Here is a 222,427-nt window from a genome sequence, read left to right as displayed (position 1 = left end):
AGCGGCTCAGGCACCGGCAGCGGGCAGGGCGGGGCCGGGGGAGGGGGCGGCGGCACCGGCAATGCCATTGCCCGGCCCGCGCGCAAGATTGCGGGCGATATCCGCTCCGCCGCGGATTTCCCCGTGCCGCCGGGCGGGCGCGCAATTCGCCGGGGGCAATCGGTGACGGTGGCAGTGACGGTCGGCGTGGACGGCCGCGCGCGGGATTGCCGGGTGCTGAAACCCAGCCCCGATCCGCAGGCGGATCAGACCACCTGCCGCCTGGTGGTGGAACGCTTCCGCTTCGAACCGGCAATGAATGCTGCGGGCGAGGCGGTGCCGGCCGTCTATGGCTGGCGGCAGGATTTTTACTGAGGCCGCTTCGGCGCTGGTTTGAACCCCATCTCCGGCCCGGTCTCCGGCCCCGTCTCCGGCCCCTATTTCAGGCCTCACGTCAGGCGGCGGCCATCTGCTCCAGTGCCGAGGCGATGTCGTCCAGGTCATAAGGTTTCTTCAGAACGCCCGCCGCGCCGCTGGCCTCCATCCGTTCGCCCATGTCGCCATAGCCTGTCGCCAGAAAGAACGGGATGCCCCTGCTTCGCAGCGCATCGGCCACGGCATCGCTGGTTTCCGACCCCAGATTGTAATCCAGGATCGCCATGTCGGGCGCGTCCTTCTCGATCACCGCCATCGCACTTCCTACGCTGCCGGCGACATTGACCACGGCGACGCCGATCTGGCGCAGGCTGTCCTCCGTGTCGAGCGCGATGATCATGTTGTCCTCCACCAGCAGGACGTGGTTTGGAACGGCAGGTCCGGAAGAACGGCCGGGCGCCCCCTGACCGTCCCCATCACGGTCGTCGCTGCGACCGGCGGCATCTTCCGCCCCGCCCGCCGCGATCGCTGGCGGACGGACGCTGACATAGGCTGCGGGAATGACGAATTGGGCCTCCACGCCGCCGAGCCTGTAGAAGATTTCGGCTTCGCCGCCCAGTTCATGCGGGATGGAGCGGCGGATGATCGTGGTGCCGAAGCCGCGCCGGGTCGGTGCCTTGACGGGCGGACCGCCCTTTTCGCGCCAATGGATATGAAGATCGCTGTCACGGCCCCGTTCCAGCGTCACCGTCAGGGTTCCCGAACTGTCGCACAGGCTGCCATATTTAACCGAATTGGTTATCATCTCATGGAAGACCAGTGCCAGGACGGTGAAGGCCGCGGGCGCGATCAGGACATCATCGCCGACGATCTGCAGCCGATCCTCGTTGCCATCGTTCAGATAGGCACGCGCTTCGTTGAGGATCAGCTGGCTGACCGAAGCTGGCGACCAGTTTTCCTTGGTGATCTGGTCATGCGCGGAGGCGAGGGCGGAAATGCGCCCGCCCACGATGCGCGAAAAACTTTCCACATCCACCGCGTCGCCCTGCGATTGCGTGATCAGCCCGCGAATCAGGTTCAGGATGTTGCGGACCCGGTGGTTGAGTTCCGCGATCAGCAGTTCCTGCTGCTGCTGGGCGCTGGCGCGTTCCCGCATCGCCTGGTCGGTCAGGCGCAGGATCACCTCGATCAGCGTCACCCGCAGGCTTTCGGCAATGCCGATCTCGTCCTCGCTCCAGGCAGCGCTGCGGCCCTTCACCGATTCCTGCCATGCTGCGAAGCTCTTGCGCGGGGTCAGGCGGGGGCCGTTGGGGCCATATTCGATCGCCTTTTCGGGTTCGCCGGCCCATTTCACCACTTGCGGCAATTCCTGCCGCCACAGGATGAAATAATCGCGCGGGCGGCGCGAGACAGGGATGACCAGCGCGCCGACTGCCCGGTCGGCAAAGGCCAGCGCCGCAGGAACGATCGCGCCGAGTTCGTCATGGGCGAAGATCCTGCTGGTCGCGGCGGAATTCAGGGCCGGCGCGATGGCAAGGAATTCTTCCTCGCTCGGGGCCCTGCCCCGCGACCTGTATTCCCCTTCGATATAGGCGCTCGACCCGGAATGGGGGATCACGTCGCCGATGACCGCTTCTATGGTCTCGAGATTCTCCGCCAGGCCGGTGCCGCCGGCCATCCGCGCCATCAGCCGGTTGTGCAACTCGCGACCGCGCACGGCCCGCGCCGCGCTTTCCCGCCCCAGCGAGCGTTCCAGCAGCAGGGAGAACACGTCCGAAAACAGTTCCGCCACGGTCCGCAGGGAGAAAGGCAGGGTGCGCGCGGAATAATGATGGCAAGCGAACAGGCCCCACAACTTGCCGTCGATTACGATGGAAATGGACAGCGAGGCGCCCACACCCATGTTCTTCAGATATTCGATGTGAATGGGCGAAACGGCGCGCAGCACGCTGTCGCTGAGGTCCAGCGCCTCGCCCGACAGGGAGGTTTCCGGCACGATCGGCACGGGCGGCGCGTTCACGTCGCTGATGATGCGAAACGGGTTGCGGACGTACAGCGCCCGCGCCTGCGAGGGAATGTCCGATTTGGGATAGCGCAGGTCAAGGAAGCTCCCGAGATGCGGCTCGCGCGCCTCGGCGATCACCTCGCCGCTTTGATCCTCGTGAAATCTGTAAACCATCACCCGGTCGAAGCCGAGCATCGCCTTGACCTGCACCGCCGCCCGGCGGCAGAGGTCGGACACATCGCCGGCACGCTCCAGATTGGCCATGACCGGCTGCAGGGTGCTCAGCTGCGCCGCGAAGGCATCGGCATCATGCGGTTCGAACTCGATCAGGTAGAGTTCGCCCGAATGATGCAGAGCGACATCGAACAAGTGCCGCGATGCGCCGAGATCGATGGCGAACAGCCTTTCCGACAGGCGGGCATCGCCATCGCCTCGCATCCGTTCCTGAAGCTGGCGGATCGCCGCCGAGGGAAAGACGCCGTCCAGCTTGCCCCCCGCAGCGGCATCCGTCTTCCGGCCGAGTATCTCGTCCAGATTGCGCGACCGGTGCACGATGATGAGATCGGCATTCACCGCGATCAGCGCGCCGAAATCCTGGATCATGCCCAGCTTGTGGATAGGTTCCCGGTCGCAATTGCCAAGGTCGGTGGTCTCGGCCCCGGTCACGCGGCGGTCGCCGGCATCTGCTTCGCCCATGACCGGCGAAAGGCGGCAAATACGGCGTCGGCAGCTTCGATGGCGGAGCGGGTGCGGGTTTCGGAACAGGGGCGTTCGATGAGGGGCCTCAATGTCTTGAAGTAATCGGCAAGGTCGGTAGCGCCGAGGAAGTGCATGGGCCAGTCCCCACCCGTCCTGCGGCGCAGGCCTGCCGCCATGGCGCGATTGCCCATGGACGATCCGGCAACCACCCAGCAAATGCCCAGCGGCTCGCTGCCTGCGGGCGGATCGAAGGTTACGGGTTCGGGCGCTTCTGCACAGCCGAGCGCCGCCAGATCACGCCGGATGGCGGGCGATTGCGGGGGCGGCAAGAGGGCCTTGGAGCAATGCCGCCGGCACCAGTCCTCCACTTCGATCCGGGCATTCAGCTGAACATGCAGGAAGCGGAGGTAATCGGCAGGGCGCGACAGGTCCAGATCACCCATCGCAGCATCGAGCGCATCATGTGCGGGCGCAGTCGCCGCGCGCAGTCGGCTCCGCAGATTTTCCCGTGGACTGGCAATTTCCAAGTTCAGGACGACCTCTGGCGCATCAATTCGGTTCGGGCGGATCACCACTCCGCCTGTCCGGCATTAGGACTTTGCGGGACTAATTGAAACCGCTGAAACGACATAATAATCCGAACGATCCCCGCCGCAGCGGGCCGATGGATACCGGCAACGAACCACCTAGCCGCCACTGCTCGATCTGCGGTAAGGCCGGGGCATGATCGCCCAGACCATCCAGCTTGCCCTCGCACCCGTCTTCGTGCTGGTGGCCATCGGCAATATCATGAACCTTCTGTCCGCACGGCTGGGCCGCGTCGTCGACCGCAGCCGCGAATTGCAGCGGATGCATGGCGAAACCGACGGGATCGCGCATGATATCGTCGTGCGCCAGATTCGCATCCTCGACCGGCGCATCCACCTGATCGGCAAGGCGATCCTGTCGCTCGTCCTCAGCGGCCTCGCCATCGGCACCACGGTCGCCATCCTGTTCATCGAGGAATTGCTGGCCACCGACCTGCAGCGCTTTGCTGCCGCCGCTTTCCTGCTGTCGGTCGCGCTGCTGATGTATGCGCTATGGCTGTTCCTGAAGGAAACCCGCGCGGCATCGGCCGCCCTGCGGATCCCGGCGGACTATCTGGAACTGGACCGGAGGATATAGCGTTCAGTCGCTCGCGATCAGCCGCTGGCCCTGCTGGCGAATGGCATTTTCGACCATCGGCTGAATAAAGCTGAGGGCGGGCGGCAAATCCATCTCGAACACGACCTGATCGTCCAGCACCTCGACATGGCCGCGCACCTGCTGACCCATGGCGGACACGGCCAGGTTCATGCGGTCTTCGCTCGGCCAGTCGGTCACCACCTCGGCCCCGCCGGGGATATTATCCTGGATCTTGTGACTCTTCGTCCGCAGCCGGTTGCGGATCGTCTCGCGGTCCTTGTCGTGGGGAATGGCCACGCGCATCATTCATTCTCCTTTGCAGGTGCAGGGCGTTCACCTGCCCCGGCCAATTGTTCCGTGCCGCCATAGCGGTAATCGAGATAGCGGTGCTTGATGGCAAGATCGTCCAGCGCGCCGTCCGCCAGTTGCCGGGTGACGCTGTCGATTTCCAGGCTGATCTTCTCAAGCCCCTGCGTCACCTGTTCGTCGGGCGAGGCACCGCCGCGCGCTTCGCCGCGCAGATGGGTCGGCACCTTGCGGTAGCTGTCGACCATTTCGGGCAGATGCTGGCCCACCAGTTTCCGCACCTCGCGCGCGGCGGGATGGGTCTGGTCCACGGTTTCGAGCTGAAGCCCCAGCGCATCCAGTTGCACGCCGATCCGGTCGACGACGTCCACCGCCGGCGGAGGCAGGGCGGGGCGCTGATGTTCCAGCCATATCTCGGTATTGCCGACCAATTGCCGCACATCGCCCTTGTCGAGGCCCTTCTGCAGATCGGCGCGGGTGGGCGCCTTGATCCTCGGAAAAGTCGCAAGGGCAACGACGGCGGCGATCATCGCCAGCAGCGTGACCATCACGCCGATGAAGCCGATGCCGTCCAGCACCAGCCCCGCCACCATCGCGGCGATGACGATCGCGCCGATGGCGAGGACGATGCGCTTCAGCTTGGCCATCCAGTGCCTGATCTTGATGTCCGCCGACCGCTGGCCGATCGACTTGCTCACGCCCGCCCGGCGCCCGCCCGCGCGCTGCACCGCCAGCGACTGGCTGGCCGCGTTCAGGATACGGTCGGAATCATGCGCCTCGCGTGCCATCAGTTCTCCACCGACAGCAGCGATGGCGCTTCGATGCGGCTGGCCGCCTGCGACTGCCCTTCGGCCCGCGCGATATAGCCTTTCGACTTCTCGACCTCGTCGGTCAGGACCTCGACCGTCTGCTTCATGGAATTCAAGGAACGCAGCTTGAACTGGTCGACTTCGTCCATGGTGTCGTAGATATTCTGGAAGGCGCGCTGCAGGGTTTCCAGCGGGATGGTGCTGGACGCTGCCTGCTCGTGAATCCTGCCGGTCTGCTCGCGCAGCATCTGGCCCGTGGAATCGATGATCCCGGCGGTGGTTTCATTCAGGCTGGTGATCTGTTGCAGCACCAGGCGCTGATTGGTCATCGCCTGCGCCACCGTTACCGCCGTGCGCAGGGCGGCCACGGTCGTGGTGCTGGCGCGGTCGACGCCCTTCACCAGTTCGACATTGTTCTTCTTGACGAGGTCCAGCGAGAGATAACCCTGCACGCTGACCGCCATTTGCGTGAGCAGATCCTGCGTGCGCTGCCGCACGTAGAACAATGCGGTTTCGCGGATCGCCTTGGCCTTGGCCGGATCGGTGGAATCGAGATCGGCCGCCTTTTCCTCCAGCCGTTCGTCCAGCGCGCGGGAAATATGGATCATCTGTTCCAGATTGCCCATCGCCTCCCATAATTTCTGCCGTTCGACATCGATGGCGGCATTGTCCATCAGCAATTCGTCCTTGCCCGACGCCAGCCGTTCAAGGATCGCCTGGATATGCCCCTGCGCGGATTGGTAGCTGTCGAAATAGCGTTTCAGCCTGTTGCCGAAGGGGATGATGCCGAACAGCTTGCGCCCGCGCAGCTTGCCCTTGCGGCCGGGATCGAGCTCCTCCACCGTGCGGCGCAATTCGGCCAGGTCGGTGCCGACGCCGCTGTCCTTGTCCATCGCGCGCACGGGCCGGTCAAGGAAGCGGTTCGACATGCCCGCCGCCGCCGCGATCTCCTTGCGGCCCATATTGGTGAGCTGATCGACCTTCTTGCCGAATTCCGGCGAATTGGCGTCGATGGACACCAGGTCGGCGACGAAACCGTCGACCTTTTCGTCCAGCTTCGACCGCTTTTCCTCCGATAGCGGAACGAGGCCCGCCGCCTTTTCGGCCGAAACGCGCGGCACCGGATCGGGCGCGGTAAGCTCCAAATCATTCGCGGTCTTCGTCGCGACTTTCGCCTCGGTATTCTGCATATCGGCCATCGGCATCATCCTTTTGCCGGGATTATGGCATCGCCCGGTGTGTTGTGCAACTATAGCAGTGCCGCTATCCGGTGAAAATCCGGCCTGGCATGTGTCATGCGAATGCGGGCGATGGCAAGCGGCGTTTGCCTGCCCGCGCGCGTGCCTGTAAGGCACCTTTCGAACAATCGGTTAACGGGGGCCAGGTGGCCGGAACACAGGCAGCGGGCCCGGATGGCTCGAAAGAGCACAGGTCGATGGGCGAGGTGATCGCGGACAGCTGGGCGGTGTTCCGCCGCTGGTGGAGCATGTCGGTCGTCGGCACCGTCGACCGCCCGGCGGTGATCGACGCCCGGCGCGAGGATGCCTATACCTCGCCGCGTTACCTGTTCATGCTGGCGATGTCGGCGGGGATCGCCGTGCTCGGCCTCCTGCTGTCCTCGCCCGCGGTGGTGATCGGCGCGATGCTGATCGCCCCTCTGATGGGGCCGATCATCGGTGCCGGCTTCGCCCTTGCCATCGGCGATTACGGCTGGCTGCGCGGATCGGTGCGGGCGCTGGTGGCGGGTACGGTGCTGGCCATCAGCCTGTGCGCCTTCATCGTCTTCATCTCGCCGCTGCAGACCATCACGCCCGAAATCGCCGCCCGCACGAGGCCCAATCTGTTCGACCTCGGCATCGCCGTGTTCTCGGCGCTGGCGGGTGCCTATTCGATGATCCGCGGGCGCGAGGGCACCATCGTCGGCGTCGCCATCGCCACGGCGCTGATGCCGCCGCTGGCGGTCGTGGGGTTCGGCCTCGCGACCTGGAACTGGACGGTGTTTTCGGGTGCGCTGCTGCTGTTCGTCACGAATCTGATGACCATCGCGCTGGTCGCCACGATCATGGCGCGGATCTACGGTTTCAGCGCGACCCTGTCGGAACGGCAGACGCGGCTGCAGACGATCATCATCGTCACCGTCTTCATCGCGCTGGCCGTTCCGCTGTTCCTCTCGCTGCGGCAGATCGTCTGGGAAACCAATGCCGCGCGGCAGATCCGCGATACGGTGCTGTCCAGCTTTTCCGACAATGCGCGGCTGAGTGAACTCGATTTCAACCTCGCGGCCGAACCGATCCAAGTGTCGGCCACGGTGTTGACGCCGCAGCTGGAGCCTGCCGCCGAACGGGCCAGCCGCACCGCCCTGCGGCGGGTGCTGGGGCAGGAGGTCATCTTCGACCTCACCCAGTTCCGCGTCGGCACGGCACGGGCGATGGAAGCGGCGGAACTGACGGCGGCGCAGGTCCGGATCGAACGCGAACAGGCGAGCCGCATCGACGGGCTCGCGGAAGACCTCGCCCTGGTCGCCGGGGTGGATGTGCGCGACGTCACGATCGACAGCGGCAACCGCCGCGCCGCCGTTCGGGCGCGCCCGGTGGCAGGGGCAAGCCTTGCAACCTATCGGGCGCTGGAAGGCAGGGTCGCCGCCCTGCGGCCGGACTGGAGCATCCGGCTGCTGCCGCCGCTGCAGGCGCTGCCCGAAGTGCCCTTCGAAGCCGGTGAGCCGACCACAGCCGGGCACCAGGCGCTGCAGGTGATCGTCTGGGCGACCCGGCGGCTGGAACTGCCCTTCGCATTGCGCGGCGGCACGCCGGAAACGCGGGAGAGAGCGGTGGAAATCCTGGTCGAGAACGGGCTCGACCCTGCCGATGTGCCGGCATTGATCCAGGGCGGACCGATCATGCAGGCGCGCTGGAACACCGCGCCCGAAAACAGTCCCGCCATCCCCTGATCGCGGCAAATATCAGCCGCCCGCTCAGGCGGCGAGATCGAGCGGCTGGATATCGCCGGCCAGATACATCCGTTTCGCCTTGGCGCGGCTCAGCTTGCCGCTCGACGTGCGGGGCAGGGTGCGCGGCGGCACCAGTTCGACGACGCAGTTCATGCCGGTGATGGAGCGCACCTTGTCGCGGATCTGGTCGCGCAGTTTCACCCGCTCATCCGGGTCCGACACGCGGCAATGCACCAGCACGGCGGGCGATTCCTCGCCATTGTCGGCCTCGATGCTGAAAGCCGCGATATCGCCGTGATTGAATCCCGGCAATTGTTCCACGGCCCATTCGATATCCTGCGGCCAGTGGTTCTTGCCATTGATGATGATCATGTCCTTGGCGCGGCCGACGATGAACAGATAGCCATCGGCCATATAGCCCATGTCGCCGGTATCCAGCCAGCCATCCACCAGGCAGTCGCGGGTGGCGTCCTCGTCGCGGAAATAGGAATGCATGACGCTGGGGCCGCGGCACCAGACCTTGCCGATCTGGTGGTCGGCGCGCTCTGCGCCTTGCTCGTCGCGGATCTCGACGACCATGTCCTTCACCGGTTTTCCGCAATTGACGATGGCGCGATAGCGCACAGGCCGCGCCAGGTTGCGCGGGGCGCCCGACAGCTTCTCTTCCTCGACCAGTTCGACCCTGATGCCTTCGCCCGGCGGCATCACGGTGACGGCCAGCGTCGCTTCGGCAAGGCCGTAGCTGGGGGTGAAGGCCCTGGCCCTGAAGCCCGCCGGCGCGAAGGCATTGACGAAATTCTGCATCACGTCGGGCCGGATCATGTCCGCGCCGTTGCCCGCCGTGCGCCAGCGCGACAGGTCGAACCGTTCGGCCACATTGCTCTGGCTCGAAATGCGGCGCGCGCAGATGTCATATCCAAAGGTCGGCGAATAGGAGAGCGTGTTGCCCTTGTTGCGGCTGATCAGGTCGAGCCAGGCGAGCGGGCGGCGCGCGAAATGTTCCGTCTTCAGATAATCGACCGACATCTGGTTGGCGATCAGCGAGAGGAAACAGCCGACCAGCCCCATGTCGTGATACCACGGCAGCCAGCTGACCACGCGGTCGTCCCTGCCGGCATCGGTCGCCTCGGCATGACCCGCCAGATTGTTGAGCAGCGCCTCATGCGTGACGGCGACACCGGTGGGGAAACGGGTGGAGCCGGAGGAATATTGCAGGTAGCAGATGTCCTCGGGCCGGGCTTCGGGCAGGTCGCATTCGGGCGCGTCCTTTTCCGCGAAACCTTCCCAGTCGATGCCTCCGCAGCCCTGCCGCTGCACCGCTGCCTCCGCCATGTCGGCTATTTCGGCCGGATAGAGCAGCAGTTTAGGGTCGCAGCTCTGCAACTGGATGGCGAGCTGTTCGATATAGCTGTCCTTGCCCCCGAACGTCGTCGGCAGGGGCAGGGGAACCGGCCAGGCACCGGCATAGACCGCGCCGCAGAACAGCGCCGCGAACTCCGGCGCGGTTTCGGCCACCATCGCCACGCGGTCCTTCGGGCGGATACCCGCCGCCAGCAGCCGCCGCGCGCTCGCCAGCGCATCCTCGCGCATCTCGGCGAAGGTATAGACCCGCTCCAGCGTGCCGCGCATGTCGTGGAAGTTCATCCCCTTCTCGCTGCGCGCGGCGTAATCCACCGCATCGGTGAAGGTCGGGAAATCCGATCGCCTGCGGGGCAACGGGCAGTCGTTGGGCGTGGGGACAAGAGGAGGCGGGACGGGGGGGCGCGATGCCGAAGCGGGTCCGGGTGCCTGTCCGTTACGGGCGCCGGCAGGATCCTGCCCGGCTGCGTCGTTCTGTAATCTGGCGGTCATGGTGCGTAGCGATACCCGTATATGATGAACGCTGGCTGGCGCTGTGTTCTTCCTGCGGGGGCAACAGGACCGTATTTCGCGTTCCGGCCGAAGATATTTTCCCATTCGGCAGAGACTGTGGCATAATTATGGCGATGACGGGCAGGCAGACCAGACCCCCGCGCGAAAAACGCGTCCCCAAACCGCTCGACAAGGCGGGGCTGGAGGAACTCGCGCTCGCCTATGTGGCGCGCTTCGCCACCAGCAGCCGCAAGCTGGAGGACTATCTGAAACGGAAATTGCGCGAACGGGGATGGGACGGCGACGATCAGCCGCCCGTCGCCGCGACGGTGATGCGCTATGTCGATCTCGGCTATGTCGACGATGCCGCTTATGCCAGGGCGAAGTCGGGCGGTTTGCTGCGCCGCGGTTACGGCCCGCGCCGCGTGGCGCAGGCGCTGGGCGCTGCCGGCATCGCCGAGGATATACGCGACGATCTGAGAGCGGGCGAGGGCGCGCAGCGCGGCGCGGCGCTGGCGCTGGCGAGAAAGCGCCGCTTCGGCCCCTTCGCCGCCGAACCGGTCGAGCGTGAGAAACGCGAAAAGCAGATTGCCGCCATGCTGCGGGCAGGGCACGGTTTCGACATCGTGCGTGCAGTGATGAATGCAGAAAGCGTGAGCGAGGCCGAAAGATGGGCCGCCGAAGCGCAGGATGGGGAGGATTTCGAATGATGTTCAGAAGCGATGGACCGGAGCGCAGCACCCGGCGAGCGGCACCATTGATGCTTGCCGCCGCGCTGCTGGCGGGTTGCTCCGCGCAGCAGGCAGGCACCGCCGCACCGCAAGGAACGGCGAGCGAAGCCGCGACGCAGATAACGGTCCTGCACCCCGAATCCGGGCTGGAGGTCATCCCGCTGACCGTCACCGGGGCCAGCGGCACTCACAGTTTCGCGGTGGAGGTGGCGAGCAGCCCGCAGGACCGGGCACAGGGGCTGATGTTCCGCACCGTGCTCGGCCCCGATGAAGGCATGCTGTTCCCCAGCGCCGCGCCGGCGCAGCAGAGCTTCTGGATGAAGAACACGCCGCTGCCGCTGGATATCATCTTCATCGGCACCGACGGACGGATCAGCAATATCGCCGCCAGCACCCCGCCCTATTCGCTGGATTCGGTCACGTCCACGGGCCTTGCCTCGGCCGTGCTGGAGATCCCGGGAGGCCGGGCGGCGGAACTGGGCATCATGCCCGGCGACCGGGTGGAATGGCAGGCGCCCTGAGGGTGGTGCGCTGCGCCGATCGCTTACCGCTTGGCCAAATCGGCCGAATCGGCTAGTCGCGCGGGCATGGCCTTTTTCAATCCCTTCACCTGGTGGAACGGCGCGACGCTGGGCACTCTGATCGACAGCTGGCGGCATGGCGAGCAGGTCGGCACCGACGCACAGGGCAACCGCTATTTCCGTGTAAAGCCGAAAGGGCGCAATCCCGGCACCCGCGAACGGCGCTGGGTGTTGTACGAAGGCGCCAACGATGCCAGCCGGGTGCCGCCCGAATGGCATGGCTGGCTGCACGGAAGGTTCGACGACATCCCCGAAAGCCATCTGCCGCCGGCGCGGATCTGGGAAGTGGATTACACGCCCAATGCGACCGGCACCGCCGACGCCTATCGCCCGCAAGGCGCGCTGGAACGGGGCGGAAAACGCGTGCATGCGCGGGGCGATTACGAATCCTGGACGCCGGACAGCTGATTTTTTCCATGCCCGTTCCGGCCTCTCTTCGTGCCTTGCTGCTCGCCTTCCCGCTCGTGGCGCTTGCTGCCTGCGACCGCGATCCCCCTGCGCCGGAGCCGGTCGAAACCGAGGTGCCGGAAGAATTGCGGCAGAACACACCGCCGCCGGCCGCAGTCAGCGACGAGGCGCAGATCGGCACGCCCATGGCCGAACGCGTCGCGACGATCGGCGTTTTGAACAAGCGGAACAATATTTCCGAAGAGCTGGAGATGAGCCCCGGCGATTCCCGCCGCATCGGCGACCTGATCGTCAGGATGCAGGCCTGCGAGCGCACCCCGCCGTGGGAATTGCCCAAGGAAACCGGCGCCTTCGTTCAGGTGATCGTGCGCGATGCCGGCGATGAAGACAATTGGCGCCGGATCTTTTCCGGCTGGATGTTCAGGAATTCGCCGTCGCTCAACGTCGTCGAACACCCGATCTACGATGTCTGGGTCAAGGATTGCGCGATGAGCTTCCCGGGTGAGGAAGCCGGGTCCGATGATGCAGAAGGCGATGAAGCGGACGCGGAAGACGCCCCCGCCACCAATCCGGCATAAGCCTGCGGCAATGTCATGGCCGGCATCCCTTGCGCGGCGGCAACCAAATCCAGATAATGCGGTTGCGGTATCTCGACCGCGCCGAGCGACGCCAGGTGATCGGTCATGAACTGGCAATCGAGCAGCGCAAATCCCGCATGGCGCAGCATGGCGACCAGCCAGGCCAGCGCCACTTTCGACGCATTGTCGGCCCGGCTGAACATGCTTTCGCCGCAGAATACCCGGTCGAAACCGACGCCGTAAAGCCCGCCCACCAGCGCGCCGTCCTTCCAGCATTCGAGCGAATGGGCGTGGCCAGCCTGATGCAGCGATGCATAGCTGGCGAGGATCCGTTCGCTGATCCAGCTTTCGGGATGGCCGGGGCGCGGCGCGGCGCATTGCCGGATCACGTCGCTGAAGGCCTGATTGCAGGTGACGGTGAACCGGTCCTGCCGCACGATCTTGGCGAGCGAGCGGGACAGGATGAACCCATCCAGCGGAATGATCGCCCTTTCACGCGGTTCGACCCAGAAGATTTCGGGATCGTCGCGCGAATCCGCCATGGGGAAAATGCCGCTGCGATAGGCCAGCAGAAGCATCTCGGCGGGAATGGGCTGGGGCTGCGGGAAAGGGCTGGCGGCGTGCATATCGCTCATCTAGGCATGTTTGCAGGCGATTGCGACAGGGCGCGCGGTGGAGGCAGGGTTTCGGGAAAAGCATTTGCCCGCAGCACATCCTTGCCAATCTGATGCAAGCGCCTTACAGGCCCGCTTGCGTGCAGGAGTGTAGCTCAGTTGGTAGAGCATCGGTCTCCAAAACCGAGGGCCGTGGGTTCGAGTCCCTCCACTCCTGCCAGCATCCCGGCCCTTTCCGGCAGGCCGGCAGACATCCGCGAGTCTTTCCAGTTCATTGCGCCTTGATGGTTGGGGGTGCCGCGATGTCACGCTGCTGTGTCGCTGCCCGCGCAGCCACTTGCCGGTGATTTCTGCGACACGGGACGCTCGCAACTTCTCAGAATAATTATGTCCCGTTTCGGTGCTTGCCCTTCGGGAACCTTGCGCCGACCCGTGTGTTTCTGTCGGTGGATGGATTTGCATCTGAGAGGAGTATGGCGATGTCGAACCTTAGTTTCCGTAGCAGCCAGCCCGATCGCTGGAACAGCCCCCGGCCTTACAGCGATCCCTCCATGCGCCTGCTGCATCATGGCAAGGTCCAGCCGATGGAAACCCCCGGCTTCTTCGCCCGGCTGTTCGGGAAGGTCTGAACCGATTCCGCCCGCCATCCGCGGGTATTCAGCACTGCTCGCAAAGCGGTGAGCAGTGTCTGGCCGTCATCGTTGCCAAACTCGCCACTGCGGCGATTCCGATGCGCAATCAAGGATTTGCGATGCGGGGGCGCTCGCCGGGCTGCGAATAATTCCTGCGAGCCGATTTATTCAGCTGTGCCGCCGCCGCTTCCGCTGGATATCACGCCAGCTTCAGCGGCGGCTCACCATGTTCAGTAGCGCTCCTGTTCGTCTGCCGCCGGATTCACTGCCGCATCGGTTCGGAAATCCTTGCCGGCCTTGCGTTCGCCCCTGGCCAGCTTGAACACCACGCCCGACAGCAGCGCCAGCGCCAGCAGGTTCGGCAGCGCCATCATCGCGTTGGAGATGTCGCCCATGCGCCAGACCAGTTCGGAAGGCTGGCTTGCCCCGATATAGATCGCCACGCACCACAGCACCCGCCAGGCATAATGCAGGTTCCTTTCACCGCCGAGCGTCGACCCCGGTACGCGGTCATAGATGAAGGTGATCGCCCGTTCGCCGTAATAGGACCATGTCAGCAGCGTGGTGAACACGAACAGGATCAGCGCGATACTGGCGATCAGCGTGCCGATGGGGATGCTGGCGACGGACAGCGGGAAGGCGGCGGCGAAGGCTCCCGATGTCATGGCGAAGCCGGTCAGATCGGATTGCCAGGCATGCTGCACCGCCTGTCCGCCGCCGGTGAAATCGCCCTCGACAGTCAGGATGACCAGCGCCGTCATCGTGCAGATGACGACCGTATCGATGAAGGTGCCCAGCATCGCCATGCGGCCCTGCTGTTCCGGATCGTCGGTCTGTGCCACGGCATGGGCGATGGGGGTGGAACCCTGTCCCGCCTCGTTCGAGAACAGCCCGCGCGCCACGCCCGCGCGGATCGCGATGATCAGCGCCGCCCCGGTGAAACCGCCCACGGCGCTCTGCGGGTTGAAGGCCCCGTTGAAGATGCGGGCGAAGGTTTCGGGAATGTCCTGAATGTCGAGCAGGATGGCGATGGCCGCCATCACCAGATAGGTCGCCGCCATGAAGGGCACGACCTTTTCCGCCACATTGCCGATGGACTTGATCCCGCCGATGATGACGACGAACACGGCCAGCGCGGTGATCAGCCCGCCCAGCCATTCCTCGATCCCGAACAATTCGTTCAGCCCGTCGGCGACGGCATTGGCCTGGATGGAATTGCCGGTAATCAGCGCCGATACCAGCGTGCCGATGCAGAACAATATGGCCAGCCATGTCCATTTGGGGCCGAGGCCCTGCATGATATAGGTCATCGGCCCGCCGCGATAGGTGCCATCGGGCGTGCGTTCGCGATACCGGATGGCGAGCGAGCCTTCGGCAAAGCCCAGCGCCATGCCGATCAGTGCCGTCACCCACATCCAGAAGATCGCACCCGGCCCGCCCAGCGCCAGCGCCGTAGCGACGCCCGCAAGATTGCCCGTGCCCACTTGGCCCGAGAGGGCGGTGGACAGCGCTGCGAAGGGAGAGATCTCGCCCGCGCCCGACGTCTTGCGCCCGGCGAACAACCCCTTGAAGGCGCTGCCCAGCTTCAGGATGGGGTAGAAGCGCAGCCCCACCATGATCCACAGGCCGACGCCCAGCAGGATGAAGACCATGGGCGGGAAGGCGATCACTTCCTCGCCGTTCCAGGTGCCGCCCCAGATGAAGTCGGAAATATTGGTGATCGGCGCAATCAGCGCTTCCGATCCTGATAAAGTCGTATCCTGCGCAGCCATGCGGCCCCCCCTTGGCGTCATTCGCGAGCAGGCGTTGCTAGTGCGGGCAGCGGATTTGTTCCAGCCCCAATCTGCTTCTGTGCCGGGCGGCGTCCGGCGGCCTTGCCTTTCACCGGCCCTGCGCCTACACAGCACCGTCTTTCCGACATCGGAGCGAATATCTGCCCCTCCCGACCTTGCATCGGGGCGGCGATGGCCCCATCCCGGAAGGCACGAGAAACATTTGCGAAGGCAGCGGGAACGGCGGACATGGCCAGGACGAACGGCAGCAGGACCAATGGTGGGAAGACCGGCGGGGCACGCGGCAATGACGCCGCCGACCGTGCCGCGCCCGCGCGCAGCGTCACGAAAACCTCGCCCGGCGAATTCATCCGCCAGGTGCGGACGGAAGCCAGCAAGGTCGTCTGGCCGACCCGGCAGGAAACCGTGACCACGGCGATTTTCGTCGGCATCATGGTCGTCATCGTGTCGCTGTTCTTCCTCGGCGTCGATTCGGCGTTTGGCGCGATCGTCGGCTGGCTGCTGACGCTCGCCTGAGTTCGGCCCGACCACACCCAGACACTCACACAGGATTACACATGGCTCGCTGGTATATCATCCACGCCTATTCGGGTTTCGAGAACAAGGTCCGCGATGCGATCATCAGCGAAGCGGAACGTCTCGGCCTGTCCGACGGGGTCGAGGAGGTCGAGGTGCCGACCGAGACCATTACCGAGGTGAAGCGCGGCAAGAAGGTGCAGACCGAACGCAAGTTCATGCCCGGCTACGTGCTGGCGAAGCTTAACCTGACCGACGATGTCTATCACCTCGTCAAGAACACGCCCAAGGTCACGGGCTTCCTGGGCAGCGGCAACAAGCCGCAGGCGATTTCCGAAAAAGAGGCCGCCCGCTATTTCGGCGGCGTCGAGGAAGCGAAATCCGCACCCAAGAAACAGGTCAGCGTCGATTACGAGATCGGCGATTCGGTCAAGGTGCTGGACGGCCCCTTCGCCAGCTTCAACGGCGTGGTGGAGGAACTGGATTTCGACAAGTCCAAGGTCAAGGTCGGCGTCTCCATCTTCGGCCGCGCGACCCCGGTGGAACTGGATTTCGAACAGGTCGAACTGTCGAAATAATCCAGCGGCATCTCCCGCAGGAAATCGGGCGCTCCCGTATGCGGAGTGGCAGCCTTTCGCATTATGCCGCGCCGAGCGGAACTTCGGCTAACGACCTTATCGCAGACGGACCTCTGCACCATATCCTGCGCTAAAGAGCGGCGATTTGTTCAGGTTACGGCGTCGACCTAACAACCAACATTATCTTCAGCCCGTAGACAAAGCTTGCGAAGTGCATCCCAAGTAGGTGTGGGGATCAGCACACAGACACTTATGACTCAGTGATTCTTTTTCTCTTTGAGCCTGAGTAGTCAGCTGCTTCTCCTTGACCGGCAGGACTGTTGAACAAATGGGATGTACCGCGGTAAACGCGAAAGGCCTTGCGCGCCTCTTCCTTTCGGTCCACATCACTTTCATCTAAAACATTGTTTATGTTCATTAAAACCCAGCTGCATAACTCTGCATCACGTATTGCTGCGTAGAGGTTAGCAACTGTTACTATCTTCGCGTTGCGGATGAAGCGGATGAGTGCATCATGGATTTGCTGCGGTGTGGCTTCCTCGCTATACCATAGCTTGTTAGACGCTAACAGAAGCCTGGATTCCTCGTCCAAACTGGAAAACAAAACGGCACCCGGGAATTGCTCGCTTGAACTCCAGTTTTCGTGCGCAAGCACATTGCGGAATTCATAAAGCTCTCGAAACAATGTGCGAGCGAATTGGAACACTTTGGCAATGATTGGGTCCGCTTCGGTGTAGGGGGAAGTCACATAAAAAATCGAACCTAGCTTTTGGGCTTGGAAAAGTCTTTAGAGCGCGTTTCGCATCGACCAGTTGATCGCCGTGTGTAGTATAAATGATCTTTTGGATAAGGCTTTGAGTAAACGTGCACTGCGACAAGACGAGAGAGCTCATGAAACGAACTTCTGACGATACGTTTAAATTCGAGCCAGTACTATGATCTAACTTCGTTTCTTCGATTATAGTCTCAAAATACTTAGCCATACATTCCTCGGTGGATCGCGGTCGGAGTCTAGATGATCGCGCTGACATTACGATTTCGGAATATCAGTCTCGTATGAAAAGCTGCGCTCGTTTTAGCAACTCGTCATAGGTTCTGATCTCGATGCGCGCGTATCGGAACATCTCGAACGGATCTGTTTTTGCTTATTTCAACTTAATAGGCGCAGTTCGAACTTCCACCCAGATGCTGCCATAGCGGCAGAGTGACTACCACCTCTGAAGCGGCCGGGCAGCTGCCAGGCAAATCGCTGACGCTCCAGCGAAGCTGCGCTTTATCGCCCGTCACGCCAGCGCCATTCGGCATCGGAGTGCCGGCGCGCCAGGATGATGACGATGGGTGTGAGGATGATCAGGACGGCAAGCGACACCAGCTCTGACCAGACCGCCGCCGCAATCGCGATCGCTGCGATAAACAGGGCCAGGAGCAGCCACCCCTGCCAGGCGACGGGCAGGCCCACGCCATATCCCCGGCGTTTCACCCGAAACCAGACTTGCCGCCGCACCTCGCGCATCGGTCCTCCTGCCGGCTAGATTATCGCGATTATTTCCGCACGCGCCAGTCTTTTGCATAGGCGCCCTGTTCGCCATATTTGCGCGCATTCGCGGCGGCCTGCTCGCCTTGCTCTTCCGCCGTGGCGGCGCGGGAGGCGTGGTTCCTGATCATCGCGTCCCGCAGCACCGGCACACATTGCGCGATCGGCGTTCCCGCCTTTACCGTTTGCCGGCCGGTCGCACCCGTCCAGAGGAAGGGAATGTTCACATTGGTGTCGAAATTGTCGCAATCCACCAGGCCGGAAAACGGCAGGAAGGGCAGGTCGGGGCGGCTCAGCGGCGGAGCGAACAGGACGGAATAGCCATCCGGCACCTTGATGCGCCAGGGATTGACGAATTTCATCGGCATGGCGTCTTCGAACGGCGGGTCGAACGCGCCGATCTGGCCCGGCTTGTGCGGTTCTATCGGCACGATCGGGCAATCGTCGGCCCACTGCGTGCGTATCGTCCGCCGGTCGGGCGAAATCTCCAGCGTCACGTCGAAGGCGAGCGGCAGGATGAATCCCAGTGCGAAGATGTCGGTCACCGGCATGCAGGCCTTTACCGTCAGCTTCCGCTCCTCCCCCGGTTCGCCGGGCGGCATCCTGCGATCCAGCCGGCGAAACCATTCCGGTATGAAGCGATTGGTGCGGTGCGGCGCGGGAATGTGCCCGAACAGTTCGGGCGCGCACAGGAATTCGATAAGGGGATCGTTCATTTCGGTCATTGCTGTACTTCCGGTCGGCGGCGATTGGCGGGTGTCATAATCCGGCAGCGGCTTTCGCGTCCAGCCCCTGGCGCAGGCAACGGCGGCAGTGCTTTCCTACTTGCCCGTGGCTGGCTAGCGTGGCGTGATGCCTGCCCCCTTCTCGGGCGCATTGCAGGAGGCGTGCTTTCCTTCACCAGGACCGTGTTCCATGTGTTCCACCGGCGTGCTTCACGAGGAGCGAGGCGCTTGCATCCGGGGGCAAAATCGCTATGTGCGCGGCTCCTTGCAAAGGAACCGTTGCGGGAGGCGAATCCGTTCGCTGCCTGACCGCTTATCATGAGGGTGCCTCGCCAGCGATGCGCCCGACAGTGTGAAAGGAGGCCATCCGTGGCCAAGAAGATCGAAGGATACATCAAGCTGCAGGTGCCCGCAGGCGCTGCAAACCCCTCGCCCCCTATCGGCCCCGCCCTGGGCCAGCGCGGCGTGAACATCATGGAATTCTGCAAGGCGTTCAACGCCGCCACGCAGGAACTGGAAAAGGGGTCGCCGATCCCGACGGTCATCACCGTCTTCGCCGACCGTTCCTTCACCTTCGTCACCAAGACGCCGCCGGCCAGCTTCCTCATCAAGAAGGCCGCGAATCTGAAATCCGGATCGAAAGAGCCGGGCAAGGTGTCTGCCGGAACCATCGCGCGTTCCAAGCTGTCCGAAATCGCGGAAACCAAGATGAAGGATCTGAACGCGAACGATATTGAACAGGCAACGAAGATCATCGAAGGCAGCGCGCGTTCGATGGGCCTCGAAGTGGTGGAGGGCTGAGACCATGGCAAAGCAGACCAGGAAGCAGAAGGCCCGGATCGCAAATCTGAACCCCGAAGCGATCTACGATTTCGACACGGCGCTGAAGACCCTGCGCGACAATGCCAGCGGCAAGTTCGACGAAACCGTCGAAGTCGCGATGAATCTGGGTGTCGACCCCCGCCACGCCGACCAGATGGTGCGCGGCATGGTGTCGCTGCCGCAGGGCACCGGCAAGGACGTGAAGGTCGCCGTCTTCGCTCGCGGCGACAATGCCGATAAGGCGCTGGCCGCAGGCGCCGACAAGGTCGGTGCCGAAGACCTGATGGAAGACATGCAGGCCGGTAATCTCGATTACGACCGCGTGATCGCCACGCCCGACATGATGGGCGTCGTCGGCCGGCTCGGCAAGGTGCTCGGCCCCAAGGGCCTGATGCCGAACCCGAAGCTGGGCACGGTTACGCCTAACGTGGAACAGGCCGTGAAGGACGCCAAGGGCGGCCAGGTCGAATACCGCGTGGAAAAGGCCGGCATCATCCATTCCGGCATCGGCAAGCTGAGCTTTTCGGACGAGGCGCTGAAGGAGAATTTCACGGCCTTCACCAATGCCGTCGGCCGTGCGAAGCCTTCGGGTGCGAAGGGCAAATATCTTCAGAAGGTTTCGCTGACCAGCACGATGGGTCCGGGCCTGAAGATCGACACGACGGGTATCGAAGGCGCCTGAGGCGTCAGCTTCGCGCGTGAACTGAATATAGGCCGGCGGGGAAACCTTGCCGGCCTTTTTCGCCTAGACCGCAATTTCCCGCCATTCGCCGGGCGCCAGGCCATCCACGCTCCAGCCGCCCACGGCATGGCGCACCAGCCGCAGGGTAGGATGGCCGACCGCCGCCGTCATGCGCCGCACCTGCCGGTTGCGCCCCTCGCGGATGGTGAGCGAAAGCCAGCAATCGGCGACGTTCTTGCGGAAACGGATCGGCGGATCGCGCGGCCAGAGATCAGGATCGGCGATCCGCTCGACCTCGGCAGGCAGGGTGGTGCCGTCCTTCAGGCGAACGCCGCGCCGCAGGGCGTCCAGCGCGCCGGGCAGGGGTTCGCCCTCGACCTGCGCGAGATAGGTCTTGGCCATCTTGTGACGCGGCTCAGCAATCCGCGCCTGCAAGCGGCCATCGTCGGTCAGCAGCAGCAGGCCTTCGCTGTCCCTGTCCAGTCGCCCCGCTGGATAGACCCCGGGCACGGCGATGAAGCGCGACAATGTCACCGCATCCGCCGCAACGCCGGAACCGGAGAATTGCGACAGGCAGCCGAACGGCTTGTTGAAGAGGATGAGGCGGGACATGGACCAGCGCGATTTGCCGCGTTCAGATCCCGCCCGGCGTGAAATCGTAACCTGCGGCGCTCAGTCCGTCGCACAGACTGTGAAGACAGCTTTGCAACTGGTCGGCATCGGTGCTGCGGATGACGAAATTGGCACCGACCTTGCCTTCGCGGAAGAAGGGGTAGCTGCCGATCTGCGCATTATCATGCGCTTTCTCGACCGTGCGCAGCAAATCCGCCACCTCGCTTTCGGGAATGAAACCGCCGACCGTCTCGCTCATCAACGGAGCGCCGCCTTCCAGCGTGCCGGTCAGGGCGTCGAGCATGCCTGCGGTAATGTGCGGCACCCCGGCCATCATGTGAATATTGCCGATCTTGATACCCGGCGCGCCCGACATGCGGTTGGGGATGAGTTCGCCCCCTTCGGGAACGCGCGCCATGCGCAGCCGGCCTTCATTCAGACCGCCCTTGTCCTTGTAATAGTTCTCGAGAATGGCCCGCGCTTCCGGGTGGATGATGACCGGCACACCCAGCGCAGCAGCCACGGCATCGACGGTGATGTCATCATGCGTCGGACCGATGCCGCCGGTGGTGAAGAGGTAATCGTTGCGGTCGCGCAGGATGTTGACAGCTTCCACGATGCGACTTTCGACATCGGGAACGACGCGCACCTCGTCGAGCCGGATATTCTGCACCTGCAACCAGCTCGCGACCTGCGCGATGTTCTTGTCATGCGTCCGGCCGGACAGGATTTCGTCGCCGATGACGACGAGGCCCGCAGTCCAGATACGTTCGCCCTTATTCGTCATCCCCTATTCCGCCGCCTGGGCGGATGGCTCGCCAAAAGCTTTTTCGAACCGCATGATCCCGTCATCAATGGGGTCGTTCTTCATCGCCACGCGGTCCTTGCGGTAATCCTGGTTGAGCCGCCAGGGCAGCGCGGTCGCGCTTTTCGGCATGATGTGTTTGGAGCGTTGGATATATCCGGACGAGAAATCGAACAGATCGTCCTCTTCCAGCGCATGATCTTCGGGCAGGACCGGGGTTGCGACGTCGGCACCTACCGCCTCCATATGGTCCAGCAGTTTGCAGACATATTCCGAATTGAGATCGGCGCGCAGGGTCCAGCTGGCGTTCAGATAGCCGAACACCACTGCAAGGTTCGGCAGGTTCGAGAACATGCAGCCCTTATAGTAGAAATGCTCTGAAAAGTCGATCGGCTGCCCGTCCTTGCGGATGTCGATCTTGCCCGCGATGGCGAGGCTAAGACCGGTAGCCGTGACAATAATGTCCGCCCGGATCAGCTTGCCGGATTTCGTCAGAATGCCTTCGGGCACAAATCTGTCGATGTGGTCGGTGACAATCTCCGCTCGGTGCGCCTTGATCGCTTCGAAAAGATCGGCATCCGGCACCAGGCAGAGGCGCTGGTCCCAAGGGTCGTAGGGTGGGGTAAAAGTTTCGGCGTCATATCGATCGCCGAGATGTTCCTTGATCTTGCCGGTCAGGAACTCACCGAATTTCTCCGGATTGGTGCGGGCCCGTTTGTAGAAGAAATCCTGCATCGCCACGTTTTTCCAGCGCGTCAGGCGATAGGCCAGATTTTCGGGCAGGATGCGGCGCATGGTATTGGCGAAAGCATCCTTGGCCGGGCGCGTCGCATACCAGGTCGGCGTCCGCTGCAGCATGGTGACCATCTTCGCCTTGCGCGCCATGGAAGGCACGATCGTTACGGCCGTCGCGCCCGATCCGATCACCACGACCCGCTTGTCCTCATACTCCAGATCTTCGGGCCAGAATTGCGGATGAACGATCTGGCCGGCAAAATCCTCGCGCCCTGCGAAGCCGGCATCGAAGGGCTGATCGTAATCGTAATAGCCCGATCCCAGATACAGGAACCGCGCCGTCATTTCCGAACGGCCCTGATCGCCGTCAGTCACGATCTGCCAGTGGGCGGAGTCGCTGTCCCAATCGGCCGAAACGACCGTCGTGCCGAAGCGGATATGCCGCCGGATATCGCGTTCGTCGGCGATCCGGTTGAGATATTGGAGGATGGCTTCGCCGTCGGCGATGCTCTTCTCATGCTTCCAGGGTTCGAAGACGAAGCCGAGCGTATGCATGTCGCTGTCGGAGCGCACGCCGGGATAGCGGAACAGGTCCCAGGTGCCGCCCAGATTGTCCCGCCTCTCCAGCAGGGCGAAGCTGCGGTCGGGACACATCGCCTGCAGATGCGCCGCCATCCCGATGCCCGACAGGCCCGCACCGATGATAGCGACATCGACATCGACCGGAACCGCGCTGGAATGCGCCTTGCTAGCAAATGTAGATTCTGCGGTCTGGTTTTGCGCCATGGGCTCTCTCCATTGTTGACACTGATGTAAGTGGAAGATTGCGCCTTTGCAAATCGATACAGGCGTCAGCTGACAGGTCCGGCAGTTGCGGGCTGGCCTTGTCGTGCCGTGCTGTCTATCGCCGCCGCCATGCGCATATTCAACGGATCTCCCGCTCATCGTCGCCGGCTTGTCTGCCGTCTGTCCATCGCTGCCCTTACGGTTTGGGGGCCGGCTCCGGCGATGGCGCAGGAGGAGGGCTCCGCATCTGACGAAAGCGCTCGGCGTCCCTCGACCCTGCCGGCGGAACAGGTGGACGAGGCTTACGAGATCGTCGTGACGGGGCGGGGTCTGCCCGACACGCCCGCAGCCCCCGCCTATTCGGTGCGCGAACTTTCCCGTGAACAGATCGTGGGTTCGCCATCCGGGCGGCTTGAAGACGTCCTCGCCTCGGTCGCGGGGTTTCAGCAGTTCCGCCGGTCCGACAGCCGCTCGTCCAACCCCAGCGCGCAGGGCGTGACACTGCGTGCGCTTGGCGGCAATGCGACGAGCCGGGCGCTCGTCCTGCTTGACGGCGTTCCTGTTGCCGATCCCTTCTTCGGTTACATCCCCTTCACTGCCCTCGCACCCGAGCGGCTGGGGCAGGTGCGCGTAACTCGCGGAGGCGGGGCAGGGCCGTTCGGCGCGGGCGCGCTTGCCGGCACCATCGAACTGACCAGCGCCGATGCCGCGCTGCTGGGGCCGGTCAGTGCAGCGGCCCTCGTCAACGATCGCGGCGGGACGGAAGCGAGCGTCAATTTCGCGCCGCAACTTGGCCGCGGCTTTGCCGTGATCGGCGGTCGCTATGATCGCGGACCGGGTTTCTTCACCACCCCTGCCGACCAGCGCGAGCCAGCCAGCGTCCGCTCGGAATTCGAAAGCTATTCAGGGCAGATCCGTGCCGTCGCCCCGATCGGTGCGGACATGGAATTGCAGGCACGCGTGCTGGCCTTCGCCGACGACCGCACCTTGCGGTTCGAGGGGGCCGACAGTTCCAGCAGCGGTCAGGATGCAAGCCTGCGGCTGGTGCGGCGCGGCGACTGGCAGTTCGATGCGCTTGCCTATGTACAGGCGCGCAATTTCAGCAATGTCGTCATCAGTTCCACGCGTTTCACCCGCGTTCTGGACCAGCGGAACACTCCGTCCACGGGGCTGGGCGGCAAGATCGAGATACGCCCTCCCGCAGGCCCCGATCACGTTTTGCGAGTCGGCGCGGATTACCGGCGAGCGGAGGGCCAATTGCAGGAGGAAGCCTACAGCGCCTTCAGCGGCAACCTGACGGAGCGTCGCCGCGCCGGCGGCACGAACAGCGATCTGGGGCTGTTTGTCGAAGATGACTGGTCGCTCGGCGCAGTGGTCGTCACCGGCGGCGTCAGGGCGGACCATACAAGCATTTCCGACGGTTTCTTCATCGCTCGCGATGCCCAGGGCGCCGTGGTGACGGAACTCGACGCGCCGGAAAGGTCAGACTGGACGATCACCTGGCGCGGCGGTGCGGCCTGGCAGACGAGTGATGCCTTGCGCCTGCGGGCGGCATATTATCGCGGATTGCGCCTGCCGACGCTGAACGAACTCTATCGTCCCTTCGTGGTCTTCCCCGTGGTTACGCAGGCGAACGCGGCTTTGCGGAACGAAGTTCTGGAAGGGTACGAAGCCGGATTCGATCTGACACCTGCTCCCGGCGTCGAATTCTCTCTGACCGCTTTCGACAACCGGGTGGAAGATGCGATCGCGAACGTCACCCTGACGCCGACCTTGCGGGAAAGGCAGAACCTGCCCGCCATTGCGGCGCGCGGGCTGGAACTCGGCGCGGCGGTGTCGCGAGGTCGATTCGCGCTGGATGCAACCCTGGCGCTGACCGATGCCGAGGTGGAGGGCCGCGGTCCTTCGCTCGAACTCGATGGTAACCGGCCCTCGCAGACGCCTACCTTTGCCGCTGGCGCCACGCTGGCATGGAAGCCGCGGGACGAATGGCTGTTTTCGGCAACGCTGCGTCATGTCGGCGAACAGTTCGAAAGCGATGTGGAGACGGATCGCCTGCCGGCTGCAACGACCATCGGGGCGCTGGCGCAGGTGCCGCTCGGGGGCAATCTGGCGCTGGTGCTGCGGGGCGAGAACCTGACCGGCGAAACCATCGTGACCCGCAATTCGGGCGGCAGCATCGATCTTGGCGCACCGCGCACCGTCTGGGCCGGATTGCGTTTCGGCTATTGAGCCGGCGGCTTGCGGGCCGCCACGTCCAGCGCGGCGAGGATTTCGTCAAGATCGGTGATGGCAAGCGCCAGCGCATCGGCATCGAAGCGGGTCATGCAGCGGGCAATTACCGCATCGCAGCTGCCATAGACGGTCAGCAGCGCAGGGCCGAGCGGATGGGTGCGCTCCACTCCCGCCCGCAGCGCCTGCACGGCCGATCTGGCGCGAACCAGCGCCCGCCCGCGCAGCAGCAGATGGCCATTGCGGTCGGCATAGATGGCCCGCCGCAGGGCCGCAGTAGCCTCGAGGAAGCAGAGTGCGGTGAGGGCATGCCCGCGCGAGCCCTGGATGCAGGCATCCACCGCCACCCGGCGATAGGCTTCGGCGGGGTCGCGACAGGACAGCATGTCAGCCCCTGTCCGCATTCCAGATGGCGATCTGGCCCTGCAGGAACGACAATGTCGATTGCGACTGCGCGACATTGCGGTCGGCCCAGGCGAAATTCTTTACCATCTGGCTGCGCAGGGTGTCCTGCTGAATCGCGATGTCCGTCAACTGTTCGCCGATCTTCTCGCGCTGGGCGGTGTATCGCCTGACCGATCCGCCGATGCTGCCGGGGTTCATGCTGGCACCGGCACTGCGCGCAAGATTGTCGATACTGGCATAGACGCCGTGAAAGCCGGTGGTGAACATCGCCGTGCTTTCGGCGGGGCTGCGCGCCAGCGTGTTCTTCAGGCGCTGCGTATCGAGGCGGAAGGTACCGTCCCGATCGTAAACGAGCCCGAGGTCTCCCAGAGTTCGCGGCGCGCCCGGTGCAGCGTTGGGCATCACGGTGCGACCCGCCAGACCTGCCAGTTCCCGCTTGAGCGTCCGCGCACCGGGGTCGTTACCCAATTCTCCGCCCAGCGGATCGGCGTTCTGCTTCAGCTGTGCGGCAATATCGTTCATCGCCAGCACGAGATCGTTCACCACGCTTTCGATCTGCGGCCCTCGATCGGAAAAGGTAAGAGCGGTCGGGCTGCCCGCATTCGTGCCCTGCAGCACGAGGTTCAGCCCCTGCGGCAAGCCTGTCACATTGTTGCTGGGCGAGGTCATGGCGATACCATCGAGGGTGAAGGCGGCGTCAGCGGCCGCCGCCTTGATCTGGCCGCTGTCCGTGGCCGGGTTCCAGTTCAGATAATCGATGTTCCCGGCACCCGGCGCACCGCTGGCGCTGGCGCCGCTGCCTTCGACGGTGAAGCCGTTCATGGCGCCGTCCTGTCCCTTCAGGACAAGCTGCGCCCCTTCGGCGCCGTTGGCGACATAGGCTGACAGCGATCCCCCGGCCAGATTGACGGCCCGCGCCACATCCTCGAGCGTATCGCTGGCGGAGATGGCGATTTGCAGTACGGGCCGGGCGGCATCCTCGTTGAAACTGCCGCCGTCGACGGTGCCGAAACGGAAGGTCAATGTTCCCTCGCCGACCGGATCCTGAGCCGACCCGAAGGGCGAAAGGGCGAGCATCTGACGGGATGCGAGGCGCGTGACCTCCAGCGAATAGCTCCCCTCAGCCACACCGCCTGGCGATACCGAAGCGGTCGCTACCGCCGCATTGCCAACCGCGATTCGGGGTGCAAGATCGCCGGTCCGGATCCGTTCGCCCAGCGCCGAAGCAAGCTGCGTCAGCGACGATTTCAGCGCTCCGGCGGACGAGATCCGCAGGTCCAACTGCTCTGCCCGCCCTTCCAGCTGGGCGATGCGGGGCGCGAAGCGGGCGGCGGAAAGATCGCCGGCCAGCTTGACCATATCGACCCCGCTGCCACCGCCAAGCGCACCGACGATTGAAGAAGTTGTACTGTTCATGCTGCCGAGAACGGCAGAAATCCGCGTGGTTTAAGGGGTGGGCCGCCTCCTTTGCAACTTTCCTTCCGCATCGAATTGCAAGGTGAGGGGCACATCGATGGCGGGACGCTTCGGCACGTCCCCGCGTTTCAGTGCGAAGACGAAGGCGAGGACGCTGGCGACGGCCGCGTAAAGTTCCTCGCGGATGATCTGGTTTTCGCGCGTGGTGAAAAAGACCGCACGGGCCAATACCGGATAATCGAGAACCGGTACTTGTCTTTCCGCCGCCATGGCGCGCATCGCCTGCGCCTTCTCCGCCCGGCCTTTCGCCAGCACGATCGGTGCACCGGCCAGCGACGGATCGTATTTCAGCGCCACGGCGAAGCGCACGGGATTGGTCAGCACGAAATCCGCTTCCGCCATGGCCGATGCTATCCCGCCGCTGGCCAGTTGCCGCTGACGCTGGCGAATGGCCGCACGCTTTTCCGGCGACCCTTCGCTTTCCTTGTTTTCATCCTTCACCTGCTGCTGCGTCATCTTCAGCCGCCCGGTCCGGCGCACCCACTGGATGGGAAAGTCGATGCAGGCGATCAGCGCCAATCCCACGGCCAGCAGCATGAGCAGCACCGTCAGCGCCTGCCATGCCGCCGCAAGCTGCCCTGTCAGTTCGCCCCGTCCCAGCGCCAGCGTGGAGGCAAGATTATCCCGCGCCCAGAACCAGGCGATGCCGCCCAGAAGCCCCAGCTTGAGCACGCTCTTGCCCAGTTCGATCCAGCCATTGGGGCCGAACATACGCTTCAGGCCCGCAAGGGGGTTCAGGCGCGACGCCTTGGGCGCGATGTTCCGCGGCAGAAATCTCCCGTCGCCGATCGCCAGCTGCGAGGTGACGGTGACGATCATTACCAGCAGTCCCAGCATCAGGACCGACGGCAGCACTCCCATCATCGCGTGAAACAGGACGCGGATCGGGGAGAGATCGTCCAGTGTCGCCCGGTCGAAGACGAGCCCCGCCCGCGCCGCATCTTCCATGCCGTCCATCAAGGCAGGGCCGGCGTAACGGAGCCAGAGCGCGCCCGCCATCATCGCCGCGGCGGTGCCCAGCTCCTTGGACCGCAGGACATCGCCCTTCTTGGTCGCATCCTTGCGGCGCTTCTCGGTGGGGGCGAAGCTCTTCTCGCCACTGTCTTCGCTCATGCCGCGAAAACTCCTTCGATCTGGCCGATGGCCAGCATCGACAGGCTGACGAACTGCTCGGTCAGAAGCGGCATCGCGGCAATCAGGCCGGCGATGCCCGCCAGAACCCCTGCGGGCAGGCCGAGCGAGAACAGGTTGAGCGAAGGGGCGGAGCGGGACAGCACGCCGGTGACCATCTGCACCAGCAGCAGCACCAGCGTGACCGGCAAGGCGATCGCGACCGCCGTCGCCAGCATCTGCCCGGCGAAGCTCGCCACGATCAGGGCGCGGTCGGCCCCGAACCATTCTCCGCCGGGCGGAATTTCCGGCAATGCCCTGCTGACATTGCAGGCGGCGGACGGAACGGAGGTCTATTCCCGGCGCGGCGATCTGGCTGTGGGCCTGAGCGGCGTTCTGGAAAATGGCGACGGCCGCCCGGTCATGGGCATGGTTGGACCCGTCACCATACCGCCAGGGCGCAGCGTCACCATCGGCAAGGACGGCACCGTCTTTGCCGCCGATCCCGCCCAGCCTGATGCACCTGCCGAAGAAGTCGGGCGGGCCCGCGGCGGCGGCGGCACTGTGGCTGACCTTCCACCTGCGAAGGCGGGCGGGACGGGCCATGATCGCGGAACCCGAAGCAGCGCCCGCCAATCCCGATCGCATCGTGATGGAGGATGTCAGCGACCGCACGCTGGTGACTCTCGACCTGGGTTATGCCCTCGTGCACCTTGTCGACGAGGCGCGCGGCGCTCCGCTGGTGTCGCGCCTGACCGGTGTGCGAAAACAATTGTCGCAGAGCTTCGGCTATATCGTTCCGCAATTCCGGGTCAGGGATTCGCTCGATATCGACCCTGCCGCCTATCGCATCGTTCTGGGCGGTGTGCAGATGGGGGGTGCCACCATCCGGGCCGGGCGTATTCTCGCCATCGATGTCGGCGAGGTCCGGCCGGGGCACCTGTTGCAGGGCGAGGCGACTACCGACCCCAGTTTCGGGTGTCCGGCGCTGTGGATCGACGAGGCCGACCGGGATCAGGCCATAGCCGAAGGGTTCCTGACCGTGGATGCGGCAACGGTCATCGCTACCCACCTCAACCGCATATTGTCAGAGCGCCCCGATATGCTGCTGGGAACCGAGGAAGTCAGCGCATTGCTGGACAGCGTGAAGGAGGGTGCACCGGGTCTGGTCGAGGCGATCCACCCCGATCCGCTGTCCAATGCCGCGCTGACCCGGCTGCTTCGGACGCTGCTGGCCGATGGGCTCGCCCTGTCGCATCCCATTCCCGTCCTCACCTCGCTCGCGCTGGCGTTGCAGCAGACGCAGGATTTCGAAAGCATCGTGGATCGTATCCGCGCCGATCTGGGCGGCTGGATCGTGGGACAGGTCTGTTCTCCCGATGCGCGCCTGCCGGTCGTCACGCTGGATTCGCAGCTCGAAGCGTCGATCCTGCAGGGCATGCGCGACCCTGCCACGAACCAGCCGCTGATCGAGCCGGGACTTGCCACGATGATCGGAGAAGAAATGTCGAAAATCTGCCGTGCTCTGGGTGCCGAACGCACTCCTGCGCTGGTGGTGCAGCCACAGGCGCGACGCGCCCTTAATGCATTGTTGCGTCAGCGCGTGTCCGACTGCCTCGTGCTGTCGCTCCCGGAACTCCCGGTTACGCAGGCGATCGAGGTCATCGAAACGATCGGGGCAGCAGACGAGGGGGCCGATCTGCCGGGCCTGCAAGAAGGGGTTCTGGCCGCATGAAGATGGATCAGGCGAGTTTTCGGGCGGTCAGCGCCTATTGCGGCAATGACGCTGCGCAGGACCGCGTCAGGCGCTTCATGCCGATGGTTCGCAGGGCCGCGTGGCATGTGTATGGCGGCGGGCGCGACGGGCTGGATATCGACGACCTGGTCCAGTCGGGGCTGATCGCGCTGACCGAATGCGCGCGTCGCCATGCCGGACCGACCGAAGACGGTTTCGCCGCTTATGCGAAGATTCGTGTGCGCGGCGCCATGATCGATCTCGTACGCCGGAATCTGCCGGATTCGCGCGGCGCCACCCGCCGCCGCAGAATGCGGGAGGATACGGCGCAGCGCCTGCATCTGGAACTGGGCCGTGCGCCGACAGCGGCGGAACTGGCGCAGAACCTCGGAACGGATGTCGCTGCGCCGGATTATCGCGATCAGCCGATCCACCTTGCATCGCTGGACGAGGCATATGACGATGGCGATACCGGTTTCGCCGACGATGCGCCCGATGCCTTCGCCATGCTGTCCGCCGAACAGGACAGCGCGGGTCTGGCTGCTGCCATCGCCCGTCTGCCCGAACGCCAGCGTCTGGTGCTGCAGCTGTATTTCGTGGAGGAGCTGAACCTTTCCGAAATCGCCGCGATCCTGGAGGTCAGCATTCCGCGCGTGCATCAGATCAAGGCTTCGGCGCTGAAAGCGCTGCGGCAGATGCTGGCGGATGCGCGGCCGGATTGAGCGTGGCGGCAGCCCTGCATCCGCGGATGCGTGGAACGGTGTGATTGATCGACCGTTCCTGCCGCCAGGACCACCTTTCATCCGGTCCGTGCCAGTTCCGGTTTGCACAACATCCGAAAGCCTTTCCTCGATGCCGTCATCATCCGTGTCTGCCGCAAGATCGTCTGAAAACGAAGCGGCGGACGAAGCCGGCATGGGCGAAACCGCCGCCATGCTGGTCGAGGCATTGCAGCAATCGGACAGCAAGCGCGTGTTCTTCGCTGCCGGCGACGAACCGCGCGCGCGCAATATCGCCGCGATGTTGCAGGGTATGTGCGGCGACAGCGCCCTTGTCCTGTTCGTTCCATCCAGCGACGCCCTGCCCGGCGACGATGCTCCGGCGTCTCCTGCCAATGTCGGCCAGCGCGTATCCTCGCTTGGCAGATTGCACCATTCGCTGGCGGCAAAAACCGTGCCGCCCATCGTGCTGGTGACCACGGGGGAGGCGCTGGGCCGCCAATATGCCGCCCCCGGTGCCTATGCTGCCAAACCGCCTGCCGTTGCGGCAGAACAGGCGGTGGACCTCGCCGCGCTGGCGCAGGAACTCGAGGAAATCGGCTACATCGCCGATGAACGCGTGGACGAACCGGGCGAAATCGCGCTTCGCGGTCACGTGCTCGACGTCTTCCCCGCCGACGCCCCGCGCCCGGTGCGGATCGAGGAGGCGGAAGGCAGGATCGCCCGCATCCACATCTATGATGCCGGCGACCAGCGCTCCCTCGAAGATTGCGAAAGCTATCAGATCGGCCGCGCCGCCGAACCGCGCATCGGTTCCGAGCCTTCCAGCCTGCTCGATCATCTGCCCGATGCCGTTACCATCATCATGCCCGCCGCCGAGGATCGACGCCGCCGGTTTCTTGCCCTGGCGAAGGATGCCGCAAGCCGGCTGCCCGGAGAACCCGATCCGCAGATTACGACCGATGCAGACTGGCGCAGGTCCCTGAAGGGGCAGGAAACGGCCGATCTGCGGCCATCGGGCGAGACACCGCCGCGCTTCGTCGAGACGAAATCGCCCGACCGGTCATTTGCCCGCTTCGCCCGCAAGGCGATCGCGGCAGACAAGCGGATCGTCCTGTGCGGTTCTGCGCGCGATCTCCGTTTCCTGTCCAGGCGTGCGGCGACACTGCTGGATAAAGAGACGACACCGGTTGCGGACTGGTTTGCGCTGGCCAGGGCAAAGAACGGATCGATCAGCACGATGGAAGTGCCGATCGACCGCGGCTTCGTTCGCGGCGATCTGGCCGTCATCGCCGCCGCCGACCTTCTTGGCAGCCGCGCGGGGCGAAGCGGCGACGAGGTGCAGGTCTCGGCGGCCGAACAGTTCGGCCTTGGCGAGATCAGGGTTGGCGATGTCGTGGTCCACGAGGATCACGGTATCGCCGTTGTTGCGGGGCTCGCGGCCATGCCGGTCACGGCTCTCGATGCGGACGGCGCCGGCGAGTCCGGGGATGGTGATGAATCGCGGTCGGCAGGCGACGCCATTGTCCTGACCTATGCCGGGGACAACACCCGCCTGGTGCCCGTGGCCGAAGCCGATCTCCTCTGGCGTTACGGGGCCGAACAGGATGCGGTGAGCCTCGACCGGCTCGATGGATCGAGCTGGCAGAAAAGGCGTGCGAAGATCGACAGGGCCGTGGCCGAGAGCGCGGCGCAGCTCATCGCACTGGCGGCCGAGCGCGCCGACAGCACGGCACCTGCATTCGAACCCGACGTGGATTCCTATGAACGGTTCGTTGCAGGTTTCCCTTTCACCGAAACACCCGATCAGGCGCGCGCGATCGAAACCGTGCGCGAGGATCTTGCCTCGGGCGCGCCGATGCGGCGCCTGATCGTCGGCGATGTCGGCTATGGCAAGACCGAGGTGGCGCTGAGAGCGGCTGCCATCGCCGCCCTTTCCGGATGGCAGGTCGCCCTCGCTGCGCCCACGACCGTGCTGGCCCGGCAGCATCTGCAGACCTTCCAGGCACGCTTCGCGGATACGGGTATCGAGGTCGCGGGGCTGTCGCGCGTGAACAGCAGCGCGGAACGCAAACGGGTGAAGGAAGGCCTCGCCGACGGGTCCATCCGCATCGCCATCGGCACCGCCGCCGTCGCAGGCAAGGGGGTCGATTACAAGAACCTGGGCCTCGTCATCATCGACGAGGAACAGCGCTTCGGCACGGCGGACAAGAACCGGCTGCAGGATCTCAGTGCCGGCCATTCGCTGTCGCTTTCCGCCACGCCGATACCGCGCACCTTGCAGGGCGCGCTGGTCGGGCTGCAGCAATTGTCGGTTATCGCCACGCCGCCTGCCCGCCGGCAGCCCATCCGCACCGATCTTGGCACATGGGATCCCGACCGGATCAGGGCCGCATTGCTGCGCGAAAAGAGCCGCAGCGGGCAAAGCTTCGTGGTCGTGCCGCGCATTGCGGATATCGATCCGCTGGCGCAGAAGCTGGCCAGGCTCGTGCCCGAACTCGACCTGCTGCGCGCGCATGGCGACATGCCAGCGGAAGAGATCGACAAGGCAATGGTCGATTTCGGGTCCGGGCGCGGCGACATCCTGCTGGCGACGAACATTATCGAAGCGGGGCTGGACGTGCCCCGCGCCAACACCATGATCATCTACCGCGCCGACCGTTTCGGCCTGTCCCAGCTGCACCAGTTGCGCGGACGCGTGGGGCGGGCCAGTCGCCGTGGCCACGTCCTGCTGCTGACCGAAGGGGAGGACCGGATCGCCCCGCGCACATTGAAACGGCTGCGCACGCTGGAGGCGTTCGACAGGCTGGGCGCCGGTTTCCAGATCAGCGCCCGCGACCTCGACATGCGCGGTGCCGGGGACCTGCTGGGTGACGAGCAGGCAGGGCACATGAAGCTGATCGGGGTGGAGCTTTACCAGTTCCTGCTGGAAAGCGCGCTCCGTGTACAGCGCGGGGAGGATGTCGAACGCTGGACGCCGGAGCTCAATCTGGGCGTGGAAGGCCATCTGCCCGCAGACTGGATCCCCGACGAGGAATTGCGGGTTACGCTCTACGCAAGGCTGGCGCGCATTCCGGACACGACAGCGCTCGACGCCTTTGCGGAAGAACTGGTCGATCGGTTCGGCGCCATGCCCGAGCCGGCGGAACGCCTGCTTGCCATTGCGCGCATCCGTGCGACCGCCCGCCGCGCCTCCATTGCCCGTATCGATGCCGGACCCGGTGCCATCGCGCTCACGCCGCGCGACGGTTTCGCAGCCGACATTTCCGGGGCCGATCTGGAGAAAAAGGACGACCGGCTGATCCTGAAGGAACGCATTGCCGATGCGGGCGAGAGGCTGGCCCGGGTCGTCAGCCTGATCGACCTGCTGGCGGACAGCCTGGATGACGAGGAGGACTGATTGCGATCACCAGCGCAGCAGCGGCAGGATGGAGGCATTGTCATCCGTCCAGGCCTGCTCCGCCGCAGGTGGCAGCGCGCTCCAGACCGCGTCGGTCATGCTCTCGCTCCGGTCCAGCGTCCCTGCATCCCGCGCCATCGCGACCCAGACCGATTCCGTCTGTCCGTCGCGGTCATATTCCATGTCGTGACGCAGCCGCGCCTCCCAACCGCTTGCCTGCGCGAGGGCAGCCATCATCGGGGCGAGATCGATATAGCGATTGGAGATGTGGAAAACGGCAATGCCGCCTTCTGCCAGCACCCGCCCATAATTGGCGAAGGCTTCCTCGGTCATCAGATGCAGGGGGATCGCGTCGGAAGAAAAGGCATCGATGACGAGGATGTCGAACCGGCCGGCAGGTTCATCGGCAAGCTGAATGCGCGCATCGCCGATCACGACCCGCGCATCGGGCGCGCATCCCGAGAGGAAGGTAAATGCGCCCTGGCGGGAATATTCGTAAACCTGCGGATCGATTTCGTAGAAGGTCCAGTCCTGACGCGGCTTGCGATAGCAGGCCAAAGTGCCGACGCCGAGGCCGACCACACCGACGTTCGCATCGGCCGCAGCGCCGCGCAGGACCAGCCCCGCGCCTGACGTGGGGCCGTAATAGCTGGTCGGCTCCTGCCGCCGGTCCGGAAGGAGCCACTGGCGCCCGTGCAGGGTGGTCCCATGACTGAGCATTCGGCTGGCGCCGTCTTCCGACAGTTCGACATTGTAGATGCCGAAATAGCTGCGGGTACGATCGCCGAGGATGCTCGTCTGGAGGGTCGCGATGCCGCCGAGCCCCAGCATGAGCAGACCGAATATGGTCGCATAGGCCCAGCGGACGCCGATCACCAGGACACCTGCCGCAATCAGCGCCAGCGTCAGGTCGAGGATGGCCTCGCCGCGCGCCTCCTCGACTGCACCGGCAAGGGCGTAGGACAGCCCGCCTGCGCCGATCACGATTCCTCCGGCAAGTGCAGTACGATGCCTGAAGCCTGTCCAGAACCGCTCCAGCACCGGCAGCAGCGCACGCTGCGGCAGCAGGAGCGCGGCCCCCAGCAGCAGGATGGGGTGTTCATAGACCCAGTCGAAGATGACGGGCGCGAGCAGGCCGGTGAAGATGCCGCCCGTCACGCCGCCCAAGGCGACCATCAGGTAGAAGAAGGTCAGTTCTTCCGTCCCGGGCCGCAATGCGAACAACCGGCCATGCAGCGCGACCGAAAGGATGAACAGCAGCGCGATCATGGCGATGGCGATGACCGGATTGCTCTGCCCGCCCGAAACCATGGCAAGGCCCCCCACCAGCAGGAGCAGTTCCGGCGCGAAGCGGGACAGGATCGCCGACCATTCGCCGCTTTCGGAAAAAGCGACGGAGAAGCTGAGCAGGTAGAAGCCGAGCGGAATGACCCAGAGAAGCGGCATCGCCATCAGATCGGTGGTGAGCAGCGTGGTGGTCGAAAGCATCAGGCCCGACGGCACGGCAGCCAAAGCGACCCAGAGCAAGGCGCGGCGGGCGCGGCGGGGCGGCGTGAGGTCGCAGGCGGCGGATGCGGGTGCTGCGGATTCCCTGCATTCGCCGGTTGCCGGGGGTGATACGGAATTCCTGCGCCGTACCCAGGCGCTGGCCACCACCAGGCCGATCACCAGGACATAGCCGCCGGTCCAGATCCTGCTTTGCGCGCCGAGCGACATCTGCGGCTCCAATAGCAGCGGATAGGCGAGCAGCCCGGCGAAACTGCCGAGGTTCGATGCAGCATACAGCGCGTAGGGATCGCCTGCCGCCGGCGAGGCTGCATACCAGTTCTGCAGCAGGGAAGCCTGCGCGGACAGCAGCAGGAACACCGGCCCGATGGTTAGTGCGAACAGCGCCGGAACCCATAACACTTCCCATCCGGGCGCAGGCGCGGGCAAATCGGCAAGCGCGATGGGCAGCGTGGCGAGGGCCAGCATGAGAAGGCCGAGATGAACGATCGCCTGCCGCTTCAGCGGCAGCCGCGTCATGGCATGGGCATAGGCATAGCCGCCAAGCAGGAGCGCCTGGAACACGACCATGGCGCTGTTCCAGACATTGGGCGCACCGCCCAGCAGGGGCAGCGCCAGCCTCGCCACCAGCGGCTGCACCAGGAACAGCAGGAAGCTGCCTGCCGCGATGGTGGCCACGAACAGGGCGCGGCGCGGCGGTGTCGCGGCGTGCAAGGTCATGCAGCGGCCGTCCGCAGCGATGCTTCAACAGTCTGGCGCGCCGGAAAGATCATGCTGCTCCGGCCTTCAGGATTGCTGCGCCAGACCCTGCCGATCCTCGCCCGATCCAGCGCCCAGCTCGGGACGCAGATACATCGTGCTCGTGGGATAGGCGATGCCGATACCGGCGGCTTCGAGCCGGCTGTAGATGTCGAGCAGCAGATCCTGGCGCACGCTCAGGCTTTCGATGTAATCCGGCAGGTCGATATAGGCGAAGATTTCCACATCGAGCGAGCTGGCGCTGAAATTCGCCAGCTTCGCGCGGGGGTCGTCGGCGATGCGGGCGTCATCTTCCAGCACCTGTTCGATGATACGAATAGCCTCCCGCAATTTTTCGGCGGACAGGGCATATTCCAGCCCGATGACGACATTGAACAGGAATTTGTCCCGCTGCGTGTAGTTCTCGATCTGCAGCGAGGAGAAATCGCCATTGGGGATGGCCACAACCGTGCGTTCGTTCGTGCGGATGCGGGTGGAACGCATGCCGATATCCTCGACGGTGCCCTTTACCTCGCCCACCCGGCAGAAATCGCCCACTTGGATGGGCTTGTCGGCGATGACCATCACGCTGCCGACTAGATTCTCGATGGTCTTCTGCGCGCCGAGGGCAAGGGCGATGCCGCCGATGCCGAGAGCCGCGATGCCGGTCGTCACATCGATGCCCAGCGTGTCGAGGATGGCGACGAAAGCGACCACCAGCAGGATCAGCTTCGCCGCGCGCCTTGCTAGCGTCACCACCGACACGGCCTGCCGGCGTTCGGCACGCTCCATCCGGTGCATCAGCGAATAAGCCACGGCATCGATCAGGCGAAGCGCCAGCCAGGCAAGCGCAATCCACCCGGCAATGCCGATATACCGCAAGATGATCTGCCGCGCGACGAGTGAGGCCGCGATGCTGTTGCCCCAGATCTGGAAGATCACCACCGCCAGCAACAGGCTGAACGGTGGCAGCGCGGCATGGAGGAAACGATAGATCGCGCTGCGCCGCGGCTTTGCCATGCTCTTTTCGAAAGCCCACAGAATGGCGGCGGCGGTCAGGCGAAAGGCGAGGAACAGGCCGACGAAGACTGCCAGCAGGCGCAGCCAGTCCGTCAGCGGGGCACCGGAAATCAGGATCGCTTCATCGTCCGCCGAGACCGCCTGGTCGCTGAGTTCGACTTCCGACAGCGCGGCGGTCGTACTCTCGGCGATCTGCCAGATGCCGTCGTCCTCGCTCAGTCGCAGCAGAATGGGTTCGCCTTCGTCCATCCCGCCCTCTGACGGCACGACATCGCCACTGTCCCCGGCCGGCAGCACGCCGATCCGTTCAAGACCGGGATCGAGGCCATCGTCGAGAAAGCCCGCCGGATCGTTCGACAGTTCCGCGAACAGCTTCAGCTGCCCCCCCTTGTCAAGCGCCACCTGCAACGCCCGTGCCTTGGTGGCGGCGTCGCTCTCGGCATCCGCGGGCATCGCGAAATATTGTCCGGCGCGGGTGTAATCCTGTTCGGCCAGCGCCCGCAGCAGCGCGGTCACGGCGGAGCGCGGCGTCTCGCGTTCGAAGGCATCGGGCGCTGGCGTTGCTTCTGGCGTTTCGCCGCCCGGCAGCGATTGTGCAATCACTGGTCCGGCGCCGAGCGGAAGCATGGCGAGGCAGGTGGCGAACAGGACGAGGCGGATGAGGGACAACATGTGGCCCCTCATTCGAAAGGGCGGCGGCGATTGCAACCCTCTTGTTGCATTCTGCACCCTCGTACCTCCATGGGGGATCGTACCGGGGCATAAAGCGGCGGAACTCGGAACCGCCAGGTCATTCACTGCCCGTCACGGTTGCGCCCGCAAGAAATATGCGCTTGATACGCGGCAACGCGCAATATTGCGGCTTGCGAAGGAGAGAGCGATGGCCAGCCTAGCCGAACCGGAATCCCGGGTTTCCGACGACGACTTCCGCGAGGAGGTTCAGGACTTCCTGGCGAAGAACTTCCCGCCCGAACTGAAGGGAAAGAGCAACGCTTTATCAGCCCTCGAAGGACCAACCGAGGAAAGCCCGGCGGAACGCGCCTGGCGCGAAGCCATGGGCGCGAAGGGCTGGGGCACGCCCACCTGGCCTGCGGAATATGGCGGCGGCGGGCTGACCCGCCGGCAGACGGCCATATTGAACGAGGAAATGGCCAGGGCAGGCGCGCATAATCCCATCGGCGGCATGGGCGTGATGATGTTCGGCCCCACCTTGCTGGAATATGGCAGCGAGGAACAGAAGCAGGAACATATACCGCCGATCTGCCGCGGCGAAATTCGCTGGTGCCAGGGCTATTCCGAACCCAATGCCGGGTCCGACCTCGCCAATCTGCAGACCATGGCCGAGGACAAGGGCGATCACTACCTCGTCAACGGTCAGAAGACCTGGACCAGCGGCGGGCAATGGGCCGACAAATGCTTCTGCCTGGTGCGGACCGACCGCAGCGACAAGCATCGCGGCATCAGCTTTCTGCTGATCGACATGGATGCCGAAGGCGTCGAAGTCCGCCCGATCCGCATGATCAGCGGCGTCAGCCCATTCTGCGAAACCTTCTTCACCGATGTGAAGGTGCCGAAGGAGAATCTGGTTGGCGAGGAAGGGCAGGGCTGGACCATCGGCAAGCGCCTGCTCCAGCACGAACGCACCAATCTTTCGGGCGGAGGCGCGATGGCCCGCCTGATGGGCGCTTCGCTGGCCGATATCGCGAAGAAATATGTCGAAACGACGGATGATGGCGAAATTGCCGACCGCGTGCTGCGCGACAGGATCGCCGATTTCGAAATCCGCTGGAACGCCTTCCTGCTGACCGCGCGCCGCGCTGGCGAGGAATCGAAGGCTTCGGGCGGCGTTTCGGAAATCAGTTCCGTGCTGAAGAAGCTCGGCACGAAACTGGGCCAGGAGCGCGCCGAACTCGCCATCGAGATCATGGGTTTCCAGGGCCTGGGCTGGGAAGGCGAAGGCTTCACCGAAAGCGAATTGCAGGGAACGCGCGGCTGGCTCTTCGGCAAGGCGACGACCATCTACGGCGGATCGACCGAAGTGCAGAACAACATCATAGCGAAGCGTGTCCTCGGCATGCTCGACCACCAGTAAAGGAGCGATCCCAATGGCCGTTCTCAACGACGAACAGATCATGCTGCGCGACATGGCGCGCGAATGGACGCAGAACGAAAGCCCGGTAACCGAATGGCGCAAGGTGCGCTCCGGCGGTGACGAGCGCGCCTTCGATCCCGCTGCCTTTCGGACGATGGCGGAAATGGGGTGGGCAGGAATCATCATTCCCGAAGACCATGGCGGCAGCGACTTCGGGTGGATGTCGGCAGGCCTCGTGGTGGAGGAACTGGGCAAGACTCTGACGGCCAGCCCGATCGTGGCTTCGACGCTGGCCGCCTCGGCCATCATGCTTGCGGGCAGCGACGAGCAGAAGGCGAAATACCTGCCGAAGCTGGCGAGCGGCGAGATCATCGGCACTCTGGCCGTGGACGACACGCCGCGCCACGACGGCAGGACCGGCGGCACCAGCGCATCGGGCGGCAAGCTGAACGGCACCAAGCCGTTCGTCCACGAAGCGCATGGGGCCGACATCTTCATCGCCGCCACCGACGACGGGCTGTATATTGCCGAGAAGGGCGAAGGCGTCAGCCTGTCCACGCGCAAGCTGGCCGACGCCCGCAGCCATGCCGCCGTGACCTTTGCCGATGCACCGGGTGAAAAGCTGGCGGAGGGGCCGGACGATGCGCTGGACCAGCTGCTCGACCGCGCGCGTATCCTGACCGCCTGCGAAATGCTCGGCATGGCGCAGGCGGTGTTCGACACGACGCTGGATTATCTGAAGCAGCGCGTGCAGTTCAACCAGGTGCTGGCGACCTTCCAGGCCCTGCAGCACCGGATGGCCGACCTGTTCGGCGATCTGGCGATGATGCGGTCGGCGGTGGAGGGCGGATTGCAGGCACTGGATGCAGGTTTCGGCATACCGCGCGCCGCCTGCATGGCGAAGGTCACCGCCAACGACACGCTGCACAAGATCAGCCGCGAGGGGCTGCAATTGCATGGCGGCATCGGCATGACCGACGAATATGACATTGGCTTCTACCTGAAGCGGGCAAGGACGCTGGAGGCCGATTGGGGTTCGAGCGCGATGCTGCGAAACCGCTTCGCCGATATCGGCGGATACTGACGGCCGCCATTCACCGCCCCTTGCCCGCGAGTATCGCAGGCGAGGGGCGGTTGTTTCCGGCCATCAATCTTGGAACAGCGCCGGAAGGTCTTTCTTCAGGATCTTGCCATTGGCGTTCCGGGGCAGCGTGGTGGGCGAAAAGACGATACGGACCGGCACCTTGAACTTCGCCAACCGGCCTGCGACCCATGCCTGCAATTCCGCTTCGCTCGCCTGCCTGCCGGGCGCGAGATGCACGACCGCCGCCGGTTCCTCGCCCAGAACCCGGTCGGGCAGGCCGATCAGCGCCGCGTCGGTAACGGCGGGATGGTCGTAAAGAACATTCTCGACTTCGGAGGAATAGATGTTTTCTCCGCCGCGGATGATCATGTCCTTCGCACGGTCGGCAATGTAGCAGAGGCCGTCCTCGTCCAGCCAGGCCAGGTCGCCCGTGCGGACCCAGCCATCGACAAAGGTTTCCGCCGTGGCTTCGGGCCGGTTCCAGTACCCTTTCACCACCTGCGGCCCGCGTGCCCACAATTCGCCGATCTCGCCTGCTGGCAGTTCCGCGCCTGACGCCGGGTCGGTGATCTTCAGATCGCTGACGGCGACGGGCGGGCCGCAGCTTGCCGGACGGTCTCGGTAATCTTCCGCAGAATGGCCGGTCACCGTGGCCATGGTCTCGGTCATGCCCCAGCCATTGCCGGGCTGGGCACCGAAGGTCTCGGAAATCCGCCGCACCAGTTCGGGCGCGGCCGGAGCGCCGCCATAGGCGATGGTTTCCAGCGAGGAGAGGTCGTAATTCTCCCGCTCGGGATGCTCCAGCATCTGCCAGGCGATGGTCGGCACGCCGCCCGTTACGGCAACGCGCTCCCGCTCGATAATGCGGAACGCTTCCACCGGATCCCATCTGTGCATGAAGATCATCGTATTGCCCGCCGCGATATTGCCCATCAGCCCGGCGGAACAGGCGGTGACGTGAAACAGGGGGATGACGGTCAGATTGGTCCTGGGCTGCGGCAAGGGCAGGGGATCGCCGCGCCGCAGCACTGTCATCGCGCCATTATAGGCGGTGGACATGATATTGGTGCAGAGATTGCGATGGGTGCCGAGCGCTCCCTTCGGATTCCCGGTCGTGCCACTGGTGTAGAAGATCGTCGCATCGTCATCGGGCGCGATGTCGGCGGGCGGCAGATCATGTCCGGGCAGATCGCCATAGTCGTTCGGTTGGCCGATGATATCCTCCAGCCGCACGGCCTCGCCTCTCGGCGCATCGGCTGGCAGGCGGGCTGCGATAATGGTCGCCAGATCCGGGCAGTTCTCACGATGCGGGGCGATCCGCTCCAGCCGTTCCGCGTCGCAGATCAGCAGCTTCGCCCCGGAATCCGACAGCCCGTAAGCAAGTTCCGCCCCGGTCCACCAGCCGTTCAGCGGCACGCAGATGGCGCCGATCGTGGTAATGGCGAAGAAGGCGACCGGCCATTCGGGCAGGTTCCGCATCGCCAGCGCGACACGGTCGCCCTTGCCGGTGCCTCGCCGCCGCAAATCCGCAGCCAGCGCTGCCACGGCGCGGGACCATCCGCCGTAGGTAACCCGCTCGTCCTTATGGATAAGGAATTCGCGATCCCCGTGCGCGCGCCCGATCCCGGCCACATGGCGCAGGGTAGGCGGCGCATTTTTCCAGACGCGAGTGGGGATGCCTCCGATCGAAACCGTTTCCATGGCAAAGCGTGCATCGGGCGCGGTGAGGATGGCTTGGCATTCGCCCCGACTGCGGGCAGGCCAGCCAGCGGGCCGCGACCATTCGGCGTTTCGCGCCGGAGCGGTCTGCGCGCCTGCAGGCTCGATGGTCATTGCAGATGTCCTCCCCCGCAGCAGGATGGTCGTGCTTCGGCTGGCGCAGGCATGCAGGTCATCCTCTTTATCGTTTCATCCAGACTAGGGCCGGGCCGCCGCCGGTTGCAAGCTGAAACGGCAGACCTGCCTGACCGTTTGCAAGGTGCCTTTGCGGCAGCTATGCCCTGTCGTGAAGGCCGCAAACGGCAACGATACAGGGGATGCAGATGTTCGATCTGGCGAAGCCGGAAACGCTGGGGTTTTCCGCCGGGAGGCTGGACCGGATCGCGCCGTTCCTGAGGCAGGCCTATCTCGAAAACGGCAAATTGCCGATGGCGCAACTGCTGGTCGCGCGCGATGGGCAGCCGGTGCATTACACGCGTATCGGCACGATGGGCGAAGGACGCGGCGATCTGCGCGACGATGCGCTGTTCCGCATCGCTTCCATGACCAAGCCGGTCACGTCCATCGCCTTCATGCAGCTGGTTGAACAGTGCAAGGTGGCGCTGGAAGACCCGATCGCGAAAGTGCTGCCCGAATTCGCAGGGCTGGGCGTTTACAATGGCGGCGGCGGCGATGTTCCCTTCGCGCCGACGAGGTCTGCCGGGCCGATCACCTTCGCGCATCTGCTGACGCATATGTCGGGTCTGACCTACGGTTTTCAGAACCGCACCAGCGTGGATGCGGCCTACCGCGAAGCCAATCTCGATCTTGCCTCGCGCTCCCTGACTTCGGATGAATATGCGCGCCGCGTGGCCGAAATCCCGCTGGAGTTCGCTCCTGGCACCAGCTGGAACTACTCCATATCCACCGATGTGCTCGGCATTGCCGTCGAACGCCTGTCCGGCATGGCGCTGGGCGATTATTTCGAGCAGCATATTTTTGCGCCGCTCGGCATGGCCGACACCGCATTTCGCGTGGCGGATGGCGCGGCGGAGCGGCTGGTCGATGCCTATGTCTTTCGCCCCGGCAAAACGCCCCGGATGATCGACCGCGGCCCCGACAGCAAGCTGAACGGCACGGCCAGTTTCCACAGCGGCGGCGGCGGGCTGATCGGCACCATCGCCGATTACCACCGATTCGCTTGCATGCTGCTGGGCGAGGGCACGCTCGACGGGGTGCAGATCGTCAGCCCCAAGACAATGGCGCTGATGACCGCGAACCATCTGCCCGGCGGCAAGGATCTGACGCAAATGTCGCAGAGCCTGTTTTCCGAAGCGAACAACGCCGGGACAGGCTTTGGCCTGGGCTTCGCCATGGTAATCGACCCCGCCCGCACGCTGATCCCCTCCAGCATGGGCGAATTCTACTGGGGCGGCGCATATTCCACCGCCTTCTTCGTCGATCCGCTGGAAAAGATTACCATGGTCTTCATGACGCAGGTGTACCCATCCAGCACCTATCCCATCCGCCGCCAGCTGAAGACGCTGATCTATTCCGCCCTCACCCGCAGCAACGCCTGAAGGAGCCGCCCCGTGACTGCATCCGGACCGATCCGTACCGAGACCCATGACAATGTCCTGGTCATCATTTCCGACAATCCGCCGGTCAACGCATTGGGACAGGCCGTGCGCCAGGGGCTGGCCGACGGCATCGCGGCAGCACTGGCAGACGACGTGATCGAGGCGGTGGTGATCCGCTGCGATGGTCGCACCTTCTTTGCAGGGGCTGACATCACCGAATTCGGCAAGGCTCCTGTCGGCCCCAACCTGCCCGAAGTGTGCGATGCGATCGAGGCGAGCGACAAGCCGGTCGTAGCCGCCATCCACGGCACGGCACTGGGCGGCGGCTGCGAAGTCGCGCTGGCCTGCCATTACCGGATTGCCGTCCCCTCGGCGAAACTGGGCCTTCCCGAGGTGAAGCTGGGCCTGATCCCCGGTGCCGCCGGAACGCAGCGCCTGCCGCGCCTCGTGGGTGCAGAGGCGGCGCTGCCGCTGGTGGTTGGCGGCAATCCGGTTTCCGCGAACAAAGCCGAAAGCATCGGCCTGCTGGACGCTGTCGTGACCGAAGGCAATCTGGAGCAGGATGCCATCGCCTTCGCAAGGTCGAAGATCGGCAAGCCGGTGCCGCGCACCTCGGAACAGGATGCCAACAGGGACGGTGTGGCAAACCCCGCGATCTTCGACGATTTCCGGCAGCAGAATGGCCGCAAGCTGAAGGGCTTCGACGCGCCGGAGGCAGCGATCGCCGCCGTGAAGGCTGCAGGTGAACTGCCCTATGCCGAAGGCGTCGCCAAAGAGCGCGAATTGTTCGGCAAACTGATGGCAGGCACGCAGAGCGCCGCGATGCGCCATTATTTCTTCGCCGAGCGCGCCGCCAACAAGATCGACGATATTCCGGCCGATACGCCGCTGATCGACATCGCCAGGGTCGGCATCATCGGGGCGGGCACGATGGGCGGCGGCATCGCCATGAACTTCCTGTCCGCCGGCATGCCGGTCACGATGCTGGAAATGAAGCAGGACGCGCTCGATCGCGGCACCGGGGTCATGCGGAAGAATTACGAGAACGCGGCCAGGCGCGGGCGGATGAAGCCGGAACAGGTCGATGCCGCCATGGGCCTGCTCTCCACCACTCTCGACTATGCCGACCTTGCCGATTGCGACCTCGTGATCGAGGCCGTCTTCGAGAATATGGACGTGAAGAAGGACGTCTTCGGCAAGTTGGACGCCCATGTGAAACAGGGCGCGATCCTCGCCTCCAACACCAGCTATCTGAACGTGGACGAGATCGCACAAGCGACATCGCGCCCCGGCTATGTGCTGGGCCTGCACTTCTTCTCGCCCGCCAATATCATGAAGCTGCTGGAGATCGTGCGCGGGGCAAAAACTCGCGACGATGTCCTTGCCACGGCAATGAAGCTGGCGAAGAAGATCGGCAAAATCGCGGTCGTTTCCGGTGTTTGCGACGGGTTTATCGGCAACCGGATGCTGTCACCCCGCCAGAAGCAGGCCAATGAACTGGTGATGGAAGGCGCGAATTACTGGGAGGTCGACGAGGTGCTGGTCGATTTCGGATTCCCCATGGGTCCGTTCCAGATGGGCGATCTTGCGGGCCTGGACATCGGTTGGCACCGCGATCCGTCGAAGGTGACGAATGTGCGCGAGGCGCTTTGCGCCGCGGGTCGTTTCGGCCAGAAGACCGGGAAGGGGTTCTACGATTACGATGGCTCGCGCAATCGTACGCCTTCGGATGAAACCAAGGCGATCATCGCCGATTTCGCCGCGAAGGCAGGGCGCGAGCAGCGCGACATCGGGGCCGATGAAATCCTTGAACGTCTGCTTTACCCGATGGTGAACGAAGGGGCGAAGATCCTCGACGAAGGCATGGCGCAGCGGGCGAGCGATATCGATGTCGTCTGGATCAATGGCTATGGCTGGCCGGTATTCACCGGCGGACCGATGTTCTGGGCCGATACCATCGGGCTGGGCAAGGTAGTCGCGGGTCTCGACAAATATGGCCTGGAGGTCAGCGACTATCTGCGCGGCAAGGCGGAGCGCGGCGAGCGACTGACTGCGTAAGGATTGCACGTGCGACGGGATTGCAGCGGGCCGGCTCCTATAAACCGGTCCGCAGTTTCTAATCCGCCGTCTTTCGTGCCGATTTGCGCGCCAGCCGTTCCATTTCGCGGCGCCGCTTCTTTTCCTCCAGCGCCAGCGCATGACCGCGCAGCACGGTGCTGTCGGCCAGAACTGCCCCGCGTTGTCCCAGGGGCGCTTCCGGCCCGATGGTGGAATCCTTGAAGGTCTGCCGTTCGGCCTCGGCATTGACGAGAGCGCCCAGCAGGATCGCATAGGCGGACAGGAACAGCCACATCAGGAATACGACGATCGCCGACAGCGAACCGTAGGTCGCGTTGTAATCCGAGATGAAGGCGACATACATCGAAAATCCGAACGAGACGGCGATGAACAGCAGGGTGGCCAGAACGGCGCCGGGTGTCAGCCAGCGCCACTGCGCGCGTGCGCGGTCCGGCCCGAAGCGCATGATGACGGCGAAGCCCAGGCTGCCGAGCAGGATGGCGAACAGCCAGGTCAAGAGGCTGAACAGGCTCTCGACGCGGGAGCCGATCAGGATCGAGGTCTGCGTCTGCAGCCAGGTAAAAACGCTGCCACTGATCACGCCGACCAGGGCGATGCCGATGGCGCACAGCGTCAGCTGCGCCGCGCGCGTGGTGATCTTGACGATGCCGCGGGTCTCGCTTTCCTCGTTGATGACGTTCAACGCCTTGATCAGGCCGCTGGCCGCCCGCATCCCGCCGTAAATGGCGAAAGCGAGGGCGATAAGCAGCGCGATACCCGTCACGCCCGAACTGGTGGTCACGACTGCAAGCAGCTGATCCTCGATCAGGGTGGCCGCATCGCTCGGCACCACTTCGACCAGCGACCGCATCTGCCGTTCGACCATGCCGACATCGCCGATCAGGCCGTAGATCATCACCGTGCTGGCGATGAGCGGAGTGATGGCGAGAAAGGTGAAGAAGGCAACGCCGCCTGCCAGCAGGTTCAGATTATGGAAGCCCGCCATCATGAAAACGCGCTTCAGGATCTGGACCCATGCGGCGCGCGGAAGCCGCCAGGGCGATTCAGCAATTGCGCCGGGGGTTTCAATAGGCAATGGTGCTTCATTGTCACTACCAGCGGCTGCGCCGTGGTCCGATGGTGCAGGGCAGGTTGAGGGATGCGGCAGGATAGCGTATCTCCGATAGCCTGAGGGGTCTGGAGTTCATGCGGTCGTAATGGGTTTTGCTGTTTCACGCTATGATCTTCTGGCGGGCGCGGGCTATGCGGCGCTGGCCTGTGCTACGCTTGCCTGCTCGAACCCGGCATCCGCGCAGGATGTTTTCGCGGAGCAACAGGATGCTGCAAGCGCTGAGCGTGCGGGGCAAGCCGCTGCTCGGGACGATTTGCAGGCCGACATGGTCATGCCGCCGCCGCCGCCGGCAGATGCGGATTTGCCGGTCATTCCGCCGATCATCGATCTGGAAGAATTTCGCGAAGCGATCCCCGATCTGGATGTCGACGACGATCCCGAACTCGACCGTCCGCTCGAATCCATCGCCGAATTCGAGCGGCGCATGGCGATCGAGGCAGCCGAAGGCGATGCCGAGGCGCTGGCGGAAATCGAACGGGATGATTTGCTGGATGGCCGGGGCGTGCTTCCGCCGCTCGGTACGACGGAAGGCGCGGAGGCTCCGCTTGGCGATCCCGCCCTGGCGGATGGCGACCCGGTGGAAGAGATCGGTGACGCGCCTATCCGCGATGCGGAACTGGCCGCGCCGCTGCCGCCGCTGGGTGAATTCGAGGTGGAGCCGGTCGAGTTCGCCGATGCCGAGGACGGCAGCGACGTTCTCGAGGTGGAATATGCCATCGCGCTGAACGGGCTCGAGGAAGCGGACGAGGCGACGGAAACCGACCTTCGCGGCATTTTCGAAGGTCTGTCCGCGCTTGAGAATGACGATCAGGATGCGGCGAATGTCGCGCAGATCGCCGCGCGGCTGGGCGAAGACAGCGTGCTTCTGAAACGTCTGCTGGCATCGGAAGGCTGGTTTTCGGCCGAGGTGGAAACCCGGGTCGATCGCTCCGACGCGGCCGACGGACAGCCGCTGACGGCGGTTCTCGACGTAATTCCGGGCGAACGCTACGAATTTGCCGAAATCATCCTCGATGCGCCGCCTACCGTGCCCGAAGGGTTGATTGCGGACAATCTGCCGCTGGAGGCAGGTAGCCCGATCGTCGCCGAACGGGTGCAGGCAGCAGAAGCCAATGTCGCCATCGCCCTTCCCCAGCAGGGTTATCCCTTCGCGCAGGTCGGGGAGCGCGACATCCTGCTCGACCCCGAAACCGCCGATGGCGTCTATACCTTGCCCGTCGATCCCGGTGTGCGGGCACGGTTCGGCGGCTTCAGCACCTCCGGAGATCTCGCTTTCGGGGCGGAGCATATCGACACCCTGTCCCGCTTCGAACGGGGCGAGCTGTACGACAGCCGCCTGGTCGACGATCTGCGACAGGCGATGGTCGCCACAGGCCTGTTCAACACCGTGGCCGTCACGGCGGAACCGACCGGAGAGTCGGCCGGGGACGGGACGGAATATGTCACGATTGCCGTGGAGCAGAACGCCGGACCTGCCCGGACGCTGGCCGCAGGCGCAGGTTACGGCACGGGCCAGGGCGTGCGGCTGGAGGGCAGCTGGAGTCACCGCAATCTGTTCCCGCCCGAAGGCGCCTTGATCGTCAACGGGGTTGCAGGCACGCAGGAACAGGGCGCGGGAGTCATCTTCCGCCGGTCCAATGCCGGGCGGCGTGACCGGACATTCTCCGTCTCGGCAGAGGCGCTGCACAGCGATTACGAAGCCTATGAGGCATTTACCGCCCGGCTTGCCACGCGTGTCGCTTACGATTCCACGCCGATCTGGCAGAAGCCGCTGACCTATGCCTATGGCGCGCAATTGCTCGCCACGAATGAAGACGATTTTGACCCCGGGACGGGCGAGCGGGAGCGGCGGACCTTCTTCATCGGCGGGTTGCAGGGACAGGTGGGTTTCGACACCACCGAAAGCCTGCTCAATCCGGTGCAGGGATTCCGCGTCACGGCGCTGGTCGAACCCGAAGGGTCGCTGCAGGACGGCTTCACCCCGTACGTGCGGGCGCGGCTGGATGCCTCCACCTATTACCCTGTCGGTGAATCCTTCGTCATCGCAGGGCGCGTGGCGCTCGGCACCATTCAGGGGATCGACCGCTTCGATCTTGCGCCTTCCCGCCGGTTCTACGGCGGCGGAGGCGGCTCGGTGCGGGGCTTCGGCTATCAGAACCTCGGCCCCAAATCGCTCGAACCCAATCCCGACTTCGATCCCGACGATCCCGAGAATGAGGACGATCCCTTCATCACCCGGCCCATCGGCGGGCGCAGCCTGAACGAAGCGGCCATCGAAGTGCGCTATCGCTTCGGCGATTTCGGGATCGTCGGCTTCGTCGATGCCGGACAGGTGTATGAAGGCACCACGCCGGACTTTTCCGACCTGCGTTTCGGCGCGGGCATCGGCGGACGCTTCTACACCAATTTCGGGCCGCTCCGGCTCGATGTCGCCACCCCGCTCGGCCGGCGGGAAGGTGAGAGCCTGATCGCCGTCTATATCTCGATCGGGCAGGCTTTCTGATGGCCGGGGTTCATGATGACGTGACCCGGTCCGGGCACGATGAAGAACGTGACGACTCCCCGCGCGAACAGGTTGCCCACGCCGATATGGACGATCATGACCCGCGGCAGCGGCCCGGCTGGGGCCGGCGGATCGCCGTGCGGCTTGCCAAGATCGTCGCCTTCGTCATCTTCGGCGTCGTCGCCTTGCTGGCGCTCGTCTATTTCGGACTGAACAGCGGGCCGGGCAAGCGGTTCATCGCCAACCAGATCGCCGGTTACGAATTCGAAAACGGATTGCAGATCGAGATCGATCGCATCGGCGGGTCGATCTACGGCGAGATGATTCTGGAAGGGCTTGCGCTTCGCGATCCCGAGGGCGCCTTCCTGACCTCGCCTGAAGTCGTCGTGGACTGGCGGCCCTTCGCCTTCATCAACGGGCATGTGGACATCAGGTCGGCAACGGCAGAGCGGATGACATTGCTGCGCCTGCCCGAATTCTACGAAGTTCCCGAAACCGACGATCCGCTCCTGCCGGATCTCGACATCGATATAGATAGGCTGGCGATCGACCGTTTCGTCGTGGAACCCGTGGTGACGGGCGAACGGCGGGTGGCGGGGCTGGCCGGCGAGGCGCACATTTCGGACGGCCGCGCGCAAGTGGTCCTGAACGGTGCCACGATTGCAGGTGAAGGTCGTGCCGGCGGCGACGAAATCCGCCTCGTGCTGGACGCGGTGCCGGAAGAGAACCGCCTGGCGCTCGACCTTGCACTCGACGCCCCGGCGGACGGTGTGCTGGCGGCTCTTGCAGGGCTGGACCAGAGCATCGCATTGCGCGTCGGAGGGCGCGGTGACTGGGCCGCATGGAACGGACGGCTGGACGCCGATCTGGGCGGGGAAAGCTTCGCCGATCTCGCGATCATCGCCCGTGACGGCACGTTCACCCTGCGCGGGGCGACGCGGGTTGCGCGCCTTCTGGAAGGTCAGGCTGCCGCCTTGTTCGGGCCGACAACCGCCGTGGATGTGACTTTCACGCCCGAGGAGCGGCGCGTGGAACTGGCCGGAAGCATCGGCAGCGACGCGTTCCGTCTGAATGCGAATGGCGGTGTCGATCTGTCGGACAACAGCTTCGACGGCTTGCGGGTCGGCTTCGTCCTGCTGCGGCCATCGGTATTGGCGGAAAATCTGCGCGGCAGCGGGCTTCGCGGCAATCTGGTGCTGGACGGTGCCTTCACTGCGCCTGAAATCGCCTATTCGCTGAATGCCAATCGCATCCTGTTTGGCGATATCGGGCTGCAGAACCTGCGCGCATCGGGGCAGGCCACGATCAATCCGGACCGGATATTCATTCCCGTCGACGCGCGGATCGACCGCATTACCGGGCTCGACAGCGTGGCCGGCGGGACACTGACGAATGTGCGCCTGAATGGCGACATCGCCATAGAGGGAACGCGCCTGCTGTCCGACAATCTCCGCATTCGTTCCGACCGAATCGATGCCGGGCTGATCCTCCTCGCCGATTTCTCGACCGGGTTGTATACCGGCGCCATCGACGGGCGGATCGACAATTACCGCGTCGACGGGGTCGGTATCTTCGACATCAGCACCGATATCGACCTGCGTAGCGAAGCGCAGGGCTTCGCGCTCGCCGGCCGGGTGAACGTGCGGTCGCGTCTGATCGAGAACGAGGGCGTTCGCGATTTTCTGGGCGGCAATGCGGTGGCTGGCGCGGGTGTGCGCTATGCGCCCGACGGCACGATCTATTTCGACGATCTCGAATTGCGATCGCCGCTGGTTCGCATCACCAGTGGCAGCGGCTCCTATACGCAGGATGGGCGGATCGTTCTGGACGCCCAGGCGGTGACGGAGCAATATGGCGCGGTGGGTGTCAGGGTTCGGGGCACGATTTCCGACCCGGATGCGACGATCACGGCAACCAATCCCGATTTCGGCCTTGGGCTGGCCAATCTGACCGCCAACGTCACCCGGTCCGGCAGCGGCTATCGCCTGACCGCCACGGCGGACACGGATTATGGCCCCCTGACGGCGGATGTCGTCGTCAATGCCGGCGATGTCCTGACACTCGACGTCAACAGCGCCAATCTGGCCGGCGTGAAATTTGCCGGATCGGTCCGGCAGACGCCGGCCGGCCCATTCGCCGGGCGGCTGACGGCCAGCGGACGCGGTTTCGATGGCGTGGTGCGGCTGGACAACGAAGGGCGATACCAGGCCGCCGACCTGAATTTGCGGGCGCGGGACGCGAATTTGCCCGGCCCGGCGCAGCTCGCCATCGGCACGGCCATCATCGACGCGCGCGTGGTCCTTTATGACCAGCCTTATGTCGTCGCCGACGTCCAGCTGGCCGACGCCCGTTATGGCGAAATCGTCATCGCAGCGGCACGCGCCATTGTCGATTATCGTGACGGGCGCGGAAATGCGAAGCTGCTGGCACGGGGCACCAGCGGTGTGCCGTTCCGCATAGCCGCAAATGCCGACCTGCAGCCGCAATTGTGGCGCGCCGCGATCAAGGGGCGGGTTCGCGGTCTCGACTTCGAAACCGCGGGCCCGGCGCGTATCGTGCCAGGCGACGGCACATATCGCCTGCTGCCCACCCGCATCGATTTCGGCAGCGGTAATCTGCGGCTCGCCGGAACCTATGGCGACGGGATAAGGGTGCAGAGCCGCCTCGATTCCCTCGATCTCGACATCGTCAATGCCTTCGTCCCGGGCCTCGGCCTCGACGGCACGGCGACGGGCAGCCTGGATTTCGCACTGCCGGCTTCCGGATCGTTTCCGCGCGCCGACGCCCGCCTGTCGGTTCGTGATTTCACGCGCACGACCGCGGTGTCCGTCAGCCAGTCCGTCGACATCAATTTCGTCGGCAAGCTGCTGGCCGATGGCGGCGATGCAAGGGCCGTGATCCGCCGCAGGGGCAGCGTCATTGGTCGGATGGTCGCCACGCTCAGCCCGCTGCCTCCAGGCGCGGGGCCGTGGAGCGAGCGCCTGCTGCAGGCACCGCTCGGCGGCGGTATCCGCTACAATGGTCCGGCCGATACGTTGTTCTCGCTGGCGGGCCTCGTGGATCAACGCCTGTCCGGCCCGGTCGGCGTGGCGGCGGATTTCGGTTGCCGCGTATCGGACCCCTGCCTGCAGGGGGTCGTCAGGGCGAACCGCCTGACCTATGAAAACCTGACCTACGGCACCCGCCTCACCGATATGAGTGTCAACGCACGTTTCGATGGCGACCGCCTGGAACTCGAACGTCTCTCTGCCGAAGCAGGCAATGGCAGCGTGCGGGCAGCAGGCTTCGTCAGCCTGGCGTCGGACAGCGGCTATCCCATGGATATCAGGGTCGAACTCGACCGGGCACGACTGGCCCGAAGCGACGCCCTGTCCACCGCGGCGACCGGCACCCTGCGTCTGACGAAAGCGGCGGGCCGCGAAGCCTTGCTGGCAGGCGAGCTGCTTCTGCCCGAAACGCGCTACGAGATTATCCGCTCGGGTGCGGCTGAGATCCCCGAACTCACCGGCGTTCGTTTCAAGCCGCCGCGCGGCCCGCAGCGCATTACCGAGAGCGAACCGGAAGAAAGCCTGCCCGGCCTGTTCGAACAATTGCGCCTCGATATCGATCTGGTCGCGCCGGAAGAACTGTACGTATCCGGCATGGGGCTGGAATCCGAATGGAGCGCGGATCTGGCCATCAGCGGCTCGAGTGCAGCCCCGGTCCTGTCGGGCGAGGTGGAGCTGATACGCGGAACGCTCGGTTTTGCCGGACGGTCGTTCGAACTGGAGACGGGCCGACTGGCGTTTACCGGCGGGCGAGAGATCAACCCGACGATCAACATCGTGGCGACCGACGAAATCGAGGACATCACGGTCAATGTGGTCGTGTCCGGACGGGCGCTGAACCCGCAGATCGAATTTACCAGCACGCCCGGTCTGCCGCAGGACGAGATCGTCTCGCGCATCCTGTTCGGCAGTTCGGTGGGCAATCTTTCGGCGGTTCAGGCCGTGCAGCTGGCGGCATCGCTCAATGCGCTGCGCGGGTCGGGCGGCGGGCTGAACCCGCTGGGCAAATTGCGTTCGGCCACCGGTTTCGACCGGCTGCGCATCCTGGGAGCGGACGATACCAGCGGACGCGGCACGGCGCTGGCGGCCGGCAAATATCTGACCGACGACATCTATGTCGAACTGATCACCGATGCACGCGGCTTCACTGCCACGCAGCTGGAAATCGCAATCACGCCGTTCCTTTCGATCCTGACCCAGGCTGGCGGTTCGGGCGGAACGGATGTCAACCTTCGCTATCGCCGGAATTATTGATGCGCGCGGTGGCGGTTCTCATGCTGATGATGCTGACGGGCTGCGAACAGGAAGAGGATTTCGACACCCGGTTCGAGAGGACCAGGGCGGATCTTGAACATCGCTCGGAGATCCTGGAGCGGGACCTCGCTGCGCGCAAGGCGGCGGAAACGGGCGGCACGGCAGAGCAACCCGGCAGCAGCAGCATGGATGGCGCGCGGGCTGCGACAGCGGATTGATCCCGAGGCAGGGACGCTCCTCTCGCCGCTATGCGCAGGCGATCAAACATCCGGTGGAGGGAGGAACCCACCAGATCGCGCATTGACCGCCGGGCCCTGCCTGCGGCATTGGGTGCAGCGATGACCTCCGGCCCCACCGCACCCCCTCCCGAAGATGCAATCGCAGGCGTGTCCGACCTCGGGGAGAATTTCCGCGCGGCCATGCGGCGGCTGGCCAGTGCCGTCGGCGTGCTGACGGTGCGCGGCCCCGACGGTCCGATCGGAATGGCGGCGACCTCGATCACGTCGCTGACCATGGATCCGCCGGCCCTGCTGGTCTGTGTCAATCACAAGGCCGCGCTCCATGCCTGCATGGAGAAGGACGCCCTGTTCTGCGTCAATCTGCTGTCACGGCACCAGAGCGCGATCTCGGCGGCTTTCGGCGGCGGCGCGGCGCATGAGGACCGGTTCCGCCAAGGCAAATGGCACAGCGCCGCCGATGGGCTGCCCCGGCTGGAGGACGCGCAGGCGATCATGATCTGCCGCATCGAGAAGATCGTGCCCTATGGCACCCATTCCATCGTCATCGGCGCGGTGGACGAGGCAGAGGTGAGCGGAGCCATCGCGCCCCTGATCTACCAGGATGGAACTTACCTCTGATCTGAAGTCGCGCAGGCTCGCAAGAGCCGATGGACGGGGCGCGTCCGGCGTTCTAGACATCCCCCAAACAGTCCTGGGGAAACTTGCATGAAAAACAATCCTGCCACGCTTCGCCTGTCGGTGATCGCCGGCCTGCTGCTGGGGTCCAGCAGTTTCGTTCACACCGCCGCAGCGCAGCAGGTGCAGCCTGTCGAGCCGCCGGTGGAAGCGACCGAAGCACCCGAGGACGAGGCGCGTTCGCCCGAAACCCAGGCCGAGAGCCTGCCCGTGCAAACGGGCATCGCCGTGCAACCTGCCGCGCCAACTGCGGCAATGGTGACAGCAGCAGACCCTGCTGCGGACGAAACGGATTGGGACGTCAACAATCCGCGCGGCGCGACCATCCGCCAGGTGCCGATCAGGACCGACGAGGCTAGCTGGATCGACGTCGATGTCAGCCCGGATGGAAGGACGCTCGCGTTCAGCGTGCTTGGCGACATCTACACCATGCCGATATCTGGCGGCACGCCGCGCCGTATCGCCGAAGGGCTGGCGTGGGAGGTGCAGCCGCGCTTCTCGCCCGATGGGCAACGACTCGCCTTCACCTCCGACCGCGGGGGCGGTGACAACATCTGGATCATGAACAGGGACGGCAGCGATGCGCGGCAGGTGACGAAGGAGGATTTCCGCCTGCTGAACCAGCCGAGCTGGAGCCCGGACGGGCGCTTCATCGCGGCCAAGAAGCATTTCACCACCGGGCGCTCGCTCGGCACCGGAGAGATCTGGCTGTATCACGTCAGCGGCGGCGGCGGGGTGCAACTGGTGGAACGCCCCAATGAACAGCACCAGAAGGAACTGGGCGAACCGATCTATTCCGCCGACGGCAGTGCGATCTACTACACCCGCAACAATACCTCCGGCCCGATCTTCGAATATGCGCAGGATTCGACGCAGGGGATCTTCCAGATCGACCGCTACGACCTCGCTAGCGGCGAGATCACGACCGCCGTGGCCGGTTACGGCGGCGCGGTGCGGCCGACGCCTTCGCCTGACGGGCGCCATATCGCATTCGTCCGCCGGGAAGAAGGCCAGTCCAAACTGTTCGTGAAGGACATGCAGACCGGTGCCGAGCGGATGATCTACGGCGACCTGGATCAGGACGTGCAGGAAACCTGGGCGGTTACCGGTGTATATCCGAACATGGACTGGACGCCGGATGGCCGTTCCCTCGTCTTCTGGGCAGGCGGCAAGCTGCGGCGGATCGATGCGGATGGCGGCAACGCGGCCATTATCCCGTTCGCGATCAACGACACGCGCGGCGTGGCGGACGCACCGCACCCGGTCGTGCCCGTCGGCGCGGACAGTTTCACGACGAAGATACCGAAATTCGCCAGCGTCTCGCCCGATGGCGGGCGCGTGGTCTTCGAGACGCTCGGCAAGCTTTACGTCAAACCCATGGCGGGCGGCGAGGCCCGGCGGTTGACCAGCGGCCGCGGGAATGACGAAACGCTCGAACTGTTCTCCAGCTGGAGCCGCGACGGAAACCGCATCGTCTTCGTCCGCTGGACCGACGCAGGACTGGGTGAGATCGTCACTGTCGACGCAAGGGGCGGGGCGGGGCGTGTCGTCACCGCTCAACCGGGCCATTACGGCCTGCCCCGCTTCTCGCCCGATGGCCAAACCATCGCCTTTGAAAAGCGGGCGGGCGGTTATCTGACCGCGCCGGAATATTCGGAAAATCCCGGCGTCTACCGCGTAGCGGCCAGCGGCGGAACGCCCGAACTGGTGGCGCGCGGGCTGGGTTCGCCGCAATTCGGCGCGCGGAACGACCGTATCTTCATGCTCGGCAGCGAGAACGGCAAGCTCCAGCTGGTTTCGGCCGATCTGAACGGAGAGGCACGGCGCATTCATGCACAGGGTGAATTGATCAACGATTTCAAGGTTTCGCCCGATGGGCGCTTCCTCGCCTTCCGGCAGAATTACGAAGCCTTCGCCATGCCCTTGATGCCGGGCGGCCAGGCAGTTTCAGTCGACGCTTCGGGCAGTTCGCTGCCGATAACGAAGGCAAGCGAGGGCGGGGCGGATTATATCGGCTGGTCGCAGGACGGCGCGCGCCTGCACTGGAGCATGGGGCCGCAGCTCTATACCGTCGCCACCGACCGCCTGTTCGCGAGTGCTCCGGCGGCAGGGAACGCGCCGGATTTCACTCCTCCAGCCAGCGGCTTGTCGCTTGCCATGACGCGGCAGGCCGACCGGCACCAGGGCAGCGTGGCGCTGGTTGGCGGGCGCATCCTGACGATGGCTGAAAATGGTGCAAATGGAGAAGTGATCGAGGATGGCGTGATCTTGATCCAGGGCGACCGGATCGCCGCCATCGGGCCGCGCGGGCAGGTGCAGGTGCCTGCCGGTGTGCGGCAGGTCGACGTCACCGGTCGCACGATCATGCCCGGCCTGGTGGACGCGCACGCCCACGGGCCGCAGGGGGTGGACGATCTGGTGCCGCAGCAGAACTGGGCGCTGGTGCAGAACCTGGCGCTCGGCACCACGACAATGCACGACCCCTCCTCATCGTCCAGCCAGATCTTCGCCGCGGCGGAACGGCAGCAGGCGGGCATGATGCTCGCCCCGCGTATCTTTTCCACCGGCGAGATCATCTACGGGGCCAAGGCGCCCGGCGTCTATGCCCAGATCGACGATTACGACGATGCGCTCGCCCATGTCCGCCGGATCAAGGCGCAGGGCGGGATGTCGGTGAAGAATTACAACCAGCCCCGCCGCGAACAGCGCCAGATGGTGGCCCGCGCCGCTGCGGCGGAAAACATGCTGGTAGTGGCGGAAGGCGGATCGCTGTTCGGCATGGACATGAATCTTGTCGCCGACGGCAATTCGACGCTGGAGCATAATATTCCGCTCGACACGTTCTACGCCGATGTCGTGCAGATGTTCGGGCAGAGCCAGACCAGTTACACGCCGACGCTGGTCGTCACCTATGGCGGGCTGGCGGGCGATCCCTATTGGCGGCAGGCGACCGATGTGTGGGAAAACCCGCTGATGGTGCATACGCCGCCGCAGCAATTGCTGGCGGAAACGAGCCGGCGGGTGAAGGCCCCGGAATGGGCCTTTGTCGACGATGACAATGCGCGCGAGGCGAAGAAGCTGGCCGATGCCGGCGTGCTGGTGTCGATCGGCGCGCATGGCCAGCAGCCGGGCATCGCCGCGCATTGGGAATTGTGGAGCTTCGTGCGCGGCGGGATGACGCCGACAGAGGCGCTGCGCGCCGGAACCATCGTGCCTGCCAAATCGCTCGGCATGGCCCGCGATATCGGCAGCCTGGAGGTCGGCAAACTGGCCGATCTGCTGGTGCTCACCGCCGACCCCACCGTAGATATCCGCAACAGCGACGATATCGCGCAGGTGATGCTCGGCGGGCGGCTGTATGACGCGCGCACGATGAACGAGGTGGAGACCGGCGACGCGACGCGCCTGCCCTATTGGTGGGAATGAAATGCGCCGCCTGATTGCCGCGCCGGTTGCGCCCTGAAGGGTGCTTCCAGCGCGGCGCCGAGGGCAATGTCGCGCTGTGCCGCCGCATCGTCCACCCCTATGGTGATCGCCGATCGAGGCGGGCTGTCGCGGAAGGTGCCGTGCAGATGATCCCACAGAGCGATGCCGCTGGACCAGTTGCTGTTCATCTCGCGGCGGCGCTGGCTGTGATGGATGCCATGCATGCGCGGCGTCGTGAGGATCGCGGCAAACCGGCGGTCCCATCCCTTCGGCAGGCGCAGGTTGGAATGGTGGAACAGGATGGAGCCGAAGAAGAAGGCGCGCCAGATGCCCAGACCTTGCGGCCCCACGCCGCTCACCCGCACCTGAACCAGGCGCCACGGAAGCGACACGAGCATGTCGATGAAGTGGAACCGCACGGCTGTCGACATGTCCATATCCGCATCGACATGATGCACCCGGTGAAAGCGCCACAGGAAGGGCAGTTTATGCGTTGCGACATGCCAGAGGTAGAAACCGTAATCCATCGCGAGAAATCCGGCCAGCCGTCCTGCAGGACCGGGGATGACGCCCTCGATGCCGCGCGATCGCTTCCGGTTCCGTTCTGCCACTGCATCGGTCAGCGGCGTTTCATAGGCGGCGATCATCGCCTGGCATAATGCGCCCAGGGCAACATTGCGCGCCATGCGCGGCACCACGGGCCGGGACTGCCGGCGCAGAGGGCGCAGGCGCTCAGCCAGAAACAATCCGCCGATGGCAGCCGCGCCGAACAGGCCGAGCGTCAGTTCCCTCCTTGTGATCATGCGCGTGAAAATGCGCGCTTGCGCCGCCTGCGTCGACCCCTAAACAATCGGAATGTTACAACCGCGCATCGCCCTGTTCGCCCGCTATCCCACTCCGGGCCGATGCAAGACGCGCCTCGTTCCGGCGCTGGGGCCGCAGGGCGCGGCAGACATACACCGGCGATTGGTCGAACGCACGCTGGACACGATACGCGCCAGCGGGCTGCCGTTTACCGTCTGGATCACCGGAGCCGATGCCGGTGCGTTCCATCGCTGGCTGGGGCGTGATGTCAATCTGCAGGAACAGGGGTCAGGCGATCTGGGTGACAGGCTGGCGCGGGTTCCGGCGCCGATGATCCTGCTGGGCGCGGATATTCCGGACCTGACCGCCGAACATCTGCGCCAGGCGGCAGCGGCGCTGCAGCACGCGCCTTTCGTCATCGGGCCTGCCGAGGATGGCGGCTATTACCTGCTCGGCTGCGCGAAGCCTGCGCCTTACCTGTTTGTCGACATGGCGTGGGGCGGCGACACGGTGGCATTGGAAACGCGCCGCAGAATCGCGGCGAGAGGGCTGGACTGCGTCATGCTCGACCCGCGTGCCGATCTTGATCGGCCCGAAGATCTGCCGCGCTGGCCCGATCTGATCCCATGAGCGGAACCGAAGCCTGCACCAGCATCGTCATACCCATGCTGGATGAAGCGGCCGCCCTGCCGCGCCTCGTCCGCGTTCTCGGCGCACTCGATCCGCGCCCGGCGGAGATCATCGTGGTGGATGGCGGCAGCAGCGACGGTAGCGTTCAGTTGGCAAAAGCCGCGGGCTGGAGCGTATTGAGTGCGCCGCGCGGAAGGGCCAGCCAGATCAATGCCGGTGTCGCGGCCGCCCGCAGCCCCCTTGTTTGCGTGCTGCATGCCGACACCATCCCGCCGGACGATTTCATCGCCGTGATTGAGCGCACCCTTGCGGATCGGACAATCGCGCTGGCCGGATTCACGCCAATCATCGCCGGGCCGGACCGGACCCGCTGGGGCACCACCTTCCACAATTGGCTGAAGACCTGGTATGCGCCGCTGCTGGTGCGGCCGCATCTGTTCCTGCGCGGCGTCCGCCTGCTCTTCGGCGATCATGCGATGTTCTTCCGGAGGGAGGATTACCTCGCCGCCGGTGGCTGCGACCCCGGTACGCCTGTAATGGAAGAAGCCGATCTCTGCATCAAAATGGCGGAGCGCGGGCGCGTCAGGCTGGTGGGGAGGGCGGTCCATACCTCCGACCGGCGCATCGCCGCCTGGGGGCCGGTGAAGGCGAACTGGATCTATTTCAAGATCGGGATCCTCTGGGCGTTCGGCGCGCGGTCCCGCCTTGCCGAACATTATCCGGACATAAGGTGAGCTTCTGCCGGAAGGAAATTTTCGGCGATGCAATGATCGATCAGACGGATGAGGTAGTCGTAATTCGTGTCGGGACAGGCGAGGCCGCATACGGCACGAAATCGCGTGTCGTCGAAATGCGGATTCCGCTGGAAATAACTGCTGTAGGCACCTGCCACGCACACGAAAGCCCGCTGTTCGCGCTGCGGCAGCGCACGAGGGTCGAAATCTGCGGCGGGCACCAGTCGCGGCATGTCGAACTGTTCGTAACTGCCGATGGCGCGCGCGAATTCGCTGACCGGAATGGGCGCGCCGGATGTCAGGTGAAAGGTGCCGCCCTGCGCCTGCGCCATGTTTTCGGCCAGAGCCGCCAGCCCGGCGGCAACATGGTCGATCGGCACGAAATCCAGCGTCGCCTCCGGGTCGACCGGCATGGTGCGGATGATGCCCCTGGCGATCATGCGGAACGCGCCGTAGATCGCATCGAAATTGCGGATAGCGCCCGTGGTACTGTCGCCCAGGACGATGGCGGGACGGGCAATGGCGAAGGGCACGCCGCTCGATCGCACTGCTGCTTCTGCAGCAGCCTTGCTCGCCTCGTAATTATTGGCGAAGCGGGTGCCGGGCTGCACGGCCTGCTCCTCGATCACCCCATCGCGCGTGCCGCAGACATAGGCGGTGCTCACATACAGGAAACCTGCGCCCGCCGCTTCGGCAAATGCGAGCGCATGGTTCGTGCCGCCGACATTTATCTGCTGCAATTTATCTTCGGGGGCGTCGAAATGCAATGATGCAGCGCAGTGGATGACGAGATCGAAGCTTGCGGCAGCATGGCCTTGCACCCCCAGTCCTTTTTGCGTCACATCGCCATGCCAGACCCGTGCCACCGCCACGGAACTGCCATCATTTCCGCGAATTTCGGGATTGCGGTGGACCAGCGCGGTGACCTGGTGACCCTTCGCGGTCAGGCGCGCGCATAGCTCTCCGCCGATCAGACCGGCAGCACCGGTCACGAGAATTTTCAGCAAACCAGCGCCCTTTTCATGGTATCGCAGGAGATCGACCAGCGATTTTCATTCACGGCGCCTTTGCCACTGCCTCCGTCGTATGTCAGGGAAGGTCGCACAGATCCGATCCCATTGCAGCCCCGCTTTGCGCCAAGGTATACTTCCATGACGGATTCTACGTGAAATATTCCCACGATGCCATCGTGATCGGTGCCGGATCGGCCGGGCTGACGGCGGCAGGCGGTATCGCCATGTTCGGCCGCAGGGTCGCGCTGATCGAGGCAGGCGAGATGGGCGGGGAATGCCTGAACACCGGCTGCGTGCCGTCCAAGGCGCTGATCGCGGCAGCATCGCGCGCGCATGAAGGCCGCCGGGGAAACGCCGATGCGCCGCGTTTCGGCGTCGCGCTCGGCGAACCGCAAGTGGACTGGCGCGGGGTGCGTGAGCATGTTCACGAAGCGATCGCCACCATCGCGCCGCATGATTCGCAGGAGCGGTTCGAGAATTTGGGCTGCGAAGTCCTGCGCGAGGCCGCGCGTTTCACCGGGCGCAGGCGGCTGCTGGTCGGCAATCGCGAGATTACCGCGCCGCGCATCGTCATCGCGACCGGGTCGAAGCCCTTCCTGCCACCAATCGAAGGTCTGAAGGATGTGCCGTTCCTCACCAACGAGAACCTGTTCGGCATCGACGAACTGCCAAACCATCTGATCATCGTCGGGGCAGGGGCCATCGGGATGGAGATGGCCCAGGCCTTCCGCCGCTTGGGCAGCGAGGTTACCGTCGTGGATCCGGGCGATCCGATGGCTCACGACGATCGCGACGCCGCCGCGCTGGTCGCCGGTGCACTCAAGGCGGAAGGCGTTCGCTTCATCAGGGGCGAGGCCGCCAGCGTCTCGCGCCGGGCAGGCGTGACCCGGCTGACGGTGAAGGACGGGCCGGAACTGGAAGGTTCGCATCTGCTGGTGGCGGCGGGCCGCACCGCCAATATCGGCAGTCTCGAACTGGAGCAGGCGGGCGTTGAATTTGGCAAGGACGGGATCGTCACCGACAGCCGCCGCCGCACTTCGAACAGGGCGATCTACGCCATCGGCGATTGCCGCGCAGGCCCGCGCTTCACCCATGTCTCGGGCTATGAAGGCAGCAATGTCGCACTGGAAATCGCCTTGGGCGTCCCGGCGAAGGTGAATTATGCCGCGCTTCCATGGTGCACCTATACCAGTCCGGAATGCGCGCAGGCAGGCATGACCGAGGCGAAGGCGCGCGAAAAACATGGCGATGCGGTGTCGGTCGTCCGCGAAGATTTCGACCATAACGACCGCGCCGTAACCGAAGGGGACGAGCGGGGTTTTCTGAAAGTCGTGATGAAGGGCCGGAAGGTTCTGGGCGTCACCATCGTCGGCAGGAATGCGGGTGAATTGCTGCTTCCCTGGACCCAGGTGATGACGGGCAAGTCCTCGACCTTCGCGCTGGGTTCGGCGATCATCGCCTATCCCACCCGCAGCGAGATCGCCAAGGCGGCGGCATTCTCGGCCTGGGAGCCGGCGGTATTTGGCGCGGCTCCCCGCAAATGGTCGGCGCTGGTGGCGAAAACACGGCGGATATGGGGATGAATGCAGTCCCCGACCGGATGAGTCCCCGCAGCAGGAGCCGCAAATTGCCCGAAGCCCGGTCGCCCTTCCGGCCGCAGGACGCTGCTCCGCTGAAACCCGGCAAGTTCAGGGATCCGCAGATGACGGCGGACGGCAGCGCCCGCGCCTCTGTGGCGCTGACCGGGCTGGACACGCTGTGGTTCAATACCGGAACCCTGTGCAACCTGGCCTGTGCGAGCTGCTATATCGAAAGCAGTCCGACCAATAACGCGCTGGTCTACATCACAGCCGAGGAGGTGGCGGATTATCTGGACCAGATCGATGTTGTGGGACAGCATGTGCGCGAGATCGGCTTTACGGGAGGGGAGCCGTTCATGAACCCTGCCTTCCCCCTGATGCTGGAAGATGCGCTCAGCCGTGGGTACGAGGTCCTGGTCCTCAGCAATGCGATGAAGCCGATGCGGCGGCACGAAGCCACGCTGCTGCGCCTGCGGGAACAGTTCGGGGCCCGTCTGGTCATGCGTATAAGCCTCGATCATCACACGCAGGCAGTGCATGAGGCGGAACGCGGCCCGGGCAGCTGGAACGTGGCGACGGCCGGATTGCGCTGGCTGTCTGGTAACGGGTTTGCGCTTGCCGTGGCCGGGCGCCTGTTGCCGGGTGAACCGGAGAACGAAGCGCGCCGTGCCTACGCCCGCCTGTTTGCGGATACGGCCATCGCGGTCGATGCCATGGACCCGTCGCGGCTCACCCTGTTCCCTGAAATGGACGAAACCGCCGATGTGCCTGAAATTACCACCGCCTGCTGGTCGATCCTGAACAAGGCGCCGGGCGACGTGATGTGCGCCAGCAGCCGCATGGTCGTACGCCGCAAGGGCGAACCGCGCACCCGCGTCGTGGCCTGCACCCTGCTGCCCTATGCGGAAGGTTTCGACCTTGGCGACACGCTGGCCGAAGCCGCCGAACCGGTCATGCTGAACCATCCGCATTGCGCGCGGTTCTGCGTGCTAGGCGGGGCGAGCTGTTCCGCTTGAAAGGGCCGGGCGCCTGTCAGCGGTCGATAATCTCCGGCGACATCGGTGCCAGCTTCGCCAGGAAGCGGTTCTGCGCAGCGAAGGGCACATCGGCTTCGCGCATGGCGCGTTGCAGATTTTCAACCAGGGCGTTCATGTCGCCCTTCTGGATGCCGAGCGCCGCATGGCTGTCTTGCATGTCACGCCCCGTATAATCGCAGCCGGCGGCCAATATGTAGCAGAACTGTTCGAACAGCGTGCGCCGCAGCCGCACCAGGTCGTGGCTTTCGAAAATGGCGGCGATGCGCGGGTCCGCAAGGTTGATCGCGACCAGCCGATCGGCAATGGCGCGGATGCCTTCCTGTCCGCCGAAGGCCTGCGCCATCCGGTCGCTGACGAAGGGATCGGCCCCTGCATTGGCGTTGGTCACCACGTAAGGATCAACCGGCAATTCGCCTGTCACGGGGTCCGCTTCCACCTGTTCGACGCCGAAGGCTTCGTCCCAGTCGATATTTTCGGGCGCAGCCTGCTGCATCAGCAGGAGAGCGGCGGCTAAGGCGATGACGGACATGAAATTTATCCTAAAAAGCAAGCTGGGCGGAAAACAGCGCCCCGCGCTGATCGTCGAAAGTGGCGATGGAGCCGAGATCGACATTAGCGGGCAGCGTGGCGCTAGGCTGCAACATCCATGACTGGATGAACGGCTATATCCGCGTGGTCGATACGCCCTATGCCGCCAAGACGGATCACAATGGCTATGCCCGCATCGCCGCCGTTCCCTACGGATCGTATGGCCTGACGATATGGCACCCGCGCGCACGGCTGCCGAACGGGGAGATGAAGCGCAAACTCGCCGTGAACAACAGCAGCATCGCGCAGACGGTGCAGATGCGGCTGCGATGATCCCGACGCGGCGGCTTGCCGGCGGGCGCTGGCGTTTCACCTCCCTTTCGCGGCGTATCGCGGTGCTTTACACACTGTTGTTCGGCATCGTGCTCGCAGCCATCATGATGCTGGTCAACCAGGGTATCCAGCGCTTCGCCGAGAATTCCGCTGCACGCGACCTGGCCGCCAATGCGCGGGTATTCGACGAAATCCTTGAACTGAGGGCGCGTCAGATGCGCGGTTCGGCCGATGTTTTGTCACGCGATTTCGGCTTCCGCGAGGCGGTGGCCACCGATGACGCGGCGACGATCGGCAGCGCGCTCGCCAATCTGCAATCGCGGTCCAGTGCCTCGGCGGCGTTCATCGTCGGCCTCGACGGTTCGGTTGCAGGTTCGGGACAATCCGCCCTGACTTCGGCGGAAAGCATGTGGTCGGCGCTGGACGAGGGGCAGGAGCGCGGTGTTATCGAGATCGGCGGCAAGCTGGCCCTGGCGGCCGCATCGCCGGTCGAAGCGCCCGACCTGCTCGGCTGGCTGGTGCTGGCGCAGCCGCTGGATGCAGCGGAGATGGCGCGGCTGGGACGGCTGGCGGCACTGGGCGTGGACGCGAAAGTGCGTGCACGTGGGGCGCTTCCTGGCGCGATCGGAACATTGCCGCTGGGCGAAGTGGCACATCTCGATACAGACGATGAACAGCTCTACCGCGTATCGGCCCTGCCGTCGCTGGCGGAAAATGTCGAACCGCGCCTCGTGCTCAGGCATTCATTGCAGGCGACGCTTGCCGAATATACGAAATTGCGCCTCCTGCTCGGGTTGTTCGCGGGCGTTGGGCTTGCTCTCGTCATCGTGCTGAGCGGCCGCATAGCAGGTTCGATCGCGCGGCCGATCGGCAAGCTGGACCGCGCGGCGCGAGCCATGGGGCAGGGCCGCGCGCGCCGTGTGCCGGTAGACAGCGACGACGAGGTTGGCCGGCTCGCCATCAGCTTCAACCAGATGGTCGACGCCATCGAGGATCGCGAGGAGCGCATCACCCATGTCGCCCTGCATGACGGGCTGACCAATCTGCCCAATCGCAAATTGTTCGTAGAACAGCTGCAATTCGCGCTGGAACGGCGGCATGGCGACGAGAGGATCATGGTCGTCTATGTCGACCTCGACGATTTCAAGGTCGTCAACGACACGCTGGGTCATCCCGTCGGCGATGCGCTGCTCTGCCGCATTGCCGACAATCTGAAGACGTGCATTCCCGATGTCGTCGTAGCCCGGATGGGCGGCGATGAATTCGGCATCATGCTGAACCGGCTGGGGCCGGGGTCCAGCATCCCTGCACTGGCCGACAGTCTGCAGGCATGTTTCGGGCAGGGGATCGAGATCGATGGGCAGCTGGCCGATGCCAGCGCCAGTCTGGGCATCGCGATTGCGCCTGCCGACGGGGTGGATAGCGAAACCCTGATGAAACATGCCGATCTGGCGCTCTATCGCGCCAAGCGGGAAGGCAAGGGCACGCATCATTTCTTCGAAACCGCGCTGGATGAACAGGCGCAGAAGCGCCGCCGCATGGAACTGGACCTGCGCACCGCCATTCGCGAAGGGCAGTTCGAGATGAATTTCCAGCCGCTCTATTCCCCGAAGGAGGACCGGCTGAAAGCGTTCGAGGCCCTGATCCGCTGGCCGCATCCGGAACTGGGAATGATCAGCCCGGCCGAATTCATCCCGCTGGCGGAGGAAACCGGGCTTATCATCCCGATCGGCGAATGGGTATTACGCGAATCCTGCCGCCAGGCTGCGGCCTGGCCCGACGATCTGAGCGTGGCGGTGAATGTCTCGCCAAAACAGTTCACCACACCCAATCTGCCTGCCGTCATCATGCAGGCGCTGACCACTTCGGGACTGGCGCCGCAGCGACTGGAGCTGGAAATTACCGAGAGCATCTTCATCGCCAATGTCGATGCCACGCTGGCGACATTGCACCGGCTGCGCGATCTGGGCGTGCGGATCGCGCTCGATGATTTCGGCACCGGCTATTCCTCGCTCAGCTATCTGCGATCCTTTCCCTTCGACAAGCTGAAGATCGACCAGTCCTTCGTCGACGACCTCCTCTACGGCGGCAATTCGGGGGCGGTGATCCGGGCGATCATCGCGCTGGCCGATGCCCTGGGGATGGAAACGCTGGCCGAAGGGGTGGAAGAGCAGGTGCAGGCCGACATTCTGGCGAAGGAGGGCTGCCGCCAGATCCAGGGCTATCTGCTCAGCCGGCCGATGCATGGCGCCGCCGTGGCGGATTTCATCGGCAGCCTGTATGGTCAAAGCTGGAAGCACAGCAGGCGCGCCTGACGCCGGGCAGGACAGGCGCGGGGGCAGCATGCCTTTGGAAGACGCCACCGGTTCTGCGCCGATCGCCCCCGGCATCTCTTGCGTTTCAGCGGTGAAGCCCGCCAGCAGGTCGTCCATCGCGCGCCGCCCTCTCACCGAACCTTCCGTGCCGCCCACCGAGCGGGGGGCTAACGAAGCGTCAGCAGGCTTCTCTGCGTCCGGCAGCCCGGCGCTGTTCAGGAGGCGATCGACGGGTCAGGTTTGATCGGCCCGGTAGCGATCTTCGCTTCGGCATCGGGGTCGGCGGTGGCAGCCTCTCCATCCGCGCGCTGCTTACGATGCAGCATGTGCCACACCAGCCATGCGGCGATTGCTCCTCCGACGACATTGGCGACGAGTTCGCCGACATAGATCGCCTGCGATCCCCATGTCCCGCGCATCAGCCAGGCGACCGGGAGCATGAACAGGAACACCCGCGCGAAGCTTTGCGCCAGTGCCGCGCCCGCCCTGTCGATGGCATTGAGCGCGCCATTGCCGACGATCAGCAGGCCGTAACCCGCATATCCCCATGCCGCAATGGACAGATATAGTGAAAATTCGCGGATCACCGTGGCATCTTCGGTAAAGAAGGCGGCGAACCATTCGCCCGCCGCGAACAGTACGGCGGCAAGCAGCAGGCCATAGGCAAGGCAGAACAGTCCGGCGAATTTAACCGCGCGTCGCGCCCTGTCCGCACGGCCCGCGCCCCAGTTCTGGCCCACGATCGCGCCGATGGAGCCGGAAAGCCCCAGCAAGGGGACCACCGCGAAGCTCTGCAACCGGCCCGCCGCGCCAAATCCGGCCACTGCGGCCTCTCCCTCAGCCGCGATCAGCGCGGTCAGGACGGAAAGGCCGATCGGGTTGATCGCGTTGGAAAAGGCGGCGGGTGCGGCAACGCGGGCGATGGCACCCGTCGCGGCCCCGAAATCCGCGCGGCGCAGCATGCGCGGGCGGAAGGGCAGATCGGTGCGGCTGAGCATCCATATGCCGAGCACGATGGCGAGCGCCCACCCCGCCAGCGTGGCATAGGCCGCACCCGCGACTCCGAAGCCGCCGATGCCGAATGCGCCCGTAATGAGGATCGGGTCCAGCACCCAGTTCGCCGCGGCATAGGTCACCGAAACGAACGAGGTCTTGCGCGCTTCGCCCTGGCCGCGCAGCACGCCGTTGGTGCCCATCAGCGTCATCTGCAATGGAAAGCCGAGCGCGAATGGCGCCATATAGGTGCGGATCAGCGGCAGCAGATCGTCCGGCGCCTGCATCAGGCGAAACAGCGGATCGAGCAGCGCATAGAGCACGAGGCCCATCACCACTCCACTCGCAATCGCGAACAGGATGCCGAAACTGGCGCGGCGGGCGGCGGCGGCCTGATCTCCGCCGCCGAGCGAGCGTGCGACCACGGAATTGACGCCGACCATCACCCCGACGCCGAGGCTGGACAGCGCCACGGTGATTGGGAAGATGAAGGCGATGGCAGCCAGTTCGCGCGCGCCCAGCTGGCCGATGTAATAGGCGTCGATCAGGCCGATGGACATGATGGCCGCCACGCCGATCACCATCGGCAGCGTCTGCGACACGAGGTGCCCGCCGATGCTGCCGCTTGTCAGCCGGGCATTGTCCTTTGGTTTCGGGTCGGCCATCTGGGCCGATCTCCTAGCGGCATCGCGCCGTCATGTCATGCCGCAACCTCATCCCTTGTCGGGGGCTTTGTCGCAGGCCCCATCGCGAGCCTTGTCGCAGGCCCCATCGCAGGCCTTGTCGCAGGCGCATCCTGCTGCGATAATGCGCGCTAACAAGAAGGCGAGGAGAGAGCCATGGCGACGCAGCTGAAGCATCAGGACAAATGCAGCCCGGAAGAATGGCAGGCCCGGCAGGATCTTGCGGCCTGTTACCGGATTTTCGACCATCTCGGCTGGTCGGAATCGATCTACAACCACATTTCCTTCAAGGTTCCGGGCGAGGACGAGGCATTCCTCATCAACCCTCTCGGGCTGCTCTATGAAGAGGTGACCGCATCCAACCTCGTCAAGATCGACATTCGCGGCAACAAGCTGACCGACAATCCCTGGCCGGTGAACAAGGCTGGCTTCACGCAGCACGCCTATTTCCACGAACACGTTCCCGGCGCGCACGCGATCTGCCACACGCATACGACCGAAACCATGGCGGTATGCAGCAGCGAGGGCGGTTTGCTGCCGACCAATTTCTACGCCTGCAATTTCATCGGCCAGATCGGCTATCACGATTTCGAAGGCGTGACGGTGCGTGCCGAAGAAGGCGAGCGGCTGGTCAAGAACCTCGATGGCAAGCGAATCCTGATGCTGCGCAACCATGGCCCCGTCGTGATGGGGCGCACGATCCCGGAAATGTTCGTACAGACCTGGGCGCTTCAGCGGGCCTGCGAAATACAGTGCATGACGCTGGCGATGGGCAAGCCGCTGCATGTTTCGGACGAGGTGATCGGCGTGCATCAGCGCGATATCGGGCAGGCACAGGCGCCCGGTGGCCCCGGATCTGCCGATTTCGAAGCCTGGAAGCGCAAGATCGACCGTATCGACGACAGCTGGCGCGACTGACCTCTTTGCGCGGGATGCATCGCAGGTGCTGTTCCGGCTTGCAGTCGCATGCGGTATGTGAAAAGCGGCGCGCGGGAAAACACGGAACGCTTGCATGTCCCGCTTCACGCTGAACGAACGGCCGGTCAGCATCGCGCTGGACCCGCAGACACCTCTGCTGCACGCGATTCGCGATGCCGCCAATCTGACCGGCACCAAATATGGCTGCGGCACGGGGGACTGCGGCGCCTGCATGGTCCTGGTGGACGGCGAGGCGCTGCGCAGCTGTCTCATCAACCTCGCTGAAGTGGAGGGACGCTTCGTCACTACAATCGAGGGATTGTCGCGCGACCGTTCGCACCCGGTGCAGCAGGCGCTGGTCGCGCAGCAGGCGATCCAGTGCGGTTTCTGCACCCCCGGCATCGCCATCGCAGCCGCCGCGCTGCTGGCGAAGAATGCGGACCCCGGCGAGGAGGAGATTGCCGCTGCGATCCCCAATCTCTGCCGCTGCGGTGTCTATCCGCGTCTGCTGGAAGCTGTCCGTCAGGCAGGGCGGGTCACGCGCAGGCAGGAAATCATCAGCGCCGCACCGGCACCCGGCATTGCGGCGCAGGATGCGGCCCGTTCCGTGCCCGCGATCACCCCGGTGCCGAATGGCGATGCTGCGGCAGAATGATACGGAACAGAAGATGAAGGAGCCCATGTGATGAAAGCGACCATCTGGCACAATCCACGCTGCGGAACCTCGCGCAATACGCTGGAGATCCTCGAAGCGCGGGATGATGTGAGCGTCGAGATCGTCGAGTACCTCAAGAACCCGCCTTCATCCGCGAAGCTGCGCCAGCTCTATGCCGATGCCGGGATCGCACCGCGCGACGGTCTGAGGCTGCGCGGGACCGATGCCGAGGAGCGCGGCCTGACGACGGCCGATGACGAGACGGTTCTTGCCGCGATGGCGGAAGATCCGGGTTTGATCGAGCGGCCTCTCGTTGAAACGGATAAGGGCGTGCGGCTTTGCCGGCCCAGGGAAAAGGTGCTCGAGATCCTCTAGATATCGCCGCGGGCTTCCAGCACCTCGTCGCTTTCGAGGCTGCGCCAGCCGATCAGCGCGACCACGGCGCAGAAACCGGCGATGATGCCGAAGGCGAGCCACGGCTGCCAGCCATAGATCAGCACGCCGATGCTGGGCGCGAATATGTATGCCGCGCCGTTCACCGAAGCGACCACCCCGCCGATTTGGCCCTGTTCGCTGCGGCTGACGGCGAGCGACGCGCCCGAGGTGAAGCCCGGACGGAACAGCCCGAAACCGAGCGAGGCGACGGAAATGCCGAGGGCGATGGCGTGCAGATCGCCCGCCGCGCCGACCACCAGCGTGCCGATAAATGCCAGCGTCACACCCCATAACGTGGCCGAGCGCGGCCCCATCTTGAGCGTCGGGATCAACCCCCATTGCGCCAGCAGGGTCGCGAAAGCCCCCGCCATCAGGACGATCCCGATCGGGCCGGTGCCTTCGTCAGGCGTGGCGCGCAAGCCCAGCCGGTCAAGGACGAGAAAGCCGACGATGCCCAGCAGGGCCGCCTGCGCATGGCCGCCCAACAGGCCCGCCACGATCCAGGGCCGCAGGCGCCGGTCGCGCCAAGAAAGATTTGGAATGTCGGTAATCGGTGCCGGTTCCCCTTCTGCACGATCGGGCTCCTGTACGCTACGCACGACATTGCTGTTGGAACTGGCGCTGAAGGGTGCGGCCAATACGTCTCCGCGCGCGGCGAAAGTGGGATCGTCGCCGGGCAGGCGCAGGCGCAAGGCGATCAGCACGACTGCCGCAAAGGCCGAGAAGGCGAGGAACGGCCCGACCAGCCCCGGCCCGTCGAACACCAGCAGCGGGGCCAGTGCCGGCCCGATCACGGTGCCGAGGCCGAAGCTGGAGGCGATGAGCGACAAGGCCTTCGTGCGTTCCGATCGCGGCGTGCGGCTGGCGACATAGGCCTGCACGGCGGGCGGGGCGGCCGAACCGAAGCCGCCGTAAAGGCTGCGGGCGGCGGCGAAGAAGATCAGCGTCAGCGTCGCCGAGAGCGCCCCGGCAAGGCCAAACCACAGGATCAGACCGCACAGGGTGAAACTGGCGATGAAGCCAATGAGGCCCAGCGCCATCATCGCCTTGCGCCCGCGCCGGTCGGACCGCCTTGCCCAGAACGGGGCCATGATGACCCAGAGCAGGGCCGACCAGGTATAGGCGGCGCTGATCCACACGTCGGCAACGCCGAGTTCCGTGCCGATGGAGGGCATGACGGACTGCATCGCCGTATTGCCCGCCGCAGTCACCAGCATGACCATGAATAACAGGGCCATGCGTTCGCGGGAAATCGGGCGGGCAGCTCTTCCGCCAGATTCGCCGCTCATGGGCAAGCCGGGTCGAACGGGATCGGGATCGGTAAGGCTGGTCATCTGCAACCGCGCTACGCCGCAAAAGCCGGGCGCGCAACAAGTGATAGGCACTTGCGCCGCTTGCCAAGCAGGGCCGAATTTGCGAGGCGTTCCGGCACATGGCCGGGCCGGCTGGGCGCGGCGCTTGACGAGTATGTTCTTTGACGGGTCACGATAATCTGACGTTGCGCCAGCGGCCTGCCCTTGCAGGGCGAATGAGCCGGATGCTGGGCCAGTGGGGCGTTTTCTTCCGCGGATTCGTGGAACATCCGCGCATGGTCGGCTCGATCATCCCATCATCGGGTTTCACCATCCGCAAGATGCTGGAACCTGTAAAATGGGACGAATGCCGCCTGTTCGTCGAATATGGTCCGGGGGTCGGCACCTTCTGCGCCCCGGTGCTGGAACGGCTGCGTCGTGACGGCAGGCTGATCGTCATCGACACCAACGAACTCTATATCGATTATCTGAACCGCACCATCGACGACAGCCGCTTTCTCGCGGTCCTGGGCTCGGCTGCCGATGTCGAGCTGATCGTGCAGGACGCTGGTTTCGACCATGCCGATTACGTATTGTCGGGATTGCCGTTCTCGACCCTGCCGAACGGCGTCGGCCCCGAAATCGCGGCGGCCACGCACCGGGTTCTCCGGCCCGGCGGAGCCTTCCTGGTCTATCAGTTCTCCGCCGCCGCGCGCGATTTCATGGCGAAACACTTCGCCCATATCGAACAGGGGTTCGAGTTGTGGAACGTGCCGCCCTGCCGCCTGTTCTGGGGCTGGAAAGACGACGCGGCCTGATCGTCAGGAGGCCGGTTGGCGGCGTTCGTCCGCCCGGCCTGCCAACTGCCCGTAAATCGAGACCAATATACCGCTGAACACCACTCCGACCAGCGCACCGAGCAGTCCGTTGACGAGCCCGAGGCCGAATGTAGCGATGTCCGGCCCCGCAAGAGCCAGCGGCAGGCCGAAGATGAAGCCGAGCACGATGCTCAGCACCATATAGGGAATGACCAGCAGGATATAGAAGGCAAGTATTTTCCAGACATGCGGTCTGGTCAGCCGCCAGGAAGCGGCCAGGGCCCTCAGCGGATTGCGCTCCCCCTCCAGCACGATGGCCGGAAGGGTGAGGGACAGCCGAGTCACGACATAGGCCGATATAAGCGCGATGAGGATCGCCAGCAGCAGGTTGAGGCCCGCACTCTCACGAGGTGCGAACAGAGCCGCGATCAGGCCCACGATCGTGAAAATCAGCACAAGGCCGATGATGAAGATCAGAAATGCCGCGACAAGGGTCGGCAGACGGCGGGCTGCCAGCTTCAGCGCCTGTGCGACCGTCGGGCGATCGCCGCCCATCAGCGCCACCATGGCCATATAGGCGATCTGGCCGAGGATGAAGGACAGCAGCCCGAAAGTCACGATCGGCCCCGCCTGTTCGGCAATTGCCGCCGAAATCGCCTCGGCATCGGCACCGGGCGCCGACATCGCGGCGAGATCGGGGGCGGCGACATAGAAGAGAATACCCGGCAGCAGCAGGAACACGCCTGCGATTATCGCCAGGATCTGGAAATTGGCGCGGGTAAGGCCCAGCGCCTCGGTCCACGTCCTGCTCATGTCGAATGTCATCTTGTGCCCCTGTCGCGATCGCGCTCTTGATAAGCGAAGCGGGGCAGGCCACGCAATGCCGATGACCCGATTGACAACCGATAAGATCGAGATCCGGCAGGATCAGGCGCAAGTGCCCTATCGCGAAGCGCTGGCGGAAATGGACGCGCGCAACCGCGCCATCGCCGCCGGCGAGGCGCCTGAAATGATCTGGCTGCTGGAACATCCACCCGTCTATACCGCCGGCACCAGCGCCGCTGCCGACGAGATGCTCGACCCGCGTTTCGAGGTGATCGAGGCAGGGCGCGGCGGGCGTTACACCTATCACGGCCCCGGTCAGCGGATCGGCTATGTCATGCTCGACCTGACGAAAAGGGGACGGGATGTTCGGGGTTTCGTCCATTCGCTGGAAGGCTGGGTCATCGACACGCTGGCCGATCTGGGTGTAGACACCCGCCGTTCACCGGGCAGGATCGGCATCTGGACGGGCGATGCCGGTGCCGAGGCGAAGATCGGTGCCATCGGCGTCAGGGTGCGCCGCTGGGTGACCATGCACGGCTTTTCGGTGAATATCGCGCCCGACCTGTCGCATTTTGCCGGTATCGTGCCCTGCGGTATCGCCGATTTCGGCGTGACGAGCATGGAAAGGCTGGGTATCCGCATCGCCGCCAGCCAGTTCGACGAGGCTCTGCTGGCACGGATGCCCGGCTTTCTCGCGCATCTGCAGGACGGAGAGGGTAAATGAAGCGCATCGTGTGGATCATGCCGGTAGCGGCGACACTTGGGCTGGGGCTGACCCTTTCCGGCTGCAAGGATGAACCCGCCCCCGCGATAAACGGTGGGCAGGGCGCGGAAGGGCAGGTCGCGGGCGGAACCATCAGCGATGCAATGCTGCCGCTGGCGACCGTCCGTTCCGGAAACACCCAATCCGCGCCGGTGACGGGGGGCGATGGCGGCGCCGCTGACGCTGTCCGCAACGGCGCGGAAGCTGGAGATACGGCTGCGGACGAAAGCGGCGCTTCCGAAGAAACCGACGCAGCCGAGGCTGCCGGGGAAGACCCGGCGGCGGAGCAGGAAGCGAATTGAGCTTCCTGCCCCGCAGGCCAGTGGTCAGGGGGCAGGGTTCAGGGTTCAGGGTTCAGGCGGCTTCCTGTTCTTCCAGGGTCGGGTAATCCACATAACCTTCCGCGCCGGGCAGATACCAGCTTTGCGGCACGTTGACGTTCTCCGCCAGATCGGCACCTGCCGCGATGCGCCGGTCGAGATCGGGATTGGAGATGTAGGGCCGGCCGAACGCCACCGCATCGCATTTGCCGGATGCGACATCCGCCGCGGCTTCTTCCGGCGTGTAATCGCTGTTCAGCACCAACGGGCCTGAGAAGATCTCGCGGATCATCGGACTCTGCTTCGGCACCTCGGTCGCGCCGAAGGTTCCGTCGGGTCCGGGTTCGCGCAGCTCGAGGAAGGCAAGTCCGAACTCCTCGATCACGCGGGTGGCCGCGCCGAAGGTGGCGGCGGGGTCGCTGTCGTCGCAGCCCTGCGTCTCGCCATTGGGCGACAGGCGGACGGCCACGCGGTCGGCTCCCCAGACATCGACGAGCGCGGTCAGCACCTCGCGCAGGAAGCGGGTGCGGTTTTCTGCACTGCCGCCATATTCGTCGGTGCGCTTGTTGGTCGAATCGCGCAGGAACTGGTCGACCAGATAGCCATTCGCGCCATGCAGCTGCACCCCGTCGAAGCCCGCTTCCCTGGCATTCACGGCAGCCTGCCGGTAATCGCCGACGACGCGGGCGATTTCCTCCACCGTCAGGGCGCGGGCGGGTTCGTAATCCTTGCGGCCTTCATAGGTATGGGCATGATCGGGCGCCTTGGTCGCCGAAGCCGAAACCGGGGCATCGCCGCCGAGGAAATCGGGGTGGACCAGGCGGCCCATGTGCCACATCTGCAGCATGATGCGCCCGCCCGCATCATGCACGGCCTTCGTGACGTTCTTCCAGCCTGCGACCTGTTCGTCGGTCCAGATGCCGGGAGCGGACGGCCAGCCGAGGCCTTCGCGGCTGATGCCCGTCGCTTCGCTGATGATGAGGCCCGCACCGGCGCGCTGCCGGTAGTAGGTCGCGACCATCTCGTTCGGCACGCCGTCTTGCCCCGAACGTCCACGTGTCAGCGGCGCCATGAGGATCCGGTTCGGTGCCCGGATGGCGCCAAGGTCCAGCGGTTGAAAAAGCGGCTCGTGCATGAAAACTCCCTCGTCTTTTGCATATGCGCCGTCCGGATTTCCGGCCTATGGCGCTTCGATGATTGAAGATGGGTCAGGCGCGCCGGATCGCAACCACGGGTCCGGTTTGCAGTCGGAAAGCATTTCTACGCTCGGCAGCGACACCATGGCGCCGGTTCGGGCGCAGGGCCATGTCGCTGCACCGCCGCCCGGCCCGCGCTGGCTGCTGCTGCTGGCGCTGCTGGCGGGTAATGTCGCCTTGGCCCTCGGTCCGTGGTCGGTGCGTCTGGCGGACAGCGGGCCGGTCGCGGCGGGGTTCTGGCGCCTGTTCCTGGCGGTCCCGTTCCTCGCTTTCTTCGCGCGGCAGAGCGGGCAGAGGCTGGTGCCGGTCCCCCGGGGCGTGTTCCTGGCGATCATCGCGGCCGGTATGGTTTTCGCGCTCGACCTCGCCAGCTGGCACATCGGCATCGCCGCCACCCGGCTCGGCAATGCCACCCTGTTCGGCAATTCGGGCAGCCTCGTGCTGATGATCTGGGGCTTCGTCCTGCTTCGCCGCCTGCCGCGGGGAATGGAATGAGCGGCCATCCTCAGCGCCTTCACGGGCGCGGCGATCCTGTTCGGGCAATCGCTGGAGATCAGCCAGGAGACGCTGGTGGGCGATCTGTTCTGCCTGCTCGCCGGATTGTTCTACGCAGCCTATCTGCTGCTGCTGCAGAACATCCGCCGCACCATGGGCAGCTGGTCGATCCTGACATGGTCCAGCGCAGCCGGCGGGCCGGTGCTGCTGGCCATTGCGCTGCTGCGGGGGGAACCGGTCTGGCCGCAGGACTGGACCCCCATCGTGACGCTGTTCGTGCTGAGCCAGCTGGTGGGGCAGGGTTTGCTGGTTTTCTCGCTGCGGCACTTTTCCCCGCTGATCATCGGCCTTGCCCTGCTGACGCAACCCGCCATCGCCGCGTTGTATGGCTGGGGGTTCTTCGGCGAAGCGGTCGGCGCCCTGGACATGCTCGGCATGGCACTGCTCGGCTGCGCGCTGGTGCTGGCAAAGACGGTCAGCGAGCGAGCTTCTGCGTGAAAATGACGTAGCGCGCTTCCAGATCCACCAGATCGGGGCCGGTGATATTTTCGCGGATCTGTTCGATCAGCCTGTCCCCTGCGCGGGTAATCACCCGGCGGCGGTGCGCGTCATCCAGCATCAGCGAGGCATTGATAAGGGCATCGAAGGTAACGAGCGACGCGATGCGGCTCGTCGCCACCGCGCCGCGCATCGCGCCGAAGCTGCGCTCGATGAAATGGTCGAAATCATCCCTCAGCGGAATCAGCAGATCGTTATTCGGGTCTTCATCCTCGCCATAGCGCACCGCCAGATCGCGCGGGACCAGTTCGGCCACCGCCGCGCCCAGCCAGTGGATAGAGGTGACGGCGGTGAAAGGGTCGTTCACGCCCGGCGACAGGGCGCGCAGGCCGATCTCGACAAGCTCGTCGATCAGGAACTGCAGATCCTGCGACGTGGTGCGCATCGCCCCGAAGGCGAAACAGTCACGCACGTCGTCGTCGGGAAGGTCAAGCGGCTCGTGAAGATCGTCAAGTTCGCGCCAGAAGGCCATGACCATGCCGGGGTGGACGAAATCGCCCGGCCTGACTTCAAGGGCGAGGCGGCCCTTTTCACGCTCCACCAGTTTTCTCAGCCGTTCGTAGTCGACGATCTGGATATAGCCCGTCTGCCTTGCATGGATCGGGCGTCCGTCGCTTTGCTCCAGCTCCACCGCCCCGCGATTGGGCTTGTCGTAGCGGGTCTCGATCTCCTTCAGCAGGCGCGATCCGATACCTTCGAGAACGCTGTTGATGCGGATGGAGGCAGGCACATGATTGAGGAAGAACACCAGCACCATGATCGCCACCGCCATGAACACATAGGCGACCAGCAGCGATAATTGCGGAACGAAGCCCGGCAGCGCGTCCTGCTGCGCCGCAAACAGCGGCGATTCCCCTTCGGCGCGTACATTGCGAAGAATGGTCACCGAATAGACGAAAGTGCCGATGAAGGTGGCGAGGCTGAGCTGATTGCCGCGATCTTCCATGAAATTCGTCAGCAAGCGCGGGCCATAGGTGCCGCTGGCATAGGCAACGGCCGCGATGGTAATGGAAAAGACGGTGGACGCCACGCCGATCATCGAACTGGAGATCACTGTCAGCATGTCGGTCGCGCTTTGCGGGCGCGCGGCGTCGAGCCAGGGCAGCTTCTGGATGGTTTCCGCATAGCCGTTCTTGTCGAGCCACGTGGTCACCAGCGCCAGCACCAGCGCCGACAAGGCGAACAGGGCGGGGAAGAACCAGTAGCTTGCGTTCACGCTCTGCCAGAACGCCTTTAACCTCGTTATCATTTCGCCGCCCCGAGAAGTCCTAAATGCAGCCCCACGGCAGAAGCATGGCGATGGCTGCCCGCCGCCGCAGCCGCCACGGGTTCAGGCCGGTTTGTGGCCAAGGTCGCTGCGCACGCCCAGATCGCCCTGTCCGATAGTGCCGCTCGCCATTTCGAGCATCCGGTCGAGGCTCTGCTTCGCCTTCAGGCGCAGATCTTCCGCAATTTCGATGCGCGGCTCCAGATCGCGCAGCGCGGCATAGAGCTTCTCCATCGTGTTCAGCGCCATATAGGGGCAGATATTGCAATTGCAGTTGCCGTCGGCACCCGGCGCGCCGATGAAGTTCTTGTTTGGCAGCGCCTTTTCCATCTGGTGGATGATATGCGGTTCCGTCGCCACGATCAGCGTGTCGCCCTCGAAAGTGCTCGCGAATTGCAGGATGCCGCTGGTCGATCCGATGTAATCGGCATGTTCGACGATGTGGGCGGGGCATTCGGGATGCGCCGCCACCGGCGCGTCGGGGTGCTGCGCCATCAGCTTCATCAATTCGGTTTCGCTGAAGGCTTCGTGCACGATGCAGACGCCGGGCCACAGCAGCATGTCACGATCGAACTTGCGGTTGAGATAGCCGCCGAGGTGACGGTCCGGCCCGAAGATGATGGGCTGGTCGCGGGGGATCTGTGACAGGATCGTCTCGGCGCTGGAACTCGTCACGATCACGTCGGACAGGGCTTTCACCTCGGTCGAGCAGTTGATGTAGGTCAGCGCGATGTGATCGGGATGGGCGGCGCGGAAGGCTCGGAACTTGTCGGGCGGGCAGGAATCCTCAAGGCTGCACCCTGCATCCATGTCGGGCAGGACGACGATCTTATCCGGGCTGAGGATCTTGGCGGTATCGGCCATGAACTTGACACCGCAGAAGGCGATGACATCGGCATCGGTCGCGGCGGCCTTGCGGCTCAGCTCCAGACTGTCGCCGACGAAATCGGCAATGTCCTGGATCTCGGGCTTCTGGTAATAATGCGCCAGGATGACGGCGTTGCGCTCCTTGCGCAGGCGGTCGATTTCAGCCCTGAGATCGGTGCCGGTGGGAAGTCTGTTCTGAACGCTCATGTCGTCTGCCCTTGCTGCCGCGCCGGGGCGGCCGATGTTTTTGTAACGGCTTGAGCCTAAGGGTCAGGCGAAAATCGCCTACCCGTCAGCCCTCGCGCCATATGTCGCCTGAACGAGCGGCCTGCCCGCGGCGTTCCAGATCGATCAGATGCGCCGTCACGCTCATCCGCGCCGCGGGGATCAGGCGCGGGTCCAGCCCCTTGTACATCTGCGGCACCATATCGGCGGCGCTCTGCGCATTTTCGCCCAGCAGGCGCAATATCTGCCGTTCGCGCTGGCGGCGGTGGCCCATCATCCCGCGCACCAGCTGGCGCGGGTTCTCCACTGCCGGGCCATGGGCGGGGTAATAGATACGGTCTTCGCGCTGCTGCAGCTTCTCCAGGCTGGCCATGTAATCGGCCATGTCGCCATCGGGCGGCACGACCACGCTGGTCGACCAGCCCATCACGTGATCGCCGGTGAACAGCGCGGCGCTTTCCTCCAGCGCGAAACAGAGGTGGTTGGAGACATGGCCGGGCGTGTGCACGGCGCGCAGGGTCCAGTCCGGCCCGGCGATCGCCTCGCCATCCGCAAGTATCCGGTCGGGCGAATAGTCGGTGTCGAACGGCGCATCGGCGCGCGGACCATCGCTTTCGATCGCCAGCGGCGCGCAGCCGATGATCGGCGCGCCGGTGCGGGCGGCCAGCGGCGCGGCGGCGGGCGAATGGTCGCGGTGAGTGTGAGTGCAGGCGATGGCTGTCACGATCCTGCCCTCCAGCGCGCGGACGAGCGCGTCCAGATGCGCTTCATCGGCAGGGCCGGGATCGATCACCGCCACGTCTTCGCCTGCGCCGACGATATAGGTCTGCGTGCCGGTATAGGTGTAGGGCGAGGGATTGGGTGCCAGCACGCGGCGCACCAGCGGCTCCAGCACCTCCACCTCTCCGGTGGGTGCCGACTGTTGCTCGGGTGCGGAAGCGCTTCGGGCCATGGCTTGCATATGGGGTCGAAACTGCGCCATGTCACCCTGTCTCGTCCGGCGAAATCGCCGCAGGGCAGACATTCGCAGGAGTTTCGGAATGACGGGCGACCATATATTGGTGCTGGATGCGGGGACGACATCCACGCGTGCCATGCTGTTCACCGCCGATGGTACGGTTACCGCCAGCGCCAGCCGCGCCCTGTCGCAATTCTATCCCAGGCCAGGCTGGGTCGAACATGATGCACAGCAGTTATGGCAGGAAACGCTGGCCTGCGCGCGTGAGGTGGTGGGCCGGATCGGCGGCGCGGCGAGCGTCGCCGCCATCGGCATCGCCAACCAGCGGGAAACGGTCGTGGCCTGGAACCGCGATACGGGCGAGCCGCTGTCGCGCGCGATCGTCTGGCAGGACCGGCGCACCGCCCGCATGTGTCAGGCCCTGCGCGACGAGGGCTACGAAGCGCTGGTGCAGCAGCGCACCGGATTGCTTCTCGACCCATATTTCTCGGCGACGAAGATGCGCTGGCTGCTAGAGAATGAACCGGCGGTCGCCGCCGCGGCAAGGGACGGGACGCTGGCTTTCGGAACGGTTGAGAGTTGGCTGACATTCCGCCTTTCGAAAGGCCTGCACGTCAGCGATGCCAGCAATGCCAGCCGCACCCTGCTGCTGCCGCTGGACGGCGATGCGCCCGACCCTGGGCTTTGCGCCCTGTTCGGAGTTCCGGAACAGGCGCTGCCCCGCATCTGCGACAATGCCGGCGCGCTGGCGGAGGCCGATGCAGCATGGCTCGGCAGGGCCATACCCGTCACCGGTCTGGCGGGCGACCAGCAGGCGGCGACGATCGGGCAGGCCTGTCTCGATCCGGGCGAGGTCAAGGCGACCTATGGCACGGGTGCCTTCGTGCTGGCGAATATGGGCAGCACGATTCCCCGGTCCTCTCATCGGCTGCTCGGCACCGTGCTGATGCAGCTTGGCGGCAGGCGGACTTATGCGCTGGAAGGATCGGTGTTCGTGGCGGGCAGTCTGATCCAGTGGCTGCGCGATACCCTGGGCCTGATCGACACGGCGGCAGAAACGGAAGACCTCGCCCGTTCGGTGACGAGCAGCGGCGAGGTGACCATTGTTCCTGCTTTGGCCGGGCTGGGCGCACCGCATTGGAATGCCGATGCACGCGGCGTGATCGCGGGACTCAGTTTTTCCAGCGGGCGCGCGCAGATCGTGCGGGCGGCGCTTGAATCCATGGCGCATCAGACATGGGATCTGGCGACCGCCTTCGCCGCCGACGGCGCACGCTGGGCCAATCTGCGGATCGACGGCGGGATGAGCGCGAATGACTGGATGGCGCAGGATCTTGCCGACATGCTCGACCTGCCGGTCGAACGCCCCGAATTCATCGAGACGACAGCCCTGGGCGCTGCCATGCTCGCCGCTTTGGGTTGCGGCTGGTTCTCCGATCTGCCTGCGGCGACGAAGGCGATGCGCGGCGGCGCGGCCCTGTTCACGCCGCAGCTGGATCAGGGGCAGCGGGCAGAGCGGCTGGCGCGCTGGCGCAAGGCGCTGTCGGCAGCCTGACCCGCGGAACGGCGTGCGCCCCGCCAGGCATCGATGCGCCGGCTCAGTTCAGTTGCATCGCCTGGCCCAGACGTTGCTGCATCTTCCACACGGTGCCGCCGCCGCGATGCTGGGGAACGGAGGTTCCGCTCACATCGCCCGGAGCCCGGCGCCATTCTGCATCCAGGCGCGCGATACGCTGGTGCAATCGCCGCGTCTGCGCGATGATTTCCTGCGTTTCAGGCGGCAGGAGAGCGAGGCAGTCCGCATCCGCGAGCCGATCTGCAGGAAGCTTGCCATGGCGGCGCAATTGCGTCTCGCTGATCTCGCCCGCCAGGAATGCACGCTGGTTCAGCAGCCAGGCAAGCACATGCATGGTCCGCGTGGTGGTGCGCAAACCTTCGACGAAATGCGCGATCCTCACCCGGTCGGCATCCTCGCCGGCGGCAGATACGCCGTCACCGGCGGGGTCGATGGTGAAGGCGAGGCGGACCTCGTCGGCCAGAACCAGCGCCTGTGCATAGAGCGTGTTGATGATGGAGCGGGTGATGTCGGACGAGACTGCCATTGCGAATCGCTAGGGAATCGCTGCGAATCGCGCTAGAGTCGAAATGAGAAAATAATGCTCCGGACGTCATCCGTCCTCGGAAGGGCCTGTGCATAAGTCTTTCTATCAGGGGATCGTTCAGGCGATTATGTCCGGCAGCAGAATGTCCGCGACATTGGCGATCTGGTCCTTCAGCCGAAGCTTGCGCTTTTTCAGCCGCATGATCTGCAACTGATCCGGAAAATCCGTCAGGCTCAGCGCATCGATGGCGGCGTCGAGGTCGCGATGTTCGATGCGCAGGGCGTCAAGCTGCTTGCGCAGGGTCTGTTCATCCATGCTCGCGATTCATCCTTCCGGGCATCATGGCTGCAATTCGTCGCTCATGATGCGATGCTCGTCGCTTAAGCATAATTGCGCCCTTCGCAAAGGCGCGATTTCATGGTTCGTCTGTGTTGCGGCGCTTGCCAGCCGGGACATGGCCATTGAGGCGAGTCGCCGCAGAGGCCTGCCAGTCTCGGTGCCCAGGGCGCTGAAGCTGCAGGCTGCTGGTCGAAGCCGAAAAGGAGAAGCCGATGAGCACGTCCCATGTCGAAAGCCTCGAACGCAAACATGCCGGTCTGGAGGCACAATTGCGAATGGAGCAGGGCCGTCCCGACCCCGACACGGCGACTATCCAGCGACTGAAGAAGAACAAGCTTCGCATCAAGGAAGAATTGGCGGCCAATTGACGGCCTGCGTTTCGCAGGGCGCATAACGTGCTATAGGCGGCGGTCATGACAGCCGCCGCCTCAGCCCGTTCGATCCTGACCCAGTTGCACGAGGTGATGGCCAGCCGCATGCATGTGCAGGGCAAGCTGGACCGCGTGGTCGAGATTATCGGCGAAACGCTCGATAGCGAGGTTTGCTCGATCTATCTGCTGCGCGACGGGATGCTGGAACTATTCGCCACGCGCGGGCTGAACCAGGCTGCGGTGCATGTTACCCGCCTTGCCATGGGGGAAGGCCTGTCGGGCACGATCGCCGACCGGATCGAAACGCTGAACCTTGCCGAGGCTAAGGCTCATCCTGACTTCCTCTACCGCCCCGAAACGGGCGAGGAAAAATTCAACAGCTTCGCCGGCGTCCCCATCGTCCACCGCGAACGGGCGGTGGGCACGCTGTGCGTGCAGCATGTCGATCCGCGCCGGTATGAAGATGTCGAGATCGAGGCTTTGCAGACCACCGCGATGGTCCTGTCCGAACTGATCGCCAATGCCGGGCTGGTCGATGACGAGGCGGCGCGGGGGCTGACGGTCGAGCAGACCGGGCCCGCCCTGCTGACCGGTCTGACGCTGGTGAAGGGCGTGGCCTGCGGCGATGCCGTGTTCCACCAGCCGCGGGTCACCATCGACCAGATCGTCGCGGAGGATACCGAGGCCGAGCGGCAACGCGTCTACCGCGCTTTCGACCGGATGCGCGAACAGATCGACAAGATGACCGCGCAGGCTGAATTCGGCGTCGGCGGCGAGCTGGAGGAGGTGCTGCAGACCTACCGGATGTTCGCCTATGACGAGGGCTGGGCGCGGCGAATCAACAGCGCCATTGATTCCGGCCTGACGGCCGAGGCTGCCATCGAGAGGGTGCAGCAGCATACCCGCATGCGGATGCGCGAGATCGACGATCCGCTGCTGGCCAACCGGATGCACGATCTGGAGGATCTGGCCAACCGGCTGCTGCGGATCGTTTCGGGGCAGCTCGGCACCGCCGCGACGCAGGGGCTGCGCCGCGACACCATCCTGATCGCCCGCAATCTCGGCCCTGCCGAACTGCTGGAATATGATCGCCGCCGCCTGAAGGGCGTGCTGCTGGAAGAAGGTTCGCTCACCGCGCATGTGGTCATCGTCGCGCGGGCGATGGGCGTGCCGGTGCTGGGCAGGGTCCGGGGCCTGCGCGGCGTCGTGAACGATGGCGACACCATCCTGCTCGATGCCGACCGTGCCTCTGCCACCGTGCGCCCGGCGCAGCCGATGGCGGAGGATTTCGCCGCCCGCATGGCCGCTTCGCGCCGGAAACAGGCCGCCTATGTCGAATTGCGCGACGTGGAACCGTTCAGCCGCGACGGGCAGCGCGTGCAGGTGATGATGAATGCAGGCCTGCGCGACGACATGCCGAGCCTCGCCTTGACCGGGGCCGACGGCATCGGCCTGTTCCGCACCGAATTCCAGTTCCTGGTTTCCGCCACCCTGCCTCAGCGCGACCGGCAGACGCGGCTCTACCGCGATGTGCTAGATACCGCCGGGGACAAGCCGGTGATCTTCCGCACCGTCGATATCGGCGGCGACAAGGCCGTGCCCTATCTGCGCCCCGGCGCGGCCGAACTGGACGAGAACCCGGCGATGGGCTGGCGGGCGCTGCGCCTGGCGCTGGAGCGTGAGGGTCTGCTGAAGGCGCAGGCGCGCGCGCTGCTGGAAGCTGCCGCAGGCAGGCCGCTGAATGTCATGTTCCCGATGGTGAGCGAGCCGTGGGAATTCGACGCGGCAAAGGCCGTGTTCGAAGATCAGCTCCGCTTCCTGCGCTTGCAGAAGAAAGCTTTGCCCGATCAGATCCGCTATGGCGCGATGCTGGAAGTGCCTGCGCTTGCCGAAGTTCTGGACCAGCTTGCGCCGCGGCTCAGCTTTCTCTCGATCGGCACCAACGATCTGACGCAATTTCTTTTCGCGGCGGATCGCGCCAACCCCAAGCTGGCCGAACGGTACGACTGGCTGAGCATTTCGATCATGCGTTTTCTGAACCGGATCGTGAAGGCCACCGTCCGCTATCCCGTCGATCTGGGCGTGTGCGGGGAAATGGGCGGCCGCAGGCTGGAAGCGCTGGCGCTGCTTGGGCTGGGTATCCGGCGCCTGTCGATCAGCCCCGCTTCGGTGGGGCCGATCAAGGAGCTTGTCCGCAAAGTCGATCTGCCGGAAATAGAGGAGGCGATGGCCGGGTTCATTCACTCTCCACCAGCCGATCTGCGCTCAGCACTGAAGGCGTGGGCGGACGAGCGCGAGATCGAGACGGATTAGCCTCTCCTGCCGCAGCAGCGCCTGTTTCGAACGATGCAGATGCTCGACAGGGATAGCGCCCGCCTCTCGTCTGTGGTTAACAGAAGGCAGGCTGCGCCGGCAGAGACAGAACAGAAGGCTGGCGCGGGGCTAACCGGTGCCGGACGAGCATCTAAACAGGTCCGGGGCAGGGCCAAAGCAGGAATTGCGACGGGAAAACGCATGAAGGACGAGGATACGGGCATTCACGAAACCGCCGCCTATGGCGGGGCCGGAGAGAGGCTGCGCAGCGCGCGCGAAGCTGCCGGGCTGTCGCTGGAGCAGGTCTCCGCCGAGACGCGCATACCCGAACGGCACCTGGCAGTGATCGACAGCGGTAATTTCGATGCGTTACCGGCGCGCACCTATGCCGTTGGCTTCTCGCGATCCTATGCCAAGGTGGTGGGGCTGGACCCCCGCGAAATCACCGACGAGGTGCGGGCGGAACTCGGCCATTCGCGCCCTGCGCAGCAGCAGCGCGCCGCTACGTTCGAACCCGGCGATCCGGCGCGGGTGCCCTCGCGCGGGCTCGCCTTTTTCTCTGTCTTCGCGATCCTGCTGCTGCTGGTCGGCGGGTTCATGTTCTACCGCGCCTATTTCGCGCCAGGCTCCGGCCCTGCGCCGCTGGTCGCCGACGAACCGCAGCTTGCAGGGACGGCATCGGGAGCGGCGGCTGGAGCAGGGGCCGCCGCCCTGCCCACGCCCGAACCGACCGGACCGGTCGTGTTCACTGCGCGCGGCGAAGCCTGGGTCCGCTTCTACGATGGGAATGGTGACGTGCTGATGGAAGGCGTGATGAGCGACGGCGATACCTACACCGTGCCCGCCGATGCAAGCGAACCGCAATTGCGTACCGGACGGCCCGATCTGCTCGACATCAAGGTCGGTGGCCGTGCACTGCCGCGCCTGGCGGAGGAAGATCAGGTCATGTCCGATGTTCCGGTGACTGCAGCGGCGCTGATCGCCCGGAACGACGGTGCCGCGCAGGCTGCGGTGCCGGCTGGCACGGTCGGCGGGATACCGCAGGTGCCTGCTGCGCCAGCCACGCGTGCACCTGCCGCCGGAACTGCGAACTGACCGCGCAATCCGGTCCCGTTCAGCGGGCGTTCGGTGCCGCAGCGCCAAAGCAGGACCGTATCATGGTAAAGGGATGGAGAGGGTAGGATACAATGATGAGCCGACAGTCTGCAAGGAAGACGAATGCGCCAGATTTTCGCCGCACCGTGCTGGGCGGACTGGCGGCGCTGTCCGTCATCGGGACGGCGGTGCCCGCCGCCGCGCAGGACAATGCCGAAACCCGCATCCGCAAGCTGGAGGCGGAGATCAGGGCCTTGCAGCGCAAGGTGTTTCCCGGTGCCGACGGCCGGTATTTCGAGCCCGAGATCACCGGCACTCCGGCACAGCCGACAGGCGTTGCCGCACCTTCCACCACCGCAGTGACGGACATCCTCGCCCGGCTCGACGCCATGGAAGGATCGCTCCAGCGCCTCACCGCCATGAACGAGGAAAATGGCAACGAACTGCGTGAACTCGGCACCCGGCTCGCGGCGCTCGAAGTGACCAGCCGTGCCAATGTGCAGGCGGCGACTGCCGGACCGACCCCGGCAGGCACCCCGGCGGCGGATGCCAATCTCGCTGCCATGAGCGGCGGCGCGTCCGCATCGGCGGCCACGATCGGGTCCGCCACGCCCGCAGCGCGCCCGCCAGTCCCGTCGCCGGCACCGGTGGCAGCACCCAGTGCGGAGCGCCTGGCCGCCGTGCAGGCCATCGCCAAGCCGCAGACGGACGATCCCGGGGATGACGAATATTCCTATGGCTACCGCCTGTGGGATGCGGGCTTCTTTCCCGAGGCGCAGCAGCAGTTGAACCTGTTCGTGGAAAAATATCCCAACCATTCGCGCGTGACCTACGGCCGCAATCTTCTGGGCCGCGCCTATCTCGATGATGGCAAGCCGCGCGAGGCTGCCCCGTGGTTCCTGCGGAACTACCAGGCGGACAAGCAGGCCGCGCGTGCGCCGGACAGCCTGCTGTATCTCGCCCGGGCGATGATCGCCATCGAGGATACCGAGCGCGCATGTATCGCGCTTGCCGAATTTAGCGATACCTACCCTGCCATTGCAGCGGGCCGCCTGTCGGGCGATTACCAGAACAGCCTGGCGCGGGTGAATTGCGATTGACCGAATGCGGCACCCGTCCCGTCCGGCACCTGCTGCGGTAGAGAAATTCGCGGCCGGTCTGGCCGCGCTTTTTCCAGGACCGGGGCGGCTGGGCGTCGCGGTCAGCGGCGGACCGGACAGCATGGCGCTGCTGCTGCTCGCCGACGCGGCGCTGGATGGCGCTGTCGAGGCTGCGACCGTCGATCACGGCTTGCGGCTCGAAAGCGGCGCTGAAGCGGCGCTTGTCGCCGATCTGTGCCGCCAGATGGGCGTAACGCATGAAATCATTCGCGTGGATGTGGCTGCGGGCAATCTGCAATCCGCCGCGCGCATGGCTCGTTACCACGCCTTGAACGCATGGGCCGCCCGGCGCGGGCTTGCCGCGCTCGCCACTGCACACCACGCCGATGATCAGGCCGAAACCCTGCTGATGCGGCTGAACCGGGGCAGCGGCCTTGCCGGCCTTTCCGGCATTCGTGCCACAGGCAGCGCACCGGAAGGGGGCGGGCTGCTCGTCCGGCCCCTGCTGGACTGGCGCAAGGCTGAACTTCTGGAAATTGTCACGACAGCGGGAGTCGATTTCGTCGCAGACCCTTCCAATCAGGACGACCGTTTCGACCGGGTGGCAATGCGCCGAAACCTTGCGGCGGCCGATTGGCTGGACGCGATGGCAATCGCCCGCAGCGCACGCCACCTTGCGGAGGCGGAATGTGCCCTGAATGCCATGATCGGTGGGATCTGGAGCGATGCGGTGACGCATGAGAATGGCGCCTGCATCTACTTTCCCGGCCGTGCACCCGCAGCAGGTCGCGCTTTCATCGACAAGGAGATCATTGGCCGGATCATCGGCAAGGATACGAGCGCCCGTGGCAGCGAGATCGCTCGCGCGGTCGCACGCCTTAGCCGCGGAGAACCGGCAACGCTTGGCGGAAAGCAGGCAGGCGTCACCACCCGTGAAGGCCAGATTGCCTGGAAATTCACTGCGGAGGCACCGCGCCGGGGCAGCTAGATCAGCGCGTCCCCGGTGCCGATCCGCTTGCCGCGCGTGATGATCACCCGGTCGCCCTTGCTGGCAGCGGCGAACAGCTTCGCGGCGAAAGGATCGGGCGTGCCGATGCAGCCGTGACTGGCATAGCCATTCTCGACCTCGGCACCGCCATGGATGGCGATGCCGTCCCAGGTCAGCCGCAATGTCCAGGGCATCGGCGCATTATTGTATTTCTCGGAAACATTATGGCGTTCCTTGGTCAGGATGGGGAAGCTGCCGAGCGGCGTCGGATGCTCCTGCGTGCCCAACATCACTGCGGTCGCGCCGATCTCATAACCGCCGCGAAAGACCGAAAGCACCCGCGCATCCAGATCCACGGTCATGATCAGGGGCCCGTCCGGCACACCTGCCTCGTCCCAATGCCACTCACCATAACGGATCGGCCCCTTTATCGGCAGGACGCGTTTAATGACGAGCGAATTCGCTGCGGCGCTTTCTGCAGCCGGCGCCGGTTCGGCGGTCGGCGCATCCGTGTTCGGGGCCACAGCGTCCGCGGCAAATGCCCGTTCGGCCGGTGCAGGATCAGGCGAAGGTGCAGGCGAGGGGTTGCGCGCGGACAAGGCGAACCCGCCAACGGTAAGCCCGATCAGGGCGGTCGTTCCGCCGATCCATCGCATCATCGCATCCATAGTGCCTATATGCCCGAACCGGCGAATGGTGCCAACTGGTGGCGGGCTAAGTCCCTTATCGGGACAGATCCACGCCGTTCGTTACACCCTCAGCCATGCGCGCCGAACAGATTGGCGATAGCGGTCGAAATTCGCAGGTTCAACGCCTGTGCGCGTTCGAGCGGGTCGATATAGACCCTGCAAATCGTCGCATATCCCTCGCCCGGCCCGTCGGGATAATCGCTTGGTTCGTCCACGGCAAAATCCTCGGGCTGCGGAAAGCTGGTCGGATAGGCGCGGCGCAACTGGGCGAGTGCATCGTCGATGCGAAGGGTAAACACCATCTCGAGCACGTCTTCGCGGCTGATGTCGTTCGCGCGCGAGAATGAGGGAATGGATACCGCCTTCAGAAACATGTGCTGCATCAGCGCAAGGCGCAAAGCCTGCAACACGCCGATCTGACGCCGGATGGTTTCGCGGTTCTCCAGCGGAGCTTCGTCGGGCAGCAGGGCGAACAGGCGGTGCAGTTTGAGGGCATCGATACGCAACCGGCTGGCGAGGCGGCGAAAAACGCCGGTGCGGTCGTCCTGCACCAGATATTCCGCAAGCGCCTGGCAAGCGGCCGATACGCCTGCCTCGTCACCGCGATAGGGGCGACTGGCCCAGAAGGCCGAATTGAACAATTCGCCATAGGCGGCCACGGTCTTGATGCTGGCCAGCGCATTGCTGGCGCGGACATAGCGCATGATCTGCCGCCCGCGTTCGCTGCCAGACAGCAATTCGGCGATTTCTTCGTAATGACCGTCCGCCGCGCTGCCGATGCCTGCGATGATGTTCACCGGATAGCCGAGCTGCTGCAGGATGGCATTGTGTGGTATGGCGCGGATCTGGCGCAAATTCATGTCCCGGTCCGCCGACAGGTCGGACTGGCGGCGCGATTGTCGGCTGCCGGTGGTGTTCAGCAGGCCCAGCCCGAAAGCGGTGATCGCGCGGCTGTAGATGCGGCTTTCCAAATGGCCGCGCTGATGCGATCTGATCGCGCGATAGAAGTCGAGGCTGAGGGCGGTCTGCTGATAGAAGGGATCGGCCGGGGCCTGCCCGTTGGTTTCGGCAGGTCGCAATTCGGCGATCCGCGTCAGCGTGGCGAGGGCGAGCTCCGGCGTGGCGAAGAACAGATAGCCGTCGCCGCCCTGGAAGCTGGCTTCGGGTTCGATCCTGATCCCGGCGCGCAGGAACCGCCGCCTTGCCCAGTGGCTGAGCGGCCACGCCAGGCGGTCCGCGAAGCCGCCCGGATGCGCCCCGCGGCCCATGCCTTCGCCATGCGTGTTGAAGATGAGGGCGGCCACGTCGGTGAGGCCATTGTCCGCCATTGCTGCAGCCATGCGCCCCTGCAACCGTTCGATCGAGAGGCTGGCCGGCACCTGCCCCACGAAACGGCCGGCATCGGAGAAGCCCGTCTGAATGGCGATGCGGCCACGGCGGCGGGCATAGGTCTGGAAACAGGGTTCGGCGATCAGCGAATCGAGCAGCCGCCCGCCATGTTCGAGCGCCGTTTCGGTTTCGAACAGCGGCGAAACGTCGACCTTGTCCTCGATCCCGAACAGACGGGCGAAATACAGCGCGGCAAGAACGGTCGAGGGCTGTTCGCATTCCGCGATCAGCATGCGGATAGGCGCGTCGCGGTCCACATGGTTCAATATCTGCGCCATGACCAGAAACTGCCGGATGGCGGTGCTGCTTTCGACGGCGAGGGCGGCGAAGTTCACTCTCAGCGGCTCCACGCTTTCCAGCAGGTCGCGCAGAACCGCCATGGCCCCCTGGCTGGCGAGGTCGAGCAGATTGTCCGGATCGATCCTGCGGCGGATGGCATTGTGCAACTGGCTGGAGTTCACGCGGAAATGGATGCGCCCCATACCAAGCCCATCGGCGCGCATCGCGGCTGCGAGTACCTTTAAGTCTTCGCTGTTGCAGCTTTCCGCGGCAGCTTCCGCCTCCAGCCTTTCGATGATCGGGGCAAGGCTCAACAATTTGCGCGGATCGCTTGCCGTCAGCCGGTTGGCAGCCCGTGACAATGCGGCCGGGTCGGACAGATCGGCGGTGAAATCATCCGCCCGCTGCCGTGTATAGCCCGCCGCCGCGCGCAATTCGCCGAGCAGGGGATGCGCCGGATCGATGCCTTTCAACCGGGTGCAGTAGCGTTCGAGCCGCTCCGCCTTTTCGGTGAGGCGAAAGCCGATGGAGGTGTGCCATTTGATGTCGGTCCGACCGTCCATGTCGTAACCGACCCAGCTCGCAAACCGGAAGGGCAGCGGCGCGAAATCGTGCCATTCGTCCGGCCATCGCTGCCGCGCTTGGGCAAGGACATTGCCGACGATCCGGTCGCGCGCATCCTGTGCATTTGCAATGGCGCGCATCGCGCGGCCATGTTCGTAGGCGAGGGTGATATCCGGGCGTTCGCTTGCCGCGCTGCAGGCCTCGTTCCCGATCTCGTCCAGGCTGCTTGCGGCGCGGGCCACGGCATCCGATTGATCGGGAGTGAGGAGAAACGTGGGGTGAGCCGTCAACACGGCGTGCAGCAGGGGCTGTTCCCACTGTCTGCGGAAGGAGGCGAAATCCTCGGCACTTTCGCCCTCTTCGCAGGTAATCACCGCATCGTTGGTGGCGGGATCGACAGGCGAGACCAATCGTCGCAGCCGTCCCGCGCGGCTCTGCAAGGCATCGCATTCCAGTTCGGCGATCAGGCTTTCAATCGTGTCCAGTCCGATTTCGCCTGATTCCAGCGCGCGCGACAGGTCGAGCGAAAGCTGGAAGACCGGGTTGAACAGCGGTGTTTCGCGCGTTCTTTCATGCAAAGCCTGCAGCCGGTCATTCAACCCCGCGACGGTCTTCACCTTGCATCTCCTGTAACCGCCGCGGCATTGCGGGCGAGGGCGGCGACGTGATCGCCGTCGACATCCTCGTCTGCTGCATAGCGGGGTGCAACCCAGCTGCCGCCGACGCAAAGCACGGGATCGAGCGCCAGCCAGTCGGGCGCATTGCGCAGCGAAATTCCCCCCGTGGGGCAAAAGCGGCACTGGCCGAATGGTGCAGCCAGCGCCTTCAGCGCGAGCAGTCCGCCTGCCGCGACGGCCGGGAAGAACTTGAAATGGTTCAGCCCCTTGTCCAGCCCGCGCATGATATCGCCGGCGGTGGCGATGCCGGGAAGAAACGGAATGGCTGCCTCGGCACATGCATCGGCAAGATCGTCCGTCAGCCCCGGTGAGACGATAAATTCGCTGCCGGCATCGAGTGCGGTGGCAAGGTCCGCAGGATTGGTGACGGTGCCCGCGCCGACGATCGCACCCTTCACCTGCTTCATGGCCCGGATCGCGTCTCGTGCCGCCGCCGTCCGCAATGTGACCTCCAGCACTCGAAGTCCGCCAGCGACCAGAGCCTCTGCCAGTGGAACGGCGTGGCGCACATCGTCGATCACGATGACCGGGATGACGGGCGCGGTCCGCATGATGGTTTCGATCGGCTTCATGCACAGGCCTCCGGATGTTGGATGCAGAATGCCGCCGCCGCGCCGGTCAGCCCCGGCTGCGGGTGGGCGACCAGTTTGACGGGAATGCTTCTCATCAGATCGGCATAACGCCCCTTGGCGCTGAAACGTGCGGCAAAGCCGGGCGATTGCAGCATCTTGCACAGGCGCAGGCCCAATCCGCCGGCGATGGCGACACCGCCCCATCCCCCTTGCGTGAGCGCCACGTCTCCCGCGATACTCCCCAGGATCATGCAGAACCTGTCCACGGCGGCCGCAGCCAGATCGTCGGAACCCTCCAGACCGCGGTTCCAGATCTCGACATCGCTCAGATCGAAAGGCGTGGCACCTTCGCGCTTCGCAAGCACCTTGCAGATATCGACGATGGCGGGGCCGGATGCCACTCGTTCGGCGGAAACGCGATCGTACCGCCGGCGCAGATGGGCCAGTAGGGCGTCGTCTACATCATCGACCGGCGCGAAATCGACGTGACCGCCTTCACTCGCCTGCACATGATAGCCGCCATGCCCGTCGCGATGAAGATGCGCCACGCCAAGCCCGGTGCCGGGGCCGAGCACGCTGATCGTGCCTTCCCCGGCGAAGCATTGCTCCGGTCCGGCCAGATGCACCAGATCGGCATCTTCCGCGCGCGCGGCATGATGCGCGATGGCGGCAAAATCGTTGAGGATCGTCAGGCGCTTCATACCGCTATCGTCGCGCAGGGTGTTCAGCGCGATCGTCCAGTCGTTGTTGGTGAAGCTGATGATGTTTCCGGTGACCGACCCAGCAACGGCCAAGGCGAGGCTGTTGGGAAGCGTTCCGCCGCAGCTTTTGCGGAACTCTTCCCAGGCATCTTCGAAACGCACATGTTCCTGCGTTGCGAATGTCGCCACGTCACCCAGCGCAACGTCGCCGCCGCTCGCTATATCGGCAAGGGCGAAACGGGCATGGGTGCCGCCGATATCGCCGCAGATGATCTGCATGGCCGTCCTTACAGTCCTGCCGCGGAAAGCATGGCTGAGCCGCCGCGTTCCGCCTCATCCGCAAACTGCCGAAACATGGCGAACAATTCGCGGCCCATCCCGCTTTCCGCTTCGTCCATCGATGCAGGCTGCCGCTGCGAAAGGTCGGCGGTGGTGGAAAGGGTTCCGGCGGTGGCGCTCAGCCGCACGATATCGCCATCGCGCAACCGGGACAATGGCCCGCCGCCCAGCGCTTCGGGCGAGCAGTGAATGGCCGCAGGCACCTTGCCGCTGGCCCCGGACATGCGCCCGTCGGTGACCAGCGCGACCCGGTAGCCGCGATCCTGCAGCACGCCCAGTACGGGCGTCAGCTTGTGCAGTTCGGGCATGCCATTGGCGCGCGGCCCCTGGAAGCGCAAGACCACCACTACGTCGCGGTCGAGTTCGCCTGCTGCGAAGGCTTTCGCCACGGATTTTTGCGTCTGGAATATCCGGCAAGGCGCCTCGATGGTCCAGCGGCCTTCCTCCACCGCGCTGGTCTTGAAGGTCGCACGGCCGAGATTGCCCTGCACCAGCCGCATTCCGCCGTCGCGCTGGAAAGGCGCGGACACCGGGCGGAGCATGGTGTCGTCCCCGCTTTCGCCAACTTCGCGCCATTCGAGGGCGCCGTCCTCGTTCAGACCGGGCTCGCGCGAATAGGCGTTGAGGCCATCGCCGCCGACGGTCAGTATGTCAGGGTGGGCAAAGCCCGCATCCAGCAATTCGCCGATGACATAGCCCATGCCGCCCGCATCGTGGAAATGGTTCACGTCGCCAGCGCCATTGGGATAGACGCGCGTGAGCAGCGGCACGGCGCTGGACAATTCGGCAAGGTCGTCCCAGTCGATGACGATGCCGGCGGCACGGGCCATGGCCGGAATATGGATGGCGTGGTTGGTGGACCCGCCGGTCGCCAGCAGCCCGATGGCTGCATTGACGATGGCCTTTTCATCGATGCAGCGGAACAGCGGACGGTAATTATCGCCCGCGCGTCCGTTCTCCAGCACGCGGTGCACCGCCGCCCGGTCGAGCGCCTGCCGCAGTTTCGTTCCCGGCTGGATGAAGGCGGCACCGGGAATATGCAGGCCCATCATCTCCATCATCATCTGGTTGGAATTGGCGGTGCCATAGAAGGTGCAGGTGCCCGGCGAGTGATAGGAACCCGCTTCGCTCGCCAGCAATTCCGCACGTCCGACCTTGCCTTCGGCATAAAGCTGGCGGACTCGCTGTTTTTCCTTGTTGGGAATGCCGGTCGGCATCGGCCCGCTCGGTACGAATATGGCGGGCAGATGGCCGAAACGCAGTGCGCCGATCAGTAGCCCCGGTACGATCTTGTCGCAGATGCCCAGCAGCGCCACCCCGTCGAAAACAGCGTGGCTCAGGGCGACGGCGGTGCTCATCGCAATGACATCGCGGCTGAACAGCGACAGTTCCATGCCGGTTTGCCCCTGTGTCACGCCGTCGCACATCGCCGGGGTGCCACCTGCCACCTGCGCCGTCGCCCCGAGTTCACGCGCGTAGATCTTCATCCTGTCAGGATAGCGGCCATAGGGCTGATGCGCCGACAGCATGTCGTTATAGGCGGTGACGATGCCAAGGTTCGGCCCGCGATGCGCCATCAGCGCGGCCTGGTCTTCCTCCGCCCCGGCATAGGCATGGGCGAGGTTGGAACATGACACGGTGGAACGATCGGGTGTCTCGTCAGCCGCGCGCTGCATCAAATCCACATAGGCGCGGCGGGTGGGCGCAGATCTTTCCGCAATCCGCCGCGTCACGCGGTGGATGGTATCGTGAAGGCTCGTCATGCCTGACCTTTCCTATTCATGCCAGCTGACCCCGTCGCGTTCGGCGAGCGCGATGGCGGCGCTCGGTCCCCAGCTTCCGGCGGTGTAATTCTTCAGCCGAATCGATTCGGCATTCCACAAGGCGCGGATCGCATCCACCCAGGCCCATTGCGCCTCCACCTCGTCGCGCCGGACGAACAGCGTCTGATCGCCTTCGATCAGATCGAGCAGCAGCCGTTCGTAGGCAATGCGGCGGTGTGTTCCGGTAAAGGCATCGGGCATGGCGATGTCGAGCGGGACGGACCGCAGCCGAATGCCGTCCCGGTCCAGCCCCGGCATCTTGGCCATCAGGCAGAGCTGGATATTCTCTTCCGGCTGGATGCCGATGACGAGGCGGTTGGGTTGCAGCCTGGCACCCGCCTTCGGATTATGGTCGCCTTCGAAAATCGAATGGGGAACGCAGCGAAACTGCACCACGATTTCGGTCACGCGTTCCGGCAGGCGTTTGCCGGTCCGCAGATAGAAGGGAACGCCTTTCCAGCGCCAATTATCGACATGCGCCTTCAGGGCAATGAAGGTTTCAGTATCGGATTCGCCCTCCAGTTCATCGTCATAGCCCGGCACCGCCTGACCCTCGATCGCTCCGGCCGTATATTGGCCCCTGACCGTCTGCCCGGCCGCGACCTGCCGCAATGCCCGCAGCACCTTGACCTTCTCGTCCCGGATAGCGGTCGCATCGAAGTGGATCGGCGGCTCCATCGCGACCAGTGCGAGCAGTTGCAACATGTGGTTCTGCACCATGTCGCGCAGCGCGCCGGTACCGTCGTAGAAACCGACCCGTCCTTCTAGGCCGACGGTTTCCGCCACGGTGATCTGCACATGGTCGATATGCGCGGCATTCCACAGCGGTTCGAACATGATATTGGCGAAGCGCAGCGCCAGCAGGTTCTGGACGGTTTCCTTGCCGAGGTAGTGATCGATGCGGAAGATCGCGCTTTCCTCGAATGCCGATGCCACTGCATCGTTGATCTCTTCGCTGCTGGCGAGGTCCGTGCCGAGGGGCTTTTCCAGGCCGATCCGCACATTGCCTTCGGTCAGGCCGGAATGGCGCAGGCCCCTGATCGTGGGTTCGAACAGGGCTGGAGCGGTGGAAAGAAAGATTGCCAGTCCGCCGCTTGCATCATCTCCGCCGCGCCTGCCGATCCTGTCGGCCAGTTCTTCGAAACCTTCGAGGGTCGTTGCATCGAGAGGTTGATAGGACAACCGGCCCAGGAAAGCGTCCATGCTGCCGCGCCGGTCGGCGGGCAGATGCTGTTCCAGCGCTTCCCGTGCCAGATCGCGATATTCCGCATCGCTGAGTTGCGACCGCGCGGTTCCGACAATCCGCAGGTTCTTGTCGAGCAGCCCGTCCGCATTGAGGGCGCAGAGCGAGGGCAGCAACATGCGGCGCGCCAGATCGCCCGTCGCGCCGAACAGCAGCAGGCGGTCGGCCACGAACGCAGCGGCTCTATCCTGCGGCATCACCTGGCCCCGTGAGTGTTTCTGCCCGCAAGCGGCCGGATCCCGCTTGCAGAAGCAGCGCGGGTAAGGATGGCAGGCTCAGTCAACCTGTTTTACCTCCACCGATTTCTCGAGGAACCGGGTGGGGCCGAAACTGGTCATGAAGCTGACATCGGCCGCATCCCTGCCGACACCGATCTTCACGATGTCCTCGGCGTGAGCCATCCCGGTCGCATCCACGAGATACCATGCGCCGCCGCCGGGCGTGGTGCGGTCCTGCAGGAAGACTTCGGCGACCGCGTGGAAGTCGGGTGGGGTTACGCCGGGGGCGAAGCAGCTGACGAAGCGCGCCGGAATGGCCGAGGCGCGGGCCAGGGCCACCATGACATGGGCGTAATCACGGCAGATACCGCGCCGTTCGACGAAACTGTCCACCGCGGTCGTCGCCGCCGTGGAGGCACCCGGTACATAGCTGAAATGCGCCGCCACCCAATCGTGCATGGCGACGATGTGTTCGCCGCCGGAAAGCTCGCCGAATTCATCATTCACGAAGCTCTGCAAGCGGTCCGACTGGCAGTAGCGCGAATCGAACAGATATTTCACCGTCTCGCCCGGCAGATCATGCGGTTCGATCCGGTGCAGCGGCGCAAGGTCGGTCAGAAGGCGCTGCACCATCACCTCGGCGGAATAGGTGATATCGAAGCGACCTTCGCTGCGGATCCAGATGCGTTCGCCGATATTGTCCTGCGCGGGAACGCGCGCGCAATGATCGTTCGCCGCAAAGGTCGTTTCGCAGGAGACGATATCCTGCTCGGGAATATCCGCAGCCTCGAACTGGAGCAGGACGTCGGCAGGCTCGTCGGCGGTATAGGAGAATGTCAAATCTATTTTTATGGTCATGGCGGGTGAACGGCGGACTGCGGCGAATGTTTCTGCCAGTGACAAGTTAGCGGCGAGAAAGCGGCGGTTTTGCCGATGATGGTGGCGAAATTGCCCACCGGTGCCCATGTGTTTCGACATGATGCGCCAGGGCAATCTGTTCGCGAATGGAAGCGGCGGCGCGCCGCCCTTAGCCGGCCTGCGGCTGGTGGAAGATGCGATCACGGCACGGATGGAAGCCGGACTGGCCGACAGGATCGACGCCGCGCCCCTTGCTCCGTTCAGGTTCCAGCGGTGGGAGGGCAAGCGGCTGACGGCGCATTACGGGCGGGCTTATGATCATGAAAAGGGCGTGCAGGTCGAAGCCGATCCGCTGCCGGGCTGGCTGCTGGAGCTGCGCGCAACGCTCGCCTCGCTGCTCGGCACGGCGGAGCGGGACTGGGCGCAGGCCTTGCTGATCCGCTACGATCCGGGTGCGGGGATCGGTTGGCATCGCGATCGCCCGATCTACGGCAGGATCATGGGCCTGTCGCTCGGCGCGCCGGCCGTCATGCGATTCCGCAGGCGATTGTCCGCCGCACCTGGTGAGGGTGAGCGGGCAAGATTCGCGAGATTGTCCGTCACCCTACCGCCGCGCTCGCTCTACCTGCTGGAGGGTGCGGCGCGGCAGGATTGGGAACATTCCATCGCGCCGATGGAGGTCACCCGCCGATCGATCACTTTCAGAACCTTACGCTGACCGATCGGAACCCGGGATGACGCCGAACAGGTCGTGCTCGTCGGCATCTTCCACTTCGACCTGAACGATATCGCCGGTGCGGACATGGGCAGGAACGTTGCGGAGAAAGACATGCCCATCGATTTCGGGTGCATCCGCCTGGCTTCGCCCGGTCGCGCCGATGTCGCCATCCTCGTCCGGTTCGCCCACTTCATCCAGTATGACAGGCAGGGTCCGGCCGATCTTTGCGGCAAGCTTTTCCGCCGAAATCCGGGCGGTCACTTCCATCAACCTGGCAAACCGCTCTTCCTTCACCGCTTCGGGCACCGGATCTGGCAGGTGATTCGCCGCAGCGCCTTCGACAGGCTCGAAGCGGAAGGCACCCACACGATCGAGGCGCGCTTCCTCCAGCCAATCCACCAGATAGGCGAAGTCATCCTCCGTCTCACCCGGGAAGCCCACCACGAAGCTGGAACGGATCGCGATTTCAGGACAGATTTCGCGCCAGCCTTTCAGGCGCTCCAGCACCTTCGCTTCATTCGCCGGGCGCTTCATGGCGCGCAGCACCGACGGGCTGGCATGCTGGAAAGGAATGTCGAGATAGGGAGTGATCAGCCCTTCGGCCATCAGCGGAATGACGGCATCCACATGCGGATAGGGATAGACGTAATGCAGCCTGATCCACGGCGGAGCGCCATTGTCCGTACGCAGCGACCCGAGTTCCCGCGCCAGGTCGGTCATATGCGCGCGAACCTCGCGCCCGTGCCATTCGCGCGGCTGGTGGCGGATGTCGACGCCATAGGCGCTGGTGTCCTGGCTGATGACCAGCAATTCCTTCGTGCCTGCGGCGACCAGCTTCTCCGCCTCGCGCAGCACCGCATCGACCCGCCGGCTGGCCAGCTTGCCGCGCAGATCGGGGATGATGCAGAAGGCGCAGGAATGGTTGCAGCCTTCGGAAATTTTCAGATAGCTGTAATGGCGCGGGGTCAGCTTCACGCCGGCGTCATCGAATGCCGCCTGCGGGATCAGGTCGATATACGGCCCCTGTGCCGGCGGGGCCGCGGCGTGAACGGCCTCGACCACCTGTTCATATTGATGCGCGCCGGTGACGGCCAGAACTGCCGGATGGGCGGCACGGATGGCGACGGCGTCCTCGCCCATGCATCCGGTCACGATTACGCGGCCGTTTTCCGCAATCGCCTCGCCGATGGCGGCAAGGCTTTCTTCCTTGGCGGAATCGAGGAAGCCGCAGGTGTTCACCAGCACGACATCGGCACCGGCGTAATCCGGGCTCATCGCGTAACCGTCGCTACGCAGGCGCGTCAGAATGCGTTCGGAATCGACCAGCGCCTTGGGGCAGCCGAGGCTGACCATGCCGATTCTCTTCGTGTCTGGCACCCTGGCGGGGCGAATGGTAAGTGTGTTGTCCATGGATCGTCGCGCCCTTACACCCATGTGCGGCTTTTCGCCAGCCTCGCGGGTGCTTGAAGGACCGGTCGATTATGGGCCCAGTGAACTGGTTGGCAGTATTTCTGGCTGCCGTCGCCGCGCAGGTCGTGGCGTTCGTCTTCTATAGACGCAATCGGCGCGGCGTGCGTTGGGGGCGCGACCCCCGTGTGGTGGAGGCGGTGAATTTCCTGCTGCTGCTGGTTACCGCTGCGATGATGGGGCACATGTTCGCGCGGATCGATCCTGCGAAATGGTGGCTTTTCCCGATGATGTCGGGCGGTCTCGCGCTGGCTTTCGTCATCCCGGCCTTGTGGAGCGGGTACAACCGCCGCCGGGTCCGCCGTGCGCTGGCATTGCGCGACGCGCTCTACTGGATGCTGGCCTATCTCGCCATGGGCGGAGTGTTCTACCTGCTCCGCTGACGCGGCGGATCAGAGCGAGGTCGGCCCATCGCCATGCGCATGCCCGTTCGGTGTGGGCACGATCTCGACCACGACATCGCCGGTTTGCAGCGTCTGGCATTCCGCTTCCCAGAAACCCAGCGCCTTGCCGTTCCTGTAGACCCGCAAGCCGCGCCCGCCGGTCGAGAGTTCGTTTATCGGCTGGCCGCATTCCTCGGGCTTTACTTCGCGTTCGATCAGCTGGACCCTGCCTGCCACGCTGGCGAGATCGGCGAGATATTCCGAAATATGCGCGCCCTTGGCGCTTCCGGCCAGCAGCAGGCCGGTGAAACGCACCGGGTTGATGACATTGTTCGCCCCCGCCTGCCGCGCCAGCAATTCATTGTCGCTGGCCCGCACGACCACGGAGATCGGCACGTTGGGCGCAAGGTGGCGCACGGTGAGCACGATCAGGATCGAGGTATCGTCCCGCCCTGCGGATACCAGCACATTGGCGGCGCGGTCGATCCGCACCGCACGCAAGGTGTCGTCACGGGTGGAATCGGCAGCCATTACCGCGCAGCCCAGCGATTCGGCATGGGCGAGGCGTTCCTCGTCACCGTCGATCACCACGATGCAGCTGGTGTCCGTCCCTCGTTCGATCAGTTCCGCCACGGCTTCGGAGCCGGATATGCCATAGCCGAGCACGACGATATGGTCGTTCAGCTCTTCCTGAATGCGGGCCATGCGCCACTTCTCCCAGCTGCGCTTGATGATGAAATTATAGGCCGTCCCGACGAAAATGAAAAAGACGGCAAAGCGGATCGGGGTCACGATGATCGCCTCGACCATGCGCGCCCGATCGGTGATCGGGGCGATGTCGCCGAAACCCGTCGTCGTGATCGAGATCATCGTGAAATAGACGACGTCGGAAAAGCTGACCTCGCCATCCAGATTGTCGACCAGCCCGTCGCGGTCCCACCAGTGGATCATCACCACGATCATGACGAGGAGGATGGCCAGGCCGAGGCGGATCCCCAGATCGCCCCAGACCGGGACCTTGACGGCTCTTCGCAGCGGCTGGGGGCCGGGGCCGACCATCGCCCGTCCCTTCGGCCCGCTCGTCGGAACGCGCTTTGCCGACGGTTTCTGCGGCTTGGTTCGGCTCATGCGTGAAGCAGCCTTCAGCTTTCGCTTGCGAGCAGCGGTGCCGGGTCGACAGGCCGGCCGGCGTGCCGCAGTTCGAAATGCAGCTCGACCCGTTCGGCGTCGCCCGCATCGCCCGCGATGCCGACGCGTTCACCTGTCTTGACGACATCGCCCGTGGCGACCGTGATCCGTTCCAGATGACCGTAGACGCTGCGCCAGCCCTGACCATGGTCGATGACTACCATGCGGCCGAACCGCTCCGCCTCCGCCCCTGCGAAAACAACCGTGCCGCTGGCTGCGGCGCGCACCATGTCGCCCGCATTGGCGGCATAATCCAGCCCGTCATGGCCACCGCCATCGGGGCGCAACGCGAAGTCGAGCATGATCTTTCCATCATGCGGGGCGCGGAAATACGGTCTTTCGCGGGTTGCGACACGTTGCGGCGCCTTCAGCACGGCGGGGATGATCAGAACCTGCCCGGTGCGAACCTCATGCGGTTCCTCCAGCCGGTTGGCAATGGCGATATTTGCGAACGGCACGCCGTAACGCCGCGCGATGGACAGGCCGGTTTCGCCCTCGCGCACCTGGTGCGAACGCTGGCGCGGAATCACCAGTTCCTGTCCCAGGCGGACGGCATAAGGCTCCTGCAAGCCATTCGCCGCAGCAATGACGGCGGCCGGAACCCGCGCCCGGTTGGCGATGCCGTTCAGCGTCTCGCCCTCCTCGACGACATGAGTGGTTTCCGTCGCCGGATCGACCGCATGAACAGGGACCGCCGCAATCGTGGCGAGAGCCGCGAGGGGAGCGAGATACCGCATCAGGAAGCGTATCTGTCGGCGAGCGCACCGAGCGAGGCATGATGCGTCAGATCGAGCTGCAGCGGCGTCACGGAAACGTAGCCATCGTCGATGGACTCCAGATCGGTGCCACGATCCAGCGAATGCTCGATCGCATTGAGGCCGAACCAGTAATAGGGATAGCCGCGCGGGTCACGTCCCACGACCACCGATCCGCGCGAATAATCGTGGAAACCCTGCCGGCAGACGCGAATGCCCTGCACCGCGTCGGCGGCAATCGGCGGGAAATTGATGTTGATCAGCGTACGCTCGGGCAAGGGAGTGTCGAGCAGCGGCTCGATCGCGCGTACCGCCCATGCCCGCGCAGCGGCGAAAGGAATATCCTCCCCGTGGCTTTCGCGCGAATGGACCTGGCTCAGCGCGATGGAGCGGATACCGGCAAGTGCGCCCTCCACAGCGGCGGAAACCGTGCCGGAATAAGTGATGTCATCGGCAAGGTTCGCGCCGCGATTGATGCCCGACAGGATCAGGTCGGGCGGGCCGCCGCGTTCCTCCGTCATCACCATCCGCAACACCATCATCACCGAATCGGTCGGCGTGCCGCTGACGGCGAAGCGGCGTTCCCCATGCTTGTGCAGGCGCACCGGACGGTTGAGGGTGAGCGAATGGCCGGCGCCCGACTGTTCCTCGCTCGGCGCGCAGACCCAGACATCGTCGCTCATTTCCCGGGCGATTTCTTCCAGGAATTCGATGCCCGGGGCGTGGATGCCATCGTCATTGGTGACGAGAATGCGCATCAGTCGATCGCCTCCAGCTTCGTCGTTCCGCCCATGTAAGGGGCAAGAGCGTCCGGAATGTCAATCGAGCCATCCTCCTGCTGGTAATTTTCCAGCACGGCGACCAGCGTCCGGCCAACAGCCAGGCCCGACCCGTTCAGCGTATGCACGAAAGCGGTGTTCCTGCCCGCATCGCCCGCCGGTCGATAGCGGGCGTTCATCCGCCGCGCCTGAAAATCGCCGGTGTCGGAAATGCTGGAAATCTCGCGCCAGGCATCCTGCCCCGGCAGCCAGACTTCCAGATCGAAGGTCTTGCGCGCGGTGAAGCCCATGTCCCCGGTGCAGAGCAGCATTCGCCGATAGGGCAGGTTCAGGGCCTGCAACACGCCTTCGGCGGCGGCCGTCATCCGCTCGTGCTCCGCTTCGCTGTCCTCGGGCCGGACGATGCTGACCAGTTCCACCTTCTCGAATTGGTGCTGGCGGATGAAACCGCGCGTATCACGGCCCGCGGCACCGGCTTCGCTGCGGAAACATTGCGTCAGTGCCGTCAGACGCATCGGCAGGGCATTGTCATCCAGTATCGCGCCCTGCACGGCGTTGGTCAGGCTGACCTCGGCCGTGGGGATCAGCCAGCGGCCGTCCGTGGTCTGGAACAGATCGTCGGCAAATTTCGGCAGCTGGCCAGTGCCGAAGGCAGCTTCGCCGCGCACCAGCAGGGGCGGGGCGCATTCAGTAAAACCGTTCTGCGTCACCTGCATGTCGAGCATGAACTGGCCCAGAGCGCGGTGCAGCCGGGCCATCGGGCCTTTGAGAAAGGTAAAACGTGCGCCGGAGATCTGTGCACCGGTGTCGAAATCCATCCCCAGCGGCGGGCCGATATCGGCATGTTCGCGCGGGGTGAAGGCGAATTGACGGCGATCCCCCCAGCGTGCCTGTTCGACATTCGCGCTCTCGTCGGCGCCGTCCGGCACGTCATCCGCCGGGAGATTGGGCAGGGCCGCGAGGCGTTCGGCCAAATCTGCGGAAAGCTGCCGGTCCTCGTCCTCAAGCCCCGGTAGCGCCTGCTTCAATTCGGCCACTTCCGTTTTCAAGGCGTCGGCCAGTTCGGTTTCGCCCTTCGCCATGGCCTGCCCGATGGCCTTGCTCGCCTCGTTGCGGCGACCCTGCGCTTCCTGCATCCGGGTCGCCACCGCACGCCGGCGACTGTCCAGTTCAAGGATTTCGGCGGCTCCGGCGGCGGCACCGCGCCGTGCGAGGCCCTGATCGAAAGCCTCGGGATTCTCGCGGATCACACGTATATCATGCATGGCGGTGCTATTGGACAGGCAGGCGGCCTTGTCCACCCTGCAAATAGCGGACAAATTGGCAGGGGCTGGACGCCGGGCGCACGCTCTGGCAGCGAGCAGCACCAACTACGGCTGCTGAACTGGCGAGACGATTTGCAACGGATACATGCCCTTCCGCCGCAGCGCGCCCGCTTCATCGACATTCTCGACGGTGCCATCCGCGCGGGCCGGCGGCTGGGCTGGCTGGATCCGGTGCACCTCGAGCGGCAGGTGCTGCTGGACAGGGCTGCGGCACAGGCCGGACTGGACGATTTCGGGGACGACTGGTTCCTGAAGCCTTTCGATATCCTGCTGGAATCGGTGAATGGCGAAGCGAGGCTGAACGCAGCGGGCGAAATCGCCGCCCAGCAGCAGTTCCAGAAAGTGCTGGTGGACAGGCTCTGGGCGCAGATGTGGTTTGCGCGGCATCCCGAAATCCTCGCCCGCCCGGTCAGGCGACCGGTGGTCATCGTCGGGCCGATGCGGTCCGGAACGACCCGCCTGCACCGCCTGCTGGCGAGCGATCACCGGTTTTCGCACATGCGCAGTTTCGAAACGATCAGCCCGGTTCCGCGCCCGGAGTTCGAGGATCCCTCCACGCGCGATTCCAGGCCGATCCTCGCCGCCAGGATCATGAAGGTCGCGCGCCTTGCGAACCCGCGCACCCTGTCGATCCATCCGACCGGCCCGTACGAGCCGGAAGAGGAACTCGGCCTGCTGGTCGCCAGCATGTATGGCATGAAGCACGAGGCGCAGTGGCAGGTGCCGACCTATGGCCGCTGGTGCGAGGAAACGGATGCGACACCCGCCTATCGTTACATGGCGGACCTGCTGCGGCTGATCGGCTGGTCGCAGCAGATATCGAGCATCCGCCGGTGGATCATGAAGACACCGCAGCACATGCTGGATCTGCCGGCCCTGCTGAACGTGTTTCCCGATGCGCGGCTGATCTTCACGCACCGCGACCCGAAGGCGGTGGTGGGCAGCGCCGCCAGCCTCGCCTGGAATCAGACGATCATCTATTCCGATTCCGTCCACCCGGCCGACATCGGGCGGGAATGGCTGCGGAAGACCGAACTGGAAATCACCCGGATGCGAAAGGCGCGGGAAAGCATCCCTGCCGAGCGCATGATGGATGTGCAATTCGCCGACATGGACCGGGACTGGCGCGGCACGATGGCGCGAATCTATGCCTTTCTGGACATGGAGATGGAACCGGCGCAGCCCGCGATGGAAGCCTATGTTGCCCGCTCGCGCAGGCTTAAACAGAAACCGCACCGGTACAGCCTCGAACAATTCGGGCTGAGCGAGGCAGACATCACGAACAGCCTTGGTGAATATGCGCGAAGTTTCGCGATCCCGGCAGAAGGCGCCGCGCCCCCGTCAAAGCGCCGAAAGGCAGGCTGAAAGGCGGCGACCAGTCCGGCATTCCCCGTCAGCCAATGACTGGCGCGGCAAGGATTGAACTTGCGAGTCCAGTAGTGAAGAATTCGAATGCGGGAGTCATGAGTCACACAAAAAGAAGAATGCTATCGAAAACAATATCTGATGTCCGCCGGTTTGCCGCTGTCCACCCAGGTTTTCGATGCTTTCCTGATAAATACCAGGATAGCGATCGCGGATGCCAGATTTTAGCCGCATCGGGACTCGTGAAAAGCTGAGGCCGAAACCGGGTGATGAACCGCACTGGCACCGCCTCCGCCCTGAATGGTCGTCGAATGCCGTTCCACCAATCAGCCTGGCTACGATCCCGCTGCGGCATTCGTCAGTGGACCTGCATCCCCACCGATTGCGAAACTATAGATCAGGATACAGGCGATCCAGCCGATATTGAACAGGATAAGCGCTATCCAGACAGCTTTCGGCGATGCTGTTCGCCGGGCCCGCCCACGAACCAGATCGTTGCCGCGGGAAAACAACTCGATGACTGCTGGCAGATGGAGAAGAAGCCATATGCCTGCAACCAGGCTGACGATGGCGAACGCTCCGATCAGGGCCGGGAAAAACCAGAGAGGCATCTTACACTCCTATCGTGTGGGTTTGCGGGATGATGCGGCGGTATCGGAAGCGGTACCACGCACACCGTCCTCATCCTCGTCTTCGATCAGGATGCGATGGGCGGCGCCGTCCAGATCGTCATATTGCCCGTCCTTCATCGTCCAGAAGAAGAATCCCAGGCCGAGCAGCCCCAGTCCCAATGCGACGGGTATGAGAAAGGCGAGGCCGGTCATTTCGCGACTCGCGCAAGGCGCAGCGAATTGGCGACCACGATGATCGAGCTGCACGACATCGCAATCGCGGCGATGATCGGGGTGACCAGTCCGGCAATGGCGAGCGGCACGGCGAGGATGTTGTAACCGATGGCAAGCACGAAGTTCTGACGGACGATCCGCATGGTGGCACGCGCGACCCTTACGGCCAGTGCAACGGGCGCGAGCCGTTCGCCGATGAAGACGGCATCCGCCGCCTGCTGGCTGACATCGCTGGCGGTTCCGGGCGCGATGGAGGCATGGGCGGCGGCCAGCGCCGGCCCGTCATTCAGGCCATCGCCGACCATCAGGGGGCGGTGACCTGCCTCTTTCAGCCGGTTCAGTTCCGCGAGCTTGTCAGCGGGTGTCATGGCCGACAAAGCCCTCAGGCCGAGCGCGTCGGCCGTCGCCTTCACAGCGGTATCGCGGTCGCCCGACAGGATGGCCGATTCAACGCCGATGGATGCGAGGCTGGTGACTGTTTCCGCGGCATCGCCGCGCAGTGGATCGGAAAAGCGGACCGTCCAGCTTTCATCGCCTATGGCAAGTTCGCTGGCCAGCGCGGCGCCCTGCGCAGAAGCGCGCCCGATGGAAACGAGGCTACCATTCCAGTATCCGGTAATGCCTTCACCGGCGTTCTCCTGAATGTTCTCGACCTGCGCCGGAACGACGCCCTGCGCCGTCAGGCTGGCAGTTAGCCCCTGGCTCAAGGGATGGCGACTGTGCTGAGCCAGAGCGAGCACGACGCTGCGTTCCCTAGCGCCAAGCGCGGACAGGTCGGGCCGGGGTTCGCCCAATGTCAGCGTGCCGGTCTTGTCGAACAACGCCATGTCCACTTCGGCCAGCCGTTCGAGCGCGCTTCCGTCCTTCACCAGCAGGCCGCGCCGGACCAGGGTGTTGCTGGCCACCACCTGCGCGGCTGGCACGGCAAGACCCATCGCGCACGGGCAGGTGATGATCAGCACGGCAATGGCGATGACGAGCGATTGGTGAATGCCCGCCCCGGCAATCATCCAGCCAGCGAAGGAAAGGGCGGCCAGCGTATGCACGGCGGGCGCGTATAGCCGCGATGCGCGATCGGCGATGCGGACATAGCGGGAGCGGGACTGGCCCGCCTCGTCCATCAGCCGGGCGATCTCGGCTATGGCCGTGTTTTCCGCGACCGCCGTGATCCGCACCGTTAGCGGGCCGAGCATGTTGATGGCACCGGCATACACCTGTTCACCGGCAGACACCGACACAGGTGTGCTTTCGCCCGTCAGCATCGAATTGTCGATCGCGCCGAATTGGCCTGAACCCCGACCTTCTACCGTGCCATCCGCTGCCAGCGCCTCGCCCGCAGCGACCGACATCAGCATGCCGGGTTCCAGATCGCCTGCATCCACGCGCTTCAGGCTGCCGTCGCGCTGCACCACGCTGGCGCTTCTGCCCATCCGGCCCAGCAGTGCGCCGATCCCGGCACGCGTTCGGTTCCGCATCATGGCATCCAATGCGCGGCCGCACAGCAGGAAGAACAGCAGCATCACCGCGCCATCGAAATAGGCATGTTCGCCGCCGGTCGCGGTTTCATACAGGCTGAGCGCGGTGGCCAGCAGGACACCGATGGAAATCGGCACGTCCATGTTGGTGCGCCGGTATCGTAGCGCCATTGCCGCAGACGCGAAGAACGGACGGCCCGCATAGGCCACGACCGGGATGGCGATAAGCGCGGACAACCAATGGAACAGGTCACGCGTTACGCCGCCCGCGCCGGACCAGACGGCAACCGATAGCAGCATGATGTTCATCATGCCGAAGCCTGCAACCGCAAGCGATCTCAGCAGCGCCCTTGTTTCCTTCTCGTCGGAAGCCAGCGGGTTGGCGTCGGCCCTTTCGGCCTCGAAACCCAGGCTGCGCAGCGCGGCAACCAGGCCGTCTTCTGTCAATGCGGGCGAATGCCGGACAGCGACGCGTTTGGCGGAGAAGTTGACGCGCGCCGAACCGACCTCCGGCAGTTCGGCGAGCCCCCGCTCGATCTTGGCGATGCAACCGGCGCAGCGCATGCCGGGCACCGTGAAGCGGGTGTCCAGCAAGTCGCCGGACGCCGACCAATCATCCACAGGATCGAGGGTGAAAGGCGCATTCACTCGATCCGGTCCTCCTGCTGCCAGATGTCGCCATTCGACCAGATCGTCAGCCGCACCAGCCAGCGGCCGTCGGGCACGGGTTCGGGCGATGCGAATCTGCCCAGCGAAGCGTCCATCAGCGAAAGCGTGAGCGTCTCGGGTTTGCCCAGCGGCCGCCGCAAGCGGGCCTCTGCCTGGGCACCCGCTGGCACGCCGCCTGTCAGAACCTCCAGCTGGCCGCTCTCGCCGCGCCGAACTTCCGCCGACCAGCCCATCGCGCGCTGGCGTTCGGCCTCGCCCAGCCAGCCGTTGAATTTCTGGCTCGCGACGTAGGAATTTTCCACCACCACCCCGCCGAACCCGCGCACGGCGAATGTCGCCATCAGCAGATTGACCGCGATGATAATCCCGAACCCTGCCACCATCACTATGGCCATGTCACGGCCGGTAAAGGCGCGTTTCATGACTGATCCCCCGGGGCGGTAAAGCGGGCTTCTGCCGTGTCCTGCTCGCCCTGTGCGTCGAGCGACGTGAGATTGAATGCAAAATCGGTCGCAGGGGTTCCCGCCGGAACCATGACATAGGCGCGCACGCTTCTGGTCTGGTCGGGACCGACATCTATCGTCTGCGTCGGCGCCGCATCCTCGCGCCGGATCGTGTCGGTCCACATCACCGCGCCGGGTAGGCCCTCGATCGCGATCTCCATCTCGCGCGGGCGGCTTTCCATGTTGCGCAGCTTGAGCGTGAAGGAATTACGGATGGACCCATCGCTCATCAGCATGAAGGGCGGATTGCGATCGGGCGACGCCGACAGTTCGGTATGGCTGCGCACGCCGAGCGCGAACAGCATGGCCAGGCCGATCGCGCCCCAGACACCGAAATAGACGAGCGTGCGCGGGCGCAGCAGCGTGCGCCAGACCGGCTTGGGCTCCTCGCCCGCCGCCTCGCGTTCGCAATCTTCCAGCGTGGCATAATCGATCAGCCCGCGCGGACGGCCGATATCCGCCATCACCTTGTCGCAGGCATCGATACACAGCGCGCAGGTGATGCAGCCCACCTGCGGCCCTTCGCGGATGTCGATGCCGGTGGGGCAGACGGCCACGCATTGCAGGCAATCGATGCAGTCGCCGAACTTTTCCGGTTCCTTTTTCGCTTTCTTCACGCTGCCACGCGGTTCGCCGCGCCAGTCCTTATAAGTGACGATCAGCGATTTCTCGTCAAGCATCGCAGACTGGATACGCGGCCAGGGGCACATGTAGATGCAGACCTGCTCACGCATGAACCCGCCCAGCGTGAAGGTCGTCATCGTAAGTATCGCGACGGTTATATAGGCGACCAGCGGTGCTTCACCGGCGAAGAATTCCCGGACCAGGGTGGGCGCATCGGCGAAATACAATATCCACGCGCCGCCGGTCAGGAATGCGATGACGAGATAGATCGACCATTTGAAACCGCGCCGGGCGATCTTGGCCGGACTCCACTGCGCCTTGTCCAGCCGGATGCGGGCGTTGCGGTCCCCGTCCACGAACCGGTCGATATGCTGGAACAAATCGGTCCATACGGTCTGCGGACAGGCATAGCCGCACCAGGCGCGGCCCACCGCGCTGGTCACCAGGAACAGGCCGATACCCGCCATGATGAGCAGGCCGGCCACGAAATAGAATTCATGCGGCCAGATCTCGATTCCGAACATGTAGAACCGCCGGTTGGCGATATCGACCAGGACCGCCTGATCGGGCGCATAGGGACCGCGGTCCCAGCGCAGCCACGGGGTTATGTAGTAGATCCCCAGCGTGACCAGCATGACGAACCATTTGAACCGGCGGAACGGGCCGTCGATGCGCTTATTGTGCACCGTCTCGCTCTTTTCATAGAGCTTTTCGGGCAGATGCTGGCGCGGGGGTTCGTGCGGTTCGTGGCGGTGCGTGGTCGCGTCCGGCTCCGCAACCGCGCTGCTGACCGGACGGTTGGTCTTGGGAATACCGTCCTCGACAACCGGCTTGTCGGCGGTGGTGGGGCCTTCAGGGTTGTTCATCGACCGGAACTGCCGGATCTTCGGCAACCTCCACGAAATCCTCTCCCCCGCCCAGCGAATGGGCATAGGCGGCCAGCATCTTGATCGTGACCGGATCGAGCCGGTGTTCCCATTTGGGCATCATGCCCATGCGAGGATCGAGAATCTGCCGGGTGATCTCTGCCCGCGAACTGCCGTAAAGCCAGATCGCATCGTTCAGTTGCGGCGCCCCGAGAGAACGATCTCCTTCGCCGTTCGGACCGTGGCATATCACGCAATTTTCGTCGTAAAGCTGCGCCCCCATCGAGTTGGATCGCCCTTTTCCGCTCAGTGAAAGTACATGGCTGACCAGGGCTTCGCGCTGCGCCGGTTCGAACACGCCGTCGAATGCCGGCATGATGCTCATGCGCGTCTCGTCGTCGCCCGGCTGCCTGATCCCGTGAGCCAGCGTATATTCGATGGCTTTCAGATCACCGCCCCACAGCCAGTCGTCATCGTTGAGGTTGGGGTAGCCCTTGCTGCCCGCCGCGCCGGAGCCGTGGCACTGCACGCAATTCACCTTGAACGCCGCGCGCCCGCCCGCGACCGCCTGTGCCATCAGCGCGCTGTTGTCGGGAAGACGTTCGATGGGAATGCGCGACAGTTCTTCGCGAAAACTGGTCTGCGCCTGGTCGGCCAGGCTCATTTCCTCTGCCAGTTGCCCGCGGCTGGTCCAGCCGAGCACGCCCTCCGTTCCCTTCTCGAGCAGCGGCCAGGCGGGGTAGAGGATGACATAGACGATACCCCAGACGATGGTCGCGTAAAGCGTGCACAGCCACCAGCGCGGCATGGGCGTATCGAGTTCCTCGATCCCGTCCCATTCATGGCCGACCGTTTCCGTGCCGGTCGGCTGATCGATCCGCTTGCCGCCTGTGTCGGGTTGGGCGGGGGGCTGGACGGGGCGGCTGTCGGGATGTTTATTCGCCATTGTCTTCATCCCTGAAAATCACTTCGGCAGCGTCGCGATTGCGTTTCTTCGCGCCTGGCCGGAACGGCCATGCCACCAGGCCGGCAAACAGGATCACCATCACCAGCAGGCCCCAGCTATCGGCAAAATGGCGCAAGGTTTCGTAGGTGGAGTGTTCGCTCATCGGCCCTTCTCCGCCGCCAGTTCTTCCTGCGCCGCCACGCTGTTCACATCGACCAGCGTGCCGAGCATCTGCAGATAGGCGACCAGCGCATCCATTTCGGTAAGGCGCGACGGGTCGCCGTCGAAATCGCGGATCTGCGACTTGGGATAGCGGGTCAGCAGATCGTTGTCGTCGAGATCGGGATTGGCCTGCGCTTTCATGTCGTCTTCCGCCAGTTCGATATCCCGGTCCGTGTAAGGCACCCCGACGCGGCGCAGGGCCACCAGATGCGCGGAAGGATCGGCGGGTTCCAGATCGGTGTCAGCCAGGAAGGAATAGGGCGGCATTATGCTTTCGGGCACGACGGAGCGCGGGTCGATCAGATGCTGCACGTGCCATTCGTCGGAATAGCGTCCCCCAACGCGCGCAAGGTCGGGGCCGGTACGCTTGGAACCCCATTGGAACGGGTGATCGTACATGCTTTCCGCTGCCAGGCTGTAATGACCGTACCGTTCCACCTCGTCGCGGAAGGGGCGGATCATCTGGCTGTGGCAGCTGTAGCAGCCTTCGCGCACGTAGATGTCGCGGCCCGCCTGCTCGAGCGGGGTGTAAGGGCGCATCCCGTCCACTTCCTCGATCGTGTTGTCGATCCAGAACAAGGGGGCGATCTCCACCAGGCTGCCGATGACCACCGCTACGAAGGCGAAGCTTCCGAGCAGGGTGACGCTGCGTTCCAGCTTCTTGTGTTGCTGCGTGAAATTGAACATGTCTGCCGCCTTATTCCGCCGGAACTGCAACGATCGGACGATCCTTCGCCGGATCATATGGCGCGCCCGTCATCGGTGCCTCTTCACGCAGCTCGCCCTTGATCGTTTTCCAGACGTTGAAGACCATCAGCGAACCGCCGCAGAGGTACAGGAACCCGCCGAACGCGCGCAGCACGTAGAGCGGATGCATGGCGGCGACCGATTCCACGAAGGAGTTCACGAGATAGCCATCGGGGCCGTATTCACGCCACATCAGACCCTGGGTGAGGCCCGCCACCCACATGGAGGATGCGTAGAAAACGATCCCCAGCGTCGCGAGCCAGAAATGCCAGTTGATCATGCGCAGCGAATACAGCCGCTCCCGCTTCCACAGGCGGGGCACGAGGAAATAGACCGCGGCGAAAGTGATCATGCCGTTCCAGCCCAGAGCGCCCGAATGCACGTGGCCGATGCCCCATTCGGTATAATGCGACAGCGAGTTCACGGCCTTGATGCTCAGCATCGGCCCTTCGAAGGTGGCCATGCCATAGAACGCCAGCGCCACCACCATCATGCGGATGATCGGGTCGGTGCGGACCTTGTCCCATGCGCCGTTCAGCGTCATCAGCCCGTTGATCATGCCGCCCCAGCTCGGCATCCACAGCACGACCGAGAACACCATGCCCAGCGTCTGCGCCCAGTCGGGCAGCGCCGTGTAATGGAGGTGGTGCGGCCCGGCCCAGATATAGAGGAAGATCAGCGACCAGAAATGGAGGATCGACAGCCGATAGGAGTAGATCGGCCGGTTCGCCTGTTTCGGCACGAAGTAATACATCATCGCCAGGAACGGCACGGTCAGGAAGAACGCCACCGCATTGTGCCCGTACCACCACTGCACCAGCGCATCCTGAACCCCGGCGAACATGGGGTAGGAGCGCGATCCGACTATCGACACCGGCATCGCCAGATTGTTGATGATGTGCAGCATCGCGATGGTGATGATGAAACTGAGATAGAACCAGTTGGCGACGTAGATATGGGGTTCCGTCCGCCGCGCGAGCGTGCCGACGAAAACGATGAAATAAGCCACCCAGACGATCGTCAGCCAGATATCGACGAACCATTCCGGCTCGGCATATTCCTTCGACTGGGTGACGCCATAGATATAGCCCACCGCTGCCAGAACGATGAACATCTGGTAGCCCCAGAACACGAACCGCGCGAGCGCGGGAAAGGCGAGGCGGGCCCGGCAGGTGCGCTGCACGACATAGTAACTTGTCGCGATGAGCGCATTGCCGCCGAATGCGAAGATGACTGCCGAGGTATGGAGTGGTCGCAAGCGTCCGAAAGTGGTGAACTGGGAATCCAGGTTCAGCGCCGGAAACGCCATCTGCAGGGCAATGAACAGTCCGGCTGAAAAGCCCACGACGCCCCAGAATACGGTGGCAATGATGCCCCAGCGAACCGGATCGTCATCATAGCGCGAGGGGTCCGTGGGCATACGAAACAGGCCCTGCACCCTGGCCATCGGATCGAACCGCGCCGTGGTGGCGATCAGGAAACCGAACGCGACAACTGCCACCACCGTCATGCTGGCAGCGAAGCCGGTATCCTGCGCCAGTGCGATGGCGATAATGGCCAGCAACGTGATGCCGAACCACATCCCGACCCGTCCCAGTACTGCTTCCATGAATGAATCACCTGCCTTTGATTACCGGCAGATGGAGCAAGGGAGGCGGCGGTTCATTGATCTAGCGCAAATTGCGCGGATAAATTTCAGCAGCCACCCATCAGCCCGGGTCGTAATAGTTCACCAGACCCTGCGGGTCGAGAACCAGCACCTCGTGCCGTGCGGGGCATGCAATAAGACCGTCCTTCTTCAAGCGGGTCATGCAGCGGCTGATCGTTTCGATGGTCAGGCCCAGATGATCGCCAATATCGGCCCGTGACATCGGCAAATACAGGCGCAGCGGAGCCTTCGCGTCGCAGAAAGCGCCATCGGCCAGGGACGCCAGAAACGCGGCCACGCGCTCGCAAGCGGTCATTCGGGCCAGCATCGCGGCGTGCATTTGCAGGGACCGTATCTGCTGGGTTGCCATTTCCAGCAGATCACCCGCGCACAGCTTGTCGTCCCGTTCCATCCCGCCAAGCGAATGCGGAGGGACAAGGAGGACCTGGCACGGTTCCAGGGCCGTGCATCGAGTCGGGAACTTGCCAGCCTGTCCGAACATCACTCCGCCGGCAAAGGCGAAGGCACTGATATGCTCCGCGCCGCTCGGCAGGATCCGCCAAAGTTTGGCAGAACCCGACATCAGGAAACAAATCGCGTTGAGCTCCAGCGTCTCGCCATCTGCCATTTCGACGGACTGCCCGTGCGCCTGCAACTGCCGCAGCATCTGCTGCGAGAATATCGCTTTTCCCGGCGTTTCATCAAATGAGCTGGTGGGACTGCGGATACGCATCGGGCAGTCTATGGTTCATTGCGTCAGGCAATGCCTTGATGGAGATCAATTCCAGCTTAGTGCCGATCGATTACCCCGTCCGGGCCAGCAATGCGCTTCTGTCAGGCACCACGATGGTTCGGCTGGAAGGCATTTCGATAATGCCATCCTTCCTGAACTGGGTGAATTGGCGGCTCACGGTTTCGATCGTCAGGCCCAGAACATTCGCGATCTGTTGCCGGGACAGCGGCAGCTCGATCTGGGATGGCTCACCAGATGCGCCGATGTCCTTCCTGCCCCCCTGCAAACGCCCGCTCGTCTCGACGAGAAAGCTGGCAACGCGTTCCTGGGCGTTCATCTTGCCCAGCAGCAGCATCCAGCGGCGCGACCGGTCGAGTTCGGTCAGCGTACGTTCCAGCAACTTATGTTCGAGCCGCGGATGCTCCAGGGCGAAACGGTCGAAATCCTTGCGCTGGAACACGCACACTTCGGTGTCGGTCAGGGCCTCCGCGCCATAGGGGGTGGTTTCGGCGAAGGGCCGGCCGACGAAATCCGACGGATAGACGAGCCCGACGATCTGCTCGCGCCCGTCGGCGGTGGCGGTGGAAAGCTTCAGCACACCGCTGACGACATTCGCCACCAGGATCGCTGCTTCACCTTCCCACAGCAATTGCTCGCCGGGCTGCAAATGCCGCTTGCGCCCGATCCGATTGAGAAGTGCGACTTCCTCATCATCCAGATCGGCGCAGATGGCGCGGTTGCGGATCGTGCAGGCCTGACAGAAGTTCGGCCGCTGAGCGAGATCGATGCCATCCATGAACGATACGTAAGGATCAAGCCGGGTAAAGCCAACCGTTCAGTGACTGGTGCGGCAGGCACCCTTGAACGACAGGACCGCAACACCGGCATAAATGCCGAGCCGCAGGATATCCGCTGCGATCCAGTAAATGTGCAAGGGGGAGGGGGGCGGGGGATCGCCCACCATGACCGCCAGAGTCCGTGCATCGAGCGACGGCATCAGCGCGAGCCATTGCATGGCAAGAATGGTCCCGGCGAGCACTATCAGATAACGCGCGCGCCCTCGGGCCAGAACCAGCATAATCACCAGCATCACCAGCTCTACGGCGAAGGAGGCGCGAAAGGTGACGCGGCCGACAGCCAGCAGGTCCGCGATAGCGACGTTCGGGGCCATGAACTTCACCGGTGTCGCGACGAAAGACAGGGCGAACAGGATTCCGGTCGCCCCGCTTGCCACCGCGCCGCACCAGTTGGACCGCATATTGCTGGCGACTCTTTGCATCATGGCCTCCCGTCGATGCGAGGCGCGAAGAGTTTCGGGCCATAGCCGATACAGAACAGGCCGAACGCTCCGATCCAGCCCGTGCCCGCTATTGCCAGCAGCAAGGTTGCGTCGCCGATCGAAAGCCCCGCCGACACGCGCGCAACCGCCGCAATATTTACCAGAACGTAGATCGCGACGGTCATTCCATCGGCGTGCAATTCGCGCGCGGTATGGCCCAGCGTTGCCCGCGTCATGACGGCCAGGATCATCGTCGCCATCGCTCCTGCGCCCAATGCATGAAGCGCGGCGATTTGGGGAAAGTCTCCCAGCGTGGCCCATCCCAGCAACCCCAATCCCAGCGCCAGCCATGTGTAACCGACATGAAGGACCAGCACCAGCGGATCGCGCGCTGCACGCCAGCCCCGCCAGCGCAGCAACCGGAAGGCGTGGGTCCATGAGGTCGCTATCAGAAGCCATCCGGTCACCGGGGATCTTGGGGCGAGCAGATAAGCGACCAGCGCGATGCCGGTAAGAGACAGCACCACCATGTCATACCGTCCCGATTGCGCCGATAGCTTTCCAGGCCATCGCAAATAATTTCGGGCTATCAGGAACAGAACCGATTTTTTCTGAGAGGGGCACCGCCAAAGCGGGGCAGAACTCCGCCGCATGATAGCCCGCCTTCGAGGGTGCGCGACTCAGCCTGATGACCCCGTCTTGAAGCACCACTGTGCGTGTGAGGAACAGCGCCAGCACCAGGCCGCCGATATCCGGCGCCGTGCCCATCCAGCGGCTGTTAGGAGGAATGCCGTTCGGTCGCGGCATCTCCCGGATCGGCGGGCAGGACTTCGGGAATACGCGCGATCGGCAGTTTCACGATTATCGCCCAGAAACAAGCCCACCCCGTTCCAAGCATCCAGCCGGCCAGAACATCGCTCGGCCAGTGAACCCCCAGCGCCACCCGTGACACGCCGATGGCAAGGACGATCGAAGCCGCCATCGCCAGAACGAAAAGCTTGGTGGCGAAATGCCGTTCGAAGCGGACGAACAGGACCGCGATAGTCAGGTACACGATGGCGGAATTGGCCGCGTGACCGCTGGGAAAGCTCATGCTGGTTTCATTGACCAGGTGATGGACCAGACCGGGCCGCGGGCGCTCGAGGAAATCCTTGAACATCGCGACCAGGATACTGCCGCTGGCAATGGCACCGATCAGGATTGCGGAGACGCGGTAGGTACCCCGCACGGCCATCAGTCCGGCGCTGGCGATAGTCAGCAGGGTGAGCATCGTTGCGCTACCCAGCGTCGTGATATCCACCATGGTTTGTTCGAGCCAGGCCGGGCCGATCAGACTGCCGAAATCCCCGGACCGGCGGAACAGCAGCAATATGGCGCGGTCCAGTTGCCGCGCCTCGCCCTCGGCGATTTCCAGCCAGAGTTCGATGACCAGGAACCCGAGCAAAGCGAGAATTCCGGTCGGGAGAATATACCGCCAGGGCAATTCGCGGCGGGCGACAAGCGACAAACGCATGATCTTCTCGAAGGCTTCGTGCATCGATCATATCCGGCAGACGGGAAAGGAGGGCGAACCATCCCGGGTTGCCCTCCATGCCAGTTGACCGCGTTTGCCGCAAAGCGTCACGTCGAATTCGGCGTTCCGCGCTAGCCGTGCGCACATGCCAGACCCGTCCGACGATGTTACATGGCGTCCAGTTGCGCGTCGGGAAGTGCGGCGAGTTCCGCCGTCGTCATGCTGGTTTGCAGATCCATGTCGGTTCCATCGGCGCGGGTCGTCAGCCCGGCCAGTTCGACCATGACATAGCGGTCGGGATCGGTGTTCTCCAGTTCGACCAGGAAGCCTTCCACTTCGCCAGTCGCGTTCCGGCGCACCTGCTCGATATCGCCGAGTTCGGTGCCGTCGGCGCCAACCAGATCGGCATCGAGCAATTGTGCTTCGGTCATGCCGAGCGCTGCGATTTCATTGCCGGCCGCTGCGGCGCTTGCATCAGCCTGCTGTTCGACGCGATCCTCCACGATGTCGGCCTGCTGTTCAGCCTCGCTCTCGCAGGCAGAAAGGGACACCATGGCGAGAGGCAGAAAAGCGTATTGAAAATTCTTCATCCGAGTTTTCCCTTTTGTTGAACGATTCTAACGGGCATCTGCATTTCAGGTTCCAAGGGAAATAGTGGTATCCTCTCGAAAAAGAACGCAATGCCGGAACGTTGTTCGTGATTCGCCGTTTCCGAACATTGATTTCTAAGGGAGTATTTCGAATGCGTATGATTCACGGCACAGTCGCGCTTTTTGCAGGTCTCGCCTTGACGGGCTGCATGACGAGCATGGCGAACAATGACAGTTCCATGCTTGCCGGCGGGGAATGGCTGGTGGAAGATATCGCATCGCGCGGGGTGATCGATGACGCGCAGACTACCCTGATGTTCGGCGAGGATGGCCGGTTGAACGGCAATACCGCGTGCAATGGATATTTCGCCGATTACAGCACGGACGGAATGATGCTCGACATCGATAACGCCGGTGCGACCAAGCGCGCCTGCCCGCCGGCCGTGATGGACCAGGAACGTCGTTTTCTCGACGTGCTCGGTAATGTGAATACCTACCGCATCGACGATACGGGATCGCTCATCCTGTCGACGCCGTCCGGTATGACGATCACCGCACGCCGGACGTCCGCCCAGACAGTCTATCGCTGCACCGACGGGACGATGGTTCAGGCCTCCTATCCGACCACCGAAACGGCACGGCTGACGCGTGACGGCCGTACCATCGACATGAACATCGCCGTATCGGCCAGCGGCGCGCGATATGTCGGCGGGGGGATGCAGTGGTGGACCAAGGGAATGCGCGAAGGCATGCTGTCCCCGCTCGGCGCCGGAGAGACCATGGCGTCGGCACCTGGAGTGACCTGCACGGCTACCTGAATGGCCGGTGCGGGGACATACCGCGCACCGCAAGATCAACCGAATTACCGCGAGCCGGCGCTGATCCTGTGTGATTGCCGCCGGCTCGCCCTATCGGGGAGGAAAGCAACCAGGACCGGGTCGTGTCCTGTCGATGCCGGGCATGCCGCCTAGAGCGAATTATCCCCTTCCGTGGCCGGGCGCGCCGGCTGGGACACTTTTTCGATCCGCAGGATATGGGGCGTGTCGGAACGATCGGGCCATTCGATGGAACTGCCTTGCTGCATCCCGATCAGGCCGGACCCGACCAGGGAAAGGATCGACAGGCGCCCTTCATCGATATTTGCCTCGGACGGCCAGACGAGCGTTACCGATCTGCTTGTCCCGCTGTTCTCATCGATAAAGTCCACCTCCGACAGCATCGTGACCACGTCATCTGGAAGGCTGTCGCTTGTATGGATCTGGGCGCGGTCGATTTCCTCGATCAGCCTGGCGGCTGCCTGCGGCGCCTTTGCCTTCGACATATAGGCTAGATCGGCAATGCGGTCCGCCTCGGAATCGAGCAGATGGATTGCGGGACGGCTCTGATCGGCGTTGGACATGATTGTAACTCTATCGCTGTAATTGGTGCTGCTCCGCTTTCGAAGCGGACGGATCGGTGAACCGGCCCCCAGTCGCAAAACGGTGGGTCCGTCAGCGAAAGGGGGCAAACGCCAGTGCGAGCAATTGTCCGCCATGCGGCACCAGCCAACAGAATTTCTTTCGTTCCATGACTTTGCCCTGCCGTGTTGCGCTAGGGGCGTCAATTCGATTGGCGGATCATGCCCGATTGGCGCGCGACCCCATTTGGCGCGCGACAGGCAACGCCAGCGTCGGTACAGAAAGGAATGTTTCATTTTTCCCGCGCATCCCGACGAACCCGCCCCGACCTTGCGATCGACCTGGGTACCGCCAACACTCGCGTAATCAGGCGCGCGGAAGGCGTCGTCTTCGAAGAGCCGACCCTGTGCTGTTACGTGGACGATGGGGGCACCCCGCGTTTTCAGAGCGCGGGGAGCAAGGTTGCAGGGATGGTCGACCGTGTCCCGGCAGGGCTGCAGATCAGGCACCCCCTGGCGCGCGGGGTGCTGCAGGATATCGATGCGGCCAGCGCGATGCTGGATTATGCGCTCACATCCGTTTCGGGCAAGAAAGGGCTGCGCCGGCCAAGCGCGCTGATCGGCATCCCGGCCGACGCCACCAAGGCGGAAGCCGGCACGCTCCATTCCGCGGCGCGCGACGCGGGTCTGGGGAAGGTGGAACTGGTGCGAGAGCCTTTTCTCGCCGCGCTCGGTGCCGATCTGTCGCTCGGCGATGCGCGGGCGTCGATGGTAATCGAATGCGGTGCGGGCACCACGGAAATCGCGGTTTATTCGCTCAATGGGCTATGCCTGTCACGTTCCGTTCGTCAGGGCGGGTTGGCACTCGATGCGGCGCTGGCCGAATTTCTCCATACGAGACACCATTTCCTGGTCGGATCACAGACAGCCGAACGGCTCAAACGCGACCTTGCGCGCAGCTTCGCGTCGAGCGATGCGCAAACCGCAACCATCAGCGTAAAGGGGCGGGATATGCACCGCGCTCGTCCCGGTACGATTTATCTGTCGGCAAGCGATTTCCTGCCCGTTTTCGAAAAACACGTACTGCCGTTGGTCGAAGCGGCGCGCGCCGTGCTGCACGATATTTCGCCGGACCTTGCTGCCGACCTTTTCGCAAGCGACATCGTGATGACTGGCGGGAGCGCGTGTACCGGGTTGTTCGCCCGAAAACTGGCGCAGGAAAGCGGCGTCGGCGTTCGTTTGGCGAAAGAGGAATCACGCTGCGTTTCAAGGGGGCTGGCGCAGCTTCTCGATGGTTGAGTGAACGGAAAGCGGCGAAGTCTCCTACTCGCCGTGAATCTGTAAACTTGCCGCACGCTGCTGGTTTTCGCGTATGGCCAGGCGCTCGGCGCGGCACAGCGGGACGGAATCTGCCGTGTCGCTGATCGGCGGTTCCGCATCCCGGGATTGCGGCGGGTAAATTATGCTGCGCTCGGTCCGGACGACGGCGTCCTCGCTCATCACCGCTGCCTGCTGTCGTCCCGGTGCCATCAGATGTTCGACCTCATGTCCTGCGGCCAGCAGATAATCGACGATAATACGGCAGTGGCACCGCCACCATACCGCTTCCGAACACATCAATGCGACACGCTGCCGCGCACCCAGCCATCACAGTTCGTCCAGCGCGCCACGAAAGCCGCCTCCCAACGCGTAATCGGCCTAATTCCGGAAACTGCGCCCGCGCCAGAAGCGCGCCATAAGGCTTTCGTCGGAGCGGTGCCGGGATGTATCAGGCGCGTCCGGCTCGCTCCGGGTTCTGCATTTACGACGGTCGAGAGGGCCCGGGCCAATGATTTCGCCGCATTCGGGACAGAACATGCGCTTCTCCTCGGTTGACGGGATTCAGTTACCGCTTCGCTCGTCGTCGCACTCGCCGTCCGCTTGGGGCCGGTGCCGTCCGGTGGCGGTTTCGTCATGGCCGACATTGGAGCTGTAGAAGCCCACCGCCATCAGCCCGGCGCCCAGCATGACGGAGAGGAACACGGCAATTCCGGTGAGTATGCCGGACCTCGCGGTCAGCACATCATTCCAGCCGAGATAGAACAGCGAACACACCACCGAGACAATCGCGGCAACGAAAGTGTAGCCGATCAGGCGCGCGAAGCTGGCATCGGCCCTGGTGCGGTGTTCGGCGGCTTTATCGGTCTTCATGCATCGTCCTCCGGTTGAACATCGGGATATTCGTCGTAGAAATCGACCTGCATGCGCATTGCGCCTGCCAGCTCCACCCAATGCGGCTGTTCGGGAAGGAGCAATCCCGGCTGGCCCGGTTTCACCACCGATGCAGGCTGACCATCGCCAAACCGCAATCGCACTTCGCCATCCAGAACGCGCAAAACACCCCAGACCCCCGCCTTCGTCCGGTGTTCCTTCTGAAGAGCATCAGGCAATGTGTCGGCGTCGAATATGGGCGTCGATCTGTAAGGCTGCGGCATGGTTTACTCCTGCGCGGCAGGCGTTCCTGCCGTCTGGGGAAGAGCAGGCGAAGCTGGCGTGGGTTGCTGCCGGGTTAGGGGAGCGGGCGAACCTGCGGGCAAGCGAAACCATAAAGCGAGCTTCAGGCTTTCCGCTATGCGGTCCGCCTTGTCCTGCAACTGCGCGGCGGTTTCAGGTCGCAACAGTTCACCTGTTACCTCGGTCCATAGTGCAAGCCAGCGGTCGAACATGTCCGGGGTAAGCACATCCTTGTGCTTCAGGTGCGACGCCACCGGATTGCCCTTGTAACGGCCGCTCGTCAGCATCACCGACGACCAGAAATCGACCAGCTTGCCGAGATGAATGTTCCAATCGGACACGCCCTGTTCGAATACCGGACCGATCAGATCGTCGGACCTCACCCGTGCATAGAATGCCGGAATCAGGGTTTCGAGCTCGGCTTCCTTTACCTTCGCCATGTTACCCGGCGCTCCTCGATCAAAACATGTGCTGCAAATGCATCTATACCCCCATGACAATACATGCAATGAGAATGCATCTTTTATTCGAAGGCTGTATATTGGTTGGCTGGAAGGAGGATCGATGCGGCTCACCCGCTATACCGATTACGCCATGCGCATTCTGCTGTATCTTGGCGCCGAACCCGACCGCAAGGCATCGATTGGCGAAATTGCCGGTGCGTTCGATATCTCGCGCAACCATCTGACCAAGATCGTGCATGACCTCGTTAAATCGGGCTATCTTACGAGCCTGCGCGGACGTTCGGGCGGTATCCGGCTTGCCCGGGAGCCTGACGCGATCAATCTGGGCGCGGTGCTGCGCCATACCGAAGACGGTTTCGATCTGGTCGATTGTGCAAACTGCCGGATCGTGCCGGCCTGCGGCTTGACCGGCGTGGCGGCGGAAGCGCTCGCCGCCTTTCTCGCGGTGTTCGACCGCTACTCGCTGGCCGATATTCTTGGCCGCAAAGATGACCTTAGCCGAATTCTGGGGCTTGGAGCGGCGACCTCACCGGACCGGTCGGGTAACCGGCTACCAGCGAAGAGAGCCTGTATAGGGCAGGATCTGCCGCTAACATGGAAGCTGACGAAGGTGTGAAAAAGGCACTGAAGCGCCAGGACATGGAGCCACTGGGATGAGCGACCGATCCGGCAACTGGCCCGCGATACCCTATTCCGAATGGAAGGAAACCTGCACGGGTCTCCACCTGTGGACGCAGATCGTGGGCAAGTACCGGGTCGCACATGCACCATGGGACAATCATAGCTGGCACGTGACGCTCTACGTCACGTCGCGCGGGCTGACGACCGGTCCGATATTCGACGGCGACGCCCCGATCACGCTGACATTCGATTTCAGGGATCACATGCTGGTCGGCGAAACGCCGGACATGCGCCAGAGCTTTGCGCTCGAACCCATGAGCGTGGCGGAGTTTCACAAGCGAACCGGCGATCTCATCTCCGCACTGGGCGGCAAGATGGCCATTCACGGCGCACCGAACGAAGTGTCCGACGCGGTGCCTTTCGCGAAGGACACCGAAGAACGCGCCTACGATGGCGATGCGGTCCGCCGGTTCCATCGCGCCATGCTTTCGATCACCAAGGTGTTCGACAAGTTCAGCACCAGTTTCCTGGGGAAGATTTCGCCGGTGCATTTCTTCTGGGGTTCGTTCGATCTGGCGGTCACCCGGTTCTCCGGACGCAAGGCTCCGCTCCACCCCGGCGGCGTGCCCAATCTGCCCGACGATGTCGCACAGGAGGCGTATAGTCACGAAGTGTCGTCGGCGGGATTCTGGCCGGGCGGCAGCGGGGCGGATGAAGCGATGTTCTATTCCTACGCCTATCCCGCACCCGCTGGGTTCAGCGATCGGGAAGTGTCGCCCGAAGCCGCTCGCTTCGATGGTGATCTGCAGGAATTCGTCCTGCCCTACGAAGCGGTGCGAACCGGCACCGACCCCGAAGACGACCTGCTGGCCTTCCTGCAATCAACCTACGAAGCGGCGGCCGAGGGCGGCGTTTGGGACCGGGAGGCGCTGGAATGCGATTTCGGCAGACCGGCGGTTCCGCGCACCGTTCACGAGTGACGCGGCCCTCCACGGCAGCGGAATGAACCTACGAAGGACCGAAGATGAGCACCACCAAGGCAACCGAACACAGCGAATGTACCGACACGGACAATGCGGCAATCGCCCAAATCATCGACCCCAAGGTCGTCGATCTGGGCGAAATGGAAGTACGCCGCTCGCTGCCGTCCATACGGCGGCAGATGATCGGCCCGTTCATCTTCTTCGACGAGATGGGCCCGGCTGATTTCTCACCCGGTGAAGGCATCAACGTACGGCCGCACCCCCACATCAACCTGGCCACGCTGACCTATCTGTTCGAAGGTGAAATTCTGCACCGCGACAGCCTGGGAACGGAGCAGGCAATCGAACCGGGCGCGGTCAACTGGATGAAAAGCGGTCGCGGCATCGTTCATTCCGAACGCACGCGGACTGAACTGAAGGCAACGGGCCAGAGGCTGCACGGCATCCAGACCTGGATGGCCCTGCCCAAGAATGCCGAAGAGGATGAACCGGAATTCACTCACCTGGAAGCCGACGCGCTACCCGTTCACGAAGCGGACGGTGTCTGGATGCGCCTGATCGCCGGCCGTGCTTTCGGCATGAATTCACCTCTGCAAACCGCTTCGGAAACATTCTACGCCGACGTGAAGGTCGAGGCCGGCCGATCGGCCGAACTGGATTTTATCGCCGAAGAACGCGGACTCTATACCGTCGAAGGCACGATCGAGATCGGTGACGAGACGTTCGGGCCGGGGCGACTGCTGGTTCTCGAAGACGGCGAAACGGTTTCGGTGACGGCCAGGTCCGACGCCCGGTTCATGCTGCTTGGCGGGGCGCCCATGGGCGAGACACGATATATCTGGTGGAACTTCGTATCTTCCACCCGCGAACGGATCGAACAGGCGAAGCAGGACTGGTCCGAAGGTCGGTTCGATCCCGTTCCGGGGGACGACGAGGAATTTATCCCCCTGCCGGAAGATCGCGGAATTCCCCGCAAGGCATTCGGTGCAGTGGCCTACCCCTGATGCGGCCAGAACTTTCGGCAATTTGAGGATCATCATGATTACCACCGTCAATCCGGCAACCGGCGAACAGCTCGAAAGCTATCCCGAACTGACCACGGACGAGATCGGCGCCAGGCTCGACAAGGCCCAGGCTACCTATCGCGAGTGGCGTGAAACCGCGTTGGGCGAGCGCACCGAACTGCTCTCGAGACTCGCGCAGAGCTACGAGGCGAACAAGGACAAGCTCGCCACGATGTGCGTCGCCGAAATGGGCAAGACCTACGCCTCCGCCATTGCCGAGGTCGAGAAATGCGCCGCACTGTTCCGGCATCTGGCGCAGAACGGGCCGCCGATGCTGGAGCCTGAACGATGGTCGCTGGGCGAGGGCAAGACCGCCGAAGGTCGCTGGTTACCGCAGGGGCCGGTCCTTGCCGTGATGCCCTGGAACTTTCCCTACTGGCAGGTCGTGCGCTTTCTCGCCCCGACCATTCTGGCGGGCAATGTCGCGTTGCTGAAGCACGCCAGCTCGGTGCAGGGCGTGGCGCGGCTGATGGAAGAGATGGTGATCGAGGCGGGCGGCCCCGACGGCCTGTTCCAGAACCTGTCGATCAAGTCGGACAAGGTGAACGCCATTATCGCCGACGACCGGGTGGTAGCGGTGACGCTTACCGGCAGCGAGGGCGCAGGCAAGGCGGTAGCCGAGCAGGCGGGGCGCTATCTCAAGAAGGTCGTGCTCGAACTCGGCGGTTCCGATCCGTTCATCGTCATGCCGTCCGCCGATCTTGACGAAGCCGTTGCCCAGGCCGTCAAGGCCCGCATCCAGAATACCGGCCAGTCATGCATCTGCGGCAAGCGGATGATCGTCCACACCGAGATCTACGATGCATTCATGGAGCGGTTCTCGGCCGCCATGCGCGCGGTAAAGGCCGGCGACCCGATGGATGAGGCGACCGACATGGGGCCGCTTTCGAGTTTTGAACAGCGGGGCACGGTGCTCGATCAACTGGCCATGGCGCAGGACCAGGGTGCGACGCTGGAGTTCGGCGGCGAAGCGCTGGACGGCGAAGGCGCCTATATGTCGGCAGGAGTCCTGACCGGCGTCGATCCCGGCGGCCCTTTTGCATCGGAAGAACTGTTCGGACCCGTCGCGATGGTTTTCCGCGCCGAAGATATCGACGATGCTATCCGTATCGCCAATGCCATTCCCTTCGGCCTCGGTTCGTCCGTCTGGACCAACGACGAGGGCGAACGCGAGCGCTTCATCCGCGATATCGAAGCAGGCATGACGGCCGTGAACCAGATGCTCGCCTCCGCGCCCGAGGCACCGTTCGGCGGGATCAAGCGATCGGGGCACGGCCGCGAACTGTCGCGGCACGGATTGCACGAATTCATGAACCTGAAAACCGTCATGCTGCCCGCATGATGGGGCCGGAGGGCAAACAATGCCGAACATGAAGACGGAGCGCTTCCGCTTCACGAACAATCAGGGCCACGAACTCGACGCGCGACTCGAACTGCCGATGGGCCTGCCCGTTCGCGCGACGGCGCTGTTCGCCCATTGCTTTACCTGCACGAAGGATAGCCATGCCGCCCGGCGCATCACCGCCGCACTGGCCACGCGGGGGTTCGCTGTGCTGCGGTTCGACTTCACCGGGCTTGGCGGCAGCGATGGAGAGTTTGCGAACAGCGGCTTCGTCGCCAATGTAGAGGATCTGGTCGCCGCCGCGGATCACTTGCGGGAACGGGGCATGGCCCCGTCGCTCCTGATCGGGCACAGCCTGGGCGGTGCGGCCGTCATCGCCGCTGCCGAAAATGTTCCCGAAGTCAAGGCAGTGGCGACGATCGGCGCTCCGCTGGAAGTCGATCACGTGCTGCATCAATTGGGGAGCGCACCGGGCGACGTGCGGGACGGGACCGAGGTGGAAGTCGCGATTGGCGGCAGGCCGTTCAGGATCGGCCGCGCGTTCATCGAACAGGCACTCGGCCAGCCGCAGGCCGAAAGGTTGCGCCGCCTGGACGCGGCGCTGCTCGTCATGCATTCGCCGGGCGATACGGTGGTCGGGATCGAGAATGCCACCGGCATCTTCATCGCAGCGAAGCATCCGAAATCCTTCGTATCGCTGGATGAGGCCGACCATCTTCTACTGAAGGACGGGTCCGCCGAATACGCCGCGAATGTCATTACCGCCTGGGCCGAACCCTATATGCCGGCCCCTTCGCCAGCGCCCGAGCCGCTTGCGCAAGGGCTGGTGTCGGTCGAGACGGCGGGCGGCAAGTTTGCGCAGATCGTCCGCACCGTATCGCACCAATTCCTCGCCGACGAACCGGTTTCGGTCGGGGGAACCGATCTTGGTCCGACGCCCTACGACCTGCTGCTGGCAGGCCTCGGTGCGTGTACGTCGATGACGATCAGCATGTATGCCGACAGGAAGGCAATCGCGCTGGACTCCGTCAGGGTCGTGCTCGAACACGGACGCGAACATGCGGCCGATTGCAGCGACCCTGAAGCCGGCTGCCGAATGGATGTGATCGACCGGACGATCGAACTGCGCGGCGACCTTTCTTCCGAACAGCGCCTGAAGCTGCTCGAAATCGCCGAGAAATGCCCTGTCCATCGTACTCTGGAAAACCGCATCGAAGTGCGCACGATCGCAATCTGAACCGCCGCGCCGGCCCGCCGTCCGGGCCGGCGTGGCCCAGGACCAATAGAGGAAAAGCAAGCCATGACCAGGATTCTCGCGCTGTCCGGCAGCCTTCGCAAAGGCTCTTACAACACTGCGCTGCTCCGCGCGGCCCAGGGTGTCATGCCCGGTGATGCCCAGCTGATCGAAGGCAGCATCGCGGGCATCCCCCTCTACAATGGTGACGAGGAGGAGCAGCACGGCCTGCCGGACGCTGTCGCCGAACTGAAGGATCAGATCGCGGCGGCGGATGGTCTCTTGCTCGTCACGCCGGAATACAACAACTCGATCCCCGGCGTGTTCAAGAACGCGATCGACTGGACGACCAGGCCGTCGAAGGACATCGAACGGATTTATGGTGGTCGGCCGGTGGCCTTGATGGGCGCGACGCCCGGCGGTTTCGGCACGCTCCTGTCGCAGGATGCATGGCTCAGCGTATTGCGCACCCTGGGCACTCGTCCATGGTTCGAAGGGCGCCTCCTGGTATCGCGCGCGCACAAGGTGTTCGATGATGACGGCGCGATGATCGACGAGGACATGGAAGGGCGCCTGCAGGACTTCATGGCCGGCTTTACCGCCTTCATTCGCGAAAGCCGCCCAATGGCGAGGCAGTGACTTACGCTGTTCTGTAACTTTCGAGAATAATTCAGAGCGACTTGGATATTTTCTGATTATACAATTCGTTCCATTCCTCAGGCGGGATTTGGGCAGCGCGAACTATCTCGGTTCACTCTCCGTTGGGCCGTATCTCTCGCACAAGAGCATAGGTCTTGATCAGGCCCGCAGCTGAGAAGTCGGCGAGGAGAGCATCAGCTCTGTCGAGATCCCTGGATTGAACGAGTTCAACGGCTCTGGTTGAACGGATCGGTCGATGGGCGCGCATGCTTTTCTCGATCTTGTCTAGCCATGTTAGTCAGCCAATCTTGAAAAAGCAGTAACCTTCTTGTTCGCTGCGGAATTGCTAGAGGACGGGATTGGCGAGAGCTCAAATCCTCGTCGCGCCTTGATGCCCGCTGATGTTCGCAGGTGCCCACACAGGGTTTTAATGTTTTTTCATGGGACCGCGGGCCATCTAGTCAGCTAAGTATCTGAAAAGATGGTGGGCGCGGCAGGGATTGAACCTGCGACCCCACCCGTGTGAAGGATGGGAATAACGTAAATCTGCGGTTTCGGGATATGAGAAAAGTCAATAAAAACAACGTTTGATCCCCGCCGGTGTTCGCCGCTGTCCACCCAACTTTTTCATGTTTTTTTCATGGATTTTAGGATAGCGCATGCGGATGCCAGATTTGAGCCGCATCGGGGATCGCGAAAGACTGAAGCCGAAATCAGGCGATGAGCCGCACTGGCATCGTCTGCGCCAAGGGGTCTATCTGGGTTATAGGCGATCGAAGAAGACCGACGGTGGCACGTGGTTCGCTCGATTCTACGACGCGGACAGCAATCGCAACAAGCGCATGAGGCTTGGCGATTACGGCACGCTTACCGGTCATGACGTCTTCAAGCAGGCCAAGACCGATGCTGAGGCGTGGGCGGCAACTGTGGAGTCCGGCGGCGAACTCGCCCGCGATATGGTGACGGTGAAAGATGCCTGTCTCGCCTATCTGGAGGAAAAGCCCAATTCTATTGCCGAAGGCGTGTTCCGGCGACACGTCTACGACGATCCCATCGCTAAGGTGAAGCTCGACAAGCTTCGGCGGCACCATTTGCGCAGCTGGCGCAAGCGGCTGGAAAAGGCGCCCGCCATGTTGTCCCGGACCAGGGACGGCGAGAAGCGCTGGAAGGAACGAGCCAAGTCGACAGTGAACCGCGACATGGTGCCATTGCGTGCGGCGCTCGGGCGTGTCCTCATGTCCGGTGCCCCCAATACCGATGCAGCCTGGCAGGAGGCGCTCAAGCCCTTCAAGGGTGCCGATAAACGCCGAGAACTTTATTTGGACAAGGGTGAGCGGAAGAGACTAATTGATACCGCATGCGAGGAAGTCCGGCCGTTCCTAAAGGCGCTATGCCTTCTGCCTCTTCGTCCTGGCTCTCTTGCAAGCTTGACCGGGCGAGATTTTGACAAGCGCACCCGAACACTCACAATTGGCAAGGACAAGAACGGCATCCCGCGGCAGATTTCCTTACCCCAAGTAATCGCCGATTTCTTTGCTGCTCAGGTGAAAGACAAGTTGCCGACCGAGCCGGTCTTTTCGAGGAATTCTGGAGATGCGTGGAACAAGGATAGCTGGAAAAATCCGATCAAGACCGCAGTAAAGGGTGCGAACCTGCCGAATGCCGTTTCCGCCTACACTTTACGCCATAGCATAATTACGGATCTTGTGCGCGTGCGCCTGCCGATCCTCACCGTAGCCCAGCTGTCCGGTACAAGCGTTGCAATGATCGAGAAGCACTACGGTCACCTTGTACGGGATGATGCCGAAGAAGCGTTGGCCACTTTGGAAATTTGAAGCGAAAGCCCGATGCGAGCTACGCTAGCGACGATGCGAGGGATTAGGGAGTAGATGGCCATGTTGCTATCGGCCCACGCGCGTAGATTAATAAAAAGTTCTGCTCACATTTTCAGCCAGCGTCCTATCGATGCTTCGGGGCAAGCTTACGAAACAATTCAGTCGACATATCTGCGACCGTTTTCGTCGTAGATATTTGGTTTACTGTTTGCGATGGCCATTTTGACAGGGAAGAAATAAGTTGAAGGAACAGGAATTTCGCGAGTGGCTAGAAGCGAATGGGGCGAACAGCGCTGCAGGGCGGAACTCGCGCGTCCACGCCATGAGAACGATCGAGGCGAAGCTGAGCGAACTTGGCATTGCTCAGCCTGATCTCGAGTCGGCATGGGCAGTGGACCGGTTTGTCGCTTTACGCGATACGTTGGCCGAGATCCGCAAGGATTACGATGAAGGCGGCACACGATTTCGCATTCTGATGCCGGAATCGGAACGGCCGCGGAACCGGCTCTCGAACTGGCGCAGTTGGCTCGCCCAATATGGCCGGTTCCTTGCCGGTGAAGGCGGCACCAGCAGTGATGCCGATCTCATCCGACAGCACGTACTGGAAAACTACATCGAATCCGCTCGGGAGCGCGAGGACGATAGCGCCGAGCTGATCGTCAAGGAAGTTAATGACGCGCTGGGGCTGGACCAGGCTTGGCCGAACATTTGCCAGGCAGTCCGTGGGCGCAAGTTTCTGGAGCTTGCGGAGGTACCGCCTCCGCAGCGGTTTGGTGCCGATATGAGCACAGCAACGCGGTTCGTATTCGATCTCGATCCGACCAATTACTGGGCACTGCAAACACTGGTTAAGCGCTTTGGATCGCCTCTCTCTCAGACGAAGAAGATAGCAAGTTTCGAAGGACGCGATGGCCGCCAGCTCGCGCTCGATTTGGAGAGCGCGGCGCCCCAAGTATGGCTCGAAGGCAATATTGCTGCGGCGTTGAGCGATTTCGAGAGCGCACGCCACTACGTCCCGTCTGCTCCGCGAAACTCGAATCTGCCGCCCCGCCTGCGGCCCGGTCAAAGCGATTCCCGCGATGTCACACTGGTCAAATTTGCCAACAGAGATGAACTGGGCGCAATCTTGAGCGCCTGGGAAGGGTCGACAGGCTCCGCAACACCGACAGTTTGGCTGGTTACCTCCCTCTGGGGAGACAGCGACGGGACGGAGGGATTCCTTGAACGAGGTGAATGGAGTCTGTTGACCGACACTCGCAGCGACAACAACCGCAGGGTAAAGGAAATGCAGGTCGGTGATCGCATTTTCCTTAAAGACTACATCCCGCGCGCTGCAAACCTGCCGTTCGATGCGAATGGAGGGATCGTCACTGCTCACCGCATCCGGGCCGCAGGTACGGTGAGCGAGGCGAGCGGCGACGGGCTGCGTGTCGGCGTCGAATGGGATGCCGATTTCGAACCGCGCATCTGGTACTTCTACACCAACAACAGCGCTGTCTGGCGCCTCAAGGACCATTCCGAGAACCATCATTCGGCGGACCGCCTGCGCGCATTTCTCCTCGATGGAGCCGACCAGGACTACGCCTGGTTTCTCGCCCAACCCTTCTGGCGCGACCGACTTTTCGGCGCGCAAACCACCAAGACTGGCACAGTTATGAAACCCACCAACCTCGTGCTTTATGGTCCCCCGGGCACCGGCAAGACCTATCGGACTGCCAAGGAGGCCGTGATGCTGTGCGACGGGGAGGCGGATTACGGCGAGGATGAAGCTGGCAGGGCTGCACTCATGTCCCGCTATGACGAGCTGGTGAAGGCGCGACAGATCGAGTTCGTCACCTTCCACCAGAACTTCAGCTACGAGGATTTCGTCGAAGGACTCCGGCCGCACACCGATGATGCTGGCGAAGGGAAGGGTGGCTTCAGCCTCAAGCCCGAGACCGGCATCTTCAAGAGCATTGCCGACAGGGCAGGGCGCCCGGTCAAAACCGGAAGCGAAGAGACATCTCTCGACAATCGGCGGATCTTCAAGATGTCGCTCGGCCAGGCAAACATACCGCAAGCGGCTTGGGTCTATGAAGAGTCCATTCAGGACGGATATGCGCTCTTCGGGTTCGAGGACGTCGACTGGTCTCCCGATAAATTCGCCGATCGCGACGCCATCCTCCACGAGCTCCAGTCTCGCTTTCCCGAAGAGAATATCACTGTCCAGCACGGCAAGGTGAAATCCCCTGACCGGTTCCGCAACCAGCTGAGCATCGGCGATGTGATCGTTGCATCGAAGGGCCTCAACGAATTCCGCGCTATCGGGATTGTCGAAGGCGCATACGAGTACGCGCCGAAGCCTGATGGCCGTTATTGCCATCGCAGGAAGGTGCGCTGGTTGTGGGAGGATCCCGATGGCGTGGCAGTTTCCGAACTCATGCCGGACCGCCGCTTCAGCCTCGACACAATCTACGAGTTGCCGAAAGCGGCACTCAATCTTTCAGTGCTGTCCAGGCTGATCAACAGTGGGAATGACGAAGAGGGCGAGGATGGCGAAACGTTGCCTCACGTCCTCATCATCGATGAGATCAACCGTGCCAACATCTCCAAGGTCTTCGGCGAACTCATTACGCTGATCGAGCCGGACAAGCGGCTCGGCATGGCCAACGCGCTCAAGGTTCGCCTCCCTTACTCGAAGCGCGAATTCGGCGTGCCGGCAAACCTCCACATCATCGGTACGATGAACACCGCCGACCGTTCGATTGCGCTGCTCGATACCGCGCTTCGCCGCCGCTTCCGGTTCGAGGAAATAGCGCCCGAACCCGAACTGCTCCCTGCACAGGTCGATGGTGTGCCTCTCCGCCGCGTGCTCGAGGTCATGAACGAGCGCATCGAATATTTGCACGATCGCGAACACCGCATCGGACACGCCTTCTTCATGGGAAACGGCGGTACGGACCGCAAAGCCATCGATGCCACGATGCGCGACAAGGTCATCCCTCTGCTGCAGGAATATTTCTTCGACGACTGGAGCCGGATCGCGGCCGTGGTGGGCGAAGGCTTTGTCGAGAAACGCAAGCTGCCCGTGCCTCCCGGCATCGAGGCTGGCGAGGACCGCTTGAGCTGGAGCGTGCGGAGGGAGTTTGCCGGCGAAGCTTACGATACGCTGGTCGGAAAGGCGCGACCGGAAGAGGCGCCGCAGGATCAGAACGCACAGTGACCCACAAGTCCGTCCACGAATGGGGCCGGGTGCCGGTGGGGGAGGGCGGCTTTACCCGCGCCGAGGCCAATCAGCTGCTGGCGGCAGCCCGGGCGCATCCGTGTGGCGGGGCGGAAGGCACGGCAATCCTGGCAGATCACCACAAGCACCTGACCGCGCGCCAGGTGGTCGGTGTGCTTGCCGGGAGGGGCTGCAGCCTCGAGATCCTGCCCAAGGTCGATCCGGGCAGCCCCGGCGAGGACGCAGTTACGGTGCGCCGGCGGCTTATCGGGATGCTCGACATCGCGCTCGGGCTCGACCTGTCGAGCGGTGGAGCGGCACAACTGGCGCGGCAGGGGGAGACGCTGCTCGACATCCTCATTCGCCTGTTTGCCGATCGCCTTCTCGACGAGGTGCGCCGCGGCCTTCCGCGCCGATATCTGCTGTGCGAGGATGACTTGCCTGCATTGCGCGGCCGCATGGATGTGGTGCGCCAGTTCACCCACCACGCCGTGCGGCCCGACCGCCTCGCCTGCCGCTTCGATTCCCTCGAATCCGATACGCCGCTGCTGCAGATCATGAAGGCAGCGGTGGTTTTCCTGGGGAAGCACGTGCGAGCCGCCGAAACGCGCCGACGCCTTACCGAGCTGCGCCACCTGCTCGACGAGGTGAGCGATGTGCCGCCGGCCAGCTTGCCGTGGGACCGGGTGCAGCTCGACCGGTCCAACCGCCGCTGGCGAAGCCTGTTCGATCTGGCAAAGCTTTTCCTTAAGCGCGATTGGCAGGCGACCCACCACCGCGAGAAGGCGGGGGAGGGGATCACGCTGCTGTTCCCGATGAACGATCTCTTCGAAAGCTATGTCGCCTCCCTTCTGCGCCGCGCGCTGGCGGGGACCGATATCGAAGTGACCGAACAGGGCGGGCTGAAATACTGTCTGGGCGAATGGCGCGAAGGCGAGGCTTGTGAAGGCCATCTGTTCCAGACGAGGCCGGACATTCTGCTGCGCCGTGGTGGCCAGATCGTCGCCATCATCGATACCAAGTGGAAAGCTATCTCCGAACCTTTCGAAGGGAAGGGCGGGGTGAGCCAGGCCGATGTTTACCAGTTAATGGCCTATGCGCGCATCTATGACTGCGACCATCTCATGCTGCTCTATCCCAGTGTGCCGGGCGGCGCCGAGGGCGAGCGCAAGTCGTTCGGGATGACAGCCGGAATGGAGCGGCTGCGTGTTGCGCAGGTCGATATTGCTACGAGCCGAGAGGATGCCATCCAATCGCTGGGAGGACTTTTCGCGGACATGAGTATTCCTACGCAATTCGGGACAGCGGCCTAGGAAAGACTTGTTTTATTGAGATTTTGCCGCGACAAGACCTGCGACAGCTTCGGTCGTTTCGGCCGGGCACGCCGTGGGGGATGGCGATTAATGAGCGACAGGATGGGCAAGTTTCGCAGGCTGCTGCGCCTCGTCCATCTGCTGGCCGACAGTGCGGAAGGCCTGACGCTCGACGAGATGGCCGAAGAACTCGAAGTCAATCGCCGCACCGCAGAGCGGATGCGCGATGTGATCGCCGAGGCCTTCGTGCTCGAAGAACTGGCCGACGACCGGCGCAAGCGTTTCCGCATCCCTGATGGCCTGCGCCGTGCCTACACGCGGCCGAACGCTGCGGAAGTCGCTGCTCTCCAGACCGAAGTTGCCACTCTTGCCCGCAAGGGAGCGGCGCACGCGCCTCAGCTCGAAAGCCTGCTTGGCAAAGTAAAGGCCGCGCTCGACGATCGCGAGAAGCGTCGGATCGATCCGGATCTCGATGCGCTCGGACGGTTGCAGCGGGGAATGCATATGGCTGGCCCGGCCGTGTTCGTTGCGCCGGAAACCGTCGCCACGATCCAGGGCGCGATCCTTGCGGGTGTCTGTCTTGAATTCGAATACCGCGCCGAAGGTGCAGACGCGCCGCAATGGCGGCGTGTGGTTCCGTACGGGCTGATCCACGGCGGAGTCCCCTACCTCGTGGGCAAGATGCCCGGCCGCGAAGAACCTCCCATCCTTTTCCGGCTCGACCGCATGAGCGAACCACGCGCCAGCAACCAGCTCGGCTGCGCGCCGGAGGATTGGGACCTCGACGTTTGGCTGGCCCAGAGCTTCGGCGTGTGGCGCGAGGATGAGCATGACATAATACTGCAGGTTGCACCTGCCTCCGCCGAGCGCGCGCGGGGCTGGAGATTTCATCCGGCGCAGAAGCTGGAAGAGGGGGAGGGTGGGGCACTGCTCGTCCGCTTTCGCAGCGGGGGCCTGCGCGAAATTGCCGAGCATCTTTTTACCTGGGGCGGCGAGGTTGCGATCGTCGCGCCTGAAGAGCTGCGCATTGTTATGCGGGATCGACTTGAAGCGGGGAAGGGCTCTCTCAAGCATGTGCGACCGGAAATGTCGCAAGAACCCGTCAGGAGGGATCCATGACGACGACTCCAAAAAATCATCTTACCGATCGCTTCGACGAAGCACTCGTTTATGCAAGCTGCATTCATCGGGATCAGCGTCGCAAAGGTGCGGATATTCCCTATGTGTCGCATCTCCTGGGCGTTGCGGCCATCGCGATCGAGAATGGCGCAACGGAAGATCAGGCCATTGCAGCGCTGTTGCACGATGCGGTCGAGGATCAGGGCGGGGCGGCAAGGCTTGAAGACATCCGCACCCGCTTTGGCGAGCAGGTCGCCCGTATCGTTGCCGACTGCACCGACAGCGATACAGAGCCCAAGCCACCATGGCGGGCGCGTAAAGAGGCTTACGTTGCCAGCTTGCCGCACAAACCCGCCGCTTCGCTCGAAGTCAGCATCGCTGACAAAACCCATAACGCCGGCGCCATAGTCGCCGACCTCTACGTCCACGGCGAGCAGGTCTGGACCCGGTTCACTGGCGGAAAGGACGGCAGCCTTTGGTATTACCGCGAGCTATCGGACGCTTTCGCCGAGCTTGCTCCGGGCATGGCTAGTGAGCGTTTCGCCCGCCTTGTGGACGAGATGGAGAGGTTGGCGTGAGCAAGGAGGAAATTCATGGGTAAGATGATGGGAGGGGTCCTTCTCGGGCTCATTCTGGCGCTTGGCGGTTATGCGTGGTTGGATCGTCAGCCGGTAGAGGTTCGCACAGAAGTTGAGCGTAACATTCTCACCGGCTCGAAGACTACGACTGTGCAAGTTGGCGAGGCCGTTACAGGATTACAGAGCCTTAATCGGTTAGTGGTCTTCCGGACGTATCTGATGGCTCTGACCGAAGCAGAAGAGTGTCAGTTCTGGGGATGCCCAATCAAGTCGTCTCAGGCTTTGATAACCCCCGCCTACGTAAACTACTTTGTCGATATGTCCGAGTTGGACGGAGACAGAGTGACCCTTGATGGCAATAAGATGACCATTAAAATGCCTCGGCTAATGATCGAGCGCCCCAACATCGACACGCGGCACCAGAAATTTTTTAACGAGGGTATGTGGTCCGATCTGACCAACGCCGACAGACGACTAGAGGCGAGAACGCGGAAAGCAGCCAGATCGCAGCTCTATCGACAGGCCCGTCAGAAATTCCTTGTGCGCCTTGCCAAGAAGCAAGCGATAGCGGCGGTCTACAGCAATGCGCGGCGAATGCTCAACGCTAGCGGGCACCGGGACGTTTCGCTGACCGTGACGTACAAGCAATGAGACACCCCAAAACCGTCAAGGTTTTAGAAGATTTTGGCAGGGTACGTTTGTCGAAGAGCTTCTTCATGCGCGATTTCCTGTTCTCCGACATCGCCGCAGTTCACGGACTGTCGAATGTCCCAGACGACCCTGACCTTGCCATCGCTGCAGGCACTCGGCTGTGCGAGGAATTGCTCGAACCTTTGCAGGAGTGCTTCGGCAGGCTCGCTATCCGCTCGGCCTATCGTAGCTGCGCCGTCAACCAATTCGGCAATGAGAACGGTTTGGGCTGCGCCCGCAACGAGGCCAACTATGCCGATCATATCTGGGACCGGCGTGACGGGGCGGGGCGGATGGGCGCGACGGCCTGCGTGGTAGTGCCCGCTTTCTGGGATGTTTTTCAAGGGGAGGGCGATTGGCAGAAACTCGCCTGGTGGGTCCACGACCACTTGCCGTATTCGACGCTCTATTTCTTCCCGAAGATGTGGGCATTCAACATCCAGTGGCGCGAAGAGCCCGAGCGGCGCATCGACAGTTATGTGAAGCCCAAGGGTTGCCTGACGAAACCGGGCATGCCGAACAACGAAGGCAGTCATGAGAGCGAGTGGCGGGGTATTGAGAAGGTGATGAAGGGACGAAAGGCGTGAACGTTTTCGAATTGGATAGCGCTCTCATCGGCAAGTATGAGGAGTTCGCGCGTTCTTTCACGGAAATTCGCGCTGACGATCTGCGCCAGTCTGTCGATGGAATCTATGAAGACGGGCGGTTCTGGCCGGAGCCGCTTATCGGTTTGAACCCGCAATACGCACGGGGAATGTCGATCGACAAAATTGTGGCCGACGGTCTCGTCGATCCCGCACTCGCGGACATTTTTGCCTTCGGCCAACCGCGCCAACCGATTGAGCTTTTCCTCCACCAGCAACGAGCGCTGATGAAGGCTGCGCAAGACCGGAACTTCATCGTCACAACAGGCACAGGCTCGGGAAAGTCGCTGTGCTTCTTCCTTCCGATTATCGATCGCATTGTAAAGGCACGCCGCGCCGGGGAGCCGCGGCGCACGCGCGCGATCATCATCTATCCGATGAACGCGCTGGCAAACTCGCAGCTTGAAGAGCTGGAAAAGTTCATCGGTCCGTCCGGCCTGCCTGACAACCTGAAGCCAACGTTTGCGCGCTACACCGGGCAGGAAAGCGAAGCGAGGCGTCAGCAGATACGGGCAGAATGCCCCGACATCATTCTCACCAACTTCATGATGCTCGAGCTTCTGCTGACCCGGCAGGACGAAATCGATCAAGGCGTCATCGACAATATGCGAGGACTCGAGTTCCTCGTCCTCGATGAGCTTCATACCTATCGCGGGCGTCAAGGAGCGGACGTGGCGATGCTGGTACGCCGGGTGCGGGAACGTTTAGGTGCCGATCGGATGACGTGCATCGGAACGTCTGCCACAATGGCATCGGGTGACGAGGATGTGGGGCGGGCTGCGGTATCGAAGGTCGGATCCGTTCTCTTCGGGGAGTCAGTAACCCCAGAAGACGTCGTGACAGAAACACTCGAGCGGCGGACGACCCACACAGGTGACGAGAGCGCCTTGCGGAGGCAGGTCGCCGAGCTAATTGCGTCGGGCGCCCCACCCCCTGCCGATCCTTCTCTGTTTAAGACTGATCCTCTGGCTGTCTGGATCGAGCTGAACATCGGCCTCGATGCTGGGGAGACATTACGCCGCGCCAAGCCGCAGACCATGAGTGAGGCCGTAAAGGCGCTAGCCAAGTTTGCCGGATGCGACGAAGCCGCTTGCCGGGAAGCTCTTGCGGGCAGGTTGGTCGCGATGAGCGATATTGCCGATGGGCATGAACAGGCTTTTATGGCCTTCAAGCTCCACCGGTTTCTTTCGGGTGCCGGCCACGCCGCGGCAACGCTCGAACCGGCAGGTCGAAGGCTGGTCGATCTTTCCGGCGAACTCTTCCACCGCGATCGGCCACAGGCGCGTCTTTACCCGCTGTTCTTCTGCCGGTCCTGCGGACAGGAAGTGCATTCGGTCACCCTTAGCGAGGACCGGGAGCTTCTTCCACGTTCGATAGATCAAACCCCCCAGGATTCGCCCGACGACGAAGGCAATCTACACGGCTTTCTCATACCGGATGCTGACGGCACGCTGCCGTTTGCTGGAGATATTGAAGAATATCCGGACGATTGGATCGAGCAGGCTGCTGCAGGGCCGAGACTGAAGTCGAGCTATCGCGGGAAACACGATGGCAGGATGATGTGCGTAGGTCCTGATGGACGGCATCAGGAAGATGGCGTTGCGGCTTGGTTCTTCCCCGGGAAATATCGATTCTGTCCGCGTTGCAAAAACCAGCCCGCCCCCCAGGCGCGCGACCAGAATAAGCTGGCGGGCCTCTCGGCAGAGGGGCGTAGCTCCGCGACGACCCTGATCACCAGCCAGATCCTCGATTGGATGGATCGCGTGGATGTTCCGTCTGATCCTCTCAGGCGCAAACTTCTCGGGTTCACGGATAATCGCCAGGACGCTGCTCTGCAGGCGGGCCATTTCAACGATTTCATCTTCGTGACCTTGCTTCGAGGGGCGATATTGCGGGCAGTCCGGCAGGCAGGCGCGGAAGGTCTTGAATACGAGCGCTTTGGCGACGCTGTTCGCATGGCGCTAGGGTTTGAACCGACGGATGAGAAACGGCGCTCCGAATGGATGCTCGACCCCGAGCCCTCTAGCTTCAAGGCGCTAGATGAAGCGAAGCGTTCGGCCAATCGCGTGTTGGCCCATAGGGTATGGAACGATCTTCGCCGTGGATGGCGCTATACCAATCCGAACCTCGATCAACTGGACTTGATCCGGGTTGGCTATCCTGGGGTCGCGATGCTCGCCGCTGATGAGAGCATATACTCATCGTCAGCGCATGCAGGCATCGATCAGGATATTGAGCGCGGTCTCTTTCTGCTGGCCGGCGCGACGGCTGCGCAGCGGGAAGTTATGTTTGGAGCTCTCTTCGATCACATGCGCCAGAACCTGGCCATCGCAGTCGATGCGCTAGATCAGACGGAGCTCGAGCAGGTCGCCGAGCGCTCACGAGGGACGCTCAAAGACCCCTGGTCGATTGGGAGAGAAGAGCAAAACCATGAGCTGGCGGTGCAAGTCTCACTGGTTGTCGGCAAAGACGGAAATCCGCGAGACCGCATTGTCCGAGTAACAGGGCGGGGCGGATTGGCCCGCAAACTTGGAAAGGAGGTTGGCGATGTTTCGATCGGGGATCGCGAAGTACTGGTCCAGGCCATGCTCGTGGCGGCCGAGCGGCATCAGATCGTCAGGCGCTTTGCGGCGGGAAGCCTGACGGGATGGCGTCTCGCGCCTGATGCAATAAGGCTTTCGGCAGGCAAGAATGAGCCTGAACCGCAAGATGCAAATCCGTTTTTTTCTCAGCTCTACTCCGACGTGGCCGAACGTCTCGGCGATCCCGGCCGCCTGCCGATGGCATTCGAAGCGCGCGAGCACACTGCCCAAGTCGAACAGGAGCTTCGACAACTTCGTGAAGATCGCTTCAGGTTCGGCGATACCGATCGGAAGCGCTTGAAAGAAGCAACCGCGACACTGCGCCTCAAGGAAGAGAGGCCTGATTTCCTCCCCCTGCTTTATTGCTCCCCTACCATGGAGCTGGGGGTCGATATTTCCCAGCTCAACGTGGTCTATCTGCGCAATGCGCCTCCTACCCCAGCCAACTATGCGCAGCGTGCCGGCCGCGCCGGGCGCAGTGGCCAGGCGGCCCTGATCATCACGTACTGCGCAGCTCAGAGCCCGCACGATCAATATTACTTCGAACGCCGGATCGACTTGGTGGCAGGCATCGTGCAACCACCAGCGATCGATCTCGCCAATGCCGACCTTCTTGCAGCACACGTGCACGCCGAATGGCTTGCAGCGGCACGAGAGCCTCTCCGGAAATCCATTCCGGACAATTTGGAAATGTCGCAAGATGGCCGCCCGCTTGGCCGGCATTTGGAGCCTGCGTTTCTGGAAGCGACAGGTGATGTGGCAGCGCGAGGAAGGGCGCTAGCCGTCGTTAGGTCAGGCTTGCAGGATAAGGTCGTCCCAGAGATCGAAGATCTGGAAAGCTTCGTGAAGGATCGATGGAAAAGCGCGAGCGCAAGTTTCGACAGCGCCATTGATCGCTGGCGTACGCTCTACAACTCGGCTCAGGAGGAGCGGCAGGCAGCCGCTGCACTGGGAGACCGTTCCGGATTGTCCAAAGCAGAGCGCGACGCCGCCCGTCAGCGTTACCATGCTGCGGACAGGCAGGTTGGGCTGCTCGAGGCCGGTACGTCTTCGGCCAGCTCGGATTTCTACATTTATCGTTATCTGGCGACTGAAGGCTTTCTACCTGGCTACAATTTCCTGCGCCTGCCCCTTTATGCCTTCATCGATGCGGAGAAAGGCACTGCCGTGTTGCAGCGTCCGCGCTTTCTTGCCCTGGCGGAGTTCGGACCGAACAGCCTCGTTTATCACGAGGGCAAAGCCTATCGGTGCAATCGCGCGAAGCTTGCGGCGGGGACGCGAGGAGAAGAAGGCCTGCTGGTTACTCGTGAGCTCCGCTGCTGCGACAATTGCGGCGCTGCGCATGCGGAAAAGACGCTTGAAAAATGCCGTGTTTGTGGTGACCCGCTTACCAGCGAAGGAGACCTTACCCAGCTTTATCGCATCGAGAATGTGGACGCTGTCCCCGGGGCTCGGATCACTGCCAATGATGAAGATCGCCAAAGGCGCGGGTTCGAACTGCGTACGCTATTCGAGTGGGACAACAGTCGTCGGCGCAAGCTGATGCTGGGAGAAGGGGAAGGGCCCTTGGCGGTCCTCCAATATGGCCCGCAGACGAAGCTTTCTCGCGTGAACTTGGGACTACGCCGCCGAAAAGAGCAATCGGTTCACGGCTTCGATATTGATACGGTTAGTGGCCGTTGGCTGAAGAATGAGGCGCAGGGAGACGATGAGGGTGACGACGTAGCAAAGCCTCAGCGCCAGCGTATTGTCCCGCTCGTCGAAGACACAAAAAACTCCCTTCTGCTACAGTTTGATCGGTCGCTGAACCTGGACAAGGATCAGATGGCGACGCTTCAGCATGCGCTGACCAGGGCCATCGAAGCAGAACATGTTCTGGAAACCGGCGAATTGCTCGGCGAGCCAATGCCTACTCGCGACAGTCGTAACGCTATCCTGTTTTATGAGGCGTCTGAAGGAGGGGCTGGCGTGCTCAAGCGCCTTATGGAGGGGGCTGACCAATGGCGCGCACTGGCCGGGAAAGCCCTCGATCTAATGCATTACCACCGTGAGGGCGACGAGCTCACGGACAAGAAAGATGCGTGTGTGAAGGGCTGCTATCGCTGCCTCCTATCCTATTACAATCAACCCGATCATGAATTCATCGACCGACAGGATGAGGAGGTGCTTTCCGTCTTGGTTCGCCTCGCAGAATGCACGGAGGATTCCACTGCGGCTACCTCGGGAGGAAGTAAGGCAACAGGCGAAAGCGACACCAACGATCCGTGGCTTCGTGCGTTTGAGGCCTGGAAATGGCCGCCGCCAGAACAGCAACAATCGGATAAGTCTTACATATGGCCGGCAGGCATGGTCGCTGCAACTGCAGGAAGACCTACCGAAGAGCGCAGCGCGTGGTGCGACAATGCCGGCTTCCTCTTGATCGAACTAGCTGAGAAACCGGGTGATCAACCACCAGGTGATTTGGCAAAGGCACTGGGAATTTCGGAATGAATGCCATCGATTTGCGAACGGGCGACCTCGTCCAGGCAAGGGGCCGCGAGTGGATTGTGCTCGGGTTGCCGGAGGAAGGTCTCATTCGCGTCCGTCCCTTGTCTGGCTCCGAGGAGGACGCGCAGGTGATCGCGCCTGCTCTGGAGACGATGTCAGTCGCACCGGCCCGTTTCGCTCCGCCCTCCGCAGACGAACCCGACACACAGGATGGCGCGGGCTTGCTCGCCGACGCCCTTCGCCTTTCATTGCGCAGGGGGGCAGGGCCCTTCCGCAGTGCAGCGCACCTCGGCGTGGAGCCGCGCGCCTATCAGCTCGTCCCGCTACTCATGGCATTGCGTCTTGAAACCAAGCGTCTGCTGATCGCCGACGATGTGGGCATCGGCAAGACGATCGAGGCCGGCATGATCCTGCGGGAAATGATCGACCGGGGCGAAGTCGATCGCTTCACCGTGCTGTGCCCTCCGCATCTCGTCAACCAGTGGGTCGGAGAGCTTGCCGAGAAATTCGATATCGACGCGGTTGCCGTTACATCCTCGCGAGCTCGCTCCCTTGAGCGCGGATTGGCGCTGTCGGAAAGCATATTCGACGCCTACCCCTACACAGTCGTCAGCTTGGATTACATCAAGAGCGACAATCGTCGTGACAGTTTCGCCCATGCCTGCCCGGATTTCGTTATCGTTGACGAGGCCCACAGCTGCGTGGGTGGCAGCGAACGCGGGACACAACAGCGCTTTGCACTTCTAGAGCGGCTCGCTGAAAAACCGGACCGGCACATGTTGCTGCTAACGGCCACTCCACATAGCGGGAATCAGGATGCGTACGGAAGGCTGCTCGGACTGATCGATGCTGACCTCGCCGATGCCCCCAGCGGCGCCGATCCCAATGCACTCGAACGCTATCGCCGCCGCTTGGCCCAGCATTTCGTGCAACGTCGCCGGCCCGATATCGAAGAGGCTTGGGGTGATGGCAGCGCCTTTGCCCGCCCGCATTCTCGCGAAGCACCATTCCAGCTGACCGGCGACTTCCAGAACTTTCAGGAAGACGTACTCGACTACTGCGTCGGTGTGACCACCAATGCCGATGGAGACAGCGCAAGGCGTCTGGCCTTCTGGGGAACTCTGGCCCTGATGCGCTGTGTCGGATCCTCCCCGGCTGCCGCGGCAAGCGCGCTTCGCAACCGCCTGAGCGGTATGACTGAGGAAGAGGCGCTCGAGCCGGTGCTGTTCGACGACGACGAGGGAATGCTTTCCGATACGGATGTCGAACCCGCGACTGCTGTTGCAGGCGAAGAGCGCGAAAAGATCTCCGCACTCATCAAGCAGGCTGAGGCGCTCGCCGAACGGATCGATGAAGACCCGAAGTTCGTCATGCTGGTCAAGCAGCTTAAAGCGCTGGAAAAGGAAAACGCACGTACTGTCGTTTTCTGTCGTTTCATCTCCACCGCAGATGCGGTTGGCGCGGCATTGCGCAAGATTTTCCGCAAGCACCGTATCGAAGTCGTCACCGGCCGCTTGACGCCCGAAGAGCGGCGCGAGCGAGTGGATGATATGGGTGATGACGACAGGCGCATTCTCGTCGCCACCGACTGCCTGTCCGAAGGCATCAACCTGCAGAAGTCGTTCAATGCGGTCATCCACTACGATCTCAACTGGAACCCGACACGCCACCAGCAGCGCGAAGGGCGCGTCGACCGTTTCGGGCAGCCGGCAAAGGATGTCTGGTCGGTCATGATGTTCGGCGCGAACTCGATGATCGACGGGGCCGTGATCCAGGTTATCACCGACAAGGCGGACCGCATCCGCGAAGCACTCGGCGTCACGGTTCCAGTGCCGGAAGACTCCGCAAGCGTCACCAGCGCGCTTATGCAGGCCATGTTGCTCAAGTCCGAACGCCATCGATCGCAAGGCATGTTCGATTTCGGCGAGGCGGATGCTCAGCTCGAAGTCGAGTGGCGCAATGCCGAGGACTCGGCGAAGAAAAGCCAGGCACGCTACGCACAAGGCGCGCTCAAACCCGCCGAAGTCCTGCCCGAATGGCAGCGCCTGCGTGCACTCAACGGCGGGCCTGAAGAGGTTGAGCGCTTCACCCGCCGCGCGCTTTCACGTCTGGAAGCGCCGCTCGACACGACCGGCAAGCATCCCCGCGTTCACTACGACCGCCTTCCCACGCAATTGCGCGAGCGCATGGAGGCGCGCGGCTTCACCGGCAGTCGGGCAGTGAGCTTTGCCGACGATCCAGAACCCGATGTGACCCACGTCGGCCGCGTTCACCCACTGGTCGCAACGCTTGCCGAGACCCTGGCCGAAGGCGCGCTCGACCCCGGCGGCACGCGTGAAATCGAACCGCTCGGTCGCTGCGGTACATGGCGCACGCGCGCAGTCGAGAGCGTCACCACTGTACTGCTCATGCGGTTGCGCTTCACCCTCACCGTCAGTGGAAGGCGCACCTTGCTGGCCGAAGAAGCCACCGCGCTCGCCTTCCGCCGGGGAGAGCAAGTGCCATTTGCAACAGGGGCCGAAGCTCTCGCGCTGCTGGAACAGGAAGCCACCGGCAATATCGAACGCATCGCGATCGAGCGGCAGGTCGGCGAGGCGCTGAACCGGCTCGACGATTACGAACAGGCAATCGCCACCTTCGCGCACGAACGTGCCGAAGCGCTGCGCGAGGATCACGACCGGGTAAAGGCCGCCACGCGAGGGGAAGGCACCACCACCGAAGTCGAGCCTGCGCTGCCCGCCGACGTCATTGGCCTCTATGTCCTCGTGCCGGAGATCGCCTGATGGCTCGCCGTAACCGCACCGCCGAACTCGGTCTCGAAGCTATCGCCATCGAGGGCGGACTGATCGCACCCGAACAGGTTCTCAAGATCGCCGGGGCCGAACGAAACGCGAAGACCGCCGCCGATTACGGCTGTCCCAAGGGCACTAATCTCGCTGACGAGATCACGCGCTATTTCCGTATCGGCCAGGCGCTGTGGCTGGATTACAGCAAGATCGACCAGCCCACCGTCACCCAGACCGCCAGGTTCGCGCGCGATCTGCTGGAACAGGCCTTCGGCTTCGAGGACCTGACAGGACCGAAGGATCACCACGACGGCGCCCGCCGCTATCGCATCGCTCTGGAAGGGAAGGGCGGACACGTCCCGATCGTCGTCGCCGCGCCGGTCGAGGATGGCGACGGCTTCGCCAAGGCCATGCCCGAATTCGGCGACGGGGAGGGGGGACGTGCCAAACGCAACCCGGTCGTGCTGCTTCAGGACTGGCTCAACGCCAACGACGGCTTCTACTGGGGCCTCGTCTTCGCGGGCGACCGCGTGCGATTGATGCGCGACAACGCCAGCCTGACCCGCGCCGCGTGGATCGAGGCGGACCTGGCTGCGATGTTCCGCGACGAAATGTTCGCCGATTTTACCGCATGGTGGCTGCTCACCCACGCCACCCGCTTCGGCAATCCCGGCCAGCCCCCCAGCAGCGCCCCGCTGGAGCAATGGCGCGAGGCGGGCATGAAATCCGGCACCGCCGCGCGCGATCGGTTGCGCGAAGGGGTGGAGGACGCTTTGCGCGAAATGGGTCAGGGCCTGATCGAGGCCAACCCGGAACTGCGCGCGAAGATCGAGGCGAACGAAGTCTCGCTTACCGCCCTGTTCGAGGAACTGCTGCGCACCGTCTATCGCCTGATCTTCCTCGCCGTGGCGGAAGAGCGCAACTTGCTCCACCCCCGCCGGACCCCGCGCAGCGCGCGCGACCTCTATGAAAGCAGCTACGGCTTCGGCTTCTGGCGCGAACGCAGCCGCCGCCGCGTGGCGCGCGACCGGCATTTCGATGCATGGGAGGGGATGAAGGTCACCTTCCGCGCGCTGGAACGCGGGCAGGAAATGCTCGGCCTGCCGGCGCTGGGCGGCATGTTCGCGCGCGGCAACACGCCGGTAATGGACGCCGGCAAACTGCCCAACCGCCGCTTCCTTGAAGCGATCTACCGGCTCGGCTACCTGAAGCAAGACGGCAGCCTGCAACGCATCAACTGGCGCGACATGAAGACAGAGGAGCTGGGCAGCGTCTACGAAAGCCTGCTCGAAATCCGCCCCACGCTGGAAGCCAATGGCGAGTTTGCGCTCAACAGCGGCGCCAAGGGCAACGCGCGCAAGACCACAGGCAGTTACTACACGCCCGACAGCCTCGTCGAAACACTGCTCGACAGCGCGCTCGACCCGGTGCTGGAGAAGGCGGAAGCCGAGGGCGAGACGGCAGAGGACAAGGTCCGCGCCATCCTCGACCTCAAGATCATCGACCCGGCCTGCGGATCGGGACACTTCCTGCTCGGTGCGGCGCGGCGCATGGCGGACAAGGTGGCCGAGCTGCGCGATCCCGACGCGCCCGACCGGCAGGCGGCGCTCCGCGACGTGGTCGCCCGCTGCGTGCACGGCGTGGACCGCAACCCGATGGCGGTGGAACTGGCCAAGGTGGCGCTGTGGATCGAGAGTGTTTCCCCGGGGCAACCCTTGGGCTTCCTCGACGCCAATATCCGCTGCGGCGACGCGCTGCTGGGCGTGTTCGACCTGGAAGCGCTGGAGCAGGGCATTCCCGACGACGCCTACAAGCCGCTGACCGGCGACGCGAAAGAAGCCGCCGCCTACTACAAGAAGAAGAACAAGGACGAGAAGAAGGGCCAGGGTAGCTTCGATTTCGACAGCGGCACCGGGGCCATGCCGCCGAGGAAGCTGGCCGCAAACCTGTCCACCATCCGCCGCATGCCGGAAGACACGGTGGGGCAGGTGGAAAAGAAGCGAGAGGCGTTCGAAGCGTGGAAGAACGACCCCGACCGACGCGCCACCCGCGTCGCCTGCGATTTCTACACTGCCGCCTTCCTGCTGCCCAAGGTGGAGGTGCCGGAGAATTACCAGCGCGGCATCGTGCCGACCACGGCGGACGTGTGGAAGCGATTGGGCGGAGGGCAGGTCTACGGGTCGCTCGAAGCCGCTGCCGTGGACGCTTCGGAGGAAGCCCGCGCTTTCCACTGGCCGCTCGCCTTTCCCGATGTGCTGATCGGCAAGGGCGGGTTCGACGTGGTGCTGGGCAATCCGCCGTGGGAAGTCGTCCAGCTTGCCGAAAAGGAATATTTTGAAAGCCGCGTTCCCGAAATAGCCGAGATGAAGGGTTCAGCGCGCAAGAAAGCGATCAAGGCTCTGGAAGCCGAGCGGCCCGAAATCTTCGCCGAGTTCGCGCGCGACAAGCGCGCGTTCGACGCGATGAACGAGTTTGCTCGGGCCAGCGGTCGTTTCGATCTAACCGCGCGGGGGAAGGTCAATACCTACGGGCTGTTCGCCGAACTCTTCCTCGCAGCCTCCGGGGATCGCGGCCGGGCAGGGCTGATCGTCCCTACCGGCATTGCCACTGACGCCACCACAGCTCCCTTCTTCGGCCATCTCGTAAGCGAGAAGCGCCTCGCCCGTCTGTTCGATTTCGAGAACAGTGCGCCACTGTTCGCGGGTGTCCATCGCAGCTTCAAGTTCTGTCTGCTCACGCTCGGTAATGATGTGGACGAGGCGGAATTTTCCTTCTTCCTCACCGATCCCGCGCAGCTGGAGGACAGCCGCCGTCGTTTCACTCTCTCGCCCGCCGAAATCGCCCGGATCAACCCCAACACCAAGACCGCCCCCGTTTTCCGCGCCCGCAAGGATGCCGAACTGACCGCGACCATCTACAACCGCGTGCCCGTGCTGATCGATGAGGAGAAAGGCGGCAAGCCGGGCGAACCGGGCAATCCATGGGGCGTCGAGTTCCGGCAGGGGCTGTTCAACATGACGAGCGACAGCCACCTGTTCCGCACCGCCGAACAGCTCGCCGCCGAGGGGTGGGAGCGGCAGGGCACCGACTGGGTCCGGCCATCAGGCGCGCGCGGCAACGCCCCCGGCCTCGCTCTCACCGGCGGCCGCGACGCCGCCCACCTCGACCTCTCCACCGGCTCCCCCGCCCCGGCGAGCGAGGAGCGCTATGTCCCGCTCTACGAGGGGAAACTGATTTGGCAATTCGATCACCGATTTTCGACGTTCACGGGTTCGGACAGTCGAGATTTGCAGAGCGAAGAGAAAGCCAATCCAAGATTAGAGGTGACTCCTCGCTACTGGATTGCTGAGAAGATCGTAAGGACTAAGCTTGCAGATAAAAAATGGCTCTACGATTGGGCGTTTGTTTATCGCCGTCTCGCTACGCCAACTAATGAGCGATCGGGGATCGGTCTTTGCACGCCATTAGGAGGCTACGGGGATAGCATATTCATCCCTAGTATGCCGACGACTAGCGCGCCACTTCATGCAGCATTCCAAGCTAATTTCAGCGCGCTTGCATTTGACTTTGTCCTTCGAAACAAACTTGGCGGATTAAACCTAGGGCTCTTCGTCCTTGCACAGTTGGCCATCCTCCCTCCCAGCGCCTACACCGAGGACGATCTCGGCTTCATCGTCCCGCGGGTGCTGGAGCTCAGCTACACCTCGCATTCCATGGCCCCCTTCGCGCGCGACCTGGGGTATGAGGGCGAGCCGTTCCGCTGGGACGAGGACCGCCGCGCCCGGCTTCGCGCCGAGCTCGACGCCTGGTACGCCCTCGCCTACGGGCTCTCCCGCGACGAGCTACGCTACGTCCTCGATCCCAAGGACGTGATGGGCGAAGACTACCCCAGCGAAACCTTCCGCGTCCTCAAGAACAACGAGATCAAGAAACACGGCGAATACCGCACCCAACGTCTCGTCCTCGCCGCCTACGACAAGCTGGTGGCCGAAGGCATGCGCCCAAGGGTGGAGGGGTATCGGTGATGGCGGTCCGGACCCTCGATATCCTGAGCACGCTGCCGCCACCCGATTTTTCGCCAGTCGATCTTCAGGTCGTGCGTCGGGCAGCCCACTCGGCTGCCAAGCGTTTGCTGGAGCGGCCCCTGTTCTCAGGCCCATCCTGGGCTGAAAGTTGGGATAATCTGGACCAGCAATTCGGGCTGGATCGCCAAAATCACTGCTTTCGAGAGAATGCGAGTGAGTGGGTAAATTATCTGGAGCCGCAAATCACCAGAGGCTTCGCCCACTTTCTTTCGAGCGGCACATTCGAGATACGGGCTCATCGGTGCATGGCTTTCTACCGCGCGTCTTGCCGGATGTCTGACGTCGTTTCCCCGGTCGAACCAATATTCCGACCGAATGCCGTGGTCGCTAAAGCGGAAGAAAAACGCATCGACCTCCTGGTCGAAATCCGCGGTGAAAACAGAACGTTCGGGGTCGCCGTGGAAGCGAAGTTCAAGCACAAACTGACCGAGCGGCAGTTGAAAAACGCGAGAAGGCATACTCGCAAGAAAAGGGGCTGGTCGAAGAAGCGAAGCTCCTACCTGCTGATCGTGTCGCGCAAGCGATCCGAGAACACCGCGCATCTCCTTGAAAATCCTCGATGGAAAGAGGTGACCTGGTGGGATTTCATGCTTGCTTACGAACACGAGCTGGCCAGGGAATATGACGACCCGAGATTCTCGCAATTCCGCAAAGACGTTTGGTGCCAAGCCTACATTGAAGGATAAGAAATTGCTGTCGATACCGGAAAGTGTTTTTGCATATCTCACGCAACAAGAAGTCCGCACCGCTGTAAATTTGCTTGCATCGAAGAAGAAGCCACCGGTCCCCGAAGAGGTTCGCTGGAATGATCTGGAGAGTTTTTATCGCGGCGTCCTCTCCATGCAGCAGGTCCAGGCCGAATTTTCCATGACCTTGGCAAAGCTATGGCAGGAGACCTGGGGTCAGGTTGACATCGATTGGTCTTCCGGAAGCCCGCAAGAACCGGGGGAGGATGGTTCACTCGACGTCGGAGAAATCTGGCGGGAGAACTGTTTTACCAGGGTTTTCGGTAAGGATGTGTTTGTCTGCCACCTGTGCTCTTACGCGACGTATGATGAAGGGTTGCAGTTGGGATTCGCCATATGGAAAGGCGAAGACGACAAGAAGATACTGAAGAAAATGGAAGTCGAGGGGTGGGAATATGACGACGAATACGGGTATATGTGGACGACTGCCGATCTCCGACCCAGAGAACGGGAAATGGACTTGCTGCCCTTAGTTGAAGCAGCAAGAAACGCCGAAGACGTGTGGCGCAACCTTTAGGTCGAGTGGGGGCAAAATTGGAAGAACTGAAGCCGGTCGCGCGCGAGGCGCTTGAAACCTTTCAATCAATTGATCGCGAAGCTGCGAGTTTGCTTCAAAAGCGCGGCCTCAACCTTGGCGCGCTCGCAGTCGTGAACCAGGCCACTGCCGAGGCGATCGCCGCCAACATGCACCAACGCAATCTCGACCGGACGAGCAACCTGCACGAATTGCGCCGCAAGCCGGCGATCGCGCGCCTCGTCATCGCAGACGAGGACGACCAGCAGGAAACGCTGTACATCGCTCCCAATGCCGAGGTGTCGATACCCGGCATGAAACTCTGCAGCTATCTGAACAACGCAGGGAAAGGAAAACTCGCCTCGTTCAATCCGGGTGACGGGACCAACATCAGGCTTCCCTCCGGCGTTCGCTATTTCGAAGTTCTCGAAAAGATTTCTTTCGATCCGATATGTGAGACCGGTGAGTGGGACGCTCGACCGGCCATCGCTTTCCAGTCTCAAGGCAAGGCGCAGTCCATCAAATCGCTGCGTGCCCTCCTGCGCGAAGCGGGAGTGCCGGAAGACGAGATCGACGAGATGGAAAGGTTGGCGGAATCCAGCGAGGACAATGGAAACGTGTTCGAAGGAATTGCCCATCAAGCCCGCACGGCCATGGAATTGCGGCTGGCCCCACTCCTCGACAAGTTCCAGAGCGAAATCTTCCGCCTGCCGATAACAAGCCGGATTGCCGTGATGGGCCCCCCCGGCACTGGCAAGACCACGACGATGGTCACCCGACTGCGTCAGAAACTCGATTTCGCCCTTCTCGATGACGAGGAACTGCAACTGGTCGAGGAGCCGGATGCCGCGGGCCTTGATCATCCCGATAGCTGGATATTATTCACTCCGACCGAGTTGCTCCGTCTCTACGTCAAGGAAGCGCTGGGCCGGAAAGGTGTGCCCGTGCACGACCAGCGTCTGCGGACGTGGGATGATTACCGGCGCGAGGTTGCCCGCAGCAGCTTGCGGATATTGCGGACCGGTACTGGCAGCGGACTCACCATTCGCGAGGATGATGCTCTGCTCGCACCGGGGACGCTGACCGATCAGATTGCCTGGTACGAAGCTTTTGACGCCTTTCAGCGCGATCTCTTCATCCGCCAAATCGCGATGGAGGCGGAACGGCTGGCGAAATCGGACGATACTCGCGTTGCTGTCCTGGGCCGGCGGATCGGCGAAGCAGTCGACCGTGCCGGTGGCAACGTTCTCCGGCTTCTCGGTGAAATAGCCGGTCAGGCCGATGACCTGCGCACATTTGCCAACGGTCTGAACGAAGGCATTCGACGCGATATTGCGAGCCCGGGAAACGGCTATGTCAAGCGCGACGAAGGATTCATGGACGCGCTTGTGAATTTGGTAACCGACCTCCAGCAATCGGGCGAAGACGCGGATGAGGAGGACGAGGACGCCGATGAAGACATCGAAGAGGCAAACCCGCAGTCGCTCGAAGGGCGCAAGCTCGCGGTAGATGTCTTTCGGAAGGCTATGCGCACTTTCGCGATGAGCCAGGCGACAGGGCGCAAACCCGGACCAACCAGCCGCGCGGCGAAGATTGCGGCATTGATCACGGAACGCGGGCTCGACTTGCCAGACCTGTCGGCGACCGGCCGGCTGCTGATCCTCCAACGGGCCGCGCGAAGGATTGCCCGCGCACCGGGAGCCTTTATCGGCAGCATGCCCCTGCGTTATCGCCGGTTCAGGCGTTCCATGCGGACCGACGGGAAATGGTACGGTGAAGCGCCGACTTCAGTTCGCATGGCTCACCCGGCAGAGGTCGATTTAATTATCCTGGCGATGTTCCAGGCCGCGCGTGCTTTCGACGCAGACCGCTTGCTGTCTTCCCGAGTAAGTCCGGACCGACGCCCACCCATCTTGGATTCTATTGCCGCTTTACGCAGGAATCAGGTTCTCGTTGATGAGGTAACCGATTTTTCGCCAGTGCAGCTTGCGGCAATGGCAGCATTGTCTGCGCCTACGACCGAAGCGGTGTTCCTTTCGGGCGACTTCAATCAGAGATTGACTGTGCAAGGCACACGCAGCGAGGACGACCTCGATTGGTCTGTGCCTGGGGTCGATGTCCATCAGATCGCCGTAAGCTACAGGCAAAGCAGGAAATTGGCCGATTACGCGCGCGCACTTGCTCGCAAGCAGGGAGCGACCATTGAAGACCGAGCGCCCGATTATGGTGAGAACATCGGCTTCGATCCAGTTTGCGGCGTCGGTATCGATACGGACGAGAAGCGTGCTGAATGGCTCGCTCGACGCATCAGAGAAATCGAGGCGATTGGCAATGGAACTTTGCCCACTGTAGCGGTCCTAGTATCCGACAGGGACGCGGTCGATGCTCTCACTGACCAACTCGACCGCCAACTGGCCAAGACCAACCTTCGCGCCCGAGCGTATTCGGCTGGGAACGCGATCGGCCACTCACAGGACGTGCGGGTTTTCTCAATAGAGCACATCAAGGGCCTCGAGTTTGAAGCCGTATTTTTCGCAGATGTAGATCGTCTGGCTGAAGCGCAGCCTGAGCTCTTCGACCGCTACATTTACGTCGGGGCGACCCGCGCAGCCACATTTCTCGGCCTAACTTGCAGCGCACCGAGGATGCCGGACGAGCTCGTTGGAGCCGATTTGTCGTACGGGCAAAGCTGGTGAAGGATACGAGCTGCCGCCTGCGCCACCCCGGATTGGTTTGGTCCTCCGAATTAAAGGAGGCTGCCTATTACAACGGGTATCGCGGTGAGTATGGCGAGGCTGATGGATGGCTGTTCTTTCGCAGCCAGGAAGGCGTGCCAGGCGAGATCGCGCTGGCAGTCGGTTCAGGTGAGGACGGCGCGCCATGGTTTCTCGCGCTCGACCACCCCGGAGTCGTTGCCGAGCTGGAAGCGGACAGGGCAGAGCCACCACCCGGCCGCTTTGCCGCTGCCTACGCCTTTGCGACACGAGCCGATCTGCATGGCGCTATTAACCGGGTGTTTCATCTCGCGCGTAGCGTGCCCGACTATCCGCTGAAATCGTTCGAAGAAGCTGCTGCTCATTTAGGCGATACCGAAGCCGAAAGGCTTATGCGCCAGCGGATCGGCCAAGATCGCTTTCGAGCGGCTTTGCTGGATTATTGGAATGCCACTTGCCCTATGACCGGCGTGACCGAAACCTTGCTTCTTCGCGCTAGTCACATCGTGCCTTGGGCGGAGTGCGTATCTGATGCGCAAAGATTAAACGTTCACAACGGTCTGTTACTAGCGGCACACTGGGACGCGGCGTTCGATGCTGGTCTGATTTCATTCGATGACTCGGGCCGGGCCCTGCTGAGTGAGGCCCTTTCGGAACCCGCCCGAACGATGCTTTCAAATTGCGAGGGGGTGACCCTTGAACTGCACGACGGACATCGCGAGCACTTGCGATGGCATCGGAACCACTATGGTTTCTCAACGGAATGAGCCAATGAGCCAACCCTATCCACCCCGCAACCCGCTGCACGGTGAGAGCCTCAAGGAAAAGCAGCGCGGTTTGCGGGACGGCTTCACGTTGCCGCTGGCGCTGCGCGTCCATCGCGCGCTCAGCTGGTTACGCCGGGCGGACAAGGAGCACGAGGATCTCGACGTCCGCTTCATCCTGCTGTGGATCGGTTTCAACGCTGCTTATGCAGGCGATCTCGATCGGGCGCTCGACGGAGCGGGCGCGAGCAATGAGCGGGCGCGCTTCGACGATTTCTTCGCGGCCCTCGTCCGTATGGATAGCAACAACCGGATCTACAGCGTGATCTGGGATCGATTCAGCCAGGAAATCCGCCTCCTGCTCGACAATCAATATGTCTTCGCGCCCTTCTGGAAGCACCACGGAGGCGAGGTCGGCGGCGGGGGCTGGGAGATCACCTTCGAAGCCGCCAAGCGCGCCGCGAATCGCGCGTTGGCGCAGCGAGATACTCCTGTCGTTCTCTCGATCCTGTTTGACCGGCTCTACGTGTTGAGGAACCAGCTAGTCCACGGCGGCGCTACTTGGAATAGCAACGCCAACCGAGATCAGGTTCGCGATGGCGCGGCGCTGCTCGGTTGTCTGCTTCCGGTGTTCATCGACCTGATGATGGATCACCCGGACGAGGAGTGGGTCATGCCCAACTATCCGGTGGTCGACTGACAGATCGTGGCGGGCGGCGACTGGTCATCGAACGAGATCGACGCAGCCGTCGGAGAATACTTTTCCATGCTGGCTGCCGAGATTGCCGGTATCGCTGTCAACAAGGCCGAGCGGAACCGAGCCTTGCAAGCTACCATCCCCCGCAATCGCGGCTCGATCGAATTCAAGCACCAGAACATCTCGGCAGTAATGCTCGGCCTGGGTCAGCCATGGATTACCGGCTACAAGCCTAAGGCAAACTTTCAGGGCGCGCTGGTGGAGGGGGTTCTGCGCTGGCTCAACAGTCACGAGGACTGGTTGAGGCCGCGCTGTTCGTCCAATCGCGTTGCCGATGGAAACAGTGGACAGATGCCGTTCCAAGGTCCGACGCCGGAACGTCTGATCCGCTTCGCTGCCTCACCCTCCCAGCGTAACGAGCCGCCACTGATCGATCCCGAATTCATGGCCGCCATCGGGCGAAAGTTCGATGTTGCGGCCCGCGATGCGAGGAACCGAGCCTTGGGCATCGCAGGGGAAGAGGCCGTCTTCGCTGAAGAACAGCGTCGCCTCCGTGCGGTTGGCCGAGAGGATCTTGCCCGCCGCGCGCGCTGGACGTCGCAGGATGATGGCGACGGTTTCGGCTACGATATCGCCAGTTTTGAACCGGATGGTCGCGAAAAGCTGATTGAGGTGAAGACCACGAACGGCTGGGAGCGTACGCCCTTCCATCTCAGCGCCAACGAGCTCGCTGTAGCCGGTGCACGGCGCGAGGCATGGCAACTCGTCCGGATCTGGGATTTCGCTCGTCAGCCTTCCGCTTTTGTCCTGCGTCCGCCGATGCAAGCGCACGTCATCCTGACCCCGACCAGCTTCCTTGCGGCGCTGCATTGATGCGACCGGTTCTGTCATGTCGCCGTGAGAGTTATTGGGGATGAAAACGACACAATCTTTCCGGTACGGCTTGTCCAAGTCACGCATCACCTCTTTCGAGCAGTGCCCAAAGAAGCTCTGGCTTTCGGTCCATCGCCGCGATGTGGCGGAGTACGATGCCGGTGCCGAGGCGCGATTTGCATCAGGCAATGCGGTTGGCGACATCGCCTCTGCGCTCCACCCGTCGGGCGTCATGGTCGAGGCCGAGCCAGATCTTGGTGCTGCTGTTGCGGAAACCGCTCGGCTCATCGCCGAGGGACATCCCGGGCCGATTTTCGAGGCGACGTTCGAGCATGACGGCGTGCTCGTTCGGGTTGATGTGCTCGAGCGCCGCAAGAAGGGCTGGCATGCGGCGGAGGTCAAGAGTTCGACGGGCGTGAAGGATTACCACCGTGGTGACCTCGCCACGCAGGCGTGGGTGTTGCAGGCTTGCGACCTGCCGCTGAAGAGCGCCAGCGTTCGCCATATCGATCGCGATTTCGAGCTGACCCGAGAGGGCAACTATGCAGGCCTCTTCGCCGATGCCGAGCTGCTACGGCCTCTGAAAACGATAATCGGAGGTCGCGCCGGCGTGGTCGCCGCCGCGCGCGAGGTGCTTGCGGGCGAGGAGCCGGTGGTCGAGATCGGCGAGCATTGCTCGTCTCCGTTCGAGTGCGAATTTATCGCCTGGTGCCGACGCGACCTGCCGACCGGGCCGGACTGGCCGGTAACGCTGCTGCCTTACGGTGGCGGGAAGAAATGGGCCGAGCAGGGCATCGAGGATTTGCTCGATCTCGACGAAGGCGATCTCAACGCTCGCAACGCTCGCATTCTCGCCGCGACGCGCGACGACGTGCCGTTTCACGATGCCAAGGGTGCGCGCAAGGCGATGAAGAGCTGGGGCTGGCCGCGCGCCTGGCTCGACTTCGAAACCATCGCCGCGGCCGTCCCGCGCTGGATTGGCACGCGGCCGTATCAGCAGATCCCGTTCCAGTTCTCGCTCCACCTCGAGGCGAAGGACGGCACGATCACCCACCACGAATTCCTCAGCTGCGACGGCAGCGATCCGCGCCGCGCCTGTGCGGAGGCGCTGGTAGAAATGATCCCGGCAGGTGCCTGCGTGATCGCCTACAACGCCAGCTTCGAAAAGCGCGTGCTACGCGACCTTGCTGGCTGGTTTCCCGACCTTGCCGCGCCGCTGCTTGCTCTGGAGGCCGCGACCGTCGACCTCCTCCCCGTCGCGCGTGAGCACTGGTATCATCGCGACCAGCGTGGCAGCTGGTCGATCAAGGCCGTCCTGCCGACGATTGCGCCGGAATTGGAATACGCGTCGCTCGAGGTGAAAGACAGCGGCAACGCGCAGGAGGCCTGGCTGGAAGCCGCCGCGCCTGAATGTCATCCGCTTCGTCGTGAGGCACTCGCAGAGGCGCTCAAGGCTTATTGCGAGAGGGATACCTGGGCGATGGTGGCAGTGGCGCGGAGGTTAGCCAGTTAATGTCGAAAGCGCCGCCGCCGTGGGTCTGGCTTGTTTCGCTGGTCGCCTTTTTCGAAATCAGCGAATCTTTCGGAGGACCACTCAATCTCCTCATGATCATCGCCGTAATTGCGGTCATCGTAATTGCTGTTTCTATTTCTCATAAGTCGGAGAAGGTGGCGGAGCCTATGGCTCGCACCAAAATAGAGAAAACCCAGTCTGCCAACAGGACTCAACTAAAGGAAACCGATTCAGTGTCCTCAACTGCACCGACTGCGAAGAAGATCGCGAACCTCATTCCGGCAGCCTTGAGCAAGCGTTCGGGATCGGTCTTTTATACTGGACCATCGGCTTTCGAAACGCCGTCGAAGATTTACATTCTCGGTCTCAATCCCGGCGGAGATCCGGTTGCGCAATCGGCCGAGACGATCGAGCGCGACATCGCCGAATGGCTGGCGGGCCCGCCGAAATGGTCCGCTTACGCCGACGAATCTTGGCAAGGCGCGCCTCCCGGGACATGGGGCATGCAACCTCGGATGCTGCACATGTTCGACCGTATCGGCTTGGATGCGCGAAAAGTTCCAGCTAGCAATGTCGTGTTCGTCAGGTCACGGGACGAACGTGCGATTGCGGCCGAAAAGGCTGAGCTATTGAGATTATGCTGGCCGGTGCACCAAGCCGTCATCGACAGCTTGGGCGTCGAAGCCATTATCTGCTTGGGCAACACGGCAGGAAAATGGGTGAGAGGCCAAGTCGGAGCCACTGACCGTTTCGACAGCTATCAGGAAACAAACGCGCGTGGTTGGACCGCAGAGGCGCACCGTAATGCGGCGGGACTGTCGGTAATCACGGTGAGCCACCCGGGGCGACAGAACTGGATCTCTCCCGACAGCGATCCCTCCGACCTGATAGTCCGGGTCTTGAAAGGTCGTAGCCAACAGACGCAAACGACGTCGAAGAAGTCATCCGCAAGCGAATTGCCCGCGGTTGATCTGAAAATTGCGCATGTCGACGAAGATTGGCGTAACGAGCATTTGAGCCGCCTGCACAACGGAAACGGAAAGGCAGCCTATGCTGCGATGCGCGAAGCAGAAAGCCTCGGGCTTACTGCATCGCCAAACACTGGCGCCGTCGCCGCAGTTCGGTTGCACGATAGTGCCGGGCGCTATCTGTTCTCCTATATCGTCAATCGCGCAGACCTCTTGTTCTACGTTCGCAAGCCCGCACTGTCCTCCTTTGAGGGTATCGGACCGTCGTTCTCGCGGCATTTCCGTGATGGGCGAATGAATACTGCCGGCGAATGGACGCTGAAAATTCCCGATGCGGCAACTGCGCACCAAGTCGTCGAGTGGCTCAAATCTATCGAGCTTACTTAGAGCGACCATTCCTGTCGCATAACTGCGTCAGATAGATCACATGACGATCTATTCCGCTCTTCGCCCCCGGCGGCGCCGCAGCAGTTCCTACGGTTCCGCCGCCGCTTCATCGACATCCCCCGCGGAGCATCGGGTGTTCCTCCATGCCTGGTGCTCGGCAATCGATCGCATGACCTCGCGCCAGCTGCGTGGCCGTGGCAAAGATATGCTCGAATGCTGGCATGATCATATCGACGACCCCGACCATGTCATGGAAGACCCGGAGGATTTCGATAAGCTGACAACGCAGAATTACGTGCCGCTTCTCCGCAGTCTCGCCGACAAGCACGCTCTGCCAAAGAAGCCCGGTCCGGCACCCCTCGATCGCCGCATTTCCTGGCTGGCCGCAACGCTTGGCCTCGATGATGTGGAACAGGCCATCGTCACCAGCGCCGCACGATATGCGCTATTCGAATGCTGGGAAAACTTTATCGATGCGCTGCCTGGACGCATTTCGAACTGTAGTGTCGGGCGCATCGCATTCGCCAGTGGACTGTCGCCCGCGCGGGTGGAGGCGCGGCTGGCAACCGGTTCGCGGTTGTGGAGCACGGGTCTGATCGATCAGTCGCACGACGGGTCGATCAGCGCCAACGGCTTGCTGAGCTTTATCGCGGGCGTTCGCTCGGGGCCCGCGAGCCTGCCTGGTCTCCTGATGCCGTCCGCCCCGCAATCCACGTTGGCGTGGAGCGATTTCGATCATCTGGGTCCGCAGCGCGAGCTTGCGGAGCGCCTCGTGGCAAGTAACGAAGGGGTGGCGATCCTGCTCTACGGTCCGCCCGGAACCGGCAAGAGCGAATTCGCCCGCCTGCTTGCCTCCCGGCTTGGCCGCAAGGCAATCTTTGCCGGACTTTCCGACGATTGTGGAAGCGAACCCTCGCGGCGGGAGCGGATCGCGCATCTTTCCGTGCTGCGTGCGCTCACCCGAAATGACGACAGCAGGATCGTCGTGATGGACGAGGCGGACGATATCCTCGTGCTTGAGGAACCCGGCGACCGCGAGCATCGCTCGAAGCTGTGGCTCAACCGGCTGATCGAGGATGGCAAGCGCCCGACGATCTGGATCGTCAACGAACCGAGGATGCTGGAGGAATCGATCGTCCGGCGAATGAGCCTTGCGCTCGAGTTTCCTCGCCCGCCGCTCCACGTGCGCCGGAATATCGTGGGAAAGCACGCCAAGGCTGTCGGCATCGCCATGTCTGAACAGGAGGTCGCTCGCCTTGCCGCACTGCCGGCAGCACCGGCCATCCTCGCCTCGGCCATTCGTGGAGCCAGCAAGGCGCGCGGGGACGCCGGGGACGCCCAAGCGATTGGCGAAGGGCTCGTCACGGTCATTCAGGGCCGTCCTCCCGAGCCGTTCTCTCTCCCCGTGGCTTACGATCCGGACCTCTCGTCGGCGGACCAGGACCTTGACGGTCTGGCCACCCGCCTCGCAGCTTCGGCGGCCCGCAACTTGTCAGTGCTGCTCTCCGGTCCGAGTGGGACGGGGAAGAGCGCCTACGCTCGCCATCTGGCTGAACGGCTCGGTATCGAGATCATCGAGAAGCGCGGCTCCGACCTGCTGGGGATGTATGTCGGACAGACGGAAATGCAGATCGCGCAGGCATTTGCGGAAGCCTCGCGCGCCGGTGCACTGCTCCTGATCGACGAGGCGGACGATTTCCTTTTCGATCGCCGCGAAGCTCAGCGCGGGTGGGAGCGGAGCATGGTCAACGAGATGCTGCGCCAGATGGAAGCGCTCAAGGCGCCCTTCGTCGCAACCACGAATCTTGCCGACCGGCTCGATCCGGCAACCCGGAGACGGTTCACGGTGCATGCCGAATTCCGCGCTCTCGACACGAAGCGAGCGGCTACGCTGTTTTCCCGCTGGTTCGATCTGACGCTGCCACGCGGAATCACCTTGCATGGACAGACTCCGGGCGACTTCGCGGTGATCGAAAAGCGACGTAAGCTGCTCGACGAACGCGATCCGATGGTCATCGTCGGATGGCTGCGTGCCGAGGCAGAGGCGCGAGGCGAGGGGCGCAAGACGATGGGGTTCGCGGCATGAGCGAGGAGAGCAAAGCCATGCTCGACAAACAAATCAGAGATCGGGCGCGCGGCGCATTGCTGGGATTGGCAGTGGGCGACGCGGTGGGCACGACCCTCGAATTCAAGCCGCGCGACAGCTATGAGCCTCTGACCGACATGATTGGCGGCGGGCCATTTCGCCTCGCGCCTGGTGTCTGGACCGACGACACCAGCATGGCCTTGGCGCTCGCCGAAAGCCTCGCCGAGCGCGGCGCACTCGATCCGGTCGATCTGATGGAGCGGTTCGTGCGCTGGTGGCGAGATGGCGAATACAGTCCGACCGGCACCTGCTTCGACATTGGCATGACGACGCGCGCCGCGCTCGCGCGGTTCGAGCAGAGCGGCGATCCGATTGCCGGGTCGCGCGCCCCCGACGCTGCCGGCAACGGCTCTTTGATGCGCCTCGCTCCGGTGGCAATCTACGGGCTGTCGACCGGAGTTACGGCGATGCGGGAGGCGGCGCGGATACAGAGCGCCACTACCCATGCCGCGCGTGCCTGCCTCGATGCGTGCGAAGCGTGGAGCGTGATCGTCCACGCGGCGATCGGCGGCGCGTCGCCAGAAGATGCGATGCAGGCTGCCAGCACCCTCGATCTGGCCGAGCCCATTGCCGCGATCGCCGGGGGTTCCTGGAAAGGCAAACCACGCAATGCGATCCGCAGCAGCGGTTATGTAGTCCACTCGCTTGAGGCAGCGCTATGGTGCGTGGGGCAGGGCGGCGATTTCCGCGAGGTGGTGCTGCGTGCGGCGAACCTGGGCGATGATGCCGACACCACCGCGGCGATTACCGGGCAGCTGATCGGCGCGCTGGTTGGCGAAAAGGGTATCCCCACCGAGTGGCTGGACCGACTGGCCTGGCGCAAAAGCATTACGCAACTGGCGGACCGGCTGATCGCCTTGGCCGAGAGCTAAGCGGACTCGGGAAACTTATGCGGCGTTAATCAGGCGGTTTGCCTCGCCAATAACGTGTCGAGTGTTGACGATTAGCGACGCGGTCCTTTGTCTAAACTTGACTGTCTACCGAAGGACCGAACCGAGGGGAATTAGATCCGCCTCTAACTCAATGTAGTAGCAATATGCCTCGTCCCAAAGCGTGAACCCGTGCGCGTGTTCGCCGACCGAATGGATGCTGACGATTATCCTGTTGTCGAGGCTCGGCACTCCTGTTTCGATCAGTTCCTTCAACTGGAGACCCGGGGCTGTGAAAATTCTGGTTTCAGGAATTGGTCCGTCGAAAACGACGTAAGAGCCGTCGAATAGGATAAGCGGATCTTTGCTGAGCGGTTTCCAGCTCCCGACGACGGGAAGCGTCGTTCCGATCTGTCGCGCGAAAACCACCATGCCTTTATTAGCACCGACCGGCACGGAAGGCAGTTCGTCTCCGACTTGGACCTTCTTGTTGCACGAAAGAGACATGGCTCCTCGATTTACGAATTCCATGTCGTCACCCAGCATCGCGACGAGCGTTCGGTCGATCAGCATCCTGTCGTAGGGCAGATCCGACGGAATGCCGTTGCGCACGAGTTCCTGTTCATACGCCAAGGCCCAACGATCGAATTGAACCCGCAGGAAAGAACCAAATTGCTGTTCGATGACCGAAGCAGCCGAAGCCGCTGTAGGCGCGATCAGGCCGTCCGCAAGAACACCCTCGACAATCAGATTCGACTGCCACGTCACCTTCAAGATGTCTCGCGTCAGCGCCGAGGTCCAGACATCCGAAACGAAAGTGAGGCACGTGTCGTCGACCCAAATGATCGGGGTGTCCGGGATACCGGCGCTCGCGTCGTCGAGGGCAGATTGAAGCAGGTGCGAGAATGCTTTGCGTCTGACACAATTCATCTGAAGCGTGCTTCCTCCTTGCATTTCATGGTCCATGATATGGCTTGTAGAACTGCCCAACCTCCAATATGCAAAAACGTCACATAACGTTCGGCGGCCCGATGAAAAAACTTCGCATGCTGCTTCCCGATGGCTTCTGCGCCCTTCGAGACGACCTCGGCGAGTTCATTCGCATGCGCCGGAAGGCATATGAAGGCGGCGGCGGGCTCAGTCAGCAGGGATTGGCCAACATCGCCGGCATCCGGCGCGAGAGTCTATCGCGCATCGAAAATGGGCACCGCTGGCCGTCCTATGATGCGCTCTACAGGATCATGGACGTATTGGATCTGGAATGGCACGAACTCGCTCACGACGGACCGAGCGAGCGTCCAGCGCGCCTCTACGCTCCTGAGCGTCGCCAGGATCTCGGGTCCGCACTGCGCGCCGGCCGCCAGAAAGAGGAGCTCACTCTTGATGAACTGGCCAGAAAGACGGGCCTGAGTGTTTCGCAGCTATCGCGGATCGAGCGATCGCAGAGCATTTCCGGCCGGTTGCTCGAGCGGATTGATTCGGGAAAGCCGGTCGGGGCGGGGGAGGTAGCTGACCCCGTATTCCGCTTTGTCCATCCCGAGCTTGCCCGCTTGGCAGCGATAGGCTTGGAAATTTCCAAGGCCGACCGTACCTAGATATTTTTTGGACGCGGCTGATACTGCCGCAAGACCTTGCCTCGACGGCCCGCGCCAGAAGCCGCACATGGATGAGGATGATTTTTTGTGATGCGATCAGGGTGTCGGAGGCTGGGGTGAGGACCGATTCACAGCATTGACCGACATGTAGGTCCGGCCTTTCCATGGCCGTTGGCGTTTCATCCTATTGCGCCGGCGCTTCCCAGTGAACTTCCAGGCGTTGTTGGTGCGCTTGCTGTTGGCCACCGTAAACGGATGGACACCGTGAAGCTGGGCGTATTTCTTCATAGCTGCATCCCCGAGGCGGTTGGAAATGGAGATACGCTTGAAGGGAACAAAACCCTGCGGCCTATGCTGAATGTGATAGTGTTTCGCGTAGGGCGGATCGATGCCCTTACACATGTACATCACGTAGCCGACCGGCTTGTAGAGCGACGATATGTCGATCGCGTCACGTGGTACGCCCTGGCTGTATTTGCGCAGCACCCGATTGGCGATCTGTTCGATGAGCGTGGTCGGCACGCCATACCAATGGATCATCCAGTGGACATGCAGCGGGCCGTAGACCGCTCTTCCGAACCGGCGACCGAAAGGAGGGTTCTCGAATACGGCGAGGTAGTAGAGCGGATCGCTGACAGCTCCTTTCCTGCGCCTGTAATTCCACGCACGCTGGACCTTGTTGCGGATCTCGATGAACACGTCGCGCGCGCTGATCCCCGGTTTCAGGGGTCGGGTGAAGTTGATGGTCACTGCGTGGGTCATGGGCCGCTGGAGCGACCGGGCGAAGCGTTCGGCGTGCAGGAGCTGCAGCGCGCTCGTCCAGGGGAGACGATATCCGCGCGGAAGCGATCGAACGCCCGGTTGCATCTTGTCGTATCTCGACATGCACGATCGCATGCAACAGGAATCGTTACGAGCGCCTTACCGCCAACCACATATGACGTCGCAACTAGCAGCCCCGTTATACATTAACCTACGCGCGGGTATGACAATTGGGAGCTATAAGCCCGGTGATACAAGGGCGCAATTGACTGCAGCGGCCGTCGCCACGCGCCTCCGTCTCCTGAAGGCTTCTTCCATCTAGACGCGACCAAATCGAGCGCTGGAAAACGGTCATGAAAGGGGGTGGAAACCTTCCCGCCAATCCGAGGGCGCTCCGCCGGAGTCGCTAGAAGCCGGGCCAAGCAAATCAACCCAGCATAATCATCATGGCTATCACGGATCCGAGAAATGCTGCGCCGAAGCAAGCTGAGATAAACGCCGCTATCGTAAGTTTCGATATCTGAGCGACCTCGGATACAGGCACAGAATAATAACCGGTGAATGAATTGTAGCCGACCTTCGCATGCGCATACTCTCGGATTTCCCGCAATGCATGCTGAGCATTCTCGATGTCGATCTTGACGGCCTCCATCTTGCCATGAAGGTCCGCATAGGTTTCGTTGATCCGCGAAACGGATTGGCGGTTCTCGTCCATTGCCTGGCCGAAATTCCGCAGGATCTTGAACGGGCTCGCCTTGTGCTCGATGAGCACCAGGAACAGCATGCGGACGATGATTGCGGCAAGCAGGGTGACAGGTGCATCGCGTTCAAACTGCTCGCTGACACCGATCATCACCTTCTCTTCCAAGATCGTAATGTCCTTGCCGAACAGGTCCTTCCAGAGTGTCTCGAGGTAGGTCATCGGTCAGCCATCAGCGTCGTGTAGAATTGTTCGAGGTTGAGGCGGGTTTCCTGGAGCGTCCAACTCCCCCGACATTGTTCGAGAGCAGTCTGAAGGTCACCCGCGCCAGCCCACAAGATCTCCATGATCGATCTGTCGAGCCAGGGTAGCACGAGCTTGTCCGCACCTTGGGCCGCGGGGTTTTGAACCGCCTCCTGACAGATGAAAGTCTGATCGATCTTACTCGCGAGCGCGTTCTTCGCATAAAGGGGATCGGCTTCGTGGCGCGCGGAAACGTAAAAGATTGTCGGGACCAGACCTGCGTCAAGAGAGATCATGTTCTTCGCGATGCGCAGCGTTTCGGTATATAAAGCCGGCTCGAATTCGAGGATCGCGACACGGCCGGGATGCGCCAGCCTCAAATCCATCGCTTCGTTGATCCGATTGCCATCGGACATCGGAAAGTGTGCGTGCAAATCGTCGCCGCGCCCCCGGAACATGGGACAGCGATTGCCGCCCACCTCAATGATGAGCGCCTCTTGCCGCATCAGGAATTCGAGAACGAGCGCGAGCGTACTGGTGCCGGTGCCACCGTAGCGCTTGGCCAGGATGATCGTGCTGGCAAGCGTGCTTTCGGGCGCGTCTTCCATCACCAGAACAGGCGAATTGGACCGCCACTTTTGAGCAAGTTTCTCGCGCAGCAAGGCCGCGGCAGGATCAAATGTCGTGATCTCGCTAGTCATCTTCCCACTCCATTATCCCTTCTTCAAACAGAGGCAGGGCGCGATTTGCGACACCGTGACTAGAGGCCTGTCCTTTGTCGCTGCCCGCCGGCTCGTGACCGTCAACGGACTCACCTGCCGATCTGGAAGATTGATTTTCTTCGACCGGCTTGGGCACCTGTTCAGCGAGTTTTGCCGATCCGTGGTCGTCGCTATCGACGGCTGTCGGGGACGCCGACGCGGGGCTGGACGGCTGCTCCTGGCCGTAGGCGCGCCGCTCTAATGAGGCGGTCGACCGCCGCGCGAGATCGACATTCTCGCTGCCATCTTCGGGGTGATGATCGTCATCGTCATCGTCATCGTCACGCGCCGCGATGGCGTAGAAATCCACTTCCTCGCCTTCATCATCGTATTCACGGCTTTCGAGATAAACGGGATCGGACTCAGGCGCAGCAACGCCTATGCTTTTCAACCCCGGTTCGATGGGCGCCAACGCAGAATTCAAACGCGCATCCTGCTGGTTCGAAGTGGAATATCCCTGGGTTTCATCCGCTGATCGAATGCTGTTGGGCTCGTCTTGAGGGCCATCCTTTTCGTCGCGAACGAGGGCCTGGTAGATCTCTGCCTCTAACTCGTCGTAACCTTCTTCGCCCTCGCAGACCGGATATCCGACGCCATCGATCTTGAAGGTTCGTCCTTCCAGTACGGCTCCGCGCATGAGCCGCAGCCGAACCAGTTCGGCGTCCTTCGAGGCGCGGATGTCGGCCTCGTTCTCGAAGTGCCGATAGGTGAAGCTGGAATGCATAGCAGCGCTCAGCAGCGCGTAGAAAGCGTCCTCGCTGGACAGGCGGTTGCCGAACACTTCGGCCAGATTGCCTAGCTTTTCGGTGACCTTTCCGACCCATTCAGTGGCGGGCTTCACGTGCGCGTTCTGAGTATCGATGACACGCCGCATGACATCGATTTCGACCCAGGTCGGCAGTTCGGGATAGGTCGATACCGATTGCACGCGCAGGAAATTGAGGAGCACCTGCAGCTTGATCAAGCCTGCCTCGTTGTCGATCCCTAGCACTATCCCCAGCTGCTCGGCATCCTTGTCACGGACGAGATTGTGGGCGTCGGCGTAGGCTTGTGCGAGGCCATCCGAGAGTGTGCCCGCAGCCTGCATGATGCGCGCCGCGCCCAGCGCGACGCCGGTGCTGACGGACACTCCCGCCGGGAGAAATGCGCGCGCTTTTTCCAAGGCCTCGGCCGCCTCCTCCTCGCGCAGCGTAACGGCGACATCGAGGAGCCTCGCTTCGTCTTCGGTGACCCCGGTGCGGTAGGCATCGATGTGGCCGGAACGGTACATCGCAACCCACGGATTGTTGGGATCCTCATACTTCGGATCTTCGTGCGCTGACTGGATGAGTTGGGCGATCACGTCGGCCTCGCTGGCCCTGCGCCGGGAAATTGCAGCGGGGGTTACACCGCGTGCGATCATAGCCTGGACGAACGGTTCGGCGATGCGTGCGATGCCATCCCGGGTATGATCTTCCCGGCTTTTGGGCACCATCTTGGTGCCATCATCCTTGTCGTTGAGCAGCTCCGCCTCGATATCCCATTGCTTGTAGACGACGTATGCCGCCAGCGCCTGCGCAATAGCGGTTTCGGCCTTCGCCTTGGCTTTGCGGCACTGCTTTTCGACTTCCTTTTTTGCTCTCTGATAGGGCCGCATGTCGAGCAGATCGCTGCGCAGATACTGCCTCGCATCATGGGCTGCGCGCGTCAGATTGCCATGCTCGTCGCGCTCGAGAAATCGCTCGAATGCCGCGTTGAAGGCATCGAGTTTCTGCTTGGCTCGCGGGAAGTCCTTGGCGCAAAGTTCCAGCGCATCGGCGAGCAGCTCGTCTAGTGGTGTGTTCTCCATCGACCAGCTTGTAGGATGAGATTTTGAGCAACCCAAACGGGTCGAGAATTTTTTTTCGAACACGCCTGCGCAGGCGTACGGCTGATAGACCCGACCTAGCCCAGTCCGTCGAATTCCAGACCTTTCCTTCAGATCGGAACCCTTTTTCCAATCCGACGGAAAAGGGCGTTTCCCGTCGGAACGCCGAACGGCCAATTCCAGGGAAATTGTCGAAAGATCTGTAAATCTGCTATTCCGAACGAACGCACGAACTTTCGGCGTTCTCGTTTTTTTATGCGCAATACCGCAAAAAGGTATGCACCTAATGGCGCGAACCTTTTTGCTACGCCTGTTCGGACCCACAGGGTCCTGCCAGGGATAGCTCGACCCTGTCTCGCACGTCGGTCTGGCAAACCTCCTTGGGTGCGACCGCCAGCGGTCTGGGGCGGCGTCACAACGCCTTGGAAGGAAGCGCGGACCCTGCGCTGACAGCTGCGGGCCGCCAAAGAAGACGTCATCTTGGCCTGCCGGTTGAAGCCGGCAGGGCGAAAGGAAAAGGGATGCGGAAAGCGCGTCCCGCGCCTCGCCGGTTTCGACGAAACCGGAGAATAGGAATGATCAACACAGACCACCTGGCACCAGACGCCGAAGCGCTGGCGGCTGAGCTTCAAAGTAGCGACGATTATCGCGTGCTGCGGCGCGTCCCAAAACCCTATCCATCGATGCCGCACATGGGGCCTATGCCCGAAGGCCGATGCATTGCCATTGTCGACACGGAAACGTCGGGTCTTTCAGCAGAGAACGACGTCATTATCGAGCTCGCCATCATGCTCTGTTTCGTCGACGATCATAGCGAGTCCATTGCACACTTCGGACCGTTCAGCTGGCTGCAGGATCCGGGCCGCGAACTCGACCCCAAGATCAGCCTCATCACAGGGCTCGGCGCGCAGCATCTGAAGGGCCAGAAGATCAACGATACTTTCGCGCGCGGTCTGCTCGATCGCGCTGACCTGATCGTCGCTCACAATTCGCGCTTCGACTCCAAATTCATAGAGCGCCGTTATCCCGATCTGGCGGGCAAAGCCTGGGCTTGCTCGTGCAGTGAAATCGATTGGCTGAAATTGGGCTTCGACGGCCGCTCGCAATCCGCGCTTCTCGCGCATGCCGGATGGTTTTCGGACGCGCATCGCGCGGCCGCGGATGTCTGGGCGCTGTTCTGGCTGCTACGCCACCGCCAACGCGATCCCGGTGGAGGACCGGTCCGCACCCACCTAGCGCGCCTCATCGACGCTGCCGACACGCCCTCGGCCATCGTGCAGGCCGAACGCGCGCCGTACTCAAAGAAAGAGATGCTGAAAGCGCGCGGCTATCGATGGAATCCCGACGGCCCGTTCTGGCAGATCGAACTGCCGCCGCAGAAGGTCGAGCACGAACAAGCATGGGGCTATCGCAACGGTCTTCCAACGATGACCACGCGCACCGTGACGGCGCGCGAGCGGCATCGCTGAACGCGGCCGTTTCTTCATTCACAATTCGACGCAAATGCGCCGGTGCACTTCTCGGTTGGCACCGGTGCGCAACAAGGAAATACATCATGACCAATATCGTACCGCTGGGCGGCGAACTCGAGCGCCTGTCTCGCAAGCTCGAGCACGAAGCGCAGATGTTCCTAGCGCGCAAGCGTGACGGCCGTTTTGATACAGCGCGCCGCTGGTTGATCTTCGATCTGGAATTCCTTTTCGATCGGTCGCGTTACCAAGGTTATACGAAGGCCGAGGGAAAGGATGCCGAGCTGTCGATCCGTTGGCCGTTCCATCAGGTCGCAGCGGTCGGCTGGATGACGCTGGAGTTCGTCGCCGATGGAGGTGTTCCGGCGATCGCAGGACCGTTCGTCTTGACGGCCGAGGATACGGACGAGCGCTCCATGGTTACGGCGTTGTTCAACGCGCTTGAAAAGGATCTCGGCGCGGTCGCGACTACCTGGGGAGGGGAGGCTCGCGACCTTGCCGTCCTGCGCCGTGCAGCGGCGACCCTTGGGCTGGTGTTGCCGCGTCAGCTGATCGACGGCTCTCCACATGCGAAGGAGCGGCTCGATCTGTGCCGCGCAAGCTGCGTTCAGGCCTCCAGTGTGCATCTGCCCGAGCTGGCGGCCGCGGTCGGTGTTCCATCCAAGCCGACACCATCGGAAGATATCGGCAAGCACTGCGAAGCGGGCAACTGGGCGAATGTGCGTGACCAGGTGGTCGCAGATGTCCTCACCACCGCCGTTTTGACAATCCGGCACCTGGCCGCGCACCGCCAGATCGAATGCCATCAGCCCGATACCCTGGTGGCTATCGCGGACGCCGCAGGCGCGGCATTGCCGAACAGCGAATTCATCCGCCGGTCCTTTGCACCGTGGGCACGAGGGAAAAAGGCCGAAAGCGGCCTACGCGGTACTGTCTACCGAGCCGCCGCGTAACCGATTGAATACTCGTCAGAACCATGACGGGAAAAAGCGATCTGAAAGAGAGGAGGAAAAGATGACTTAGGAAATGCCAACAGGAGGCAGGCACGGGCCTTCAAGACATAGCACCGTGCCGCAAAAGCTCTGCCGCAAGCAGACCGTACCCGAGCCGTTCGTCCACCAAGGATGCGCGGCCTTTTTTATGCCTGAAGGAATCTCAAAATGCCCCAGAAGAAATCGAACACCGGTCGCGCTGTCGCGACCGCCAAAAACACCAACCTCGCTCGCCTGCCCGAGCGCATCGCCATCGGCGATCACGAGGTGAGGCCCGAACAACTCTACATCATCAAGAAGCGCCAGCCGCGAGGGTCCGGACCGTGGAACGATGAAAAGTTCGACAAGGTTGCCTGGAACGATGCCGCGACAGGTCTCGATTGCATTCTGCTGCGCCAGGCATCGGGTGTCTGGGGTGGGTTCGTCGCGGTACCTCCCGGCCACCCGCTCTATGGCTACTGCGAGGATGCCATCCCGGCAGCCATCGGCCTCGCGCCGCATGGGGGCATCGATTACGCCGAAGCCTGCTCGCGGTACGAGGATGAGGCCGTGCGCGTGTGTCACGTCCATAGCAGGCCCGATGCCCCACAAGCGGAGGATCAGACAGGGGACAATGCGTGGTGGTTCGGCTTCGCTGCCGACAAGCGCGGCGACTTGGTTCCATCGGATTCCAAGCCGATCCTCGCACGCGAGGAGGGCGAGATCTACCGCGGCATCGACTATATGTACTCGGAAACCGTGCAGCTCGCCCGACAGCTGAAAGCGATCGACGAGAGCAACGTCGGCAAGGCCGACCCCGTACTGGCACCGCCGCCGCCGCGGCTCGGCAAGCCGGGAGGACGCTAATCATGGACCAGCAGGACATTCCCTACGAACAGCGCCGCAACCCGAACCTGCCCTTCGGCTATTGGTGCATTGCGGATCCGGACGGCTACCCGCACCTCATCGACGAGCTTGGACGCCGCTGGAAATCGCTGCGCGAATACATCTGGTGCGGTCGCCTTGGCATGGCGCGCGGCTCCAACTGGGAGTTCACCGCCATGACCGAGTTTCTGCTCGCCGTGCTCGCTGCGATCGATAGACGCATCGTGCACATCGAGGAGCGAACCAACGATCTGTTCGGCGGGGCCTGGGATGGCGAGCGCCATTACGCGGCGTGGCTCGAAGGGCACAAGCTCGCCGCCGGCTTGACCGGCGACCTCACTCCGGAGGGAAGAGCCATCCTCGTAGCGCTGGCCAGCACGCGGGGTGCCGAGGCCGCGCCCATCCCGATTGGCCTTCCCACGGTCGTACCGTGGCGCGGGCTCGATGGCGGCGATACCCGGGAAGAGCGCGAGCGCGCATTCAAGGTCAACGAGGCATTCGCCGAAAATCTGCCGGGCCGGTTCGTCCGCGAACGGATCGCAAGGGAATGGGGGATCAAGCTCATCGGTGCGCCCGAAGGCGCGAATATCCCGCTCGGCCGCGTGCTTTGGACCATGACTTTTCCAGACGAATATGCGCGCGATCGCCTCTTCGTCTGGCTGGTTCACCGGATCGACCGGTGGGAAGCGTGGACGGCGCTTGCAAGCAAGCACGGGGCGCAGGCGTTCACCGAACACATCTTGCGGCTGCGGTTCGCCGACGAGGCAATCGACGTAAGCTGACCGCAAGCGCTGACCTTCAATCCAATCAGCGGCGGGCGGTTCTCGAAAGGAACCGCCTGCTGCGCTTTTCCTAGGATATTTTTAGATGCGATTTCGTAATTATTCGCGCTTCCCTGAACGCATGGTCGCGCTTTCCATCCTGCCCCCGCCTCTGGCTCTCGACCCGCCGGCACCATTCGGGTTCGGAGCATTCATCGTCACCCGTCGCTGGCGTTATGAGGCAGAGTTTGCCTCATATGCGCACGGCTTCGGCGCAGGCTACGATCCTGAGCGTATGCGCAGGCAGATCGAAGCGCTTTTCACGCCGGAGACAACGGCATTGATCCACATTGCCGCACCATCATTTGCACGGCGTCATAAACTGGCACCACTTCCTTATTCTTCGTCGTACGCAAAGTACGTTCCACGATCCGGGCTCAAACGGAACATCCACGCCGTGATCCCGCACGATCAACTGGTTCACGCAGCACGGATCGGCGGAATTTCGATCCATGGACCGAACCCGACTGCGATTCAGCGTGTTGCCCGCCTCCACACCGAAGCGCAGGCCGCGTGGTTGTACTGGGTGATCGCAGCCTGCCCGCTACGCATCCGCAGAAGCGTTTTGGCAGGCTATATGGCTTGGACAAAGCTGCAAAAAGCGAAAGCGTGTGGTTCGTCAGTCTGACGGATAGAGGCGCAGTGACGTGACCCCCTGATTTTCATCCAAGTTGGATTAGAGTCCGGACCTGACAGAAGGACGGACGAGATGAAGAGAACGAGGTTTTCAGAAGAGCAGATCATTGGCGTGCTGAAGGAAGCTGAGGCGGGCGCGAAGACCGCCGACCTGGCTCGGCGGCACGGTGTGTCGGAAGCGACGATCTACAACTGGAAGTCGAAGTATGGCGGGCTGGAGGTGTCCGATGCCCGCCGACTGAAGGAGCTCGAGAGCGAGAACGCGAAGCTCAAGCGTTTGCTTGCCGATGCGATGCTGGATCAGGCCGCGTTGAAGGATCTTCTGGCAAAAAAGTTTTGACGCCCGCCGCGCAGCGAGAAGCTGTTGCTCATCTCCAGGCGTGCCATGGGATGAGCGAGCGGCGGACGTGCCGTGTCATCGATGCCGATCGCAAGAGCGTGCGTTACCGTTCGAAGCGAGATGACGATGCAGAACTTAGGGAGAAGCTGCGCGAGCTGGCCAACCAGCGTCGCCGGTTCGGCTATCGGCGTCTGCATATCCTGCTGCGCCGGGAGGGGATCATGATCAACCGCAAGAAGACCCAGAGGCTCTACCGTGAGGAAGGCTTGGCGGTCAGGCGACGACGTAGCCGCAGGCGTGCTGTTGGCACAAGGGCACCTGCTCCGGTTCTGGCGCTGCCGAACCAGCGCTGGAGCCTGGACTTTGTTCACGACCAGATGGCTTCGGGAAGACGGTTCCGGGTGCTCAACGTGGTCGATGACGTGACGAGGGAGTGCCTGGCAGCGGTGCCGGACACCTCGATCTCTGGTCGCCGTGTCGTTCGCGAGCTGACCGCACTGATCGATCAGCGCGGCAAGCCAGGCATGATCGTCAGCGACAATGGCACCGAGCTCACCAGCAACGCTGTGCTGGCATGGTGCGGCGAGGTCGGCGTGGAGTGGCATTACATCGCGCCCGGAAGGCCGATGCAGAATGGCTATGTCGAGAGCTTCAATGGTCGCATGCGCGACGAACTGCTCAACGAGACGCTGTTCTTGAGTATGGCCCATGCCCGTGTCGAGATCGCGGCCTGGGTCGAAGACTACAATCGGGAGCGACCACACTCGTCTCTCGGTTACGCAACACCGGCGGCGTTCGCCGCTGAACTGGATAAGCAATGGCCTGCTTCGCTACGCCCTACGGGCTCCGCTACGCAACCCATTGCTTCAACCGCGCTGATGCGCAAAACAACCGCCCGGCTCTAATCCCAGCTGGGGGAAAGCTGGGGGTCACGTCAACCAGCCTCCAGCGAGGAGGTGTGGTGGATGGCGGATTTCTTCTGGTTTTCGGATGAGCAGTGGGCGCGGATTGAACCGCTTCTGCCGCAGGATACGCGTGGTATGCCGAGAGTCGATGACCGTCGGGTGCTCTCCGGGATTGTCCATGCTCTGAAGAGCGGCGGTCGCTGGGGCGATTGTCCCGAGCAGGTCTACGGCCGAAGAAGACGCTTTACAACCGGTTCCGGCGCTGGGCCGAGCGCGGCGTGTGGGAGCGCATCTTCGCCCAGCTTGCCGGGGTCGATGGCGTGCCTGGCAAACTCTTCATCGACAGCAGTTGTATCAAGGTCCACCGCATTGCCGGAGGCGCAAAAGGGGGGGCTTGGCTCGTGGTATCGGCATCACCAAAGGCGGGCGTAACACCAAGCTCCATGCCGTCTGCGACGAGAAGGGCTGCCCGCACGTCCTCCTGCTGACACCGGGCAATACACATGATGCCAAGGTCGCGATGCTGGCGATCAATGCCGTGCCGCCATCCGACTATCTGGTCGCCGACAAAGGCTACGACAGCAACGCTTTGCGTTCCTGGCTGATCGAACGCGGCACCACCCCGGTCATCCCGTCGAAGGCCAACCGCAAGGTGCAGATCGAGCATGACCGGCAGATATACCGCAAGCGCAATGTCGTCGAACGCATGTTCTGCCGCTTCAAGGACTGGCGCCGCGTCGCCACCCGCTTCGACCGCAATATCAAGACCTTCATGGCAACCATCGCCATCGCAGCCTTCGTCACGTGGTGGCTCTAATGAGTCCGGACCCTAATGAGTCCGGACCCTAGCGAGTGTTCAGATCGGTAATTCGATGCAATGAAGTTGTCTGCCGATCACCTCGTGCATCTAAGGTTGCTGGCTGCGGAGTGCTGACGAAGGCCAGCGCATGGTTCTGCAGGACGAACTCTGATGCCATGACCGCACTTGGGGCGCTTTGCAGACCGGCTGAAACTGGGCCGAGAGAAGACTGTCAGCTTCTTGGTGTCAGGGCCGCTAAAGCCGCCGTTCGGGTATCGCTCGCCATTGCAGTCATCGCTGTCTCCCTTGTTGCCGGATAGAAGCAGCCGTCCATTCACGTTGCAGGACTAGCCAAGTGGCCTCGCGATTTTGCTTCATCCATCAGAGCGACTGCCAAACCCTTCTCTGCTGCTTGTCCCTTGTTCAACTCGTCAGAAATTGCAGCGAGAACACCTGCAACACCTTCACTTGACGCCCAAGTGAAATGCGGCGCTTGCGCCTCAGTCTGATCAACAATGACTTTCGAAATTTCAGGAACAAGCTGAGAATTGCGCTGTAATACATCGCTCACCAACGGAAGCCGATAGAGCGCGAAAATGTTCGGGTTCATATTGCCAGTGCAAATGTCCTGAATCGCCAATCTGATCTGCAAAGTCACGAGATCAGCGGACAGCAATCGCTCATCGCTCAATCCCATTTCCTCGAACGCTTGATAGGTCCACATATCGTGATTCATATCGCGCCCCGCGTAAAAGCGCATGACTGATGATGGGAGACGGCTTGTCATCTTCATCAGCGCCATGGTCACCGGGCCCATAGTTGGTTTCTGATCATCGGGGTGCCAGACGTTCTGGGGATCTTCCTCGGTGGCATCCAAAAATGCCGTCAGAAGATTGTCGAGCGCTCTGATACCGACTTCACTTGGATCGGCGACGAGGATGTCACAGAACTCATCTTCAATAATGGGTTTGCCGCGGTAGTAGAGCGCTGGAGCCCAACGATGATCGACAACGATTTCCGGCAGGTGCGCGCGCACTGCGCGTGACAAATCTTCCAGACCGGAAACGATGTTATTCGTATCTCGTCCGCTAACCTTGACGTAGCCGCGACGGATTTTGGCTGTCATGCGATCGACCTTTTTGCGCAGCCGTTCGTTTTCTTTGAGGTCCTTTTTGTGGACCCTCAACGCTTTGACTGGCTGAACGCTCTGCGCAGGCTCCATTGGTGACAAATTGCTCTTGGGCCAATCAATCTCCCAATGGTCACCATGCACGCGAAGCTCAAAACCGGCGTTGAGACCTGGCTGGAGATCGACTGTCATGTCGTACCCGCTCCAGTATTTCCATTCACTCCCGTCAGGATGGGAGAGCTGATACACAGAGCCAAGATCGCCGCCCGTAGAGATGATCCGACCTCTGCCGCCGCGCGATAGCGTCAGGAAGTGTTCATTCGTGAGCCACAGGAGGGCATCAGTCCCATGCTCACAGTGTCGGGACCACGAACCAATCAGGCTCTTGAAAAACTTGCATTGGCGTGGCTCGCACTTCTCCCATGGAAAGGAAGAGAATGGCTGCGGGTCCAGGCTCATCAGACGCTTCACCGTCGCTGCGAACAAGCTTGGTTGGGCTACTCGATTGTAGGCGGGATTGTTGTACGCCGGGGCTTGTTCCAAAGGCTCGAAATGTTGGTCCTCAGCCCTTCGTGCAGAGCTAGACCGCCAATCATCCAACCGGTCAAGATATGCGGCTTCAATGCCCTTAAAAATCAGATCAATTTCACGCTCACCCTGTGCGAGTTCCGCTTCATTGAAACGCTGTGTGTCTGTCCGCAGCAGGTTCTCACCTGCTATCACGCGATAGGGTATGGTGCGCTGAAGGGTTGGCTGGCCGCCAATGTCCCAAATCTCAAGAGCCATTGCGTAATCGCCAGCGCTCTTGCGTCCGAACACCTTCTGAAACAGTCCGCTTGTTTCTGGAGCCTTGGGGGACAGCCTTACTGGTTCAAACGCTGGAACAATTGCAGTCATTCCATCAGGACTGAACGAACGGACCGGCAGGCTTGAGGGGGGCATGCCCTGCAAACGGGTACGCAAGACGTCAAAGCGTGCAGTTTGCCTGTCGAGGTCGAAAACGGCCACGCCGTCGCTGACCTCTATCATCTTCTCGATACTTGGTTTCTTCGGTCTTGGATCGCTGATCCATGAGGGACCCGTGTATTTGAAGAACTCAAACGGTAGGACAACCGAGCCGTCGGCCCTGAAGACCGCTCTTGCTGAACGTGAAAACCGCATCTGTCGAAGGCCACTTGGTACATCTGAGGCGTAGCGCAGAAACGGCGAATCATCGCGCGTTTCCTCACTCAGCGAGCCATCCGAGGTTGGGATAGAATCCCATGGCGTCCCTTCTGCTTTCAGTGTTTCGTGGTCTTTTTCCAGTAGATCGAACTTATCATCATCGCGTTTTTGGACGAGATTATATCGTGCCGTGGTTTGAAAGCTTGCCAAGTCGATCACCTGCACAAGGCCTGGATTGCAATGATAGGCGATAGCGCGGCTATGGTCGCCAGAGACTGCCAAACGATCATAGCGGCGCGACTGCTTAAGCCGCTTTTCAACCTGCAAAGTAGCCAGGTCAACGAGCGCCAATTCGCCCTTGTAGGACAGAGCGAGGCAGTAATGATCGCCAAACAGGACAAAATCCTGGCACGACGCATCCGCAAAGATTGCGAGGAGCTGCTCGTCATCGGCCCCCTTGCGAACCGCTAGGACAGAGCCCCCTGCATCCCCATTGATCGACCTCACTAAGTACTGCACGGGCGCATTCTCCATTAGATGCCAATGCATTATGCCGAATATGCTTAATTATCGGTTGTCGCTATTAGGGAGCAGATTGCGCGGCTAAGGACCGCACAATAGAAATGGCAGCTTGCCAATTTTTAGATCCCAAACGTGTCTGACCGGATCGCTCCCCATTGCTGCTACGTCGAACAAGCTTTGCAGACGTCCGCTTTCGGGCGATCGGTGGCGGAACTTCTACGACCGAATTGAGGGCGCTTTGCCGACTGACTGCTTTTCCCAGGAGCTGCCCGACAGCAAGGGGGCCGTAAGCGGACCGGCAGCTATTGGTGTTTGAGTCGCGATAATCCGACATTTGGAAATCGGCTCTGGATCCGCTCGAGCGCAGAACAAATCTAGTTATGGGGCCCGGGCTTAGCCGGGCATTCGTCAACCACGCTTCCGCGCGACCAGGTCGATCAACGCCGACTTGCCCGAATGGGCGGTCCCCTCCTGGATCTCGGCATCGTAGGCATCGAGCAATTCAATCTCCCAAGCCGAGAAGGCGCGGCGCAAACCTTCCTCCGTATAGAGATTTTCGATATTTGGCGGACCACCTGTCCCATAGGCCAGTTGCTCCTCGCGATAGCCTTCGAGCAGAAGCAGGCCACACGGCTTCAGCGAGCGATGGACACCATCGAAGATATCCCAACGCAGTTCGGGACCAGCAAACTGGACAAAAATGCCGACCACCGCGTCAAAAGCTTCCGCTGGCCATTCCCATTCGGCCAGATCTGCCTGCCGATATTCGACTTGGACCCCTCGCCGCTCTGCAAGAGCTCTCGCTTTGTCGAGCGCCCTTTCTGAAACGTCGGTAGCGACGACACGATGGCCATGCTGGGCCAGAAATACGCTGTTGCGCCCCTCGCCATCGGCGACAGCCAAGACTTTCGATCCGGGAGTCAGGCGGTACGCCTCGCGCGCCAGAAAAGCGTTGGGCGCGGTCCCGAACAGATACTCGTCCGCTGCGTAACGCTCGTTCCAGAACTCCGCCTGGCTCGGTTCAGTCATGGGCCGCTTTCCATGCACCCATGGAGCCGAGATAGACATCCAGCTTTTCGAAGCCGCGGCTCGCAAGCCATCCTGCGGCAACCGTGGCCCGCATCCCGCTTGCACACATCAGGGTGTAATGCTGTGACAGATCGAGATCGTGATACTGCTCGTTGAGTTCACCCACGTAGATATGCTCGGAACCCTCGATCGCGTTTTGCGCGCGTTCGTCCGCATCCCTCACATCAAGCAGCGTCCAGTCACCTTCGTCGCTCTCCAGTCGCCGTTCAACTTCGTCGGTCCCGATCATCGGGATAGTCCGCATCGCCTTGCCTTGGGCAGCGGCAGGCACGACGCCGACATAACCGCCTTCGATATTGTCGAGTGCGATCCGCACGAGATGCGTCATAGCAGCTTCGAGCTGGTCTTCATCGGAAGCGACAAGAGCGACATTGTCGCCTTCACGGATGAACCATCCGGCGAATGCCGAGATCATCCCGACTGGCAGGTTCATGGAACCGCGAAGATGGCCTGAGGCAAACGCGAGCGGCTCGCGCACATCGACCAAGTGGTCGACGTCAAGCTTTTCCAATTCGGACAGCGACAGGCGCTTGGGTCGCATCACACGAGGCGCAGCTTCGCCGCCTTCCAGATTAAGGCGCTCCATCAACCGGAAATACGGCGGCTGGTAGTGGTTCTCTTCCACCTTAAAGTCGATGAACGCATCCCGGCTTTCGAATTGAAGGCGCGGATTGTTCGCGCGTTCATGGCCGAGTGTCGAGAACTCGCGTTCCGCCATTCCCGACCCGCAGACGGAACCCGCTCCATGCGCAGGATATAGAATGACCTGGTCGCCAAGATCGAGAATCTTGTGGAGGGAATCGTAGAGAAGACCTGCGACCTCGCGTTTGCGTTCGGGATAGAAGTCCGTCCGTCCGACATCGCCAACGAACAGCGCGTCTCCCGTGAACACTCCAACTGGCCCATCGGGATAGGCAGTGTCGTGAAGAACGAAAGCAAGATGATCGTCCGTGTGCCCCGGTGTCTCCAGCACCCGAATTTTCAGCTGTCCGATCTCAAACTCATCACCTTGGTGAGCCGTCTCGGCATATTCGACCGTGCCCACAGAATTGGGACCGTGCAGGACGCGCGCGCCGGTCAAATCTCTCAGGATGGGCGCCCCCGAAACCAGATCCTCGTTGCGATGGGTTTCGAAGATATGAGTGATCTCCAGCCCCTCGGCGCGCGCCATTTCGACATAGCATTCGCAGTCGCGGCGCGGATCGATGATGGCCGCCTTCCCGCCCGAACCAATCAGGTAGGATAGGTGGGACAGTCCGGATGTCTTAATTTTCTCGAGCAGCATGGTGCCTCCTTCATAAGGAAAAAGCGGGACCGGCGCGAACCGATCCCGCTTTCAAAAGATTCGATGGCGCGTCACGCTCAATCGATTTTTACCGTGCGCAGATAGGGGCGCAGCGTGGTGAAGCCCTGCGGGAAGCGGGCTTTTGCATCCTCGTCGGAAACCGATGGTGGAATGATCGCATCCTTGCCTTCGCGCCAATCGGCGGGAGTGGCCACGCCATGCTTGTCGCTGAACTGGAGCGCATCGATCGCGCGCAGGATCTCGTCGAAGTTCCGTCCTACGCTCATGGGATAGGTCATGGTGAGCCGAATCTTCTTGTCCGGATCGATGATGAATACCGACCGCACAGCCGCCGTTTCGCTCTGATCCGGATGGATCATGTCATAGAGCTTGGCGATCTTGAGATCGGCATCAGCGACGATCGGGAACACGAGATTCGTGTTCTGGGTGTCGTTCACGTCTTCGATCCACTTGGCGTGTTCTTCGGCAGTGTCGGTCGAGAGGCCGAGTGGCTTTACATTGCGCTTGTCGAACTCGCTGGCGAGCTGCGCAGTGCGGCCCATCTCCGTAGTGCAGACGGGGGTGAAGTCGGCCGGGTGGCTGAAGAAGAATACCCAGCTATCGCCAGCCCAATCGTGCAGGCTGATTTCGCCATTCTGGGTGTCGACGGTAAAGTCGGGGGCGGTGTCACCGATGTGAAGGCTCATTTCAATTTTCCTTGTTCCGTGTCGATGCATCCTTTGTAGAGAGACCCAGGCACGCTGTCCAATTCAAATTATCGATTGCGATAAGTGATAAACCAAACAGAAGGGTAGAGAGGCCGGAGAGGCACACCTTTTCCTTTAGATGATGACCTCATAACTTAACCAATACCTATAACTGTGTTGAGCATTGATAACGTCAATTACGCTTTCAGCCAGAACCTGATGACCGAGGCTACGAGACCCAGCACGGTTATGCTGGCGAGCCAGATCACGAACATCCAGCCGAGCCGCTGCCAAAGTGGGCGATCCTGAGGCTCGTCCATCAGTGATATCCCTCATCCGCCACCTTGCCGCGGAACACCCAGTAAGCCCAAGCGGTGTATGCGATGATGAGCGGCATGGTGATCGCGACGCCAACCAGCATGAAGATCTGGCTGCGTTCGGGCGCGGCGGCGTCCCATATCGTGAGGCCCGGTGGAACGACATAGGGCCACATCGTGACGCCCAGACCGGCCATGCCGAAGAAGAACAGCGCAAGGCTCAGCCAGAACGGCTTGCTGTGCCGGTCCACTGAAAGAGCCCTCAGCAGCATGACGGCAATCACCGCTGTGAGGATCGGGACCGGCGCGGCGAAGTAGATCTCCGGCGCAGTCAACCAGCGCTCGGCATATTCGGCGTTCAGGAACACATTGTAGAGGCTGACGCCTCCCATCAAGACCAACGTTGCCCATGCCGCCCGCTTGCCCAACTTTCGGGCATGATGCTGACTCTCCCCATCCAGTTTCCACACCAGCCAGGTCGCGCCAAGCAGAGCGTAGCCGGCGACTGTGCCTAGGCCGGTCAACAGCGTGTAGGGCGTGAGCCAGTCGAACCAGCTGCCCGCATAGGATCGATCCACGACCTCGATCCCCTGGAGAAGCGCACCCAATGTCATGCCCTGCGCCATCGCCGCGACCAGCGAGCCGCCAGTGAAGGCCGCGTCCCAGTATCGGCGGTGCCCGGGGTCGCGCCAGCGATACTCGAACGCGACACCGCGGAACACCAGTCCCAACAGCATGGCGATGATGAGCGGGTAAGTGGCGGGCAGGATCACCGCGTAAGCCAATGGGAAGGCTGCGAACAATCCGCCGCCGCCCAAGACCAGCCAAGTCTCGTTGCCATCCCAGACCGGCGCTATCGAATTCATCGCACGATCGCGCTCCGGCCCGACCTCGAAGGTAGGGAAAAGAATGCCGATGCCGAGGTCGAACCCGTCCATCACCACATAGGCGAAGACAGCGAAGGCGATGATGAAAGCCCAGATCGTCGTCAGGTCCACGTTAACGTCCATCGGTCGCCTCCTCGTGATCGCGCGGAAGTGTGTCGGGATCGCCCGGATTCTGGGATGGGCCAGGCGTAATGCCAGCAGTCCGGATCGGCCCGGTGTCCCCGCGCTTGACGCCATGTTCGCCTGCGTGCGGTGGCTTGTGCATCAGGTGCAGGATATACCAGACACCCGCGCCGAAAACTGCGAAATAGACCACGACGAATGCAAGCAATGACGCGGCGACGGCGGGGGCATCCAGCGGACTCGCAGCATCTGCCGTGCGCAAGAGATTGTAGATCACATACGGTTGCCGGCCGACCTCCGTCGTGATCCAGCCAGCGATGACCGCCACGAAACCGCTGGGAGCCATGACCAAGGCTGCGCGATGGAGCATGGGCCATTCGTAGAGCCTCTTGCGGAAGCGAGCGAACAGGCTCCACGCTCCGATGCCGAGCATGGCAAAGCCGATCCCGACCATGATCCGGAATGACCAGAAAACGATGCCGACCGGCGGTTCCTCGTCGTCCGGGATCGTGTCCAGACCGGCGAGCGGCGCGTCGAGATCATGCTTTAGGATCAGCGAAGATGCCTTGGGTATCTCAATTGCGTAGTCGACCCGCTTTTCCTCGCTGTTCGGAATGCCGAACAGGATCAGCGGTGCACCATCCGGATGGCTCTCGAAGTGGCCTTCCATCGCCATGACCTTCTGCGGCTGATGTTCGAGGGTGTTGAGCCCGTGCATGTCGCCTGCGAAGATCTGGATCGGCGCAACGATGGCCGCCATCCACATCGCCATCGAGAACATCTTGCGCGCGTGCAGGTTTGTCCGGTCCTTGAGAAGGTGCCAGGCCCCGACCCCGCCGACCACGAAGGCGGTCGTGAGGTAAGCTGCGATGACGGTATGGACCAGGCGATAGGGGAAGCTGGGGTTGAAGACGATGTCCCACCAGCTTTCACCCGGCAGGTATTGCCCGTTCGCCCCGATTTCATATCCTACGGGGGTCTGCATCCAGCTGTTAACCGACAGGATCCAGAAGGCGCTGATGAAGGTGCCAACAGCGACCATGAGCGTGGCGGCGAAGTGCAGCTTCTTGCCGACCTTGTTCATGCCGAAGAGCATGACGCCAAGGAAGCCAGCTTCGAGGAAGAACGCGGTCAGCACCTCGTAGGCCATCAGCGGGCCGATAACCGGCCCCGCAATATCAGAGAAAACCGACCAATTCGTGCCGAACTGGTAGGACATCACGATGCCCGAAACGACGCCCATTGCGAAGGCGATGGCGAAGATCTTCAGCCAATATTTGAAGAGATCGAGATAGATCGCCTTGCCTGTCTTGAGCCACAGACCCTCGAGCACTGCCAGATAGCTTGCGAGACCGATGGAAAAGGCCGGGAAGATGAAGTGAAAGCTTACCGTGAAGGCGAACTGGATGCGGGCCAGCAGCAGGGCATCGAGCTGTTCGAACATGTCTTTATCCGTGTTGCTTTTCGGCGCGTGCCTTGCGCCAGCGATAGTAGGTCTTTTCGGAAATCCCGATTTCGCGGCAGCTCTCGCAAACGCCTTTTCCCGACGCGATCAAAGCTGCGATCTCCCTGCAACGGGCATCTTTGTCAGGAATGGTGGGCATCAGATCATACCTCTCGCAGCATCGGGGATTGGTTCAGCTGGCGGTCCGCCGTTCGTTGCCAATTCCCGGAATGCGCGGTTCTGCGACAGGAAGACCTGCCCGTTGAGTTCGTCAACGAAGTGGGTCCGCTTCAGCCGGTCCATGACGGGGCCCTTCACTTCGGAAAGATGCAGCCCGATCCCGGCGTCGGTCATGCGGTGATTGATCGCCTCAAGGCTTTCTAGGCCGGAAGCGTCGATTTCGTTGACCGCGCTGCACATCAGGATGACGTGGCGCACCTCTGGGCGGTCGGCGACCTCTTCCAACACGTATTCCTCGAGCCATCGCGCATTGAGGTAGGTCAGGCTCTCGTCGATCCGGACCGAGAGGACGTGCGGCACGGTAAAGACCTTGTGGCGGTCGACATTACGGAAGTGCTCGGTCTCGGGGACGCGGCCGACGATGGCGGCATGGGGGCGGCTGGCGCGCCAGAGATAGAGAAGGAGGCCGACGCCAACGCCCGCGATCACACCCAGCTCGACGCCCGCAAGCAGCGTGATAGCGATCGTCGCCATGTGCGCGGCGAAGTCGGCCTTGGAGTAGTTCCAGAGCTGGCCGGGAGTCTTGAGATCGACGAGGCTGAGAACCGCGACGATGATCGTTGCAGCCAATGTGGCGATGGGCAGGCTGTAGAGCAGCGGGGTCAGGAACAGTCCCGCCAGCGCAATACCGACAGCGGTGTAAGCTCCGGCTGCGGGCGTCTCGGCCCCGGCGTCGAAGTTGACGACCGAGCGCGCAAATCCGCCGGTGACGGGGTAGCCCCCGGAAAAGGCACTGGCGATGTTCGATGCGCCAAGGCCGATAAGCTCCTGGTTCGGTGCAATCCGTTGACGGCGTTTAGCCGCAAGCGTCTGCGCAACCGATACGCTTTCGACGAAGCCGATGATCGAAATGAGCAGCGCGGGGACCCACAGTTGCCCGATTAGACCCAGATCGGTCGATGGCAGGGCGAAAGGCGGAAGACCCTGCGGAATTGCACCGACGAGGTTCACACCGCGATCCTCGAGATTGAGGCCGATGGCGGCAAGGATCGTCGCAACAACTGCTACGACCGGACCTGCCTTGGCCGCGATGTCGGCGGCTCGTGAAGATAGACCCATCGCGACCAAGGCCGGCTTCAAGCCCTTTCGGACCCAGAAGAGGAACAACGTCGCTGGAATCCCAATGGCGAGCGTCCACGGATTGACCGTGTCGATTGCCGCCGCGAGCCCGCCGAGCATCTCGGGCCAGTTGTCGCCGCCTGCCGATACGCCGAGAATGTGCTTCAACTGGCTCGTCGCGATCAGGATGCCGCTGGCGGTGATGAAGCCGCTGATGACGGGGTGCGAGAGGAGGTTGGCCAAGAAGCCCATCCACAGGAATCCGAGCACGGCCAGCATCACACCGGACAAGGCTGCAAGGGTGATTGCCGCCTCGAGATAAAGTTCAGTCCCCTGCGCCGCTACGGCTCCGGCAGCGCTCGCCGTCATCAGCGACACAACCGCCACGGGCCCCACCGCAAGCGTCCGGCTGGTGCCGAAGATCGCGTAGGCGACCAGCGGCAAGATCGAGGCGTAAAGGCCCACGACCGGCGGCAACCCCGCCAGCAGCGCATAAGCGAGGCTTTGCGGGATCAGCATAATTGTTACGATGATCGCCGCGACGAGATCGTTCGTCAGGACCGATCCGTTGTAGGTCCGGCCCCACTCGAGGATCGGGAGGTATTGCGCCAACAGCCCGGGCTTTTGCCTGCGAGGCAAACCGGACGGCTCGCCAATCGGCCCTGGATTGCTGTCGCTCACGATTAGGCAGCCTTCTTCAAGTGCGGCTTGGCCATCCATTCATGGCCCTTCAGCATACCGTTCCAGTAAATCCACGGCAGCGCCTCTGACTTCAGAAGCCAGCTGAGCTTCCGCGGCTTTGTGCCGTCGATTACCCACTTCGGGAAGCTCGGAAGAAGTTTTCCATCATAACCAAATTCGGCGAGCACAATCTTTCCGCGTTCCACGGTCAGCGGGCAGGAGCCGTAGCCATCGTAATCGGCCACAGCCTGCTTTGCATCGAGCTGGGCGAGCGCATTGACCGCGACGATTGGTGCCTGTTTGCGCGCAGCCGCCATTGTCTTGGCGTTGGGCGTAGATCCCGCATCGCCGAGACCAAACACGTTGGGATAGCGAACATGCTGTAGCGTGAACTTGTCGACGTCGACAAAGCCGCTTTCGGCATTCGCGAGAGGACTGTCGGCGACGAACTGCGGGGCTACCTGCGGCGGAACCGCATGGAGCATGTCGAACTCGACCGTCTCTTCACCGGCCTCGGTTTTGAAAACGGCTTGCTTGCCGGAGCCCTCGACCGCAACGAGTGTCTGGTTGAGCTGCAAATCGATCCCGTATTTTTCGACATATTCCATCAGCGCCGGGACGTATTCCTTCACACCGAAAAGGACGCCGCCAGCGTTGCGGAATTCGACATCGATGTTGCCGAGAACGCCGCGCTCCATCCAAGCATCGCATGACAGATACATGGCCTTCTGCGGTGCACCTGCGCATTTGATAGGCATCTGCGGTTGGCTGAAGATCGCACGCCCCGATTTCAGGTTGCGCACAAGCTCCCAGGTGTAGGGTGCCAGATCGTAGCGATAATTGGATGTGACGCCGTTCTTGCCGAGTGTCTCTTCCAGCCCGTCGATCTTCTCCCAGGCGAGCCGGATGCCCGGAGCGACAATCAAAATACCGTAGGTGATCGTCGTGCCGTCGCTGAGCGTGACCTGATTGTTTTCGGGCTGGAAAGACGCGGCGGCCGTTTTCAACCAGGTCGCCTGTTTCGGCATTACGCTCGCTGTGGTGCGCTTGGTCGTTGACGCTTCGAAGACACCGCCACCGACCATCGTCCACCCGGGCTGATAATAGTGATCTTCGCTAGGCTCGACGATTGCGATATTGAGTGACGGGCGCCGCTTCAGCATGGACGATGCAGTCGCAATTCCTGCTGAACCTCCGCCGATGATGACTACTTCGTGTTTCAGGCTTCGGGCCATGACAAACTCTCCAATGTCTTTTCGTTATTCGCCAAGCCGGTCGCGCAAGCCCGACAGATCGTAGCCGACGCACTGCGCACGTTCGATGCGCGCGTCGGCAGTTTCATTCTCGACGTTGGCGAGAGCATCGAGCGTAATGGAGCGCGTGCCGGTCCGGCAGAAGGCAAGCACCTTGCCGTCCGCTTCTTCGCGGACCTTGGCGAAGGCCTTGATCGCAACCGGCGGAAACTCGCCTCCCGAAACCGGGATATGATGAAAGGCCAACCCAGCCGCTTCGGCAGCTTCCCGTATCGCAGCGACGGTGGGCTGGCTCGGCTCTTCGCTATCCGGCCTGTTGCAGATCACCGTGCGAAATCCGGCGTCGGCAAGCCCGCGCATGTCGCTCGGTTCAAGTTGAGGAGAGACGGCGAAGGTTTCGCTCACATTGGCAAGCTTCGTCATGATGCTCCTTCGAAAAGCCGGACAAAAACCATGCCGGCGAGCATGGAGACGACGAATATCGCGGCTGCAGCGGGTTCGATGACCAGAGCAGCTATGCCAGGTCCCGGACAGAGTCCCGCGATCCCCCAGCCGATACCGAACAGAGCTGCTCCGCCGACAAGGCGGGGGGTGAGATCGGATTTGGTCGGCAGGTGAAATTCGCCCGCGAAGATCGGTTCGGCTAGGCGCGGAACGATCCGCCACGCGATGGCCATGACGATGACGGCTCCGCCCATCACGAAGGCGAGGGTTGGGTCCCAATCGCCGAAGATGTCGAGAAAGCCGCGCACCCGCGCAGGGTCGGTCATTCCGCCAAGGGCAAGCCCAGCGCCGAAAAGAACGCCGGATACGATCGAGGTGAGAGCGGTTCGCATTACAACACCTCCAGCCAGAGCGCATTCATGATCGCGACTGTCGCAATGCCGGTCGCCATGAAAGTAAGCGTTGCGACGATCGAGCGGCCAGACAGACGGCTAACACCACAAACCCCATGTCCGCTGGTGCATCCACTTCCCAGGCGCGTGCCCACACCGACAGCCAATCCGGCGATCGCAAGCGTTACGGGGCTGGCGAAGCTGGCCTCGAGCCCGCCCGATGCCAGCATTACGATCAGCGCTCCTAGCGGCAGGCCGATCACGAACATCCATGCCCCGCTTCTGGCAATGCCGCTGCCGCCAAGCCCGACTGCCTTCGCGGCAAGACCGGAGACGCCGGCGATCCGGCCAAGGCCTAGCAGCATAACGGCGGCCGCCAGACCGATCAGGACGCCGCCCGCCAGGCCAGCAAGCGGCGCAGCTTCAGGAAAACTCGGGAGCATCATACCGCATTCACCGGAATCTTGATGTAGCTGACGCCGTTATCTTCGGGGTCGGGCAAGCGCCCACCACGGATGTTAACCTGCACGGAGGGCATGATGAGCTTCGGCATTGCGAGCGTCTTGTCCCGGCTGGTCCGCATCTCGACGAATTCGGCTTCGCTCACTCCATCCTTCACATGCACGTTCTCTTCGCGCTGCTGCTTGACGGTGGTTTCCCACGCGTATTCGTCACGCCCCGGCGCCTTGTAGTCGTGGCACAAGAACAGGCGCGTTTCGTCCGGAAGCGAGAGCAGCCGGCGGATCGACTGAAACAGTTGCCTTGCGTCACCACCGGGGAAATCGGCGCGAGCGGTGCCGAAATCGGGCATGAAGATCGTGTCGCCAACGAATGCCGCATCGCCGATGATGAAAGCCATATCAGCCGGCGTATGACCCGGCACGTGCAATGCGATGCCTTCCAGCTCGCCGATCTTGAAAGTCTCGCCGTCCTCGAACAGCTTATCGAACTGCGATCCGTCGCGTTCGAAATCGGTGCCTGCATTGAAGAGCTTGCCGAATACCTCCTGCACGCGGATGATATCGCGTCCGATGGCTAACTTACCGCCAAGCCGCTCCTGCAGATAGGGGGCCGCTGAGATGTGATCCGCATGCGCGTGAGTCTCAATCAGCCAAGTCACCTTCAAATTATTAGAAGTGATATACTCGATAATGCGATCGGCTGAGCCATTCGAGGTGCGACCGGACGCCGCCTCAAAGTCCAGGACCGAGTCGATTATAGCTGCCTCATCAGTCTTTGGGTCGTGCACCACGTAAGAGACAGTATTCGTTGCCTCGTCGAAAAAACCCGCGATTGAAGGGCGGAGGCACTTGTCGGCTTGTGCGCGCTCGATCTGGGAGGCGGCATTATCCAGTTTTTGATCGTCAGCCATGACTAGATCTCCATACATTTACATAAACCGTTTATATGTGTTGCTATTCGGCTGTCAAGTGGTATGAAGGCTCGATGACCCAGATGATCGAAGCGAATGTCGAGCGAGAGGCGCCTTGCGCCGGACTGCGTATCGGCGACGTCGCCCCGAACTTTTCCGCACGCAGCACAACGGGAGATATTCGCCTTTCGGATTACCGAGGGCGGTGGCTGATCTTGTTTTCGCATCCAGCCGACTTCACACCCGTGTGCACCACCGAGTTCGTGGCACTGGCCCAATCGGCCAGCGAGTTCGAACAGCGCGACTGTGCGCTTATGGCGCTCTCTGTCGATAGCCTGTTCTCGCATTTCGCCTGGTTGCGGCTAATTCGCGATCGCTACGACATCGAGGTGCGCTTTCCGATCGTGGAGGATCCGACGCTCGTGATCGGGCGCGCCTACGGCATGGTGGCACCGAACGACAACGATAGTGCGACGGTGCGGACGACATTCTTCATCGACCCGCACGGCGTCATCCGCGCGATGACCTGTTATCCCGCTAACGTTGGACGCTCGACACCCGAAATGCTGCGGACCCTAGATGCGCTTCAGGCGGTCGACGATGGACCCGTACTCGCCCCCGCTAACTGGGCACCTGGGCAAGCGCTACTGGCCCAGCCCGACGCATCGCTGGATACGGTTTTCTCCGCCGAGGGTCAGACCGACTGGTTCATGAAGGAAACGAAGCGAGGGTCTCGCAAATGACCGACGAAGAGCTTGTCGACGCCTTGAAGGCCCTCGCTCATCCCGTGCGTCTTCGCATCATGCAGGCTCTAACGGGCACGGAGCGGAACGTCGGTGAGATCGACGATGCGGCCGAGATCGGTCAGCCGACGCTATCGCAGCAGTTGGCGGTCCTGCGCAACGCGGGCCTTGTGAAGACCCGAAAGGACGCCAAGCTCGTCTATTACCGGATTGATGATGTCAGGCTTGCGAAGGTTGTCGATGCCGCGGGCAAACTTGGCGGGATATCCGCTAGGCCCATCCGGCATTCGCGCCAGCCAGCACCCGGAGTGGCCAATTTTGCGAGATTAGGATGAGCTTTTTCGTGGCTTGGTAAAGACCTATCCTGTTATCAAGCCCGATGCCTTAGACTCGGGCCACTTGCTCAAAGCATTATCGCGATCAGCGACAAACTTGGAACGACCGCTTTCCGGTAGCTCCAATGCGAGACCGAACGACCGAAATGAGGGCGCAAAGCGGACTTGAGAACTATCGCATTTAGTTGTCAGGCCACCTTTGCACCGACCAAACGCTCGATGCTTTCGACCGTGATCAGAGTTCGTCTGCCGACTTTTTTCCTGACCAGCGTGCCATCTCGCATAAGCTTGTCGATTGTCGTCCGACCCAACCCAGTCGCCTGTTCAGTCTGAGCGACCGACGCGGTAAGGTCCCCAGGCCTGATCGGTTGCACGTCTTCCTTCTTTGGCTCGGAAGCTTCAATGCATGGAACGATGTTTTTCGTCGTAGCGCGCGCATCGCAGCCGCTAGCTTGCTCTGACGCACCGGCAGGTAAACCCACGCAATACCTATCAAGAACTTTGACGAGCGCAGCTTCGGAAAAGCTGATTCCGGTTATGAGGACTGACGGCGCGCCTCCCTGCAGAGGCGAGCCTTCTAGCCGAACCGTTCCACCGTTTAGGGCGGCTTGAATCTTATCCGATGCTACAATCCTCTCCCAATCTTGAGCCGGAATCTGAGCATCGCGCACTACCTTGGTCGGACCCCCAGCGGCTCTTATTTCTCGCACGAGAGCATAGGTTTTGATCAGACCGGCCGCGGCGAAATCGGCTAACAAATCATCAGCTTTTTCGAGATTTCTGGACTTAACGAGCTCAATGGCCTTGGCCGGAAGGACTGGTTGATGGGCTGACATGCTTTCTCTCGAGTTTGACGGGGCATGTTTGTCAGCCAATCGTGAAAATGCGGTAACCCTCTGGTTCGCTGCGGCTATGCAGGTCGATCGATCCGGCAATTGCTTGAAGTCTCATCGCGCCGAGGTCCCCGCCGATGTTCGCGGATGCCCACCCAAGTTTTTCATGTTTTTTTCATGGAAACGCTGCCCATCTCTTCTAACTCATTGAAAAAATGGTGGGCGCGGCAAGGATTGAACTTGCGACCCCACCCGTGTGAAGGGTGTGCTCTACCACTGAGCTACGCGCCCGCCGGTGTCCTGGCGGCTGTGGCCGGTCTTCTCGATAACCGACAGGGCCGCGCCTTTGCCATTATCCGGAATGCTTGGCAAGCGGGGAGGTTTGCGGCTCGGCCACTGATTTCGCATCAACTCAGCATACGCGCCAGTAATTGCAGCCAGCCGCCCTCCAACCGGCCAGGCGTCGCTGCGCGGCGCGGGGCGGGGCATTCCAGGCAATAGGCCTGCATTCCGCGCGTGCCGGTCAACCGTTCCAGATCGCTCTGCAGCCGTGCGATCAGGACGTCCTGCCGTCCTGCCAGCAGTGCGAAACTGTCGATGGCGGGGCCACGAACCTCCGCGGGCATGAACATCGTCCGCAGCAAGGCGTCATAAGTGCCTTCCTCCGCGCCAAGGAATACCGGGTGCCAGTCGTCGCCGGTCAGCCCAGCCTTGGCAGCGACCCAGGCGAGCGCGTCGTCCAGTCCGCCATATTGGTCCACCAACCCGATCTGCCGGGCGGTGCCGCCATCCCAGACCCGACCCTGCCCGATGCGGTCGACCGCCCGCGCCGACAATCCGCGCGATTGCGACACGCGGGCGATGAAATCGTTGTAACCGTCCTCGATCGTGCTTTGCAATATCGCGTCGACCTCCGGCGGAAATCCCGCGATGAGATCCGGCTGGCCGGACAGCACCGTCGTTTTCACCCCGTCGGAGGAGACGCCGATGCTGCTTGCCGCCTCCTCGAATGTCGGGATCACGGCAAAAATGCCGATGGAGCCGGTAATGGATTCCGGTTCGGCAAAGATCCGGTCGGCGGGCGTGGCGACCCAGTAACCGCCGCTGGCCGCGACATTCGCCATGCTGACCGCAACGGGGATGCCCCTGGCCTTGTGGCGCAGGACGGCCCGGCGGATTTCCTCGCTGGCGAGGGCAGACCCGCCCGGTGAATCGACCCTGATGACGAGGCCTTGCAACTCCTCGTCCAGCGCCTCGTCGAGTATTCTCGAGATGCGGTCCCCGCCTGCGGTGCCCGGCCCGGCATCGCCATCCACGATGGTTCCGGCGACGGTGACGACGCCGATACGGTCGCCTGTTTCCTCCAGCGGATTGTCTGCCAGCCAGGGGTCGAGTTCGGTATGGGCGAAAGCACCGGGCAATTCGCTCCATTCGTCCTCGCCGGAAATCTCCGCCACGCGGGCGCCGAATTGTGCCCGATTGCCGAGCTTGTCGACAAGACCGGCGCGCAGGGCGGCGGTGGCGAAATCGCCGCCATTGGCCTGCAGCCATTCGGCCGGGTTCTGCGTCACGCGGGCAATGTCGGTGCCGGGCCGCGCCTTCAGGACATTGGCCTGCCATTCTTCCCACAGCGCGCCATACAGCGCCTCGTAATTCTCGCGCGCGGCGTCCGACATGTCGCTGCGCAAATAAGGTTCGACGGCGGATTTATATTCGCCCACCTTGTAGACGCGCGCATTCACATTCAGCCGGTCGAGCAATTCGCCGTAATACAGGCGGTTGCCGCCCGGCCCGGTGATGCTGGCGCCGCCCATGGGGTCGAGCCAGACCTCGCTGGCGTGGGCGGCCAGCATCATGCCGTCATCGGCATAGGCGACGGCATAGGTCAGCACCGGTTTTTCCGCCGCGCGTACGCGGTCGAGCGCGCCGCCGATCTCCTGCAGATGGACCTGCCCCCCGCCCATGAAGCGGGTGAGGTCGAGCACGACGGAACCGATCCTTTCATCATCCGCAGCGGCATCCAGCGCGCGCACCAGTTCGCGCACCGGATATTCGCCTGTCGGTGCAGCGCCCGACAGCAGCAGGGCGAAGGGATCGATCTCCGTGCGTTCCTCGACAACGATCCCGTCGAGTTCGAGGAGCAGGGCCCCTTCCTTCACCATCGCGGGGCTGGGCCGGGCGGTCAGCACGGCATAGAGCAATGCGAAGAACAGCAACAGGAAGATCAGGCTCAGCCCGTCCTTGATACCAACCAGCAGGTGCCAGACCTTGCGCGCAAAAATCATCTGAAAGCGTTCCCGATCGTGTCGTATGCAGACCATCTAGGGCCAGCAGCCCGTTCCCGCCACCCGAATCCCCTTGAGCGACATACCCGGCTCGATTAAGGGCATGGCCGCGATGGCAGCGACCGGCACCCCTTCAGCAGCATCCCGTTACCCGGCGGGCGGTCTGGCCTTTCCGCATCGCGACCTGCTGGGCATCGGCAGGCTGGAACGGCACGAGATCCTGTATCTGCTGGACGAGGCGGAACAGTGGGTCGAACTGAACCGCCGCAGCGCCAAGCGGGTCGATGCATTGACCGGCCTCACCATCATCAACGCCTTCTTCGAGAATTCCACCCGCACGCTGCTCAGTTTCGAGATCGCGGGCAAGCGCCTCGGTGCCGATGTCGTCAACATGCATGCGGCGACCTCGAGCGTGAAGAAGGGCGAGACGCTGATCGACACGGCCATCACGCTGAACGCGATGCGGGCCGATGCCATCGTGATCCGCCATGCCTCGAGCGGGGCGGTCGCGCTGATCGCCGACAAGGTGGACTGCCCTGTCCTGAACGCAGGCGATGGCAGCCACGAACATCCGACGCAGGCGCTGCTCGATGCGCTGACCCTACGCCATGCCCTGCGCGCGCGTGGACAGGCCGGAGACGATTTCACGGGGCAGACGATCGTGATCTGCGGCGACATCCTGCACAGCCGGGTCGCGCGGTCCAACATATTGTGCCTGACCGCGCTTGGCGCGAATGTGCGGGTGTGCGCCCCACCGGCGTTGCTGCCCGCGGCGGTGGAGGCGATGGGAGCCACCCCGTTCCATTCCTTCGATACGGCGCTGGCGGGTGCGGACGTGGTAATGATGCTGCGGCTGCAGACGGAACGGATGGCCGGGCAGTTCATCCCTTCGCCACGCGAATATCACCATCTGTACGGCCTGACGCTCAAGCGGCTGAAACTGGCGGAGCCGGACGCGCTGGTGATGCATCCCGGACCGATGAACAGGGGGGTGGAGATCGACAGCGACGTGGCCGATCTGCTGGACCGCTCGATCATCACGCGGCAGGTGGAAATGGGCGTGGCAATGCGCATGGCCTGCCTCGACGTGCTGACCCGCCGGCAGCGGGGCGTGGAAGGATGGAACGATCTCCCCACCAGCGGAAAATGGCCATGAAGCAGGCGCAGGCGGTGTTTGTCGAAGGTGGCCGGCTGGTGCTGGCGGACAGGGTTGTCGATGGCGCCCTGCGCATGGCCGATGGGCATATCGCCGCGTTGGGCGATATCGAACCGCAGGACGGTGACGAGGTCATTCCGGCGCAAGGCCGATTGGTGATGCCGGGGCTGATCGATCTGGGCGTCTTCTCGATCGACAAGCCGGCGTTTCACTTCGGCGGTATCACCCGTGCGGGCCTGATGCCGGACCAGGATCCGCCGCTCGACTTCCCGCCGCGCATCCGCTTCGCTGCACAAAGCGGCAAGCCCGATCTATGGGTCCACCCTCTGGCCGCAGCGACCGTTGGGCTGGAAGGCGAACGCCTGGCCGAAGTGGCGCTGATGCGCGAGGCGGGTGCCCGCGCCATCGCGACGGGCCGCCGCTGGATCGCCGATTCGGGCATGATGCTGCGCCTGCTGCAATATGCCGCCATGCTGGACCTCGTCGTGATCGCGCATGCAGAAGATGCGGCGCTGTCGGGTCCTGCGGTCGCGACCGCCGGTGAGATGGCGACGAGGATGGGCCTGTCCGGCGCGCCTGAACAGGCCGAGGAACTGGCGGTCATGCGCGATATCACTTTGGCGGGAATGACGGGCGGGCGCCTGCACTTCCGCCAGGTAACCACCCGCGCGGCGCTGGACCGCGTCCGCGAGGCCAAGGCGCGGGGGCTGAAGGTCACGGCGGGTATCACGCCTGCGCATTTCATACTGTCGGACCTTGCGACGGGCGATTTCCGGACCTTTGCGCGACTGTCCCCGCCGCTGCGGTCGGAAGACAACCGCCAGGCGGTGCGCGAAGCTATAGCCGATGGCACCATCGACGTGATCGCGAGCGGACACGACCCTCGCGGGCCGGAGGACAAGCGCCTGCCCTTTGCCGATGCGGCGGAAGGGATGGCGGGGGCGGAAACCCTGCTGGCAATGGTGCTGACGCTGGTGCGTGACGGCGTAGTCGACCTGCCGCGTGCCTCGGCGCTGCTTGCCGCCAATCCGGCGCGCATCCTTGGCGTAAATGCAGGCGAATTGCGCGCGGGCGCGGAGGCCGACATCGCTCTCGTCGATCCCGACAAGCCCTGGATCGTCGACAGCCGCCGCATGGAAGCGCGTGCTGGCAATACGCCCTTCGACGGGCAGCCGACCCAAGGCCGGGTCATGGCGCTGTTCAAGGGCGGGGTAAAAGTCTGAGCTAGGCCATCTGTTCGTCGAGACTGCGGCTGATCGGCGTGTCCACATCGCCGGTATGCAGGGTGGATGCAGGCTCGATCAGCAGCACCCAGCATTCCTCCTCCGCCACCGGATTGTGGCGCACGCCTTTCGGGACAGTCAGGAACTGACCTGCTGCCAGATCGACCGCATGGTCCTCGAACTCGATCCGCAGCGCGCCCTTCACCACATGAAACAATTCGTCCTGCGCGTCATGCGCGTGCCAGACGAACTGCCCTTTCAGCTTGGCGACTTTCAGCAGGTGATCGTTCACCTGCCCCACGACCTTGGGCGACCAGTAGTCAGTGACGCGGCCGAAAGCGGCTTCGAGGTCGGTCGGGTTCATCATGGCATCTTTTTGCGCAATTGAAGACAGGCAGTCGCTATCGCCAATTCGGCAGTTCGGGGCAAGGAGCGTGAGGGCGATGTCCGGCAGCGCCGGCCCCGCCGCGGCGGCTGGCTGGCGAGCTGGGCGCGTGTAATTTCTCGAGCTCGTATCAGTTCAGCGGCGTGCCATGCGGACGCCCTGATCGATGGCGCCGGGCAGCGGATTGCCCTTTGCCCATGCGATGCAGCCTTGGCCGGATGCCTTGACGCTGGCGCACATGGAAGCTGCGGCGGCCTGGCGCAGCCCACCGGCAGAGACGCGGTAATATGGTTTCCCGCGTACCAGCGCCCGGGTGATGACCATGTCGTGATTGCGCAGTTCGGGATAACGGTCGGCATAGATGTCCCAGGCGCGGCGAGCGCGTTCCTCGCTCCCGAAGGAGCCGAGCTGGACCAGATGGCTGCCACCGGCTGCAGGCGCGGCGGAGGCCGCGCGCTGGATCTGCTTCGGCGCAGGTCTGGCGGAGGGCTGGCGGGCAGACGCGGGTTGCATCACCTCGCTGCTGGCGGAAGCCTTGGTGAATTGCGGCGACCGTGCGGACATCTGGGTGAGGGACCGCGCGCCTTCGTTGATTTTCGCTGGCGCGACGGGTGTGGCCGCCGGAGAAGCAGCGTGCACCGGGATCGGTGGAAGCTCGGCGGCCGGACGGGCTGCGACATATTGCGGAATGCTGCCCATATTGCCGGAGGAAAGGCTGGTTCTATTACTCGGCGAAGTGCCCGTTCCTGCCGAAATGACCGGCTGCGCCACCTGCGCCATCTGCGTGGCGGCCTCCTGCGCAAGTTGCTGCGGACCGGGATTGTTCGACAGCGCCAGCGCCGCCGGCTGACCGGCATCGGCAATTACCGGAACCTGCAGGACATTCGCGATGCGCAGATGCGCCTGGTCGGGCCGGCCCGATCGCGCCCATTCGGCAATGCGCGCATCCAGTTGTCCGGCGGGGACATCTTCTGCGGCCATGATCCGCGCACCGCTCCAGTTCCCTTGCAGCGCGTAGGCATAGGCGAGATTCTGGCGCAGCTTCGCGGTCGACTCACCGGCGCGCAGCGCATCGCCCAAGATCTGCACGCCCCGGTCGGGCTCTCCGGCCAGTGCCAGGGCGAGGCCAAGATCGGCAGGGGCGATGTCGGGAGCCCACTCGTCGAGCAGGTCCAGCGCCGCGCGCTGTTCGCCCTGCGCGACATAGGCAAGGGCGAGGCTGAGCGCGGTGCGGGCGGAATCGTCGCCCAGTTCCAGCGCATCTTCGAAACTGGTCGCAGCCGATGCGAACCGCCCCGCATCCAAATAGGCCGCGCCCAGAACCATGCGATAGGCGGCGTTGCGGGGGTCTGCCTGAACGGCAGCCTCGGCATGGGCGAGCGCCTTTTCGTGATTGCCTTTCGCCAGTTCCTTCTGCGCGTGGCTGGCCGACAGATCGGCCCGGGGTGCGCTGCCCGTGGCGCAGCCACTCAGGACGAGGGAGGCCAGTGCGGTGGTGGCCGCGAGCGCGATGCGGCGCGTCTTCGGATTGCTTCCGGTCATGGCTTGTCCCCTCATGGCTTGTTGTGCCGCTGCAACTGCGCGGCCAGAGTATCGAGTTCGGGCATGTCGCCCAGCATGGCATCCAGCGCGTCGGTGACGATCTGCTGGGCGCTGCAATTGGTGATCGTGCTGGCCAGACGCAGCTTCAGATGGCGTTCGGCATCCAGGCGCAGGGTGAAGGCGGCGCGCTTCCCGCGCGATGCCGCCGACTGGCGCGACGGAGCAGGCCTGACACTGCAAAGCACCGCCGAAGCGTTCCTGGGCAGGTCGGCGGCTTCGCTGCGCCCGTTCACCGGTGCAGGCTCTTGCGGGGCAGGTGACGCTGCCTGAGCAGCCGGGGTTTTCGGCAAAGCTTCTGCGGCATTGATGCGGGCGGCGATCTCATCCCGCTGCCGGTGGACGGCAGGGGGCGTGTTCTTCGCCCGCTTGTCTGCGAGAGCCGCATCGGCCTCGCGATCGTTCGCGCGGGCTTCCGCCTCGGCTTCGGGATTGGCGGGGGCAGGGGTCAGCTGGACGACTTCGCTCTCGCTTTGTGCATCGTCGTCCTGATCGCCCATGTCGTTCCAGCCCAGATCCTCCAGATTGGCCGGGCGGCCCGGAATGAGGGGTGTGAGCTGCGGGCGCATGGCCGGCCGTGCGCCGCCCTTGCGGGCAAGCAGCGTCGGGCTGAGAGAGGCGAAACTGGCTTCCGACATGATATGCGTTCCTGTGCGGGGGTTCCGCGGCTTCCGCGATGCTACTGGGCGACCCGGCGGCCGAAGCCGCCTGCGGGCCGGTGGGTTCCGGCGTTGCGAACGGCGCCGGATACCTGATGCATGCCGCCGGGCGCTGCGAAGACCGTGCGGCGGAAGTTCTTTTCAAGCCGGTCGTAGATGTAACCCCACAACGCCGTGACTTCGTTTGCGCTGCGGCTGTTCGGGTCCACTTCCATGACGGTGCGCCCGTCGATCATGCTGGCAGCGAAATCGGTGCGGTGATGAAGCGTAATGGGTGCGACCGTGCCGTGCTGCGACAGCGCCACTGCCGCTTCGGACGTGATCTTGGCCTTGGGCGTCGCGGCATTCACCACGAAGACCAGCGGTTTGCCGGCACGTTCGCAAAGGTCGACCGTGGCGCCGACGGCCCGCAGATCGTGCGGGCTGGGGCGAGTGGGAACCACGATCAGTTCGGCCACGCCGATGACCGACTGGATGGCCATGGTGATGGCAGGGGGCGTGTCGATGACTGCCAGCTTGAAGCCCTGCTGGCGCAGGATCTGCAGATCGTTTGCCAATCTTGCGACTGTGGTCTGTGCGAAGGCCGGGTATTCCGCCTCACGCTCGTTCCACCAATCCGCCAGCGAACCTTGCGGATCGATGTCGATCAGAACGACCGGACCCGCGCCGGCGCGTTGCGCCTGAACCGCCAGATGCCCGGACAGGGTGGTCTTGCCCGATCCACCTTTTTGCGATGCCAATGCCAGTACACGCACGGACTGGTCCCCCTGATTTGATTGCCGGATAAACCGTGTGAAACCCTGAAACGGACCTCGTCACCGGGGCCCGCCAGCCACTGATGCACAGGATACCCCTAATTTAGGGTTAAGGCGCTATTCGGGTTCCGGCGACAGTCCCGCCCTGAAGTCCGGCCCTGACTGGCGCAGCCGCACCGGCCGCATGACGGTTGCAGGGCAGGCGAGGCCGTGTTTTGTTCCGAAGGAAACTCTTTGCTAACACTGCATTCATTAAGAAGTACCGCGTCAGGGGCCGTTTGCGGCTCGGCAGAGAACGACAGGTGGGCGATATGAGCAGAACCGACGGACCCTTTCCCGAACTTCCAGCAGGAGGTGAGGCAAATGCCCGCCGCGGGCACCGCAGGGCGGCTCGCCCGATCGCTGCCCGCTTGACGGCAGCATTGCTGCTGGCCGGTCTTTTGGGCGCGGTAGCCCCGGAAATCCTGGCGCAGGGTGGAAGCAATGCCGTCATGCAGAGCGAGACTGTCAAGCGCGGGGTGGATGCGTGGAGCGCCGGTGATTATGGCGCTGCAGTCGCCATCTGGCGAGGGCCGGCAGACGCGGGCGATGCTGACGCGCAGTTCAATATGGCGCAGGCCTATCGCCTCGGCCGGGGTGTCACGGCGAATATGGATATGGCCGAACGCCTGTACGCGCAGGCGGCGGCGCAGGGCCACATCCAGGCCGCCGACAATTACGGGCTGCTGATGTTTCAGGACGGGCGGCGCAAGGCCGCGCTGCCCTATGTACAGGCAGCGGCAGACCGCGGTGATCCGCGCGCGCAATATTTGCTGGGCGTGGCACATTTTAATGGCGATCTCGTATCCCGCGACTGGGTCCGGGCCTATGCCCTGCTGACCAATGCGAATGCCGCCGGTCTGCCGCAGGCCACATCGGCCATCGCGCAGATGGACAGTCATATCCCGCTGGAGCAGCGCCAGCAGGCGCAGCTACTCGCCGAGAAATTGCGCAGCGACTCCGATTCTCGGCGCAATATCCAGCTTGCCGCCGTCGATCTTGCCTTGGGCCAGGGGCGCATGGCACCGTCCGCGCCGACTGGCACCGGTGTGGCCACCACGGCTCCGGACGTGACCGATGCAAGGCGCGCGGTTGCCGAGGCGGCAAAGGCGGCCGGCGTGCATGACCCCGCACGGGCCGGAGCGGATGGCACGCGCGGGCCGGCCTATCCGGTTCCCGTGCAGGCGCTGCTGCCGGAGGGTTCGTCCCCCCCCGTGCCTATCCGAGACATTCCCCCGACCGCGCCTGCGCCGGTGCTGTCCCTGCCGGATTTCGCCGCCACCACGCCTCCCGCACCTCCCGCTGCAGAAAAGCCGGCGGCACGTCCGACCCGTGCCGGCCGATGGCGGGTCCAGCTCGGCGCATTCTCTGTCGATGGAAGTGCGGAGCGGCTTTGGGATCGTCTGTCCTCGCGGCCTGAACTTGCAGGAACCGAGCGCATTCTCGTGCCGGCAGGGCGGATCACGCGGCTGCAGGCAGGCGGCTTCGCCACGCAGGCAGATGCCGCCGCCGCCTGCACGGCGCTGAAGCGCGCGGGACAGGATTGCCTCGTCACCGGATAGGCGCTGCTGCATGAGCGAAAACTCTGCCGTTACTGCCGCTATCTGCTAGTGCAGTGGCCGGAAACGGGGGATTGGATGGTCGAAGCAGGCAGCAGTGATCGCGATGTGGATAAATCGCGGGCCGGCGTTCCGGGCAACATCATGCAGCCCATGCCCCTGTCCAGAACCGGGCAGCCGCGCATCGCCAGCCTGGATTTCATCCGCGGCATCGCCGTGCTCGGCATCCTGCTGGCCAATATCGTCGCATTCGGCCAGCCCTGGGTGGCCTATATCTGGCCGCCCGCATTCATGGTGGAGCACGGCCCCGGCTCGGACTATCTATGGCTGGCGCAGTTCACGCTGATCGATGGCAAGATGCGTGCCCTGTTCACGCTGCTGTTCGGGGCGGGCATGGTGCTGTTCGTCGACAGGGCGAAGGAGCGCGGAGCATCGCGCTGGTTGCAGGCACGGCGCCTGTTCTTTCTGCTGCTGTTCGGCCTCTCCCATTTCCTGTTCATCTGGCGCGGCGATATTCTGACGCTCTATGCCATCTGGGGCCTCGTTGCCCTGCTGTGCATCGGCTGGGATGCGAAGACGCAGGTGATCGTCGGTCTGATGGGGTTCCTTGCCGGTGCGCTGATCATGACGGCCATGGGTGCATCGATGTATGTCATGGGCGGAACAGAGGCCGGCGCGGGTGCGGCGCTGGCAGATGGCCGCGCCATGATGCTGGCATCCAAGGCCAGCGAGATCGAGGAAAGCGCCCGCGATGCGGCCATCGTGCTGGACGGCAGCTATGGCACATATGTCGAGCATAATTTCAGCGGTCATCTTGGCGATATCGGCAGCGAATTGTGGCTGACGGCGCTGGAAACGCTGCCGCTGATCCTGATCGGCATGGGCCTGTACCGGCTCGGCCTGTTCACCGGCGGATTCGATCCTGTAAAGCAGCGAAGGTGGGGCTGGGCGGGGCTGCTGGGGGGCGGGGCGCTGACGCTGGCCTTCGGCCTCTGGGTCAAGGCCACCGGCTTCGGCTATTTCGCCGCGATATTCGCCTATATCGGCCTCAGCAGATGGGGGCAGCTGCCGATGGCGCTGGGGATGGCGGCCCTGCTCGCCCTATGGGCGCCGACGGCCACGGGATGGCTCGGCCGCCGCCTTTCCGCTGCCGGGCGAATGGCGTTCACCAATTACATCGGTACATCGGTCGTGATGATGCCGGTGTTCCACGGCCAGTTGTGCGATCTGTTCGGCAGGCTGGACCGCGCGGGCCTGTATGTGGTCGTCCTGCTCGCCTGGGCGATCATGCTCGCTGGTTCCGAACCGTGGCTGGCGCGGTTCCGTTACGGGCCGCTGGAATGGCTGTGGCGCTGCCTGACCTATGGCCGTGTGTTTGCCCTGCGGCGGGGCCCAGTCAATCCCGGCGGTCGCGACGGCGCTTGAGGATGTCGCGCGAGATCTGGCGACGTTCGCGCGGAGAGGTGATGGCGGCGCGTGTTTCCAGCAGAAACAGCAGCAGCGCCACCACCAGCTGCGCCATGGTAACAATCCAGGCCGCCGCGACCCAGGTGCCGATCTGCGGGCGGATGAAGGCGCTGATGAACAGCAGCGCGACGACAAGGCAGATGGTCAGGGCCGCCGCCGTGGACAGGTTGACCGCCGCCTGCGCCAGATAGCGACGCTGCCGAAGAGCTGGAAGCTCTTCCGATTCACGGCCCCCGCCGCCTGCGTCTTCCGCTTCCTCGATCCGGTTTACCCTTTCGACGATCCAGATCAGCCGCGTGTTCATCACGTTCAGCACAGCGCCGATCGCCGCCAGCAGAAACACCGGCGCGAGCGACAGTTGCAGAATCTGCTGAACGCGCACCGTACTGGATGTGCGTTCGATCAGGGTCGTGGTGAGGTCCGCATCCGCAGCAAGAATTGCGACAATCATGGCGTGAAATTCAGACAAAGGGGTTCTTCGGGCTCTTCAGGTTCACGCGCACCGGCACGGCCTCGAACCCCAGTTCACGGCGGATACCGTTGACCAGGTAGCGTTCGTAACTGGTAGGCAAAGCGTCCAGCCTCGTGCCGAAGATCACGAAGCGGGGCGGACGCGTGCCGACCTGCGTTATGTAGCGCAGCTTGATCCGCCGGCCCTTGGGCGCGGGCGGCGGATTTGCCTCCAGCGCATCGTCGAACCAGCGGTTCAGCGCGGCGGTGGGCACGCGCCTGGACCAGCTTTCGCGAATTTCGAACGCGGCGGACAGCATCGTGTCCAGCCCCTTGCCGGTGCGTGCCGAGACGGCGAACAGCGGCACACCCTTCACCTGCGCCAGCCCTTCGTCCAGCGCATGGCGGATGCCGTTGAAGAGGCCGCTGGCGTCTTCGGCAATATCCCATTTGTTGATCGCCACCATCAGGGCGCGCCCTTCCTCCAGCACCATGGAGGCGATTTTCAGATCCTGATGTTCAAGGCCCTGCGTGGCGTCGAGCAGCAATACGACAACCTCGGCGAAATCGATGGCATGGCGTGCATCGCTGACGGCCATCTTCTCCAGCTTGTCCGTTATGCGGGACTTCTTGCGAATGCCTGCCGTGTCGATCAGGCGGATTTCGCGAGCTTCGTCCGCCTTGGGATCGTGCCATTGCCAGTCGATGGCAATCGAATCGCGGGTGATGCCGGCTTCCGGCCCGGTCAGCAGGCGTTCTTCATCCAGCAGTCGGTTGATGAGCGTGGACTTGCCCGCGTTCGGACGACCGACGATGGCCAGCTTCAGCGGCCCGGCGACTATCTCCTCGACATATTCCTCGCCAAGGTCTTCGGCGGCATCGCGGGCGTGCTGCCGGGCGATCTTCGCTTCCTGCTTCGCAATGGCCTCGGCCGCTTCGCGCAGTTTCTCGCCTTCGCCAAGAATGGGCCAAAGCGAATCGAACAGATCGGCGATGCCGTCGCCATGTTCCGCCGATACCGGCACGGGGTCGCCAAAGCCAAGCTGGAAACACTCGTAAATGCCGGGCAGGGCGCCGCGCCCTTCGGCCTTGTTCGCCACCAGCACGACCGGCACTTCCTGCTGCCGCAGCCAGAGCGCGATTTCCTGATCAAGCGTGGTTATCCCGGCGCGTGAGTCCACCACCATCAGGGCGACATCCGCACCGGCAAGGCTCATCTCCGTCTGCTGGCGCATCCGTCCGGGCAGCGAGGCGGCATCATCATCTTCCCAGCCGGCAGTGTCGACGATCTGGAACTTCAACCCCGCGATCTCGGCATCGCCGGCGCGCCGGTCGCGCGTGACGCCGGGCTGATCGTCGACCAGCGCCAGCTTCTTCCCCACCAGCCGGTTGAACAGGGTGGACTTGCCGACATTGGGCCGCCCGATGATGATGACTTGCGGTAACATGATGGAACGCAAGTGGCCCTTCATGCGGGCTTTGGCAAGAAACTGCTGCGGCCTGCCTCAGGGAAAATACCGGCGCCGGTCAGCGATCCTTAGCGAAATTTTTACTCCACCGGGCGCAGCTTCGCACCATGGATGGAACAAGAATAATTCTTCTTGCGGCAAGCCTGCTCTCGCTGGCCGCACCGGCGCGTGCGGAGGATGCCACGGGATTTCGCAGCCCGAACGGCGAAGCTGCCGCCAGAGGGGCGGAACTGCCGCCTTATCTGCAATGCGTTCCCTATGCCCGTCAGCAATCGGGCGTGCAGATTTACGGCGATGCCCACAGCTGGTGGGACCAGGCGGCGGGCCGATATGAGCGCGGCAGGGAACCGCGCATCGGGGCGGTGATGCATTTTCCGCCGCACAGGAACATGCGATTGGGCCATGTCGCCGCCGTCAGCCGCGTTCTGGATTCCAGGCGCATTCTGCTGCGGCATGCGAACTGGTCGCCGATCAACGGGCGGCGCGGACAGATAGAGAATGACGTTCTGGCGATGGACGTCTCGCCCGGAAACGACTGGTCCAGTGTTCGGGTGTGGTACGATCCGATCCAGGATCTGGGCCTTACGCCTTGGCCTGTTTCCGGCTTCATCTATGGGGACGGGGCAGCACCTGCGGACAGAACGAGGCTCGCACGCGTGGCTGCACCGGAACCGGTCCGGCTCGAATCCTCGCCGGAATTCCGCAATGCATTCGCAGGCATTGCTTCTCAGGCGAAAGTTTCGAAGCGCACCGGGGCCGCCGTAAAGCGGCGCCGCGGGCGGTCGGTGCGGCAAGCGAAACGCGATTCAGCGCCGGACGACAGAATTGCTGCGGCGCTGGCGCATTACGACTGACAAAGCGGCGGCTTATCTGCCGCCTTCCGTCAACCCTGGCTGGCGACGGCGCTGTTGACCGGCGCGTCCTCGCCGAGATCCTCGTACCATGCCTCGACCGGGCCGGTCAGTTTAATGGTGAGGGGGTTGCCCTTGCGATCGACGCTCTTGCCCGCCTGCACCCGCACCCAGCCTTCGGAGATGCAATATTCCTCGATATCGCGGCGCTGGGCGCCCTTGAAGCGGATGCCGACGCCGCGCTGAAGCTTTTCCGCATCGAACGCCGGGGAGCCGGGATTGACCGAAAGGTGATCGGGCGGAACATCGGTAGATGCGGGCGTGGCGGGAGAGGTGCTTTCGTCGTTCATGGCTGGCGCCGATAGATCGCGCCTGCGTCATTCGCAAGCGCGCTCGTCACCGACATTGCATCCTTCATCAATCCGGTGGCGGAACGATGTGCGGGGGAACGATTTCATCGCCGCCGCCCTGACCGGGTTCATCGACATCTTCCCGCTCGATCTCGATCTCCGACGGTCCGGCGGGTTCGATCACGTCACCATCGTCCGGGAATGTTTCGGGTGGCGTGTTGGCGGGGAAATCGCTGTCGCCATCCTTCATGGGGAGATTGGCGGCGTCGGCGGCGCGCGCCCCCGGATCGATGACGGGCGGAGTGGCGGGCGGGGTCACAGGCGTCGAATAGTCGTGGCCTTTGCCGGAACGTGAGCCAGGTGAGCGGGAATTGCAGGTTTCATCCATGATCATTGCGCGATCCTTCCTGCCGTTCGAAACGGACCGGCCACCCCGTGGGTTCCCGTCGCCGGGCCGCGATGTCGCCGCGCTTGCCCTTTGCACCATGTGCTTATACAGGCGGGCGCTTGCCGTGAGGCTCGCCCTTGCGCGGCTTCGTTCGGGTTGCGGGCGTGGCGGAATTGGTAGACGCGCTTGGTTTAGGTCCAAGTATCGCAAGATGTGGGGGTTCGAGTCCCTTCGCCCGCACCAATCCGCCGTATGCTGCCCCCGGATCGAGGCTGCGGAGAGGCGGAACGGACACGAGATTTCAGACAACGCCAGATTTACAAGAAGGCAGCAGACCGCATCATGCAGATTAATCAGACGAAGAACGAGGGGCTCAAGCGCGCCTACCAGCTGACCATCCCCGCAGCCGATATCGAGCAGCGTATCAATGCCGAGGTCGCCAAGGTCGCGCCGCAGGTCAAGATGCCGGGCTTCCGTCCCGGCAAGGTTCCGGCCAACCTCGTCCGCAAGATGCATGGCGACCAGATCCACGCGCAGATCGTCAATGAAACGGTGCGGGAATCGATCGATAAACTGATGAAGGACGAAAAGCTGCGCCCCGCGATGCAGCCGGCCATCAGTTTCGATGAAAGCTACGAAGAGGGCAAGGATGCCAGGCTGGACGTCGAACTGGAAGTTTTGCCCGAGGTGGAGGCGCCGGATACCGACGGCCTGAAGCTGGAACGCCTGACGGTTCCGGTCACGGACGAGCAGGTGGACGAGGCGATGCAGAACATCGCCAGTCAGCAGAAGAGCTACAAGGACGCGCCCAAGACGAAGAAAGCGGGCGAGGGCGACCAGATCATCATCGACTTTACCGGCAGCATCGACGGCGAGGAATTCGAGGGCGGCAAGGCCGAAGGCGCGCCTCTGGTGATCGGGTCGGGCCAGTTCATTCCCGGTTTCGAAGAGCAGCTGACCGGCGTGAAGACGGGCGAGGAAAAGACCATCACCGTCAATTTCCCCGACGACTATCCGGCGGAAAATCTGAAGGGCAAGGAAGCCCGGTTCGCCATCAAGGTGCAGCAGGTGAAGGTGGAGCAGGAAACCACCCTTGACGATGAATTCGCAAAATCGCTTGGCCTCGAAGGCATCGACAAGTTGCGCGAATTGCTGCGCGGCCAGCTGGAGCAGGAAACCAATGGCCTGACCCGCACCCAGATGAAGCGCCAACTGCTCGACAATCTTGCATCTGGCCATGATTTCGCCGTGCCGCAGGGCATGGTGGATGCCGAGTTCGAGCAGATCTGGAACCAGCTGCAGCAGGAAGCCGCGCGCGACGAGAACCCGGAACAGGCAATGAAGGACGTGGAAGCGGAGAAGGACGATTACCGATCCATCGCCGAACGCCGGGTCCGACTTGGCCTGCTACTGTCCGAAATCGGCCAGAAGAACGGTGTCGAGGTGAGCGGCCAGGAAATGAACATGCTGATCCAGCAGGCCGCGCAGCAATATCGCGCCGAGGATCGCCAGCGCTTCATGCAGCTGATCCAGTCCGAGCCCATGGCTGCGGCCCAATTGCGTGCGCCGCTTTACGAAGACAAGGTCGTGGACTTCCTGTTCGACAAGGCGGAAATCACCGAGCGCGAAGTGACGCGCGAGGAACTGGAAGCCGCGATAGAAGCGGAAGACCAGTCCGGCGAAACCAAGCCTGCGGCGAAGAAGCCCGCGGCGAAGAAGAAGTCTGCAGCAAAGAAGGATGCCGCAGACGAGGATTCGGCAGAGGATGGAAAGGCGGCGACGAAGGCGGCCGAGAAGAATCCCGCCTCCGACACGGAGGATGGCAAGCCCTTCGCCAAGAAGAAGGCGCCGGTCAAGAAGGCCGCTACATCGAAGTCCGCTGACGACTCATCGGGCGACGACAAGTCCGGCGACTCCGACACCGCTGCGAAGAAGCCGGCCGCGAAAAAGGCATCCGCGAAGAAAGCTGCTCCGAAGAAATAAGCATCAGGACATGAAAAACCCCGCCGTACCCTGTGGTGCGGCGGGGTTTTTCACGTTCGCGGCAATTCGCGCCACCGATCGGCCCGGTTTCAGGCTTGTCGCTAGCAGGGTCAGCCTTGGCTGATGTCGCTTTCCATCTGTTCTTCGGGCGATCTCTCCTTCGCCCGTGCGGTGCGGGCCTGTGCCGCCGATCTGTTGTCGGCCGCCGCCTCGTCATCATCCTTGCGATAGACATGCGCCCCTGCATCCTCGACATGTTTCATCAGCCGCATGGTCGTCGTGCCATGGATGATGATCGAGGCCAGAATGGCGAAGCTGACCGTGCCCCACAGGGTCATCATGCCGGGAAATTCGCCATGGTTCTGCGCATAGGCGAGATAATAGATCGACCCGAGACCGCGAACCCCCAGGAACGCCATTGCCACCTTGCCCCGCTTCGGCAGCGGGCTCCTGAATTCCCCGATCAATCCGCCCAGCGGGCGGATAACGAAGATCAGCAGCAGCCCCAGTCCGGCCTGCGCCCAGGTAAGTTCGTTCATCACGCCGCTCGCCAGCATGCCGCCGAAGGCGAGCAGCATGGCGACCAATATGACTTTCTCGATCTGCTCGATGAAGTGATGCAGCACCCGGTGGTAGCTGCTGCGGGCTTCCCTTTGCCGGACGATCACCGCGGCGACGAACACGGCGAGAAAGCCGTAGCCGTGGCACATTTCGGCCACCCCATAGGCCAGTAGCAGGGCACCGAACACGATCGGCCCTTCGGAGGTCGAATATTCCTCCATCGATTTCTCGACGTCCGGCGCATCGCTTCCGGCATAGCGCTGGAACACGAACCAGCCTGCGGCCCACCCCACGAGGTAACCGACCAGCGTGCCGGCGCCGATCCGCCAGACGACGTCCTCGGCCAGCCACAGCAAGGTCCAGCCGCCCAGTGTGGTCATGCCGATGGCGGCGATCGCCAGATGAATGAAGGGGAAGGCCAGACCGTCGTTCAGCCCCGCTTCCACCGTCAGGTTGAAGCGCAGATCGTGCCGCTTGTCCTTGCCTGGCGGGCCGACCTGCACGCTGCGGGCCAGCACCGGATCGGTGGGGGCCAGCACACCGCCCAGCAGGATCGCGCTGGCCGGAGCGAGGCTGAGTGCCCACCAGCCATACAGGGCGACGAGAAGGATGGTGATCGGCATGGTGATGCCGAGCAGCGGCCAGATCTGCTTCCAGTTGGGCCAGTTCAGCGGCCGGTCGATAGCGATGCCGGCCCCCATCAACGACACGATCACGATGAACTCGGTGATATATTCCAGGGCGTAGATATCCGTGGAATCGGTCAGCGGATTGATGTCGGGCAGGTTTAAGGGAAGGGAGAACAGCGCCCATCCGGCGGCGACATAGACGATCGGCAGCGACAGGATATTGCTGCGCGACAGGGCCTTTTCGATGCCCACTGCGAACATCAGACCAAGGCCGAGTATGACGAACGATGCGATCCGTGGGTCCATCACTCGCGTCTACGCGCAGGCTTACGGTCCGGCAAGGATTTGCGGGGAGGAGCCACGCTCAGCGTTTCTCCGGCGGCTGCCAGCGGGTGAAGCCGGGAACGTGCAGTTCCGCGCTGCGGGCGCGTTCATAGGCCGCGCCCGCCTTCAGAACCGCTGAATCCTGCCAGGCTCCGCCCAGGAAGCTGATGCCGACCGGCAGCCCTTCGACATGACCCATGGGTACGGTCAGATGAGGATAGCCGGCAATGGCCGCCAGCGAACCTGCGCCGATCCCACCGCCATAATTGTCGCCCGCGACAAGATCGCTGGCCCAGGCGGGGCCGGTTGTGGGGGCGATAAGGAACTGCACGTGGTGTTCCGCCAGCAGGGCGTCGATACCATCCACGCCCGCCAGCTTCAGGGCATTCGCCCGCGCCTCGGCATAGCTGCCGGCATCGCGTCCTTCGGCAGCCTGCAGGAAGATGTCCTGCCCGAACCAGCGCATCTCGCGGTCGGCATGCGCGATGTTGAAGGCGATCAGATCATCGAGGGAACGGGGCGGCTGCGTTCCATCGGCCTGCTCCGGCAAGCTGGCGAGATAGGCGTTCATGTCCTCGCGCAATTCGAAGAGCAGAACTGCAAATTCGTCGCGATACATCGCCGCATCGGGCGTATGGCTCACATCCACGATCTCGGCGCCCGCCCGGCGCAGATCCGCCACTGCGGCTTCGAACAGCGCGCGCACGTCGCGGCGGCTGCCGACCTGTTCGGTCAGCACGCCGATCCGAAGGCCTCGCAGCGAAGCGGTGTCGAGCCCGGCGGCATAGTCCACACGCCGGCGGTCCGCCTCGGCAGTGGCTGCATCTTCGGGATCGCTACCGGCGATGGCGGTCAGCAGCATGGCCGCATCGCGCACATTCGCCGCCATCGGACCGGCAGTATCCTGACTGCTGCTGATGGGCACCACTCGCGAACGGCTGACGAGGCCGACCGTGGGCTTGAAACCGACGACGCCGTTCACGCTCGCGGGGCAGGTGATCGAACCATCGGTTTCCGTGCCGATGGCCGCCCAGGCGAAGCCGGCAGCTACCGCAGCGCCGCTGCCGGATGACGAGCCGCAGCTGTTACGATCGATCGCATGCGGGTTGCGGGTCAGGCCGCCCACGGCGCTCCATCCGCTGGTCGAGTTGCTGTCGCGGATATTCGCCCATTCGGAAAGGTTGGTCTTGCCAAGCACGACCCCGCCAGCGCGGCGAAGATTGGCTACCAGCGGCGCATCGCGGCCCGTGCGATTGCCGGCAAGGGCCAGGCTGCCCGCCGTAGTCGGCAGTTCGCGGGTTTCGATGTTGTCCTTGATCAGCACGGTCCGCCCGGCCAGCGGCAGACCCGCGGCGGCGGCGGCTCGCGCTTGGGCCGGAGCAGCGGCGTTGATGGCGATCACGGCGTTCAGTTCAGGACCGGCATCGTCAAGCGTCGCTATCCTGGCCAGAAAGGCTTCGGCCTGCCGGGCCGCCGGGTCTGTTTGCCGTACCAGCGGCGTCTCTGCCGGGATGCGAGCGGTGGAACAGGCGGAAAGTGCGACCATGACGGCGCAGGCGAGGAGGCGCGAAAGATTTCTCATGCGCCCTTGTGCCAATTCATTCGCGCGATGCAAGGCCCGGTAGAGGGACGTCGCGCCCGGCTTGCAGCGCGAAGCTGCGATTGCCCATTCCGGATCGGGGTTAACGCCCTTGAACATCGCGCCGGCAAGGACGACATAGCCCTTCGACATTCAATCCACGAGGCAATACATGATCGATCTGTTCGGCAATTCCGGCGAAACCCACGGCACGCAGGGCCAGTTCACGCGTGACCCGGTCACCGGCGCGCTGGTCCCGATGGTGGTGGAGCAGACGAGCCGGGGGGAGCGCAGCTTCGACATCTTCAGCCGCCTGCTGCGTGAACGCATCGTTTTCGTGACCGGCCAGGTCGAGGACGGCATGGCCTCGCTCATCACCGCGCAGCTGTTGTTTCTCGAGAGCGAGAACCCTTCCAAGCCGATCTCGATGTATATCAATTCGCCGGGCGGCGTCGTGACCGCCGGTATGGCGATCCACGATACCATGCAATATATCAAGCCGCGGGTCTCGACCGTCTGCATGGGGCAGGCGGCGTCCATGGGCAGCTTCCTTCTGGCGGCGGGTGAACCCGGCATGCGGATCGCATTGCCGAACGCCCGCATCATGGTTCACCAGCCCAGCGGCGGTGCGCGCGGGATGGCGTCGGACATCGAGATCCAGGCGCGCGAGATCCTGCGTATCCGCCAGCGGATGAACGATCTCTACGTCAAATATACCGGCAAGAGCCTGACGGAGATCGAGAAGGCGATGGACCGCGACACTTTCCTCGAAGCCGAGGAAGCGATGCAGTTCGGTATCGTCGACAAGGTGTTCGAGACACGGCCCGAAAACGAAGGCACGCCGGAGGACAGCGACAATCCGACCGAAAAAGGCACGGGCGGCGCGCCGGAATAGGACCCGCGCGGCCGGTCCTTTCGTCAGGACCCTTCACCCTGGGGCAAGGGCGGCATGCTAAAGCTATCGGTTGATATATGAACTCCCGGCTATAGAGTCGGGCGAATCTGCCGCCGTGCGACATTCGGCGGCATTCGGGAAAACGGGACATGACCAAATTGAGCGGTACGGACTCCAAGAGCACACTCTATTGCAGTTTCTGCGGCAAATCGCAGCATGAGGTGCGCAAGCTGATCGCGGGACCGACCGTGTTCATCTGCGACGAATGCGTGGAACTGTGCAACGACATCATCCGCGAGGAAACCAAGGCCGGCATCGCCGGGCGCAAGGAAGGCGACGTCCCGACGCCGCTCGACATCTTCACGACGCTGAATGATTACGTAATCGGCCAGGACCGGGCGAAGCGCGTGCTGTCCGTCGCGGTGCACAACCATTACAAGCGGCTGAAGCATGCCGGAAAATCAGGCGATGTCGAACTCGCGAAGTCGAACATCCTGCTCGTCGGCCCCACAGGCTGCGGCAAGACGCTGTTGGCCCAGACGCTGGCGCGCACCTTCGACGTGCCCTTCACCATGGCCGACGCGACGACCCTGACCGAAGCGGGCTATGTCGGCGAGGATGTCGAGAACATCATCCTGAAGCTGCTGCAGGCCAGCGATTACAATGTCGACAAGGCGCAGCACGGCATCGTCTATATCGACGAGATCGACAAGATCACCCGCAAGGCCGAGAACCCCTCCATCACGCGCGACGTGTCGGGCGAAGGGGTGCAGCAGGCTCTGCTGAAACTGATGGAAGGCACCACTGCCAGCGTTCCCCCCCAGGGCGGGCGCAAGCATCCGCAGCAGGAATTCCTTCAGGTCGATACGACGAACATCCTGTTCATCTGCGGCGGCGCCTTCGCGGGACTGGAGAAGATCATCGCGGATCGCCTGCAGAAGCGCTCCATCGGCTTCGGCGCGCATGTTGCCGATCCTGACAAGCGCCGCGTGGGCGAATTGCTGGAGAAGGCCGAACCAGAAGATCTGCTGAAATTCGGCCTGATTCCCGAATTTGTCGGGCGACTGCCTGTGATCGCCACGCTGCGCGATCTGGATGTGGCCGCACTGGTGGAGATCCTGAGCGAACCGAAGAATGCGCTGGTCAAGCAATATGGCAAGCTGTTCGAGCTCGAGGATGTCGAGCTGACATTCACCGACGATGCGCTCGAAACCATCGCGCAGAAGGCCATCCTGCGGAAGACCGGCGCGCGCGGCCTGCGGTCGATTGTCGAGGGCATGTTGCTCGACACGATGTTCGATCTGCCGGACATGGAAGGCGTGACCGAGATCGTGATCGACAAGGATGTCGTCGAAGGTCGCAAGGATCCCGTGCGGGTGATGGGCAGCCAGAAGAGCAAGGAACAGGCGGCCTGACCTGTCCGCGCCGCGCGGCAGGACCGCGCGGCGTTTCCTTTGGCTGAAGCGAGGGTCGCGCATTGAAGAAACTGCTGATCGCCTTCGTCGCCGTGTTGCTGGTATCGGCAGGCGTCTGGTATTTCGCATCGCCCGGCTATGCGGTGATGCAATTGCGTCAGGCAGCGGTCGAAGGCAACGCAGATGCGCTGCGCGAACGAGCGGACTTCGATTCGATCCGTGAAGGGTTGAAAGCGGATGCCCGCGCCGAGGTCGAGGCGCAGGTCGCATCGGGCCGTGGGGGCGCGCCGGCGCAGTTCGGCGCAGGCCTCGCTCTGCAACTGATCGACCCCGTGATCGACCGGCTGGTTACGCCGGACAACATCGCCGCGCTGGTGAGGGAAGGGCGCGCCGTTAACGGTGACCCGGCCGGCGCAGCGCCCCTTCCGCGGAACTCTGCACCTGGCGCGGATGAAGATCCCGCCGATTCTGCGGATTGGACCATCGAGCGTGACGGGCTTTCACGCTTCCGCGCCGTTTCGACCAGCGATGGGAGCGCACCCGTATTCATCTTCGAACGAGACGGGTTGGGCTGGGATCTGACGCGGATCGCCTTGCCGGGTAGCGACCTTTCGCTGGGTTCGATCTAGCAGCCCTCGGTCGCGCATTCGCGGCTCTGTTCGATCTGCAAGGTGGCGTGGCCGATCCGGTGGTGTGCCAGCAGGTCCTGACTGACGCGCTTCAGGAAATCATCGCCGGGATGACCAGCCGGCATTACCAGATGCGCGGTCAGCGCCGTTTCGGTGGTGCTCATCGGCCAGATATGCAGATCGTGAAGCTCGGCCACCCCGTCCAGTTCATGCAGATATTCACGCACCTGCGCCTCTGAAATTCCCTCCGGCACCGCCAGCAGACCCATTCGCAAACTGTCTTTTGCCAGCCCCCAGGTGCCCCAGGCGATCACCGCGACGATGATCAGGCTGGTGACCGGATCGACCCACGCGGCGCCCGTCAGCAGGATGATAGCGCCCGCCACGACCACGCCCGCCGAAACCAGCGCATCCGCCGCCATGTGCAGGAAGGCACCGCGAATGTTGATGTCATCCTTCCGGCCCCGAACGAACATCAGCGCGGTCGCGGTGTTGATGACGATCCCGACACCGGCCACCGCGATCATGGTCCAGCCCTCCACCGGGGCGGGGTCGGCGAGGCGGTTGATCGTTTCGTACAGGATCGCGCCGATGGCGATCAGCAGCAGACCGGCATTCCCGAGCGCGGCGAGGATGGTGGAACTCTTATAGCCATAGGTGAAACGTGCATTCGGCGGCTTCTTCGCGGCGATGCTCGCGGCCCACGCCAGCAGCAGGCTGAGCACGTCGGACAGGTTGTGACCGGCATCGGCCACCAGCGCCATCGATCCGGAAAGAAAGCCATAGGTCGCCTCGATCACCACGAAGACCGTATTGAGAACCACGCCAATGGCAAAGGCGCGCCCGAAATCAGCTGGTGCATGGGAATGGCCCGCGTGGCTGCCGCCTGCGGGATGGGAATGATCGTGTCCTGCGCCCATATGCTTATTCGTAAACGCAGGCGTCGAGCCTGCCACGTCTGACGGAACCCATGCGTGCGGCAATGGTGTTGCCATAACGGCGCGTGAAGCCTGAAGGGTTGACGACGGACCGCTCCTTGGGAAGCGGCAGCGCGGCGGCCATGCGGCTGGCTTCGGAAACGGACAGACGGCCTGCCGAATGGTTGAAGTAACGCTGCGCGCCGGCTTCCGCGCCATAGGTGCCGATGCCGGTTTCCGCGACGTTCAGATAGACTTCCATGATGCGCCGCTTGCCCCAGATCTGTTCGATCAGAAAGGTGAACCAGGCCTCCAGGCCCTTCCGCACATAGCCGCCGCCCTGCCACAGAAAGACATTCTTCGCCGTTTGCTGGCTGATGGTGGAGCCGCCGCGGATCACGCCGCCTTTCTCCTTCGCCTGCAGATTGCGCTGGAACGCCTGTTCGATGGCTTCCCGATCGAAACCGTCGTGGCTGCAGAACTTGCCGTCCTCCGCCGCGATCACTGCCGACACCAGGTTGCGGTCGATGGAAGCGAGCGGTTCCCAATCCTTGGTCACGCTGTTTGCGTCCATCGCCATGGTGGCGGTGTAGGGAACCGGCACGAAACGATAGGCGATTACCAGCAGCAGGCTGATGCCGATGAAGCCGACGACCAGCGAAACGAGTGTTTTCAGGATGCAGCCCATGGCACGGTATTAGCCGGAGCAGCCCGATAGACAAGGGGCGCGACCCTCATCGCTCGAAACCGGGAACTGCATAGGCTGGCGGCGGCGGAGGAGGAGGTGGCGGAGGAGTGCTGGTGCGATCGCCCAGATCATCCGCGATTTCACCGGGAGCGGGCACGGTTTCCAGAAGGGTAAAGCCCGATCCGCCACAGCAGATCGTCAGCCGGTGCATCGGAATGCCCCAAGGGCCGATGGCGCGCGCCGTAACCAGCACATCCGCAGCTTCGCGTACGGCCTGGCTGCCTTCGCCGCTGCCTGGAACCAGCCGCCAGTTCGACAGATGCCACTGCTGAACAAGAATTTGATCGAGCATTTGCTGTATCGGATTGTCGCGCGCCCATCGGATCGTGTCCCGCGCTTCCTCAGCATATAGCCGGGTAATAGCAGTATCGGGGATATCGTCTGAAAGCGTGAAGACACGCGGCCAGAACGCAGAAACGGCGATGACCGAAAAAATCGTCCATCGCCGTTTTCCTGTAATAAGTCGCGGCAATGATGCCTGCTATGCTGCGGTCGGCATCAGCCTGTCGCCCGCGATCCGTTGCATCGCCTTCTGCAGCTTCTCGAATGCCCGCACCTCGATCTGGCGGATGCGTTCGCGGCTGACGTCATACACCTTGGACAACTCCTCCAGCGTCTGCGGATTTTCCGTCAGGCGGCGTTCGGTCAATATATGCTTCTCACGATCGTTCAGACTGTCCATCGCTTCTAGCAGCATGGCGTGACGCACCTCGGCTTCCTCGGCATCGGCGACGGTCTTGTCCTGCAAAGGCCGGTCGTCGGTCAGCCAGTCCTGCCACTGGCCCGCGCCATCCTCGTCACCGCGCATCGAGACGTTGAGCGACGAATCGCCCCCCATCATCATGCGGCGATTCATGTTGATGACTTCCTGTTCCGGCACGCCGAGATCGGTGGCGATCTTCGTCACATCGTCGGGATGAAGGTCGCTGTCCTCATAGGCTTCCAGCTGTTTCTTCATCCGGCGAAGGTTGAAGAACAATTTCTTCTGCGCGGCCGTCGTGCCCATTTTCACAAGGCTCCAGCTACGCAGGATGAATTCCTGCATGCTGGCCTTGATCCACCACATGGCATAGGTCGCCAGGCGGAAACCGCGGTCGGGTTCGAATTTCTTCACGCCCTGCATCAGGCCGACGTTGCCTTCCGAAATCAGGTCGGACACGGGCAGACCGTAACCGCGATAGCCCATCGCGATCTTGGAGACGAGCCGCAGATGGCTTGTCACCAGTTGCGCTGCGGCCTCGGGGTCTTCATGCTCGGCGTAACGTTTCGCGAGCATATATTCCTGTTCGGCCGTCAGGATCGGGAATTTCTTTATTTCAGACAGATAGCGGTTGAGGCTTTGTTCGCCGCTCAACGCAGGTACTGTCAAAGACTTCTTCTCGCTCACTTCGTTCCTTACCTTTCAACTTGCCGGCACCTGCCTGTGCCGGCCTGCCCGGCTGTGATACGGGTCGTGCCGCGCGGCGGGCGTAATCATTCCAGCCCGGCCCCGGGATTGCTATTACTCTAGACGATCTGGCCGAACCCTGCACCGCGTTTCCTCGATTTCAACGAGCGGTTTCGTCGATAAGTTCCTGCATATCGGCCGGTGTCGGCGCGTGAAATTCGACTCGCTCGCCCGATGCCGGGTGAATGAAACCGAGTGTGGCGGCATGCAGTGCCTGGCGGGCAAAGCCTGTTTCCTTCAGCAGCGCCCGCAGCGGCGCAGGGGTTCGTCCGTAGACAGGATCTCCTATTAGCGCATGACCTATTGACGCAAGGTGAACCCTGACCTGGTGAGTTCGCCCCGTTTCGAGGCGGCATTCGATCAGCGCGCAATGAGCGAGCCGTTCCACCGTGGCATAATGCGTAATCGCGTGTTTTCCCCGGCGCGTTCCTTCTTCCAGAACCGCCATCTTCTTGCGGTTGCGGTCGGACCGGCCGATCAGCGTCGCGATCCGGCCCGACGGCGGCAGCGGATGTCCGCCGCAGATCGCGCGATAGGTGCGGGTGATCGAATGATCGGCGAATTGCGCCGCCAGTCCCTCATGCGCGCGGGCGCTCTTCGCGATCACCAGCAGGCCGGAGGTGTCCTTGTCGATCCGGTGGACGATGCCGGGCCGGGCCACCCCGCCGATGCCCGACAGTCCGCCGTCGCCGCAATGGTGCAGCAGCGCGTTGACCAGCGTGCCGTCGGGATTTCCCGCTGCGGGGTGGACGACCATGCCCGCCGGCTTGTCGACGACGATCAGGTCGGCATCCTCGAAGACGATGTCGAGCGCAATGTCCTGCGGGGCTGCGGCAGGCGCGGCAGGGGCAGGGACGGCAATCGTGAATTCCGCGCCCGCCGCCACGCTGGCGGAAGGCGAGGCGGCAGGCGATCCGCCGAGCTTCACGCAGCCTTCGGCCAGAAGCGCCTTTACCCGCTCGCGCGAGAGGCCGGACGCCTCGGCCAGCGCCTTGTCCAGCCTCCCGCCCACCGCTAGTGCACCGGTGATGATTTCGCCCGAATCCATGCTACAGCGATGGGCAATGATCGTCGAACTCTCAAGTGCTGTCTTTGCAGACATGCGCGATCACGCCATCCGGGCTCATCCGGAGGAAGCATGCGGTCTGCTGCTGGGCGATGCGACGCGGATCATGAAATATGTGCCTGCCGCGAATGTCCATGCACGCCCCGCCACGCATTTCGAAATCGACCCGCTGGTTCTCATCGCCGCCCATAAGGCGGCGCGGGCGGGGGGCACTGCCATTGCCGGCTATTTTCATTCCCATCCGCATGGGGCGGCCAGGCCTTCCGCGACAGACCGGGCGATGGCCGCGCATGACGGAGCCGTCTGGGCGATCTGGGGAGAGGGCGGCGTCGAATTCTGGAAGGACGAGGCGGATGGCTTCGCTGCGCTTCCCTATCGCCTGTCCGACGGTTAAGGGTCGCTGACATCATTGCCCGCACACCCCATGGATCAGCCCTGCCGATGAACGATACCGCTTCCACCGAACTTGCCTCGCTCTTGTGCTCGCGCCTGTGTCACGATCTGCTCAGCCCCGTGGGCGCGCTGAGCAACGGGCTCGAATTGCTGGCGGACGAGACGGACCCGGAAATGCGCCGGCGCTGTTTCGAGCTTCTGGACCAGAGCGCCCGGATCAGCGCCGACAAGCTGCGCTTCTTCCGTCTTGCCTTCGGCGCCGCCGGCGGCTTCGGGGAAATGGTGCCGGTGGAGGAACCCCGCCAGCTCATCGAGGCGCTGGTCGGCGATGCGAAGCGGATCGAGATCAACTGGGCGCTCGCCACCAAAGAATTGCCCAAGGGAGCGGTCAAGGTTCTGCTGAACATGGCGCAGATCGCGCTCGATGCTCTGGTGCGGGGCGGGACTCTGGATATCGGCGCCGAAAACCGGCCCGGGGAAGCGGTCGAGATCGTGGTTCGCGCTGCAGGACCGAAGATCGCCTTCGACGAAGTGATCGGCGAAGCCCTTGAAGGCGGTATGCCCGAAGGCGGCCTGACCAGCCGGACCGCTGCCGCGCATATGGTGTCGCTGGTGGCGAAGCAGGCGGGTGGCGGGCTGCAGTTCCACCGGGGCGAGGGCACGCTTGTCCTTGGCGCCGTGCTGCCCCGGGTCTGACGGTGGACGAACTGGTCCATCGCTGGGAGCCCTCCCCAAATTTCAACGGTCGCGAATTGCCGGTATCCATGGCGGTGATCCACTATACCGAGATGAAGGACAAGCAGACCGCGCTGGAACGCCTCTGCGACCGTGAAAGCGGCGTCAGCGCCCATTATCTCATCGGCAAGGACGGGGAGGTGGTGCAACTCGTCGACGAGGACAAGCGCGCCTGGCATGCAGGCGTCGCCTATTGGCGCGGGCACAAGGACGTGAACAGCGCCTCCATCGGTATCGAGCTGGACCATCCTGGACACAAATTCGGCTATACCGAATTTCCCCGCGTGCAGATCGATGCCCTGGTCCCGCTGCTGGCGCGAATGATGAAGACGCACGACATACCCCGTGCGAATGTCGTCGGCCATTCCGATGTCGCGCCGATGCGGAAGATCGATCCGGGTGAATTCTTTCCGTGGGAGCGGCTGGCGGAATACGGGCTGGCCCTGCCCACGCCGGAGGTGAAGCTGGGCGATCCGTTCACCAATGACGGCGCCTTCTACCTGGCGCTCGAACGCTATGGATATGACATCACGAACGGCCATGCGGCGGTGCGGTCGTTCCAGCGGCGCTGGCGCCCGCAAAAGATCGACGGGGAGATCGATGGAGAAATTCGTGCGATCCTTTTCCAGCTGCTGCTGGACAGGGACCGGGGGAACGCTAGATAGGTGTTGTGCCAGGGGGCCGGGCAGCCGCGTCGCTGGAAACAGTGCCGAGGAAAGTCCGGGCTCCACGAAACTAGGGTGGCGGGTAACGCCCGCCGGGCGAGGGCCGCAGGAAACCGCGGTTCCGAAGCCTAGGGAAAGTGCCACAGAGAGCAAACCGCCCCGCCGTTCGCAGCGCGGATGAAGGGGCAAGGGTGAAAGGGTGCGGTAAGAGCGCACCGCGCGCGCCGGTAACGGCCGCGGCATGGTAAACCCCACCCGGAGCAAGACCGAATAGGGGCGGCGCGCCGCAGGTTTTTGCCTGAGGCTGGCATGTTTCGTGCCGACCGCCCGGGTTGGTCGCTTGAGCCATGCGGCAACGCATGGCCTAGATGAATGGCTGCCCTTGCAGGGCCGGTGCACTTCGGTGCATACCGCCTCGCAAGACAGAACCCGGCTTACAGGTCCCCTGGCACCATCCGGGCCTTGACGCCCGAAGCGAAGGATTGGGCCCTGCAATGACTCACCAACCGAGAAGCGCGGCGCAACGCATCGCGATCATCCTCGCCGTCATGTTCCAGATCGGCGCGACATTCCTGCCGCAACTGGGCATCGGCCAGGATATCGGCAGCCAGTCCGACGATACGCGGACGCTGATCACGCCGATCGGATGGGCATTCTCCATCTGGGGGCCGCTGTTTCTAGGCAGTGCAGTGTTCGCGCTTTGGCAGGCTCTCCCCATGACGCGCCGCAATGCGCTGCTGGACCGGATCGGATGGCCCGCCGCCTTCGCTTTCCTCGGAAACGGGCTGTGGGCCACTTACACCCAGTTGGCCGATCTTACCATCGTGTCGTCGGTCATCATCGCCGCCACTCTTGCCAGCCTCATGGTGATATTGCGTCGGCTCACCAATTTCCACCGGCCGTTCACGACGCAGGAACGCTGGATTGCAGTGCTGCTTTTTAGTGCACTTGCCGCCTGGCTGACGGCGGCAACCATCGTGAATATCGCAGCAATGCTGCAATATCACGGGATTTTCGATGCGGAGCCGAAGCCGTGGCTGGCCGCTGTCATCGTGCTTGTCGGCGGTATCGTCGGGGCGGCTGCCACTGCGGGCAGCAAGGGTAATCCCTATTACGCCGGCACCTTCCTGTGGGCGTTGTTCGGCATCTTCATGGCCGGGGGGCAAATGGCGGCCATCATCGCCGGTGCCTGCGTCGTGGCGGCCCTGATCGTCGCGGTGGTCGCAATCATGAAACTGCGGGCTCCCAAATGCCGGCGGCGCTGGTTAGGCTAGGCGGGCAGGCGCCACCGGCTGCAGCACCTGAATACCATCTTCGAAGCCTGTTCAGTCCGGTGACATTGGCGGCGGTGCAGATTGCGGCGATGAAACAGATCATCCGCTATACGCTCGCGCTTGCAGCCTTCGCCACGGTCGCTGCGCCCATGATGTACGGCCCGGCTCTTGCCGAACCCGCTCCCGCAGCATCGGCCTGGGAGATCGGTCCGATCATCGGGCGTCGCAACTATTCCGTGAACATGCCGCTGCGGCCGACGCCTGTCCGGGAAGGTTTTACGATCGAATTCCCTGGGCCGGAACGGGCGGACGGGCACGTTCATTACGTGACTTTCGATCCCGGTTCGCTGGAAGGCGCTTCGAAAATCCGGTTCACTTACCGCATCGATGCAGTGCCGGGTGTGCGTTTCGTGCCGCAGGAATTTCCGGAACGCCCCGCTACCATCGCGCTGTTCTTCCAGCGCCGGGGCGACAATTGGCGCGCGAAGGGCAAATATGAACATTACCGCTGGTTCGCACCGCGCGACAGTCTGCAGGAACTGCGGCCCGGTACGCACACGATGACGGTCAGCCTCGATGACGAATGGATATCGGTGCTGGCCCGCCCGCGCAGCGAACGGCCGGAAATCTTCGACCAGTCGCTGAAGGAAGCCGGGCGGGTAGGTTTCGTGCTCGGATCGCGAGGCGGCTATGGCCACGGCGTTTTCGCCACCGGACCGGCGCGGCTGACCGTTACCGGGTTCGAAATCCTCTGACGGCGCTGAAAGCCGATGGCCCGGGGTTTCAGCCTCGCCCAACGCTGTGGTAGGTGAAGCCGGCGGCCCGCAGGGCCTCCGGCGAATAGATGTTCCGCAGGTCGACCATGACAAGTGATCGCACCAGGCCCTTGACCCGGTCGAGGTCGAGCGCGCGGAACGCATCCCATTCGGTGGCGAGCACGATCGCATCGGCCCCCTCGATCGCGGCATAGGGGCTGCTGGCCATTTCCACATTCGGCATCATCGGGCGCGCCAGATCCATCCCTTCCGGATCATAGGCGGTGACCTCCACCCCGGCATCGTTCAGCGTCTGCGCCACGGCGATGGCGGGCGAAT

Annotated in this window: 204 protein-coding genes, 3 tRNA genes, 1 other RNA gene and 2 pseudogenes; 104 read left to right on the top strand and 106 right to left on the bottom strand. The window is 63.1% G+C overall.

The window, feature by feature from the left end:
- Positions 1-354 (top strand): TonB family protein (locus HG250_RS07845; protein WP_170004381.1); only part of this gene is annotated, 354 nt, incomplete at its 5' end.
- A gap of 79 nt (positions 355-433) precedes the next feature.
- Here HG250_RS07845 and HG250_RS07840 read toward each other — a convergent pair.
- Together HG250_RS07840 and HG250_RS07835 are read right to left on the bottom strand one after the other, a co-directional pair.
- The gene (locus HG250_RS07840) at positions 434-3,055 is read right to left on the bottom strand and encodes an HWE histidine kinase domain-containing protein (protein ID WP_170004379.1); all 2,622 of its coding nucleotides are present in this window, start codon (positions 3,053-3,055) and stop codon (positions 434-436) included.
- Positions 3,022-3,630 carry a biliverdin-producing heme oxygenase gene (locus HG250_RS07835; RefSeq protein WP_170004377.1) on the bottom strand — a complete coding sequence of 203 codons (609 nt, stop codon included), beginning with the start codon at positions 3,628-3,630 and terminating at the stop codon, positions 3,022-3,024. The genes HG250_RS07840 and HG250_RS07835 overlap by 34 nt, the downstream gene beginning before the upstream one ends.
- A gap of 151 nt (positions 3,631-3,781) precedes the next feature.
- Between HG250_RS07835 and HG250_RS07830 the strand changes: the two genes are divergently transcribed.
- Positions 3,782-4,222 carry a DUF2721 domain-containing protein gene (locus HG250_RS07830; protein WP_170004375.1) on the top strand — a complete coding sequence of 147 codons (441 nt, stop codon included), beginning with the start codon at positions 3,782-3,784 and terminating at the stop codon, positions 4,220-4,222.
- 3 nt (positions 4,223-4,225) lie between these two features.
- Here HG250_RS07830 and HG250_RS07825 read toward each other — a convergent pair whose 3' ends face one another.
- From HG250_RS07825 to HG250_RS07815, 3 genes are read right to left on the bottom strand one after another with little or no spacing between them, the layout of a single operon-like run.
- Positions 4,226-4,528, bottom strand: coding sequence for a polyhydroxyalkanoic acid system family protein (locus tag HG250_RS07825; protein WP_240956991.1), 303 nt, complete (start codon positions 4,526-4,528; stop codon positions 4,226-4,228).
- Positions 4,525-5,316: a hypothetical protein gene (locus HG250_RS07820; protein WP_170004373.1), complete on the bottom strand. Its 792-nt coding sequence runs from the start codon at positions 5,314-5,316 to the stop codon at positions 4,525-4,527. The genes HG250_RS07825 and HG250_RS07820 overlap by 4 nt, the downstream gene beginning before the upstream one ends.
- On the bottom strand, positions 5,316-6,536 hold the full coding sequence (locus tag HG250_RS07815) for a toxic anion resistance protein (RefSeq protein WP_240956990.1): 1,221 nt from the start codon (positions 6,534-6,536) through the stop codon (positions 5,316-5,318). Before HG250_RS07815 ends, HG250_RS07820 begins: the two co-directional genes overlap by 1 nt.
- A 236-nt stretch (positions 6,537-6,772) precedes the next feature.
- Between HG250_RS07815 and HG250_RS07810 the strand changes: the two genes are divergently transcribed.
- A complete protein-coding gene (locus HG250_RS07810; RefSeq protein WP_170004372.1) occupies positions 6,773-8,284 on the top strand; it encodes a DUF389 domain-containing protein in 1,512 nt (503 codons plus the stop codon).
- 24 nt (positions 8,285-8,308) lie between these two features.
- Here HG250_RS07810 and HG250_RS07805 read toward each other — a convergent pair whose 3' ends face one another.
- The gene (locus tag HG250_RS07805; RefSeq protein WP_170004370.1) at positions 8,309-10,135 is read right to left on the bottom strand and encodes a fatty acyl-AMP ligase; all 1,827 of its coding nucleotides are present in this window, start codon (positions 10,133-10,135) and stop codon (positions 8,309-8,311) included.
- 134 nt (positions 10,136-10,269) lie between these two features.
- On the opposite strand from HG250_RS07805, the gene HG250_RS07800 reads away from it, so the two are divergent.
- The 4 genes from HG250_RS07800 to HG250_RS07785 all read left to right on the top strand — a co-directional run bounded on the left by HG250_RS07800 (position 10,270) and on the right by HG250_RS07785 (position 12,433).
- Complete coding sequence (locus HG250_RS07800; RefSeq protein WP_170004368.1) at positions 10,270-10,845, top strand: regulatory protein RecX; 576 nt, start codon at positions 10,270-10,272, stop codon at positions 10,843-10,845.
- Positions 10,842-11,387 carry a DUF192 domain-containing protein gene (locus HG250_RS07795; protein ID WP_240956989.1) on the top strand — a complete coding sequence of 182 codons (546 nt, stop codon included), beginning with the start codon at positions 10,842-10,844 and terminating at the stop codon, positions 11,385-11,387. The genes HG250_RS07800 and HG250_RS07795 overlap by 4 nt, the downstream gene beginning before the upstream one ends.
- 66 nt (positions 11,388-11,453) lie before the next feature.
- Positions 11,454-11,855, top strand: coding sequence for an NADH:ubiquinone oxidoreductase subunit NDUFA12 (locus HG250_RS07790; protein WP_170004366.1), 402 nt, complete (start codon positions 11,454-11,456; stop codon positions 11,853-11,855).
- 8 nt (positions 11,856-11,863) lie between these two features.
- Positions 11,864-12,433, top strand: a complete 570-nt coding sequence (locus HG250_RS07785) for a DUF2155 domain-containing protein (RefSeq protein ID WP_170004364.1) — start codon at positions 11,864-11,866, stop codon at positions 12,431-12,433.
- Here the strand turns inward: HG250_RS07785 and aat are convergent.
- On the bottom strand, positions 12,316-13,059 hold the full coding sequence (aat, locus tag HG250_RS07780; RefSeq protein ID WP_170004434.1) for a leucyl/phenylalanyl-tRNA--protein transferase: 744 nt from the start codon (positions 13,057-13,059) through the stop codon (positions 12,316-12,318). The genes HG250_RS07785 and aat overlap by 118 nt on opposite strands.
- 132 nt (positions 13,060-13,191) lie before the next feature.
- Between aat and HG250_RS07775 the strand changes: the two genes are divergently transcribed.
- A tRNA-Trp gene (locus HG250_RS07775) sits at positions 13,192-13,267 on the top strand.
- 259 nt (positions 13,268-13,526) lie between these two features.
- Positions 13,527-13,676 (top strand): hypothetical protein, encoded by a 150-nt coding sequence (locus tag HG250_RS07770; protein ID WP_170004362.1) that lies wholly within the window; start codon positions 13,527-13,529, stop codon positions 13,674-13,676.
- 233 nt (positions 13,677-13,909) lie between these two features.
- Here the strand turns inward: HG250_RS07770 and HG250_RS07765 are convergent, their stop codons facing one another.
- The gene (locus HG250_RS07765; protein ID WP_170004359.1) at positions 13,910-15,451 is read right to left on the bottom strand and encodes an alanine/glycine:cation symporter family protein; all 1,542 of its coding nucleotides are present in this window, start codon (positions 15,449-15,451) and stop codon (positions 13,910-13,912) included.
- A 369-nt stretch (positions 15,452-15,820) separates the two neighbouring features.
- Between HG250_RS07765 and secE the strand changes: the two genes are divergently transcribed.
- Both secE and nusG read left to right on the top strand, forming a co-directional pair.
- On the top strand, positions 15,821-15,988 hold the full coding sequence (gene secE, locus HG250_RS07760; RefSeq protein ID WP_338103883.1) for a preprotein translocase subunit SecE: 168 nt from the start codon (positions 15,821-15,823) through the stop codon (positions 15,986-15,988).
- A 41-nt stretch (positions 15,989-16,029) separates the two neighbouring features.
- Positions 16,030-16,566, top strand: coding sequence for a transcription termination/antitermination protein NusG (nusG, locus tag HG250_RS07755; RefSeq protein ID WP_170004355.1), 537 nt, complete (start codon positions 16,030-16,032; stop codon positions 16,564-16,566).
- Positions 16,567-16,816: 250 nt separating this feature from the next.
- Here the strand turns inward: nusG and HG250_RS07750 are convergent, their stop codons facing one another.
- From HG250_RS07750 to HG250_RS07740, 3 genes are all read right to left on the bottom strand, one after another.
- Positions 16,817-17,314, bottom strand: coding sequence for a hypothetical protein (locus tag HG250_RS07750; RefSeq protein ID WP_170004353.1), 498 nt, complete (start codon positions 17,312-17,314; stop codon positions 16,817-16,819).
- A 525-nt stretch (positions 17,315-17,839) separates the two neighbouring features.
- The gene (locus HG250_RS07745) at positions 17,840-18,079 is read right to left on the bottom strand and encodes a hypothetical protein (RefSeq protein WP_170004351.1); all 240 of its coding nucleotides are present in this window, start codon (positions 18,077-18,079) and stop codon (positions 17,840-17,842) included.
- Between the two features lie 29 nt (positions 18,080-18,108).
- Positions 18,109-18,825 carry a hypothetical protein gene (locus HG250_RS07740; RefSeq protein WP_170004349.1) on the bottom strand — a complete coding sequence of 239 codons (717 nt, stop codon included), beginning with the start codon at positions 18,823-18,825 and terminating at the stop codon, positions 18,109-18,111.
- Between the two features lie 369 nt (positions 18,826-19,194).
- Between HG250_RS07740 and rplK the strand changes: the two genes are divergently transcribed.
- Entirely contained in the window at positions 19,195-19,626 is a 432-nt protein-coding gene (gene rplK, locus HG250_RS07735; RefSeq protein ID WP_170004347.1) for a 50S ribosomal protein L11, read from the top strand.
- A gap of 4 nt (positions 19,627-19,630) precedes the next feature.
- Complete coding sequence (gene rplA, locus HG250_RS07730) at positions 19,631-20,329, top strand: 50S ribosomal protein L1 (RefSeq protein ID WP_170004345.1); 699 nt, start codon at positions 19,631-19,633, stop codon at positions 20,327-20,329.
- Between the two features lie 63 nt (positions 20,330-20,392).
- Here rplA and HG250_RS07725 read toward each other — a convergent pair whose 3' ends face one another.
- The 3 genes from HG250_RS07725 to HG250_RS07715 are packed head-to-tail and all read right to left on the bottom strand — an operon-like array spanning position 20,393 to position 23,267.
- Positions 20,393-20,941, bottom strand: coding sequence for a pseudouridine synthase (locus HG250_RS07725; protein ID WP_170004343.1), 549 nt, complete (start codon positions 20,939-20,941; stop codon positions 20,393-20,395).
- Between the two features lie 22 nt (positions 20,942-20,963).
- Complete coding sequence (locus HG250_RS07720; RefSeq protein ID WP_170004341.1) at positions 20,964-21,728, bottom strand: competence/damage-inducible protein A; 765 nt, start codon at positions 21,726-21,728, stop codon at positions 20,964-20,966.
- A 3-nt stretch (positions 21,729-21,731) separates the two neighbouring features.
- The gene (locus tag HG250_RS07715) at positions 21,732-23,267 is read right to left on the bottom strand and encodes a flavin-containing monooxygenase (RefSeq protein WP_170004339.1); all 1,536 of its coding nucleotides are present in this window, start codon (positions 23,265-23,267) and stop codon (positions 21,732-21,734) included.
- A gap of 222 nt (positions 23,268-23,489) precedes the next feature.
- On the opposite strand from HG250_RS07715, the gene HG250_RS07710 reads away from it, so the two are divergent.
- Positions 23,490-25,499, top strand: a complete 2,010-nt coding sequence (locus tag HG250_RS07710; RefSeq protein WP_170004432.1) for a TonB-dependent receptor plug domain-containing protein — start codon at positions 23,490-23,492, stop codon at positions 25,497-25,499.
- Here HG250_RS07710 and fliS read toward each other — a convergent pair.
- Genes fliS through HG250_RS07690 form a run of 4 tightly spaced genes read right to left on the bottom strand, consistent with a single transcriptional unit; the run spans position 25,493 to position 28,804 of the window.
- Positions 25,493-25,885 carry a flagellar export chaperone FliS gene (gene fliS / locus HG250_RS07705; RefSeq protein WP_170004337.1) on the bottom strand — a complete coding sequence of 131 codons (393 nt, stop codon included), beginning with the start codon at positions 25,883-25,885 and terminating at the stop codon, positions 25,493-25,495. The two genes, HG250_RS07710 and fliS, sit on opposite strands and share 7 nt — an antisense overlap.
- Position 25,886: 1 nt before the next feature.
- Positions 25,887-27,320, bottom strand: a complete 1,434-nt coding sequence (fliD, locus tag HG250_RS07700) for a flagellar filament capping protein FliD (RefSeq protein WP_170004335.1) — start codon at positions 27,318-27,320, stop codon at positions 25,887-25,889.
- A 30-nt stretch (positions 27,321-27,350) separates the two neighbouring features.
- Positions 27,351-28,493: an EscU/YscU/HrcU family type III secretion system export apparatus switch protein gene (locus HG250_RS07695; RefSeq protein WP_170004333.1), complete on the bottom strand. Its 1,143-nt coding sequence runs from the start codon at positions 28,491-28,493 to the stop codon at positions 27,351-27,353.
- Positions 28,490-28,804 (bottom strand): flagellar biosynthetic protein FliR, encoded by a 315-nt coding sequence (locus HG250_RS07690; RefSeq protein ID WP_170004331.1) that lies wholly within the window; start codon positions 28,802-28,804, stop codon positions 28,490-28,492. The genes HG250_RS07695 and HG250_RS07690 overlap by 4 nt, the downstream gene beginning before the upstream one ends.
- Between HG250_RS07690 and HG250_RS13130 the strand changes: the two are divergent.
- From HG250_RS13130 to HG250_RS07675, 4 genes and pseudogenes are all read left to right on the top strand, one after another.
- Positions 28,692-28,928 (top strand): annotated as a pseudogene (locus HG250_RS13130) (flagellar biosynthesis protein FlgF); the annotation flags it as partial. The gene HG250_RS07690 and the pseudogene HG250_RS13130 overlap by 113 nt on opposite strands.
- Before the next feature lie 55 nt (positions 28,929-28,983).
- The gene (locus HG250_RS07685) at positions 28,984-30,225 is read left to right on the top strand and encodes an FHIPEP family type III secretion protein (RefSeq protein WP_240956987.1); all 1,242 of its coding nucleotides are present in this window, start codon (positions 28,984-28,986) and stop codon (positions 30,223-30,225) included.
- Positions 30,222-30,947 carry a sigma-70 family RNA polymerase sigma factor gene (locus HG250_RS07680; protein WP_170004327.1) on the top strand — a complete coding sequence of 242 codons (726 nt, stop codon included), beginning with the start codon at positions 30,222-30,224 and terminating at the stop codon, positions 30,945-30,947. Before HG250_RS07685 ends, HG250_RS07680 begins: the two co-directional genes overlap by 4 nt.
- 130 nt (positions 30,948-31,077) lie before the next feature.
- The gene (locus HG250_RS07675) at positions 31,078-34,344 is read left to right on the top strand and encodes a helicase-related protein (protein WP_240956986.1); all 3,267 of its coding nucleotides are present in this window, start codon (positions 31,078-31,080) and stop codon (positions 34,342-34,344) included.
- Between the two features lie 6 nt (positions 34,345-34,350).
- Here HG250_RS07675 and HG250_RS07670 read toward each other — a convergent pair whose 3' ends face one another.
- The gene (locus HG250_RS07670; RefSeq protein ID WP_170004325.1) at positions 34,351-36,570 is read right to left on the bottom strand and encodes a fused MFS/spermidine synthase; all 2,220 of its coding nucleotides are present in this window, start codon (positions 36,568-36,570) and stop codon (positions 34,351-34,353) included.
- Between the two features lie 66 nt (positions 36,571-36,636).
- Complete coding sequence (locus tag HG250_RS07665; RefSeq protein ID WP_170004323.1) at positions 36,637-38,280, bottom strand: mechanosensitive ion channel family protein; 1,644 nt, start codon at positions 38,278-38,280, stop codon at positions 36,637-36,639.
- A 208-nt stretch (positions 38,281-38,488) separates the two neighbouring features.
- On the opposite strand from HG250_RS07665, the gene HG250_RS07660 reads away from it, so the two are divergent.
- Complete coding sequence (locus HG250_RS07660; protein ID WP_170004321.1) at positions 38,489-39,700, top strand: acyl-CoA dehydrogenase family protein; 1,212 nt, start codon at positions 38,489-38,491, stop codon at positions 39,698-39,700.
- Positions 39,701-39,713: 13 nt separating this feature from the next.
- Entirely contained in the window at positions 39,714-40,784 is a 1,071-nt protein-coding gene (locus tag HG250_RS07655) for an acyl-CoA dehydrogenase family protein (RefSeq protein WP_170004319.1), read from the top strand.
- A 63-nt stretch (positions 40,785-40,847) separates the two neighbouring features.
- On the opposite strand, the gene HG250_RS07650 is transcribed toward HG250_RS07655, so the two are convergent.
- The gene (locus HG250_RS07650) at positions 40,848-42,617 is read right to left on the bottom strand and encodes a class I adenylate-forming enzyme family protein (RefSeq protein WP_170004317.1); all 1,770 of its coding nucleotides are present in this window, start codon (positions 42,615-42,617) and stop codon (positions 40,848-40,850) included.
- A 203-nt stretch (positions 42,618-42,820) separates the two neighbouring features.
- On the opposite strand from HG250_RS07650, the gene HG250_RS07645 reads away from it, so the two are divergent.
- Both HG250_RS07645 and HG250_RS07640 read left to right on the top strand, forming a co-directional pair.
- Entirely contained in the window at positions 42,821-44,062 is a 1,242-nt protein-coding gene (locus HG250_RS07645; protein WP_170004315.1) for a serine hydrolase domain-containing protein, read from the top strand.
- A gap of 12 nt (positions 44,063-44,074) precedes the next feature.
- On the top strand, positions 44,075-46,120 hold the full coding sequence (locus HG250_RS07640; RefSeq protein ID WP_170004313.1) for a 3-hydroxyacyl-CoA dehydrogenase NAD-binding domain-containing protein: 2,046 nt from the start codon (positions 44,075-44,077) through the stop codon (positions 46,118-46,120).
- Positions 46,121-46,178: 58 nt separating this feature from the next.
- On the opposite strand, the gene HG250_RS07635 is transcribed toward HG250_RS07640, so the two are convergent.
- A complete protein-coding gene (locus HG250_RS07635) occupies positions 46,179-47,216 on the bottom strand; it encodes a YihY/virulence factor BrkB family protein (protein ID WP_240956985.1) in 1,038 nt (345 codons plus the stop codon).
- 121 nt (positions 47,217-47,337) lie between these two features.
- Here HG250_RS07635 and HG250_RS07630 point away from each other — a divergent pair, with 121 nt between their 5' ends.
- From HG250_RS07630 to HG250_RS07610, 5 genes are all read left to right on the top strand, one after another.
- On the top strand, positions 47,338-49,755 hold the full coding sequence (locus tag HG250_RS07630) for an autotransporter assembly complex protein TamA (RefSeq protein WP_170004311.1): 2,418 nt from the start codon (positions 47,338-47,340) through the stop codon (positions 49,753-49,755).
- Positions 49,755-54,056, top strand: coding sequence for a translocation/assembly module TamB domain-containing protein (locus HG250_RS07625; protein ID WP_240956984.1), 4,302 nt, complete (start codon positions 49,755-49,757; stop codon positions 54,054-54,056). Before HG250_RS07630 ends, HG250_RS07625 begins: the two co-directional genes overlap by 1 nt.
- Before the next feature lie 8 nt (positions 54,057-54,064).
- Positions 54,065-54,274 carry a hypothetical protein gene (locus tag HG250_RS07620; protein WP_170004309.1) on the top strand — a complete coding sequence of 70 codons (210 nt, stop codon included), beginning with the start codon at positions 54,065-54,067 and terminating at the stop codon, positions 54,272-54,274.
- Positions 54,275-54,394: 120 nt separating this feature from the next.
- Positions 54,395-54,913 (top strand): flavin reductase family protein, encoded by a 519-nt coding sequence (locus HG250_RS07615; protein ID WP_170004307.1) that lies wholly within the window; start codon positions 54,395-54,397, stop codon positions 54,911-54,913.
- Positions 54,914-55,000: 87 nt separating this feature from the next.
- Entirely contained in the window at positions 55,001-58,396 is a 3,396-nt protein-coding gene (locus HG250_RS07610) for an amidohydrolase family protein (protein WP_170004305.1), read from the top strand.
- Here HG250_RS07610 and HG250_RS07605 read toward each other — a convergent pair.
- Positions 58,381-59,199: a sterol desaturase family protein gene (locus HG250_RS07605; RefSeq protein WP_170004303.1), complete on the bottom strand. Its 819-nt coding sequence runs from the start codon at positions 59,197-59,199 to the stop codon at positions 58,381-58,383. The two genes, HG250_RS07610 and HG250_RS07605, sit on opposite strands and share 16 nt — an antisense overlap.
- Before the next feature lie 52 nt (positions 59,200-59,251).
- Here HG250_RS07605 and HG250_RS07600 point away from each other — a divergent pair, with 52 nt between their 5' ends.
- Together HG250_RS07600 and HG250_RS07595 are read left to right on the top strand one after the other, a co-directional pair.
- Positions 59,252-59,830 (top strand): TIGR04282 family arsenosugar biosynthesis glycosyltransferase, encoded by a 579-nt coding sequence (locus tag HG250_RS07600; RefSeq protein ID WP_170004301.1) that lies wholly within the window; start codon positions 59,252-59,254, stop codon positions 59,828-59,830.
- Positions 59,827-60,564: a glycosyltransferase gene (locus HG250_RS07595; protein ID WP_170004299.1), complete on the top strand. Its 738-nt coding sequence runs from the start codon at positions 59,827-59,829 to the stop codon at positions 60,562-60,564. Before HG250_RS07600 ends, HG250_RS07595 begins: the two co-directional genes overlap by 4 nt.
- On the opposite strand, the gene HG250_RS07590 is transcribed toward HG250_RS07595, so the two are convergent.
- Positions 60,546-61,571: an SDR family oxidoreductase gene (locus HG250_RS07590; protein WP_170004297.1), complete on the bottom strand. Its 1,026-nt coding sequence runs from the start codon at positions 61,569-61,571 to the stop codon at positions 60,546-60,548. The two genes, HG250_RS07595 and HG250_RS07590, sit on opposite strands and share 19 nt — an antisense overlap.
- 158 nt (positions 61,572-61,729) lie before the next feature.
- Here HG250_RS07590 and HG250_RS07585 point away from each other — a divergent pair, with 158 nt between their 5' ends.
- Together HG250_RS07585 and HG250_RS07580 are read left to right on the top strand one after the other, a co-directional pair.
- Positions 61,730-63,160, top strand: a complete 1,431-nt coding sequence (locus HG250_RS07585; protein ID WP_170004295.1) for an FAD-dependent oxidoreductase — start codon at positions 61,730-61,732, stop codon at positions 63,158-63,160.
- Positions 63,157-64,173 (top strand): radical SAM protein, encoded by a 1,017-nt coding sequence (locus HG250_RS07580; RefSeq protein ID WP_240956983.1) that lies wholly within the window; start codon positions 63,157-63,159, stop codon positions 64,171-64,173. Before HG250_RS07585 ends, HG250_RS07580 begins: the two co-directional genes overlap by 4 nt.
- A gap of 16 nt (positions 64,174-64,189) precedes the next feature.
- On the opposite strand, the gene HG250_RS07575 is transcribed toward HG250_RS07580, so the two are convergent.
- Positions 64,190-64,723, bottom strand: a complete 534-nt coding sequence (locus tag HG250_RS07575; RefSeq protein ID WP_240956982.1) for a group I truncated hemoglobin — start codon at positions 64,721-64,723, stop codon at positions 64,190-64,192.
- Positions 64,724-64,733: 10 nt separating this feature from the next.
- Positions 64,734-64,838, bottom strand: a complete 105-nt coding sequence (locus HG250_RS12960) for a DUF3034 family protein (protein ID WP_240956981.1) — start codon at positions 64,836-64,838, stop codon at positions 64,734-64,736.
- Between the two features lie 10 nt (positions 64,839-64,848).
- Between HG250_RS12960 and HG250_RS07570 the strand changes: the two genes are divergently transcribed.
- Both HG250_RS07570 and HG250_RS07565 read left to right on the top strand, forming a co-directional pair.
- Positions 64,849-65,055 (top strand): hypothetical protein, encoded by a 207-nt coding sequence (locus HG250_RS07570; RefSeq protein ID WP_170004293.1) that lies wholly within the window; start codon positions 64,849-64,851, stop codon positions 65,053-65,055.
- On the top strand, positions 65,052-67,370 hold the full coding sequence (locus HG250_RS07565; protein ID WP_170004291.1) for a putative bifunctional diguanylate cyclase/phosphodiesterase: 2,319 nt from the start codon (positions 65,052-65,054) through the stop codon (positions 67,368-67,370). Before HG250_RS07570 ends, HG250_RS07565 begins: the two co-directional genes overlap by 4 nt.
- Before the next feature lie 215 nt (positions 67,371-67,585).
- On the opposite strand, the gene HG250_RS07560 is transcribed toward HG250_RS07565, so the two are convergent.
- Entirely contained in the window at positions 67,586-69,028 is a 1,443-nt protein-coding gene (locus tag HG250_RS07560; RefSeq protein ID WP_170004289.1) for an MATE family efflux transporter, read from the bottom strand.
- Between the two features lie 174 nt (positions 69,029-69,202).
- On the opposite strand from HG250_RS07560, the gene HG250_RS07555 reads away from it, so the two are divergent.
- The 3 genes from HG250_RS07555 (at position 69,203) to arsC (ending at position 70,994) form a co-directional block, all read left to right on the top strand.
- Positions 69,203-69,964, top strand: a complete 762-nt coding sequence (locus HG250_RS07555; RefSeq protein WP_170004287.1) for a class II aldolase/adducin family protein — start codon at positions 69,203-69,205, stop codon at positions 69,962-69,964.
- A 94-nt stretch (positions 69,965-70,058) separates the two neighbouring features.
- Positions 70,059-70,619: a (2Fe-2S)-binding protein gene (locus HG250_RS07550; RefSeq protein WP_170004285.1), complete on the top strand. Its 561-nt coding sequence runs from the start codon at positions 70,059-70,061 to the stop codon at positions 70,617-70,619.
- A 30-nt stretch (positions 70,620-70,649) separates the two neighbouring features.
- Positions 70,650-70,994 carry an arsenate reductase (glutaredoxin) gene (gene arsC, locus HG250_RS07545; protein ID WP_170004283.1) on the top strand — a complete coding sequence of 115 codons (345 nt, stop codon included), beginning with the start codon at positions 70,650-70,652 and terminating at the stop codon, positions 70,992-70,994.
- On the opposite strand, the gene HG250_RS07540 is transcribed toward arsC, so the two are convergent.
- On the bottom strand, positions 70,991-72,343 hold the full coding sequence (locus tag HG250_RS07540; RefSeq protein WP_240956980.1) for an MFS transporter: 1,353 nt from the start codon (positions 72,341-72,343) through the stop codon (positions 70,991-70,993). The two genes, arsC and HG250_RS07540, sit on opposite strands and share 4 nt — an antisense overlap.
- A gap of 239 nt (positions 72,344-72,582) precedes the next feature.
- On the opposite strand from HG250_RS07540, the gene HG250_RS07535 reads away from it, so the two are divergent.
- The gene (locus HG250_RS07535) at positions 72,583-73,164 is read left to right on the top strand and encodes a class I SAM-dependent methyltransferase (RefSeq protein ID WP_170004281.1); all 582 of its coding nucleotides are present in this window, start codon (positions 72,583-72,585) and stop codon (positions 73,162-73,164) included.
- 3 nt (positions 73,165-73,167) lie between these two features.
- Here the strand turns inward: HG250_RS07535 and HG250_RS07530 are convergent, their stop codons facing one another.
- A complete protein-coding gene (locus HG250_RS07530; RefSeq protein WP_170004279.1) occupies positions 73,168-73,989 on the bottom strand; it encodes a glycerophosphoryl diester phosphodiesterase membrane domain-containing protein in 822 nt (273 codons plus the stop codon).
- 61 nt (positions 73,990-74,050) lie between these two features.
- Between HG250_RS07530 and lipB the strand changes: the two genes are divergently transcribed.
- Positions 74,051-74,713, top strand: coding sequence for a lipoyl(octanoyl) transferase LipB (gene lipB / locus HG250_RS07525; protein ID WP_170004277.1), 663 nt, complete (start codon positions 74,051-74,053; stop codon positions 74,711-74,713).
- The gene (locus tag HG250_RS07520) at positions 74,710-75,054 is read left to right on the top strand and encodes a hypothetical protein (protein WP_240956979.1); all 345 of its coding nucleotides are present in this window, start codon (positions 74,710-74,712) and stop codon (positions 75,052-75,054) included. Before lipB ends, HG250_RS07520 begins: the two co-directional genes overlap by 4 nt.
- A gap of 52 nt (positions 75,055-75,106) precedes the next feature.
- Here HG250_RS07520 and HG250_RS07515 read toward each other — a convergent pair whose 3' ends face one another.
- Positions 75,107-76,207: an alkene reductase gene (locus tag HG250_RS07515; RefSeq protein WP_170004275.1), complete on the bottom strand. Its 1,101-nt coding sequence runs from the start codon at positions 76,205-76,207 to the stop codon at positions 75,107-75,109.
- Between the two features lie 58 nt (positions 76,208-76,265).
- Between HG250_RS07515 and HG250_RS13095 the strand changes: the two genes are divergently transcribed.
- Positions 76,266-76,763, top strand: a complete 498-nt coding sequence (locus HG250_RS13095; RefSeq protein WP_338103881.1) for a hypothetical protein — start codon at positions 76,266-76,268, stop codon at positions 76,761-76,763.
- 75 nt (positions 76,764-76,838) lie between these two features.
- Complete coding sequence (locus HG250_RS13090; protein WP_338103880.1) at positions 76,839-77,261, top strand: EamA family transporter; 423 nt, start codon at positions 76,839-76,841, stop codon at positions 77,259-77,261.
- Here the strand turns inward: HG250_RS13090 and HG250_RS07505 are convergent.
- The 3 genes from HG250_RS07505 to HG250_RS07495 form a co-directional block, all read right to left on the bottom strand.
- The gene (locus HG250_RS07505; protein ID WP_170004273.1) at positions 77,239-78,570 is read right to left on the bottom strand and encodes a DUF2254 domain-containing protein; all 1,332 of its coding nucleotides are present in this window, start codon (positions 78,568-78,570) and stop codon (positions 77,239-77,241) included. The genes HG250_RS13090 and HG250_RS07505 overlap by 23 nt on opposite strands.
- An 81-nt stretch (positions 78,571-78,651) precedes the next feature.
- The gene (gene nadA, locus HG250_RS07500) at positions 78,652-79,662 is read right to left on the bottom strand and encodes a quinolinate synthase NadA (protein ID WP_170004271.1); all 1,011 of its coding nucleotides are present in this window, start codon (positions 79,660-79,662) and stop codon (positions 78,652-78,654) included.
- A gap of 85 nt (positions 79,663-79,747) precedes the next feature.
- Complete coding sequence (locus tag HG250_RS07495; RefSeq protein ID WP_170004269.1) at positions 79,748-80,632, bottom strand: MBL fold metallo-hydrolase; 885 nt, start codon at positions 80,630-80,632, stop codon at positions 79,748-79,750.
- Positions 80,633-80,720: 88 nt separating this feature from the next.
- Here HG250_RS07495 and HG250_RS07490 point away from each other — a divergent pair, with 88 nt between their 5' ends.
- On the top strand, positions 80,721-82,193 hold the full coding sequence (locus tag HG250_RS07490; RefSeq protein ID WP_170004267.1) for a glycerol kinase: 1,473 nt from the start codon (positions 80,721-80,723) through the stop codon (positions 82,191-82,193).
- A gap of 43 nt (positions 82,194-82,236) precedes the next feature.
- Here HG250_RS07490 and HG250_RS07485 read toward each other — a convergent pair whose 3' ends face one another.
- Both HG250_RS07485 and HG250_RS07480 read right to left on the bottom strand, forming a co-directional pair.
- Positions 82,237-82,740, bottom strand: coding sequence for a DUF1465 family protein (locus HG250_RS07485; protein ID WP_170004265.1), 504 nt, complete (start codon positions 82,738-82,740; stop codon positions 82,237-82,239).
- A gap of 117 nt (positions 82,741-82,857) precedes the next feature.
- Positions 82,858-83,055, bottom strand: coding sequence for a YdcH family protein (locus tag HG250_RS07480; protein ID WP_170004263.1), 198 nt, complete (start codon positions 83,053-83,055; stop codon positions 82,858-82,860).
- Between the two features lie 236 nt (positions 83,056-83,291).
- Here HG250_RS07480 and HG250_RS07475 point away from each other — a divergent pair, with 236 nt between their 5' ends.
- From HG250_RS07475 to tilS, 5 genes are all read left to right on the top strand, one after another.
- Positions 83,292-83,447: a YdcH family protein gene (locus HG250_RS07475; RefSeq protein WP_170004261.1), complete on the top strand. Its 156-nt coding sequence runs from the start codon at positions 83,292-83,294 to the stop codon at positions 83,445-83,447.
- A gap of 45 nt (positions 83,448-83,492) precedes the next feature.
- Entirely contained in the window at positions 83,493-85,763 is a 2,271-nt protein-coding gene (gene ptsP / locus HG250_RS07470) for a phosphoenolpyruvate--protein phosphotransferase (protein WP_170004259.1), read from the top strand.
- Positions 85,764-85,964: 201 nt separating this feature from the next.
- Positions 85,965-86,858 (top strand): helix-turn-helix domain-containing protein, encoded by an 894-nt coding sequence (locus HG250_RS07465; RefSeq protein ID WP_170004257.1) that lies wholly within the window; start codon positions 85,965-85,967, stop codon positions 86,856-86,858.
- Positions 86,859-86,950: 92 nt separating this feature from the next.
- Entirely contained in the window at positions 86,951-87,958 is a 1,008-nt protein-coding gene (locus tag HG250_RS07460) for a tetratricopeptide repeat protein (RefSeq protein WP_420821315.1), read from the top strand.
- 4 nt (positions 87,959-87,962) lie between these two features.
- On the top strand, positions 87,963-88,946 hold the full coding sequence (gene tilS / locus HG250_RS07455; RefSeq protein WP_170004255.1) for a tRNA lysidine(34) synthetase TilS: 984 nt from the start codon (positions 87,963-87,965) through the stop codon (positions 88,944-88,946).
- On the opposite strand, the gene HG250_RS07450 is transcribed toward tilS, so the two are convergent.
- From HG250_RS07450 to HG250_RS07420, 7 genes are all read right to left on the bottom strand, one after another.
- Positions 88,943-89,605 carry a L,D-transpeptidase family protein gene (locus HG250_RS07450; RefSeq protein WP_240956978.1) on the bottom strand — a complete coding sequence of 221 codons (663 nt, stop codon included), beginning with the start codon at positions 89,603-89,605 and terminating at the stop codon, positions 88,943-88,945. The two genes, tilS and HG250_RS07450, sit on opposite strands and share 4 nt — an antisense overlap.
- Before the next feature lie 98 nt (positions 89,606-89,703).
- Complete coding sequence (locus HG250_RS07445; RefSeq protein WP_170004251.1) at positions 89,704-92,484, bottom strand: phosphoenolpyruvate carboxylase; 2,781 nt, start codon at positions 92,482-92,484, stop codon at positions 89,704-89,706.
- Positions 92,481-93,116, bottom strand: coding sequence for a bifunctional 4-hydroxy-2-oxoglutarate aldolase/2-dehydro-3-deoxy-phosphogluconate aldolase (gene eda / locus HG250_RS07440; protein ID WP_170004249.1), 636 nt, complete (start codon positions 93,114-93,116; stop codon positions 92,481-92,483). The genes HG250_RS07445 and eda overlap by 4 nt, the downstream gene beginning before the upstream one ends.
- The gene (gene glk, locus HG250_RS07435; protein WP_170004247.1) at positions 93,113-94,096 is read right to left on the bottom strand and encodes a glucokinase; all 984 of its coding nucleotides are present in this window, start codon (positions 94,094-94,096) and stop codon (positions 93,113-93,115) included. Before glk ends, eda begins: the two co-directional genes overlap by 4 nt.
- An 8-nt stretch (positions 94,097-94,104) precedes the next feature.
- Positions 94,105-95,919 carry a phosphogluconate dehydratase gene (edd, locus tag HG250_RS07430; protein ID WP_170004245.1) on the bottom strand — a complete coding sequence of 605 codons (1,815 nt, stop codon included), beginning with the start codon at positions 95,917-95,919 and terminating at the stop codon, positions 94,105-94,107.
- 12 nt (positions 95,920-95,931) lie between these two features.
- A complete protein-coding gene (gene zwf / locus HG250_RS07425) occupies positions 95,932-97,419 on the bottom strand; it encodes a glucose-6-phosphate dehydrogenase (protein WP_170004243.1) in 1,488 nt (495 codons plus the stop codon).
- 78 nt (positions 97,420-97,497) lie between these two features.
- Positions 97,498-98,298: a transglutaminase-like domain-containing protein gene (locus HG250_RS07420; RefSeq protein ID WP_170004241.1), complete on the bottom strand. Its 801-nt coding sequence runs from the start codon at positions 98,296-98,298 to the stop codon at positions 97,498-97,500.
- A 106-nt stretch (positions 98,299-98,404) separates the two neighbouring features.
- Between HG250_RS07420 and HG250_RS07415 the strand changes: the two genes are divergently transcribed.
- Positions 98,405-99,016 carry an alpha-ketoglutarate-dependent dioxygenase AlkB gene (locus HG250_RS07415; protein WP_240956977.1) on the top strand — a complete coding sequence of 204 codons (612 nt, stop codon included), beginning with the start codon at positions 98,405-98,407 and terminating at the stop codon, positions 99,014-99,016.
- On the opposite strand, the gene rimO is transcribed toward HG250_RS07415, so the two are convergent.
- Positions 99,008-100,426 (bottom strand): 30S ribosomal protein S12 methylthiotransferase RimO, encoded by a 1,419-nt coding sequence (rimO, locus tag HG250_RS07410; RefSeq protein ID WP_240956976.1) that lies wholly within the window; start codon positions 100,424-100,426, stop codon positions 99,008-99,010. The genes HG250_RS07415 and rimO overlap by 9 nt on opposite strands.
- Before the next feature lie 89 nt (positions 100,427-100,515).
- On the opposite strand from rimO, the gene HG250_RS07405 reads away from it, so the two are divergent.
- Positions 100,516-100,866: a DUF1761 domain-containing protein gene (locus HG250_RS07405; protein WP_240956975.1), complete on the top strand. Its 351-nt coding sequence runs from the start codon at positions 100,516-100,518 to the stop codon at positions 100,864-100,866.
- Between the two features lie 9 nt (positions 100,867-100,875).
- Here the strand turns inward: HG250_RS07405 and HG250_RS07400 are convergent, their stop codons facing one another.
- From HG250_RS07400 to serS, 4 genes are all read right to left on the bottom strand, one after another.
- Positions 100,876-101,925, bottom strand: coding sequence for a potassium channel family protein (locus HG250_RS07400; protein WP_170004412.1), 1,050 nt, complete (start codon positions 101,923-101,925; stop codon positions 100,876-100,878).
- 83 nt (positions 101,926-102,008) lie between these two features.
- Positions 102,009-102,791, bottom strand: a complete 783-nt coding sequence (locus tag HG250_RS07395) for a M23 family metallopeptidase (RefSeq protein WP_170004235.1) — start codon at positions 102,789-102,791, stop codon at positions 102,009-102,011.
- The gene (gene surE / locus HG250_RS07390) at positions 102,791-103,567 is read right to left on the bottom strand and encodes a 5'/3'-nucleotidase SurE (protein WP_170004233.1); all 777 of its coding nucleotides are present in this window, start codon (positions 103,565-103,567) and stop codon (positions 102,791-102,793) included. Before surE ends, HG250_RS07395 begins: the two co-directional genes overlap by 1 nt.
- On the bottom strand, positions 103,567-104,853 hold the full coding sequence (serS, locus tag HG250_RS07385) for a serine--tRNA ligase (RefSeq protein ID WP_170004232.1): 1,287 nt from the start codon (positions 104,851-104,853) through the stop codon (positions 103,567-103,569). The genes surE and serS overlap by 1 nt, the downstream gene beginning before the upstream one ends.
- Here serS and HG250_RS07380 point away from each other — a divergent pair.
- Positions 104,848-106,278 carry a sulfotransferase family protein gene (locus HG250_RS07380; RefSeq protein WP_170004230.1) on the top strand — a complete coding sequence of 477 codons (1,431 nt, stop codon included), beginning with the start codon at positions 104,848-104,850 and terminating at the stop codon, positions 106,276-106,278. The two genes, serS and HG250_RS07380, sit on opposite strands and share 6 nt — an antisense overlap.
- A 335-nt stretch (positions 106,279-106,613) precedes the next feature.
- On the opposite strand, the gene HG250_RS07375 is transcribed toward HG250_RS07380, so the two are convergent.
- From HG250_RS07375 to HG250_RS07300, 16 genes are all read right to left on the bottom strand, one after another.
- Complete coding sequence (locus HG250_RS07375; protein ID WP_205763564.1) at positions 106,614-106,889, bottom strand: hypothetical protein; 276 nt, start codon at positions 106,887-106,889, stop codon at positions 106,614-106,616.
- Between the two features lie 9 nt (positions 106,890-106,898).
- Positions 106,899-107,102, bottom strand: coding sequence for a cbb3-type cytochrome oxidase assembly protein CcoS (ccoS, locus tag HG250_RS07370; protein ID WP_170004228.1), 204 nt, complete (start codon positions 107,100-107,102; stop codon positions 106,899-106,901).
- Positions 107,099-109,246 (bottom strand): heavy metal translocating P-type ATPase, encoded by a 2,148-nt coding sequence (locus tag HG250_RS07365; protein ID WP_420821314.1) that lies wholly within the window; start codon positions 109,244-109,246, stop codon positions 107,099-107,101. The genes ccoS and HG250_RS07365 overlap by 4 nt, the downstream gene beginning before the upstream one ends.
- On the bottom strand, positions 109,243-109,689 hold the full coding sequence (locus HG250_RS07360) for a FixH family protein (RefSeq protein ID WP_170004226.1): 447 nt from the start codon (positions 109,687-109,689) through the stop codon (positions 109,243-109,245). Before HG250_RS07360 ends, HG250_RS07365 begins: the two co-directional genes overlap by 4 nt.
- Positions 109,686-111,260 carry a cytochrome c oxidase accessory protein CcoG gene (ccoG, locus tag HG250_RS07355; protein WP_170004225.1) on the bottom strand — a complete coding sequence of 525 codons (1,575 nt, stop codon included), beginning with the start codon at positions 111,258-111,260 and terminating at the stop codon, positions 109,686-109,688. Before ccoG ends, HG250_RS07360 begins: the two co-directional genes overlap by 4 nt.
- Positions 111,247-112,206, bottom strand: a complete 960-nt coding sequence (gene ccoP / locus HG250_RS07350) for a cytochrome-c oxidase, cbb3-type subunit III (RefSeq protein ID WP_170004224.1) — start codon at positions 112,204-112,206, stop codon at positions 111,247-111,249. The genes ccoG and ccoP overlap by 14 nt, the downstream gene beginning before the upstream one ends.
- On the bottom strand, positions 112,196-112,369 hold the full coding sequence (locus HG250_RS07345; protein WP_170004222.1) for a cbb3-type cytochrome c oxidase subunit 3: 174 nt from the start codon (positions 112,367-112,369) through the stop codon (positions 112,196-112,198). Before HG250_RS07345 ends, ccoP begins: the two co-directional genes overlap by 11 nt.
- Positions 112,366-113,115 (bottom strand): cytochrome-c oxidase, cbb3-type subunit II, encoded by a 750-nt coding sequence (gene ccoO, locus HG250_RS07340; protein ID WP_170004220.1) that lies wholly within the window; start codon positions 113,113-113,115, stop codon positions 112,366-112,368. The genes HG250_RS07345 and ccoO overlap by 4 nt, the downstream gene beginning before the upstream one ends.
- A 10-nt stretch (positions 113,116-113,125) precedes the next feature.
- Positions 113,126-114,784, bottom strand: coding sequence for a cytochrome-c oxidase, cbb3-type subunit I (gene ccoN, locus HG250_RS07335; protein ID WP_170004218.1), 1,659 nt, complete (start codon positions 114,782-114,784; stop codon positions 113,126-113,128).
- Positions 114,785-114,884: 100 nt separating this feature from the next.
- Positions 114,885-115,556, bottom strand: coding sequence for a Crp/Fnr family transcriptional regulator (locus HG250_RS13050; protein ID WP_277348086.1), 672 nt, complete (start codon positions 115,554-115,556; stop codon positions 114,885-114,887).
- Positions 115,557-115,626: 70 nt separating this feature from the next.
- Positions 115,627-116,352: a Crp/Fnr family transcriptional regulator gene (locus HG250_RS07325; RefSeq protein WP_170004216.1), complete on the bottom strand. Its 726-nt coding sequence runs from the start codon at positions 116,350-116,352 to the stop codon at positions 115,627-115,629.
- 39 nt (positions 116,353-116,391) lie between these two features.
- Positions 116,392-116,838, bottom strand: coding sequence for a hypothetical protein (locus HG250_RS07320; protein ID WP_170004214.1), 447 nt, complete (start codon positions 116,836-116,838; stop codon positions 116,392-116,394).
- A complete protein-coding gene (locus tag HG250_RS07315; protein WP_240956974.1) occupies positions 116,835-117,365 on the bottom strand; it encodes an NnrS family protein in 531 nt (176 codons plus the stop codon). The genes HG250_RS07320 and HG250_RS07315 overlap by 4 nt, the downstream gene beginning before the upstream one ends.
- A gap of 1 nt (position 117,366) precedes the next feature.
- Entirely contained in the window at positions 117,367-117,603 is a 237-nt protein-coding gene (locus HG250_RS07310) for a hypothetical protein (RefSeq protein WP_170004210.1), read from the bottom strand.
- A 10-nt stretch (positions 117,604-117,613) separates the two neighbouring features.
- Positions 117,614-118,372 (bottom strand): phosphatase PAP2 family protein, encoded by a 759-nt coding sequence (locus HG250_RS07305; protein WP_170004208.1) that lies wholly within the window; start codon positions 118,370-118,372, stop codon positions 117,614-117,616.
- Between the two features lie 143 nt (positions 118,373-118,515).
- Complete coding sequence (locus HG250_RS07300) at positions 118,516-118,938, bottom strand: PRC-barrel domain containing protein (RefSeq protein WP_170004206.1); 423 nt, start codon at positions 118,936-118,938, stop codon at positions 118,516-118,518.
- Positions 118,939-119,090: 152 nt separating this feature from the next.
- On the opposite strand from HG250_RS07300, the gene HG250_RS12825 reads away from it, so the two are divergent.
- On the top strand, positions 119,091-119,756 hold the full coding sequence (locus HG250_RS12825) for an META domain-containing protein (RefSeq protein ID WP_205763563.1): 666 nt from the start codon (positions 119,091-119,093) through the stop codon (positions 119,754-119,756).
- A gap of 149 nt (positions 119,757-119,905) precedes the next feature.
- Here HG250_RS12825 and rnk read toward each other — a convergent pair whose 3' ends face one another.
- Positions 119,906-120,337 carry a nucleoside diphosphate kinase regulator gene (gene rnk / locus HG250_RS07290; RefSeq protein ID WP_170004204.1) on the bottom strand — a complete coding sequence of 144 codons (432 nt, stop codon included), beginning with the start codon at positions 120,335-120,337 and terminating at the stop codon, positions 119,906-119,908.
- 285 nt (positions 120,338-120,622) lie between these two features.
- On the opposite strand from rnk, the gene HG250_RS07285 reads away from it, so the two are divergent.
- Complete coding sequence (locus HG250_RS07285) at positions 120,623-121,633, top strand: rod shape-determining protein (RefSeq protein WP_170004202.1); 1,011 nt, start codon at positions 120,623-120,625, stop codon at positions 121,631-121,633.
- Between the two features lie 24 nt (positions 121,634-121,657).
- Here the strand turns inward: HG250_RS07285 and HG250_RS12820 are convergent, their stop codons facing one another.
- The 4 genes from HG250_RS12820 to HG250_RS07265 form a co-directional block, all read right to left on the bottom strand.
- Positions 121,658-121,978, bottom strand: coding sequence for a DUF488 family protein (locus HG250_RS12820; RefSeq protein WP_277348088.1), 321 nt, complete (start codon positions 121,976-121,978; stop codon positions 121,658-121,660).
- Positions 121,979-122,215: 237 nt separating this feature from the next.
- Positions 122,216-122,524, bottom strand: a complete 309-nt coding sequence (locus HG250_RS07275; protein WP_170004200.1) for a hypothetical protein — start codon at positions 122,522-122,524, stop codon at positions 122,216-122,218.
- Positions 122,521-122,808, bottom strand: a complete 288-nt coding sequence (locus HG250_RS07270; protein ID WP_170004198.1) for a TehB family protein — start codon at positions 122,806-122,808, stop codon at positions 122,521-122,523. The genes HG250_RS07275 and HG250_RS07270 overlap by 4 nt, the downstream gene beginning before the upstream one ends.
- Before the next feature lie 3 nt (positions 122,809-122,811).
- Positions 122,812-123,267 carry a group III truncated hemoglobin gene (locus HG250_RS07265; protein WP_240956973.1) on the bottom strand — a complete coding sequence of 152 codons (456 nt, stop codon included), beginning with the start codon at positions 123,265-123,267 and terminating at the stop codon, positions 122,812-122,814.
- 124 nt (positions 123,268-123,391) lie between these two features.
- Between HG250_RS07265 and HG250_RS07260 the strand changes: the two genes are divergently transcribed.
- From HG250_RS07260 to HG250_RS07135, 26 genes are all read left to right on the top strand, one after another.
- Positions 123,392-123,907 carry an RrF2 family transcriptional regulator gene (locus HG250_RS07260; protein WP_170004196.1) on the top strand — a complete coding sequence of 172 codons (516 nt, stop codon included), beginning with the start codon at positions 123,392-123,394 and terminating at the stop codon, positions 123,905-123,907.
- A 37-nt stretch (positions 123,908-123,944) separates the two neighbouring features.
- On the top strand, positions 123,945-124,892 hold the full coding sequence (locus tag HG250_RS07255; RefSeq protein WP_170004194.1) for a DUF5996 family protein: 948 nt from the start codon (positions 123,945-123,947) through the stop codon (positions 124,890-124,892).
- A 44-nt stretch (positions 124,893-124,936) separates the two neighbouring features.
- On the top strand, positions 124,937-125,899 hold the full coding sequence (locus tag HG250_RS07250) for a pirin family protein (RefSeq protein WP_170004192.1): 963 nt from the start codon (positions 124,937-124,939) through the stop codon (positions 125,897-125,899).
- 34 nt (positions 125,900-125,933) lie between these two features.
- Positions 125,934-127,301 (top strand): NAD-dependent succinate-semialdehyde dehydrogenase, encoded by a 1,368-nt coding sequence (locus HG250_RS07245; RefSeq protein WP_170004190.1) that lies wholly within the window; start codon positions 125,934-125,936, stop codon positions 127,299-127,301.
- 19 nt (positions 127,302-127,320) lie between these two features.
- On the top strand, positions 127,321-128,538 hold the full coding sequence (locus HG250_RS07240; protein ID WP_338103878.1) for a bifunctional alpha/beta hydrolase/OsmC family protein: 1,218 nt from the start codon (positions 127,321-127,323) through the stop codon (positions 128,536-128,538).
- 63 nt (positions 128,539-128,601) lie between these two features.
- Positions 128,602-129,174 carry an NADPH-dependent FMN reductase gene (locus tag HG250_RS07235; protein ID WP_170004189.1) on the top strand — a complete coding sequence of 191 codons (573 nt, stop codon included), beginning with the start codon at positions 128,602-128,604 and terminating at the stop codon, positions 129,172-129,174.
- 659 nt (positions 129,175-129,833) lie between these two features.
- A complete protein-coding gene (locus HG250_RS07230; protein ID WP_240956972.1) occupies positions 129,834-131,009 on the top strand; it encodes a tyrosine-type recombinase/integrase in 1,176 nt (391 codons plus the stop codon).
- Between the two features lie 241 nt (positions 131,010-131,250).
- On the top strand, positions 131,251-134,211 hold the full coding sequence (locus HG250_RS12815; RefSeq protein ID WP_205763561.1) for an AAA family ATPase: 2,961 nt from the start codon (positions 131,251-131,253) through the stop codon (positions 134,209-134,211).
- Positions 134,208-135,524: a 5-methylcytosine restriction system specificity protein McrC gene (locus tag HG250_RS07220; RefSeq protein WP_170004187.1), complete on the top strand. Its 1,317-nt coding sequence runs from the start codon at positions 134,208-134,210 to the stop codon at positions 135,522-135,524. Before HG250_RS12815 ends, HG250_RS07220 begins: the two co-directional genes overlap by 4 nt.
- Before the next feature lie 177 nt (positions 135,525-135,701).
- Positions 135,702-136,643 carry a helix-turn-helix transcriptional regulator gene (locus HG250_RS07215; RefSeq protein WP_240956971.1) on the top strand — a complete coding sequence of 314 codons (942 nt, stop codon included), beginning with the start codon at positions 135,702-135,704 and terminating at the stop codon, positions 136,641-136,643.
- Positions 136,640-137,221, top strand: a complete 582-nt coding sequence (locus HG250_RS07210) for an HD domain-containing protein (RefSeq protein ID WP_170004183.1) — start codon at positions 136,640-136,642, stop codon at positions 137,219-137,221. The genes HG250_RS07215 and HG250_RS07210 overlap by 4 nt, the downstream gene beginning before the upstream one ends.
- A 15-nt stretch (positions 137,222-137,236) precedes the next feature.
- A complete protein-coding gene (locus HG250_RS07205; RefSeq protein WP_170004181.1) occupies positions 137,237-137,872 on the top strand; it encodes a DUF4230 domain-containing protein in 636 nt (211 codons plus the stop codon).
- On the top strand, positions 137,869-138,498 hold the full coding sequence (locus HG250_RS07200) for a hypothetical protein (protein ID WP_170004179.1): 630 nt from the start codon (positions 137,869-137,871) through the stop codon (positions 138,496-138,498). Before HG250_RS07205 ends, HG250_RS07200 begins: the two co-directional genes overlap by 4 nt.
- Complete coding sequence (locus tag HG250_RS07195) at positions 138,495-143,627, top strand: DEAD/DEAH box helicase (RefSeq protein ID WP_170004177.1); 5,133 nt, start codon at positions 138,495-138,497, stop codon at positions 143,625-143,627. The genes HG250_RS07200 and HG250_RS07195 overlap by 4 nt, the downstream gene beginning before the upstream one ends.
- A complete protein-coding gene (locus HG250_RS07190) occupies positions 143,624-146,407 on the top strand; it encodes a DEAD/DEAH box helicase (RefSeq protein ID WP_170004175.1) in 2,784 nt (927 codons plus the stop codon). Before HG250_RS07195 ends, HG250_RS07190 begins: the two co-directional genes overlap by 4 nt.
- Positions 146,407-150,435 (top strand): Eco57I restriction-modification methylase domain-containing protein, encoded by a 4,029-nt coding sequence (locus tag HG250_RS07185; protein WP_170004173.1) that lies wholly within the window; start codon positions 146,407-146,409, stop codon positions 150,433-150,435. The genes HG250_RS07190 and HG250_RS07185 overlap by 1 nt, the downstream gene beginning before the upstream one ends.
- Entirely contained in the window at positions 150,435-151,181 is a 747-nt protein-coding gene (locus HG250_RS07180; protein ID WP_170004171.1) for a PD-(D/E)XK nuclease family protein, read from the top strand. Before HG250_RS07185 ends, HG250_RS07180 begins: the two co-directional genes overlap by 1 nt.
- Positions 151,171-151,758, top strand: coding sequence for a hypothetical protein (locus HG250_RS07175; protein WP_170004169.1), 588 nt, complete (start codon positions 151,171-151,173; stop codon positions 151,756-151,758). Before HG250_RS07180 ends, HG250_RS07175 begins: the two co-directional genes overlap by 11 nt.
- A 17-nt stretch (positions 151,759-151,775) precedes the next feature.
- The gene (locus HG250_RS12950) at positions 151,776-154,451 is read left to right on the top strand and encodes an ATP-binding domain-containing protein (protein WP_170004167.1); all 2,676 of its coding nucleotides are present in this window, start codon (positions 151,776-151,778) and stop codon (positions 154,449-154,451) included.
- A complete protein-coding gene (locus tag HG250_RS07165; protein WP_170004165.1) occupies positions 154,448-155,236 on the top strand; it encodes an HNH endonuclease in 789 nt (262 codons plus the stop codon). Before HG250_RS12950 ends, HG250_RS07165 begins: the two co-directional genes overlap by 4 nt.
- 4 nt (positions 155,237-155,240) lie before the next feature.
- Positions 155,241-155,933, top strand: a complete 693-nt coding sequence (locus HG250_RS07160) for a HEPN domain-containing protein (RefSeq protein WP_170004163.1) — start codon at positions 155,241-155,243, stop codon at positions 155,931-155,933.
- Positions 155,934-155,939: 6 nt separating this feature from the next.
- Positions 155,940-156,803 (top strand): protein NO VEIN domain-containing protein, encoded by an 864-nt coding sequence (locus tag HG250_RS07155; RefSeq protein WP_170004161.1) that lies wholly within the window; start codon positions 155,940-155,942, stop codon positions 156,801-156,803.
- Positions 156,804-156,843: 40 nt separating this feature from the next.
- On the top strand, positions 156,844-158,316 hold the full coding sequence (locus HG250_RS07150) for a DUF2779 domain-containing protein (RefSeq protein WP_170004159.1): 1,473 nt from the start codon (positions 156,844-156,846) through the stop codon (positions 158,314-158,316).
- Complete coding sequence (locus HG250_RS07145; RefSeq protein WP_170004157.1) at positions 158,316-159,671, top strand: uracil-DNA glycosylase family protein; 1,356 nt, start codon at positions 158,316-158,318, stop codon at positions 159,669-159,671. Before HG250_RS07150 ends, HG250_RS07145 begins: the two co-directional genes overlap by 1 nt.
- Positions 159,672-159,711: 40 nt before the next feature.
- A complete protein-coding gene (locus tag HG250_RS07140; protein WP_170004155.1) occupies positions 159,712-161,757 on the top strand; it encodes an AAA family ATPase in 2,046 nt (681 codons plus the stop codon).
- A 17-nt stretch (positions 161,758-161,774) separates the two neighbouring features.
- Complete coding sequence (locus HG250_RS07135; RefSeq protein ID WP_240956970.1) at positions 161,775-162,689, top strand: ADP-ribosylglycohydrolase family protein; 915 nt, start codon at positions 161,775-161,777, stop codon at positions 162,687-162,689.
- Between the two features lie 105 nt (positions 162,690-162,794).
- Here HG250_RS07135 and HG250_RS07130 read toward each other — a convergent pair whose 3' ends face one another.
- The gene (locus HG250_RS07130) at positions 162,795-163,652 is read right to left on the bottom strand and encodes a hypothetical protein (protein WP_170004151.1); all 858 of its coding nucleotides are present in this window, start codon (positions 163,650-163,652) and stop codon (positions 162,795-162,797) included.
- Positions 163,653-163,684: 32 nt separating this feature from the next.
- On the opposite strand from HG250_RS07130, the gene HG250_RS07125 reads away from it, so the two are divergent.
- Entirely contained in the window at positions 163,685-164,281 is a 597-nt protein-coding gene (locus HG250_RS07125; protein ID WP_170004149.1) for a helix-turn-helix domain-containing protein, read from the top strand.
- 96 nt (positions 164,282-164,377) lie between these two features.
- On the opposite strand, the gene HG250_RS07120 is transcribed toward HG250_RS07125, so the two are convergent.
- The 4 genes from HG250_RS07120 to HG250_RS07105 all read right to left on the bottom strand — a co-directional run bounded on the left by HG250_RS07120 (position 164,378) and on the right by HG250_RS07105 (position 168,575).
- On the bottom strand, positions 164,378-165,031 hold the full coding sequence (locus HG250_RS07120; protein ID WP_170004148.1) for a hypothetical protein: 654 nt from the start codon (positions 165,029-165,031) through the stop codon (positions 164,378-164,380).
- 439 nt (positions 165,032-165,470) lie between these two features.
- Positions 165,471-165,965 (bottom strand): hypothetical protein, encoded by a 495-nt coding sequence (locus tag HG250_RS07115; RefSeq protein WP_170004146.1) that lies wholly within the window; start codon positions 165,963-165,965, stop codon positions 165,471-165,473.
- Complete coding sequence (locus tag HG250_RS07110) at positions 165,962-166,687, bottom strand: hypothetical protein (RefSeq protein ID WP_170004144.1); 726 nt, start codon at positions 166,685-166,687, stop codon at positions 165,962-165,964. The genes HG250_RS07115 and HG250_RS07110 overlap by 4 nt, the downstream gene beginning before the upstream one ends.
- The gene (locus HG250_RS07105; protein WP_170004142.1) at positions 166,680-168,575 is read right to left on the bottom strand and encodes a hypothetical protein; all 1,896 of its coding nucleotides are present in this window, start codon (positions 168,573-168,575) and stop codon (positions 166,680-166,682) included. The genes HG250_RS07110 and HG250_RS07105 overlap by 8 nt, the downstream gene beginning before the upstream one ends.
- 593 nt (positions 168,576-169,168) lie before the next feature.
- Here HG250_RS07105 and HG250_RS07100 point away from each other — a divergent pair.
- The 7 genes and pseudogenes from HG250_RS07100 to HG250_RS07070 all read left to right on the top strand — a co-directional run bounded on the left by HG250_RS07100 (position 169,169) and on the right by HG250_RS07070 (position 175,437).
- On the top strand, positions 169,169-170,062 hold the full coding sequence (locus HG250_RS07100) for a 3'-5' exonuclease (protein ID WP_170004140.1): 894 nt from the start codon (positions 169,169-169,171) through the stop codon (positions 170,060-170,062).
- Between the two features lie 86 nt (positions 170,063-170,148).
- The gene (locus HG250_RS07095; protein ID WP_170004138.1) at positions 170,149-171,015 is read left to right on the top strand and encodes a hypothetical protein; all 867 of its coding nucleotides are present in this window, start codon (positions 170,149-170,151) and stop codon (positions 171,013-171,015) included.
- Between the two features lie 207 nt (positions 171,016-171,222).
- Entirely contained in the window at positions 171,223-171,900 is a 678-nt protein-coding gene (locus tag HG250_RS07090; protein WP_170004136.1) for a hypothetical protein, read from the top strand.
- Positions 171,901-171,902: 2 nt separating this feature from the next.
- Entirely contained in the window at positions 171,903-172,700 is a 798-nt protein-coding gene (locus HG250_RS07085; RefSeq protein ID WP_170004134.1) for a hypothetical protein, read from the top strand.
- Positions 172,701-172,785: 85 nt separating this feature from the next.
- A complete protein-coding gene (locus tag HG250_RS07080) occupies positions 172,786-173,367 on the top strand; it encodes a hypothetical protein (RefSeq protein WP_170004132.1) in 582 nt (193 codons plus the stop codon).
- An 81-nt stretch (positions 173,368-173,448) separates the two neighbouring features.
- A protein-coding gene (locus HG250_RS07075; protein WP_170004130.1) for an IS3 family transposase occupies positions 173,449-174,620 on the top strand; the annotation gives its coding sequence in 2 pieces (ribosomal slippage) (positions 173,449-173,701 and positions 173,701-174,620; 1,173 coding nt in all).
- Positions 174,621-174,680: 60 nt separating this feature from the next.
- Positions 174,681-175,437 (top strand): annotated as a pseudogene (locus HG250_RS07070) (IS5 family transposase).
- A gap of 316 nt (positions 175,438-175,753) precedes the next feature.
- Here HG250_RS07070 and HG250_RS07065 read toward each other — a convergent pair.
- The 14 genes from HG250_RS07065 to HG250_RS07000 all read right to left on the bottom strand — a co-directional run bounded on the left by HG250_RS07065 (position 175,754) and on the right by HG250_RS07000 (position 189,527).
- Positions 175,754-178,246, bottom strand: coding sequence for a hypothetical protein (locus HG250_RS07065; protein WP_170004128.1), 2,493 nt, complete (start codon positions 178,244-178,246; stop codon positions 175,754-175,756).
- A 396-nt stretch (positions 178,247-178,642) separates the two neighbouring features.
- Positions 178,643-179,263 carry a class I SAM-dependent methyltransferase gene (locus HG250_RS07060; RefSeq protein ID WP_170004126.1) on the bottom strand — a complete coding sequence of 207 codons (621 nt, stop codon included), beginning with the start codon at positions 179,261-179,263 and terminating at the stop codon, positions 178,643-178,645.
- Complete coding sequence (locus HG250_RS07055; RefSeq protein ID WP_170004124.1) at positions 179,256-180,608, bottom strand: MBL fold metallo-hydrolase; 1,353 nt, start codon at positions 180,606-180,608, stop codon at positions 179,256-179,258. Before HG250_RS07055 ends, HG250_RS07060 begins: the two co-directional genes overlap by 8 nt.
- A gap of 77 nt (positions 180,609-180,685) precedes the next feature.
- Positions 180,686-181,315 carry a peroxiredoxin gene (locus HG250_RS07050; protein WP_119083556.1) on the bottom strand — a complete coding sequence of 210 codons (630 nt, stop codon included), beginning with the start codon at positions 181,313-181,315 and terminating at the stop codon, positions 180,686-180,688.
- Between the two features lie 197 nt (positions 181,316-181,512).
- Positions 181,513-181,635, bottom strand: a complete 123-nt coding sequence (locus tag HG250_RS07045) for a DUF2474 domain-containing protein (RefSeq protein WP_119083557.1) — start codon at positions 181,633-181,635, stop codon at positions 181,513-181,515.
- Positions 181,635-182,642: a cytochrome d ubiquinol oxidase subunit II gene (cydB, locus tag HG250_RS07040; protein WP_170004123.1), complete on the bottom strand. Its 1,008-nt coding sequence runs from the start codon at positions 182,640-182,642 to the stop codon at positions 181,635-181,637. Before cydB ends, HG250_RS07045 begins: the two co-directional genes overlap by 1 nt.
- Entirely contained in the window at positions 182,632-184,086 is a 1,455-nt protein-coding gene (locus HG250_RS07035; protein ID WP_170004121.1) for a cytochrome ubiquinol oxidase subunit I, read from the bottom strand. Before HG250_RS07035 ends, cydB begins: the two co-directional genes overlap by 11 nt.
- Positions 184,087-184,090: 4 nt before the next feature.
- Positions 184,091-184,246 carry a helix-turn-helix domain-containing protein gene (locus HG250_RS13125; RefSeq protein ID WP_119083560.1) on the bottom strand — a complete coding sequence of 52 codons (156 nt, stop codon included), beginning with the start codon at positions 184,244-184,246 and terminating at the stop codon, positions 184,091-184,093.
- Positions 184,246-186,066 carry a SulP family inorganic anion transporter gene (locus tag HG250_RS07025; protein WP_338103877.1) on the bottom strand — a complete coding sequence of 607 codons (1,821 nt, stop codon included), beginning with the start codon at positions 186,064-186,066 and terminating at the stop codon, positions 184,246-184,248. Before HG250_RS07025 ends, HG250_RS13125 begins: the two co-directional genes overlap by 1 nt.
- A gap of 2 nt (positions 186,067-186,068) precedes the next feature.
- On the bottom strand, positions 186,069-187,301 hold the full coding sequence (locus HG250_RS07020) for an NAD(P)/FAD-dependent oxidoreductase (protein ID WP_119083562.1): 1,233 nt from the start codon (positions 187,299-187,301) through the stop codon (positions 186,069-186,071).
- Between the two features lie 24 nt (positions 187,302-187,325).
- Entirely contained in the window at positions 187,326-187,742 is a 417-nt protein-coding gene (locus HG250_RS07015; protein WP_170004117.1) for a protein tyrosine phosphatase family protein, read from the bottom strand.
- Positions 187,739-188,155, bottom strand: coding sequence for a DUF6691 family protein (locus tag HG250_RS07010; RefSeq protein ID WP_170004114.1), 417 nt, complete (start codon positions 188,153-188,155; stop codon positions 187,739-187,741). Before HG250_RS07010 ends, HG250_RS07015 begins: the two co-directional genes overlap by 4 nt.
- Complete coding sequence (locus HG250_RS07005; RefSeq protein ID WP_170004112.1) at positions 188,155-188,601, bottom strand: YeeE/YedE family protein; 447 nt, start codon at positions 188,599-188,601, stop codon at positions 188,155-188,157. Before HG250_RS07005 ends, HG250_RS07010 begins: the two co-directional genes overlap by 1 nt.
- Entirely contained in the window at positions 188,598-189,527 is a 930-nt protein-coding gene (locus HG250_RS07000) for an MBL fold metallo-hydrolase (RefSeq protein WP_170004110.1), read from the bottom strand. Before HG250_RS07000 ends, HG250_RS07005 begins: the two co-directional genes overlap by 4 nt.
- Positions 189,528-189,601: 74 nt before the next feature.
- Between HG250_RS07000 and HG250_RS06995 the strand changes: the two genes are divergently transcribed.
- Complete coding sequence (locus HG250_RS06995; protein WP_240956969.1) at positions 189,602-190,270, top strand: peroxiredoxin; 669 nt, start codon at positions 189,602-189,604, stop codon at positions 190,268-190,270.
- Positions 190,267-190,605 carry an ArsR/SmtB family transcription factor gene (locus HG250_RS06990; RefSeq protein WP_170004108.1) on the top strand — a complete coding sequence of 113 codons (339 nt, stop codon included), beginning with the start codon at positions 190,267-190,269 and terminating at the stop codon, positions 190,603-190,605. The genes HG250_RS06995 and HG250_RS06990 overlap by 4 nt, the downstream gene beginning before the upstream one ends.
- A gap of 188 nt (positions 190,606-190,793) precedes the next feature.
- Here the strand turns inward: HG250_RS06990 and HG250_RS12805 are convergent, their stop codons facing one another.
- The 3 genes from HG250_RS12805 to sppA form a co-directional block, all read right to left on the bottom strand.
- Positions 190,794-191,441: a hypothetical protein gene (locus HG250_RS12805; protein ID WP_205763559.1), complete on the bottom strand. Its 648-nt coding sequence runs from the start codon at positions 191,439-191,441 to the stop codon at positions 190,794-190,796.
- Positions 191,442-191,654: 213 nt separating this feature from the next.
- Positions 191,655-191,729, bottom strand: a tRNA-Val gene (locus HG250_RS06980).
- Between the two features lie 116 nt (positions 191,730-191,845).
- Entirely contained in the window at positions 191,846-193,723 is a 1,878-nt protein-coding gene (gene sppA / locus HG250_RS06975) for a signal peptide peptidase SppA (protein ID WP_170004106.1), read from the bottom strand.
- A gap of 112 nt (positions 193,724-193,835) precedes the next feature.
- Between sppA and HG250_RS06970 the strand changes: the two genes are divergently transcribed.
- Together HG250_RS06970 and HG250_RS06965 are read left to right on the top strand one after the other, a co-directional pair.
- Entirely contained in the window at positions 193,836-194,879 is a 1,044-nt protein-coding gene (locus HG250_RS06970; RefSeq protein ID WP_170004393.1) for an aspartate carbamoyltransferase catalytic subunit, read from the top strand.
- The gene (locus HG250_RS06965; protein WP_170004104.1) at positions 194,876-196,102 is read left to right on the top strand and encodes a dihydroorotase; all 1,227 of its coding nucleotides are present in this window, start codon (positions 194,876-194,878) and stop codon (positions 196,100-196,102) included. The genes HG250_RS06970 and HG250_RS06965 overlap by 4 nt, the downstream gene beginning before the upstream one ends.
- A 1-nt stretch (position 196,103) precedes the next feature.
- Here HG250_RS06965 and HG250_RS06960 read toward each other — a convergent pair whose 3' ends face one another.
- From HG250_RS06960 to HG250_RS06945, 4 genes are all read right to left on the bottom strand, one after another.
- A complete protein-coding gene (locus HG250_RS06960) occupies positions 196,104-196,469 on the bottom strand; it encodes a cupin domain-containing protein (protein ID WP_170004102.1) in 366 nt (121 codons plus the stop codon).
- A 153-nt stretch (positions 196,470-196,622) separates the two neighbouring features.
- Entirely contained in the window at positions 196,623-198,029 is a 1,407-nt protein-coding gene (locus HG250_RS06955; RefSeq protein WP_170004100.1) for a tetratricopeptide repeat protein, read from the bottom strand.
- An 11-nt stretch (positions 198,030-198,040) separates the two neighbouring features.
- Entirely contained in the window at positions 198,041-198,724 is a 684-nt protein-coding gene (locus HG250_RS06950) for a hypothetical protein (protein WP_170004098.1), read from the bottom strand.
- A 41-nt stretch (positions 198,725-198,765) separates the two neighbouring features.
- A complete protein-coding gene (locus HG250_RS06945; protein ID WP_170004096.1) occupies positions 198,766-199,500 on the bottom strand; it encodes an AAA family ATPase in 735 nt (244 codons plus the stop codon).
- Between the two features lie 311 nt (positions 199,501-199,811).
- Between HG250_RS06945 and HG250_RS06940 the strand changes: the two genes are divergently transcribed.
- Entirely contained in the window at positions 199,812-201,101 is a 1,290-nt protein-coding gene (locus HG250_RS06940; RefSeq protein ID WP_240956968.1) for an SPOR domain-containing protein, read from the top strand.
- Positions 201,102-201,176: 75 nt separating this feature from the next.
- The gene (locus HG250_RS06935; RefSeq protein ID WP_240956967.1) at positions 201,177-202,523 is read left to right on the top strand and encodes a DUF418 domain-containing protein; all 1,347 of its coding nucleotides are present in this window, start codon (positions 201,177-201,179) and stop codon (positions 202,521-202,523) included.
- Here the strand turns inward: HG250_RS06935 and HG250_RS06930 are convergent.
- Together HG250_RS06930 and der are read right to left on the bottom strand one after the other, a co-directional pair.
- Entirely contained in the window at positions 202,495-203,016 is a 522-nt protein-coding gene (locus HG250_RS06930; protein WP_170004094.1) for a DUF2721 domain-containing protein, read from the bottom strand. The two genes, HG250_RS06935 and HG250_RS06930, sit on opposite strands and share 29 nt — an antisense overlap.
- A gap of 10 nt (positions 203,017-203,026) precedes the next feature.
- Positions 203,027-204,463 (bottom strand): ribosome biogenesis GTPase Der, encoded by a 1,437-nt coding sequence (gene der / locus HG250_RS06925; RefSeq protein ID WP_170004092.1) that lies wholly within the window; start codon positions 204,461-204,463, stop codon positions 203,027-203,029.
- A 128-nt stretch (positions 204,464-204,591) separates the two neighbouring features.
- Here der and HG250_RS06920 point away from each other — a divergent pair, with 128 nt between their 5' ends.
- A complete protein-coding gene (locus HG250_RS06920; protein ID WP_170004090.1) occupies positions 204,592-205,338 on the top strand; it encodes a CHAP domain-containing protein in 747 nt (248 codons plus the stop codon).
- 29 nt (positions 205,339-205,367) lie between these two features.
- On the opposite strand, the gene HG250_RS06915 is transcribed toward HG250_RS06920, so the two are convergent.
- Both HG250_RS06915 and HG250_RS06910 read right to left on the bottom strand, forming a co-directional pair.
- Entirely contained in the window at positions 205,368-205,685 is a 318-nt protein-coding gene (locus tag HG250_RS06915) for a DUF3297 family protein (protein ID WP_170004088.1), read from the bottom strand.
- 67 nt (positions 205,686-205,752) lie between these two features.
- On the bottom strand, positions 205,753-206,079 hold the full coding sequence (locus HG250_RS06910; RefSeq protein WP_170004086.1) for a hypothetical protein: 327 nt from the start codon (positions 206,077-206,079) through the stop codon (positions 205,753-205,755).
- A 152-nt stretch (positions 206,080-206,231) separates the two neighbouring features.
- Between HG250_RS06910 and HG250_RS06905 the strand changes: the two genes are divergently transcribed.
- Both HG250_RS06905 and tig read left to right on the top strand, forming a co-directional pair.
- Positions 206,232-206,316, top strand: a tRNA-Leu gene (locus HG250_RS06905).
- 99 nt (positions 206,317-206,415) lie between these two features.
- Positions 206,416-208,056: a trigger factor gene (gene tig / locus HG250_RS06900; protein WP_170004084.1), complete on the top strand. Its 1,641-nt coding sequence runs from the start codon at positions 206,416-206,418 to the stop codon at positions 208,054-208,056.
- Between the two features lie 110 nt (positions 208,057-208,166).
- Here tig and HG250_RS06895 read toward each other — a convergent pair whose 3' ends face one another.
- Together HG250_RS06895 and HG250_RS06890 are read right to left on the bottom strand one after the other, a co-directional pair.
- A complete protein-coding gene (locus tag HG250_RS06895; protein ID WP_170004082.1) occupies positions 208,167-209,552 on the bottom strand; it encodes a cation:proton antiporter in 1,386 nt (461 codons plus the stop codon).
- Positions 209,553-209,610: 58 nt separating this feature from the next.
- The gene (locus tag HG250_RS06890; protein ID WP_170004387.1) at positions 209,611-211,152 is read right to left on the bottom strand and encodes an amidase; all 1,542 of its coding nucleotides are present in this window, start codon (positions 211,150-211,152) and stop codon (positions 209,611-209,613) included.
- Positions 211,153-211,321: 169 nt separating this feature from the next.
- Between HG250_RS06890 and HG250_RS06885 the strand changes: the two genes are divergently transcribed.
- The 3 genes from HG250_RS06885 (at position 211,322) to HG250_RS06875 (ending at position 214,088) form a co-directional block, all read left to right on the top strand.
- Complete coding sequence (locus HG250_RS06885; RefSeq protein ID WP_170004080.1) at positions 211,322-212,044, top strand: ATP-dependent Clp protease proteolytic subunit; 723 nt, start codon at positions 211,322-211,324, stop codon at positions 212,042-212,044.
- A gap of 149 nt (positions 212,045-212,193) precedes the next feature.
- Positions 212,194-213,459 carry an ATP-dependent Clp protease ATP-binding subunit ClpX gene (gene clpX / locus HG250_RS06880; RefSeq protein WP_170004078.1) on the top strand — a complete coding sequence of 422 codons (1,266 nt, stop codon included), beginning with the start codon at positions 212,194-212,196 and terminating at the stop codon, positions 213,457-213,459.
- A gap of 62 nt (positions 213,460-213,521) precedes the next feature.
- Positions 213,522-214,088, top strand: coding sequence for a DUF2939 domain-containing protein (locus HG250_RS06875; protein ID WP_170004076.1), 567 nt, complete (start codon positions 213,522-213,524; stop codon positions 214,086-214,088).
- Here HG250_RS06875 and HG250_RS06870 read toward each other — a convergent pair.
- From HG250_RS06870 to HG250_RS06850, 5 genes are all read right to left on the bottom strand, one after another.
- Positions 214,085-215,008, bottom strand: coding sequence for a cation diffusion facilitator family transporter (locus tag HG250_RS06870; protein ID WP_170004074.1), 924 nt, complete (start codon positions 215,006-215,008; stop codon positions 214,085-214,087). The two genes, HG250_RS06875 and HG250_RS06870, sit on opposite strands and share 4 nt — an antisense overlap.
- Before the next feature lie 4 nt (positions 215,009-215,012).
- Positions 215,013-215,693, bottom strand: coding sequence for a monofunctional biosynthetic peptidoglycan transglycosylase (gene mtgA, locus HG250_RS06865; protein WP_170004072.1), 681 nt, complete (start codon positions 215,691-215,693; stop codon positions 215,013-215,015).
- A gap of 46 nt (positions 215,694-215,739) precedes the next feature.
- Complete coding sequence (locus tag HG250_RS06860; protein ID WP_170004070.1) at positions 215,740-216,045, bottom strand: hypothetical protein; 306 nt, start codon at positions 216,043-216,045, stop codon at positions 215,740-215,742.
- Positions 216,046-216,234: 189 nt separating this feature from the next.
- A complete protein-coding gene (rpoH, locus tag HG250_RS06855) occupies positions 216,235-217,140 on the bottom strand; it encodes an RNA polymerase sigma factor RpoH (protein ID WP_170004068.1) in 906 nt (301 codons plus the stop codon).
- A 160-nt stretch (positions 217,141-217,300) separates the two neighbouring features.
- On the bottom strand, positions 217,301-218,248 hold the full coding sequence (locus tag HG250_RS06850) for an RluA family pseudouridine synthase (RefSeq protein WP_170004066.1): 948 nt from the start codon (positions 218,246-218,248) through the stop codon (positions 217,301-217,303).
- Here HG250_RS06850 and HG250_RS06845 point away from each other — a divergent pair.
- The 6 genes from HG250_RS06845 (at position 218,229) to HG250_RS06820 (ending at position 222,088) form a co-directional block, all read left to right on the top strand.
- Positions 218,229-218,660, top strand: coding sequence for a M67 family metallopeptidase (locus HG250_RS06845; RefSeq protein ID WP_240956966.1), 432 nt, complete (start codon positions 218,229-218,231; stop codon positions 218,658-218,660). The two genes, HG250_RS06850 and HG250_RS06845, sit on opposite strands and share 20 nt — an antisense overlap.
- A 47-nt stretch (positions 218,661-218,707) precedes the next feature.
- Positions 218,708-219,355: a histidine phosphotransferase family protein gene (locus tag HG250_RS06840; protein WP_170004064.1), complete on the top strand. Its 648-nt coding sequence runs from the start codon at positions 218,708-218,710 to the stop codon at positions 219,353-219,355.
- A 68-nt stretch (positions 219,356-219,423) separates the two neighbouring features.
- The gene (locus HG250_RS06835) at positions 219,424-220,059 is read left to right on the top strand and encodes an N-acetylmuramoyl-L-alanine amidase (protein ID WP_170004383.1); all 636 of its coding nucleotides are present in this window, start codon (positions 219,424-219,426) and stop codon (positions 220,057-220,059) included.
- Positions 220,060-220,067: 8 nt separating this feature from the next.
- An RNA gene (gene rnpB, locus HG250_RS06830) (RNase P RNA component class A) lies at positions 220,068-220,512 on the top strand.
- 41 nt (positions 220,513-220,553) lie between these two features.
- Positions 220,554-221,333, top strand: coding sequence for a hypothetical protein (locus HG250_RS06825; RefSeq protein ID WP_170004062.1), 780 nt, complete (start codon positions 220,554-220,556; stop codon positions 221,331-221,333).
- Between the two features lie 89 nt (positions 221,334-221,422).
- Complete coding sequence (locus tag HG250_RS06820) at positions 221,423-222,088, top strand: hypothetical protein (RefSeq protein WP_170004060.1); 666 nt, start codon at positions 221,423-221,425, stop codon at positions 222,086-222,088.
- 28 nt (positions 222,089-222,116) lie between these two features.
- Here HG250_RS06820 and HG250_RS06815 read toward each other — a convergent pair.
- A partial coding sequence (locus HG250_RS06815; RefSeq protein WP_277348085.1) for a UDP binding domain-containing protein occupies positions 222,117-222,427 on the bottom strand: 311 nt, incomplete at its 5' end.

The sequence above is a fragment of the Pseudopontixanthobacter vadosimaris genome (assembly GCF_012979275.1).
Classification (GTDB): Bacteria; Pseudomonadota; Alphaproteobacteria; order Sphingomonadales; family Sphingomonadaceae; genus Pseudopontixanthobacter; species Pseudopontixanthobacter vadosimaris.
The sequence above is the reverse complement of the archived record's forward strand: the minus strand, read 5'-3'. Positions and strand labels throughout refer to the sequence as shown.

Coding starts and splice junctions, on each gene's coding strand:
- HG250_RS06845 (WP_240956966.1), top strand. CDS start 218,229: ATGATTTCGCCCGAATCCATGCTACAGCGATGGGCAATGATCGTCGAA.
- HG250_RS07400 (WP_170004412.1), bottom strand. CDS start 101,925: ATGGTCGGCCCCGGCCCCCAGCCGCTGCGAAGAGCCGTCAAGGTCCCG.
- HG250_RS13050 (WP_277348086.1), bottom strand. CDS start 115,556: ATGCGTATCCGCAGTCCCACCAGCTCATTTGATGAAACGCCGGGAAAA.
- HG250_RS07490 (WP_170004267.1), top strand. CDS start 80,721: ATGACGGGCGACCATATATTGGTGCTGGATGCGGGGACGACATCCACG.
- HG250_RS07830 (WP_170004375.1), top strand. CDS start 3,782: ATGATCGCCCAGACCATCCAGCTTGCCCTCGCACCCGTCTTCGTGCTG.
- HG250_RS07505 (WP_170004273.1), bottom strand. CDS start 78,570: ATGATAACGAGGTTAAAGGCGTTCTGGCAGAGCGTGAACGCAAGCTAC.
- HG250_RS07080 (WP_170004132.1), top strand. CDS start 172,786: ATGCGATTTCGTAATTATTCGCGCTTCCCTGAACGCATGGTCGCGCTT.
- HG250_RS06995 (WP_240956969.1), top strand. CDS start 189,602: ATGACCCAGATGATCGAAGCGAATGTCGAGCGAGAGGCGCCTTGCGCC.
- HG250_RS07535 (WP_170004281.1), top strand. CDS start 72,583: ATGAGCCGGATGCTGGGCCAGTGGGGCGTTTTCTTCCGCGGATTCGTG.
- HG250_RS07805 (WP_170004370.1), bottom strand. CDS start 10,135: ATGACCGCCAGATTACAGAACGACGCAGCCGGGCAGGATCCTGCCGGC.
- HG250_RS07815 (WP_240956990.1), bottom strand. CDS start 6,536: ATGGCCGATATGCAGAATACCGAGGCGAAAGTCGCGACGAAGACCGCG.
- HG250_RS07565 (WP_170004291.1), top strand. CDS start 65,052: ATGATCCCGACGCGGCGGCTTGCCGGCGGGCGCTGGCGTTTCACCTCC.
- HG250_RS07465 (WP_170004257.1), top strand. CDS start 85,965: ATGAAGGACGAGGATACGGGCATTCACGAAACCGCCGCCTATGGCGGG.
- HG250_RS07460 (WP_420821315.1), top strand. CDS start 86,951: ATGATGAGCCGACAGTCTGCAAGGAAGACGAATGCGCCAGATTTTCGC.
- serS (WP_170004232.1), bottom strand. CDS start 104,853: ATGCATGATATACGTGTGATCCGCGAGAATCCCGAGGCTTTCGATCAG.
- HG250_RS07235 (WP_170004189.1), top strand. CDS start 128,602: ATGACCAGGATTCTCGCGCTGTCCGGCAGCCTTCGCAAAGGCTCTTAC.
- HG250_RS07480 (WP_170004263.1), bottom strand. CDS start 83,055: ATGGATGAACAGACCCTGCGCAAGCAGCTTGACGCCCTGCGCATCGAA.
- HG250_RS07795 (WP_240956989.1), top strand. CDS start 10,842: ATGATGTTCAGAAGCGATGGACCGGAGCGCAGCACCCGGCGAGCGGCA.
- HG250_RS07230 (WP_240956972.1), top strand. CDS start 129,834: ATGCGGATGCCAGATTTGAGCCGCATCGGGGATCGCGAAAGACTGAAG.
- HG250_RS07605 (WP_170004303.1), bottom strand. CDS start 59,199: ATGATCACAAGGAGGGAACTGACGCTCGGCCTGTTCGGCGCGGCTGCC.
- HG250_RS07020 (WP_119083562.1), bottom strand. CDS start 187,301: ATGGCCCGAAGCCTGAAACACGAAGTAGTCATCATCGGCGGAGGTTCA.
- HG250_RS07145 (WP_170004157.1), top strand. CDS start 158,316: ATGTCGAAAGCGCCGCCGCCGTGGGTCTGGCTTGTTTCGCTGGTCGCC.
- HG250_RS07055 (WP_170004124.1), bottom strand. CDS start 180,608: ATGCTGCTCGAGAAAATTAAGACATCCGGACTGTCCCACCTATCCTAC.
- HG250_RS07520 (WP_240956979.1), top strand. CDS start 74,710: ATGAAGCGCATCGTGTGGATCATGCCGGTAGCGGCGACACTTGGGCTG.
- HG250_RS07000 (WP_170004110.1), bottom strand. CDS start 189,527: ATGGCTGACGATCAAAAACTGGATAATGCCGCCTCCCAGATCGAGCGC.
- HG250_RS07035 (WP_170004121.1), bottom strand. CDS start 184,086: ATGTTCGAACAGCTCGATGCCCTGCTGCTGGCCCGCATCCAGTTCGCC.
- HG250_RS07395 (WP_170004235.1), bottom strand. CDS start 102,791: ATGCGGTATCTCGCTCCCCTCGCGGCTCTCGCCACGATTGCGGCGGTC.
- nadA (WP_170004271.1), bottom strand. CDS start 79,662: ATGAGCGTTCAGAACAGACTTCCCACCGGCACCGATCTCAGGGCTGAA.
- HG250_RS06885 (WP_170004080.1), top strand. CDS start 211,322: ATGATCGATCTGTTCGGCAATTCCGGCGAAACCCACGGCACGCAGGGC.
- HG250_RS06850 (WP_170004066.1), bottom strand. CDS start 218,248: ATGGATTCGGGCGAAATCATCACCGGTGCACTAGCGGTGGGCGGGAGG.
- HG250_RS07315 (WP_240956974.1), bottom strand. CDS start 117,365: ATGGTGGTGCTGTCTCTTACCGGCATCGCGCTGGTCGCTTATCTGCTC.
- HG250_RS07190 (WP_170004175.1), top strand. CDS start 143,624: ATGAATGCCATCGATTTGCGAACGGGCGACCTCGTCCAGGCAAGGGGC.
- ccoO (WP_170004220.1), bottom strand. CDS start 113,115: ATGTTCAATTTCACGCAGCAACACAAGAAGCTGGAACGCAGCGTCACC.
- HG250_RS07570 (WP_170004293.1), top strand. CDS start 64,849: ATGAACGGCTATATCCGCGTGGTCGATACGCCCTATGCCGCCAAGACG.
- HG250_RS07580 (WP_240956983.1), top strand. CDS start 63,157: ATGAATGCAGTCCCCGACCGGATGAGTCCCCGCAGCAGGAGCCGCAAA.
- HG250_RS07415 (WP_240956977.1), top strand. CDS start 98,405: ATGTGTTTCGACATGATGCGCCAGGGCAATCTGTTCGCGAATGGAAGC.
- HG250_RS07645 (WP_170004315.1), top strand. CDS start 42,821: ATGCAGATGTTCGATCTGGCGAAGCCGGAAACGCTGGGGTTTTCCGCC.
- fliD (WP_170004335.1), bottom strand. CDS start 27,320: ATGAACAGTACAACTTCTTCAATCGTCGGTGCGCTTGGCGGTGGCAGC.
- HG250_RS07320 (WP_170004214.1), bottom strand. CDS start 116,838: ATGATGCAAAGAGTCGCCAGCAATATGCGGTCCAACTGGTGCGGCGCG.
- HG250_RS07790 (WP_170004366.1), top strand. CDS start 11,454: ATGGCCTTTTTCAATCCCTTCACCTGGTGGAACGGCGCGACGCTGGGC.
- HG250_RS07245 (WP_170004190.1), top strand. CDS start 125,934: ATGATTACCACCGTCAATCCGGCAACCGGCGAACAGCTCGAAAGCTAT.
- HG250_RS07380 (WP_170004230.1), top strand. CDS start 104,848: ATGCATGGCGGTGCTATTGGACAGGCAGGCGGCCTTGTCCACCCTGCA.
- HG250_RS07265 (WP_240956973.1), bottom strand. CDS start 123,267: ATGGCGAAGGTAAAGGAAGCCGAGCTCGAAACCCTGATTCCGGCATTC.
- HG250_RS07715 (WP_170004339.1), bottom strand. CDS start 23,267: ATGGCGCAAAACCAGACCGCAGAATCTACATTTGCTAGCAAGGCGCAT.
- HG250_RS07115 (WP_170004146.1), bottom strand. CDS start 165,965: ATGACCTACCTCGAGACACTCTGGAAGGACCTGTTCGGCAAGGACATT.
- HG250_RS07825 (WP_240956991.1), bottom strand. CDS start 4,528: ATGATGCGCGTGGCCATTCCCCACGACAAGGACCGCGAGACGATCCGC.
- HG250_RS06820 (WP_170004060.1), top strand. CDS start 221,423: ATGAAACAGATCATCCGCTATACGCTCGCGCTTGCAGCCTTCGCCACG.
- HG250_RS07695 (WP_170004333.1), bottom strand. CDS start 28,493: ATGAGCGAAGACAGTGGCGAGAAGAGCTTCGCCCCCACCGAGAAGCGC.
- HG250_RS07515 (WP_170004275.1), bottom strand. CDS start 76,207: ATGCACGAGCCGCTTTTTCAACCGCTGGACCTTGGCGCCATCCGGGCA.
- HG250_RS06860 (WP_170004070.1), bottom strand. CDS start 216,045: ATGCTCGATCAAATTCTTGTTCAGCAGTGGCATCTGTCGAACTGGCGG.
- HG250_RS07180 (WP_170004171.1), top strand. CDS start 150,435: ATGGCGGTCCGGACCCTCGATATCCTGAGCACGCTGCCGCCACCCGAT.
- HG250_RS07540 (WP_240956980.1), bottom strand. CDS start 72,343: ATGAGCGGCGAATCTGGCGGAAGAGCTGCCCGCCCGATTTCCCGCGAA.
- HG250_RS12960 (WP_240956981.1), bottom strand. CDS start 64,838: ATGTTGCAGCCTAGCGCCACGCTGCCCGCTAATGTCGATCTCGGCTCC.
- HG250_RS07140 (WP_170004155.1), top strand. CDS start 159,712: ATGACGATCTATTCCGCTCTTCGCCCCCGGCGGCGCCGCAGCAGTTCC.
- HG250_RS06970 (WP_170004393.1), top strand. CDS start 193,836: ATGGCAGCGACCGGCACCCCTTCAGCAGCATCCCGTTACCCGGCGGGC.
- nusG (WP_170004355.1), top strand. CDS start 16,030: ATGGCTCGCTGGTATATCATCCACGCCTATTCGGGTTTCGAGAACAAG.
- HG250_RS07085 (WP_170004134.1), top strand. CDS start 171,903: ATGGACCAGCAGGACATTCCCTACGAACAGCGCCGCAACCCGAACCTG.
- fliS (WP_170004337.1), bottom strand. CDS start 25,885: ATGCTGTCCTGTCGCGACCCCGCCGAAGCCTATCGCCGGGTGGCGGTG.
- HG250_RS07240 (WP_338103878.1), top strand. CDS start 127,321: ATGCCGAACATGAAGACGGAGCGCTTCCGCTTCACGAACAATCAGGGC.
- HG250_RS07630 (WP_170004311.1), top strand. CDS start 47,338: ATGGGTTTTGCTGTTTCACGCTATGATCTTCTGGCGGGCGCGGGCTAT.
- HG250_RS07060 (WP_170004126.1), bottom strand. CDS start 179,263: ATGACTGAACCGAGCCAGGCGGAGTTCTGGAACGAGCGTTACGCAGCG.
- HG250_RS06895 (WP_170004082.1), bottom strand. CDS start 209,552: ATGGACCCACGGATCGCATCGTTCGTCATACTCGGCCTTGGTCTGATG.
- HG250_RS07530 (WP_170004279.1), bottom strand. CDS start 73,989: ATGACATTCGACATGAGCAGGACGTGGACCGAGGCGCTGGGCCTTACC.
- HG250_RS07255 (WP_170004194.1), top strand. CDS start 123,945: ATGAGCGACCGATCCGGCAACTGGCCCGCGATACCCTATTCCGAATGG.
- HG250_RS07285 (WP_170004202.1), top strand. CDS start 120,623: ATGTTTCATTTTTCCCGCGCATCCCGACGAACCCGCCCCGACCTTGCG.
- HG250_RS07185 (WP_170004173.1), top strand. CDS start 146,407: ATGGCTCGCCGTAACCGCACCGCCGAACTCGGTCTCGAAGCTATCGCC.
- HG250_RS07450 (WP_240956978.1), bottom strand. CDS start 89,605: ATGATGCGATGGATCGGCGGAACGACCGCCCTGATCGGGCTTACCGTT.
- lipB (WP_170004277.1), top strand. CDS start 74,051: ATGACCCGATTGACAACCGATAAGATCGAGATCCGGCAGGATCAGGCG.
- HG250_RS13125 (WP_119083560.1), bottom strand. CDS start 184,246: ATGCCCACCATTCCTGACAAAGATGCCCGTTGCAGGGAGATCGCAGCT.
- HG250_RS07150 (WP_170004159.1), top strand. CDS start 156,844: ATGAAAACGACACAATCTTTCCGGTACGGCTTGTCCAAGTCACGCATC.
- HG250_RS06990 (WP_170004108.1), top strand. CDS start 190,267: ATGACCGACGAAGAGCTTGTCGACGCCTTGAAGGCCCTCGCTCATCCC.
- HG250_RS07550 (WP_170004285.1), top strand. CDS start 70,059: ATGTCCCGCTTCACGCTGAACGAACGGCCGGTCAGCATCGCGCTGGAC.
- HG250_RS06890 (WP_170004387.1), bottom strand. CDS start 211,152: ATGAGAAATCTTTCGCGCCTCCTCGCCTGCGCCGTCATGGTCGCACTT.
- HG250_RS07485 (WP_170004265.1), bottom strand. CDS start 82,740: ATGGCAGTCTCGTCCGACATCACCCGCTCCATCATCAACACGCTCTAT.
- HG250_RS07595 (WP_170004299.1), top strand. CDS start 59,827: ATGAGCGGAACCGAAGCCTGCACCAGCATCGTCATACCCATGCTGGAT.
- HG250_RS07660 (WP_170004321.1), top strand. CDS start 38,489: ATGGCCAGCCTAGCCGAACCGGAATCCCGGGTTTCCGACGACGACTTC.
- HG250_RS07305 (WP_170004208.1), bottom strand. CDS start 118,372: ATGCACGAAGCCTTCGAGAAGATCATGCGTTTGTCGCTTGTCGCCCGC.
- HG250_RS07560 (WP_170004289.1), bottom strand. CDS start 69,028: ATGGCCGACCCGAAACCAAAGGACAATGCCCGGCTGACAAGCGGCAGC.
- ptsP (WP_170004259.1), top strand. CDS start 83,493: ATGACAGCCGCCGCCTCAGCCCGTTCGATCCTGACCCAGTTGCACGAG.
- HG250_RS13095 (WP_338103881.1), top strand. CDS start 76,266: ATGATTGAAGATGGGTCAGGCGCGCCGGATCGCAACCACGGGTCCGGT.
- HG250_RS07010 (WP_170004114.1), bottom strand. CDS start 188,155: ATGCGAACCGCTCTCACCTCGATCGTATCCGGCGTTCTTTTCGGCGCT.
- HG250_RS07725 (WP_170004343.1), bottom strand. CDS start 20,941: ATGTCCCGCCTCATCCTCTTCAACAAGCCGTTCGGCTGCCTGTCGCAA.
- HG250_RS07130 (WP_170004151.1), bottom strand. CDS start 163,652: ATGGACCATGAAATGCAAGGAGGAAGCACGCTTCAGATGAATTGTGTC.
- HG250_RS07270 (WP_170004198.1), bottom strand. CDS start 122,808: ATGCCGCAGCCTTACAGATCGACGCCCATATTCGACGCCGACACATTG.
- HG250_RS06835 (WP_170004383.1), top strand. CDS start 219,424: ATGGCGGTGATCCACTATACCGAGATGAAGGACAAGCAGACCGCGCTG.
- HG250_RS07575 (WP_240956982.1), bottom strand. CDS start 64,723: ATGTCCGTCATCGCCTTAGCCGCCGCTCTCCTGCTGATGCAGCAGGCT.
- HG250_RS07065 (WP_170004128.1), bottom strand. CDS start 178,246: ATGGAGAATGCGCCCGTGCAGTACTTAGTGAGGTCGATCAATGGGGAT.
- glk (WP_170004247.1), bottom strand. CDS start 94,096: ATGCAGATCATCTGCGGCGATATCGGCGGCACCCATGCCCGTTTCGCC.
- HG250_RS07215 (WP_240956971.1), top strand. CDS start 135,702: ATGGCCGAAGAACTCGAAGTCAATCGCCGCACCGCAGAGCGGATGCGC.
- HG250_RS07600 (WP_170004301.1), top strand. CDS start 59,252: ATGTTACAACCGCGCATCGCCCTGTTCGCCCGCTATCCCACTCCGGGC.
- zwf (WP_170004243.1), bottom strand. CDS start 97,419: ATGCCGCAGGATAGAGCCGCTGCGTTCGTGGCCGACCGCCTGCTGCTG.
- cydB (WP_170004123.1), bottom strand. CDS start 182,642: ATGGACGTTAACGTGGACCTGACGACGATCTGGGCTTTCATCATCGCC.
- HG250_RS06870 (WP_170004074.1), bottom strand. CDS start 215,008: ATGGGCGCAGGACACGATCATTCCCATCCCGCAGGCGGCAGCCACGCG.
- rnk (WP_170004204.1), bottom strand. CDS start 120,337: ATGTCCAACGCCGATCAGAGCCGTCCCGCAATCCATCTGCTCGATTCC.
- HG250_RS07800 (WP_170004368.1), top strand. CDS start 10,270: ATGACGGGCAGGCAGACCAGACCCCCGCGCGAAAAACGCGTCCCCAAA.
- der (WP_170004092.1), bottom strand. CDS start 204,463: ATGTTACCGCAAGTCATCATCATCGGGCGGCCCAATGTCGGCAAGTCC.
- HG250_RS07710 (WP_170004432.1), top strand. CDS start 23,490: ATGGCGCAGGAGGAGGGCTCCGCATCTGACGAAAGCGCTCGGCGTCCC.
- rplA (WP_170004345.1), top strand. CDS start 19,631: ATGGCAAAGCAGACCAGGAAGCAGAAGGCCCGGATCGCAAATCTGAAC.
- rimO (WP_240956976.1), bottom strand. CDS start 100,426: ATGGACAACACACTTACCATTCGCCCCGCCAGGGTGCCAGACACGAAG.
- HG250_RS06915 (WP_170004088.1), bottom strand. CDS start 205,685: ATGAACGACGAAAGCACCTCTCCCGCCACGCCCGCATCTACCGATGTT.
- HG250_RS07680 (WP_170004327.1), top strand. CDS start 30,222: ATGAAGATGGATCAGGCGAGTTTTCGGGCGGTCAGCGCCTATTGCGGC.
- HG250_RS07785 (WP_170004364.1), top strand. CDS start 11,864: ATGCCCGTTCCGGCCTCTCTTCGTGCCTTGCTGCTCGCCTTCCCGCTC.
- HG250_RS07740 (WP_170004349.1), bottom strand. CDS start 18,825: ATGACCGAAATGAACGATCCCCTTATCGAATTCCTGTGCGCGCCCGAA.
- HG250_RS07090 (WP_170004136.1), top strand. CDS start 171,223: ATGCCCCAGAAGAAATCGAACACCGGTCGCGCTGTCGCGACCGCCAAA.
- HG250_RS06955 (WP_170004100.1), bottom strand. CDS start 198,029: ATGACCGGAAGCAATCCGAAGACGCGCCGCATCGCGCTCGCGGCCACC.
- HG250_RS07250 (WP_170004192.1), top strand. CDS start 124,937: ATGAGCACCACCAAGGCAACCGAACACAGCGAATGTACCGACACGGAC.
- HG250_RS07625 (WP_240956984.1), top strand. CDS start 49,755: ATGGCCGGGGTTCATGATGACGTGACCCGGTCCGGGCACGATGAAGAA.
- HG250_RS07300 (WP_170004206.1), bottom strand. CDS start 118,938: ATGAAGAATTTTCAATACGCTTTTCTGCCTCTCGCCATGGTGTCCCTT.
- HG250_RS07135 (WP_240956970.1), top strand. CDS start 161,775: ATGCTCGACAAACAAATCAGAGATCGGGCGCGCGGCGCATTGCTGGGA.
- ccoN (WP_170004218.1), bottom strand. CDS start 114,784: ATGGAAGCAGTACTGGGACGGGTCGGGATGTGGTTCGGCATCACGTTG.
- HG250_RS07100 (WP_170004140.1), top strand. CDS start 169,169: ATGATCAACACAGACCACCTGGCACCAGACGCCGAAGCGCTGGCGGCT.
- HG250_RS07260 (WP_170004196.1), top strand. CDS start 123,392: ATGCGGCTCACCCGCTATACCGATTACGCCATGCGCATTCTGCTGTAT.
- HG250_RS07840 (WP_170004379.1), bottom strand. CDS start 3,055: ATGGGCGAAGCAGATGCCGGCGACCGCCGCGTGACCGGGGCCGAGACC.
- HG250_RS07610 (WP_170004305.1), top strand. CDS start 55,001: ATGAAAAACAATCCTGCCACGCTTCGCCTGTCGGTGATCGCCGGCCTG.
- HG250_RS07160 (WP_170004163.1), top strand. CDS start 155,241: ATGAGCCAACCCTATCCACCCCGCAACCCGCTGCACGGTGAGAGCCTC.
- tig (WP_170004084.1), top strand. CDS start 206,416: ATGCAGATTAATCAGACGAAGAACGAGGGGCTCAAGCGCGCCTACCAG.
- HG250_RS07310 (WP_170004210.1), bottom strand. CDS start 117,603: ATGGGCACGGCGCCGGATATCGGCGGCCTGGTGCTGGCGCTGTTCCTC.
- HG250_RS07015 (WP_170004117.1), bottom strand. CDS start 187,742: ATGACGAAGCTTGCCAATGTGAGCGAAACCTTCGCCGTCTCTCCTCAA.
- HG250_RS06940 (WP_240956968.1), top strand. CDS start 199,812: ATGAGCAGAACCGACGGACCCTTTCCCGAACTTCCAGCAGGAGGTGAG.
- HG250_RS07770 (WP_170004362.1), top strand. CDS start 13,527: ATGTCGAACCTTAGTTTCCGTAGCAGCCAGCCCGATCGCTGGAACAGC.
- HG250_RS07105 (WP_170004142.1), bottom strand. CDS start 168,575: ATGGAGAACACACCACTAGACGAGCTGCTCGCCGATGCGCTGGAACTT.
- ccoG (WP_170004225.1), bottom strand. CDS start 111,260: ATGAACAACCCTGAAGGCCCCACCACCGCCGACAAGCCGGTTGTCGAG.
- ccoS (WP_170004228.1), bottom strand. CDS start 107,102: ATGACCGGCCTCGCCTTTCTCATACCCGTCGCATTGGGACTGGGGCTG.
- surE (WP_170004233.1), bottom strand. CDS start 103,567: ATGCGCATTCTCGTCACCAATGACGATGGCATCCACGCCCCGGGCATC.
- HG250_RS07675 (WP_240956986.1), top strand. CDS start 31,078: ATGCCGTCATCATCCGTGTCTGCCGCAAGATCGTCTGAAAACGAAGCG.
- HG250_RS07655 (WP_170004319.1), top strand. CDS start 39,714: ATGGCCGTTCTCAACGACGAACAGATCATGCTGCGCGACATGGCGCGC.
- HG250_RS07810 (WP_170004372.1), top strand. CDS start 6,773: ATGGGCGAGGTGATCGCGGACAGCTGGGCGGTGTTCCGCCGCTGGTGG.
- HG250_RS07670 (WP_170004325.1), bottom strand. CDS start 36,570: ATGACCTTGCACGCCGCGACACCGCCGCGCCGCGCCCTGTTCGTGGCC.
- HG250_RS06960 (WP_170004102.1), bottom strand. CDS start 196,469: ATGATGAACCCGACCGACCTCGAAGCCGCTTTCGGCCGCGTCACTGAC.
- eda (WP_170004249.1), bottom strand. CDS start 93,116: ATGAAGCCGATCGAAACCATCATGCGGACCGCGCCCGTCATCCCGGTC.
- HG250_RS07050 (WP_119083556.1), bottom strand. CDS start 181,315: ATGAGCCTTCACATCGGTGACACCGCCCCCGACTTTACCGTCGACACC.
- HG250_RS06920 (WP_170004090.1), top strand. CDS start 204,592: ATGGATGGAACAAGAATAATTCTTCTTGCGGCAAGCCTGCTCTCGCTG.
- HG250_RS07045 (WP_119083557.1), bottom strand. CDS start 181,635: ATGGACGAGCCTCAGGATCGCCCACTTTGGCAGCGGCTCGGCTGGATG.
- tilS (WP_170004255.1), top strand. CDS start 87,963: ATGCGGCACCCGTCCCGTCCGGCACCTGCTGCGGTAGAGAAATTCGCG.
- HG250_RS06910 (WP_170004086.1), bottom strand. CDS start 206,079: ATGATCATGGATGAAACCTGCAATTCCCGCTCACCTGGCTCACGTTCC.
- ccoP (WP_170004224.1), bottom strand. CDS start 112,206: ATGGCGAATAAACATCCCGACAGCCGCCCCGTCCAGCCCCCCGCCCAA.
- mtgA (WP_170004072.1), bottom strand. CDS start 215,693: ATGGGCTGCATCCTGAAAACACTCGTTTCGCTGGTCGTCGGCTTCATC.
- HG250_RS07275 (WP_170004200.1), bottom strand. CDS start 122,524: ATGAAGACCGATAAAGCCGCCGAACACCGCACCAGGGCCGATGCCAGC.
- HG250_RS06935 (WP_240956967.1), top strand. CDS start 201,177: ATGGTCGAAGCAGGCAGCAGTGATCGCGATGTGGATAAATCGCGGGCC.
- HG250_RS07095 (WP_170004138.1), top strand. CDS start 170,149: ATGACCAATATCGTACCGCTGGGCGGCGAACTCGAGCGCCTGTCTCGC.
- HG250_RS07205 (WP_170004181.1), top strand. CDS start 137,237: ATGGGTAAGATGATGGGAGGGGTCCTTCTCGGGCTCATTCTGGCGCTT.
- HG250_RS07765 (WP_170004359.1), bottom strand. CDS start 15,451: ATGGCTGCGCAGGATACGACTTTATCAGGATCGGAAGCGCTGATTGCG.
- clpX (WP_170004078.1), top strand. CDS start 212,194: ATGACCAAATTGAGCGGTACGGACTCCAAGAGCACACTCTATTGCAGT.
- HG250_RS07210 (WP_170004183.1), top strand. CDS start 136,640: ATGACGACGACTCCAAAAAATCATCTTACCGATCGCTTCGACGAAGCA.
- HG250_RS07820 (WP_170004373.1), bottom strand. CDS start 5,316: ATGGCACGCGAGGCGCATGATTCCGACCGTATCCTGAACGCGGCCAGC.
- HG250_RS07650 (WP_170004317.1), bottom strand. CDS start 42,617: ATGACCATCGAGCCTGCAGGCGCGCAGACCGCTCCGGCGCGAAACGCC.
- HG250_RS07615 (WP_170004307.1), top strand. CDS start 54,395: ATGACCTCCGGCCCCACCGCACCCCCTCCCGAAGATGCAATCGCAGGC.
- HG250_RS07665 (WP_170004323.1), bottom strand. CDS start 38,280: ATGTTGTCCCTCATCCGCCTCGTCCTGTTCGCCACCTGCCTCGCCATG.
- HG250_RS07125 (WP_170004149.1), top strand. CDS start 163,685: ATGCAAAAACGTCACATAACGTTCGGCGGCCCGATGAAAAAACTTCGC.
- HG250_RS07360 (WP_170004226.1), bottom strand. CDS start 109,689: ATGAAACGCGCCTTTACCGGCCGTGACATGGCCATAGTGATGGTGGCA.
- HG250_RS07420 (WP_170004241.1), bottom strand. CDS start 98,298: ATGACCATAAAAATAGATTTGACATTCTCCTATACCGCCGACGAGCCT.
- HG250_RS12825 (WP_205763563.1), top strand. CDS start 119,091: ATGCGTATGATTCACGGCACAGTCGCGCTTTTTGCAGGTCTCGCCTTG.
- HG250_RS07200 (WP_170004179.1), top strand. CDS start 137,869: ATGAGACACCCCAAAACCGTCAAGGTTTTAGAAGATTTTGGCAGGGTA.
- HG250_RS06950 (WP_170004098.1), bottom strand. CDS start 198,724: ATGTCGGAAGCCAGTTTCGCCTCTCTCAGCCCGACGCTGCTTGCCCGC.
- HG250_RS07495 (WP_170004269.1), bottom strand. CDS start 80,632: ATGGCCCGAAGCGCTTCCGCACCCGAGCAACAGTCGGCACCCACCGGA.
- HG250_RS07110 (WP_170004144.1), bottom strand. CDS start 166,687: ATGACTAGCGAGATCACGACATTTGATCCTGCCGCGGCCTTGCTGCGC.
- HG250_RS07475 (WP_170004261.1), top strand. CDS start 83,292: ATGAGCACGTCCCATGTCGAAAGCCTCGAACGCAAACATGCCGGTCTG.
- sppA (WP_170004106.1), bottom strand. CDS start 193,723: ATGATTTTTGCGCGCAAGGTCTGGCACCTGCTGGTTGGTATCAAGGAC.
- HG250_RS07345 (WP_170004222.1), bottom strand. CDS start 112,369: ATGAGCGAACACTCCACCTACGAAACCTTGCGCCATTTTGCCGATAGC.
- arsC (WP_170004283.1), top strand. CDS start 70,650: ATGAAAGCGACCATCTGGCACAATCCACGCTGCGGAACCTCGCGCAAT.
- HG250_RS07720 (WP_170004341.1), bottom strand. CDS start 21,728: ATGACGAATAAGGGCGAACGTATCTGGACTGCGGGCCTCGTCGTCATC.
- HG250_RS06825 (WP_170004062.1), top strand. CDS start 220,554: ATGACTCACCAACCGAGAAGCGCGGCGCAACGCATCGCGATCATCCTC.
- HG250_RS06965 (WP_170004104.1), top strand. CDS start 194,876: ATGAAGCAGGCGCAGGCGGTGTTTGTCGAAGGTGGCCGGCTGGTGCTG.
- HG250_RS07745 (WP_170004351.1), bottom strand. CDS start 18,079: ATGCGCGAGGTGCGGCGGCAAGTCTGGTTTCGGGTGAAACGCCGGGGA.
- HG250_RS07555 (WP_170004287.1), top strand. CDS start 69,203: ATGGCGACGCAGCTGAAGCATCAGGACAAATGCAGCCCGGAAGAATGG.
- edd (WP_170004245.1), bottom strand. CDS start 95,919: ATGACGAGCCTTCACGATACCATCCACCGCGTGACGCGGCGGATTGCG.
- HG250_RS07325 (WP_170004216.1), bottom strand. CDS start 116,352: ATGGATGGCATCGATCTCGCTCAGCGGCCGAACTTCTGTCAGGCCTGC.
- aat (WP_170004434.1), bottom strand. CDS start 13,059: ATGCACGCCGCCAGCCCTTTCCCGCAGCCCCAGCCCATTCCCGCCGAG.
- HG250_RS06840 (WP_170004064.1), top strand. CDS start 218,708: ATGAACGATACCGCTTCCACCGAACTTGCCTCGCTCTTGTGCTCGCGC.
- HG250_RS07005 (WP_170004112.1), bottom strand. CDS start 188,601: ATGATGCTCCCGAGTTTTCCTGAAGCTGCGCCGCTTGCTGGCCTGGCG.
- HG250_RS07375 (WP_205763564.1), bottom strand. CDS start 106,889: ATGCCTCTCTGGTTTTTCCCGGCCCTGATCGGAGCGTTCGCCATCGTC.
- HG250_RS12805 (WP_205763559.1), bottom strand. CDS start 191,441: ATGTCAGCCCATCAACCAGTCCTTCCGGCCAAGGCCATTGAGCTCGTT.
- HG250_RS06930 (WP_170004094.1), bottom strand. CDS start 203,016: ATGATTGTCGCAATTCTTGCTGCGGATGCGGACCTCACCACGACCCTG.